This is a genomic window from Paraburkholderia sp. RAU2J (assembly GCF_003634845.1).
GTDB lineage: Bacteria > Pseudomonadota > Gammaproteobacteria > Burkholderiales > Burkholderiaceae > Paraburkholderia > Paraburkholderia fynbosensis.
Genome location: NZ_RBXG01000001.1, coordinates 57672 through 287788, shown reverse-complemented (window position 1 = coordinate 287788; position 230117 = coordinate 57672). Strand labels below are relative to the sequence as shown.

Annotated in this window: 198 protein-coding genes, 8 tRNA genes and 8 pseudogenes (2 of these 214 cut by a window edge); 121 read left to right on the top strand and 93 right to left on the bottom strand. The window is 62.6% G+C overall.

The window, feature by feature from the left end; all coding sequences use genetic code 11:
- The 3 genes from pdxJ to nagZ all read left to right on the top strand — a co-directional run.
- Positions 1-30 carry the end of a pyridoxine 5'-phosphate synthase gene (gene pdxJ, locus B0G69_RS01300; protein WP_121315309.1) on the top strand. It extends 735 nt beyond the left edge of the window, so 30 of the gene's 765 nt are visible here — the last part of the coding sequence; its start codon lies beyond the left edge, outside the window; the stop codon is at positions 28-30.
- Between the two features lie 23 nt (positions 31-53).
- A complete protein-coding gene (gene acpS, locus B0G69_RS01295) occupies positions 54-494 on the top strand; it encodes a holo-ACP synthase (RefSeq protein WP_121315308.1) in 441 nt (146 codons plus the stop codon).
- Positions 495-563: 69 nt separating this feature from the next.
- Positions 564-1592 carry a beta-N-acetylhexosaminidase gene (nagZ, locus tag B0G69_RS01290; protein WP_121315307.1) on the top strand — a complete coding sequence of 343 codons (1029 nt, stop codon included), beginning with the start codon at positions 564-566 and terminating at the stop codon, positions 1590-1592.
- Positions 1593-1704: 112 nt separating this feature from the next.
- Here nagZ and B0G69_RS01285 read toward each other — a convergent pair whose 3' ends face one another.
- Both B0G69_RS01285 and B0G69_RS01280 read right to left on the bottom strand, forming a co-directional pair.
- Entirely contained in the window at positions 1705-3081 is a 1377-nt protein-coding gene (locus B0G69_RS01285; RefSeq protein ID WP_121315306.1) for a sigma-54 dependent transcriptional regulator, read from the bottom strand.
- A 389-nt stretch (positions 3082-3470) separates the two neighbouring features.
- Positions 3471-3677: a CsbD family protein gene (locus tag B0G69_RS01280; protein WP_121315305.1), complete on the bottom strand. Its 207-nt coding sequence runs from the start codon at positions 3675-3677 to the stop codon at positions 3471-3473.
- Between B0G69_RS01280 and B0G69_RS40555 the strand changes: the two genes are divergently transcribed.
- Positions 3676-3963 carry a hypothetical protein gene (locus B0G69_RS40555; protein WP_147440691.1) on the top strand — a complete coding sequence of 96 codons (288 nt, stop codon included), beginning with the start codon at positions 3676-3678 and terminating at the stop codon, positions 3961-3963. The genes B0G69_RS01280 and B0G69_RS40555 overlap by 2 nt on opposite strands.
- Here B0G69_RS40555 and efp read toward each other — a convergent pair.
- A complete protein-coding gene (gene efp, locus B0G69_RS01275; protein WP_042322091.1) occupies positions 3960-4517 on the bottom strand; it encodes an elongation factor P in 558 nt (185 codons plus the stop codon). The genes B0G69_RS40555 and efp overlap by 4 nt on opposite strands.
- A 381-nt stretch (positions 4518-4898) precedes the next feature.
- A complete protein-coding gene (gene earP / locus B0G69_RS01270; RefSeq protein ID WP_199731132.1) occupies positions 4899-6104 on the bottom strand; it encodes an elongation factor P maturation arginine rhamnosyltransferase EarP in 1206 nt (401 codons plus the stop codon).
- 1317 nt (positions 6105-7421) lie between these two features.
- On the opposite strand from earP, the gene ltrA reads away from it, so the two are divergent.
- The 10 genes from ltrA (at position 7422) to B0G69_RS01215 (ending at position 15872) form a co-directional block, all read left to right on the top strand.
- A complete protein-coding gene (gene ltrA, locus B0G69_RS01260) occupies positions 7422-9116 on the top strand; it encodes a group II intron reverse transcriptase/maturase (RefSeq protein WP_121315304.1) in 1695 nt (564 codons plus the stop codon).
- Between the two features lie 32 nt (positions 9117-9148).
- Positions 9149-9955 (top strand): IS5 family transposase, encoded by an 807-nt coding sequence (locus tag B0G69_RS01255; protein WP_121315303.1) that lies wholly within the window; start codon positions 9149-9151, stop codon positions 9953-9955.
- Positions 9956-10171: 216 nt separating this feature from the next.
- Positions 10172-12346 (top strand): excinuclease ABC subunit UvrC, encoded by a 2175-nt coding sequence (uvrC, locus tag B0G69_RS01250; RefSeq protein ID WP_121315302.1) that lies wholly within the window; start codon positions 10172-10174, stop codon positions 12344-12346.
- 277 nt (positions 12347-12623) lie between these two features.
- Positions 12624-13217, top strand: a complete 594-nt coding sequence (pgsA, locus tag B0G69_RS01245) for a CDP-diacylglycerol--glycerol-3-phosphate 3-phosphatidyltransferase (protein ID WP_121315301.1) — start codon at positions 12624-12626, stop codon at positions 13215-13217.
- A 250-nt stretch (positions 13218-13467) separates the two neighbouring features.
- A tRNA-Gly gene (locus tag B0G69_RS01240) sits at positions 13468-13543 on the top strand.
- A gap of 64 nt (positions 13544-13607) precedes the next feature.
- Positions 13608-13683 (top strand) — tRNA-Gly (locus B0G69_RS01235).
- Positions 13684-13796: 113 nt separating this feature from the next.
- Positions 13797-13870 (top strand) — tRNA-Cys (locus tag B0G69_RS01230).
- Between the two features lie 334 nt (positions 13871-14204).
- The gene (locus B0G69_RS01225) at positions 14205-14957 is read left to right on the top strand and encodes a TraB/GumN family protein (protein ID WP_121315300.1); all 753 of its coding nucleotides are present in this window, start codon (positions 14205-14207) and stop codon (positions 14955-14957) included.
- Positions 14958-15081: 124 nt separating this feature from the next.
- Positions 15082-15225: a hypothetical protein gene (locus tag B0G69_RS01220; protein WP_241991253.1), complete on the top strand. Its 144-nt coding sequence runs from the start codon at positions 15082-15084 to the stop codon at positions 15223-15225.
- Positions 15226-15371: 146 nt separating this feature from the next.
- Positions 15372-15872 carry a GNAT family N-acetyltransferase gene (locus B0G69_RS01215; RefSeq protein ID WP_121315299.1) on the top strand — a complete coding sequence of 167 codons (501 nt, stop codon included), beginning with the start codon at positions 15372-15374 and terminating at the stop codon, positions 15870-15872.
- Between the two features lie 109 nt (positions 15873-15981).
- Here B0G69_RS01215 and B0G69_RS01210 read toward each other — a convergent pair whose 3' ends face one another.
- The 3 genes from B0G69_RS01210 to B0G69_RS01200 are packed head-to-tail and all read right to left on the bottom strand — an operon-like array spanning position 15982 to position 18046.
- Positions 15982-16869 (bottom strand): cytochrome c oxidase assembly protein, encoded by an 888-nt coding sequence (locus B0G69_RS01210; RefSeq protein ID WP_121315298.1) that lies wholly within the window; start codon positions 16867-16869, stop codon positions 15982-15984.
- Positions 16870-16886: 17 nt separating this feature from the next.
- Entirely contained in the window at positions 16887-17348 is a 462-nt protein-coding gene (locus tag B0G69_RS01205; RefSeq protein WP_121315297.1) for a copper chaperone PCu(A)C, read from the bottom strand.
- A 20-nt stretch (positions 17349-17368) separates the two neighbouring features.
- The gene (locus tag B0G69_RS01200; RefSeq protein ID WP_241991252.1) at positions 17369-18046 is read right to left on the bottom strand and encodes an SCO family protein; all 678 of its coding nucleotides are present in this window, start codon (positions 18044-18046) and stop codon (positions 17369-17371) included.
- A gap of 401 nt (positions 18047-18447) precedes the next feature.
- Between B0G69_RS01200 and otsB the strand changes: the two genes are divergently transcribed.
- Both otsB and otsA read left to right on the top strand, forming a co-directional pair.
- Complete coding sequence (otsB, locus tag B0G69_RS01195) at positions 18448-19197, top strand: trehalose-phosphatase (RefSeq protein WP_121315296.1); 750 nt, start codon at positions 18448-18450, stop codon at positions 19195-19197.
- 55 nt (positions 19198-19252) lie between these two features.
- Positions 19253-20710 (top strand): alpha,alpha-trehalose-phosphate synthase (UDP-forming), encoded by a 1458-nt coding sequence (gene otsA, locus B0G69_RS01190; RefSeq protein ID WP_121318999.1) that lies wholly within the window; start codon positions 19253-19255, stop codon positions 20708-20710.
- A 106-nt stretch (positions 20711-20816) separates the two neighbouring features.
- Here otsA and B0G69_RS01185 read toward each other — a convergent pair whose 3' ends face one another.
- A complete protein-coding gene (locus tag B0G69_RS01185) occupies positions 20817-22652 on the bottom strand; it encodes an ABC transporter ATP-binding protein (RefSeq protein ID WP_121315295.1) in 1836 nt (611 codons plus the stop codon).
- 703 nt (positions 22653-23355) lie between these two features.
- Between B0G69_RS01185 and B0G69_RS01180 the strand changes: the two genes are divergently transcribed.
- From B0G69_RS01180 to B0G69_RS01170, 3 genes are all read left to right on the top strand, one after another.
- Positions 23356-24420 carry a glycosyltransferase family 4 protein gene (locus B0G69_RS01180; protein ID WP_121315294.1) on the top strand — a complete coding sequence of 355 codons (1065 nt, stop codon included), beginning with the start codon at positions 23356-23358 and terminating at the stop codon, positions 24418-24420.
- 232 nt (positions 24421-24652) lie between these two features.
- Positions 24653-25507 (top strand): hypothetical protein, encoded by an 855-nt coding sequence (locus tag B0G69_RS01175; protein ID WP_121318997.1) that lies wholly within the window; start codon positions 24653-24655, stop codon positions 25505-25507.
- A gap of 151 nt (positions 25508-25658) precedes the next feature.
- Complete coding sequence (locus B0G69_RS01170; protein WP_121315293.1) at positions 25659-26123, top strand: DUF2214 family protein; 465 nt, start codon at positions 25659-25661, stop codon at positions 26121-26123.
- 159 nt (positions 26124-26282) lie between these two features.
- Here the strand turns inward: B0G69_RS01170 and B0G69_RS01165 are convergent, their stop codons facing one another.
- The 5 genes from B0G69_RS01165 to B0G69_RS01145 form a co-directional block, all read right to left on the bottom strand.
- Entirely contained in the window at positions 26283-28160 is a 1878-nt protein-coding gene (locus B0G69_RS01165) for an ABC transporter ATP-binding protein (RefSeq protein ID WP_121315292.1), read from the bottom strand.
- Between the two features lie 521 nt (positions 28161-28681).
- A tRNA-Val gene (locus B0G69_RS01160) sits at positions 28682-28756 on the bottom strand.
- A 48-nt stretch (positions 28757-28804) separates the two neighbouring features.
- Positions 28805-29539, bottom strand: coding sequence for a DNA polymerase III subunit epsilon (gene dnaQ, locus B0G69_RS01155; protein ID WP_121315291.1), 735 nt, complete (start codon positions 29537-29539; stop codon positions 28805-28807).
- A gap of 89 nt (positions 29540-29628) precedes the next feature.
- Positions 29629-30078 carry a ribonuclease HI gene (rnhA, locus tag B0G69_RS01150; RefSeq protein ID WP_121315290.1) on the bottom strand — a complete coding sequence of 150 codons (450 nt, stop codon included), beginning with the start codon at positions 30076-30078 and terminating at the stop codon, positions 29629-29631.
- Positions 30075-30932, bottom strand: a complete 858-nt coding sequence (locus B0G69_RS01145) for a class I SAM-dependent methyltransferase (protein WP_121315289.1) — start codon at positions 30930-30932, stop codon at positions 30075-30077. The genes rnhA and B0G69_RS01145 overlap by 4 nt, the downstream gene beginning before the upstream one ends.
- A gap of 19 nt (positions 30933-30951) precedes the next feature.
- Here B0G69_RS01145 and gloB point away from each other — a divergent pair, with 19 nt between their 5' ends.
- The 7 genes from gloB (at position 30952) to B0G69_RS01110 (ending at position 41239) form a co-directional block, all read left to right on the top strand.
- On the top strand, positions 30952-31743 hold the full coding sequence (gene gloB / locus B0G69_RS01140; protein ID WP_121315288.1) for a hydroxyacylglutathione hydrolase: 792 nt from the start codon (positions 30952-30954) through the stop codon (positions 31741-31743).
- Between the two features lie 156 nt (positions 31744-31899).
- Entirely contained in the window at positions 31900-33588 is a 1689-nt protein-coding gene (locus tag B0G69_RS01135; protein WP_121315287.1) for a transglycosylase SLT domain-containing protein, read from the top strand.
- A gap of 202 nt (positions 33589-33790) precedes the next feature.
- Positions 33791-35032, top strand: a complete 1242-nt coding sequence (locus B0G69_RS01130; RefSeq protein WP_121315286.1) for an MFS transporter — start codon at positions 33791-33793, stop codon at positions 35030-35032.
- Between the two features lie 455 nt (positions 35033-35487).
- Complete coding sequence (gene carA / locus B0G69_RS01125; RefSeq protein WP_121315285.1) at positions 35488-36642, top strand: glutamine-hydrolyzing carbamoyl-phosphate synthase small subunit; 1155 nt, start codon at positions 35488-35490, stop codon at positions 36640-36642.
- Between the two features lie 180 nt (positions 36643-36822).
- A complete protein-coding gene (gene carB, locus B0G69_RS01120) occupies positions 36823-40077 on the top strand; it encodes a carbamoyl-phosphate synthase large subunit (RefSeq protein WP_121315284.1) in 3255 nt (1084 codons plus the stop codon).
- Between the two features lie 155 nt (positions 40078-40232).
- A complete protein-coding gene (greA, locus tag B0G69_RS01115; RefSeq protein WP_121315283.1) occupies positions 40233-40709 on the top strand; it encodes a transcription elongation factor GreA in 477 nt (158 codons plus the stop codon).
- 20 nt (positions 40710-40729) lie between these two features.
- Entirely contained in the window at positions 40730-41239 is a 510-nt protein-coding gene (locus B0G69_RS01110; RefSeq protein WP_121315282.1) for a DUF4149 domain-containing protein, read from the top strand.
- Between the two features lie 145 nt (positions 41240-41384).
- Here the strand turns inward: B0G69_RS01110 and B0G69_RS01105 are convergent, their stop codons facing one another.
- Complete coding sequence (locus tag B0G69_RS01105; protein WP_121315281.1) at positions 41385-41912, bottom strand: YhbY family RNA-binding protein; 528 nt, start codon at positions 41910-41912, stop codon at positions 41385-41387.
- 189 nt (positions 41913-42101) lie between these two features.
- On the opposite strand from B0G69_RS01105, the gene B0G69_RS01100 reads away from it, so the two are divergent.
- The 11 genes from B0G69_RS01100 to phoR all read left to right on the top strand — a co-directional run bounded on the left by B0G69_RS01100 (position 42102) and on the right by phoR (position 54426).
- Positions 42102-42764, top strand: a complete 663-nt coding sequence (locus B0G69_RS01100; protein ID WP_121315280.1) for an RlmE family RNA methyltransferase — start codon at positions 42102-42104, stop codon at positions 42762-42764.
- 186 nt (positions 42765-42950) lie between these two features.
- Positions 42951-44840 (top strand): ATP-dependent zinc metalloprotease FtsH, encoded by a 1890-nt coding sequence (gene ftsH / locus B0G69_RS01095; RefSeq protein ID WP_121315279.1) that lies wholly within the window; start codon positions 42951-42953, stop codon positions 44838-44840.
- 83 nt (positions 44841-44923) lie between these two features.
- Complete coding sequence (folP, locus tag B0G69_RS01090) at positions 44924-45823, top strand: dihydropteroate synthase (protein ID WP_121318995.1); 900 nt, start codon at positions 44924-44926, stop codon at positions 45821-45823.
- Positions 45824-45851: 28 nt separating this feature from the next.
- Positions 45852-47210 (top strand): phosphoglucosamine mutase, encoded by a 1359-nt coding sequence (gene glmM / locus B0G69_RS01085; protein ID WP_121315278.1) that lies wholly within the window; start codon positions 45852-45854, stop codon positions 47208-47210.
- 381 nt (positions 47211-47591) lie between these two features.
- Positions 47592-48623, top strand: coding sequence for a phosphate ABC transporter substrate-binding protein PstS (gene pstS, locus B0G69_RS01075; RefSeq protein ID WP_121315276.1), 1032 nt, complete (start codon positions 47592-47594; stop codon positions 48621-48623).
- A gap of 159 nt (positions 48624-48782) precedes the next feature.
- A complete protein-coding gene (pstC, locus tag B0G69_RS01070) occupies positions 48783-49784 on the top strand; it encodes a phosphate ABC transporter permease PstC (protein WP_199731131.1) in 1002 nt (333 codons plus the stop codon).
- The gene (gene pstA / locus B0G69_RS01065) at positions 49781-50677 is read left to right on the top strand and encodes a phosphate ABC transporter permease PstA (RefSeq protein ID WP_121315275.1); all 897 of its coding nucleotides are present in this window, start codon (positions 49781-49783) and stop codon (positions 50675-50677) included. The genes pstC and pstA overlap by 4 nt, the downstream gene beginning before the upstream one ends.
- A 17-nt stretch (positions 50678-50694) precedes the next feature.
- Positions 50695-51543, top strand: a complete 849-nt coding sequence (gene pstB / locus B0G69_RS01060; RefSeq protein WP_042322166.1) for a phosphate ABC transporter ATP-binding protein PstB — start codon at positions 50695-50697, stop codon at positions 51541-51543.
- A gap of 28 nt (positions 51544-51571) precedes the next feature.
- Positions 51572-52276 (top strand): phosphate signaling complex protein PhoU, encoded by a 705-nt coding sequence (gene phoU / locus B0G69_RS01055; RefSeq protein WP_074764835.1) that lies wholly within the window; start codon positions 51572-51574, stop codon positions 52274-52276.
- A 26-nt stretch (positions 52277-52302) separates the two neighbouring features.
- Positions 52303-53004 (top strand): phosphate regulon transcriptional regulator PhoB, encoded by a 702-nt coding sequence (phoB, locus tag B0G69_RS01050; protein ID WP_028199153.1) that lies wholly within the window; start codon positions 52303-52305, stop codon positions 53002-53004.
- A 108-nt stretch (positions 53005-53112) separates the two neighbouring features.
- A complete protein-coding gene (gene phoR / locus B0G69_RS01045) occupies positions 53113-54426 on the top strand; it encodes a phosphate regulon sensor histidine kinase PhoR (protein ID WP_121315274.1) in 1314 nt (437 codons plus the stop codon).
- Positions 54427-54521: 95 nt separating this feature from the next.
- On the opposite strand, the gene ppk1 is transcribed toward phoR, so the two are convergent.
- Complete coding sequence (gene ppk1, locus B0G69_RS01040; protein WP_121315273.1) at positions 54522-56585, bottom strand: polyphosphate kinase 1; 2064 nt, start codon at positions 56583-56585, stop codon at positions 54522-54524.
- Between the two features lie 201 nt (positions 56586-56786).
- Between ppk1 and ppx the strand changes: the two genes are divergently transcribed.
- Complete coding sequence (gene ppx, locus B0G69_RS01035) at positions 56787-58412, top strand: exopolyphosphatase (protein WP_121315272.1); 1626 nt, start codon at positions 56787-56789, stop codon at positions 58410-58412.
- Between the two features lie 114 nt (positions 58413-58526).
- Here the strand turns inward: ppx and B0G69_RS01030 are convergent, their stop codons facing one another.
- The 5 genes from B0G69_RS01030 to B0G69_RS01010 all read right to left on the bottom strand — a co-directional run bounded on the left by B0G69_RS01030 (position 58527) and on the right by B0G69_RS01010 (position 61293).
- On the bottom strand, positions 58527-59339 hold the full coding sequence (locus B0G69_RS01030) for a GNAT family N-acyltransferase (RefSeq protein WP_121315271.1): 813 nt from the start codon (positions 59337-59339) through the stop codon (positions 58527-58529).
- Between the two features lie 200 nt (positions 59340-59539).
- Positions 59540-59998 (bottom strand): histidine phosphatase family protein, encoded by a 459-nt coding sequence (locus tag B0G69_RS01025; RefSeq protein WP_121315270.1) that lies wholly within the window; start codon positions 59996-59998, stop codon positions 59540-59542.
- A 272-nt stretch (positions 59999-60270) separates the two neighbouring features.
- A tRNA-Pro gene (locus B0G69_RS01020) sits at positions 60271-60347 on the bottom strand.
- Between the two features lie 93 nt (positions 60348-60440).
- A complete protein-coding gene (locus B0G69_RS01015; protein ID WP_121315269.1) occupies positions 60441-60599 on the bottom strand; it encodes a DUF3309 family protein in 159 nt (52 codons plus the stop codon).
- Between the two features lie 514 nt (positions 60600-61113).
- The gene (locus B0G69_RS01010; protein ID WP_121315268.1) at positions 61114-61293 is read right to left on the bottom strand and encodes a hypothetical protein; all 180 of its coding nucleotides are present in this window, start codon (positions 61291-61293) and stop codon (positions 61114-61116) included.
- A gap of 171 nt (positions 61294-61464) precedes the next feature.
- On the opposite strand from B0G69_RS01010, the gene B0G69_RS41300 reads away from it, so the two are divergent.
- Positions 61465-61632 carry a hypothetical protein gene (locus B0G69_RS41300; protein WP_199731130.1) on the top strand — a complete coding sequence of 56 codons (168 nt, stop codon included), beginning with the start codon at positions 61465-61467 and terminating at the stop codon, positions 61630-61632.
- Positions 61633-61882: 250 nt separating this feature from the next.
- Here B0G69_RS41300 and B0G69_RS01005 read toward each other — a convergent pair whose 3' ends face one another.
- Positions 61883-63244 (bottom strand): MATE family efflux transporter, encoded by a 1362-nt coding sequence (locus B0G69_RS01005; protein WP_121315267.1) that lies wholly within the window; start codon positions 63242-63244, stop codon positions 61883-61885.
- Positions 63241-63558, bottom strand: a complete 318-nt coding sequence (locus B0G69_RS01000; RefSeq protein WP_121315266.1) for a DUF2288 domain-containing protein — start codon at positions 63556-63558, stop codon at positions 63241-63243. Before B0G69_RS01000 ends, B0G69_RS01005 begins: the two co-directional genes overlap by 4 nt.
- A gap of 108 nt (positions 63559-63666) precedes the next feature.
- Here B0G69_RS01000 and B0G69_RS00995 point away from each other — a divergent pair, with 108 nt between their 5' ends.
- Both B0G69_RS00995 and B0G69_RS41695 read left to right on the top strand, forming a co-directional pair.
- Complete coding sequence (locus B0G69_RS00995) at positions 63667-64401, top strand: pentapeptide repeat-containing protein (RefSeq protein WP_121315265.1); 735 nt, start codon at positions 63667-63669, stop codon at positions 64399-64401.
- A 658-nt stretch (positions 64402-65059) separates the two neighbouring features.
- Positions 65060-65197, top strand: coding sequence for a hypothetical protein (locus tag B0G69_RS41695; RefSeq protein ID WP_158608917.1), 138 nt, complete (start codon positions 65060-65062; stop codon positions 65195-65197).
- Positions 65198-65234: 37 nt separating this feature from the next.
- Here B0G69_RS41695 and B0G69_RS00990 read toward each other — a convergent pair whose 3' ends face one another.
- The 3 genes from B0G69_RS00990 to B0G69_RS00980 all read right to left on the bottom strand — a co-directional run bounded on the left by B0G69_RS00990 (position 65235) and on the right by B0G69_RS00980 (position 67636).
- Entirely contained in the window at positions 65235-65561 is a 327-nt protein-coding gene (locus tag B0G69_RS00990) for a hypothetical protein (protein WP_121315264.1), read from the bottom strand.
- Between the two features lie 201 nt (positions 65562-65762).
- Entirely contained in the window at positions 65763-66461 is a 699-nt protein-coding gene (locus tag B0G69_RS00985; RefSeq protein ID WP_121315263.1) for a peptidoglycan DD-metalloendopeptidase family protein, read from the bottom strand.
- A 266-nt stretch (positions 66462-66727) separates the two neighbouring features.
- Entirely contained in the window at positions 66728-67636 is a 909-nt protein-coding gene (locus B0G69_RS00980; protein WP_121315262.1) for an aldose epimerase, read from the bottom strand.
- Between the two features lie 626 nt (positions 67637-68262).
- Here B0G69_RS00980 and B0G69_RS00975 point away from each other — a divergent pair.
- Both B0G69_RS00975 and B0G69_RS00970 read left to right on the top strand, forming a co-directional pair.
- Complete coding sequence (locus tag B0G69_RS00975; RefSeq protein ID WP_121315261.1) at positions 68263-69093, top strand: undecaprenyl-diphosphate phosphatase; 831 nt, start codon at positions 68263-68265, stop codon at positions 69091-69093.
- Positions 69094-69404: 311 nt separating this feature from the next.
- Positions 69405-69478 (top strand) — tRNA-Arg (locus B0G69_RS00970).
- 310 nt (positions 69479-69788) lie between these two features.
- Here the strand turns inward: B0G69_RS00970 and B0G69_RS00965 are convergent.
- Both B0G69_RS00965 and B0G69_RS00960 read right to left on the bottom strand, forming a co-directional pair.
- The gene (locus B0G69_RS00965; RefSeq protein ID WP_121315260.1) at positions 69789-70172 is read right to left on the bottom strand and encodes a DUF427 domain-containing protein; all 384 of its coding nucleotides are present in this window, start codon (positions 70170-70172) and stop codon (positions 69789-69791) included.
- 318 nt (positions 70173-70490) lie between these two features.
- A complete protein-coding gene (locus tag B0G69_RS00960) occupies positions 70491-72068 on the bottom strand; it encodes an acid phosphatase (protein WP_121315259.1) in 1578 nt (525 codons plus the stop codon).
- 250 nt (positions 72069-72318) lie between these two features.
- On the opposite strand from B0G69_RS00960, the gene B0G69_RS00955 reads away from it, so the two are divergent.
- Positions 72319-73773 (top strand): cytochrome c peroxidase, encoded by a 1455-nt coding sequence (locus B0G69_RS00955; RefSeq protein ID WP_241991342.1) that lies wholly within the window; start codon positions 72319-72321, stop codon positions 73771-73773.
- A 63-nt stretch (positions 73774-73836) separates the two neighbouring features.
- Here the strand turns inward: B0G69_RS00955 and B0G69_RS00950 are convergent, their stop codons facing one another.
- Entirely contained in the window at positions 73837-73980 is a 144-nt protein-coding gene (locus B0G69_RS00950; RefSeq protein WP_241991251.1) for a hypothetical protein, read from the bottom strand.
- A gap of 304 nt (positions 73981-74284) precedes the next feature.
- Between B0G69_RS00950 and B0G69_RS00945 the strand changes: the two genes are divergently transcribed.
- Together B0G69_RS00945 and B0G69_RS00940 are read left to right on the top strand one after the other, a co-directional pair.
- The gene (locus B0G69_RS00945) at positions 74285-74671 is read left to right on the top strand and encodes a hypothetical protein (protein WP_121315257.1); all 387 of its coding nucleotides are present in this window, start codon (positions 74285-74287) and stop codon (positions 74669-74671) included.
- Positions 74672-74753: 82 nt separating this feature from the next.
- Positions 74754-75203, top strand: a complete 450-nt coding sequence (locus B0G69_RS00940) for an NUDIX domain-containing protein (protein ID WP_121315256.1) — start codon at positions 74754-74756, stop codon at positions 75201-75203.
- A 62-nt stretch (positions 75204-75265) separates the two neighbouring features.
- On the opposite strand, the gene B0G69_RS00935 is transcribed toward B0G69_RS00940, so the two are convergent.
- Together B0G69_RS00935 and B0G69_RS00930 are read right to left on the bottom strand one after the other, a co-directional pair.
- Positions 75266-76159, bottom strand: a complete 894-nt coding sequence (locus tag B0G69_RS00935) for a transporter substrate-binding domain-containing protein (RefSeq protein WP_121315255.1) — start codon at positions 76157-76159, stop codon at positions 75266-75268.
- Positions 76160-76454: 295 nt separating this feature from the next.
- Positions 76455-78164, bottom strand: a complete 1710-nt coding sequence (locus tag B0G69_RS00930) for a glutamine--tRNA ligase/YqeY domain fusion protein (protein WP_121315254.1) — start codon at positions 78162-78164, stop codon at positions 76455-76457.
- Positions 78165-78866: 702 nt separating this feature from the next.
- On the opposite strand from B0G69_RS00930, the gene ggt reads away from it, so the two are divergent.
- Positions 78867-80636: a gamma-glutamyltransferase gene (ggt, locus tag B0G69_RS00925; protein WP_121315253.1), complete on the top strand. Its 1770-nt coding sequence runs from the start codon at positions 78867-78869 to the stop codon at positions 80634-80636.
- Between the two features lie 275 nt (positions 80637-80911).
- Positions 80912-81472 carry an alpha/beta hydrolase gene (locus B0G69_RS00920; RefSeq protein ID WP_121315252.1) on the top strand — a complete coding sequence of 187 codons (561 nt, stop codon included), beginning with the start codon at positions 80912-80914 and terminating at the stop codon, positions 81470-81472.
- Positions 81473-81638: 166 nt separating this feature from the next.
- On the opposite strand, the gene B0G69_RS00915 is transcribed toward B0G69_RS00920, so the two are convergent.
- The gene (locus tag B0G69_RS00915; RefSeq protein WP_121315251.1) at positions 81639-82859 is read right to left on the bottom strand and encodes a CaiB/BaiF CoA-transferase family protein; all 1221 of its coding nucleotides are present in this window, start codon (positions 82857-82859) and stop codon (positions 81639-81641) included.
- Positions 82860-83188: 329 nt separating this feature from the next.
- Between B0G69_RS00915 and alaS the strand changes: the two genes are divergently transcribed.
- Complete coding sequence (gene alaS / locus B0G69_RS00910) at positions 83189-85813, top strand: alanine--tRNA ligase (RefSeq protein WP_121315250.1); 2625 nt, start codon at positions 83189-83191, stop codon at positions 85811-85813.
- Positions 85814-86019: 206 nt separating this feature from the next.
- Here alaS and B0G69_RS00905 read toward each other — a convergent pair whose 3' ends face one another.
- A complete protein-coding gene (locus B0G69_RS00905; protein ID WP_121315249.1) occupies positions 86020-86982 on the bottom strand; it encodes a LysR family transcriptional regulator in 963 nt (320 codons plus the stop codon).
- A 129-nt stretch (positions 86983-87111) separates the two neighbouring features.
- On the opposite strand from B0G69_RS00905, the gene B0G69_RS00900 reads away from it, so the two are divergent.
- The 8 genes from B0G69_RS00900 to B0G69_RS00865 all read left to right on the top strand — a co-directional run bounded on the left by B0G69_RS00900 (position 87112) and on the right by B0G69_RS00865 (position 94968).
- Positions 87112-88704, top strand: coding sequence for a YbfB/YjiJ family MFS transporter (locus B0G69_RS00900; RefSeq protein WP_121315248.1), 1593 nt, complete (start codon positions 87112-87114; stop codon positions 88702-88704).
- Between the two features lie 67 nt (positions 88705-88771).
- Positions 88772-89803, top strand: a complete 1032-nt coding sequence (locus tag B0G69_RS00895; RefSeq protein ID WP_121315247.1) for a low specificity L-threonine aldolase — start codon at positions 88772-88774, stop codon at positions 89801-89803.
- 109 nt (positions 89804-89912) lie between these two features.
- The gene (locus B0G69_RS00890) at positions 89913-90443 is read left to right on the top strand and encodes an NUDIX domain-containing protein (protein ID WP_121315246.1); all 531 of its coding nucleotides are present in this window, start codon (positions 89913-89915) and stop codon (positions 90441-90443) included.
- 176 nt (positions 90444-90619) lie between these two features.
- Positions 90620-91078, top strand: coding sequence for a thioesterase family protein (locus B0G69_RS00885; RefSeq protein ID WP_121315245.1), 459 nt, complete (start codon positions 90620-90622; stop codon positions 91076-91078).
- 4 nt (positions 91079-91082) lie between these two features.
- Positions 91083-92021 carry a branched-chain amino acid ABC transporter permease gene (locus B0G69_RS00880; protein ID WP_121315244.1) on the top strand — a complete coding sequence of 313 codons (939 nt, stop codon included), beginning with the start codon at positions 91083-91085 and terminating at the stop codon, positions 92019-92021.
- Positions 92014-93330 (top strand): branched-chain amino acid ABC transporter permease, encoded by a 1317-nt coding sequence (locus B0G69_RS00875; RefSeq protein WP_199731129.1) that lies wholly within the window; start codon positions 92014-92016, stop codon positions 93328-93330. Before B0G69_RS00880 ends, B0G69_RS00875 begins: the two co-directional genes overlap by 8 nt.
- Before the next feature lie 67 nt (positions 93331-93397).
- The gene (locus B0G69_RS00870) at positions 93398-94258 is read left to right on the top strand and encodes an ABC transporter ATP-binding protein (RefSeq protein WP_241991250.1); all 861 of its coding nucleotides are present in this window, start codon (positions 93398-93400) and stop codon (positions 94256-94258) included.
- A complete protein-coding gene (locus tag B0G69_RS00865; RefSeq protein WP_121315243.1) occupies positions 94255-94968 on the top strand; it encodes an ABC transporter ATP-binding protein in 714 nt (237 codons plus the stop codon). Before B0G69_RS00870 ends, B0G69_RS00865 begins: the two co-directional genes overlap by 4 nt.
- 98 nt (positions 94969-95066) lie before the next feature.
- Here the strand turns inward: B0G69_RS00865 and iolB are convergent, their stop codons facing one another.
- The 7 genes from iolB to B0G69_RS00830 form a co-directional block, all read right to left on the bottom strand.
- On the bottom strand, positions 95067-95867 hold the full coding sequence (iolB, locus tag B0G69_RS00860) for a 5-deoxy-glucuronate isomerase (protein ID WP_121315242.1): 801 nt from the start codon (positions 95865-95867) through the stop codon (positions 95067-95069).
- A complete protein-coding gene (gene iolE, locus B0G69_RS00855; protein WP_121315241.1) occupies positions 95864-96790 on the bottom strand; it encodes a myo-inosose-2 dehydratase in 927 nt (308 codons plus the stop codon). Before iolE ends, iolB begins: the two co-directional genes overlap by 4 nt.
- A 10-nt stretch (positions 96791-96800) precedes the next feature.
- Positions 96801-98774 carry a 3D-(3,5/4)-trihydroxycyclohexane-1,2-dione acylhydrolase (decyclizing) gene (gene iolD, locus B0G69_RS00850; RefSeq protein WP_121315240.1) on the bottom strand — a complete coding sequence of 658 codons (1974 nt, stop codon included), beginning with the start codon at positions 98772-98774 and terminating at the stop codon, positions 96801-96803.
- Positions 98771-100828 carry a 5-dehydro-2-deoxygluconokinase gene (iolC, locus tag B0G69_RS00845; protein ID WP_121315239.1) on the bottom strand — a complete coding sequence of 686 codons (2058 nt, stop codon included), beginning with the start codon at positions 100826-100828 and terminating at the stop codon, positions 98771-98773. The genes iolD and iolC overlap by 4 nt, the downstream gene beginning before the upstream one ends.
- A 67-nt stretch (positions 100829-100895) precedes the next feature.
- Positions 100896-101732 carry an ATP-binding cassette domain-containing protein gene (locus B0G69_RS00840; RefSeq protein ID WP_121315238.1) on the bottom strand — a complete coding sequence of 279 codons (837 nt, stop codon included), beginning with the start codon at positions 101730-101732 and terminating at the stop codon, positions 100896-100898.
- Between the two features lie 13 nt (positions 101733-101745).
- On the bottom strand, positions 101746-102915 hold the full coding sequence (locus B0G69_RS00835) for an ABC transporter permease (protein WP_121315237.1): 1170 nt from the start codon (positions 102913-102915) through the stop codon (positions 101746-101748).
- Positions 102916-103060: 145 nt separating this feature from the next.
- On the bottom strand, positions 103061-104107 hold the full coding sequence (locus B0G69_RS00830) for a sugar ABC transporter substrate-binding protein (RefSeq protein ID WP_121315236.1): 1047 nt from the start codon (positions 104105-104107) through the stop codon (positions 103061-103063).
- A 275-nt stretch (positions 104108-104382) separates the two neighbouring features.
- Between B0G69_RS00830 and B0G69_RS00825 the strand changes: the two genes are divergently transcribed.
- From B0G69_RS00825 to B0G69_RS00810, 4 genes are all read left to right on the top strand, one after another.
- Positions 104383-105264 (top strand): MurR/RpiR family transcriptional regulator, encoded by an 882-nt coding sequence (locus tag B0G69_RS00825; protein WP_121315235.1) that lies wholly within the window; start codon positions 104383-104385, stop codon positions 105262-105264.
- On the top strand, positions 105257-106273 hold the full coding sequence (gene iolG, locus B0G69_RS00820) for an inositol 2-dehydrogenase (protein ID WP_121315234.1): 1017 nt from the start codon (positions 105257-105259) through the stop codon (positions 106271-106273). The genes B0G69_RS00825 and iolG overlap by 8 nt, the downstream gene beginning before the upstream one ends.
- Positions 106273-107313, top strand: a complete 1041-nt coding sequence (locus B0G69_RS00815) for a Gfo/Idh/MocA family oxidoreductase (protein WP_121315233.1) — start codon at positions 106273-106275, stop codon at positions 107311-107313. Before iolG ends, B0G69_RS00815 begins: the two co-directional genes overlap by 1 nt.
- A gap of 117 nt (positions 107314-107430) precedes the next feature.
- Positions 107431-107658 carry a sulfurtransferase TusA family protein gene (locus tag B0G69_RS00810; RefSeq protein WP_121318986.1) on the top strand — a complete coding sequence of 76 codons (228 nt, stop codon included), beginning with the start codon at positions 107431-107433 and terminating at the stop codon, positions 107656-107658.
- 135 nt (positions 107659-107793) lie between these two features.
- On the opposite strand, the gene galU is transcribed toward B0G69_RS00810, so the two are convergent.
- Positions 107794-108675, bottom strand: coding sequence for a UTP--glucose-1-phosphate uridylyltransferase GalU (galU, locus tag B0G69_RS00805; RefSeq protein ID WP_121315232.1), 882 nt, complete (start codon positions 108673-108675; stop codon positions 107794-107796).
- Between the two features lie 72 nt (positions 108676-108747).
- Complete coding sequence (locus B0G69_RS00800; protein ID WP_121315231.1) at positions 108748-111627, bottom strand: valine--tRNA ligase; 2880 nt, start codon at positions 111625-111627, stop codon at positions 108748-108750.
- A gap of 823 nt (positions 111628-112450) precedes the next feature.
- On the opposite strand from B0G69_RS00800, the gene B0G69_RS00785 reads away from it, so the two are divergent.
- Both B0G69_RS00785 and B0G69_RS00780 read left to right on the top strand, forming a co-directional pair.
- On the top strand, positions 112451-114802 hold the full coding sequence (locus B0G69_RS00785; protein WP_121315228.1) for a UvrD-helicase domain-containing protein: 2352 nt from the start codon (positions 112451-112453) through the stop codon (positions 114800-114802).
- Positions 114799-115605 carry a 5'-methylthioadenosine/adenosylhomocysteine nucleosidase gene (locus tag B0G69_RS00780; RefSeq protein WP_121315227.1) on the top strand — a complete coding sequence of 269 codons (807 nt, stop codon included), beginning with the start codon at positions 114799-114801 and terminating at the stop codon, positions 115603-115605. The genes B0G69_RS00785 and B0G69_RS00780 overlap by 4 nt, the downstream gene beginning before the upstream one ends.
- 45 nt (positions 115606-115650) lie before the next feature.
- Here the strand turns inward: B0G69_RS00780 and B0G69_RS00775 are convergent, their stop codons facing one another.
- Positions 115651-117549, bottom strand: coding sequence for a propionate--CoA ligase (locus tag B0G69_RS00775; RefSeq protein WP_121315226.1), 1899 nt, complete (start codon positions 117547-117549; stop codon positions 115651-115653).
- A gap of 265 nt (positions 117550-117814) precedes the next feature.
- Complete coding sequence (locus B0G69_RS00770) at positions 117815-119074, bottom strand: MFS transporter (protein WP_121315225.1); 1260 nt, start codon at positions 119072-119074, stop codon at positions 117815-117817.
- Positions 119075-119541: 467 nt separating this feature from the next.
- Between B0G69_RS00770 and B0G69_RS00765 the strand changes: the two genes are divergently transcribed.
- Positions 119542-121218 carry a methyl-accepting chemotaxis protein gene (locus B0G69_RS00765; protein WP_121315224.1) on the top strand — a complete coding sequence of 559 codons (1677 nt, stop codon included), beginning with the start codon at positions 119542-119544 and terminating at the stop codon, positions 121216-121218.
- Between the two features lie 117 nt (positions 121219-121335).
- On the opposite strand, the gene B0G69_RS00760 is transcribed toward B0G69_RS00765, so the two are convergent.
- The 4 genes from B0G69_RS00760 to B0G69_RS00745 are packed head-to-tail and all read right to left on the bottom strand — an operon-like array spanning position 121336 to position 126439.
- A complete protein-coding gene (locus B0G69_RS00760; RefSeq protein ID WP_121315223.1) occupies positions 121336-122211 on the bottom strand; it encodes an HlyD family secretion protein in 876 nt (291 codons plus the stop codon).
- A gap of 13 nt (positions 122212-122224) precedes the next feature.
- Positions 122225-122425 (bottom strand): DUF1656 domain-containing protein, encoded by a 201-nt coding sequence (locus tag B0G69_RS00755; protein WP_121315222.1) that lies wholly within the window; start codon positions 122423-122425, stop codon positions 122225-122227.
- Positions 122415-124625: an FUSC family protein gene (locus B0G69_RS00750; RefSeq protein WP_121315221.1), complete on the bottom strand. Its 2211-nt coding sequence runs from the start codon at positions 124623-124625 to the stop codon at positions 122415-122417. The genes B0G69_RS00755 and B0G69_RS00750 overlap by 11 nt, the downstream gene beginning before the upstream one ends.
- A gap of 11 nt (positions 124626-124636) precedes the next feature.
- On the bottom strand, positions 124637-126439 hold the full coding sequence (locus B0G69_RS00745) for an efflux transporter outer membrane subunit (RefSeq protein WP_121318984.1): 1803 nt from the start codon (positions 126437-126439) through the stop codon (positions 124637-124639).
- A gap of 374 nt (positions 126440-126813) precedes the next feature.
- Between B0G69_RS00745 and B0G69_RS00740 the strand changes: the two genes are divergently transcribed.
- Positions 126814-127752 carry a LysR family transcriptional regulator gene (locus B0G69_RS00740; RefSeq protein ID WP_121315220.1) on the top strand — a complete coding sequence of 313 codons (939 nt, stop codon included), beginning with the start codon at positions 126814-126816 and terminating at the stop codon, positions 127750-127752.
- 250 nt (positions 127753-128002) lie between these two features.
- Positions 128003-128161: a hypothetical protein gene (locus tag B0G69_RS41290; protein WP_168661713.1), complete on the top strand. Its 159-nt coding sequence runs from the start codon at positions 128003-128005 to the stop codon at positions 128159-128161.
- A 142-nt stretch (positions 128162-128303) separates the two neighbouring features.
- Here the strand turns inward: B0G69_RS41290 and B0G69_RS00735 are convergent, their stop codons facing one another.
- The 5 genes and pseudogenes from B0G69_RS00735 to wrbA form a co-directional block, all read right to left on the bottom strand.
- The gene (locus B0G69_RS00735) at positions 128304-129023 is read right to left on the bottom strand and encodes an SOS response-associated peptidase (protein WP_121315219.1); all 720 of its coding nucleotides are present in this window, start codon (positions 129021-129023) and stop codon (positions 128304-128306) included.
- Positions 129024-129216: 193 nt separating this feature from the next.
- Complete coding sequence (locus tag B0G69_RS00730; protein ID WP_121315218.1) at positions 129217-130023, bottom strand: metallophosphoesterase; 807 nt, start codon at positions 130021-130023, stop codon at positions 129217-129219.
- A gap of 56 nt (positions 130024-130079) precedes the next feature.
- Positions 130080-131498 (bottom strand): FAD-binding oxidoreductase, encoded by a 1419-nt coding sequence (locus B0G69_RS00725; protein WP_121315217.1) that lies wholly within the window; start codon positions 131496-131498, stop codon positions 130080-130082.
- A 273-nt stretch (positions 131499-131771) separates the two neighbouring features.
- A pseudogene (locus B0G69_RS41690) lies at positions 131772-132173 on the bottom strand (DUF2069 domain-containing protein); the annotation flags it as partial.
- Between the two features lie 92 nt (positions 132174-132265).
- A complete protein-coding gene (wrbA, locus tag B0G69_RS00715) occupies positions 132266-132868 on the bottom strand; it encodes an NAD(P)H:quinone oxidoreductase (protein WP_121315216.1) in 603 nt (200 codons plus the stop codon).
- 115 nt (positions 132869-132983) lie between these two features.
- Between wrbA and B0G69_RS00710 the strand changes: the two genes are divergently transcribed.
- Entirely contained in the window at positions 132984-134300 is a 1317-nt protein-coding gene (locus tag B0G69_RS00710) for a YihY family inner membrane protein (RefSeq protein ID WP_199731127.1), read from the top strand.
- Positions 134301-134496: 196 nt separating this feature from the next.
- On the opposite strand, the gene B0G69_RS00705 is transcribed toward B0G69_RS00710, so the two are convergent.
- From B0G69_RS00705 to B0G69_RS00695, 3 genes and pseudogenes are all read right to left on the bottom strand, one after another.
- On the bottom strand, positions 134497-134817 hold the full coding sequence (locus B0G69_RS00705) for an Mpo1-like protein (RefSeq protein ID WP_121315215.1): 321 nt from the start codon (positions 134815-134817) through the stop codon (positions 134497-134499).
- A 222-nt stretch (positions 134818-135039) separates the two neighbouring features.
- Complete coding sequence (locus B0G69_RS00700) at positions 135040-135873, bottom strand: alpha/beta hydrolase (RefSeq protein WP_121315214.1); 834 nt, start codon at positions 135871-135873, stop codon at positions 135040-135042.
- Positions 135870-137277: pseudogene (locus B0G69_RS00695) on the bottom strand (O-acetylhomoserine aminocarboxypropyltransferase). The gene B0G69_RS00700 and the pseudogene B0G69_RS00695 overlap by 4 nt, the downstream one beginning before the upstream one ends.
- 238 nt (positions 137278-137515) lie before the next feature.
- Between B0G69_RS00695 and B0G69_RS00690 the strand changes: the two are divergent.
- The 4 genes from B0G69_RS00690 (at position 137516) to B0G69_RS00675 (ending at position 143043) form a co-directional block, all read left to right on the top strand.
- Positions 137516-137977: a CBS domain-containing protein gene (locus B0G69_RS00690; RefSeq protein ID WP_121315213.1), complete on the top strand. Its 462-nt coding sequence runs from the start codon at positions 137516-137518 to the stop codon at positions 137975-137977.
- Between the two features lie 248 nt (positions 137978-138225).
- Entirely contained in the window at positions 138226-140163 is a 1938-nt protein-coding gene (locus B0G69_RS00685; protein WP_121315212.1) for an MFS transporter, read from the top strand.
- A gap of 244 nt (positions 140164-140407) precedes the next feature.
- Positions 140408-141508 carry a chorismate synthase gene (gene aroC, locus B0G69_RS00680; RefSeq protein WP_121315211.1) on the top strand — a complete coding sequence of 367 codons (1101 nt, stop codon included), beginning with the start codon at positions 140408-140410 and terminating at the stop codon, positions 141506-141508.
- 53 nt (positions 141509-141561) lie between these two features.
- Positions 141562-143043 carry a tetratricopeptide repeat protein gene (locus tag B0G69_RS00675; protein ID WP_121315210.1) on the top strand — a complete coding sequence of 494 codons (1482 nt, stop codon included), beginning with the start codon at positions 141562-141564 and terminating at the stop codon, positions 143041-143043.
- Between the two features lie 64 nt (positions 143044-143107).
- Here the strand turns inward: B0G69_RS00675 and B0G69_RS00670 are convergent, their stop codons facing one another.
- Positions 143108-144781: an electron transfer flavoprotein-ubiquinone oxidoreductase gene (locus B0G69_RS00670; protein ID WP_121315209.1), complete on the bottom strand. Its 1674-nt coding sequence runs from the start codon at positions 144779-144781 to the stop codon at positions 143108-143110.
- 188 nt (positions 144782-144969) lie between these two features.
- Between B0G69_RS00670 and B0G69_RS00665 the strand changes: the two genes are divergently transcribed.
- Complete coding sequence (locus B0G69_RS00665) at positions 144970-145746, top strand: SDR family oxidoreductase (protein WP_121315208.1); 777 nt, start codon at positions 144970-144972, stop codon at positions 145744-145746.
- Positions 145747-145916: 170 nt separating this feature from the next.
- Positions 145917-146348 (top strand): thioesterase family protein, encoded by a 432-nt coding sequence (locus B0G69_RS00660; RefSeq protein ID WP_121315207.1) that lies wholly within the window; start codon positions 145917-145919, stop codon positions 146346-146348.
- Between the two features lie 132 nt (positions 146349-146480).
- Here the strand turns inward: B0G69_RS00660 and B0G69_RS00655 are convergent, their stop codons facing one another.
- Positions 146481-147026 carry a LuxR C-terminal-related transcriptional regulator gene (locus B0G69_RS00655; protein WP_121315206.1) on the bottom strand — a complete coding sequence of 182 codons (546 nt, stop codon included), beginning with the start codon at positions 147024-147026 and terminating at the stop codon, positions 146481-146483.
- 259 nt (positions 147027-147285) lie between these two features.
- On the opposite strand from B0G69_RS00655, the gene B0G69_RS00650 reads away from it, so the two are divergent.
- The 15 genes from B0G69_RS00650 to B0G69_RS00575 all read left to right on the top strand — a co-directional run bounded on the left by B0G69_RS00650 (position 147286) and on the right by B0G69_RS00575 (position 161191).
- A complete protein-coding gene (locus tag B0G69_RS00650; RefSeq protein WP_121315205.1) occupies positions 147286-147990 on the top strand; it encodes a CoA transferase subunit A in 705 nt (234 codons plus the stop codon).
- 2 nt (positions 147991-147992) lie between these two features.
- Entirely contained in the window at positions 147993-148634 is a 642-nt protein-coding gene (locus B0G69_RS00645) for a CoA transferase subunit B (protein ID WP_121315204.1), read from the top strand.
- Positions 148635-148878: 244 nt separating this feature from the next.
- Complete coding sequence (locus tag B0G69_RS00640; protein ID WP_121315203.1) at positions 148879-149793, top strand: alpha/beta hydrolase; 915 nt, start codon at positions 148879-148881, stop codon at positions 149791-149793.
- Positions 149794-149874: 81 nt separating this feature from the next.
- Positions 149875-150228, top strand: a complete 354-nt coding sequence (locus B0G69_RS00635; protein WP_121315202.1) for a RidA family protein — start codon at positions 149875-149877, stop codon at positions 150226-150228.
- A 63-nt stretch (positions 150229-150291) separates the two neighbouring features.
- Entirely contained in the window at positions 150292-152535 is a 2244-nt protein-coding gene (locus tag B0G69_RS00630; RefSeq protein ID WP_121315201.1) for a bifunctional (p)ppGpp synthetase/guanosine-3',5'-bis(diphosphate) 3'-pyrophosphohydrolase, read from the top strand.
- Between the two features lie 146 nt (positions 152536-152681).
- Positions 152682-152758 (top strand) — tRNA-Val (locus tag B0G69_RS00625).
- Between the two features lie 252 nt (positions 152759-153010).
- Positions 153011-154918 (top strand): threonine--tRNA ligase, encoded by a 1908-nt coding sequence (thrS, locus tag B0G69_RS00615; RefSeq protein ID WP_121315200.1) that lies wholly within the window; start codon positions 153011-153013, stop codon positions 154916-154918.
- 49 nt (positions 154919-154967) lie between these two features.
- On the top strand, positions 154968-155492 hold the full coding sequence (infC, locus tag B0G69_RS00610) for a translation initiation factor IF-3 (protein WP_075643546.1): 525 nt from the start codon (positions 154968-154970) through the stop codon (positions 155490-155492).
- 261 nt (positions 155493-155753) lie between these two features.
- A complete protein-coding gene (gene rpmI / locus B0G69_RS00605; protein ID WP_006052501.1) occupies positions 155754-155951 on the top strand; it encodes a 50S ribosomal protein L35 in 198 nt (65 codons plus the stop codon).
- Positions 155952-155980: 29 nt separating this feature from the next.
- Complete coding sequence (gene rplT / locus B0G69_RS00600) at positions 155981-156340, top strand: 50S ribosomal protein L20 (RefSeq protein WP_006052502.1); 360 nt, start codon at positions 155981-155983, stop codon at positions 156338-156340.
- Positions 156341-156498: 158 nt separating this feature from the next.
- Entirely contained in the window at positions 156499-157512 is a 1014-nt protein-coding gene (gene pheS / locus B0G69_RS00595) for a phenylalanine--tRNA ligase subunit alpha (protein WP_199731126.1), read from the top strand.
- 161 nt (positions 157513-157673) lie between these two features.
- Positions 157674-160109 (top strand): phenylalanine--tRNA ligase subunit beta, encoded by a 2436-nt coding sequence (pheT, locus tag B0G69_RS00590; protein ID WP_121315198.1) that lies wholly within the window; start codon positions 157674-157676, stop codon positions 160107-160109.
- Between the two features lie 69 nt (positions 160110-160178).
- Positions 160179-160589: an integration host factor subunit alpha gene (locus B0G69_RS00585; RefSeq protein ID WP_075301562.1), complete on the top strand. Its 411-nt coding sequence runs from the start codon at positions 160179-160181 to the stop codon at positions 160587-160589.
- A 45-nt stretch (positions 160590-160634) separates the two neighbouring features.
- Positions 160635-161051, top strand: a complete 417-nt coding sequence (locus B0G69_RS00580) for a MerR family transcriptional regulator (protein ID WP_121315197.1) — start codon at positions 160635-160637, stop codon at positions 161049-161051.
- A 63-nt stretch (positions 161052-161114) separates the two neighbouring features.
- Positions 161115-161191, top strand: a tRNA-Pro gene (locus B0G69_RS00575).
- A 530-nt stretch (positions 161192-161721) separates the two neighbouring features.
- Here B0G69_RS00575 and B0G69_RS00570 read toward each other — a convergent pair.
- Positions 161722-162492 carry a hypothetical protein gene (locus B0G69_RS00570; protein WP_121315196.1) on the bottom strand — a complete coding sequence of 257 codons (771 nt, stop codon included), beginning with the start codon at positions 162490-162492 and terminating at the stop codon, positions 161722-161724.
- A 71-nt stretch (positions 162493-162563) separates the two neighbouring features.
- Here B0G69_RS00570 and B0G69_RS00565 point away from each other — a divergent pair, with 71 nt between their 5' ends.
- Positions 162564-163040, top strand: coding sequence for a deaminase (locus tag B0G69_RS00565; RefSeq protein ID WP_158608916.1), 477 nt, complete (start codon positions 162564-162566; stop codon positions 163038-163040).
- Entirely contained in the window at positions 163037-163399 is a 363-nt protein-coding gene (locus B0G69_RS00560; protein WP_147440688.1) for a hypothetical protein, read from the top strand. Before B0G69_RS00565 ends, B0G69_RS00560 begins: the two co-directional genes overlap by 4 nt.
- Before the next feature lie 52 nt (positions 163400-163451).
- On the opposite strand, the gene B0G69_RS00555 is transcribed toward B0G69_RS00560, so the two are convergent.
- The gene (locus tag B0G69_RS00555; protein WP_147440687.1) at positions 163452-164219 is read right to left on the bottom strand and encodes a hypothetical protein; all 768 of its coding nucleotides are present in this window, start codon (positions 164217-164219) and stop codon (positions 163452-163454) included.
- Between the two features lie 590 nt (positions 164220-164809).
- Between B0G69_RS00555 and B0G69_RS00550 the strand changes: the two genes are divergently transcribed.
- The gene (locus tag B0G69_RS00550) at positions 164810-165304 is read left to right on the top strand and encodes a hypothetical protein (protein ID WP_147440686.1); all 495 of its coding nucleotides are present in this window, start codon (positions 164810-164812) and stop codon (positions 165302-165304) included.
- Between the two features lie 51 nt (positions 165305-165355).
- Here B0G69_RS00550 and B0G69_RS00545 read toward each other — a convergent pair whose 3' ends face one another.
- The 11 genes from B0G69_RS00545 to B0G69_RS41680 all read right to left on the bottom strand — a co-directional run bounded on the left by B0G69_RS00545 (position 165356) and on the right by B0G69_RS41680 (position 173740).
- Positions 165356-165664, bottom strand: a complete 309-nt coding sequence (locus B0G69_RS00545; RefSeq protein WP_121315191.1) for a hypothetical protein — start codon at positions 165662-165664, stop codon at positions 165356-165358.
- 54 nt (positions 165665-165718) lie between these two features.
- A complete protein-coding gene (locus B0G69_RS00540) occupies positions 165719-166321 on the bottom strand; it encodes a hypothetical protein (RefSeq protein ID WP_147440685.1) in 603 nt (200 codons plus the stop codon).
- 740 nt (positions 166322-167061) lie between these two features.
- A complete protein-coding gene (locus B0G69_RS00535) occupies positions 167062-169455 on the bottom strand; it encodes a phage/plasmid primase, P4 family (RefSeq protein WP_121315189.1) in 2394 nt (797 codons plus the stop codon).
- A complete protein-coding gene (locus B0G69_RS00530) occupies positions 169452-169775 on the bottom strand; it encodes a helix-turn-helix domain-containing protein (protein WP_121315188.1) in 324 nt (107 codons plus the stop codon). The genes B0G69_RS00535 and B0G69_RS00530 overlap by 4 nt, the downstream gene beginning before the upstream one ends.
- Before the next feature lies 1 nt (position 169776).
- Positions 169777-169995, bottom strand: a complete 219-nt coding sequence (locus B0G69_RS41645) for a hypothetical protein (protein WP_121315187.1) — start codon at positions 169993-169995, stop codon at positions 169777-169779.
- Positions 169985-170218 carry a hypothetical protein gene (locus B0G69_RS00520; RefSeq protein ID WP_147440684.1) on the bottom strand — a complete coding sequence of 78 codons (234 nt, stop codon included), beginning with the start codon at positions 170216-170218 and terminating at the stop codon, positions 169985-169987. Before B0G69_RS00520 ends, B0G69_RS41645 begins: the two co-directional genes overlap by 11 nt.
- 11 nt (positions 170219-170229) lie before the next feature.
- Positions 170230-170451, bottom strand: a complete 222-nt coding sequence (locus B0G69_RS00515; RefSeq protein ID WP_121315185.1) for an AlpA family transcriptional regulator — start codon at positions 170449-170451, stop codon at positions 170230-170232.
- A gap of 84 nt (positions 170452-170535) precedes the next feature.
- Positions 170536-171207: a hypothetical protein gene (locus B0G69_RS00510; protein ID WP_121315184.1), complete on the bottom strand. Its 672-nt coding sequence runs from the start codon at positions 171205-171207 to the stop codon at positions 170536-170538.
- 10 nt (positions 171208-171217) lie between these two features.
- Positions 171218-172546, bottom strand: a complete 1329-nt coding sequence (locus tag B0G69_RS00505; protein ID WP_121315183.1) for a site-specific integrase — start codon at positions 172544-172546, stop codon at positions 171218-171220.
- Between the two features lie 292 nt (positions 172547-172838).
- On the bottom strand, positions 172839-173186 hold the full coding sequence (locus tag B0G69_RS41685) for a tyrosine-type recombinase/integrase (protein WP_241991249.1): 348 nt from the start codon (positions 173184-173186) through the stop codon (positions 172839-172841).
- On the bottom strand, positions 173183-173740 hold the full coding sequence (locus tag B0G69_RS41680) for a hypothetical protein (RefSeq protein ID WP_241991248.1): 558 nt from the start codon (positions 173738-173740) through the stop codon (positions 173183-173185). The genes B0G69_RS41685 and B0G69_RS41680 overlap by 4 nt, the downstream gene beginning before the upstream one ends.
- A gap of 837 nt (positions 173741-174577) precedes the next feature.
- Between B0G69_RS41680 and B0G69_RS41675 the strand changes: the two genes are divergently transcribed.
- A complete protein-coding gene (locus tag B0G69_RS41675; RefSeq protein WP_241991247.1) occupies positions 174578-174799 on the top strand; it encodes a hypothetical protein in 222 nt (73 codons plus the stop codon).
- Positions 174800-176969: 2170 nt separating this feature from the next.
- Here the strand turns inward: B0G69_RS41675 and B0G69_RS00485 are convergent.
- The 3 genes from B0G69_RS00485 to istA (B0G69_RS00470) all read right to left on the bottom strand — a co-directional run bounded on the left by B0G69_RS00485 (position 176970) and on the right by istA (B0G69_RS00470) (position 181156).
- Positions 176970-177452 (bottom strand): hypothetical protein, encoded by a 483-nt coding sequence (locus B0G69_RS00485; RefSeq protein ID WP_121315181.1) that lies wholly within the window; start codon positions 177450-177452, stop codon positions 176970-176972.
- 1392 nt (positions 177453-178844) lie between these two features.
- Positions 178845-179660, bottom strand: a complete 816-nt coding sequence (istB, locus tag B0G69_RS00475; protein WP_121315180.1) for an IS21-like element helper ATPase IstB — start codon at positions 179658-179660, stop codon at positions 178845-178847.
- Positions 179657-181156, bottom strand: a complete 1500-nt coding sequence (gene istA / locus B0G69_RS00470; protein ID WP_121315179.1) for an IS21 family transposase — start codon at positions 181154-181156, stop codon at positions 179657-179659. The genes istB (B0G69_RS00475) and istA (B0G69_RS00470) overlap by 4 nt, the downstream gene beginning before the upstream one ends.
- A 310-nt stretch (positions 181157-181466) precedes the next feature.
- Here istA (B0G69_RS00470) and B0G69_RS00465 point away from each other — a divergent pair, with 310 nt between their 5' ends.
- A complete protein-coding gene (locus tag B0G69_RS00465; RefSeq protein ID WP_121315178.1) occupies positions 181467-182531 on the top strand; it encodes a DUF5677 domain-containing protein in 1065 nt (354 codons plus the stop codon).
- A gap of 865 nt (positions 182532-183396) precedes the next feature.
- Here the strand turns inward: B0G69_RS00465 and B0G69_RS00460 are convergent.
- Complete coding sequence (locus B0G69_RS00460; RefSeq protein WP_121318978.1) at positions 183397-184110, bottom strand: hypothetical protein; 714 nt, start codon at positions 184108-184110, stop codon at positions 183397-183399.
- Positions 184111-184977: 867 nt separating this feature from the next.
- Here B0G69_RS00460 and B0G69_RS00455 point away from each other — a divergent pair.
- The 3 genes from B0G69_RS00455 (at position 184978) to B0G69_RS00445 (ending at position 188229) form a co-directional block, all read left to right on the top strand.
- The gene (locus tag B0G69_RS00455) at positions 184978-185856 is read left to right on the top strand and encodes an ATP-grasp fold amidoligase family protein (protein WP_121315177.1); all 879 of its coding nucleotides are present in this window, start codon (positions 184978-184980) and stop codon (positions 185854-185856) included.
- Between the two features lie 494 nt (positions 185857-186350).
- Positions 186351-187528 (top strand): IS3 family transposase gene (locus B0G69_RS00450; RefSeq protein ID WP_199731125.1). Its coding sequence is split into 2 segments (ribosomal slippage): positions 186351-186618 and positions 186618-187528, totalling 1179 coding nucleotides; the frame shifts between segments, so codons are not numbered across the junction.
- Positions 187529-187923: 395 nt separating this feature from the next.
- A complete protein-coding gene (locus B0G69_RS00445; protein ID WP_199731124.1) occupies positions 187924-188229 on the top strand; it encodes a hypothetical protein in 306 nt (101 codons plus the stop codon).
- 798 nt (positions 188230-189027) lie between these two features.
- Here B0G69_RS00445 and istB (B0G69_RS00440) read toward each other — a convergent pair.
- Complete coding sequence (gene istB, locus B0G69_RS00440) at positions 189028-189846, bottom strand: IS21-like element helper ATPase IstB (RefSeq protein WP_121315176.1); 819 nt, start codon at positions 189844-189846, stop codon at positions 189028-189030.
- Positions 189843-190868, bottom strand: a complete 1026-nt coding sequence (gene istA / locus B0G69_RS00435) for an IS21 family transposase (protein ID WP_241991246.1) — start codon at positions 190866-190868, stop codon at positions 189843-189845. The genes istB (B0G69_RS00440) and istA (B0G69_RS00435) overlap by 4 nt, the downstream gene beginning before the upstream one ends.
- 223 nt (positions 190869-191091) lie before the next feature.
- Here istA (B0G69_RS00435) and B0G69_RS00430 point away from each other — a divergent pair, with 223 nt between their 5' ends.
- From B0G69_RS00430 to B0G69_RS00410, 3 genes and pseudogenes are all read left to right on the top strand, one after another.
- Positions 191092-192210: a beta-propeller fold lactonase family protein gene (locus B0G69_RS00430; RefSeq protein ID WP_121315174.1), complete on the top strand. Its 1119-nt coding sequence runs from the start codon at positions 191092-191094 to the stop codon at positions 192208-192210.
- A 40-nt stretch (positions 192211-192250) separates the two neighbouring features.
- Positions 192251-192706 (top strand): annotated as a pseudogene (locus tag B0G69_RS00425) (hypothetical protein); the annotation flags it as partial.
- Between the two features lie 1124 nt (positions 192707-193830).
- Positions 193831-194082, top strand: coding sequence for a hypothetical protein (locus B0G69_RS00410; RefSeq protein WP_121315173.1), 252 nt, complete (start codon positions 193831-193833; stop codon positions 194080-194082).
- A gap of 96 nt (positions 194083-194178) precedes the next feature.
- On the opposite strand, the gene B0G69_RS00405 is transcribed toward B0G69_RS00410, so the two are convergent.
- From B0G69_RS00405 to B0G69_RS00380, 4 genes are all read right to left on the bottom strand, one after another.
- Positions 194179-194865 carry a glyoxalase/bleomycin resistance/dioxygenase family protein gene (locus B0G69_RS00405; RefSeq protein WP_121315172.1) on the bottom strand — a complete coding sequence of 229 codons (687 nt, stop codon included), beginning with the start codon at positions 194863-194865 and terminating at the stop codon, positions 194179-194181.
- Between the two features lie 30 nt (positions 194866-194895).
- Positions 194896-195393, bottom strand: coding sequence for a universal stress protein (locus B0G69_RS00400; protein WP_121318972.1), 498 nt, complete (start codon positions 195391-195393; stop codon positions 194896-194898).
- Positions 195394-196388: 995 nt separating this feature from the next.
- On the bottom strand, positions 196389-197105 hold the full coding sequence (locus B0G69_RS00385; RefSeq protein WP_121315169.1) for an IS6 family transposase: 717 nt from the start codon (positions 197103-197105) through the stop codon (positions 196389-196391).
- Positions 197106-197397: 292 nt separating this feature from the next.
- On the bottom strand, positions 197398-197766 hold the full coding sequence (locus B0G69_RS00380; protein ID WP_121315168.1) for a DUF1643 domain-containing protein: 369 nt from the start codon (positions 197764-197766) through the stop codon (positions 197398-197400).
- A 229-nt stretch (positions 197767-197995) separates the two neighbouring features.
- Here B0G69_RS00380 and B0G69_RS00370 point away from each other — a divergent pair, with 229 nt between their 5' ends.
- Genes B0G69_RS00370 through B0G69_RS00360 form a run of 3 tightly spaced genes read left to right on the top strand, consistent with a single transcriptional unit; the run spans position 197996 to position 198835 of the window.
- Positions 197996-198217 carry a hypothetical protein gene (locus B0G69_RS00370; protein WP_121315166.1) on the top strand — a complete coding sequence of 74 codons (222 nt, stop codon included), beginning with the start codon at positions 197996-197998 and terminating at the stop codon, positions 198215-198217.
- A gap of 39 nt (positions 198218-198256) precedes the next feature.
- Positions 198257-198538 (top strand): hypothetical protein, encoded by a 282-nt coding sequence (locus B0G69_RS00365; protein ID WP_241991245.1) that lies wholly within the window; start codon positions 198257-198259, stop codon positions 198536-198538.
- 42 nt (positions 198539-198580) lie between these two features.
- Positions 198581-198835, top strand: a complete 255-nt coding sequence (locus B0G69_RS00360) for a hypothetical protein (protein ID WP_121315165.1) — start codon at positions 198581-198583, stop codon at positions 198833-198835.
- A gap of 197 nt (positions 198836-199032) precedes the next feature.
- Here B0G69_RS00360 and B0G69_RS41285 read toward each other — a convergent pair whose 3' ends face one another.
- The 4 genes from B0G69_RS41285 to tolA all read right to left on the bottom strand — a co-directional run bounded on the left by B0G69_RS41285 (position 199033) and on the right by tolA (position 200796).
- A complete protein-coding gene (locus B0G69_RS41285; protein ID WP_241991244.1) occupies positions 199033-199254 on the bottom strand; it encodes a transposase in 222 nt (73 codons plus the stop codon).
- Between the two features lie 28 nt (positions 199255-199282).
- Complete coding sequence (locus B0G69_RS00355) at positions 199283-199504, bottom strand: hypothetical protein (protein ID WP_199731123.1); 222 nt, start codon at positions 199502-199504, stop codon at positions 199283-199285.
- A 6-nt stretch (positions 199505-199510) separates the two neighbouring features.
- The gene (locus B0G69_RS00350; protein ID WP_147440682.1) at positions 199511-199807 is read right to left on the bottom strand and encodes a hypothetical protein; all 297 of its coding nucleotides are present in this window, start codon (positions 199805-199807) and stop codon (positions 199511-199513) included.
- A 68-nt stretch (positions 199808-199875) separates the two neighbouring features.
- On the bottom strand, positions 199876-200796 hold the full coding sequence (gene tolA, locus B0G69_RS00345) for a cell envelope integrity protein TolA (protein ID WP_241991243.1): 921 nt from the start codon (positions 200794-200796) through the stop codon (positions 199876-199878).
- Positions 200797-201379: 583 nt separating this feature from the next.
- Between tolA and fdnG the strand changes: the two genes are divergently transcribed.
- The 5 genes and pseudogenes from fdnG to B0G69_RS41670 form a co-directional block, all read left to right on the top strand.
- On the top strand, positions 201380-204451 hold the full coding sequence (gene fdnG, locus B0G69_RS00335; protein ID WP_147440681.1) for a formate dehydrogenase-N subunit alpha: 3072 nt from the start codon (positions 201380-201382) through the stop codon (positions 204449-204451).
- Between the two features lie 20 nt (positions 204452-204471).
- Complete coding sequence (gene fdxH, locus B0G69_RS00330; protein WP_121315161.1) at positions 204472-205392, top strand: formate dehydrogenase subunit beta; 921 nt, start codon at positions 204472-204474, stop codon at positions 205390-205392.
- Positions 205382-205549 (top strand): annotated as a pseudogene (locus tag B0G69_RS00325) (formate dehydrogenase cytochrome b556 subunit); the annotation flags it as partial. The gene fdxH and the pseudogene B0G69_RS00325, both read left to right, overlap by 11 nt.
- A 168-nt stretch (positions 205550-205717) precedes the next feature.
- Complete coding sequence (locus B0G69_RS00320; protein ID WP_121315160.1) at positions 205718-206008, top strand: hypothetical protein; 291 nt, start codon at positions 205718-205720, stop codon at positions 206006-206008.
- Between the two features lie 119 nt (positions 206009-206127).
- A pseudogene (locus B0G69_RS41670) lies at positions 206128-206280 on the top strand (SET domain-containing protein); the annotation flags it as partial.
- A gap of 247 nt (positions 206281-206527) precedes the next feature.
- Here B0G69_RS41670 and B0G69_RS41665 read toward each other — a convergent pair.
- On the bottom strand, positions 206528-206686 hold the full coding sequence (locus B0G69_RS41665) for a hypothetical protein (protein WP_167368858.1): 159 nt from the start codon (positions 206684-206686) through the stop codon (positions 206528-206530).
- An 862-nt stretch (positions 206687-207548) separates the two neighbouring features.
- Here B0G69_RS41665 and B0G69_RS00310 point away from each other — a divergent pair.
- The 5 genes and pseudogenes from B0G69_RS00310 to B0G69_RS00295 all read left to right on the top strand — a co-directional run bounded on the left by B0G69_RS00310 (position 207549) and on the right by B0G69_RS00295 (position 212358).
- Positions 207549-207826: pseudogene (locus B0G69_RS00310) on the top strand (HU family DNA-binding protein).
- Positions 207823-207999, top strand: a complete 177-nt coding sequence (locus B0G69_RS41280; protein ID WP_147440680.1) for a DUF1016 domain-containing protein — start codon at positions 207823-207825, stop codon at positions 207997-207999. Before B0G69_RS00310 ends, B0G69_RS41280 begins: the two are co-directional and overlap by 4 nt.
- Before the next feature lie 658 nt (positions 208000-208657).
- Positions 208658-210457 (top strand): hybrid sensor histidine kinase/response regulator, encoded by a 1800-nt coding sequence (locus tag B0G69_RS00305; RefSeq protein ID WP_158608914.1) that lies wholly within the window; start codon positions 208658-208660, stop codon positions 210455-210457.
- 303 nt (positions 210458-210760) lie between these two features.
- Positions 210761-211510 carry a response regulator transcription factor gene (locus B0G69_RS00300; RefSeq protein ID WP_121315157.1) on the top strand — a complete coding sequence of 250 codons (750 nt, stop codon included), beginning with the start codon at positions 210761-210763 and terminating at the stop codon, positions 211508-211510.
- A 563-nt stretch (positions 211511-212073) separates the two neighbouring features.
- Positions 212074-212358 (top strand): hypothetical protein, encoded by a 285-nt coding sequence (locus B0G69_RS00295; protein WP_241991242.1) that lies wholly within the window; start codon positions 212074-212076, stop codon positions 212356-212358.
- A 1042-nt stretch (positions 212359-213400) separates the two neighbouring features.
- On the opposite strand, the gene B0G69_RS00290 is transcribed toward B0G69_RS00295, so the two are convergent.
- Positions 213401-213703 (bottom strand): hypothetical protein, encoded by a 303-nt coding sequence (locus tag B0G69_RS00290; protein ID WP_121315155.1) that lies wholly within the window; start codon positions 213701-213703, stop codon positions 213401-213403.
- Between the two features lie 620 nt (positions 213704-214323).
- Here B0G69_RS00290 and B0G69_RS00285 point away from each other — a divergent pair.
- Together B0G69_RS00285 and B0G69_RS00280 are read left to right on the top strand one after the other, a co-directional pair.
- Positions 214324-215151, top strand: a complete 828-nt coding sequence (locus B0G69_RS00285) for a class I SAM-dependent methyltransferase (protein WP_121315154.1) — start codon at positions 214324-214326, stop codon at positions 215149-215151.
- 138 nt (positions 215152-215289) lie between these two features.
- On the top strand, positions 215290-215613 hold the full coding sequence (locus tag B0G69_RS00280) for a VOC family protein (RefSeq protein ID WP_241991341.1): 324 nt from the start codon (positions 215290-215292) through the stop codon (positions 215611-215613).
- A gap of 273 nt (positions 215614-215886) precedes the next feature.
- On the opposite strand, the gene B0G69_RS00275 is transcribed toward B0G69_RS00280, so the two are convergent.
- A complete protein-coding gene (locus B0G69_RS00275) occupies positions 215887-216810 on the bottom strand; it encodes a sterol desaturase family protein (RefSeq protein ID WP_121315152.1) in 924 nt (307 codons plus the stop codon).
- A gap of 559 nt (positions 216811-217369) precedes the next feature.
- On the opposite strand from B0G69_RS00275, the gene B0G69_RS00270 reads away from it, so the two are divergent.
- From B0G69_RS00270 to B0G69_RS00255, 4 genes are all read left to right on the top strand, one after another.
- Positions 217370-218590, top strand: coding sequence for an RtcB family protein (locus B0G69_RS00270; protein WP_121315151.1), 1221 nt, complete (start codon positions 217370-217372; stop codon positions 218588-218590).
- A 45-nt stretch (positions 218591-218635) separates the two neighbouring features.
- On the top strand, positions 218636-218851 hold the full coding sequence (locus tag B0G69_RS00265; protein WP_121315150.1) for a CDGSH iron-sulfur domain-containing protein: 216 nt from the start codon (positions 218636-218638) through the stop codon (positions 218849-218851).
- Between the two features lie 543 nt (positions 218852-219394).
- Complete coding sequence (locus tag B0G69_RS00260; RefSeq protein ID WP_121315149.1) at positions 219395-219718, top strand: four-helix bundle copper-binding protein; 324 nt, start codon at positions 219395-219397, stop codon at positions 219716-219718.
- Positions 219719-219827: 109 nt separating this feature from the next.
- Entirely contained in the window at positions 219828-220163 is a 336-nt protein-coding gene (locus B0G69_RS00255) for a hypothetical protein (RefSeq protein ID WP_241991241.1), read from the top strand.
- A 148-nt stretch (positions 220164-220311) separates the two neighbouring features.
- Here B0G69_RS00255 and B0G69_RS00250 read toward each other — a convergent pair.
- From B0G69_RS00250 to B0G69_RS00230, 5 genes and pseudogenes are all read right to left on the bottom strand, one after another.
- Positions 220312-220587, bottom strand: a pseudogene (locus B0G69_RS00250) (DUF3422 family protein); the annotation flags it as partial.
- A gap of 65 nt (positions 220588-220652) precedes the next feature.
- Entirely contained in the window at positions 220653-221384 is a 732-nt protein-coding gene (locus B0G69_RS00245; RefSeq protein WP_121315148.1) for an IS6 family transposase, read from the bottom strand.
- 180 nt (positions 221385-221564) lie between these two features.
- Complete coding sequence (locus B0G69_RS00240) at positions 221565-222704, bottom strand: acyl-CoA dehydrogenase (protein WP_121315147.1); 1140 nt, start codon at positions 222702-222704, stop codon at positions 221565-221567.
- A 12-nt stretch (positions 222705-222716) separates the two neighbouring features.
- Positions 222717-223925, bottom strand: coding sequence for an acyl-CoA dehydrogenase family protein (locus B0G69_RS00235; protein ID WP_121315146.1), 1209 nt, complete (start codon positions 223923-223925; stop codon positions 222717-222719).
- Positions 223926-224005: 80 nt separating this feature from the next.
- The gene (locus B0G69_RS00230; RefSeq protein WP_121315145.1) at positions 224006-226132 is read right to left on the bottom strand and encodes a 3-hydroxyacyl-CoA dehydrogenase NAD-binding domain-containing protein; all 2127 of its coding nucleotides are present in this window, start codon (positions 226130-226132) and stop codon (positions 224006-224008) included.
- A 142-nt stretch (positions 226133-226274) separates the two neighbouring features.
- Between B0G69_RS00230 and B0G69_RS00225 the strand changes: the two genes are divergently transcribed.
- Entirely contained in the window at positions 226275-227183 is a 909-nt protein-coding gene (locus B0G69_RS00225; RefSeq protein WP_121315144.1) for a LysR family transcriptional regulator, read from the top strand.
- Between the two features lie 136 nt (positions 227184-227319).
- Here the strand turns inward: B0G69_RS00225 and B0G69_RS00220 are convergent, their stop codons facing one another.
- Complete coding sequence (locus tag B0G69_RS00220; protein WP_121315143.1) at positions 227320-228024, bottom strand: TetR/AcrR family transcriptional regulator; 705 nt, start codon at positions 228022-228024, stop codon at positions 227320-227322.
- Positions 228025-228205: 181 nt separating this feature from the next.
- Here B0G69_RS00220 and B0G69_RS00215 point away from each other — a divergent pair, with 181 nt between their 5' ends.
- Together B0G69_RS00215 and B0G69_RS00210 are read left to right on the top strand one after the other, a co-directional pair.
- On the top strand, positions 228206-229144 hold the full coding sequence (locus B0G69_RS00215) for an SDR family oxidoreductase (RefSeq protein ID WP_121315142.1): 939 nt from the start codon (positions 228206-228208) through the stop codon (positions 229142-229144).
- 64 nt (positions 229145-229208) lie between these two features.
- Positions 229209-230117, top strand: a pseudogene (locus tag B0G69_RS00210) (acyl-CoA synthetase); it runs 826 nt beyond the window's last position.

Genomic DNA, 230117 nt, shown 5'->3' with positions numbered 1-230117 from the left:
GTTGCCGCGCGTCTCGGCGCGCGCGGCTGATGCGGCCCGGGGCGGACTCGCACATGGCGATCTATGGCATCGGCACCGACATCGTTCAGGTCAGCCGCATAGCCGCGGTGATGACGCGCACCGGCGGCCGTTTCGCGGAGAAGGTGCTCGGCCCGGACGAGCTGCGCATCTATCACGCGCGCCATGCTCGATCGGCGGCGCGCGGTCTCGCGTTTCTCGCCACGCGGTTTTCGGCGAAAGAAGCGTTCTCGAAAGCGATCGGCCTCGGCATGCACTGGCCGATGACCTGGCGCGCGTTGCAAACGCTCAACAAGCCAAGCGGTGAGCCGATGGTGGTGGCGTCTGGCGAACTGGCCGAGTGGCTCGACGCACGCGGCATCACGGCGCGCGTCACGATTAGCGACGAGCGTGATTACGCGGTGTCGTTCGTGATCGCGGAAACGACGCAGGCGGGTGGGGCGGATGCTCCGGCCACGCCGCCCGCCGCCGGATAAACATACGCTGAGCGCGGCCCGCGCCGGCCGCGTCTTTCCCTGCTCAACGCTTCCTTCTCGCGGAATTCGATGAAAACCACTCCCGGACCGGTGATGCTCGACGTGGTCGGCAAAACGCTGAACGACGACGACAAACGCCGCCTTGCCCATCCGATGACCGGTGGCGTGATCCTGTTCGCACGCCACTATGAAAGCCGCGCGCAACTGATCGCGCTGACCGAAGACATTCGCGCGGTCCGCCAGGACTTGCTGATCGCCGTCGATCACGAAGGCGGCCGTGTGCAGCGCTTTCGCACCGACGGCTTCACCGTGCTGCCCTCGATGGGCAAGCTCGGCGCGCTGTGGGACAGCGACGTGCTGCACGCCACCAAAGTGACGACCGCGGTCGGCTACATCCTCGCGGCGGAATTGCGCGCGTGCGGCATCGACATGAGTTTTACGCCGGTGCTCGATCTGAACTACGGGCAATCGCAAGTGATCGGCGATCGTTCGTTCCATCGCGATCCGCGCGTCGTGGCCCTGCTCGCGAAAAGTCTGAACCACGGCCTCGCACTGGCCGGCATGAGCAATTGCGGCAAGCACTTTCCGGGGCATGGTTTTGCGCACGCGGACTCGCACGTCGCGATGCCCGTCGACGATCGTCCGCTCGACGAGATCCTGCGCGACGACGTGGCGCCCTATGACTGGCTCGGCTTGTCGTTGGGATCGGTGCTGCCCGCGCATGTGGTCTATCCGCAGGTCGATTCGAAGCCGGCGGGGTTTTCCCGCGTCTGGCTGCAAGACGTTCTGCGCAAGAAGCTGCGCTTCGAAGGCGCGATTTTCAGCGACGACCTGTCGATGGAGGCCGCGCGCCAGGGCGGCACGCTGACCGAAGGCGCGAGCGCCGCGCTCAACGCCGGTTGCGACATGGTGCTGATCTGCAATCAGCCGGACGAGGCGGAGAAGGTGCTGGATGCGTTGCGTTTCACGCCGTCGAAGGAATCGCGACGACGTCTGAGGCGCATGCGGCCGCGCGGCAAGGCGCTGACGTGGAGCAAGCTGGTTGCCGAGCCGCAATATCTGGAAGCGCAGGCGTTGCTGCGCAGCGCGTTCGCCTAAACCGTCGAGGCTGCGCGAATCCTGCCGGCGGATCGACGAAAAACGGCGTCTCTGATTTTCAATCAAGGCGCCGTTTTTATCGGCTGCGGCCAGCCGCGAGCGGTTGTCGAACTCAGTTCAAGCGCATGCGCTGCAGCTTGTTGTACAGCGTCTTCGGACTGATGCCGAGCAGCGACGCCGCACGGTGACGCGTCCCGCCGACCGCGTCGAGCGTCGCACGAATCAGCATTTCCTCGACGTCCGCGAGCGGCGTGCCGACGGTGACCTGCACGCGGCTGCCGTTCAGGTCGCGGCCGTTCGCCAAGCCCTCGTCGGCGCGCAACGACTCCAGTACTTCACCTGACGCGTGATACGCCCGCCGCACCCGGTCCTGCAATTCGCGCACATTGCCCGGCCATTCGTACGCGAGACACTCGCGCAGGAAATTCGGCCCGATCTGCTTGGCACCCTCGGACGTGCCGCGTGCGGCCGCTTCGAGATTCAACTCGTCCACCACCGCCTGAGCGATCAGCGACGGATCTGCGCCGCGTTCGCGCAGAGGCGGCAGGATCACCGCGGCGGCTTCGAGTCGCAACGCCAGCTCCTGAAGCAGCGTACCGTCGGCCACCGCCGCACGCGGCGGCTTGCGCGTCGAGGCGATGAGCCGGAAGTCCGTCGCGACCTGATTGGTGCCGCCGACGCGCATGAAGGTCTGCGAGTCGAGCGCGCGCAGCAACGCTTCCTGTTGCGCGCGCGGCAGTTCCGCGATTTCGTCGATGAACAGCGTGCCTCCGCTCGCTTGCTCGAACAGGCCCGGCTCGCGCTGCTCGGCCGCGCCGAACGCGCCGCGTTCGTGACCGAACAGCAGGCTGTCGAGCGAGCGATGCACGCCGCCGCCCGCACCGCGCACGTCCAGCGTGACGAACGGACCTTTGCGGCGCCGGCTCATGTCATGCAGCGTGCGCGCCGCGACCTGCTTGCCGGTGCCGGTTTCGCCGCAAATCAGCACGGCCGCTTCGGTGGGTGCGATATGTTCGATCGTGTCGTACACGTGCTGAATCTCGCCGCTGCGGCCGAGCATCGAGCCGAAGCGGCCGAGCTGGCGCAACGATGCACGCAAGGTCTGCACTTCCTCGGTCAGTTCGTACGGACGCGGAATGCGCGCGAGCAGGCTGCGCAAACGCGGAATATTGACCGGCTTGAGCAGGTAGTCCCAAATGCCGTGGCGCAGACCCTCGATCGCGCTCTCGACCGTTGCATTGCCGGTCATCACGATCACGGGCAATGCGCCGCCTGGCGGATGCGCGGGCAGATGCTGCAGCAGGTCGAGACCGCTGCCGTCCGGCAGATTCAGGTCGACCAGCACAACGTCGGGAATGAAGCGCGTCAGCGCCGCCCGGGCCTCGGCGATGGTTGTCGCGGTGTCGACGGAGAAGCCGTCGGCGGCGAGGATAGCGGACAGGCCGGACAGGCTATTGGGATCGTCTTCAACAATCAGGGCGTGTGGCATAGCGAGCGCAATTTTTTGGATGGATGGAATACCCGCTGCGTTGCGCCGCTGCTTCGATTGGCGCGCGATAGGGGAGCGATGGCTGGCCGGGACGCAGGGGCGGTCGGATGCCGAGGTCGTTCAACGCTGGCAAATGCTGCCAGTACCGCTCGGTCGCGCTCATGCCGCTCGCACACCGAGCCTGGCGAGCAACCCCGTCGGGCGGCTGCCAGGGGCATAAGCGGTGTGAGCGCGGTTCCGGACGTGCAGGGCATTGCTGCAACCGGCCGGGCGCGACAGGCAACGATTCGACTCACGAAGTTCTGGTCCTTTGACTTATCACGGCGACGCCCGTCCTGCGCCGACTGGCGCAGGCGAAGCGTTCGTCTGTAGTTCTTTCATCCGGTCTGTCAGATATCCCGGTTGCTATCGAAAAACCGACGCACTTCCAGTTCCGCCTGTTCGCGGGTTTTACCGTAGCGCTCCTGGATCAGACCGGCGAGCTTGTCGGCGCGGCCTTCGGCCTTAGTCAATTCGTCGTCTGTCAATTCGCCCCATGCCGTCTTCGCCTTGCCGACCATCTGTTTCCACTTGCCTTCAGCAATGTCGTTATTCATGGTGCTCTCCCGAGTTAAGAAAATAAGCCGTCTTGGCATACGTCACGATAAGCAGGGACTGTGCCACGAACATTTACTTAAATTTATCAATGATTTGTCCGCTGATGGGCGGAGGGATCGGGAAGGTGGAGCGGCAATTTGGAGAAGCTCGCCGGTAAAGTTTTCCTCAACCATACACGGCGTTGCAGAAAAGAAAAAGCGCCCAGATCGGGCGCTTTTTCTTTCCATTTTTTTTCGCAGCGCGGGCGTTGCGCCGGCGCTGAATTCTGGCGTGCAGGCGCTTTAAGCGCGGCTGCGGTACTCGTGCGTGCGCGTGTCGATTTCGATCTTGTCGCCGATGTTGCAGAAGAGCGGCACTTGCAGTTCGAAGCCGGTGGTCAGCTTCGCGTTCTTCAGCACCTTGCCCGACGACGTATCGCCCTTGACAGCCGGTTCCGTGTAGATGATTTCGCGGACCAGCGTGGTCGGCAGTTCGACCGAGATGGCCTTCTCGTTGTAGAACACGACTTCGCAAGCCATGCCGTCTTCGAGGTAATGAAGGGCGTCGCCCATCATTTCGCTTTCGACTTCGAACTGGTTGTAGTCGGCGTCCATGAACACGTACATCGGGTCGGCAAAGTACGAGTACGTCACTTCCTTGCGTTCCAGCACGACGACGTCGAACTTGTCGTCTGCCTTGTATACGCTTTCCATGCCTGCGCCGGTCAGCAGGTTCTTGAACTTCATCTTGACGACGGCGGAGTTACGGCCCGATTTGTTGTATTCGGCCTTTTGCACGACCATTGCGTCTGCGCCGATCATCACGACGTTGCCGGTGCGGAGTTCCTGTGCGGTCTTCATAAAACTGTCCTGTACGAAATAAGTAGCTCAACTTTGCTCAACGGCATACGGCGCAAGCGGCTTCGGCGCTTCACTCATTGCGCGCCGCGCCGCATGAAAGCGGCGGCGGGAAGCCAATGTGGGAAGCGTGGCCGGCTTGCCATGGGAGCCGGAGGCGGAGCCGCATCGCGCAGCCCGTTGATTCCGGCCATCCCCAACAATCCGTTACCTGCTTTTTACCCGGTGCGGGCGTGTACACGAGTGGCGCCGAACGACAACATACGGCCCTTTTTTGACTTTTGCACCATTGACCCGAAGGTTGGAGCGCGTCTGACACCTTTCGATACCGGGTTCGTCGTTGCGATCGGGCCGCGCTTGCGTCGTCGGCCGTTGAATAACCGCTTATTTTAACTGAGTTTTTGCGAACAAGGCCAGATTTCCGGCAAGGTCGCCCACCTGGGCGAGTTCACCGGCCCATTGCGCCGCGCGCCGTTGCAGTGCCGGGCCGTGACGCTGGAATTCCGCCCAGTCCGGGCGGCCCGCGCCGTTCCATGCGTGCCAGAAGCGCGCGAGGGCGTCGCGGGCATCGGCGGGCAGCGTGCGCGCGTAGTGCGCGAGGGCGGCGTCGAGCTTCGGCAGATGGGCCGCGTCGGCTTGCGGATAGATGTGCCAGACGAACGGTTTCGCCGCCCACTGGGCACGCACGAACGAGTCTTCGCCGCGCACGAAATTAATGTCGCTGGCCCACAGTAGCGCGTCGTAGCCGGCTTGCGCGGTGAAGGCGAGCGCATGCGCGGTGAGGTTGCCGCGGCTTGCGTGCGAGCCGGCGGTGAACGAGGGCAAATCGAAAAAGCGCGCGATCGCGCCAGAAATACGGCCTTCCGGCACCAGCAGCACGACCGGCGCGGGGTTGTCGCACCATTGTTCGAGCAGACCGTCGACGGCGGGGTTTTCGTATGCGAATAGCGAGACGACGGTCGCCGTGGCGGGCGGCGGCGCGTGGCCGGTGGTTTGCCGCCACCATGCTTCGCGCGCTGCCGGCGATGCCTCGAAGGCCGCGCGCGCGGCGTCGAGATGGCGTTCTTTCAGGACGCCGCCCGTGCCGGGGCCGAGCCCCGGGAAGAAGAACGTTTTGGTCAGCGCATGGCGCGGATGGGGTGAGAGGCACAGATGAAAATCCGCGACCCAGTCTTCCGCGCTCAGATATTCGAGGTTGAACCAGACTGGCGCGCGCGCGCGTTCGGCCATCGCGGCGACGTAAATCGGTGGCAGTTCGCAACCGAAGGCCTCGATCACCACATCGGCCACTTCGAGCGTGTCGCCCGCATGGGTCGGCTCGTGCCAATGTTCGACGACGATCCCGCCGACCGTCTGCCGCGCGCGATCCAGCGCTAGCGACGGGCACAGCTTCTGGAACGCGTGCAGATCATCGACGAACACGCGCACTTGCCAGCCGTGCTCGCTCGCGAGTTGGCGCGCGAGGCGCCAGCACACGCCGATGTCGCCGAAATTGTCGATTACCGCGCAGAAGATGTCACAGGCGATCGCGGTGGAGGAGCCAGAGGAGGCGGCGGTGGTCTGTTCGGAGGCGGGCGGAACGGAGGACATGGCGGCCTGGGTGGCGGATTCGAACGATGGGCGCGGCTGACGCGAAGGGCGCGAAGGACGATCCCGCGAACGCTGCACACTGCGTTGCACCGCCCCCCCGGCTCGCGCCGGAGCGCTGCCGGGGTCGGCGCATGGCAGGGCTCGAACGCACGCGGAATGTTCTAAACTGGCGATTCTAGTGCGACACGCACGCTCGTGTCCGGGTAGCCCCAACGTAAGGGGCATCGACTAGCGGCAAAGGAGGCGTCTGTATGAGCCTAACCAGTCGCGAAGGTATCACGCGGAGCATCGGGAAGGGGCGCGAGTCCCTCGACGCAACTGCTCAGAAGTGGGGTATCTCTTGTAGCGAAGCGAGAGCCGGTAGAGGTTTGCCGGGTCTCGTCCATACGAGTCTCGGTGAAGCACATCCTCCGAGAGCTCGCATTGCATTGACCTGATTACCGTCAGGTTCCGCCCCGTCAGCGGCTTCATCTCCGCCGACTGGGCGGAGTGATGTATGCAATTCCTGCGCCGTCACTGGCAATGGATTCGCGAACCGATACGAGCGAAAAGCTCGGCGTGTCATTGTTTGGCCTCGTCAGTTGCACGGCGAGGATAGTGAACCTGCTGTACGACCAGCAGTAGCCTAGGAAGACATGCGTCACTGGCAACGGTGGGGTGTGAAGCTCTTCTGACAATGTAGCCCCCGGATGTTTCGGGCAGGCCATTCCCGTGAGGGATTGGTCTGGACACTCCTAGCAGCAATGGGGTCGAGGAGCTAGGCTGGCTGATAGGGTTAACGTATGTGAACTGCTGATAAACCTCGTTACCAGTGAGGAGCCAAAGCTGCTTGAACATTGGGCTCTAACCAAAAGGTACGTGGCTGGTTAGTCCACTTAGAATTTGGGCTACGTCGTTGTCAAGCCACCGGGGGATAGGCGGAACCTACGTCAGTCGTGTGACATGCCGGGAACGTGGTAAGCCTGTATGGTTGCCAGCGCAGTCAGGCTGGCAAGCGAACCGTAAGGGACGCTGTTGATTGTGCAGGTATGGGAGGACGGAAAAAGCGAAGGTCGGGCTGTAACGGTCCGGATAGGGGTTGGAACATCACCCCACGCGAAAGCGGGCAGACTTCCGTCTGGTCTACCGTCACAGGGCGGCTGACTACCTTCTGTAACTTGGTTAGTGTGAGCGCATGCGCTCGTACTGAGGTGTTTGTCCGAGATGGGGGCGCATGCGCTCCTATTGAGGTGTCTGTTGTTCCCCAGAGGGGTGTGTCTGCCCCTCTGGGGGAGATGCGCCTTCTACCTGGGGACTTCTTCCAAGTAGGAGAGCAGCATGAAAGTATCTGGTCGAAAGACCGGGTCTGCGCTTTCCCATGCGCCGGACAACTGGAACGCTGTCGATTGGCGTCGGGTTGAACGGAACGTGAGAGGGATGCAGATTCGAATTGCGAAGGCGACGCGGGAAAGTGACTGGCGCAGAGTGAAAGCTCTGCAACGGATGCTGACTCGCACGTTGTCCGCGAAGCTGTATGCGGTACGACGTGTTACGCAGAACCAGGGTGCGCGAACGGCGGGAGTCGATCGCGAACTGTGGGACTCGCCTGAAAGCCGGTGGGAGGCCATCGGTGGGTTGAAGCGGCGCGGGTACAAGCCTCTGCCTTTACGGAGAGTCTTTATCCCCAAGGCCAATGGAAAGGAGCGCCCTTTGGGCATTCCGACCATGCGGGACAGGGCGATGCAAGCCTTGTATCTGCTGGCTCTGGAGCCGGTGTCGGAATCGACGAGCGACCCGAACTCTTACGGGTTCAGGTTAAACCGCTCGACGGCTGATGCTATGGGTCAGGTACGCGCTTGCACATCCCGGAAGGATTCGTCCCGATGGGTACTGGAAGCGGATATCAAAGGCTGCTTTGACCACATCAACCACGACTGGCTGGAAAACCATGTCCCCATGGACAGGGAAATTCTCCGGAAGTGGTTGAAGGCTGGCCTGATTTACAAGGGTCAGCTACAGGTGACTGAGGCCGGTACGCCGCAGGGAGGGATCATCTCCCCGACGCTGGCGAATGTGACGCTGAACGGGCTGGAGCGTGAACTGGTTGCGCACCTCGGTGCGAAATTCGGAATCGCCAAGGCTAAGAAGTTGAAGGTCAATGTGGTGCGATACGCGGATGACTTCGTGATTACCGGCGACTCGCGAGAGATACTGGAAAGCGTGGTCAGGCCTTGGGTGGAAGCGTTCCTCGAGGTTCGGGGCTTGCAACTGTCTGAGGCAAAAACGCGGGTCACCCACATTGATGACGGCTTCGATTTCCTTGGGTGGAATTTCCGGAAGTACTCGGGAAAACTGCTCATCAAGCCGAGCAAGAAGAACGCGCAAGCGTTCTATCGCAAGGTGGCGGAAACGATCAGCGGCAACAAAACGGCAAAGCAGGGGGACCTAATCCAACTGCTGAACCCGATGTTGCGCGGATGGGCGCAGTATCACCGCCCGGTCTCAGCCAAGCAGACGTACAGCCGCATGGAGCATCTGATTTTTCGGAAGCTCTGGCGGTGGTCGAAGCGGAGGCACCCGCAAAAGAGCGCTGTGTGGGTGAAACAGAAGTATTTTCACTCTATCGGTGCCCGGCACTGGGTGTTTGCGGTTCGTACGGAACGCGAAGACGGCAGTTGGGGGCTGAATGAGCTATACCAGCTTAGTGGTATGGCAATCAAACGGCACACGCGGATCAAGGGCGAGTTCAACCCTTTTGATCCGGCATGGGAGCAGTATGGCGAAACCTTGCGGCAGGGGCGCATGTGGGAACAAATGCGCTACCGAAAGCAGTGGGCGACGCTGTATATGTCACAAGGCGGGCTATGCGCGCATTGTGGCTGTGCGCTAACGGACGAAACGGGCTGGCATGACCATCATCTGGAATATCGGATGCATGGTGGTACCGACGCTCTGTCCAACCGGGTGCTGCTCCACCCGCACTGCCACCAGCAAGTGCACGCTGGTAAGCTGGTTGTAACTAGAGGGTGTTAGGCACTTTTTGTCGGACCTGGTATCCTGGTGGGATGAAAAAACGCACGCCTTACCCAACGGATGTATCGGATGAAGAGTGGTACTTCGCCGCTCCGTACCTGACCTTGATGAACAAGGACGCACCGCAGCGCCGCTACGAACTGCGCGAGATGTTCAACGCGCTGCGCTGGATCGTACGCGCGGGTGCACCGTGGCGTTTGTTGCCCAATGACTTTCCACCTTGGGAACTGGTCTACCAGCAGACGCAACGCTGGATTCAGGCCGGCTGTTTCGAGGCCATGGTGAATGACCTGCGTTCGATCATCCGGATCGCCCAGAAGCGTCGTGGTCAACCCAGCGCGGTCATTCTCGATGGGCGGACCCTGCAGTCGACCTGCGAGAGTGGACCTCGCGCCGGTTACGACGGCTACAAACGCAAACGTGGCAGCAAGGTCCACATGGCGGTTGATACCTTGGGGCAATTGCTTGCTGTGCGTGTTACGCCGGCCAACGAACAGGAACGTGCGCAGGTCGGAGAACTGGCGCGTCAGGTTCAGCAGGCCACGGGCCAGACGGTGAAGGTGGCGTTCGCCGATCAGGGATATACCGGCGAAGAGCCTGCGCAGGCAGCACTCGACGAAGGGATCGAGCTTCAGGTAATCAAGCTGTCGGAGGCGAAAAAGGGCTTCGTGCTGTTGCCGCGCCGCTGGGTGGTCGAGCGCAGCTTCGGCTGGCTCAACCGCTTCCGCCGGCTGGCCAGAGACTACGAGCGATTGCCCGAAACCTTGGCTGGTTTGCACTTCGTCGTATTCTCCGTGCTTATGCTTGTCCACTTTGCAGCCCTTAACAAAAGTGCCTAACACCCTCTAAGCCGGTTCTGTCGTAGACAGAACTTTGTTTGTAGATTTGAGCCGTATGCGGGGAAACTCGCACGTACGGTTCTCGGGGGGCCCGGCTTTCGCAAGAAAGTCGGGCTACCCGACAAGCCTTGGCCACGATTGCGCGCGCCCGTTTCACGCGAGCGCGCGGCACACGATGCAAGGCTCCGCGAGACAGTCTTACCCAATCGATCCCGCATGACCGAACCCGAAGCAACCGACGCCTTCGAGCCGAAAAAAGTGCTCGCCCAACTGCCGCATCTGCCGGGCGTCTATCGTTATTACGATACGCACGGCGCGGTGCTGTACGTGGGCAAGGCGCGCGATCTCAAGAAGCGCGTGTCGAGCTACTTCACGAAGACGCAACTGTCGCCGCGTATCGCGATGATGGTCACGCGCATCGCGCGCATCGAGACGACCGTCACGCGCTCCGAGGCCGAAGCGCTACTGCTCGAAAACAATCTGATCAAGGCGCTCGCGCCGCGCTACAACATTCTGTTTCGCGACGACAAGTCGTACCCGTACCTCAAGCTGACCGGCCACAAGTTTCCGCGCATGGCGTATTACCGAGGTTCGGTGGATCGCAAGAATCAGTACTTCGGGCCTTTTCCGAGCGCGTGGGCGGTGCGCGAGAGCATCCAGATCCTGCAGCGGGTGTTCCAGTTGCGCTCCTGCGAAGACTCCGTGTTCAACAACCGCACGCGCCCTTGCCTGCTGCATCAGATCGGCCGCTGCACGGCGCCGTGTGTCGCCAATATCAGCGAAGAGGATTACGCGCGCGACGTCGCCAATGCGTCGCGCTTCCTGCTCGGCCGTCAGGGCGAAGTGATGAAGGAGCTCGAGCAGAAGATGCACGCGTTCGCGAGCGAGCTGAAGTTCGAGCAGGCCGCGGCGGTGCGCAACCAGATGAGTTCGCTGTCGACGGTGCTGCATCAGCAGGCGATCGAAGTCGGCAGTGATAGTGACGTCGACATCCTCGCGGTGGTCGCGCTGGGCGGGCGGGTCTGCGTGAATCTCGCCATGGTGCGCGGAGGACGGCACCTGGGCGACAAGGCGTATTTCCCGGCACACGTGGAAAGTGCGCTGACGGCGGACGAGGGCGGGCTCGAAGAGGGCGGCGAGGATGAGGCGCTGGGCGGCGTTTCCCTGACTGCGCCCGTGACAGCACAACAGAACGCGAACGGCAACGCCGAATCCGCCGATATGGCCGATGCCGATGCCCTCGCGATTGCGCAGGACATGCCCCCGGAAGACGAAGAGGCTGAAGAAGACGCCAACGCCACCGTCTCCGAAGCGTCGAAGCCGCGCAAAGGCCGCGCGTCCGGCGGGATCGAATCCGAAGTGCTCGAAGCGTTCATCGCGCAGCACTACCTGGGCAATCGCGTGCCGCCCGTGCTCGTGGTCAGCCACGCGCCGGCCACGCGCGAACTGGTCGACGTGCTGATCGAGCAAGCCGGCCACAAGGTGACCGTGCTGCGTCAACCGCAAGGTCAGCGGCGCGCATGGCTCGCGATGGCCGAGCAGAATGCGCGGCTCGCGCTCGCCCGTCTGCTGTCCGAGCAGGGCTCGCAACAGGCCCGCACGCGCGCGCTGACCGACACGCTCGGCATGGAATGCGACGACCTCGCGCATTTGCGCATCGAGTGCTTCGACATCAGCCATACGATGGGCGAGGCGACCCAGGCGTCGTGCGTGGTGTATCACCATCACAAGATGCAGTCGTCCGAATACCGCCGCTACAACATCACCGGCATCACGCCCGGCGATGACTACGCGGCGATGCGCCAGGTGCTCACGCGCCGCTACGAGAAGATGGTCGCGCAAGCCGCCGCGAATGCCGCCGACGAAGCCGCTGAATTGCAAGGCGAAGCGCCGGCCGATTCATCGCTCGCGACGGATGCCGCGGAACCGGCGGCGGCCGGCGGCATTCTGCCGACCATCGTGCTGATCGACGGCGGCAAGGGGCAGGTCGAGATCGCGCGCCAGGTGTTCACCGAACTGGGCCTCGATACCGGCATGCTGGTCGGCGTCGCGAAGGGCGAGGGCCGCAAGGTCGGCCTCGAAACCCTGATCTTCGCCGATGGCCGCGCGCCGCTCGAACTCGGCAAGGAAAGCGCCGCGCTGATGCTGGTCGCGCAGATTCGCGACGAAGCGCACCGCTTCGCGATCACCGGCATGCGCGCGAAGCGCGCCAAGACGCGCCAGACTTCGCGGCTCGAAGAACTCGAAGGGGTGGGCGCGAAACGGCGTCAACGGCTGCTGGCGCGGTTCGGCGGCTTACGCGGCGTGGTGGCTGCGAGCGTCGAGGATCTGGCGAGCGTCGAAGGCATTTCGCAGGCGCTGGCCGAGCAGATTTACCGGCAATTGCATTGAAGCTGGCGCGGCGGGCGGCCCGCTTGTCGGACGGGGCGCGGGCGGCCTGTGGCCGATGAGCGGGTCAACGAGTGACCAGCGAGCAACCAGCGAGCGACGGGGCTGCGACCCGTTAGCCCCAAGTCCGCGCCCGGTCCGCGATCAGTCAATCCCCAATTCGCGCCCGGGCAGCGGCACCCACCCGGCCCGCGTCCCCACGCCCGCGCGCCGCTTTGCTTGTGGCAGGCCTTGTGACACGGCACAATTGCATCTCACTCGTCAGACGCTGCGCCTGCCCATGCCGTTTAATTTCCCGATATTCCTGACCTGGCTGCGGATCGTCCTGATTCCGCTCGTCGTCGGCGTGTTCTATTTGCCCGACATGATGATGAGCCCCGCGCACCGCAATCTGGCCGCCGCGACCATCTTCATTCTGGCGGCGCTCACCGACTGGTTCGACGGCTATCTGGCCCGAAAGTGGAATCAGACTTCGGCGTTCGGCGCGTTTCTCGATCCGGTCGCCGACAAATTGATGGTGACGGCCGCACTGCTGGTGCTCGTGCAACTCGCGCGGATCGATTCGGCGATTGCGCTCGTGATCGTCGGACGCGAAATCGCGATCTCGGCGTTGCGCGAGTGGATGGCGCAGATCGGCGCGTCGAAGAGCGTCGCGGTGAATTCGCTCGGCAAGTTCAAGACCGTCTGTCAGATGGTCGCGATTCCCATGCTGCTGTTCTACGGCCCGTTGCCGTTCGGTGGCGGCGTGACGGTCGACACGCGTGTGTGGGGCCTGTGGCTGATCTATCTGGCCGCGTTCCTGACGATCTGGTCGATGCTCTACTACATGAAGCTCGCGTGGCCGCAGATTCGTGAAAGAGGCGGTATTGCGTAGTGGTGATGCGGTGATGCGCGTGTCGACGGCGCGCGTGAGGCACGCGAAAGCGTGTTCGAACCTCGCCGCGAACATGGCCTGCCATGAGCGGAAACTTTTATTAAAGACATTCGCAAAAGGGGTTGACACCCATCGGTCGTTTCTCCATAATCTCGTTTCTCCGATGCACGCAGTTTGAAGCGACGGACGAAATAAGAGAGTAGTTGCAGTCAATAAGGCAGTAGTTAGCAGCAAGTAGTAGAAGTACAACGCGGGAGTAGCTCAGTTGGTAGAGCGCAACCTTGCCAAGGTTGAGGTCGCGAGTTCGAGCCTCGTCTCCCGCTCCAGTTTTTTGAAGCACCGCGCAGTTTGGCGTAGTAAAAAATGCAGCGCGTTGCGAAGCAGTGCAATGCGGGAGTAGCTCAGTTGGTAGAGCGCAACCTTGCCAAGGTTGAGGTCGCGAGTTCGAGCCTCGTCTCCCGCTCCATACATAAGGGGAAGCAACGCTTCCCTTTTTGTTTGATGGGCTGATCGTTCTGAATGTTCTGATCGTCCAACAGACAAATCTGCGAGCCTGCAGCTAGGTTCCAGTCCGCTTGCGGCGCGATAGCAAAGCGGTTATGCAGCGGCCTGCAAAGCCGTTTAGGCCGGTTCGACTCCGGCTCGCGCCTCCAGTAGTTGATGTAAAGAAAAGCCCCGACTTGTCGGGGCTTTTCTTTTTTCTGCGGCGAATTTCACGCGCTCGTTGTCAATTCCAAAAAGATGACCGGCTCGATCGATTGCCGTGCCGCGCTGTTCACGAAGCGTCTGCTGTCCTTAGATGCCCGCAAGCAAAGCCGATACGCTGCGTCTCCCTCATCGCGACGGTTATGACGCACAATTCGTGATTCGCGCGGCAACAAGTGCATCAGCAGTTTGCTCCACACCTGCTCAGCACGCCGCACATAACCAACTGAATCGCAGAACCGCGCGCATTCCTGCGTCATTGCCCGTTCACCCCGAGGCCGCATGTACCTACAACTCACCGGCACCAACGTGCGCCTGCTCGGCTCGATGCATCTGTTTCCCGCGACGAGCCGTAGAACACCGCCCTGGGTCGGTGAAGCCTATGACTGGGCCGAAGCGCTGGTCTTCGAATCCGACGCGCCGACCATCCTGCCGTTCCTGAAGACCGAGCCACAAAGCGGCGCCGCTCGATTGCAGCCCTTGATGTCCGTGGACGCATGGGCGCAACTGCAAGCGCTGTGGCCCGTCGATGGCCCTGTGGCGCCGTTAGTCGAACTGTGTCCGTGGGCCGCGCTGGTGGTCGCGCCGACACTGTTTCAGCAGGTCGTCGAAGGTGTCGAGCCGCGCATGCTGCGCTCGGCGATTGCGCAAGCCAAGCCGTATCGCTACCTCGAGACCGCGCGGGAAGTGGCAGTATTGCTCGAATCGATTCCGCTGGATGCCATCGGCGCGGCGCTCGACTTGCTGATGGCCGATCGCGATGAACCGCAACGCACGCTCGAACGGATGCACGCGGCGTGGCTGGAGGGCGATCTGCAAGCGGTGCAGCAGATCGCCGTCGAATCGCCGATGTTCAATCTGCCCGGCATCCGCCACGCCATTCTCGACGCGCGCAATCGCGCATGGGCGCAGCGTTTGAAGAACATCTTCCTGCAACAGCGCGAGCGCACCCTGGTGATGGTCGGCGCGCTGCATCTGTGCGGCCCGGGCAATCTGATCGAGTGTCTCGCGCAGCCTGTCGAAGCGGTCTTCTGAGCGCGTGGCGGCTCGGCTGCGGCTTGCCGGTGCGCCGCCGCAATGGCACCTCAGACCGGCACTCTGACGGCCTCGCTCAATCCCACCTGAAGAATGCCGCTATACACTGGCCACGCAAGAGCAAGTGACGCAGCGTCTCACGCAGTTGCTCGACGCGCGCAATGCCCAAGCGCGGCGCGGTTATCAGATCCGCTATAGCGAGGGGCAGACGGCCTACGATCCGGCTCACCGCGTATCGATTGCCGAATTGCTCGCTGCACAGCCATAAGCAGGCGTCGAAGGCGCGTGCTATGCCGCGCGGTTGATGCGCGCTGTGGCCGCACGGCTGCGCGGTTGCCTGGCTGACAGCCGTCGCGCACGGCATAATTGCGGATTAATGCCCGCGCAGTGGCGCCTCCTTTCTGAAAGCATCCGATGACTGAATCGCAGCACACCGCCGCCACGCGGCTCGCCCAACTCGAATGGCGTTGGAAAACCTTCGCGGACCTCACGAGTGTCGAAGTCTATGAGATGTTGGGCGCGCGTAGCGCGGTGTTCGTCGTCGAACAGAACTGCGTGTATGGCGATATCGACGGGCTCGACGCGCAAGCCTGGCATCTGTCGGCCTACGGCCCTGGCGTAGATGGAGCGGCGCCGCAACTGGCCGGATATCTGCGCGTGCTGCTGCCGGACGCCACGGACACCGACGTGCGCATCGGCCGTGTGCTGACCACGGCGGCATTCCGCGGTATCGGTCTGGGCAACGCGATGCTCGAACGCTCACTCACGCACATTCGCGCGCAATGGCCCACCACGCCGATCCGTCTGCATGCGCAAGCGCATCTGCAAGGTTTCTATGGTGCATTCGGCTTTGCACCGGTCTCGGACGTTCACGACGACGACGGCATCGCGCACGTGTGGATGCGCTCGGCCTGAGCGGGGCGCGATGAAGGGCGAAGCGCCAGTGCAGGTTCACTGGCGCTTCGATCGTCCGGCCTTATTCGCTCCGCTTCGATCATTCGGATGCGACTGCCCGTCAGACTCGCTATCCGCGCTGGCCACCGGCCGGCGCGGACGCGGCATGGGACACATCCCGCGCCGTCTGCGCACGCCGTTCGGCGCGCAGGCGTCCGCGTGCCGACAGCCGCATCCAGTGACGCAGCGCGATCAGTGCGCCGATCACGCTCATCATCGAACCCGGAATCCACAGCAACAGCCCGCCGATCTGCTGGTCGCGCATCGGGCTGAGCCACGTGAACGCGCGCCCGCAAATCGAGTAGATCGGATACAGCTCATGCGGCGTGAAAAAGATGAATGCGCCGAGGATGATCTGCGGCGGAATCGCGGCGATCACCACCAGCACGCGCTTGCCGGGCGACAAACGCGCCGGCGGCGCCGGCCGTGGATCGAGCACGAGCCACCAGAACAGCAGCCCGTCGATCACCATGCTCCAGTTCATCACGCGATAGAGCCGCCAGTCGAGCATCGCGACGAAATGGATCGGCGATATCAGCCAGAAGTAGATCAGCCCGACGAACAAGGTGACCGCGACGACCGGATGCATCACCACGTCGAGCAGCTTGCGCACGAGCGGCGTCGCTAGCGCGGGCCGCACGAAGCGCTGCCGCCAGCTGAACGGAATGCCCGCGCGCAACGCCGCGCCCGGGTACGACAGCGCGATGAAGAACGGCCCGAGGTGATGCAGCACCAGATGCTGCAAGCGATGCATGAAGAACTCATGCTCGAAGAAATAATCGAGCCGCGTATGCAGCACGACATACAGCGCCACCAGCCCGAACCAGAAGGAAAGTCGCCGCGCCAACGACAGCTTCGCACGGCGCGCGCCGCGCACGAACAGGACCGCCGGCACCAGCAGCGCGATCACGACGGTCGGCGAAAATTCCCACGGATCGAGCCAGTAGAGCAGATTCATCGCTGCACGTTACTTGGTTACTTCGTCTGCGCCGGCGACTTGACGGCGAACGGCGTGTCGAGTGTTTCGCCGTCGGAGAACTTCAGCGTCAGATGCACGGTGTCGCCCGGGGCGATCTTGTGCTTCGCGTCTTCGAGCATCACGTGGTAACCGCCGGGCGCGATCGAGACCTGGCCATGTGCGGGCACGGTCAGCTTGTCGACCATCACCATCTTCTGCGACGAACCGTTCGAGACGGTCTGATGCAGCATCGCGTCGCCATAGTCGTTGCTCGAAATATCGACGAGGTCGATGGGCTTGTCGCTCGCATTGACCAGCGTCGCGTAGCCGGCGGCGGGCAGGTTGTTCGGCAGCCAGCGGACCCATGCGTCCTTGATGCTGATCGCGTCGGCGCCGGCGGCTTGCGCAGCCGAAACGACAACGAACGAGAGGGCGAGCGCGCAGCTCAGTGAAGCGAATGTTTTGATCTTGATCGACATGAATGGACTCGGGGGGTAGGTCAGGAACGGTCATCGATGATACGGCGCAGGTCTTGCGCGATCGTATCGGGCGTGTCGTGATCGGTGGCCAGCAGGCGCGCGTGGCCCTGGCTGTCGAACACGTAAACAGCGGAACTGTGCGTAACTTCGTAATTGCCGCGAGGGTCGCGCTTTTCCATCTGATAGGCGACGCGGTAGCGCTTGGCGAGCGACTCGATCTGCCAGTCGGTGCCGGTCAGCCCTTCGGCATGCTGCGAGTCGAACGCGCCGACGTAGTCACGCAATGCTTGCGGCGTGTCGCGCGCGGGATCGACGGTGATGAACAGGATGCGCACCTTCTGCGCGTCCGGGCCGAGCTTGCCGAGCACCTGCATGAGCCGGCCCATCGTCTCGGGGCAGACGTCCGGGCAATGCGTGTAGCCGAAGTAGACGAGCGACGCGCGGCCCTTGAACGAATCGCCGGTGACGGGGCGGCCGTCGTCGCCGGTCAGCTTGAAGTCGAGATCCGGCAGATGGCCGGTCACGTTGGTCAGCTGCCAGGGTTGCGTGCGAGGCGTACAGCCGCTCAGCGCGATCACGGCGGTGACGGCGGTCAGCGCGCCTATCGTCACGGTCAGCGCGAACCGGCGCGTGGACTGCCGCCGGCGCGATGCGGCGAGAGGCGGATGCAGGTGTCGGGATGCAATGATCGGGAACAAAGCAGGGCTCAATGACTCGATTGAAGAGCGGCACATGACGACGCCGATCCACGGCCTCGCCGGATTCCACCTGATCTTCCTGCGGCGCGTAGGCCGTCATAGTATGCAAAGATGGCTTCGACGGTGATCGTCTGCGTGGCTGCGACTGTAGCGCAAAATCGCCCGCGGCGTCGCGCCACGCCCACGGCGCGCGGTTCGCCGGACAATTTGACGCAGCCGGATGAAAGCCGGTTGAAGCCGGACCGTTCTCTTTTTGAATGCCCTCACCGTAAGCCGGCGCGCACAGCGGCCGGTTGGCCGAGGTCCCGGACTTCCGGCTTACTTTCTCGAAAAATTGACGGATGCGCGGTAAGATGCGCACACTTTTCCGGCCGCAGAAGGCTGAAAGGCGAACCCAAGCGATGCAAGCACTTCCGGCTGTTCTGTCTCCGAGTGAGACGGCATTTTTCTTCGACTTCGACGGCACCCTGGTCGAACTCGCACCCACGCCGGACGGCGTGCTGGTGGACCCGCGCGTGCCCGTGCTACTGGCCGAACTGCGTAGTCTGACGAACGGCGCGGTCGCGATCGTGTCGGGCCGCGGCATCGACAGCATCGACGCTTTCCTCGGTATGCCCGATCTGCCGATTGCCGGATTGCACGGCGCCGAGCGGCGCGACGCGAATGGCGATACGCAGCGCATCGGCTTCCATGACGAGCGGCTCCTGCGCATGGAGCAGGTGCTGGCGCAGGTCGTCAACGAACATCCGGGCATGCTGCTCGAGATCAAGGGCGCGGCGCTTGCGCTGCATTACCGCAATGCGCCGGACCGTGAGCCGGTCGCGCGCGAGGCGACACAGCGGCTGGTCGCCGAATACCCCGGCTCTTACGTATTGCAGCCGGGCAAGATGGTCTACGAAATCAAGCCGAAAGACGTCGACAAGGGCCGCGCCATGCGCGCGTTCCTCGACGAACCGCCGTTCGTCGGCCGCCAGCCGGTGTTCGCCGGCGACGATCTGACCGACGAGAAAGGCTTCGCCGTCATCAACGAGCGCGGCGGGCTGTCGATCAAGGTCGGCGCGGGCGAGACGATGGCGCATACGCGCATCGAGTCGGTTCCGGCGCTGCTCGACTGGCTCGAATCGATTGTCGCAGCGGCGCGCGCAGCATGATGGCGGCGCCGCATCGCTTGACGCACACAATGCACTGCATCGGGAATCGCGCTTCATGAGCCGACTGATCATCGTATCGAACCGGGTGGCCCCGATCTCGGAGGGTGGCCCGGCGGCGGGCGGTCTGGCGGTCGGCGTGTATGACGCGCTGAAGGAAACCGGCGGCATGTGGTTTGGCTGGAGCGGGGACGTGCTCAGCTCGGGCCAGCCGCAGATCAAGGTGGAGGAGCGCGGTCCCGTGACCTTCGCGACCGTCCCGCTGATGCGCCGCGACTACGACCAGTACTATCGCGGCTTCTCGAACGCGACGCTGTGGCCGGCGTTCCACTATCGCGCCGACCTCCTGCAATACGACCGGCACGACTTCGAAGGCTACTGCCGCGTCAATGGCTGGCTCGCGCAGCAACTGGTGCCGCTGCTGCGTGAAGACGATGTGATCTGGGTCCACGACTATCACCTGATCCCGTTCGCGCAGGCATTGCGTGCGGCCGGTGTGAAGAACCGCATCGGCTTCTTTCTGCATATTCCGTTTCCGGCTTCGCAGGTGCTGCTGGCGGTGCCGCCGCATCGCGAGTTGGTCGAAGCCTTGTGTTCGTTCGATCTGCTCGGCTTCCAGACCGAGCCGGATCTGCGCGCGTTCGGCGACTACATCGTCAACGAAGCGCAGGGCACGGTCGACGTGTCGGCTCGCGGCCCGCAGAGCATCCACGCGTTCGGGCGCACGTTGCGCGCGGCGGCTTATCCGATCGGCGTATATCCGGACGAGATTGCCGAACTCGCGAAAGCGGGCGAGCGCGGCAAGCCGGTGCGCACGATGAAGGCGACGCTGCATTCGCGCAAGCTGATCATGAGCGTGGACCGTCTCGATTATTCGAAGGGGCTGGTCGAACGTTTTCGCGCGTTCGAACGTCTGCTCGAGCATGTGGCCGCGCAACGCAACAAGGTGTCGTTTCTGCAGATCGCGCCGCCGACGCGCGCCGACATGCACGCTTACCAGGACATCCGCTTGCAGCTCGAAGGCGAGTCGGGGCGCATCAACGGACGCTTCGCCGAACTGGACTGGACGCCGATTCTCTACATTCACAAGCAGTACGAGCGCTCGGTGCTGGCCGCGCTGTTTCGCACCGCGCATGTCGGCTACGTCACGCCGTTGCGCGATGGCATGAACCTCGTCGCCAAGGAATATGTGTCGGCGCAGGACCCCGAGAATCCCGGGGTGCTGGTGCTGTCACGCTTTGCCGGCGCGGCGCAGGAGCTGGAGGGCGCGCTGATCGTCAATCCGGTCGACATCGACGGCATGGCCGAGGCGCTCGCCAATGCGCTCGCGATGCCGCTCGCGGAACGTCAGGCGCGCTACCGCGACATGATGGTGCAGTTGCGCGAGAACAATGTGTCGGTGTGGCGCGATAACTTCATGCGCGATTTGCAGGGCGTGGAGAGTGCGAAGTCCGGCAGAAGCAGGAAGGTGAGGGCAGGCTCCAGGCAGACAGTGCGTGACAGCGTGGAGCAATAGCGGCAGGCTTAGCTGCCGCGCCTCCTGATCGCACAGCCTGAAAAACAGAAAAGCCGCTCACGTGAGCGGCTTTTTCTTTGGCTGATAACTTCGTGCGGCGCGCCGTTCAGACCACGTGCTGTTCGTCGACCTTCTTGCCGCCGATGTGCAGCGTCGTACCCTTGCCGTACTGTTTCGTGAGCAGGTCGCGATACAGGCCCGGACGTTGGCGCAACTCTTCCGGGCTGCCGTCGTCGATTACCTTGCCGGCGCTCATCACGATGATGCGGTCGAAGTTGTTCAGCGTCGACAGCCGGTGCGCGATCGCGATCACCGTGCGGCCGACCATCAGCCGGTCGAGCGCCTTTTGGATCGCTTCTTCCGAGGCGCTGTCGAGCGCCGAGGTGGCTTCGTCGAGCAGCAGGATCGGCGCGTTTTTCAGAATCGCCCGCGCAATCGCGATCCGCTGGCGCTGGCCGCCCGACAGCTTCACGCCCCGGTCGCCGACGATCGTATCGTAGCCTTCCGGCATCGCTTCGATGAAGTCCGAGCAACGCGCTTCGCGCGCGGCCGCGAGCACTTCCTCACGGCTCGCTTCGGGGCGTCCGTAAGCGATGTTCTCGTACACGGTGCGATGGAACAGCGAGATGTCCTGCGGCACCAGCGCGATCGTATGGCGCAGGCTGTCCTGCGTGACCGCCGCGATGTCCTGGCCGTCGATCTTGATCGCACCGCCTTGGGTTTCGTAGAAGCGCTGCAGCAGCGCCAGCACGGTGGATTTGCCCGCGCCCGACTTGCCGATCAGGCCGACCCGCTGGCCGGGTTCGATATGCAGGTCGAAGTGATCGAGAATCGGACGGCGGCGCGGGTAGGCGAACGTCACGCCTTCGAAATCGACCCGGCCGCCTTGCGGCACGAGTTCGGTCGAGTCGTCGCGATCCGGCATGCCGTGCGGTTCGAGCAGCGTGCGCACGGCTTCCGCGAGCCGCGCTACGTGTTGCGTGACGTCGACGAGCGCGACGGCCAGGTCGCGCGTGCCGTGCAGAATCGTGAAGCCGAGCGAGCTGACGAGCACGATGTCGCCCGAGGTCGCCTTGCCTTGATCCCACAGCCACAGCGCCCAGCCCAGCAGACCCGCCGACAGCAGCGCGGTGATCACCGCATGCAGCAAGCGCAGCTTCTCCAGATAGAGCAGGCTTTGCTGGCGGGCGTCCATCTCGGCCTTGACCGTTGCACCGAAGCGCTGCTGCTCGCGAAACGTCATGCCAAACGCGCGCACGAGACCCATGTTGCTGATCACGTCGACCAGTTCGCCGTCCACCGACGCCGCCTTGGTGGCGAAATGGTGATGGCGCGCCGAGCCGCGCCCCGCGAGCTTGTATAGCACCACCGACAGAATCGCCGAGCACAGCATCAGGCCGCCGGCCATCAGCGGATTCACGGCGATGATCATGACGATTGCGCCGAGCACCGCGATGCACGGCGGCAGCACGTTCCAGGCGGTGGTGTTCTCGGCGGTGTAGACGGCGTTCGAGGTCGCCGTGATCCGGCTCGCCAGCATGCCGGGCTGCTTCTCGGAGTAGTAGGTCGGCGAGTGCCCGCTCAGATACTGGAAAAGGTCGCGCCGCAGGTCGCCGGTCACGGCGACGAACGTATGCGCGGCGACCCAGCCGCCGACGCGCCATAGCAGGTTGTCCGCGGCGATCAGGCCGACGAGGATCGCGAACGCCCCCCACAACGGACCGGGATGATGCCGGCCTTCGCCGAGCACGTCGATCAGATGTTTGATCGCGTATTGCGAAGCGAGCGCACAGCCCACGGCCGCAAACACGCTGCACAGCACGATCGCATGCGCGAGCGGATGGCGGCGGATAAAGCGGAAGAGAAACGCAAGCGGCCGGTGCGCATAGCTCGCGAGCTTTGCGTTCTGGGCGTTACGCTGGGCGAGGGTTAATTGTTCCAATTGATCGTGAGGTCGAGGTGTGTCGGGTTGTGCGTGCAAAGCGCGGGCCACCGGAAAAGATGGATTCGCCGCGAAGCCGATGCTTCGCATTGTAAACATGCAAAAGCGATTGCGCCCTGTGTATCCGGGCATTGGCGCGATTGATTTCGCGATAGACCTCCGCGCCCTGCAGTTGCTGGACCCGCTGATGGGCGGGGTGGTTCACGCAGGGTGACGGACAAATTCGAGATATAATTACAGATTGCATTCAGCCGCGCTGCGGCATTTCTTCAACGCGTACCGGCAAAGTCGAGGCAAAAGCTTGCAGACGCCACATTCGCGGTCGCTGCCGCAAGCCAGTTGTCACTGTAGAACTCTCTTATAAAACAAGGGTTTGCAAAGTGTTTCGCGTTTGTAACAACGTAAAGACTTTGAAATGTTGTGGTGCAGCGAGAAGCCCGGCACCGATAATGCATGCTCTGTAGAGCCCGGCAAGCCTGGAAATATCTGACAATTTGTCAACGCAGGTCTGATGTGTGCGTTTACTCGCATGCGCAGACGCTGATCGGCCAGTCTGGGCTCACTCCCAAGCGATCCATCGCAGGATTTCTCGAAAGAATCAGGCCCGCCCCGGCATGTCCGGCCAGACGGCCCTGGCGAGCAAGCGAGTCGCTTTTACCAAACGCAGTACTTTTGCCTGATTTTTTACTAGGAGTTCTCCATTATGCGAATCGCTCAAATCGCTCCGCTGCACGAGGCGGTTCCTCCCAAGCTGTATGGTGGTACGGAACGCGTGGTGTCCTATCTGACCGAAGCACTGGTCGAGCAAGGCCACGACGTCACGCTCTTCGCGAGCGGCGATTCGCAAACTTCGGCGAAACTCGAAGCCTTCTGGCCGCAGGCGCTGCGCCTCGACCCGACGATCCGCGACGTGATGGCGCCGCACATGCTGCTGCTCGAAGAAGTGCGCCGCCGCGCGGACGAGTTCGACGTGCTGCATTTTCACATCGACTACTACCCGTTCTCGCTGTTCGCGCGCCAGCCGGTGCCGTTCGTGACGACGCTGCACGGCCGTCTCGATCTGCCGGAACTGCAGCCGATCTTCAATACGTTCAGCGACGTGCCGGTGGTGTCGATCTCGGACAACCAGCGCATTCCGCTGCCGCAAGCGAACTGGCTGCAAACCGTTTATCACGGTCTGCCGGAAAACGTGCTCACGCCGATCAAGGACGTCGAGCCGGGCTACCTCGCATTCCTTGGCCGTGTCTCGCCGGAGAAGGGTCTCGACCGTGCGATCCGTATCGCCGGCCAGGCAGGCATGAAGCTCAAGGTTGCCGCGAAGATCGACAAGGCCGATCGTGCCTATTACGAAGAAGTGATCAAGCCGCTGATGGCGCTTCCGCACGTCGAATACATTGGCGAAATCGGCGAAGCCGAAAAGCGTGAATTCCTCGGCAACGCGCATGCACTGGTGTTCCCCATCGACTGGCCGGAGCCCTTCGGTCTGGTGATGATCGAAGCGATGGCTTGCGGTACGCCGGTGATCGCGTTCAATCGCGGTTCGGTGCCGGAAGTGATCGAGAACGGCGTGTCGGGATTCGTTGTCGAAGACGAAATCAGCGCGGTCGCGGCCGTCAAGCGCTTGCACACGCTGCCGCGCGCCGGGGTGCGCAACGCGTTCGAAGCGCGCTTCTCGTCGAAGGTCATGGCGAAGAACTACGTCGCTACCTACGAAGAACTGCTGCGTCAGAAACAGCGCACGGTGCTTCGCGAAGTCAACGCGAACTGATCTTTAGTCGCTCAGGCGACTGAAAGAGCGCTTCAGGGCGCTCGTCAGTGCCACCAGCAACGCCCCGTGAGTCCGCGCTCACGGGGCGTTGTTGCATGCGCGCCGCGTTTTTTGCAATGTGTGGACGAAAGTAGGCTGTTCGCGCCGGTAAGGATGAGCCACTCTCGGTAATATCCCTATAATGGCCGTGCCGCAAATTTGGCTGCGGCGCCGCCGACGACAGGAGGATGCCTTGGCGAGAACGAAAGAGACGCGAGCGAATGCCGCGCCTGGCGCCGGAACGATTTTCGCGTTACGCGCCATCGGTCTCGTGCTTGTCGCTCGCTGGCTTTTTTCGATGGCGCAGATGAATCTCGCCGCTGCGCTGTCGGCGATGGTGTCGTCGCCGTGGGCATGCATCAACCTGGTTTTCCTGTTCCTGCTGATTTTCCTGCCGGGCGCGCGCGCCGTCGCCGAGCGTCCGTTTCATCCGCTGCCGCAATGGCTGCGGCAGGCGCTGCGTCTGTTCGCTTTCCTCGGGTTTGTCTTCGCGCTCTGGTCGGTTGGCGTATTCGTGGTGAGCGCTGGCTGGCGGCGTGCCGCGCAGGCGGTGGCGGCGACCAACGGCTGGCTGCTGGTCGCGCCGCTGCTGTACGCGGCCGTGCTGTGGATCTGCCGGCCGCGCCCGCTGTGGCGGACCAACATCGCCGCGCGGCGTTTTGCGATCGGCCGTTATGCGGTCGCGCTCGATCCCGCCACGCGTACGGTGATCGTGTGGGCCGAGCGCCGCAAGGTGGGACAGTACGACGCGCGTGAGCTGTCCGTGCGCTGGGCCGCCGGGCAAGACCCGCGGCCCACGCCGGCGCCGGCCCCCGCGGTCGCGTTCGGTGCGATGGGCGAGCCGGGCTCCACGGCTGCGCCGCTGGGTTCAGTCGCGGCTCCGGCGCTCGTGCGCGGCGCGTTCGGGCGCCGTCCAGGAGTCGAGTTGTTGTGGGATTCGCCGGCCGCCGCGGGCCACAATCGGCAAATCGTATTTCGCGCCACGCTGACGACCGAGGGCGATCGGGTCGCCGCTCGGGCGCTTGACACAACTCTGCGGCAAGTCTGAAGCTGCATGCTTTGTGCAGTGGATCACACCGCGTGGCCGATCAGCCCGTCGTCAATCGAGCCTTGGCCGATAATGAAGTCATGGTGCCCGGCCGTTCAGCGCGGGTGAGTGGACAGACATCGATCGTGTCGCGTCTTTTGCAGGAGTCGCTATGCTGGTTCGCTGGTTGCTTGCCGCCCTTCATCTGCTCGCTTACGGTTTTGCGCTCGCCTCGATTCTGCGGCGCACCTGGGCGCTGCGCCGCGCGTCCGTGCCGGCCGCGTTGCGCTCCGTATTTCGCGCGGATACGCGGTGGGGCCTGTCCGCCCTGGTGTTGATCATCACCGGTTTGATGCGCGTTTTCGGCAGCTACGAGAAGGGCGCGGACTACTATCTTCACCAGCCGCTCTTTCACGTCAAGATGACGCTGCTCGTGCTGATTCTGATCCTCGAAGTGCCATCCATGCTCGCGCTGATGCGCTGGCGCGCGTCGATCCGCAAAGGCACCCCGCCGGATCTGAAAAATGCGCGGTCGTATGCGCGTTACAGCGTGATCCAGACGGTGTTGCTGGTGCTCATGGTGTTTGCGGCAACCGGGATGGCGCGCGGCGTCGGCTTGCCGGCCGGCGTGGTGTAGGCGGGCTGTAGCGGCGGCAAGCCGAAGCGCGGCGAGGTGGGCGCGCTCGCGTGCGCGGCTACGCGAAGACCGTGGACGCGCGCAGCATCGGCAGAACGCGGCTTCACATGGTCCATGTTCCGAGGTGCCGGGCGTCCCGCCACATACGCTCGCTGCAATTTACTTTCCCACCAGCAAGCTCGCATCATCCATCCGATCTGCCTTGGACCCGGCGGTCTCACGCATGAACTCCGACTCGCCGAGACCCTTGACGAGTTCCAGTGCCTGGCGTTCGAACAGGCGCCGGTACAAGCCGTTCTCGCGCCTGATCAACGCGTCGTGGCTGCCTTCCTCGATCACCTTGCCCTTGTCCAGCACCAGCAGTCTGTCCAGCGCACGCACGGTGGACAGGCGGTGCGCGACCACCAGCGTCGTGCGGCCGATCATCAGCCGTTCCATCGCCTGCTGAATCAGCACTTCGCTTTCGCTGTCAAGGCTCGACGTCGCTTCGTCCAGAATCAGGATCGGGGCGTCGGCGAGGAAAGCGCGCGCGATCGCAACGCGCTGACGTTCGCCGCCCGAAAGCTTGACGCCGCGTTCGCCGACCAGCGTGTCATAGCCATGGGGCAGCGCGCTGATGAAGCCATGTGCACTGGCGAGTTGCGCGGCCCGCTCGATCTCGGCGCGGCTTGCGCCGGGCCGCGCATAGGCGATGTTCTCGGCGAGCGAGCGGTGAAACAGCACCGGCTCCTGCTGAACGATCGCGATCTGGCTGCGTAGCGACGCCTGCTGCACCTGAGCGATATCCTGACCATCGATCGTGATCCGGCCGCCGGAAATATCGTAGAGGCGCTGAATCAGCTTGATGAAGGTCGTCTTGCCCGAGCCCGAATGCCCGACCAACCCGACGCGTTCCCCCGGCGCGATGCGCAGGGAGAAGTTGTCGTACAGCGGCTGGTCGTGCGCGCCGTAATAGAAACTGACCTGCTCAAAGCGGATCTCGCCTTGGCTAATCGCGATCGGACCCGCGCTGGGGCGGTCTTCGATGCCGAGTGGCTGACTCTCCAGCGCGACCAGTTCTTCCATATCGTTGACCGAACGTTGCAGGTTGCGGATGTGCATGCCGACATCGCGCAGATAGCCTTGCAGCATGAAGAACATCGTCAGCGCGAAGGTGATGTCACCGACGCTCGCCTCGCCGCGCGCCCACAGCAACAGCGCCACACCGAGAATGGCAGCCTGGATTGCCACCAGCATGCCGCCCTGAACACCGCCGTTGATCGTGCCGCGCACCCATGTGCGGCGCGTGCGGTGACGCCACTTGCCGATCACGCGTTGAAGCAGCGCTTCCTCGCGTTCTTCCGCGCCGAAAGCCTTTACGACGCCGTTGCAGCTGACCGCATCCGCGAGCGCGCCGCCCATGCGCGTGTCCCATGCGTTCGCGAGGCGCGCGGCCGGCGCGACGAAGCCGAGCGACATGGCCACGGTCACGGCGATATACAGCAGCGAGCCGATCCCGACGACCGCGCCCATCATCGGCCAGCGCCAGCCGAGCAGCACGGTGGCGCCGATCAGCATGGCCAGCGACGGCAGCAGCGCGATCAGGAGCGTGTCGTTGAGCAGGTCGAGCGCCCACATGCCGCGCGTGATCTTGCGCACGGTAGAGCCGGCAAAGCTGTTGGCGTGCCAGTCGGTCGAAAAGCGTTGCACGCGATGAAACGCGTCCGCGGCGATCTCGCTCATCATCTTCAGCGTGAGCCGGATGATGTTGAAGTACACGCCCTGGCGAAGCAGCGTCGCGCCGAGGCCGAGCGCGGCCAGCACGCAGAAGGCCGTGACCGCCGCGCGCCAGGCGCTCTCGTTGCCGGCCGGTCCGGAGGCGATTGCGTCGACCAGGCGTCCGGCGAACACCGGCGTGAGCACATCAGCCAATGCCGAGCACAGCACCAGCGCCGCGATGACGACGACGCGCCACGGCTGTTGCGCCCAGTGATTGAAGGTGAAACCGAGGACATCCTTAAAGGCTTGTCCGCGAAAGTCGAGTTTTTTGTTAGCCATTTGCCACGACCCGGCGACGCATGAACGCACCGAGGTTCCAGTCAGAAGCGAAGGGACGAGACAGTCAGGGGTGCCGGCATGCACCGGCAATGCGACTCAGGGCTGTCTGGGATCTGCTCGTCACACCTTTCCAGGTGGACTCGCATATGCGACGGGCTGACGACGGTTAAGGTCGTGAGGGCGATCGCGAGACCATGCGAGGGAGAGCGATATGCACTGCGAACATGTGACGCCTCCCTTTTGGTCGAATGAGATGGAGAAGATGGGTGGCGCGACTGCGCCGAAGGGCAACTATATCAGCAGTATCCGGCGGTCGCAAACTTACGAAGTTCCGGTGCCGACGGAGAAACCCGATGACCTAATACCATCCCGAGCAGGGTAATCGTATCCTGCGCGCCGAACCCCACTCGACCTAATCGAGGACCGAAAACGACACGTCAAAACTCGAGCGAAAAATAGAAAAGGGCTTATGCATTTCTGCATAAGCCCTTTAGTCTTCGGTGATCGACACACCAAAATTCTGGTGGGTAGTACTGGGATCGAACCAGTGACCCCTGCCGTGTGAAGGCAGTGCTCTACCGCTGAGCTAACCACCCGAAGAGATTGAAATTATGTCAGTGATTTTCGCTTCCGTCTAGTCTTTTTTAAGCAATCTGCCCATTTTCTGCGGCAGCGGGTTCGAGGCGCCAAATGCTCGTGCCTTTGACTGCTTTGTCGAGCCCATCGAGCACCGCCTGGTGCGCGGCAACTTCGTCGTCGCTGGCGGCGATGACGACGAGTTCCAGCGACTCGAGCACGACACGCGGCGCATGCGCGTCGCCGCCCACATGTGATTCGCCGAGCATGTCGATGACGAGGCTCTCCTGGCCGCGCGTCATCGCCAGATAGACTTCCGCGAGCAGTTCCGAGTCGAGCAGTGCGCCGTGCAGCGTACGGTGCGCGTTGCTGATGCCGAAGCGGTCGCACAGCGCATCGAGCGAGTTGCGCTTGCCGGGGAACATCTGCTTGGCGCGGGCGAGCGTATCGATGATCTCGCCGCAGTAGGTGCTCACCTTCGGCAAGCCGAGCAACGCGAATTCGGCATCGAGAAAGCCGATGTCGAACGGCGCGTTGTGAATGATCAGGTCCGCGCCTTGGATGAAGTCGCGAAACTGATCGGCGATCTCGCCGAACTTCGGCTTGTCGCTGAGGAATTCCGTGGTCAAGCCGTGCACGGCCAGCGCGCCCGGATCGCTGTCGCGTTCCGGATTGATGTAGAAGTGCAGGTTGTTGCCGGTGAGGCGGCGGTTCACCAGCTCGACGCAACCGAGTTCGAGGATCCGGTCGCCGGTGCGGGCATTCAGGCCGGTGGTTTCGGTATCGAGGATGAGTTGACGCATATCGGATTAGCCTGCCTCGGAAAATTGCAGCGAAGAAAAAGAGCAGCGAAAGAACGGCGCCAGGAATTGCAAAGCGGTGCGCGCGACGCTCATCCGATTTGCGCAAGTGACGCGACGCCGCGATTGGCCAGTTGATCGGCGCGTTCGTTTTCCGGGTGTCCGCTGTGTCCGCGCACCCAGCGCCATTCGACGTCGTGCTGCGCGACGAGCGCGTCGAGCCGCTTCCACAGGTCGGCGTTCTTCACCGGCTGCTTTGCCGCAGTGATCCAGCCTTTCTTTTTCCAGCCGTGAATCCATTCGCTGATGCCTTTCTGTACATACTGCGAGTCGGTGTGCACGACTGCCCTGCAGGGGCGCTTCAGCGCTTCGAGCGCGGCGATCACGCCCATCAGTTCCATGCGATTGTTGGTCGTGTTGGCTTCGCCGCCGAACAGTTCTTTTTCCTGGTCGCCGAAGCGCAGCAACGCGCCCCAGCCGCCGGGGCCGGGGTTGCCCTTGCAGGCGCCGTCGGTATAAATGTCGATGAAATCGGGAGTCATTGAGTGTGGTTGCGTGTATTCGGAGTGGCGGCGGGCGCGAGGCCTGGCGCGAGCACGGGTATCTTCACTTTCAGCGGGCCGACGAGGCGCATGCCGCGCACGCGCTTGATCGCCTTGATCATGTAGGTGGCGCCGAAGATCGGCCACCAGCGGTCGCCGGCGGCTTCCATGAAGCCATAGCGGGCGAGCCATTGCTCGCTGCCGAGCGGCGGACGATAGCAGCCGAAGCGCCCGCGTTCAAGGTCGAAGCCCAGCAGCTTGATCCAGTCTTTCAGACGCGTGAAGGCGATCAGATCGACCGCGGCGGGCACGAACGGCCGGCCGGTCATCTTGCCGACCGATTGCCGCGCGCCCCATAGCGACAGCGAGTTGAAACCGAGAATGATGAGCTGACCTTCGGGCATCAGCACGCGCTCGGCTTCGCGCAGCAGCCGGTGCGGGTCGCTCGTGAATTCAAGCGTGTGCGGCATCACGATCAGATCGACGCTCTGTGCTTCGAACGGCAGATCCAGCAGGTCGCACCACACCGCGCTGCGGCCGGCCGGCGCGGGCAGGCCCGCCGACCCGGCCGACGCCGCGCCACGGTTCGATCCCGGGCGAGTGCCGGCATGCGTCAGGCCGCGCGGAAAAGCGTAGGGCGCGCTGGCTCCGCTCGCAGCGTCGAGCACGAGGCCGCGGCACGGCATGCGGTTCTCGCGCAATGCATCGAGCTGCGGCAGGCCGAGTTGCAGCGCATGATAGCCGAACACGTCCGACACCACGCGGTCGAGCTGGGTCTGCTCCCAGTCGAGCACGTAGCGGCCGGGCGGTGAATCGGTCCAGGCGGGCCAGTCTATAATTGCTCGGTCAGTCATATCAAAGAATGCGTCGCCTATGAATGCGCTCGAGTACGTACCGGTCCCGGCGTTTGAAGACAATTACATCTGGGTCGTTTCCGACGGACACCATGCGGTCGTCGTCGATCCCGGTGAGGCGGCCCCCGTGCGTGCCTATCTGGCGAAACGCGGATGGCGGCTGAGCGCTATTTTACTCACGCACCATCATCAAGACCACGTCGGTGGGGTGGCCGATCTGCTGAATGGCCAGGCCGTGCCGGTCTACGGCCCCGCTGGTGAAGCGATCCGGCATCTCACGCACCGTCTCGAAAATGGCGATCGCGTGTCGATCGCGACGCCCGCGCTCGAATTCAGCGTGCTCGACGTGCCCGGCCACACGAGCGGCCACATCGCGTATTTTCAGGCCGCCGATTCGCGCGGCACGCCGCACGTCTTTTGCGGCGACACGCTGTTCGCATGCGGCTGCGGCCGGTTGTTCGAAGGCACGCCGAAGCAGATGCTCGCTTCGCTGGATGCGCTCGCCGCGCTGCCCGGCGCGACCGAAGTCCACTGCGCGCACGAGTACACGCTATCGAACATCCGTTTCGCGCTCGCGTGCGAGCCGGACAATGTCGAGCTCCAGGCCTGGCGCGACAAGGCGAGCGAGCTGCGGGCGCGCCACATGCCGACGCTGCCGACCACGATCGCTCACGAGCGTGCGGTGAATCCGTTCCTGCGCGCGGACCAACCGGCGGTGCAGGCGAGCCTGCAGGAGCAGCTGCATGAAAAGGTGTCCGACCGGCTGACGGCCTTCACATTGATGCGTGAATGGAAGAATCGCTTCCGCTGATCCGCACCGCATTAGCCGCTCTTCACGCTATAAATCGGAAAAATTCGCCAAGCCCAAGATTTCCTTGATTTTTTTACTAAGTTTCCGATTGACGGAAACGTTGCCGTTTCGTACTATCGGCTGCAAATTCCAGCCCTTGTGGAAGCCGAGACGTTCATGCGATTTATCTTCAGTGCGTTATTGGTCCTGACACTCGCCGCTTGCGCGAGTCAAGGACCGACAACGAGCAGTTCCACCGCAACCAATCCCGCCAGCCAGCAAGCCGTAGCCGACGCACTTCGTAAGACAGCCACCGCTAAAGAAACGATCAACGTCGATCAGGGTTCGGTCAGCCAGTTGACCGGCTCGGACGCCGATCTGTGGAGCCGTATTCGCCGTGGTTTCCAGATGCCGGACCTGCAGACCGACCTCGTCGACATGCAGGCCAACTGGTATGCGCAGCGTCCCGACTACGTGCAGCGCATGACCGAGCGCTCGCAGAAGTATCTCTATCACATCGTCGAAGAGCTCGAAGCGCGGCATATGCCGACCGAACTCGCGCTGCTGCCGTTCATCGAATCCGCGTATAGCCCGCAGGCGTTGTCGGTCGCGAAAGCCGCCGGCATGTGGCAGTTCATGCCGGGCACCGGGCGCACCTACAACCTCAAGCAGAACATGTGGCAGGACGAGCGCCGCGACGTGCTGGCGTCGACCAGCGCCGCGCTCGACTATCTGTCGCGTCTGCACGACATGTTCGGCGACTGGCAGCTCGCGCTCGCCGCGTACAACTGGGGCGAGGGCAACGTGCAGCGCGCGATCGCGCGCAACGAGGCGGCGGGTCTGCCCACCGATTACCTCAGCCTGCGCATGCCGAACGAAACGCGCAACTACGTGCCGAAGCTGCAGGCGGTGAAGAACATCGTGATGAACCCGCAGGTATACGGACTCACGCTGCCGTCGATTCCGAATCACCCGTATTTCGTCACGGTGACCACGTCGCACGATATCGACGTGGAAATGGCCGCGAAGCTCGCGAATCTGTCGACGGATGAATTCCGCTCGCTGAACCCGTCGTTCAGAAAGCCGGTGATTCTCGGTGCAACGCAGCCGCAGATCCTGCTGCCGTTCGACAACGCCAGCGCGTTCGAGCGCAATCTGAAGGCGTATTCCGGCTCGCTGTCGTCGTGGACCACGTACACGGTAGACCACCGCGCGACGCCTGCGGCGATCGCGCAGAAGATCGGCGTCGACGCCGACACGCTGATGGAAGTGAACAAGATTCCGGCCGGCATGCGCCTGAAGCCCGGCTCCACGATCGTCGTGCCGCGCGGTTCGGACGACGACGAAGACATCAGCGCCGACGTCGCCGAAAGCGCGGTGCTGGCGATGGAGCCCGATGTTCCCGATACTCGCAAGATGCTGATCCGCGTGCGCCGCAATCAGTCGATGGCGGCGATCGCGGTGCGTTACGGTGTGTCGGTCGGTCAGTTGAAGGCGTGGAACCGTACGCGTCGCGATCAGGTGTCGCGTGGTCAGGTGATCGTGCTGCACGTGCCGGTAGGCAAGGCCATGCCGAGCGAGCCGGGTCCGGAGCGTATCGCAACCGACGTTCAGGGCGGTGGCGTCGAGAAGATCGGCACCCGCGTCGCAGACACCCGTGGCGAATCGCGCAACGAGAAAAAGAAGGGTCGTGGCCGGTACGTCGTGAAGGTCTCCGAGCCGGTAGGGAAGGTCAGCAAGCCGACGGCATCCAGTGCCGGCAAGGTCAAGGTGACCAAAGTGTCGGCCTCCACGTCCAGCAAGGCGTCGAAGGTCGCGGCAGAGAGCCGCCCGAAGACCGTGGCCAACGCGAAGAAGGCTAAGTAGACTCATAGCGGCTGCCACGGTAGTGACCACATGCGCTGCGGACGCAGCGCATGAATTGCGCTCCGATCACGCACCGTGTTTATTCCAACGCCGTCACCTGTGGTGACGGCGTTTTTCATTTTGCCGAGCCATTCAAGGCGAATCTCGCGTATTTCCTTTATCTTTCGTGCTTTGGCCACGTCGGTCGTTCCGAGCGAAGCTTATGTCGTCGACTCAACTGCGCGTCTTTCTTCTGTTTTCCGCGGGCTACTTCGTCTCCTATGTGTTTCGTGGCGTCAACCTCGGCTTCGCGCCGTTCATTACGCACGACCTCGGCTTGTCAGCGACCGATCTGGGCTTGCTGACGAGCCTTTATTTCCTCGGCTTCGCGGGCGCGCAGATTCCGGCTGGCGTGCTGCTCGATCACTTCGGCGCGCGCCGGGTGACGGCTGCCACGTTGCTGTTCGCCGCATTGGGCATCTGGGTGTTCGGCGCCGCGCAGAGCGTCGGCGTGATGATGGTCGGGCGGCTGCTGATCGGAGTCGGCGTGTCCGTGTGTCTTGGCGCGGCCTTCAAGGCCTTGGCGCAGCATTTCGCGACGGCGCGCCTGCCGCTGATGAATGGGCTGGTGATGGCGATCGGCGGTTTCGGCGGCGTGATGGTGGGCTCGCCGCTGACGTGGGTACTGGGTTTCGCCAGCTGGCGCGCGGTCTGTATCGGACTGGGGCTGCTGACCGTGATGGTCGCTCTCGCACAATGGACGCTCGCGCCGGACAAGAAGGAAACCCACCACCAGGCGAGCCTCGGCGCGCAGTTCAAGGGCACCTTGCATATTCTGCGCAGCGCGGCTTTCTGGAAGATCGCGTCGTTCTCGGTCGTCACGCAAGGCGTCTTCTATGCGATGCAGTCGCTGTGGGTCGGCGCGTGGCTGCGCGACGTACAGGGTTTCGAGCCGCAACAAGCCGCCGCGCTGGTGTCGATTCTGGGCTTCGCGATGATGGCCGGCTGCCTCGGTTTCGGCGCGGCGGCGCGCAGTCTCGAACGGCGCGGCATCTCGCTGCATGCGTTTTGCGGCATCGGCATGGCGCTGTATGTGCTGACGCAGTTGCTGATCATGTTCAAGGCGCCGCTGCCGGCGGGTCTGTTGTGGGCGGCATATGGGATTTTTGGCGGCACCGGTATTCTGAGCTACGCGGTGATGGCCCGGCATTTCCCGGCGCAGATGATCGGTCGGGTGAACACCACGCTGACGCTGATCATTTTCCTGCTGATTTTCGGCTTCCAGATTGGCGTCGGCGCAGTTTTGTCGTACTGGCCGGCGAGCGGCGGGCACTATCCGCAGGCCGCACACATGACCGCGTGGGGGATTCTGGTGGCGCTGCAGGTGCTGAGCGCGATCTGGTACACGTTACCTGGCCGGAAGACAGTTCGGCCCTCCGAAGTGAGCGCCGAACAGCAGGCGTGAGGCGGGAAGTGCAACAACTCGCCTGGCGGGCGCAAATTCCACTGCGCTATCGCGATTCGCATCGCGCAAATCTTTGTTTGATACCGGCCAGCCTTGTCCCGCAAGGCTTTGGGCGCGTTGCCCCAACCTTTTCCCATGGCGGCCTCCTATCTCGAATTTGGAGGGAAGGGCGTTTTCAGGCTATAATTCCAAGGTTTGAGCTTATCAACCCGCACCCTAGCGCCTACCTCTCCCATACCGTTCATCCGCCGCGCGCCATTGGCGTAGCAAGAAGGGCCCCCGCGTCTGGCCGATCCGTCCACTCAATGGATGCATTGGACCCATCGCACACCCCTTGCAACGTTCAACAGCAGGTCGCGAGTGAGTCTGCGCGTGCATCCCGTGGATGTGTTTCGCTGCGGCTCGCAGTCGGATAGGCAGGTCGGCAACAGGGTGTTCCCCCCAAGGAGTCTCCCGTGTTGCCGTCATTTTCTCCCGCTCTGCTCGCGCTCGCCGACGGCACGGTCTTTCGTGGTTACTCGATCGGCGCCCCCGGGCATACCATCGGCGAAGTCGTGTTCAACACCGCTATCACCGGCTATCAGGAAATCCTGACTGACCCGAGCTACGCGCGCCAGATCGTGACCCTCACGTATCCGCATATCGGCAATGTCGGTGTGAACGCCGAAGACGTCGAAGCTACGAAAGTCCATGCCGCCGGCCTGATCATTCGCGATCTGCCGGTTCTCGCGTCGAACTTCCGCATGGAGCGCACGCTCCCGCAATACCTGCAGGACGAAGGCGTGGTCGCCATCGCCGGCCTCGACACCCGCATGCTGACCCGCGTTTTGCGCGACAAGGGCGCGCAGAATGGCGCAATCCTCGCCGGCTCGGACGACGAGGTCAAGGCCATCGAACTCGCCCGCTCGTTCCCCGGCCTTTCGGGCATGGACCTCGCGAAGGTCGTATCGACGAAGGAAACCTACGAGTGGACCCAGACCGAATGGCGTCTGGGCACCGGCTACGGCAAGCAGAATGCGCCGAAGTACCGCGTGGTGGCGTTCGACTACGGCGTCAAGTACAACATCCTGCGCATGCTGGCCGAGCGCGGCTGCCAAGTCACCGTGCTGCCGGCGCAGGCGAGCGCGGCCGACGCGCTGGCGCTCAACCCGGACGGCGTGTTCCTGTCGAACGGTCCCGGCGATCCGCAGCCGTGCGACTACGCGATCGCGGCTACGAAAGAACTGATCGAGCGCGGCATTCCGACTTTCGGCATCTGCCTCGGCCATCAGATCATGGGCCTCGCGGTCGGCGCAAAGACCATGAAGATGAAGACCGGCCACCACGGCGCGAACCATCCGGTGAAGGATCTGGACGACGGCCGCGTGGTCATCACGTCGCAGAACCATGGTTTCGCGGTCGACGCCGACACGCTGCCGGCCAACGCGCGCGCCACGCACGTGTCGCTGTTCGACGGCACGCTGCAAGGCTTCGCGCTGACCGACAAGCCGGCGTTCTGCTTCCAGGGTCATCCAGAAGCATCGCCCGGTCCGCACGACATCGCTTATCTGTTCGACCGCTTCACCGCGTTGATGGACGCACAGAAGGGCGGCAAGAGCGCAGCGGCTTAAGACAGCTCAGCGGCCTCAGCGGCCTCGCGCCGCGAGCCCGCTTCAGCGGTAGCGTGGCTCGCGAGGCGCCTCGCGCGCATGGACGGCGAGCCGCAAAGAACAGAGCAAAGCAGAGCGCGCGCAACGCAACAGCGCCGCGCGCCGACGGAAAGAATTCAGGAATACATTAGCGAGAGCGTTATGCCCAAGCGGACAGACATCAAGAGCATCCTCATCATCGGCGCGGGTCCGATCATCATCGGCCAGGCATGCGAGTTCGATTACTCGGGCGCGCAGGCATGCAAGGCGCTGCGTGAGGAAGGCTACAAGGTCATTCTCGTCAACAGCAATCCGGCGACGATCATGACCGACCCGAACACGGCCGACGTGACCTACATCGAGCCGATCACGTGGGAAGTGGTCGAGCGCATCATCGCGAAGGAGCGCCCGGACGCGATCCTGCCGACGATGGGCGGCCAGACGGCGCTGAACTGCGCGCTCGATCTGCACGCGCACGGCGTGCTGGAGAAGTACAAGGTCGAGCTGATCGGCGCATCGCCGGAAGCGATCGACAAGGCGGAAGACCGCCAGAAGTTCAAGGACGCGATGACCAAGATCGGTCTCGGTTCGGCCAAGTCGGGCACCGCGCATTCGATGGAAGAAGCGCTGCAGGTGCAGGCCGATATCGCTGCGCAAACCGGCAGCGGCGGCTATCCGGTCGTGATCCGTCCGTCGTTCACGCTGGGCGGCTCGGGCGGCGGCATCGCGTACAACCGCGACGAATTCGAAGAGATCTGCAAGCGTGGTCTCGACCTGTCGCCGACGCGCGAGCTGCTGATCGAAGAATCGCTGCTCGGCTGGAAAGAGTATGAGATGGAAGTGGTCCGCGACACCAAGGACAACTGCATCATCGTCTGCTCGATCGAAAACCTGGACCCGATGGGCATCCACACCGGCGACTCGATCACCGTCGCGCCGGCGCAAACGCTGACCGACAAGGAATATCAGATCCTGCGTAACGCCTCGCTCGCCGTGCTGCGCGAGATCGGCGTCGATACGGGCGGCTCGAACGTGCAGTTCTCGATCAATCCGAAAGACGGCCGGATGATCGTGATCGAAATGAACCCGCGCGTGTCGCGCTCGTCGGCGCTGGCATCGAAGGCGACCGGCTTCCCGATCGCCAAGGTCGCGGCCAAGCTGGCAGTGGGCTACACGCTCGACGAACTGAAGAACGAAATCACCGGCGGCCAGACCCCAGCCTCCTTCGAGCCGACCATCGACTACGTCGTCACCAAGATTCCGCGTTTCGCATTCGAGAAATTCCGCGAAGCCGATTCGCGCCTGACCACGCAGATGAAGTCGGTCGGCGAAGTGATGGCGATCGGACGCACCTTCCAGGAGTCGTTCCAGAAGGCGCTGCGCGGTCTTGAAGTCGGCGTCGACGGTCTGGACGAAAAGACCGATAACCGTGACGAGATCATCCGCGAGATCGGCGAAGCCGGTCCGGACCGCATCTGGTATGTCGGCGACGCGTTCCGCGTCGGCATGACGGCTGCGGAGATTTTCGAGGAAACCGCGATCGACCCGTGGTTCCTCGCGCAGATCGAACAGATCGTCCTGAAGGAAAAGGCGCTGGCCGGTCGCACGCTCGCGAGCCTCTCGAAGGAAGAACTGAAGTATCTGAAGCAGAGCGGCTTTTCGGATCGCCGTCTGGCCAAACTGCTCGGCGCGAAGCCGGCGGACGTGCGTCAGCGCCGTATCGAGCTGAACGTGCGCCCGGTGTACAAGCGTGTCGACACCTGCGCGGCCGAATTCGCGACGAAAACCGCGTACATGTACTCCACGTACGAGGACGAGTGCGAAGCGAATCCGACCAACAACAAGAAGATCATGGTGTTGGGCGGCGGCCCGAACCGGATCGGCCAGGGCATCGAGTTCGACTACTGCTGCGTGCACGCTGCGCTCGCGATGCGCGAAGACGGCTACGAAACGATCATGGTCAACTGCAACCCTGAAACCGTTTCGACCGACTACGACACGTCGGACCGTCTGTACTTCGAATCGCTGACGCTCGAAGACGTGCTCGAAATCGTCGACAAGGAAAAGCCGGTCGGCGTGATCGTGCAATACGGCGGGCAGACGCCGCTGAAGCTCGCGCTCGATCTCGAAGCGAACGGTGTGCCGATCGTCGGCACGTCGCCGGACATGATCGACGCGGCCGAAGACCGCGAGCGTTTCCAGAAGCTGCTGCAGGACCTCGGCCTGCGTCAGCCGCCGAACCGCACCGCGCGCGCGGAAGACGAAGCGCTCAAGCTCGCCGACGAAATCGGCTATCCGCTGGTGGTGCGTCCGTCGTATGTGCTGGGTGGCCGCGCGATGGAAATCGTCCACGAGCCGCGCGACCTCGAGCGCTATATGCGCGAGGCCGTGAAGGTGTCGAACGATTCGCCGGTGCTGCTCGATCGCTTCCTGAACGACGCGATCGAATGCGACGTCGATTGCATCTCGGATGGCGAAGCGGTGTTCATCGGCGGCGTGATGGAGCACATCGAACAGGCGGGCGTGCACTCCGGCGACTCGGCTTGCTCGCTGCCGCCGTATTCGCTGTCGCAGGACACCGTCGCTGAACTGAAGCGCCAGACCGGCGCGATGGCGAAAGCGCTGAACGTGGTCGGGCTGATGAACGTGCAGTTCGCGATCCAGCAAGTCCCGCAGGCGGATGGCTCGAAGGAAGACGTCATCTACGTGCTCGAAGTGAACCCGCGTGCATCGCGTACGGTGCCGTACGTGTCGAAGGCGACCAGCCTGCCGCTCGCGAAGATCGCGGCGCGCGCGATGGTCGGCCAGAAGCTCGCCGATCAAGGCGTGACGAAGGAAATCGACCCGCCGTACTTCAGCGTGAAGGAAGCCGTGTTTCCCTTCGTCAAGTTCCCGGCCGTCGACCCGGTGCTCGGACCGGAAATGCGTTCGACCGGTGAAGTGATGGGCGTGGGCCAGACGTTCGGCGAGGCGCTCTTCAAGTCGCAGCTCGCGGCGGGTTCGCGTTTGCCGGAATCGGGTACGGTGCTGTTGACCGTGATGGACGCGGACAAGCCGAAGGCCGTCGAAGTCGCGCGCATGCTGCACGAACTCGGTTATCCGATCGTCGCGACCAAGGGCACGGCTGCCGCGATCGAAGCGGCCGGCGTGCCGGTGAAGGTCGTCAACAAGGTGAAGGACGGCCGTCCGCACATTGTCGACATGATCAAGAACGGCGAAATCGCGCTGGTCTTCACGACCGTCGACGAAACGCGCGCCGCGATCGCCGATTCGCGTTCGATTCGCATGAGCGCGCAGGCGAACAAGGTCACGTACTACACGACGATGTCCGGCGCACGGGCTGCGGTGGAAGGTTTGCGCTACCTGAAGAACCTGGAAGTCTATGATTTACAAGGACTCCACGCTCGCCTAAACTAAGGCTTCGAGTTTCTGTCTCAGGATGTACGTGCCGCGGTTAAGCGGCGTTTCGCAGGTGCTGGGGCCGGAGTTATGCTCCATGGCACTGGTTCCTGCGGAATGCACTTAACCGCGGTGATTTTTTTTACGGCTGTTTTTTGCCTCTAGAGTTGTTTATGAGCACTATTCCATTGACTAAGCGCGGCGCGGACATGTTGCGCGACGAATTGCAGCGGCTGAAATCGGTCGAACGTCCGGCAGTAATCAACTCGATCGCGGAAGCGCGTGCCCAGGGCGATCTGTCGGAAAACGCGGAATACGACGCTGCGAAGGAAAAGCAGGGCTTTATCGAAGGCCGGATTGCCGAGATCGAATCGAAGCTGGCCGGCGCGCAGGTGATCGATCCGTCGAAGGTGGACGCGGACGGCCGTGTGGTGTTTGGTGCGACGCTGGAACTGGAAGACCTGGAGTCGGGTGCGTCGGTCAAATATCAGATCGTCGGCGACGACGAAGCGGACATCGACCATGGCCTGATTTCGATCAGCTCGCCGATCGCGCGCGCCTTGATCGGCAAATCGGAGGGCGACGTTGCGTCGGTGCAGGCGCCGGGCGGCGTGCGCGAATACGAAATCATCGCGGTCAGCTACGTTTGAGGGTGGCCCGGGAGTCCCAGATGCCACATCGGTTTTTCCGTCTTCTGACGGTGGTGTGGGTCGGTAGTCTGCTGACTATCGGCTATGCCGTCGCGCCAGTGCTGTTCACGTCGCTCGACCGGATTTCGGCAGGCGCGGTGGCGGCACAACTATTCCGCATTCAGGGCGTCGTGGGTGTGGTGTGCGGTATTTTGCTGCTGGGTCTCGCGAATGTGCTGGTTCGCCGCGGCAGCGAGGCTTATCGGCGGTTGCGCTGGCTGATAGCCGGCATGCTGGTGTGCGTGCTGATGGGTTACTTCGCGCTGCAGCCGTTCATGAATGCGATGCGCGAGGCCGCGCTCGAAGCCGGCACCGACGTCGGGCATTCGGTTTATGCGGCACGCTTCGGCATTCTGCACGGCGTGTCGAGCGTGTTCTATCTGATCGAAAGCCTGCTTGGCGTGGCGCTCGTGTGGAAGCTACCGGCGAGCACCGGTGCGGAGACGACGGAGCAGGGCGCTCGGGGTGCTGCGGGGAAAGTGGCGGGCTGAGGCAGGTCAGGCATGTACTACTTACGCTAGCTAGTCACTCTTTCCGATCTATGACTTTGCCGAAGCCTCTTGCGCGGGCATCCCGCCGCGTTTCAGGCCAGCGTTGCTCAAGGTGCGGACCTTCCCGCACCTCTTTGCCACCTGCTTACTTCGAGGACTGATGCGAGCGCTTCGCGCTGGTTTGACGCTTCTTGGCACGCTTGATGTTGCCGCCTTGCGTGACGCGTTCATTGCCGCGCACCACGACAGCTTTTGCCTTCGGCTTGCGCATCGGAATTTCACTGGGTTTGACGACCGTGACAACGCGTGGCGCACGACCCTTGCCAGGCTTGGCCTCGACGGCCGCTTCGCGGGCGCTCGGCAGGGCGCCGCGCTTCGGCTTCACCGCCGGTTGAGCCGATTCCGGCTTCCAGATCACCAACAGTTTGCCGATGTGCTGGATCGGCGCGGCGTTCAGCTTGTCGCAAATCTCTTCATAGATCGCGATGCGTTCCTCGCGTTCGTCGCCGAACACGCGGATTTTGATGAGCTGATGAGCGCCAAGGTGGACCTTGATCTCGGAGAGCACAGCGTCGGTCAAGCCTTCGGCGCCGACGAGCACGACCGGTTTGAGCGCATGTGCCTGGGAGCGCAACTCGGCGCGTTGGTCGGAAGAGACTTTGAGGGCGGGCATGGAAAGTGGGAGACTCGACTAAAATGGCGGCACCTGCGTTCCCGATCGACTTGCTCGATCGGTCGATTCAACAGGGCGGCGCGTCAGAACAACAGAATCGCGGATGCCGCCGGTTTGGCGGTGGCCGCGCGAATTAACCGCGTATTATCCCCTAAAGCGCGTCACCACGCAGCAAGAGTTCAATCCTTAATGGCAAAAAACAAGTTCAATACCGCGTGGCTGCATGACCACATCAACGATCCGTACGTGAAAATGGCGCAGCGGGAGGGCTATCGCGCCCGCGCAGCCTACAAGCTCAAGGAAATCGACGAGCAGGACAAGCTGATCCGTCCGGGGCAGGTGATCGTCGACCTCGGCTCCACGCCCGGCAGCTGGAGCCAGTACGCGCGCAACAAGCTCGCCAAAGGCTCGCAGCGCGATGCGGAGCGCGAAGGCGGTATCGACGGCACGATCATCGCGCTCGATCTGCTACCGATGGAGCCTGTGGCCGACGTTCACTTCATCCAGGGCGACTTCCGTGAAGACTCGGTACTGGGCCAACTGGAAGAATTGGTCGGCGAACGCCAGGTTGACCTTGTAATTTCGGATATGGCGCCCAACCTGTCGGGAGTGGCGGTGGCGGATGCTGCACGAATCGAGCATTTATGCGATCTCGCGCTGGAATTCTCACAAAATCACCTGAAACCGGATGGCGCCCTTTTAGTCAAATGCTTCCACGGCAGCGGTTATAGCCAGATTGTCGAGAAGTTCAAGCGTCAGTTCAAGGTGGTGGCGGCCCGCAAGCCGAAAGCGTCGCGGGATAAATCGTCAGAAACGTTTATTTTGGGTAAGCATCTCAAGCGGCCCGCATAGGGCGCTGCAGGACGGTTCCGCATCTGCCGATAAATGCCTCCGGCGCTCGAATTGGCGCTTGATTGGCACGCTGCGCTATTTCTGTGGTAGCGAAACCTTATGGCAGGGGTTTGCGGACTGGATTAGAATGCTTTCGTGGTGCCGCAAGGCAAATGTAGGCGCCCGTCTAAGTGAAGGAGTGGTGCTTTGAACAACAATATGTTTTCGAAGGCAGCAGTGTGGCTGGTTATCGCACTGGTGCTGTTTACGGTGTTCAAGCAGTTCGACAAGCCCCGTGTCCAGGAAGGCGTTTCCTATTCGCAGTTCATGGACGACGCGAAGGCCGGCAAAGTCAAGAACGTCATTGTCCAGGGGCGGAACCTCACGGTCACTCCAGCAGACGGCCAGAAGTACCAGATCGTGTCGCCCGGCGACATCTGGATGGTCGGCGATCTGATGAAGTATGGCGTTCAGGTGAGCGGCAAGGCTGACGACGAACCCAATGCGCTGGTGTCCGCGCTGTATTACCTCGGGCCGACGATCCTGATCATCGGTTTCTGGTTCTACATGATGCGACAGATGCAAGGGGGCGGGAAAGGCGGAGCATTCTCGTTCGGCAAATCCCGTGCGCGGCTGATCGACGAGAACAACAACGCAATCAATTTCACCGACGTCGCCGGTTGCGACGAAGCCAAGGAAGAAGTCTCCGAACTGGTCGACTTCCTGCGCGACCCGCAGAAATTCCAGAAGCTGGGCGGGCGCATTCCACGTGGTGTGCTGCTGGTCGGCCCTCCGGGAACGGGTAAGACGCTGTTGGCACGCGCTATCGCTGGCGAAGCGAAGGTGCCGTTCTTCAGCATTTCGGGTTCGGACTTCGTTGAAATGTTCGTCGGTGTCGGCGCGGCTCGTGTGCGCGACATGTTCGAGCAGGCCAAGAAGCACGCACCGTGCATCGTGTTCATCGACGAAATCGACGCGGTCGGTCGTCATCGTGGCGCCGGCATGGGCGGCGGTAACGACGAACGCGAGCAGACGTTGAATCAGATGCTCGTCGAGATGGACGGGTTCGAAGCGAACTCGGGCGTGATCGTGATCGCTGCAACGAACCGCTCGGACGTGCTCGACAAGGCGCTGCTGCGTCCGGGCCGTTTCGACCGTCAGGTGTATGTCGGTCTGCCGGATATCCGCGGCCGCGAACACATCATGAAGGTGCATCTGCGCAAGGTGCCGATTTCGAACGACGTCGACGCGGCAGTGATTGCGCGCGGCACGCCGGGCTTCTCGGGCGCCGATCTGGCGAACCTCGTGAACGAAGCGGCACTGTTCGCGGCTCGTCGCGGCAAGCGCATCGTCGAAATGACGGACTTCGAAGATGCGAAGGACAAGATCTTCATGGGTCCGGAGCGCAAGTCTGCCGTGATTCGCGAGGAGTCGAAGCGGGCGACGGCTTACCACGAGTCGGGCCATGCGGTGATCGCCAAGCTGTTGCCGAAGGCCGATCCGGTGCACAAGGTCACGATCATTCCGCGCGGCCGTGCGCTGGGTGTGACGTGGCAGCTGCCGGAGCATGACAACGAAACGTACTCAAAGGATTATCTGCTCGATCGTCTTGCGATCCTGTTCGGTGGCCGGGTGGCGGAAGAGTTGTTCCTGAACCTGATCAGCACCGGTGCTTCGGACGACTTCAACAAGGCGACGCAGACGGCTCGCGCCATGGTGGCTCGCTTTGGCATGACGGATGCGCTCGGAACGATGGTGTACGTCGACGACGAAAACGATGCAACGCCGTTTGGCCGCGGTTTCACGCGGACCATTTCGGAAGCGACGCAGCAGAAGGTCGATGCGGAAATCCGCCGCGTGCTGGACGAGCAGTACAACCTCGCGAAGCGCCTGCTGGATGAAAACCGCGACAAGGTAGAAGCGATGACCGCCGCACTGATGGAGTGGGAGACGATCGACGCCGATCAGATCAACGACATCATGGCCGGCCGTCCGCCGCGTTCGCCGAAGAGCTCGCCGCCGTCGGCAAGCGACGCCTCGTCGGGCGGTAGCCCGGGCACCGAGGTCAAGCCGGGTAGCGCAACCGCGCCGGCCTGATAGGCGATCAGTCGAAAGTGCGGGCCGGTGTGTTTCACACCGGCCCGTTTTGCATTTATCCGTTTTACGTGAAGCATTGCTACGTGTCGAAAGCCGATCTATCTTCTCCTCCCATTCCAGAGCCGCTGCAATGCGGCCGCTTCAAGCTGACCTTTGAACGCCCGTTGGTCATGGGTATTCTGAACGTCACGCCCGATTCCTTCTCCGACGGTGGCCAATATGCGATGCGCGGCGACGCGTTGCGTCAGGCCGAACGCATGATGCTCGAGGGCGCGGACATCATCGACATCGGTGGCGAATCGACCCGCCCCGGTGCGCCGCCAGTGCCGCTCGATGAAGAGCTGGAGCGCGTGATTCCGCTCATCGAGCAATTGCGCGGGGCCAACGTGCCGTTGTCGATCGATACGTACAAACCGGAAGTGATGCGCGAGGCATTGAGCGCGGGCGCCGATCTGATCAACGACATCTGGGGTTTCCGGATGGCCGGTGCGATCGACGCGGTTCGCGATAGTGCATGTGGGTTATGTGTGATGCATATGCTCGGTGAGCCGCAGACCATGCAGCTCGGCGAGCCCGCCTATGAGGATGTCGTGAGCGAGGTTCGGCGTTTCCTCGAGGAGCGGGTGGCGACGTTGCAGCAAGCCGGAGTCGGGCGTGCGCGCATCAGCGTCGACCCGGGTTTCGGCTTCGGCAAGGCGGTGATCGAACATAACTACGCGTTGCTCGCGCATTTGCCGGACACCGCGCCGCAAGCCGTGCCGCCTTATCCGATTCTCGCGGGCATGTCACGCAAGTCGATGATCGGCGCAGTGGTCGGGCGTCCGGCTGCCGAGCGTGTCGCCGGTAGTGTTGCTGCCGCCGTGTGCGCGGCCGAACGGGGTGCTGCGATTCTGCGCGTGCATGATGTTGCGCAAACAGCAGACGCATTGAAAGTATGGGCAGCCATGCGCGACGCGGCGAATCACGGCCGTGCGCGTGGTTGAACCCACAGCAAAACGAGGGAGAAATAATATGGTGCGTCGTTACTTCGGAACGGACGGGATTCGAGGCAAGGTCGGCGAAGGGCCCATTACGCCGGAATTTGTGCTGCGGCTGGGCTATGCAGCCGGCAAGGTGCTGGCGGGAGCGGATCGCCGGGCCAGATCGAGCACTCGGCCAACGGTGCTGATCGGCAAAGACACGCGCGTATCGGGCTACATGCTCGAAGCCGCGCTCGAGTCGGGCTTTTCGGCGGCCGGCGTCGACGTGATGCTGGCGGGCCCGATGCCGACACCCGGCATCGCCTATTTGACGCGCGCGCTGCGGCTTGCTGCCGGCGTGGTCATCAGCGCTTCGCACAATCCGTACTACGATAACGGCATCAAATTCTTTTCCGCCGACGGCAACAAGCTGCCGGATGAAGTCGAGGCGCAGATCGAAGAGCAGCTCAATCTGCCGCTCGCCTGCGCGGCCTCCGAGCAACTCGGCAAGGCGCGGCGCCTCGACGACGCCGCCGGCCGCTATATCGAGTTCTGCAAGAGTACGTTTCCGGCCGCGTTCGACCTGCGCGGCATGAAGCTGGTCGTCGATTGCGCGCACGGCGCCGCGTACGACGTCGCGCCGCACGTCTTCCATGAACTCGGTGCCGAGGTGATTCCAATCGGTGTTTCGCCCAACGGCTTCAACATCAACGACGGCGTCGGCGCGACGGCGCCGGATGCGCTGGTGCGCGCGGTGCGCGCGAATCACGCGGACCTCGGCATTGCACTCGACGGCGACGCCGACCGTCTGCAGGTAGTGGACGCCGCCGGCCGCCTCTATAACGGCGACGAGCTGCTGTACGTATTGGTCAAGGACCGCATCGCGACCGACGGCAACGTGGACGGCGCAGTGGGCACCCTGATGACCAATATGGCCGTCGAGGTGGCGCTGCAGGAGGCGGGCGTGAAGTTCGTCCGCGCGGCGGTGGGCGATCGCTACGTGCTCGAGCAACTGCGCGAGCACGGCTGGCAACTCGGCGCGGAAGGCTCCGGCCATATCCTCTCCCTCGACCGCCATTCGACCGGCGACGGCATCGTTTCCGCGTTGCTGGTGCTCGCGGCGATGCAGCGTAGCGGGAAATCGCTCGCTGATCTGCTCGATGGCGTCACGCTGTTCCCGCAGAAGCTGATCAATGTGCGCATGAAGCCGGACGCGGACTGGAAGGGCAGTGACGCGATCCGTCGCGCGATTGGCCACGCCGAGAGCGCGCTGAATGGCCGCGGCCGCGTGCTGATCCGCGCGTCTGGCACCGAGCCGGTGTTGCGCGTGATGGTCGAGGCCGAGAATGTCGACGACGCGGTGCTTCATTCGGAAGCGATCGCCGACGCGGTCAAGCAGGCCACCACGTAAGCGACGTTTTTTTGGCGAGCAAGCGGCGGGCGACAGGATATCGCCTCGCCGCTTGCCGCTAGTCGCTGGTCGCCAGTCGCTAGTCGCGGCCAGTCGAGCATCCGACCCGAAAAAAGCCTCAGCCTTTTCTCCCACCGACCCACTCCACCTCATTCACCGCCTCACCCCGCGCAAACGTTCGCGCCCCATCTTTTTCACCTATTCTTCCTAAGAACGCACGGCAATGCCGCCAGGCCGTCGGTTCATCCGTTCAAAGCCTTTCATTTCAGTAATCTCACTGTCACGCGTGTTTCACGATTAGTCACGTTTTTGTCACAATGAGACTCTAAGCTTCGCGGTGTTCGTGTTACTCGCTCACACCGCTCACACCTTGGAGGTCTCATGAAATTGATGCAAACCGTGTTCGCTGGCGTCGCTGGCGCGCTTTTCGCGATCGCAGCGCAAGCCGCAGACATCACCGGCGCGGGCAGCACCTTCGCAGCACCGATCTACACGAAGTGGGCCGACGCCTATCAGAAGTCGGGCGGCGGCAAAGTGAACTACCAGGGTATTGGTTCGTCGGGCGGCATCAAGCAGATCGTCGCGAAGACGGTCGACTTCGCCGGTTCGGACGCTCCGCTGAAGGACGACGAACTCGCCAAGGATGGCCTGTTCCAGTTCCCGACGGTGGTCGGCGGCGTGGTGCCGGTTGTCAATGTGCCGGGCGTGAAGCCGTCGGAACTGGTGCTGTCGGGTGAAGTGCTCGGCGACATCTACCTGGGCAAGATCAAGAAGTGGAACGATCCGGCGATCGTTGCGCTGAACCCGAAGCTCAAGCTGCCGGATACCGACATCGCCGTGGTCCGCCGCGCCGACGGTTCGGGCACCAGCTTCATCTGGACGAACTATCTGTCGAAGGTCAACGCGGACTGGAAGTCGAAGGTCGGTGAAGGTTCGACGGTCAACTGGCCGACCGGTACGGGCGGCAAGGGCAACGACGGCGTCGCAGCCTTCGTGCAACGTCTGCCGGGCGCAATCGGCTACGTGGAATGGGCGTACGCGAAGCAGAACCACATGACGTACGTCGCGCTGAAGAACTCGTCGGGCACGGTGGTCGAGCCGAAGACGGATACTTTCAAGGCAGCGGCAGCGGGCGCGGACTGGTCGAAGTCGTTCTACCAGATCCTGACGAACGAGCCGGGCAAGAACGCATGGCCGATCGTCGGCGCGACGTTCGTGCTGCTGCACACGGCGCAGGACAAGCCGGCGCAAGGCACCGAAACGCTGAAGTTCTTCGACTGGGCGTTCAAGAACGGCACGCAAGCCGCGAACGAACTGGACTACATCTCGCTGCCGGATTCGGTCGTGTCGGAAATCCGCACGCAGTGGAAGGCGAAGGTGAAGGATTCGGCAGGCAAGGCGATCGCCGAGTAAGTTTTGCGGTAGGCAACAGCATCGCGTAACACGTTGGCCGTCCCCCTGTGGGGACGGCCAATGGCATTACCCCGGGGCTTCATCCCGGCATTCACCCGAGCATTACCGGCCGCACGACACGTGTCATACGGCAACTGGAAACAGGTCCATCAGGCTCTCATGTCCGATATCCATTTAGCGTCTGGCGCAAGCAGGGCCACCCCGCCCGGCAGCACGTCGCAGCAGAAGGCGCCCAGTCGCGCCGGCGACGTGATCTTCGGCGGCCTGGCGCGCGTCGCCGCCATCATCACACTGCTGCTGCTCGGCGGCATCATCGTTTCGCTGATCATCTCTTCCATGCCGTCGATCAGGGAGTTCGGCTTGAGCTTCCTGTGGACCGCCGAATGGGATCCACCCAGCAAGCAGTTCGGCGCGTTGGTGCCGATCTACGGCACGATCGCCACGTCGATCATTGCTCTCGTCATCGCGGTGCCGGTGAGCTTCGGCATCGCGCTTTTCCTGACCGAACTCGCGCCCGCGTGGCTGCGCCGCCCGCTCGGCATCGCCATTGAACTGCTCGCCGCGATCCCGTCGATCGTGTACGGCATGTGGGGTCTGCTGGTGTTCGCGCCGATTTTCGCGACGTGGTTCCAGAAGCCGCTCGGCGCGGTGCTCGGCGGCATTCCGTTCGTCGGCGCGCTGTTTCGCGGGCCGCCGATCGGCATCGGCATCCTGTGCGCGGGCGTGATTCTCGCGATCATGATCATCCCGTACATCGCATCGGTGATGCGCGACGTGTTCGAAGTCACGCCGGTGCTGCTGAAGGAATCGGCATACGGCATCGGCTGCACGACCTGGGAAGTCATGTGGAAGATCGTGCTGCCCTTCACCAAGAGCGGCGTGATCGGCGGCGTCATGCTGGGCCTCGGCCGCGCGCTCGGCGAGACGATGGCGGTCACGTTCGTGATCGGCAATACCAATCTGCTCGACAATATCTCGCTGTTTTCGCCGGGCAACAGCATTACGTCGGCGCTCGCCAATGAATTCGCGGAAGCGGATCCCGGCCTGCACACGTCGGCGCTCATGGAGCTCGGCCTGATCCTGTTCGTGATTACTTTCATCGTGCTGTCGATTTCGAAGATCATGCTGCTTCGCCTCGAAAAAGGGGAGGGCGCGAAATGAGCCAGTCCACCTTGAATATGCCGGGTTCGAACGACGCGGCTGCGCTCGAAGCGATGCGCGTGCGTCTGCAAGGACGCCGCCGCATGAAGAACGCACTCGCGCTGACCATGTCGCTCGCGGCGATGGCATTCGGTCTGTTGTGGCTCGTGTGGATTCTCTATACGACGCTGCGCCTGGGCATTGGCGGCTTGTCGATCGAGTTGTTCACGCAATCGACGCCGCCGCCGAACACCGACGGCGGCGGTCTCGCCAATGCGATCGTCGGCAGCGTGCTGCTGGTCGGTCTCGCCACTTTCGTCGGTACGCCGATCGGCATTCTGGCGGGCGTGTATCTCGCCGAATACGGTCAGAAGGGCTGGCTTGCCAACGTGACGCGCTTCATCAACGACATTCTGTTGTCCGCGCCGTCGATCGTGATCGGTCTGTTCGTGTATGCGCTGGTGGTGGCGAAGATGGGCCACTTCAGCGGCTGGGCTGGCGTGTTCGCGCTCGCGCTGCTGCAGATTCCGATCGTGATCCGCACTACCGAAAACATGCTGAAACTGGTGCCGAACGCGCTGCGTGAAGCGGCCTTCGCACTCGGTACGCCGAAGTGGAAGATGGTGCTGTCGATCACGCTGAAAGCGTCGATTGCGGGCATCGTCACGGGCGTGCTGCTCGGGGTTGCCCGGATTGCGGGCGAAACCGCGCCGCTGCTGTTCACGGCGCTGTCGAATCAGTTCTTCTCGTTGAACATGGGCCAGCCGGTCGCGAATCTGCCGGTCACGATCTACAAGTTTGCGATGAGCCCGTTCGCGCAATGGCAATCGCTCGCGTGGGCCGGCGTCTTCCTGATCACGCTCGCGGTGCTGGGACTGAACATCCTCGCGCGCACGATCTTCTCGAATAAGTAAGGGCGGAGTGTAATCCGATGAATATGGCAGAAACTCAACTCAATCCGATCGCGCGTCCCACTGCACCCGCCGGTTTCGACCCCGCCCAGAGCGGCCAGGCGTCGTCACCGTCGCGCCCCAAGATCGAAGTCAACGACCTGAACTTCTTCTACGGCAAGTATCACGCGCTGAAGAACATCAACCTGCAGATTCCCGAAGGCAAGGTGACCGCGTTCATCGGCCCCTCGGGCTGCGGCAAGTCCACCTTGTTGCGCACCTTCAACAAGATGTACGCGCTCTATCCGGAACAGCGCGCCGAAGGCGAAATCCTGATGGACGGCGAAAACCTGCTGACCTCCAAGCGCGATATCTCGCTCTTGCGCGCGCGCATCGGCATGGTGTTCCAGAAGCCGACGCCGTTTCCTATGTCGATCTACGACAACATCGCGTTCGGCGTGAAGATGTTCGAAACGCTACCGCGCTCGGAGATGGACGACCGCGTCGAATGGGCGCTTACCAAGGCCGCGTTGTGGAACGAAGTGAAGGACAAGCTCGGCCAGAGCGGCTACGGTTTGTCCGGCGGGCAGCAGCAGCGTCTGTGCATCGCGCGCGGCATCGCGATCCGTCCGGAAGTGCTGCTGCTCGACGAGCCGTGCTCGGCGCTGGACCCGATTTCGACGGGCCGCATCGAAGAACTGATCGCCGAACTGAAGAGCGATTACACGGTGGTCATCGTCACGCACAACATGCAACAGGCGGCCCGCTGTTCGGACTACACTGCCTATATGTACCTCGGTGAACTGATCGAATTCGGCGACACCGAAAAGATCTTCATCAAGCCGGTCCGCAAGGAAACGGAAGACTACATCACGGGCCGCTTCGGCTGATCCGCCGAACAAAACAACGGAGTACGACATGTCCGATAAACATCTGTCCAGCCAGTTCGATGCCGACCTGAACCTGGTTTCCTCGAAGGTGCTCGAAATGGGCGGCCTCGTCGAGTCGCAAATCGTCAACGCGATGCAGGCGCTCAACGAGTTCGACCTCGATATCGCGGAACAGGTGATCGCCGCCGAAGATCGCCTGAACAAGATGGAAGTCGACATCGACGAAGAGTGCAGCAACATCATCGCGCGCCGTCAGCCGGCCGCGCGTGACCTGCGCCTGTTGATCGCGATTTCGAAGACCATCACGAATCTCGAACGCGCCGGCGACGAAGCCGAAAAAATCGCCAAGCGCACCAAGCGTCTGATGGAAGACGGCGCGTCGCGCACCATCAATATCGCCGAGATCAAGCTGTCGGGCGAAATGGCGGTGTCGATCCTGCGCCGCGCGCTCGACGCGTTCGCGCGTCTCGACACGGTCGCCGCCGCGCAAATCGTGCGCGACGACAAAGCGATCGACGAGGAATTCCGTGCGTTCGTGCGCAAGCTGATTTCGTACATGACCGAAGATCCGCGCTCCATTTCCGTGGGCCTCGATTTTCTGTTCATCGCGAAGGCGATCGAACGCATCGGCGACCACGCGAAGAACATCGCCGAATTCATCATCTATATCGTCAAGGGCACCGACGTGCGGCACAAATCGCGCGACGCGCTCGAACGCGAAGCGCTCAGTTAATCCAGAGATAAGGACCAGAGGTGCCGATGCCCAGCAGCATTCTCGTCATTGAAGATGAGCCCGCTATTTCCGAGCTGATTTCGGTCAATCTTCAACACGCCGGACACTGCCCGATTCGCGCGTACAACGCGGAGCAGGCGCAGAACCTGATCAGCGACGTGCTGCCCGACCTCGTCCTGCTCGACTGGATGTTGCCGGGAAAATCAGGTATTGCGTTCGCCCGCGATCTGCGCAACAACGAGCGCACGAAGCACATCCCGATCATCATGCTGACCGCCCGCGGCGACGAGCAGGACAAGGTGCTCGGCCTCGAAATCGGCGCCGACGACTACGTCACGAAGCCGTTCTCGCCGAAGGAACTGATGGCGCGCATCAAGGCGGTGCTGCGCCGCCGTGCGCCGCAGCTGACCGAAGACCTCGTCGCGATCAATGGCCTCAAGCTCGACCCGGCGACGCATCGCGTGGCCGCGCATGCCGAAGGCAGCGAGATCAAGCTCGATCTCGGCCCGACGGAATTCCGTCTGCTGCACTTCTTCATGACGCACCCGGAGCGCGTGCATAGCCGCACGCAACTGCTCGATCAGGTGTGGGGCGATCACGTGTTCGTCGAAGAGCGCACGGTGGACGTGCACATCAAGCGCCTGCGCGCGGCGCTCAAGCCGGCCGGATGCGATGCTATGATTGAAACGGTGCGCGGCAGCGGCTACCGGCTGGCGAAGAGCGCCTGAGATCGGCGGGCGGCGCTCGCGCCGTGAAGGTCGCATACATCACATTCGCAACACCAGGCGCCGCCCCTTCATTGCCGGGCGCGTGTTTTTCTCTTCGATCGCTAGACCATGAACATCATCTGGGCGCGCTCCATCGTGTCGGTCGTGCTGCTGGCTGTTCTGTGCGTAGTGGTCGGCGCGCTCGTGAACGTCAAGACAGCACTCGTTCTCGCGATCGTCATGCTGCTTGCGCAGAGCATCTTCAGCACCTTTCACAAACAGCGCCTGTGGCGCCTGCTCGATGCACCGGTGTACGGCGAAGTGCCGAGCGCGCCGGGCATCTGGGGCGAAATCTACTACCGCCTGCACAAGCTCGCGAAGCGCTGGCACGCCCAGGTGCGCCAGGTCGAGCAGCAGCACTCGCGTTTCATTCAGGCCATCCAGGCCTCGCCGAACGGCGTTGCGATGCTCGACGATCACGATCAGATCGAGTGGTGCAATGCGATCTCCGAGAGTCACTTCGGCCTTGATGCGAAACGCGATCTGCGCCAGCACATCACGCATCTGGTGCGTTACCCCGATTTCGTCCGCTACCTGAACTCGCACCAGTACGAGGAAATGCTGATCATGCGCGGCATGGGCGACAAGCGCCAGAACGTGCTGTCGGTGCAGGTGTTTCCGTATGGCGAGAATCGCAAGCTGGTGTTGTCGCAGGACATTACCGAATTGGAGCGCACCGACGCGATGCGGCGCGACTTCGTCGCTAATGTCTCGCATGAACTGAAGACGCCGCTGACCGTGCTCTCCGGTTTTCTGGAGACGTTGCGCGAGTTGCCGTTAGGCGAGGCCGAGCGCTCGCGCTATCTCGAACTGATGGAACAGCAGGCGTCGCGCATGCGCCATATCGTCAGCGACTTGCTGGTGCTCGCGAAACTCGAGGGCGACAACAAGCCGCCGAGCGATCAGATGATCGACATGCGCGCGGTGCTGCGCCATCTGCGGGACGACGCGCAGAGCCTGTCGAGCGACCATCACCGGATCATGTTCGACGCCGACGAAGGATTGACCGTGACCGGCGTCGAAACCGAGATTCTCAGCGCTTTGGGCAATCTGGTGACGAACGCGATTCGCTATACGCCGGACGGCGGTGCGATCAAAGTGAACTGGCAGGCGCAAGGCGGGCATGCGGTGTTCTCCGTCACAGACAGCGGGTTGGGCATTCCGGCGGCGGACATTCCGCGTTTGACGGAGCGGTTCTATCGCGTCGACCGCAGCCGCTCGCGTGACACGGGCGGCACGGGCCTCGGCCTCGCGATCGTCAAGCACGTGCTCCAGCGGCACGATGCGCAACTCGACGTCAAGAGCGAGGAGGGGCGCGGCAGTACCTTCACCGTGCGCTTTCCGGTGTATCGCACCGCGCGCCGGCAGCCAGCACCGGTTTGACGGCATATGCGTCGGCATAAAAAAACCGCCTGAAGAGGCGGTTTTTTTATGTTCGCTTCGGCGGCTCGCGAGGACGGCGAGCACCGTAGCCATCGTTACGGACAGAACTTCCCGAGCAGACTCATCTGCGCATTGCGCGACGACTTGCCCGGCCGCCGCCGGCGATAGTGACCATCGCTTTGCATCAGCCACGCGGTCTGATTGTCGCCGAGAAATGCCGACAGCCCTTCCGCGATCACACGCCGCTTCAGGCGCCGGCTGTTGACCGGGAACGCGACTTCCACGCGCCGGAAGAAGTTGCGATCCATCCAGTCGGCACTCGACAGATACACCTGTTCCTTGCCGCCGTCGTAGAAGTAGAAGATCCGGTGGTGTTCGAGAAAGCGCCCGACGATCGAGCGCACCGTGATGTTCTCTGATAGCCCCGGCACGCCGGGCTGCAACGAGCACACGCCGCGCACGATCAGATCGATCTTCACGCCCGCCTGCGATGCTTCGTATAACTCGGCGATCACCGTGGGTTCGAGCAGCGCGTTCATCTTGGCGACGATGCGTGCCTTCTTGCCGGCGCGCGCATGCTCGGCTTCGGCGCGAATCGCCTCGACCAGTTTCGGATGTAGCGTGAACGGCGACTGCCACAGTTCGTGCAGCTTCAGTTCACCGCCGATGCCGGTCAATTGCTGGAACACGTGGTGCACGTCTTCGCAAATTCTCTGATCGGCGGTCATCAGGCCGAAGTCGGTATAAAGCCGAGCGGTGCGCGGATGATAGTTGCCGGTGCCCAGGTGCACATAGCGCTTGAGCGTCGTCTTGCCGCCCACCGACGAGCGCCGCACGATCAGCATCATCTTCGCGTGGCACTTGTGACCCACCACGCCGTACACGACGTGCGCGCCGACCGCTTCGAGTTGCGAGGCCCAATTGATGTTGGTTTCCTCGTCGAAGCGCGCGAGCAGCTCGACCACCACCGTGACTTCCTTGCCGTTGCGCGCGGCCTGCATCAACGCGTCCATCAGCGGCGAGTCGGTGCCGGTGCGATAGATGGTCTGCTTGATCGCCATCACGTTCGGATCTTTGGCCGCCTGCAAAAGCAGTTCGAGCACCGGCTGGAAGCTCTCGTACGGATGATGCAGCAGCACATCGCCCTGGTCGATCACATCGAACATGTTGGTGCTGTTGGCGATTTGCGACGGCGTCGCGGGAATATGCGGCACGAACTTCAGATCGGGCCGGTCCACCATTTCCGGTAACTGCATCAGCCGCACCAGATTGACAGGGCCGTCCGCGAAGTAGCAGTCCTTGGTGGAGAGGCCGCTTTCGTCGAGCAGCCGCCGCACGACATGCGAGGGCGTCTCCGCCGACACTTCGAGCCGCACCGCGTTGCCCAGATGGCGCGCCGGCAATTCGCCCTGCAACGCGACGCGCAGATTGGTGATTTCGTCTTCGTCGACGAACAACTCGCTATTGCGCGTGATGCGAAACTGATTGCAGCTGCGCACCACCAGGTTCGGAAACAACTCGCCGACAAAGCGCTGCAGCAGCGAGCTCAACAGCACGAAGCCGTGCGGATAGCCCGACAGATCCTGCGGCATGCGCACGAGCCGCGGCAGCGCGCGCGGCGCCTGCACGATGCCCATCATCGCCTGGCGGCCGAACGCGTCCTTGCCCTCGAGTTCGACGACGAAGTTCAGGCTCTTGTTGAGCACGCGCGGAAACGGATGCGCGGGATCGAGACCAATCGGCGTGAGCACCGGCAGCAGTTCGTCGAAGAAGTAGTTGCGCGCCCATTCGGTCTGCGCTTCGTTCCACGCTTCGGTGCCGTGAAAATAGATGCCTTCCGCTTCGAGCGCGGTGAGCACCGTGTCGTGCAGCATGGTGTACTGACGATGCACGAGCTTCTGCGCGCGCTCGACCACGAGGTCGTAGACATGCTGCAACGACATGCCGTCCGGCGACAGTGCGCCGGGGTTGTCGCGCATCTGTTCCTGCAGTCCGGCCATGCGGACTTCGAAGAATTCGTCGAGATTGCTACTGGTGATGCAGATGAAGCGCAGGCGTTCGAGCAAAGGGACGGCTGGGTCGGCAGCTTGTGCCAACACACGCTCGTTGAAACCCAGAATGCCCAGTTCGCGATTCAATAAGGGATAGCGGATGGACATCGGCAGCGAGAATGGAATGTCAGGTAGAGAGGCGGAAAGACGCTCGGAAATTCTCACAGTAAGATTACTTTGTTATGACATTCTTGAATTTTTTATTGTACGCCCGATTCGTTGCGTGTCGTCAATATGACGCAGTGTGTATGGGACCATGGGGTACCCGCATCTCCGTGAGGTGACACCGTGAGGCCCCGTACGCTTAGAATGGCGTCTTTGAACAGCGCGGCCGGACACAAGGCGTCCAGAGCAGCGGGTGGTCCCGCAACGTCCTCTGCGCTCACTGCCGCCGCGCTCGCGCGCATGGAGTCCGCATACCCGATGGTCAATACGCCACAACTTCTCGCCGCCGTCGATCTCGGTTCGAACAGCTTCCGGTTGATCGTCGGCCGGGTCGAGGAAACCGACGCGGGCAGCCAGATTTATCAAGTCGATGCGTTGCGCGAGCCCGTGCGCCTTGCCGCCGGTCTGTCGCGTGACAAGATGCTCGATCGCGCCTCGCAGGTGCGCGGCTGGGATGCGCTCAAGCGTTTCGGCGAACGGCTGCGCGACTTTCATCCCGATCACGTGCGCGCGGTCGCCACCAATACATTGCGCATCGCCAAGAACGCCGGCGAATTTCTCGGCGAGGCGCAGGCCGCATTGGGCTTTCCGATCGAAGTGATCGCGGGGCGCGAAGAAGCGCGTCTGATCTACGCGGGCGCCGCACACTCCGTGCCGGCTAGTCCGGGTAAGCGGCTGGTGGTCGATATCGGCGGCGGATCGACGGAATTCATCATCGGGTCGCACTACACGCCGATCAAGATGGAGAGTCTGTATATCGGTTGCGTGAGCCATAGCCGCGCGTTTTTCCCGGCCGGTAACGTCGATGAATACACGATGCGCCAGGCCGAACTCGCCGCCGGCCGCGAAATCCAGATCATCTCCGCCGAGTACAAGAAGACTGGCTGGGAGCAGGCGATCGGTTCGTCGGGCACTGCGCGCGCGTTGGCGGAACTGGTCGAAGCGAATAATTTCAACGATCCGGGCGTCACGCACGGCATTTCGCGCGGCGGGCTCGAACGGCTCAAGCGTGCGCTGATCAAGGCCGAGAACGTCAACCGGCTGAAGCTGGTCGCGTTGAAGAGCGACCGCATTCCGGTGCTGGCCGGTGGTCTGTCGATCATGATCGCGGTGTTCGACGAACTGGGCGTCGATTACGTCGACACCACCGACGGCGCGCTGCGCCTCGGCGTGATGTATGACCTGCTGGGCCGCTCGCAGCACGAAGACATGCGCACGGTGACGGTGGAAGGCTTCATGCGCCGCTATGGCGTGGATCGTGCGCAGGCGGGGCGCATCGCCGACCTGTCGGTGAGCTTTTACGACCAGTTCGGGGAGCCCGACGAAGAGCGTCGCCTGGAAAACCGCATGTTCATCGGCTGGGCGGCGGCGCTGCATGAAATCGGGTTGTCGATTTCGCACAGCGCCTATCACAAGCATTCGGCTTACATCGCCAGCAATGCGGACATGCCGGGTTTCTCGCGCACCGACCAGGCGCGGCTCGCCGCGCTCGTGCTCGGTCATGCGGGCAAACTCGGCAAGCTATCGCAAACGCGCGAGGTGGAATGGCCGCTGCTGTTCTGTCTGCGGCTCGCGGCTTTGCTGTGCCGCCGGCGTGCGGATGTCGGTTTGCCGGGCATCACGGTCGCGCAAGCCAATGGCGGCTACGAGGTGCGCTTGCCGAACGAATGGGTGGCCAACAATCCGCTGACCGACTACAGCCTGACCCAGGAAGCCGCGGAGTGGGAGAAGGTCGGGATTCCGTATCGCGTCGTCTATACGGACGAGTGACAGGCGTTTGCCGCTCGTGATGCGCGTCGTGAACGGATGAACGGATGACAGAATGAAAAAGCCCGGCGACCACCGCCGGGCTTTTTCTTTTTGCGTCAATCACGCCATGCGCACTTAGCGCGGTAACGCATCGCCGAGGAAGTGACGTGCATAGCGCGCATTGATGTCGGACAGACGGAACAGCGTCAGAAAGTCCGCGGTATTGAAGTCGGGGTCCCAGGCGGGCGCACCGCAAATCTTCGCGCCGAGACGCAGATAGCCCTTTACGAGTGGCGGCGGTGCCACATCGACGCCCGTCTGCAATTCATCGACCGGCAGTGGCGTATGCGCGAACGCGCGGTATTCAGGTGCCGTCAGCGCGCTCTCGCGCAGCGAGCAATACAGGTTCGCCGCGTAGTGGCCGCCGTCGACCATCGCGACGCTCGCGCAGCCGAGCATCGTCTCGTAGCCGTTGTGCTTCATGTACGCGGCGAGCCCGGCCCACAGCGACATGATCACCGAGCCGCTGCGATAGTCGGGATGCACGCACGAGCGGCCCACTTCGACCATCTTCGCGCGCAGGTGCGTGAGGCGCGACACGTCGAATTCGCTCTCCGCATACAGGCGGCCGATGCGCGCGGCTTGATGCGGCGGCAACGCGCGATAGGTACCGACCACTTTCAGCGTGTCGAGGTCGCGCACCAGCAGGTGATCGCAGTAAGCGTCGAACGCATCGACGTCGAGACCCGCGGGGCCCGTCAAACGCGCGCCCATTTCGTCGGCGAATACGCGGTAGCGCAGCCGCTGCGCTTCGCGCAACTCTTCGTCGGTGCGCGCCCATGTGACTTGCAGCCGATGCTGCGCGGTGACCGTTTCCTCGGCGCGCGGCAGACGGCGCGTTTCGAAGATCGAAGCGAGGGGCAGGGTGGGCGTCGGCAGTTCTCGCATTGGGGGTCCTGGTCGAAAAAAGGAAGATTTCTTTTTTCGCCAATGTAGTAACGCCCGGTGACGCTCGCATGGCAAAGCCATGACGATTGGATGACTGCCCGTAAGCCGCGTGCGCGCGGGTTGTAATGTCGGGCGTCGTGCGCGCGCATGACGGATGCATGCGAACCGGGTGCCGCCGAAGGCCCTTTATGCCTGCCGGCTCACACCAGGTCAGGGGTGATGGCGGCGCGCAACACGGCCTGTTCGCCGCCGTCGCGCTCGCGGCTCGCGATCCACCACACGCCGGCTTTTTTCAGCGGCCAGCTTGCGCTGCTGTCGCCGAGCAACTGTGCGGCGACGTGGCCGAGCGTCGGCTGATGCCCGACGATCACTACGGTCTGCGCGATGCCCTTGGGCCAGCCGGCGGCGTTGAGCACGTCGGCCGCGCTGGCGTTCGGTGCGAGCTCGCGCACCACGCGATACTGGTCGCTGAGCGTCTCGGCGGTCTGAATGGTGCGCACTGCGGGGCTCGCGAGCACGACGGCGTCGGCGGGCAGGCGGGTGCGCAGCCACTTGGCGACGATTTGCGCCTGCTTGCGGCCGCGCGTGGTGAGGGCGCGGGCAAGATCGCCGGCGGCGAAATCTTCGGCTTCGGCGTGACGCCAGAGAATCAGATCCATGCGTGTCTCCTTGACGCTGGTTGCGGTGCGCTAGTTGCGGCCGTGGTTGCCGCCATAGTTGCCTCGATAGGCAGCATTGGCTTTTTATTCAATCGTCAATCACTGTCGCATGCGAAGCTGGTGGTTCGCAAGCTGAGGGGCGTCGCGTTTTTATGCTTCCATTCACGCGACGCATATCGGACGGGCGGCAAAAAAGTGAAAACGCAAAGCGGGGAGCCCAAAAGCAAAAACCCGCGAAGCCGAAGGCTACGCGGGTTTCGTATTGCTTTTCGTGGTCGGAGCGAAAGGATTCGAACCTTCGACCCTCTGATCCCAAATCAGATGCGCTACCAGGCTGCGCTACGCTCCGACGAATCCGAGATTCTACGTGGCATTGGATGCCAGAGTCAACCACGAATTGCGTCGGACTGAAAAGGGCGTTCAAGGGCGCCTTTTACATGCGTTATATGCGTCCCATCAGCAGCAATACGATCACGATGATCAGCACGACACCGATCAGGCCGGTCGGGCGGTAGCCCCAGCCGCTGCTGTACGGCCAGCTTGGCAACGCGCCGATCAGCAGCAGGATGAGCACGATCAGCAGGATGGTTCCAATGGTCATTTGAGTTCTCCCTGTCCGGCCCTTGGAGTGACTGGGCCGCATCGTCGATTGGTCCGGCGCGTGCGCACCGGGACGTTGACGCGCATTCTGCGCGTGCTTGGCAAGCTCATGCTCAGCAAGGCATGTGCCTGCGAAGCGGCAATGAACAGGACAATCGGCGAGGCGTGTGCGCGAGTGCGACGGTTGGCGCGACGAAGCGGGGGAGGTTTTGTGACGACGCAGAAAAGCCACGCACGTGGCGCGTATTCGTAGCGTACTGCGTGAGGAGAGTGTGGGGCGCGCGCAGCCGCAAGCGCGTGATGCACTGTCAGGTCGATTAACGCCCGTCGGAACCGGGCATGCGATTTGGCATGCGACGCGCGGCGCTCCCTGCGGCGCAACCCGCCGCATCAGCCGATTTTTTCAGGCTGCCTGCGTCACCTGAGAACGACAGACGTGGCCGACATCGATCCGACCACGCCAATACGACGCATCAACCATTCAGTCGCGCACCGCGCAAGCCCCCGCGCCACGCTCAGTGCCGCGGGCGTCTCCAATGCGGCATATGCAGGTGCTGGTGAGTCAGCCAGTGGTGCAGCATCCCTTCGCCGTCGTGTTCGCGCCTGTACGTTCTCGATTCGAAAATCGACAAGGCGAGCAGCACGCTCAGGCCTATGGCAAGTCCGACCAGACCCGCGATCGATTCAGCGTCCATGACAGTCTCCTCTTACAAGCGGCCATGATTTCATAGTAGATCACGCATCGCGAAATGACAGGGGCGGTAAGCGTGCCGCGGCGTCGCGTATCGTGCTTTGCGGGTAGACTCACGGCGCTCCGGTGGCCGCATGGCCGCCGATATCCGCCTACGTTTGGAGAAACGACTACTATGTTCCGCGTTCCGATGATTGCCTTGCTGCTACTCGCCGGTCTTGCCGGCTGCGCGGACAAGCCGTCCGGCCACCATCAGGGCCCGCCGGAAGATCCCGCCGACTATCACGGCGTGCCCACCGATACACGTCCGCCGTCGATGGTGCCTGCCTCCGCTGCGCCTTGAGGAAGCAAGGGCGCAGGCAGATTAAGGAGGCGAAGCACCCGGCGCGGGCACGCCGGTGCTTCTGACCCGCGCAGACTGTTCGCGCGGAGAGCGCGGGCTGAGATGATTCTAGGACGAGCGTCGCCGGCGATATGTATGCGCTTGTTTCAAGCCGTAACGGGTACCGCAATGCGAAATGAATAGTGCGCCACGTGAAGCGTGCGCAAGCACCAATGCGCGGCTTATCCGAGTTTTGCCCGGGCGACGACGTTCACGCCGCGGCGCCCCCCGCACCACGCACGACACCCGGCAAATACCGCGCAAGCGTGATGCCGCGTGCGGCCATGAAGATCATCATCGCGGCCCATAGACCGTGATTGCCGTGCAGCGCCAGCAATGCCGACGACACCGCCACGAACACGGCCAGCGACACGAGCATCGAGATCATCAGTTCGCGCGTGCGGGTCGCGCCGATGAACACGCCGTCGAGCAGAAAACCCCACACGGACACCAGCGGCGAAAGCGCGGCCCACGGCAGGTAGGTTTCGGCGGCAACGCGCACCGCGGCCTGATCGGTCAGACGTTCGACGATCCACGCGCCCGCTCCCCAGTACACCAGCGTAAAACACAGCGCGCCGAGCGAGGACCACAGCGCGGTGACCTTGACCGCCTGCGCGAACGCGTGCCGGTCGCGCGCGCCGATCGCCGCGCCGACGAGCGCCTCGGCGGCATGCGCGAAGCCGTCGAGTCCATACGCCATGAAGGTCTGAAAATTGAGCAGCAGCGCATTCGCGGCGAGCGTCGCGTCGCCTTGCCGCGCGCCGAGATGTGCAAACCAGCCGAACGACGACAGCAGGCACAGCGTGCGCACGAAGATGTCGCGATTGAGCACGATCAGACGCTTGAGCGCCGCCGTGTCGAACAACGCGGCGCGGCTCAGCGCGGGCAGGCCGCGCGGTCGGCCGTGCCAGAGCAGCGCCGCGCCGAGCACGAAGCCGAGCGCGTCGGCGGTGGCGGTGGCCGCGCCGATGCCGGCCACGCCCCAGTCGAAGCCGTACACGTAGAGCAGCACCGCGACGATGTTCACACTGTTGATGAACACCTGCGAGAGCAGCGCGAGCCGCACCCGCTGCGTGCCGAGCAGCCAGCCGAGCACCACGTAGTTGCCGAGCGCAAGCGGCGCGGCCCAGATCCGCGCATGGCAGTAGATGCGCGCGTGCCGCTGCACCGCGTCGCTGCCGCCAAGCGCACGCAACGCGTAATCGATCAACGGGAGTTGCAGCGCCAGCACCGCCGTGCCGATGGCGAGCGCCATCAGCAGCGCGCGAATGACGGTGTTGCGCAACTCGGCGTGATCGCCCGCGCCGTGCGCTTGCGCGACGAGCCCGGTGGTGCCCATGCGCAGGAAGCCGAAGCCCCAGAACACGAAGTTGAAGAACAGCCCGCCGAGCGCGACGCCGCCGAGATACGAGGCGCCGTCCAGATGACCGGCGACGGCGGTGTCCACCGCGCCGAGAATCGGCTGCGTCAGGTTGGCGAGGACGATCGGAAACGCGAGCGCCAGCACCCGGCGATGCCAGCGCACTGGAACAGCGGACGCGGGCGCATCGGCGCCGCGTGCGGCTTCGCTCAAGTGCGTTCCTGCACGCACACCCACGGCGACACCACGACCGCCCACAGGTCGGGGTCGCGCGCGGCGAAATCGGCGGCGGTCTCCGCCTGCACGCGCTCGACGAGGCCGGCGGACACCCATTGCGTGACCTGGGCGGTGTCGTCGCCGGCGATCGCTTCGGCGACGCTCACCAGATCGAGATCGCGCGCGACGCGCAGCAGCATGCCGCGCGCGAAAAAGCGTTCGAGTTCGGTCCAGCCGATCTTCGCGGTCTCGGCGAGCAGCTTGGCGTACAGCGGGCTGTGGGTGCTGTGGGTGGCGTCGTTGGAAGTCATCGTAAGCGGGTTCTGACGGGGCCGTTACTATAAACCATCGGCGCGGGCCGCCAGAACGGCGCGCTTCCGGTACGCTTGAGGTCTTTCGAAAATCGATTCTGAACCTTCATGTCACTGCATTCAACGACGCCCGCCGCGGGCACGCAAAGCGGCGCCGTGAGCGACGCCACGCTCACACGCGCCGACATGGAGCGCCTGCTCGCCGCGCGCCACGCCGATGCCGGCCACGCCGTGCCGCTTCATTTCACCGACTGCGATTTCGAGGGCACCGATCTGTCGCGACTCGATCTGCGCGGTGCGCAATTTCATCGCTGCACGATCGCGGAGGCGTCCTTTTTCGGCGCGGCGCTGTCGCATACCCGCTGGGTCCGTTGCCGTGGGCGTGAGGCGGATTTCGGCTCGGCCGATCTGGTCGACGCCACCTTTGAGTCGAGCGATCTGAACAACACCAGCTGGCGGCGCGCGAAGCTCGCGTCGGCGTCGTTTCGCGGCTGCAAGCTGACCGGCGCGAATTTCGAGGCTTGCACGGCGTTGGGATTGAGCTTTGCCGAGACCCTGCTCGTGGGCGCGCATCTGCGCGGCCTGTCGTTTCGCAAGGCCACGCTGCAGCAGCTCGATTTCTCCGACGCCGACCTCGCCGGAGTCGATTTCCGCGAGGCGGTTTTCGATGGCGGCAGCCTTAAGGACGCGCATCTGAAGGGCGCTCGTTTCGACGGCGCGGACCTGCGCGAGGCGGATCTCAGTGGCGTGCGGCTCGTCGATGCCGCGCTTTTCAAAGGCGCGACGATTTCGCATCAGCAGGCCGCGGTGCTCGTCACCGAACTCGGTTTGCGAGTGATGTGAATTCTGCTTTCGGTTTCTGGCCAGCCGGATTCGTTAATCGGACAAGCCAAACGATTGCGCCGGTATTTGTCATTTGAATGTCGAACTCGGAAGGTCGTTTGGATTCGAGATCGAATTGATCGGCTGATTTAGTACTATCGTTATTCCGCTGTTCGCGAATTTTCTTGTGAACAAATAATGTTGTTAGTCCGGACCTTGATTATCGGTTAATCCATTTTTTGGTGCGTTGGCGCACCAAGCTACGCAAAGCGTTAAGCGTCGGTTTTAGGCTGTACCGGTTAGTTAAAATCGGCCAGAAGCCTTTCATCAGGCCATTGGCGCGAGTTTTTCCAGAGCCTTGTTTGGTGCGGTTCGCCGCGGCATTTGCGTTTTCGACTCGCCACATCGATTATGTCGGCCGTCGAAGCGCGCGGCGGTTTTAACCGGTTTAATCCCGACAATTTTTATTCCCGGCGCGCGGATTCCGTACGCCGCGTCACATTGCCTGCGAAATTAATCGATTGCGCATGTAAATGGGGGTTGTTACATTTCCTTCTGGCGCATGGTGAACCGGTCCTTTGCCGATATGCGCCGAACCCCCGTTAGCCCGGCCTCGTGCCGGGCTTTTTTTCATCCTTTGGCCGCATGAGTCACGGCCGATTCATATGTGCAATGGATCATGAAAGATTATCTTTTCATCGCGCCGGCCATGACCTGGTTGATCATTTTTCTCGGCGTCTTGCCGATCGCGCTCAGCGTGCTGTTCCGCTTTGCCGCGCGCATCGATCCGCGCTCCGGACGCTGGCGCGGCCGCTAACTCGCGCGGCGCGACAGTGCGTATGCCGCAGCCGCTTTTATTGCTTGCAGCGAACCACCATCGATCGGTTTTTAACATTCGCACCGAAAATGCCGCCGACCGAGCCGCCCGAGGTCGCCCCGTTGTCGACGTCTTTCGACACGACGTCGTAGCCGTAGTTGCCGCAGACTTCGCCCGCCTGCTTGTAGCACTGCGCCCAGCTGGCGCTCGCGTCGCTGCCGCTGCAGTTGATCGCGAAGCCCGTGTCGCCGCTCGGCAGGTAAGTCATGGTGGTGGTGCTGGAGCAGCCGCTGAGGCTGCCCAACGTCAACAGGCCGAGACCAACCGCTGCGGCCGTCGCGACGGCCGCCAATGCGCTCTTCATTGCAGATTCCTTACAGATAACGGAGAAAGACGCGGCGCGAGGCCGGGTCTTTCTGGATTGAGCGCTTTATAGCACGCCAGGTTCCCGCGCTCCGATTACAGGGCGCATGCCCGGCGCGGCACAGGCGTGTGGAACAGCGGCCCACACGAACGTCGAAGCACCCGGCCGATACGCTGACGACGCGTGGCGCTTCGCATGCGTTCAGCGCGGGGGCAACGCTTGGGACGGGTCGATCGACCGGCCCTGATAGCGCAGCTCGAAATGCAGCATCACGCGGTCGGTATCGGTGTCGCCCATCTCGGCGATTTTCTGGCCGCGCTTGACCGATTCGCCTTCCTTCACGAGCAGCACGCGGTTGTGCGCGTAGGCGGTCAGATACTCAGAATCGTGTTTGAGGATCAGCAGATTGCCGTAACCGCGCAAGCCGTTGCCCGCATACACCACCGTACCGGACGCCGCGGCGACCACGGGCGTACCCGCTGCCGCCGAGATGTCGATGCCCTTCGAATTGGCGCCGTTAAAGCGCCGTATCACCGTGCCGTCGGCCGGCCACACCAGCGAGATCGTCGACGCCGGCGCGCTTTCCGCCGGTGCGGGGCGCGGCGCCGCCGACGCGCTGCCATTGCCGCTGCTGCGCACCGCACCGCTCGTCGATGCCGTGCCGCCGGGCGGCGCGACGCGCAGCACCTGGCCGACCTCGATGCTGTCCGGATTGGTCAGATTGTTCCAGCGAACGATGCTTTGCACCGATTGCCGGTTACTGCGCGCGATCTTCGACAGCGTATCGCCCCGTTCGACCCGATAGAAGCCTGGCCCCACCGGCGCCGACCCGCACGCGGCGAGCACTGCCAGCAACGACGCGCAGGCGAGTCGTTTCATCATTGTTGTTGTTCCCAGCATAGGACCTCGCAAAGCGCTGCCGCGCGCCGATCCCGATCACGTGGCAGGTAGATGCAAAGCGTCCGATTCTAACGGTTTTGCACTGCAGCATCCAGAAACGGGGCGGCAGGGCGGACCTGTGAGGTGCGCGACGCGGCGCGGAATGTGACGCGGGGCGGCCGTCCGGGTCGTGAAAACCGGCGACTGAAGTTCGTGAGAACGTCGTCAAGGCCGGGGCGGAAAGCCGCTGCAAAAGCGGCTGCCAAAGCCTCAACCGCCCCCCGCTCTCAAGCCGTCTTTTCGACGCTGATGCGCAGCGCCGCCGTCTCGGTTTGTCCCGGCTCGAGCCAGCGCAATCCCATGCCGTTGTGGATCGCGTCCGGCAGACCGAGCCAGGGCTCGACGCAGTAGAAGTCTGACTCGGCGGCTTCGGTCCATGTCGTGACCGCGTACCAGGGCACCGAGCCCGGCCGTTGCAGATCGATCGTGACGACCCGTTCGAGGCCCGGCGCGACGAGCCGCACCGGCCGATCCGGCGTACCGGCGAGGCAATGGAAGCGGTCGAGGATGCGCGCTTCGTCAAGCGTATAGCGTGCTTCGCCCGGCTCGGCGGCGCTGATCGAGCCATCGGCCTGCTGGTAGCGCCGCTCGGTGCGCGGCAGCTCGATCGTGGTTTCACCCCGCTGTGTGTGCGGCAGCGTGAAATAGAAGTGATGGCCGGCGTAGTAGGGCAGGCGCGCGTCGCCGGTATTGGTGGTGGTGAACGTGACGTCCAGCGTGCGCGCATCGACGAGGCTATACGCCGCCTCGAAACGGAAGCCGAACGGATAGCCGCCGCGAGTCGCTGCGCTGTCGTTCAGGACCATGCGCAGACCGGCGCCGTGTACGTCGGCGTGCGCTTCGAACGGCAGGTCGCGGGCGAAGCCGTGCATCGGCAACTCGCGCACGGTGCCGCTGGCGTCGCGCCAGAAGCCGATCTCGCCATTGACGCGATGCCGCCCGAGAAACGGAAAGAGCAGCGGGTTGCCGCCGCGAATCCGCGCCGGCTGGCTCCAGTCGGCGTGCTCGGGCCAATGGATCACCTCTTCACCGTCGATCGTCCACGACAGCAGACGACCGCCGGCTTGCGGCGAAAAGCGGAGCACGGAGGCGTCCTGGGCGATCTCGAGAATGTCCTGTTGCGGGGAAAGCGGCATGGTCGATTAGCTGGTCAGTGAGGGTTGAAAGTGGCAAAGGCCGGGCGGGCGTGGTTTGCTGCGGCCCGCGCAGCGGGTGTCCGGCGCTACGCGAGAAAAGGATTTTGCGCTGCTTTGCGCTACGGGGAAACCCTTCTGGGGAAATTGCGGGTGTCGCAAAAAGGCGATCCCTCACGATAATTCGTCTGACTGCCCGGTACTCCGGCTACCGGGCGAGATCGGCTCAGGAGGCGTTATGGATCTCGCAATGGCAATGGGTTTGGCTTTGTTCGGCATGTTCGCGGCAAGCACCTTCTACTTCTTTCACAAGCTCGAACGCTGACTAGGGCATTTTTTTTTGCGCGTAGCCGCCGGGTCAGGGCGGATTTCGCGCGGGACCTGATTCAAGCCTCGTCTTACCGGCATCACTCTCTGCGATCAAACCAGGGCCGCTTCCGGCAGCCCGTTTCTTTGCCGCGGCGTAACAACGGTTTCCAGTTGTGACGCAGCGCATCAATATTTCCCCGAATGTGACCTTGACGCTTGGCGCTGACATTGCAGCCAGGCATAATCGGTGCGCTTTTGCTCGCCCGATTTCCCTTTCGCGGCGTGCATTTACCTCACATTTTCCTTACAAGGACCGCCGCGTGAATCTGTCGTTTCTGATTTTTCTGAGCGTGCTGCAGGGCGTCACCGAACTGTTCCCGGTGAGTAGCCTCGGTCATACGCTGCTCGTGCCAGCCCTGTTCGGCATGCATATCGACAAGCATGCGCCGCAGTTGCTGCCGTTCCTCGTCGCCCTGCACCTCGGCACCGCGTTCGCCCTGCTGTGGTATTTCCGCAAGCGCTGGTGCGCGCTGGTGCGCGGCTTCTTCGCTTCGTTCGGCGGACGTCGTAACGACGACGCGCACATGATGTGGGCGCTGATCATCGGCACGATTCCGGCGGGGCTGGTCGGGCTGCTGCTCGAAAAACGCCTCGAGCGGATTTTTCACGACCTGCGAATCGTCGCGATCGCGCTGATCGTGAACGGCGTGCTGCTGTGGTTCGGGGATCGCCTGCAACGTTCGCGCGCGCATCAGCCGCCGGAAAAGCTCACGTTCCGCCAGGCGTTCTTTGTCGGCCTCGCGCAGATCGGCGCGCTAATTCCGGGTTTCTCGCGCAGCGGCCTGACGATGATCGCCGGCAATGCGGCCGGGCTGACCGCGGAGAAGGCGGCGGAGTTCTCGTTCCTGCTCGGCACGCCGATCATCTTCGCGGCCGGCGTGCTGGAATTGCCGAAGCTGTTCCATGCGCCGGGCCAACTCGCGGACGCGCTGCTGGGTGGCGTGCTGACCGCGATCGCCGCGTATCTCAGCGTGCGTTTTCTGATGCGCTATTTCGAAGGCCGTGGACGCCTGGCTTCGTTCGGCGTGTACTGCGTGATCGCGGGGATCGTGTTCCTCGGCTGGTTTGCGCTGCATCCGCAACCGGCCTGAGGGTGTTCGGCATGGCCTTCGCGTACTCGCGCGCAGGGAGCGATCGGTTATAATCCGGGCCCGGCTCAAGTTGCCGGGCCCGTTTATTCGTGCGTGTGGATGAGTTTCCTGACATGCCTTGGCGAGGGTCGCCGGATCGAAGCGGTCCATAGCGCGTGGCGCCGGGTTTCCGGTCGCCGGCCCGGTCAGTTACAATTTCGGTATGCACGAACCGGTGGCTTGCGCGAGCCCAGGTTCCAACATTCCCGTACGCGGGTTTTCATTGCGGGCGATGCACGTAGTGCGCGGTTGTTGCATCGCCTCACTCCATTACGGCAGTAGCTCAGCTGGATAGAGCATCGGCCTTCTAAGCCGAGGGTGGGGGGTTCGAGTCCCTCCTGCCGTACTTCAGATAAGTGTGGTTCCAATGCGCAGCGCCGCCGTTCGCGGCGCAGCGCGTTTCGCGTGCGCGATGTGGGGCTGTCGTATCCAGGCTTGACTGAACGCGCTTCGTTTGCGTTTCGCGGTTGCTCATCGCAGCTAGCAGTTCGGCGCGCCGTTCCACGCACGTTCTCAGTCCACACTCCCTACGCCGATGCTGGTGGTATCCAATGCGTTGACGGGTTCCTGGCCGGTGTGAGCGTCAGTGAAGAGATCGCATGCCCTCACGCGCACCGTGAAGCGGGACATCGGCCGCTTCGCCACGCAGGCAGTTTCTAGTTGTCCGCCTGCACCTCGATCGAATCGACGCGGTCGGGATAAAACGCCAGATGCTGCGCGATCTCCTTCACCGACGCGTACGGCGCCTCATACGTCCACACCGCATTCACCGTCCGCTCGCCGCCGATCGGTACGCTGTAGTACGCGCAGTCGCCCTTATACGGGCAGTAAGTCGAATGATCGGTGCGCTCCAGCAACGTCATGTCGGCATCGGTGCGCGGCACGTAATACACCGGCGGATACGCCGCTTCGCGCAGCACCAGCGCCTTGTGCGTATCGGCGATCACCCGTCCGGCTACGGTCACGACCACGCGCGCCCGCGCCGGCTCGACCGTGATGGGATGAGCGGGACCGGGGACCTTGATGGTTCTTTCAGTCATCTTGTCGAACTCCTGATGAGCGGGCAGTGCTGCCGCGCGTGAGGAAGGATGGCGGGCGGCGTCGAAGGGAACGCTCGCGCCTTGGGTCGAAGCATACGCCGCTCACGAAAACGCGTGCGGCCGACGCGCGCCTCGACGGTGGAGAAGCGGACAGGCCGCGCCGGCCATGCGCAGGACGAAAAAAAGGGCAGCCGAAGCTGCCCGTCGAAGTCTCGCCATCAGGCGGACTGTTGCTTGTCGATTGCTTGTTGCCGACCCGCGAGGGCCGGCATGGATAGCCGGGCCGAAACCAACGCGCCGCGCCCGGCTGCCACGTCCTTAATGCCTGATATTCAACGCGGCGGTCAGATCGCCCAGCGGCTTGCCGCCGTTGCTGGTCAGCGCCGCGTCGCGCGCCGCGATACCCGGCAGCGTCGGCAGCGAGTAACGATGCGTGATGAAGCGCAGGATCGACGTCGTGTCGTACTGCGTGTGATCGACGTAGCCCTTCTTCGCGTACGGCGAGATGATCAGCGCCGGAATGCGCGTGCCCGGGCCCCAGCGGTCGGCCTTCGGCGGCGCGACGTGATCCCAGAAGCCGCCGTTTTCGTCGTAGGTCACGACCACCAGCATGTTGTTCCACTGCGGGCTCTTCTGCAGATGCGAGATCACGTCGGCGATGTGCTGGTCGCCGCTCGCGACGTCGGTGTAGCCCGGGTGCTCGTTCAGGTTGCCCTGCGGCTTGTAGAACGATACCTGCGGCAGCGTACCCGCATCGATTGCCTTGATGAACTCGGAACCACCCATGCCACCGTCGAGCAGATGCTGTGCGCGGTTTGCGGTGCCCGGGGCGAGGTCGGCGAAGTAGTTGAACGGCTGATGGTGCGGCTGGAAGTTCGGTGCCGTCAGGTTCGCGCCGTAGATCACGTTCGGCGTGCCGTTCTGCGCCGCCGCGGTCGCCGCGCCCCATGCGCCGCCGTACCAGGCCCACGACACCTTTGCGTCGTTCAGCAGATCGCCGATGTGCTTCTGCGTTTGCGGCGGCAGCGTGGTCGCCTGGCTCGGATCGGCGAGATTCGCGTCGCCGCCGGAGGCCGCCTTGTTGCCGCTCGGCTGATACGGCGGCTGCATGGTGTTGATCGCGTAGAAGTCCGGCGTCAGGTTGCCCGACAGCACGTACTTTGGCGGACCGCTTTGCGCCGAGGCCGGCGAGTTCGACGCGACCTTAAGCGTCACGCCGTCGCTTTCCACCGCCGAGATCGAGGCGGCTGCCGGGCTCTTGTCCGCGTTCGGATAGATCGGCGTGCACGCGCAGACGAGCCACTGGTGATTCAGGAACGAGCCGCCGAATGCGCCCATGAAGAAGTTGTCGGCGAGCGTGTATTGCTGCGCGATCTTCCAGAGCGGCAGCTTGTCGGCGTTGAGCGAGTAGTGGCCCATCACGAGGCCGCCCGAATCCGCCCAGGCGGCGAACTTGTCGTTCTTGCCGCCGTTGATCTGCATCTGGTTCTCGTAGAAGCGGTGATACAGGTCGCGCGTCGTCGCGGTGATCGGCGTGTTGAAACCCTTCGGGTCGTCGATCGCGAACGGGGTGTTCGGCAGATTGGCCGTCATTGCCTGCGTGACCACCGGCGTCACGCCGGTTTGCGTGAGGCCGTTCCATACCTGCGGCAGCGTCGCGAGCGGCGTGCCGTCGCGGTCCACCTGGGTGGAGTTCGCCGCGTTCACGTTCTGCAGACCGTTCGCGCCCGGGAAGTTGCCGTACAGATTGTCGAAGCTGCGGTTTTCCGCGTAGATCACCACGACCGTCTTGATCGACGAGATGTCAGGCTGGGTGATTTCGCTGCCGCCGCACGCGTACAGACTCAGTGCCGCTGCGATCGCGACGGGCGTCGCGCAGATCAGTTTCTTGTTCATTTGAATGATTTCTCTCTCTCGCGTTGGGGACGGGCCGCGCGCGTTCCTTGCACGAACGACCGCCGGGGAAAGTTTGACGAGGGAATTTGACAGAGAGATGTAATTAATTACGAAACGCCTTTTGCGATCAATGTTCGTCGGCTTGGCGTCATTTATTAGACATGAAAATGAAATATGCTCGCCGACTTCGATAGCGCACATTCACATCGTTCATATGCGGCTTGGTCTCACGGGGATTGGGGAAACAATGATGCGGCGAGGAGAACGGCGGAGCGCCGGGCAGGCGAGAGCGGGCGTGCGGCAGGCGGTGCTCGTCGCGCTCAGCGCTATGACGGTGACCGTGATGCTGGCAGCTTGCGATGCGGGCGGTGCTAACGCGGATGCCGCCGCCGCAGCGAATGCGCAGGGCGGCGCGCAAGCCGCCGCTGGCGCAAGCGCAATTTCCGCGGCGAACCCTGTCAGTGCGTCCGTCTCCGCCGCGCCCGAGGCGGCCTCCGCCGTGAAGGTCGCGGGCCATGACGCCGGCCAGTCGCGCGCGCAGGTCTACGAATCCGTGCGGCAAATGACGGCGCTCGGCAAGCAGCTCTTTTTCGACGCGTCGCTCTCCGGTTCGGGCAAGCTCGCTTGTGCGTCGTGCCATAGTCCGGAGCACGGCTTTGCGCCGGCTAACGCGTTGTCGGTGCAACTGGGCGGCAGCGACATGCACCGCACCGGCATGCGCGCCGCGCCGACGCTGAAGTATCTGCAAGCGGTGCCGGCGTTCGCCGAGCACTACCACGAGTCCGACGACGAAGGCGATGAAAGCGTGGATGCCGGACCCACCGGCGGCCTCACGTGGGACGGGCGGGTTGACCGCGGTGGCGAACAGGCGCGCATTCCGCTGCTGTCGTCGTTCGAGATGGGTAGCACGCCGGCCAAGGTCACGGCGGCGGTTAAAGCCGCGCCATACGCCGACGCGTTCCGCGCGGCCTTCGGCGAGCATATTTTCGACAACGACGACGCTACCTTCAAAGCCGTGCTGCAGGCGCTCGAAACGTTCGAGCAAACGCCCGAGGTCTTCTATCCGTACACCAGCAAGTACGACGCGTATCTGGCGGGCAAGGCGCAGCTGACGCCAGCGGAACTGCACGGTCTGCAACTCTTCAACGACGAACAGAAAGGCAATTGCGCGAGCTGTCACATCAGCCAGCGCACCCGGGACGGCGCGCCGCCGCAGTTCAGCGACTTCGGTCTGATCGCGATCGGCGTGCCGCGCAACCGCGCGCTGCCGGTGAACCGCGATCCGCGCTTCTACGACCTTGGCGCGTGCGGCCCGGAGCGTACCGACCTGAAGGGACGCGACGAATTCTGCGGCCTTTTCCGCACGCCGACGCTACGCAACGTCGCGTTGAAGAAGAGCTTCTTCCACAACGGCATCTATCATTCGCTCGAGCAGGCGGTGCGCTTTTACGCCGAACGCGATACGAACCCGGCAAAGTTCTATCCGGTCTCGAAGGGCAAGGTGCAGAAGTTCGACGATCTGCCGCAGCGCTACTGGACCAATCTGAACACCGACGCGCCGTTCGACCGCAAACCGGGCGACAAACCGGTATTCGACGAAGCCGAAATCAAGGACGTGGTGGCGTTTCTGCAGACGCTGACCGACGGGTACCAGGCACCCGGCGCACTGGTCCATGTGGCGACCACGGGCGCTGCCGCGAACTGACGGCAGGAGGCGGCCGGGCCTGGGGTTTCCGTGGCCTGCCTGCGGTTGACGACCCGGCTGCGCTCAGTCGAACGAGCCGGCGACGATGTAATGGCACGCGCCAATCAGCAGCGCGAAAGCCACCCGCACCCAGGCGACGCCGACGCGCATCGGCAGAGCGGGCCGGCGCGCGGCCGGCACGACGTCCATCCGTACGATACGTTGCATCAATCCGGGATCGTGGCCGATCGCGGCCGGCACGAGCGCGACGCACGGCAGCGCGAGCGTGGCGGCGAAATTTGCAGGGCAAGAAAGAAGTTCATGACGAGCTGTCGGAAGCTTGACGGCTGTGGGAAGGGAAACGCTAATCTTATGAAGGCGTTTCATAAGACGCTTGCGCTCGTCCTAAAATTGACAGCGTCCCACGTCGCGCGGGCCGTTCCAGGGGGCATGCTATGCTTTTGAGGTCCAGATCAAGAGCCGCGGCCCGCGCGCTCGAGACCGCTCGGAACACTTTCGAGGAGAATCTTTCATGTCGATGCGAACCCGTGTGCTGCTTCACCTGACCGGCGCGAGCCTGCTGCTCGGCAGTGCAATCGGCGCGCAGGCGGCGAATCTCGGCTTTCTGAACGACACGCCGATGTCCTACATGAAGCAGCGCGACGTGGCGTCGGTGAAGAAGGCCGTCATCGCCGCGCTCAACGACACGAAGGACGGCGAAAGCGCCCACTGGGTCAACGAAGGCACCGGCAACAGCGTGAAGATCGACGCAACGATCGCCGTCGTCGACACCACCCACGATGGCGGGCGTACCTGCCGCAATCTCTCCGTCGAACTGAACGCGAAGGGCCAATCGATGCATCTGCGCCCGCAGTTCTGCAAGCAAGGCGGCGCCTGGCAATTGCAGAAGAAAAACTGAGGATGCAGGCCGTGATGACGGCGCGCGCCGGCCTGCTGCCGGCGCCGCTCGAAGCCGCGCGCTGCGGCGGCGCGGAGCGTCGATGAGCCCGCGGATCGTTTCCTGCGGGATCGTTCTGCTCGATCCGGATGGCCGGTTGCTGCTTGCGCACGCCACAGAAACGTCGCACTGGGACATTCCGAAAGGGCACGGCGAAGAGGGTGAAGCGCCGCATGTCACGGCGTTGCGCGAGATGGTCGAGGAGACCGGCATCGCGATCGCGCCCGGGCGTCTGAAGGATCTGGGGCTGTTCGTCTACCGGCGCGACAAGGATCTGCATCTGTTCGCCGCGCGCGCCAGCGCCGACGAACTCGATCTGAGCGCATGCACGTGCACCTCGCTGTTCCCGCGGCGCTCCGATGGCACGCTGATTCCCGAGATGGACGCGTACCGCTGGGCCGCGATCGATGAAATCCCGAAGTACGCGAGCCGCAGTCTCACGCGGCTCTTTCAGACGACGCTCTCGCTGGCGGAGTTGCATCGGTCGTTATAGAGGCGTAGACGGTGGCCATTCACCGCTCGCCCCCCCAACGCGCTGGCGCCGATGCGCCACACTCAATCCAGCGCGTGGTCGTTCGGATGCGCGAACAGTGCGCGGTTCGCGTCCGACAGCGGAAAATTCAGATTGATGCCGTGCGGCGGAATCGGCTGGGTGAACCACTGCCGGTACAGACGTTCCGCGTCGCCGGAAGTCTGCGAGCGCGAAATCACCCGGTTCACGAGCGTGCGGAAAGGTTCGTCGCCCTTGCGGAACATGCACGCGTAGACTTCGTAGCCGAGCGGCGTGCCGGTCACGATGAAGTCGTCGGGGCGTGGATCGGTCGACTTGAAGCCGTACACGATCGGCTCGTCCATCACGAAGGCCACGGCCCGGCCCTCCTTGACCGCGGTAAAGGCTTCCAGATGATCGCGCGCGCTGGTGATGCGCATGTTCAGATGCTTGTCGGTATTCAGGCGGCGCAACAGGCGTTCGTCGGACGTGCCCGCGGTCGTCACGACCGTCTTGCCGGCCAGATCCGGAAAATCCGTAATACCGCTGTTCTTGCGCGTGATCATGCGCACCGCGTACTGGAAGAAGCTGTTCGAGAACGCGGCCACGTTTTCGCGCTCCACCGTGTGCGTGGTCGAACCGCATTCCAGATCGATCTGGTTGTTCAGCAGCATCGGCGTGCGGTTCGACGAGGTCACGGTAAGCTCGTGAACCTTCAGCTGCGGCATGCCGAGCGTTTTCCTGATTTCATCGACGATCTGCAGCGCGATGGTTTGCGAATAGCCGACCGTCTGTTTGCCGTCGAAATACGAGAACGGGATCGACGCTTCACGCACGCCGAGCACGATTACGCCGTCGTCGTGGATTTTTTTCAGCGTGCCGGTGAGTTCGTCCGCGTGAGCGGGGTCGGCGAGCGAGGCCGCGCCGAGTGTGACCAGCGCCACGAACGCGCAACGCATGCGATACGCCAAACGTGCGGGGTAGGCGGTGCGCGCGGCACGAACGGCGCGCGTGCGATGTGCGTGGCATGCGTCGTGAGCCGCGCCCGGCGTCGTTATCGTCCCGGTGCCTGTTCCGGCACTCGCCCCGCGGCGGCGGGCTGCAACTTTCATCGGGCCTCCCGGACCGGCGCGCCCATGAGGCCGCGCTGTGACTGTCGATAGACCATCATGCGACGAAACGGCGTGCAACCCGTGAAGCGGGATGCACGCCGTCTGCAACTTCAGACGCGCGGAGAACTGCGGGCGCTCCAGCTTACGCCGGCTTGCCCCAGCTGTCGCGCAGGCTGACGATGCGATTGAACACGGGCTTGCCCGGCTTCGAATCGACGCGGTCGGCGACGAAATAGCCGTGGCGCTCGAACTGATAGCGCTGCTCCGGCAGCGCGTCGCGCGCGCCCGGCTCCAGGTAGGCGTTGACCACGCGCTTCGAATCCGGATTCAGCGCTTCGAGGAAGTCGCGGCCGCCGGCATCCGGTTGCGGCTCCTTGAACAGCCGGTCATAGATGCGCACTTCGGCCGGGCATGCGGCGGCCGCGCTGACCCAGTGGATGTTGCCCTTGACCTTGTAGGTGTTCGCGCCTTCGGTGCCCGACTTGCTGTCCGGGAAGTAGTTGCAATGCACCGCGACGACATTGCCGTTCTCGTCCTTGTCCGCGCCCGTGCATTCGATCACGTAGCCGTAGCGCAGCCGCACCTTGTTGCCCGGGAACAGGCGGAAGTAGCCCTTCGGCGGCGTTTCGTTGAAATCCTCGCGCTCGATCCACAGTTCGCGCGAAATCGGAAACTCGCGCACGCCCTGTTCCGGATGATGCGGGTGGACCGGCGCGCTGCACGGCTCGGTGACGCCTTCGGGGAAGTTGTCGATGATCAGCCTGAGCGGATCGAGCACCGCGGCGATACGCGGCGCCTTCTCGTCGAGATCGTCGCGCAGCGCGCCTTCGAACACGCTCATGTCGATCCACGAATCGACCTTGGTGATGCCGATGCGCTCGCAGAACAGCTGGATCGATTCAGGCGTGAAGCCGCGCCGGCGCAGGCCGACGATGGTCGGCAAACGCGGGTCGTCCCAGCCGTCCACGTGGCCTTCGGTCACGAGTTGCAGCAGCTTGCGCTTGCTGGTGATCGCGTAGGTGAGGTTCAGGCGCGAGAACTCGATTTGTTGCGGCAGCGGGCGCGTGAAGATGCCCGCGTCGGCGAGCTCGTTCAGAATCCAGTCGTAGAGCGGCCGATGGTCTTCGAACTCGAGCGTGCACAGCGAATGCGTGATGTTTTCCAGCGCGTCCGAGATGCAGTGCGTGTAGTCGTACATCGGGTACACGCACCATTTATCGCCGGTACGGTAGTGATGCGCGAAGCGGATGCGGTAGATCACCGGGTCGCGCATGTTGAAGTTCGGCGACGACATGTCGATCTTCGCGCGCAGCACGTGCTCGCCTTCCTTGAACTCGCCGGCCTTCATGCGGCGGAACAGGGCGAGGTTCTCCTGCACCGAGCGCTCGCGAAAGCGCGACGGCGTGCCGACTTCCGTGGCCGAGCCGCGGTTCGCGCGCATTTCCTCGGCCGACTGGCTGTCCACGTACGCCTTGCCGCGCTCGATCAGCAGCTCGGCGAATTCGTATAGTTTGTCGTAGTAGTCGCTCGCGTAATACAGCTGCTCCTTGCCGTCTTTTTCCCACTCGAAGCCGAGCCAGCGCACCGAGTCGATGATCGAGTCGACGTATTCGACGCTTTCCTTTTCCGGATTGGTGTCGTCAAAGCGCAGATGGCACACGCCGCCGTAGCTGCGCGCGACGCCGAAGTTCAGGCAGATGCTCTTTGCGTGACCGATGTGCAGATAGCCGTTCGGCTCGGGCGGAAAGCGTGTTTCGACGCGCTGGCCCCACTTGCCGGTACGGTTGTCGTCGTCAATGATGTTGCGGATGAAATTGGATGCCGCTGGCGCGTCGTTGCGTTCGGTATTCATGCGAGAAGGTGAAAGTCTGTCGGGGACGCGCGGTGCGCCCACTTATCCGACAATTCTACCTGAGCAGTCCGGCGACGGCAGGCGAATGCGGCGCGCAGCCAACGTTTAAGCGCTTCTCGCGTGAATTTGAGGCGCCGGGACGCTGTAACAGGAGGTAAAACGCTTTGGTCGCGCGCCCGCGAGCGACTTAGGATGCCAGCGGCGCGGGGTCGTCCGCAACGCGCGGCGGAGGGTGTTGCAGGCTTCCTTGCCTTTGAGTTTTACTGGGGCTTTCGAAGCCACGGAGGTCCGTGATGAGACCTGCCGGCGAGGTGTTGGCCGTATTCCCGTCGCATCCGTGTCGCGTTCACGTTGAACGCATGTCGAGTTCGGCGAACGCAAGGTCTGGATTCGTTTTGATTCACCTCGATGTGCATCGGAGCGCATCGGGGTCGCGTGCTGGCCGGACACATGTCGCCTGCGTGCCGCCCATGACTGCGTGAGCGCACCGGCGGTCGGCCAGCCGCCTCACGCGGCGCGAAGCCCGTTCTCCGCGGCCCGCCTTACCCGCCGCCCCATTTCCCTGGGCCGTGCGGCCCGTGCGTCGGCGCGCAGTGCCTGCCCCTGCCGCAGCCGTCCGCACAGACCGCCCCGCCCGTTGTCGCCTTGCATGAATGGCCGCCGTTCGTGCACCATGGCGCCCTTAGTTGCCGGAGTTCTCGGATGTCTCTCCCGACGCACGGCGCGCTTCGCGCGCCTTTCGCTTCTGCTTGCCGCTTCTCTTTTTTCCGCTCCCGGATCGTAATGGCTTCGGCCCTGTTTGCCGTGTTATCCGGCGGCGCGTTTTCGCCAGCCCCCGCGCTGGCGAAAACGCCGCCGCCCAAAACGGTGCTCGATGCGTCGGCGGTGGCCGTACCGGATCGCTATAGCGCCGACGCGGCGCAGCAGATCTTCGCCGCGGGCGGCAACGCGGTGGATGCCGCCGTGGCGATCGCCTTCACGCTGGCCGTGACCCGGCCGGACGCGGGCAACATCGGTGGGGGTGGGTTCATGACGGTGTTCATGGACGGCAAGCCGTATTTTCTCGATTACCGTGAGCGCGCGCCGCAACAGGCGACCCGAGGCATGTACGTCGACGACAAAGGCAACCTGGTGCCCGGCATGAGCGTGGTCGGTCATCGCGCGGTGGGCGTGCCGGGAACCGTCGACGGCATGTGGGAGGCGCAGCGGCGTTTCGGCAAGCTGAAGTGGAAGCAGGTGCTCGCACCCGCGATCCGCTGCGCGACCGACGGTTTCACGGTCGACCCGTCGCTGCAGCAGCGTCGCGATGCGGCTGTGAAAAATTTCGCCGGCAGGACCAATTTCGATGCCTACTTTTCCAGCCTGAAGGCGGGCGCGACGTTCCGCCAGCCCGAACTCGCGCAGACCTTGTCGCGGATCGCCGGGGACGGCGGCCGCGAATTCTACGAAGGCCGCACCGCGGACCTGATCGCCCAGCAGATGTACGGCCACGGCCTGATCACGAAGCAGGACCTGCTGCAGTACAAGGCGGTGTGGCGCCAGCCGCTGTCGGCCGACTGGAACGGCTACCGCGTGATCACCGCGCCGCCGCCGAGCTCGGGCGGCATCGGGCTGATCCAGATGCTGAAGATGAGAGCCGATCTGAAGCAGGCGTTCGACGGTCTCGAGCTGAATGGCGCGCCGTACATTCATCTGATCGCACAGATCGAGGACCGCGTATTCGCCGACCGGCAGCAATACCTCGCCGATCCGGACTCGTACAAGGTGCCCACCGACAAGCTGATCGACGACGCTTACCTTGCGCAGCGCGCCGACGAAGTCAAGCCCGACGAAACGCCGGGCGCGGCGCCGGTGAAGCCCGGCCTCGGCGACACGATGCCGGAGAAGGCGCAAACCACGCATTTCTCGGTGGTCGACAAGTGGGGCAACGCGGTATCGAACACCTATACGCTGAACGGCGATTTCGGTGCGGGCGTGGTGGTGGACGGCGGCGGCTTCCTGCTCAACGATGCGATGGATGACTTCGTGACCAGGCCCGGCAGCGGAAGCGCGGCCGACACGAGCGGCGTCGAACTCAACACGGTAGCGCCTGGACGTCGCCCGCTTTCTTCGATGACGCCGACGCTCTTGTTAAAGGACGACAGGGTGGCGCTGGTGATCGGCACGCCTGGCGGCTCGCGGATTCTGACGTCGATTTTCCAGGTGATGACCAACCTGTACGACTTCAACATGACGCCGACCGATGCGCTGGCCGCGATGCGCTTTCATCACCAGTTGCTGCCGCAGAAGACGATCTACTTCGAGCCGTTCCATCCGGTTAGCGGCGAGCTGGCCGAGCAGTTGAAGGCGATGGGCTACACGCTGGAGGAACAGTCGTTCAATGGCGATGTGCAGATGATTCGCGTCGAGGGCGCGACGCCTGAGCCGGCGGCCGATCCGCGAGGCGTGGGGGTGGGGCGGGTGATGCGGTGATGCGGTGACGCGGGGGGCCGGCGCGGGCGCGGGAAGTTGCGGGGGAGCGGGATATGGCGGTGGGTTCCTAGAGGCGGGGTTGTCGAAACAAGCGGCTGCGGGTGGCTGTGCTGTAGGAGGCGGGTCCGCAACGCAGCGGATGCTAGGGTAGTTGTTATAAGCAGGCGCGGCACGAGGCAAACGGCAAACGGCAAACGGCAAACGGCAAACGGCAAACGGCAAACGGCAAACGGCAAACGGCAAACGGCAAAAAACAACTACAGGCGGGGAACACAATGAGCGAACAGAAACTGAACATACTCGTGCTGCCGGGTTACCGGAGCTCTGGCGTCGGCCACTGGCAAACCCGCTGGGAGGCACTCGACCCCGCGTTCGCGCGCGTGCAGATGCCGGATTGGGACCATCCCGTGCGCGACGCGTGGTGCCGCACGCTCGATGCCGCAGTGGCCACTGCCGATGCGCCGGTGGCGTTCGCCGCCCATAGTCTCGGCTGCCTGGCGGTAGCCTTCTGGGCGTCGCACTACGCGAGCGCGGCGCAGCTTGCGAAGGTGGCGGGCGCATTGCTGGTCGCGGTGCCCGATCCCTCTGAACCTCACTTTCCACCGGACGCCAGCGGCTTCGCGCCGGTGCCGCTCACGCGCTTGCCATTCGCGACCATCGTCGTGGCGAGCAGCGACGATCCCTATGGCGGCGTGCCGTTTTCGCAAACGTGTGCGAACGCGTGGGGCAGCCGCTGGATCGATATCGGCGCGCGCGGCCACATCAACGCGGATAGCGGACTCGGCGATTGGGACGAGGGGCGACGCTGGCTGGCCTCGGTGGTCGCGCGGCGTTGAGCCGGGTGTTGGCGCGACGGCGTGCGCCGCCATGCGCCGCCAGCGGGGCCGACGCGAGGGCGTGATCGCTGTAGGGTGCGGGATGCGGCGCCCGCTGCACGATCGAGCCATCAAACCGCCAACACCTCACCGCTCCGACCTCTGCCGCCACGCCACGCCGCTCAACTCAGATCACGGACTTCGCCCGCAGCTCCGCAACTTTCGCGTCGTCATAGCCGAGCACGTCGCGCAGAATGTTCGCGGTGTGCTCGCCGAGCATAGGCGGGTGCGCCAGCGCTTCGGGCGGTGTGCCGCTCATGTTGATCGGATTGCGCACCAGCTTGACCGTGCCGCCCGACGGATGTGGCAGATCGACTCGCATCCCGCGCGCCACCACCTGCTCGTTCTCGAACACCTCGCCGAGATCGTTGATCGGCCCACACGGCACACCGGCTGCCTCGAGCGCGGCGATCCATTGCTGCTTGCCCTGGAGTCGAACCATGTCGGCGAGGATCGGCACGAGGATGTCGCGATGACGCACGCGCGCCGGGTTGGTCGCGAAACGCTCGTCGTCGGCGAGTTCGGGGCGGCCGCCCGCTTCGACGAACTTGCGGAACTGCCCGTCGTTGCCGACCGCGACGATGATCCAGCCGTCGCGCGTCTGGAAGGTCTGGTAGGGCACGATGTTCGGATGCGCGTTGCCCCAGCGCACTGGCGGCTGGCCGCTCGCCAGGTAGTTCGAATTCATGTTGGCGAGCATCGCGACCTGCACGTCGAGCAGCGCCATGTCGATGTACTGCCCTTCGCCCGTGCGGTCGCGGTGCGTGAGCGCGGTGAGCACGGCGATGGTCGAATACATGCCGGTCATCAGGTCGGCAATCGCGACGCCGGCCTTTTGCGGGCCGCCGCCAGGCTGGCCGTCGCGCTCGCCAGTAATGCTCATGAAGCCGCCGATTCCCTGCACGATGAAGTCGTAGCCGGCGCGCTGCGCATAGGGGCCCGTCTGTCCGAAGCCGGTCACCGAGCAGTAGATCAGGTCGGGCTTCACTTCCTTGAGCGATGCGTAGTCGAGCCCGTACTTCTTCAACTGGCCAACCTTGTAGTTCTCGAGAACCACGTCGCTTTGCGCGGCCAGTTCGCGGATGATCCGCTGGCCTTCGGGCGATGCGATATCGACCGTAACCGAGCGCTTGTTGCGATTCGCCGCGAGGTAGTACGCGGCCTCGCGCGTGTCCGCGCCTTCCGGTGTCTTGAGATACGGAGGGCCCCAGTGGCGAGTGTCGTCGCCGACTTCGGGACGTTCGATCTTGATGACGTCGGCGCCGAAATCGGCGAGCGTCTGCGCGCACCAGGGCCCGGCGAGCACGCGAGTGAGGTCCAGCACGCGGATATGACTGAGAGCGCCCATCTTGTTGAATGTCTCCTAGGTAGCGCAAGCGGCGCGCAAGGCGCCGCGGATGGGGGCAATCTTAAGCGATTCCCGCATGCCGGCGCAGTCAGCCGAACGTCATAGGACGAATCGCAGTGGCTCGCACATAGCCCGCACCTGGCCCGGCGCGTATCCCGCGCATCTGCCGATATCACGGCTACCCAGCCAAACCTGGCCAAACGGCTAACTGTGCCGGGCGGCCTGCCGCGCAGCCGCGCCGATCCCGTATAATCAGTCGTTTAAGAAACGAACAGTTGGCGCATCCCACGATGCCGCCCGGTAACAGCCAGGACCGTCCCCCGCACGCTATGAAAGCCGCCGAAATCCGCGAGAAATTCCTCAAGTTCTTCGAATCGAAGGGCCATACGATCGTTCGCTCGTCGAGCCTTGTGCCCGGCAACGACCCGACACTGCTCTTCACCAATTCGGGAATGGTGCAGTTCAAAGATGTGTTCCTCGGCGCGGAATCGCGTCCGTATTCGCGTGCCACCACCGCGCAGCGCAGCGTGCGCGCGGGCGGCAAGCACAACGATCTGGAAAACGTCGGCTACACCGCGCGTCACCATACGTTCTTCGAAATGCTCGGCAACTTCTCGTTCGGCGACTACTTCAAGCGCGACGCGATCCACTACGCGTGGGAATTGCTGACGGGCGTCTACCAGTTGCCGAAGGAAAAGCTCTGGGTCACCGTCTATCACGAAGACGACGAAGCGCACGACATCTGGGCGAAGGAAGTGGGCGTGCCGGTCGAGCGCATCATCCGCATCGGCGACAACAAGGGCGCGCGCTACGCGTCGGACAACTTCTGGCAGATGGCCGACACCGGCCCGTGCGGTCCGTGCTCGGAAATTTTCTACGACCATGGCCCGGACGTGTGGGGCGGCCCCCCGGGATCGCCTGAAGAAGACGGCGACCGCTACATCGAGATCTGGAATCTCGTGTTCATGCAGTTCAACCGCGACGCGCAGGGCAACATGACGCCGCTGCCCAAGCAGTGCGTCGACACCGGCATGGGCCTGGAGCGGATCGCCGCGGTGCTGCAGCACGTGCACAGCAACTATGAGATCGACCTGTTCCAGGCGCTCATCGAGGCGGCGGGCCGCGAAACCGGCGTGAGCGACCTGAGCAACAACTCGCTGAAGGTGATCGCCGATCACATCCGCGCGTGCTCGTTCCTGATCGTCGACGGCGTGATCCCGGGCAATGAAGGCCGTGGCTACGTGCTGCGCCGGATCGTGCGCCGCGCGATCCGCCACGGCTACAAGCTGGGCAAGAAGGGTTCGTTCTTCCATCGCATGGTCGCGGACCTCGTCGCGCAGATGGGCGGAGCCTATCCGGAACTGAAAGAAGCGGAGCAGCGCGTTACCGATGTCCTGCGTCAGGAAGAAGAACGCTTCTTCGAAACCATCGAGCACGGCATGTCGATTCTCGACGCCGCGCTGGCCGCCCTCGAAGCGAAGGGCGGCAAGACGCTCGACGGCGAACTCGCGTTCAAACTGCACGACACCTACGGTTTCCCGCTGGATCTGACCGCGGACGTATGCCGCGAGCGCGAAGTGACGGTCGACGAACCGGCCTTCGACGAAGCGATGGCGCGCCAGCGCGAACAGGCGCGCGCGGCGGGCAAGTTCAAGATGGCGCAAGGCCTCGAATATTCGGGCGCGAAGACCACGTTCCACGGCTACGAAGAAATCGTCTTCGACGACGCCAAAGTGATCGCGCTGTACGTGGACGGCGCATCGGTGCAGCAAGTGGCGCACGGCCAGCAGGCTGTCGTCGTGCTCGATCACACGCCGTTCTACGCGGAGTCGGGCGGTCAGGTCGGCGACCAGGGCTTGCTCGCGAACGCCAGCGTGCGCTTTGCCGTCGCGGACACGTTGAAGGTGCAGGCTGACGTGGTCGGCCATCACGGCACGCTCGAACAGGGCACGCTGAAGGTGGGCGACGTCGTGAAGGCGGAAATCGACGCGGTGCGCCGCGCCCGCACGGAGCGCAATCACTCGGCCACGCACCTGATGCACAAGGCGCTGCGCGAAGTGCTCGGTGCGCACGTGCAGCAGAAGGGCTCGCTCGTCGACGCCGACAAGACCCGTTTCGACTTCGCGCACAACGCGCCGATGACGGACGAGCAGATTCGCCGCGTCGAAGAGATCGTCAACGCCGAAGTGCTCGCGAACGCGCCGGGCATCGTGCGTCTGATGCCTTACGACGAAGCGGTGAAGGGCGGCGCGATGGCGTTGTTCGGCGAAAAGTACGGCGACGAAGTGCGCGTGCTCGACCTCGGTTTCTCGCGTGAGTTGTGCGGCGGCACGCACGTGCATCGCACCGGCGACATCGGGCTCTTCAAGATCGTGATGGAAGGCGGCGTGGCGGCGGGTATTCGTCGCGTGGAAGCGATTACGGGCGACAACGCGGTGCGCTACGTGCAGGACCTCGACGCGCGCATCAATGCGGCCGCGGCGGTGTTGAAGGCGCAGCCGTCGGAACTGACGCAGCGGATCAGCCAGGTGCAGGATCAGGTGAGGTCGCTGGAGAAGGAACTGAGCGCGTTGAAGTCGAAGCTCGCGTCGAGCCAGGGCGATGAACTGGCCGGTCAGGCGATCGAAGTCGCCGGCGTGCAGGTGCTGGCGGCCACGCTCGACGGCGCGGACGTCAAGACGCTGCGCGAGACGGTCGACAAGCTCAAGGACAAGCTCAAGAGCGCGGCGATCGTGCTGGCTTCGGTCGAAGGCGGCAAGGTAAGCCTGATCGCCGGTGTGACCGCCGATGCAAGCAAGAAGGTGAAGGCGGGTGAGCTGGTCAACTTCGTCGCGCAGCAAGTTGGCGGCAAGGGCGGCGGCCGGCCGGACATGGCGCAGGCTGGCGGTACCGAGCCGGCGAATCTGCCTGCTGCGCTGGCTGGCGTGAAGGCCTGGGTCGAAGGCCAGCTCTGATTCGAGTCTGATTGAACCGTAAGGGCCACGCGGGGCGCCAGAAATTGGGCGTGTCGCGTGGCCCAGGTTTTTTTCCGTGCCGTCGTCGCTCCGGGCATGTGCTGACGCGGCGCGATTCACGGTTTCGCACGCGGCGGGCCTGCGGTCGGTTCCCGACGTTTATGCGGATTCGGCTTTGGCGTTTTTTGCGGTGCCGCTAGCCACCCTCAGGCGGCGCCCACATTCGCGGCCGTTGCCTTGGCGGTCGCAAGCGTCGTGTCCGTTCCGGCCACTGCGTCCATCGGCGCGGCCACACCTCCTTCCTCAGCCGTCACGAGCGTGCGCCGCAGCGCATTGAGCGCGGACGAAAAATGCCCGCGCCGCCACACGAGCAGCGTCTCGATTATCCCGATATCGGGCAGTTCGTGAACCGCGATATTGCTGGTGTCGGTTTGCAGATCCAGCACTGAGCGCGGCGCCACCGCCACGCCCGCACCGGCTGCCACGCACGCGACGATCGCGTGATACGAGCCGAGTTCCAGCACGCGCGCGGGCCTCACGCCGTGCTCCAGATACCACTTCTCGATATAAGCCCGGTACGCACAGCCACGCTCGAACGCGATCAGCGTCGATAGCGCGACGTCGCGCACTTCGTGTATCGGCCGATGTCCGCGCGGCGTGAGCATCACCAGCTCTTCCCTGAACACCGGCACCGTTTCGAACAGATCGCCGAGCGAAGCCGGGTCCAGCGGTGTCGCCACGAGCGCCGCATCCACTTCGAACTCGCGCACCCGTTCGATCAGCTTGCCGGTGGTGCCGGTCTCCAGTTCCAGCGCGACGGCGGGCCATTGCTGGTGATATTGCGCGAGCAGGGCGGGCAGGCGCGTCGCCGCGACGCTCTCCATCGTGCCCAACCGCAAGCGTCCGCTCGGCCGATCCTCGCGCACCGCGTGACGCGCCTCGTCGGCGAGCGCGAGCAGGCGCTCGGCGTAGGGGAGCAGCGTTTCGCCCGCCGGCGTCAGGACGAGCCGGCGGCCGTCGCGGATGAACAGGTCGGTGCCGAGCTGCTCCTCGAGCTGCTTGATCCGCGTGGTCACGTTCGATTGCACGCGATTGAGCTTGGCAGCGGCGCGCGTCACGCCGTTTTCCCGCACGACCGCGCGGAAAATGGTCAAGGCGGCCAGATCCATGATTCTCTCCGGGCGATGGTTTATATCGTAATTATTCACTTTTAGTGATTGAAAGGTCAAGCTAATATGCATTTGACCAATCGACCCGGCCGCTGCGCCGGCCCGCCTCACCGTCACTGCCTCCCGATCATGACCGACCTCGCTTCCCGTCCCTACGATCGCTTTTCCGAGCCCCATGCGGCGCGCCGTGCGGCGCTCGCCTGCATGGTGACGCTGGCCGTCACGCTTGGCATCGGGCGATTCGCGTTCACGCCGCTGCTGCCGTTGATGCTGCATGGCGGCGCGCTCGGTCAGCCGCAGCTCGACATCCAGCAGGGCGGCTGGCTGGCGTCGTTCAATTACGCGGGTTATTTCATCGGCGCGGTCAGTTGCGCCGCGTTGCGGGTCGAACCGGCGCGCATGGTGCGCGTAGGGCTCGTCGTGACGGTTCTGCTGACGCTGGCGATGGGCGTCACAAGCCAGTTCTGGGTGTGGGCGGTGGTGCGCTTTATCGCCGGCGCGGTCAGCGCGTGGACGTTCGTCTTCGCGTCGCAGTGGGGCCTGCGGCGGCTCGCCGAACTGGGCGCGCAGGCGTGGAGTGGGGTGATTTATACCGGACCGGGGGTCGGGATCGCCGGGACCGGGTTGCTGGTGAGCGCCGCAGGCGGCTATGGCGCGGCGGCGGGGTGGATCGGCTTTGGGCTGATCGGCGCGGTTCTGTCGATTGTGGTTTGGCCTGTCTTTGGCGCTGCGTCCGGCGTCAGTGGGAAGTGGGCGGCGGCTCGCAAGGGTGTTCCGGCGGACAGCGGGAATGCGGCGCAGCGTGTGGCCGGACATTCAGTCGTGAGAGAGCGGGCCGCGAGCCGATTCACCGCGAGCCCTGCTTCCGGCGAGCACGCCGTGGCTCAGCCCGCAGCGGACGAACGGGCCGTTGGGCAATCCACAGCGGACGAGCGCGCGTTTGGGCAACCCGCAGCGGACCTGCGAGCCGTGAGCCGCGAATCCACCGAGAGAGAGCGAACCCCCAACCATCCCGCCCACGCAGCGCTCTCCAGCGGACATACCGCTAGCCGGCCAAACCTCGACCAAGCCCCCCTAACCCCCGCCCCGCACCGCGCCGACGCCCTCTGGCTGATCCTGCTCTACGGCGTCCCCGGTTTCGGCTACATCATCACCGCGACTTTCCTGCCTGTGATCGCGCGCCACGCGCTGCCAGGATCGTCGTGGCCCGACCTGTTCTGGCCGATGTTCGGCGTGGCGCTGATGGTCGGCGCGCTGCTGGCGGCGCGTCTGCCGACGCACTGGGATAACCGCACGCTGCTCGCCGGCAGTTATGTGCTGCAAGCCTTCGGCATCGCACTCGGGATCGTCTGGCCGACGGCGGGTGGCTTTTCTCTGGGCAGCATCCTGATCGGCCTGCCGTTCACCGCGATCACGCTGTTCGCCATGCGCGAGGCGCGGCGTCTGCGCGGCGACGACGCAGCCGGGCTGATGGGGTACGCGACGGCGGCCTACGGTATCGGTCAGATCGTCGGCCCGCTGGTTGCCGCGCCGATCGCCGGGCACACGGGATCGTTCTCGCCGGCACTCTGGCTGGCGGCGGGCGCGCTGCTGCTCGGCGCGGCGGGTCTGGTCGTGGTGGCGCGCGTGCCGCGTGGCCGAGGCCGGGCGCGTATGCCGGACTGCGGTTGCAATGAGCGGTCGCGGAGTTGCCCGACCCAACGCGCAATGGGAAACAAATAACGCGCCGCCGCACTAAAATGACCGCTTTCCGTCATTGCCGCGCCCGTCGCCAGGCGCGCCGCCTCCCATGCAACATTTCGCGTCAGACAACTACGCCGGCATCTGTCCCGAAGCGCTCGACGCGCTGATCGCCGCCAACAACAGCGGTCACGAGCCGGCTTACGGCGACGACTCCTGGACCAACCAGGTCTGCGACCGTCTGCGTGAGCTGTTTCAGACCGATTGCGAAGTTTTCTTCGTGTTCAACGGCACGGCGGCCAATTCGCTGGCGCTCGCGTCACTGTGTCAGTCGTATCACTCGGTGATCTGTCACGAACTCGCGCACATCGAAACCGACGAATGCGGCGGTCCGGAGTTCTTCTCGGGCGGCTCGAAGCTGCTGACCGCGCCGGGCATCGGCGGCAAGCTCACGCCGGATGCGATCGAGACGGTCGTGACGCGCCGCGCCGATATTCATTACCCGAAGCCGAAGGTCGTCACGCTCACGCAATCGACGGAAGTCGGCACCGTCTACAGCGTCGAGGAAGTGCGGGCGATCGCGGCCATCGCCAAACGGCGTCATCTGAAAGTGCATATGGACGGCGCGCGTTTCGCCAACGCGGTCGCAGCGCTCGACGTACATCCGTCGGAGCTCACGTGGCGCGCGGGCGTCGACGTGCTGTGTTTCGGCGGCACCAAGAACGGTTTGCCGGTCGGCGAGGCGGTGGTGTTCTTCGACCGCGCGCTCGCCGATGATTTCGCCTACCGCCTGAAGCAGGCGGGCCAACTGGCGTCGAAGATGCGCTTCATCTCCGCGCCGTGGCTCGGCCTGCTCGACAACGACGTCTGGTTGCGCAATGGCCGCCACGCGAATGCGATGGCGGAATTGCTGCAGACGCGGTTGCGGGAAATTCGGGGCGTGAGCATCATGTTCGAGCGTGAATCGAACGCGGTCTTCGCGCAACTGCCCGCGCAGGCCGCCAAGGCGATGCGCGCGCGCGGCTGGAAGTTCTACGAGTTCATCGGCGCGGGCGGTTGCCGGCTGATGTGCGCGTGGGACACGCAGCCGGAGACGGTCGAGCGTTTCGCCGCCGAAGTGCGCGAACTGTGCGCGGCGTGAACGGGTAGTGACGCGGTGAGTGGCCGGGGCCGTGCATGACACCGCGCACAAGACCCGGCCAGACACGTCCAGACAAAACAGACACAAGCCAGAAGAGACACCTCACGCCATGACCGAATACCGATTTTGTCCTCGCTGCGCAACCCCGTTGGCCGAGCGCGCCGATCCCGCGCACGAAGGCGGCCGCATCCGTCAGAGCTGTCCCGATACCGCGTGCGGCTACGTCCACTGGGACAATCCGCTGCCGGTGGTGGCGGCGATCGTCGAATACGAAGGCAAGATTCTGCTCGCGCGCAATGCCGCGTGGGCCGAGGGCGTGTTCGCGCTGATCACCGGCTTCCTCGAAAACGGCGAGACGCCGGAACAGGGCATCGCCCGCGAGGTGTTCGAAGAGACCTCGCTGCATACGGAAACGGTCGAGCTGATCGGCGTTTACGAGTTCATCCGCAAGAACGAACTGATCATCGCGTATCACGTGACGGCGTATGGAACCATCGCGCTGTCGCCCGAGTTGCTCGAATACCGGCTGGTCGAACCGGCGAAATTGCGGCCATGGCGCGCGGGCACCGGGCAGGCGCTCGGCGAATGGATGCGACGGCGTGGCTTGCCGTTCGAGTTCGTCGAGAGGCCGGGGCAATAGGCAATGCAATAAGCGGCGCCATCCACGCCGACGCGGGCACGCAGCGAACCCGCCGGCAACCGGCCACGCGGATGATGCAGTCATCCACGAGGCCACCGCCGCCGACCGCCGCATCATGCCGCCCGAGCCGCGTCGGCGCCATCACCCAACCGCATAACGGCCACGCCACACGTCCAATGAAAAAACCCGCTCCCGCTGCCCGCACCGCGTACCCGCATTTCCTGCCGATCACCACCCGCTGGATGGACAACGACGTCTACGGCCACGTGAACAACGTCGTCTACTACAGCTACTTCGACACCGTGGTGAACGAGTATCTGATCCGCGCGGGCGTGCTCGACTTCGAACATGGCGCGACGATCGGGCTCGTGGTCGAAACGCATTGCAGCTACTTCGCGCCGCTGGTGTTTCCCGAGCGCGTCGAGGCGGGCTTGCGGGTGACGCGCCTTGGCACATCGAGCGTGCGCTACGAAGTGGGGCTCTTCAGGGAAGGCGACGCGCAGCCCGCCGCGCAAGGCCATTTCGTGCACGTCTACGTGGACCGCGTCACGCGGCGTCCCGTGAAGCTGCCCGCCGATCTGCGCGCGGCGCTCGAACCGCTTTGCGCCGCCGCGCGGATGAACCAGACGGAATAGCCGCGTGCAGTCTTTCGTCATCAATCTGCTCAACGGCGTCAGCTACGGCCTGCTGCTGTTCATGCTGTCGGCCGGGCTGACGCTGATCTTCAGCATGCTCGGCGTGCTGAACTTCGCGCATGCGAGCTTCTATATGCTCGGTGCGTACATCGGTTTCTCGGTGGCGGCGCGCGCCGGGTTCTGGAGCGCGCTCGTGATCGCGCCGCTCGTGGTTGGGCTCGTCGGCGCGGCGCTGGAGCGCTGGCTGTTGCGACGCGTGCGCGTGCACGGCCATCTGCCCGAACTGCTGCTGACGTTCGGCGCCGCGTATCTGCTCGGCGAACTGGTCAAGCTCGGCTGGGGCCTCAACCCGCTTTCCGCGACGGTGCCGCCCGCGCTCGACGGCCCGCTCTTCACCCTCTATGGCGCGGCGTTCGCGCGCTACCGGGCGTTCATGATGGCGGTCTCGCTGGCGATGCTGGCGGTGCTGTACGCGGTATCGCGCGTCTCGAAGGCGGGGCTGATCGTGCGCGCGGCGCTCACTCACGCGAGCGCCGTCGAAGCGCTCGGGCACAACGTCCCGCGCGTATTCACCGGCGTGTTCGCCGCCGGCACGGCGCTCGCCGCGCTGGCCGGCGTGATCGGCGCGCCGCTCTTCGTGATCGAACCGGCGATGGCGGAGTCGCTCGGTTCGATCGTCTTCGTGGTGGTCGTGATCGGCGGGCTCGGCTCCTTGAGCGGCGCGCTCGTGGCCTCGCTGCTGGTCGGCTGTGTGCAGACGCTGGCGGTTGCGAGCACTGTGTCGCTGGGCGAGGTGCTGTCGATCATCGGTGCATCGGCCCCGGCCGAATGGGACGCGCTGACGCTCGCGCAGCTCGCGCCGCTGATTCCGTATCTGCTGCTCGTCGCGATGCTGGCGCTGCGTCCGCGCGGGCTGTTCGGCCGGCACGGCGATCATGCGTAAGCGCGGCGGGGCAGCCGAACCGTCCCGGGCGCCGGCGCCTGCGGCAGCGCCCGTGCCACCCGTTCGCGCGCTGTGGCGCACCGTCGCGCCGTGGCTTGCGCTCGTCGCGTTCCTCGCGGTGCCGCCGTTCGTCTGGCCGCAAAGCTGGCTGCTCGCCTATCTGGCGCAGAGCGCGGCGATGATCGTCTTCGCGCTCTCGTACAACCTGCTGCTCGGCGAAACCGGGCTGCTGTCGTTCGGGCATGCCGCGTATGCCGGGCTCGGCGCGCTCGCCGCCGCGCAGGTGTTCAACCGGATCGGCGCGCCGCTCGCGCTGCTGCCGCTGATCGGCGGATTCGGCGGCGCGCTGTGCGGCGTGCTGTTCGGCTTCATCGCGACGCGGCGCTCGGGCACCGCGTTCGCAATGATCACACTCGGCCTCGGCGAACTCGTGGTGGCGGCCGCGTGGGCGCTGCCCGACTGGTTCGGTGGCGAGGCGGGCGTGGCGATCGATCGTGCGAGCGGAACACCGCTGGGCGCGTGGAGTTTCGGCCCGGCGCGCGAAGCCTATGCGCTGATCGCGCTGTGGTGCCTGCTGGCCAGTGCGGCGATGTTCGCGCTGTCGCGCACGCCGTTCATGCGGCTGGCGAACGCGGTGCGCGACAACCCGGTGCGGGCCGCGGCGATCGGTTGCTATCCGCGGCGCGTTCGTTACGGCGTAGTGGTGGTGGCGGCGTTTTTCGCGGGCATCGCGGGGACGCTGGGGCTGATCAATATCGAACTGGTGTCGACGGAAAGCGTCGGCATGATGCGCTCGGGGGCGGTGCTAATTGCGACGGTGATCGGCGGTACGGCAGCGTTTTTCGGGCCGGTCGCGGGTGCGGTCGTGCTGACGTTTTTCAGCGTCGTGGTGGCGAGCGTGACGCGCGCGTGGTTGTTCTATCTCGGGCTTTTCTTTGTCGTCGTCGTGGTAGCGTCGCCGGATGGGCTGGCGGGTGTCGTCGAACGGCATGCGGCGCGGCTCGCGATACATGGCTGGCGCAAATGCCGCGCGGTTTATCTGTGGGGTACGGCTGGCGCGTTGTTGTGGGGTGCGGCCGTCGTGCTCGCGGTGCAATGGGCGTATGCGGTGCAATTTGGCGGGGATGACGGCGCGGCTTTCGGCGATGCCGGTGCGCCGTGGCCGCTGGCCGCGTCGCCGCTTTGGCTCGGCGTCATTGTCTTCATGCTTGCCGTGTCGGGTGCGCTTGCCACGCGTTATGCGAGTCGCGCGCGAGCGCGACTCGTGGGTCGGCCGGGCTCGGCGCAGACGGCTGAAGATCCGCGATGACCCGATTTCCCACGCAAGCAGGTCTCGCCGTTCACCCAGGCCCGACGTCACCGCGCGGAGCTTCGCGATGATCCCCGCACTCGCCCTTTACGGCATCCAGAAGCGCTTCGGGTCCACGCAGATTCTGCGCGGCGTCGATCTCGCGATTGAACCCGGCGAGCGTCATGCGCTGATCGGCCCTAACGGCGCGGGCAAGTCGACGCTCTTCAATCTGATCGCCGGCGGCGTGCGGCCGAACGCCGGGCGCATCGATCTGTTCGGCGCGGAGATCACGCGTCTCGCGCCGGCCGCGATTGCGCGGCGCGGGCTCGCGCGCAGCTTCCAGAGCACCAGTGTGTTCGCGCGCCTCACCGTGTTCGACAACCTGCGCTGCGCGGCAATGCTGGCCGAGCGCGGCCGTCTGCGCTGGTGGCAGCGTTTCAGCGGTTCGCATACGGTCGATGCGCACGCCGCCCAGGTGCTCGACGCGGTCGGCCTGAGCGCGCGCCGCGACGTGCAGGCCGGCACGCTCAGCTATGCCGAGCAGCGCGCGCTCGATCTCGGTATCGCGCTCGCGGGCGGCGCGCATACGTTGCTGCTCGACGAGCCGACTGCCGGCATGAACCGCGCGGAAGCGGCGCGCGCGATCGAACTGATTCGCGAGGCCACCGCAGGCCGCACGCTGCTGATGGTCGAGCACGACATGGACGCGGTGTTCGCGCTCGCCGACCGGATTTCCGTGCTGGTGCAAGGGCGCATCATCGCGAGCGGCACGCCGGCGGCGATTCGCGCGGATGCGGCGGTGCGCGCGGCGTATCTGGGTGAAGGATTCGGTGGGAAGGCCAGCGAACCGGCTCGCGAACCGATTGGCAAAAGCTCCGGCACAGCGTCCGGCGAGAAGGCCGCCGCCAAACCCGTCAATCGTCGCGACTCGCGAGGAGACGCATGAGCACACTGCTCGACATTCGCGCACTCAACGCATGGTATGGCGCGAGCCAGGCCTTGCATGGCGTCACGCTGCGCATCGGGCAAGGCGAAGTGCTCGCGCTGGTCGGGCGCAACGGCTCCGGCCGCTCGACGCTGGCGCGCGCGATCATGGGCCTCGTGCGCAGCGAGGGCGAACTGCGTTTCGCGGGCCGTTTGCTCGGCGGTCTGCGCACTTTCGAGCGAGCGCGCCTCGGGCTGGGCTATGTGCCTGAGCATCGCGACGTGTTTCCCGCGCTGAGCGTCCACGAGAATCTGCAACTCGGGGTCGCGCCGCGCGCTCGCGGCCGCACACCGCGCTTCACTTTCGACGATGCCTACGCACTGTTCCCCGTGCTCGCCGAACGCAGACGCACGCGGGCCGGTGCGCTATCGGGCGGTGAGCAGCAGATGTTGACGCTCGCGCGGGCACTGCTCGGCGATCCCGATTTGCTGGTGATCGACGAGCCCGGCGAGGGTCTTGCGAGTCTCGTGGTGGAGCAGGTCGCAGACTGTCTGCGGATGCTGCGCGAACGCGGCGTCGCGATGTTGCTGATCGAACAGCGCCTCGTGATCGCGCGGGAGATTGCTGGCCGTGTCGCCGTGATGGGGCATGGTGAGATCGTGTTCGACGGCGAGATGACGTCGTTTCTGAAGCGCGCCGACGTGATACAGGAGTGGCTGGGCGTCGGTTGAACGGAGCACGCTTTGCAGCGGCTTAGGGCGGCTCGAGTGTCGATCTGGCGGCGCGAAAGTAGGGGGCATGTTTCGCCCGCGCAATGCGGGCGAAACGATCAAGCCTCCTTATTAATGATCCACTCGTGCGCGGGGTCGTTGCGAAAATGCCAGACCCGTTGCGCGCCGGCCATCACGTTCAGATAGTACGAGTCGTAGCCATACGGCACGACCACCGGGTGATAGCCGCGCGGCACCATCACGACGTCGTGATTCTCCACCGCCATCGATTCGTCGATGTCGCGCATGTCGGTGTACACGCGCTGGAACGCGAACCCTTGCGGCGGATCGAGCCGGTGATAGTAAGTCTCTTCGAGCGAGCTTTCCTGAGGGACGTTGTCGGTGTCGTGCTTATGCGGCGGATAGCTCGACGCGTGGCCGCCCGGTGTTCTGACTTCCACCACGAGGAGCGACTCGGCGGGCTCGGTCTGCGGAAGAATATCGCAGACGTAGCGCGTATTCAGGCTTTTGCCGCGCGTGGAGCGCTTCATGGTGGCCGGTTCGATCAGGCGAGCCGGAAACTCGCCTTTGGCCGGCGCGCTCGCCACGCCGATCTCCGCATCGCGGCACGCGCGTACTGTCGCGCGCACGTTGGGCGGCAGATACACCGCATACGGCGCGGCGTCTTCGAACACGCTGTCGCGTGAGCCGAGCGAGCTCCACGTGGCGTCGGCGGTTTCGATATCCACCGCACCGGTGAGCACGACGATGCACACTTCGCGCGACGCTTCGAGCACGTGCACGACTTCGTTCGTCTCCAGGCGATACGCGGCGAAGCCCACGTAGCGCCAGCATGCGGACTGCGGCGTCACTCGCGCGATCGTCTGGCCTTCGCTCTGTGCTTTGACCAATAAGCTCATGCTGCCTCCTTCGTCGTTGTGTTTGCGGTGTCGAGCGGCGCATCGACCAACGCACGCAAGCTCAGGTAGCCCTTTTGCGCGTAGTCGAACGACGGCGCCACCACCGGGTCCTGTTCTGCCTCGACCACCAGCCAGCCGCAATAACCGTGCCGCTTCAGACGCTCGATGATCGCCGCGAAATTCACCGCACCGTCGCCTGGCACTGTGAACGCGCCGGCAATCACCGCGTCGAGAAAACTCCAGTTGCGATTGCGCGCGAGCTTCATCACGGCAGGGCGCACGTCCTTGCAGTGCACGTGGCACACCCGTGCGATATGTTTGTCGAGCACCGCGAGCGGATCACCGCCGGCAAACGTGATGTGCCCGGCGTCGAACAGCAGGCCCACGGCATCGCCGGTGCGCGCCATCAGTTGATCGACGTCGGCGGGCGTCTCGACATACGCGCCCATATGATGATGGTACGCGAGCCGCACGCCGCGGCTTAACGTATAACGCGCGAATTCGTCGACGCGCGCCGCATATGCGGCCCACTGCGCGTCGCTGAAAAAGCGCGGCCGTTGATAGAGCGGCTGCGGCGCGCCCTGAATCGAATCGGCGACTTCGCCATACACCATCACCGTCGCGCCGTTTTGCGCGAGCAGCTCGAGATGGGGGCCGACCGCGGCGATTTCTTCTTCGACGCTGCGTCGCGCGAGGCGTCCCGAGTACCAGCCGGAGACCAGCGCGAGATCGTACTGCGCGAGCAGCGTTTTCAGCGCCTGCGGCTCGCGCGGAAACTTGTTGCCGAGTTCGAAACCCTGATAGCCGATCCGGCGGCCTTCCGTGAGCGCAACGTCGAGCGGCGTCTCGCCGCCGAGCGACGGCAGATCGTCGTTCATCCACGACAACGGGTTGATGCCGATGCGTACCTCGAAAGCAGTCATGCGCGTGTCCTCATTCGTGGTCGGCGGGTTCGTCGGAGGCGGCCGGGTCGGCGCGCGCGGCGAGCTGTGCGTCGTATTGCGCGCGTGCGTCGCGCACGGCGTCGCGCGACGACACTTCGGGCACGGCGACTTCCCACCACCAGCCGCCGTCGTCGGTGGTGCGGGCCGGGTCGGTGTCGATGCTGACCACGTAGGTGCGATCCGCGGCGCGCGCGCGTTGCAGCGCGGCTTCGAGTTCGGCGATATTGGCGGCATGTTCGGCCTGCGCGCCGAGCGAGCGCGCATGCGCGGCGAAGTCGATGGATGGCGCGCCGAGCGGCCCTTGCACGCAGTTCTCGAGCAGATTGTTGAACGGTGCGCCGCCGCATGCCTGTTGCAAGCGGTTGATGCAGCCGAAGCCGCGATTGTCGAGCACCACGATAATCAGTTTCGCGCCGAGCATCACCGAGGTCGCGATCTCGCTGTTCATCATCAGATAGCTGCCGTCGCCGAGTATGACGATCACGTCGCGCTCCGGCCGCGCGAGTTTCACGCCGAGGCCGCCGGCGATCTCGTAGCCCATGCACGAATAGCCATACTCGACGTGGTACGCGCCCGGCTTGCCGGCGCGCCACAGTTTGTGCAATTCGGCGGGCAGGGTGCCGGCCGCGCACACCACGATGTCGTGCGTCGCGGAGTGTGTACTCGAACGCTGCACCGCGCCGATCACATCGCCCTCGTATGGCAGCACGGTGTCGCGCTGCGGCGCACGCGTGAGCGTGCCGACTGTATCGCGCCAGCCGGACGCGAGCTTGTGCGCGCGCGCGGTCCACGTGCGCTCCGCATGCCAGCCTTGCAGCGCCTCGGCGATAGCGTCGAGCGCGAGCCGCGCGTCCGCTTCGACCACCAGCGCGCGATGCTTGAGGCCGTCGAACGCGTTCGCATTGATGGCGATTACGTCGGCCTGCGTGAACAGCGTGTTCGAGCCGGTGGTGAAGTCCTGCAAGCGGGTGCCGATCGCGAGCACGCAGTCCGCATCATGCGCGAGTGCGTTCGCGGCCGGCGAGCCGGTCACGCCCAACGCGCCCGCGTTCAGTGGATCGTTCCACGCGAGCGAACTCTTACCGGCCTGCGTCTCCGCGACCGGGATGCCGTGCGTGGTCGCGAAGCGGTGCAACGCATCGGCCGCGCGGCTGTAGAGCACACCGCCGCCCGCGACGATCAACGGACGTTTCGCGTGCCGCAAGCGCGCACACGCGGCGTCGAGTTCGTCGACGCGCGGCGCCGGCGCATGAAAGCGCACGACGCGCGCAGCAAAGAAATCCGCCGGGAAATCCCACGCTTGCGCCTGCACGTCTTGCGGCAACGCGAGCGTGACGGGGCCGCACAACGCCGCGTCGGTCAGTACGCGCAGCGCACGCGGCAGCGCGCTGAGCAATTGCGCCGGATGCACGATGCGGTCGAAGTAACGCGATACCGGTTTGAAGGCGTCGTTCGCGGAGACGCCGCCGTCGTTGAAATCCTCGACCTGCTGCAACACAGGGTCGGGTGCGCGCGAGACGAAGATATCGCCCGGCAGCAACAGTACCGGCAGACGGTTCACGTGCGCGAGCGCCGCCGCCGTCAGCAGATTGGTTGCACCGGGTCCGATCGACGTGGTGACCGCCATCATGCGGCGGCGGAAATGCGCCTTCGCATAGGCAATCGCGCTGTGCGCCATCGCCTGTTCGTTGTGGGCGCGCAGCGTGGGCAGTTCCTCGCGATGCTGGTAGAGCGCCTCGCCCATGCCCGCGACATTGCCGTGGCCGAAGATCGCGAACACGCCGCCGAACAGCGGCTCGGTGCCGTTGCCGTCTTCGGTCGTCACGCGCTGCGCGGCGAGATAGCGCACGAGCGCCTGGGCCGTCGTCAGACGGACGGTGCCGCTCGAGGACGTGCGCGCTGGCATGGCGGCGCTTGCGGACGCCGCGTCGTGATGCTCATTGTGCATTGCGCGCTGGTTCATGCCGCCTGCTCCTGATGAACGTGATTCGATGCGCCTGCCGCCGGTGGGTTGCCGCCGGTGCCCGCGCTCGCGTCACGTGCCGCGCGCCATGACGCGATCAGCGTTTCGAAAGTATGGCGCACACGCGCGATCAATTCGTCGTCGCCGATTTCGCCGGCGAGCCATGCATGGCTCGGTTCGTGGAAGATCGTGCGGCCCACCGTGAAGCCTCGGCACGTGGCCGATCGGGCGGCCGCGCGAAAGCCCTCGTTCAACTGCTCGACGCCCGCCGACAAGCCCAGCAGCACCACGCCCCGGCAGTACGGATCACGCTCGGCGATCAGCGCGTCGACGGCCTGCCATTGCGCGGCGTCCATCGGTTCGAGCTTCCACCACTCCGGATAGATGCCGATGTTGTACAGCCGCTTCAACGCGCGGTACACGATGTCCGGCGCCTGAGGCAGATGCGCGTGCTTCGGCGGAATCACTTCGAGCAGCAGTTCATGGCCGCTCGCCTGTGCCGCGTCGTAGAGCGCGCGCAGTTGCGCTTCCTGTTCGAGCCGCTGTTCGATGGGCTCGTCGGGATGGAACTGCACGAGACATTTGACGACGTGTTCCTGCGGCCACGCGATCAGCGACGTGCCGATCGAGCGGCCATGATCGAACACCAGCGGCACCGAACCGGGCAATTCGACCGGGCGGCCGATCCACCAGCCACGGCCCGTGGCGGCGTTCAGCGCGTCCTGACCGTAGCGGTCGTCGATCAGTACGCCGATGCGATCCTGCAAGCCCAACGCGCTTTCGGTCTGCGCGACGGCTTCGACGAACAGCCCCTTCAGCCGTGCGATACACGCTTCGTCGGCGCCGGTTTGCTGCGCGAGTTCGAAGAACTGGTTGCGATGATCGAACGCGAATCCGAGCACTTCGCGCCACGGCTTACGAGCGGGCGACACGCGATGCAGACGCGCGAGCGTCGCGTCGCGATCGGGGCGGCGCATCCGTTGCGGATCGGCTTTCGCTTCGCGCAGGAAGTAGTCGAGTTCGGCCGGCGTCGGCATGGCTGGTGCGCAGCCATGTCGCGACACGACCAGCGCGCCGCTCGCATTCGCCGCGCGCGCGCAGGCTTCGAGCGGTTGATCGCGCAGCCATCCGGAAAGAAAGCCGGACGCGAACGCGTCACCCGCGCCGAGCACGTTCAGCACTTCGACTTCGACGCCACCGTGAAGCGGTGTGGCGTCGAGCGAAGCAGGCACCGCGCCGTCGATGATCTGGCAGCCGAGCGGCCCGCGCTTTAACACCAGCGTCGCGGGCGTGACGGCGCGCACCGCCGCGAGCGCGTCGGCGAGTTCGGTTTTGCCGCCGGCGATGCGAAACTCTTCCTCGGTGCCGATCACCAGATCGAACAGCGGCAGCATGCTTTGCAAATGCGCGGAGACGCCTTCGCTCGCGATGAAACGGGTCTCGCCGTCCGCCTTGTCCGTAAGCCCCCACAACACCGGCCGATAGTCGATATCGAGCACCGTGCGCACCTGATTGCGGCGCGCGTAGTCGAGCGCGCGGCGGCTCGTGCGGTTCACCTGTTCGGTCGAGAAGTGCGTGCCGGTAATCAGCAGCGCCTTCGACGACGCGATGAATACTTCATCGAAATCGGCTTCGTCGACGGCCATGTCCGCGCAGTTCTCGCGGTAGAAGATCAGCGGGAACGTGTCGCGGTCTTTGAGGCCGAGCAGCACCAGCGCGGTCAGGCGCTCGTGGTCGATCCGCACGTGGCTGACGTCGCAACCTTCCTTGGCGAGCGTTTCGGTGAGAAAACGCCCCATGTGATCGTTGCCGACGCGCGCGAGCATCGCCGAGGCGAGCCCGAGCCGCGCGCAGCCGAACGCAATATTCGCCGACGACCCGCCGAGATACTTCGCGAAGCTCGACACGTCTTCGAGCCGCGCGCCGACCTGCTGGGCGTAGAGATCGACAGCGAGGCGGCCGAGGCACACGATGTCGCGGCTGCGCTCCGGCGCGAACCGTCCGCTGTCCGCCGAAGCCGGCGTGGTTCCGCTGGATGTGCTGGAGTGATCCATGAGTATCCCTGAATAGCTGGGCGCGTGTCACCGGCGAGCGAGGCACCGCACGACACGCGCGAATCGGTCAGATCGTCGCGCCTTCCAGTTCGCCGATCATCTTCTGCATTTCGGCGCCCCCGGCCATCATGTCGAGCACCTGGTCCTTGCTGATGGTGTCCTTGGTGAACGTGCCGAGCGATCTGCCGCGATTGAGCAGCGTGAACGAATCGCCGATCGGATACGCGTGGTGCACGTTGTGCGTGATGAAAATCACCGAGATGCCTTTGGCGCGCGCCTTGTGAATCAGCTTCAGCACGTTGAAGCTCTGCTTCACGCCGAGCGCGGCGGTCGGCTCGTCGAGAATCAGCACGCGCGCGCCAAAATGAATCGCCCGCGCAATCGCGAGGCATTGCCGCTCGCCGCCGGACATCGTGCCGATCGGCTGATGCGGGTCGCGCACGTTGATGCCCATTTCCGCGAGTTTGTCGCGCGCGGTCGCGGCGCTGGTGTCGAGGTCCATCACCTTCAGGAAGCCGAACAGTTTCTTTTGCGGCTCGCGTCCCATGAAGAAATTGCGCGCCACCGAGAGCAGCGGCACCAGCGCGAGATCCTGATAGACGGTGGCAATGCCGAGATCGAGCGCATCTTTCGGCGACTCGAACAGCACCGGCTGGCCGTCCACCAGATACTGGCCGGAGGAGGGCTGATGCACACCGGCCAGGGTCTTGATCAGCGTCGATTTGCCCGCGCCGTTGTCGCCGAGCAGGCAGTGCACTTCGCCGCGTTTCAGATGCAAGGTCACGCCGCTTAACGCGATCACCTTGCCGAAGTACTTGCTGACGTTTTCGAGCGCGAGGATCACGTCGTCGCTGGGCGCGTCGTTGGCATCCTGCGGCGGGGTCACGGTATTCGTATCGGACATGATCGTCTCCTCGTTACGACTGCGCGACGCGACGGCGCACGTAGTGATTGAACAGCACGGCGATCAGCAGCATCACGCCGAGGAACACGCGGAACCAGTCCGAACTGACGTTCGTGTACGTGATGCCGATTTGCACCACGCCGAAGATCAGCGCGCCGAAACATGCGCCGATCACCGAACCGTAGCCGCCCGTCAGCAGCGTGCCGCCGATCACCGCGGCGATGATCGCTTCGAACTCCTTCTGCAAGCCACGGTCGGCGGCGGCCGAGCCGATGTCGCACACTTGCAGCACTGCGAACAGGCACGAGCAGAACGCGGTCAGCACGAACAGCGAAATCTTCACGCGGCGCACCGGCACGCCGACGTTTTTCGCCGCGTTCGCGTCGCCGCCCACGGCGAGAATCCAGTTGCCGACACGCGTTTTGGCGAGCACGAACGCGCAGATCGCGGCGAGCGCGAGCCACCACAGAATCACTTTGGGAATGCCCGGCACGAGCGCATGGCCGTTGTCGAGCAGGGTGCCGATGCCGTGATGCGCGAGCATCAGGAACAGGCCGTGAAGGGCGACGCCGTGAAACAGCGTGTTCGCGAGCCAGTCCTGTTGCGCGAGATCGCCGACGCCGGAGACGATGGTGCGGTCGGCGAACATGATCGACAGCGCGAGCGTGAGGCCACGCAGGATGAACAGGAACGCGAGCGTGACGATGAACGACGGCAGGCGCGTGCGCATCACGAGATAGCCGTTCAGCGCGCCGAGCAGCATCGAGCCGGCGAACGCGAACAGGATCGCGAGCGAAATCGGCCAATGAAAATAAACTGACGGAATCGCGACCATCATGCCGGCGAAGCCGATCATCGAGCCGATCGACAAATCGAATTCACCGGCGATCATCAGCAGGCACGCGCCCACCGACAGGATGCCCAAATACGCCGACACCTGCGACCAGTTCATCACGCCGTCGAGATTGAACATGCCGGAGTTGCCGGCGCTCAGCGCGAATACGAGAAACACCAGCACTGCGCCGGAAATCGCGGCGAATTCCGGGCGATTCAGCAAGTGACCGAACTTCGATTCCTTGCGCACGCGTTCATCCGCATCCGGCACCGACGGTGCGGCGTTCTCGCGCGGCGCGGCGGGAGTGGTCTTGACGTGCGGTGGGAAGTGTTTGCCGGCTACACCCATGATGTCTCCTTGGTGCCCGGTTGCGTCTCTGGCCAGGCGGGGATGCACTGAGAGGACGACAGCCGGTGAAATGCGCGCGGGCGGCGGGCGGCCCGCTCCGACCTCGAGCGTGACCCGCCTCGCGCGTGACTGGCTAGGGAAAAAATCAGCGATACTGCCCTGCGTATTTGACGACCTTGTCGAGGTTTTCCTTCGTGATGAAGCCCGGACCCGAGCGGATGTTCTTCGGCCCATACGACGGCGCGAGGCCATAGGTGGCGAGGCGCGCCTTGAACTTCGGATTCGCTTCGAGAATCTGGCGGATCTTCACGGGGTCGGTGGTGTGCTCCTTCTTCACGATCGCCAGCACGGCGACCGGGATATAGCCCTGCAGGTACGGCTGCTGGTCGATCGCGAACTGGATCGTGCCGTTCTGGATGGCCTTCGCGATGTCGTCGGAGAAGTCGAAGGTGGCGAAGTAGATCTTGCCGGCCAGTCCCATCTGCTGAACGGCTTTCAATGTGGCCGACGCCGGGGTCGGTCCGAGCGTCAGGATCGCGCCGGTGTTCGGATGGTTGCGCAAAAACGCGCTGACCTTCGATTGAATCTCGGTCGGGTCCTGGCCGGAGTCGATCGTCGAGGTCCTGTAGTCGACGCCGATCGCCTCGGCAAAACCACGGCAACGGTCGAACGACACGGTGTTGGTGGCGAGGTGATTCACGCACACGAACGACTTCACGCCCGCGGCCTTGGCCTTTTCGCCGGCCGCTTTGCCGGCCACGTATTCGGGTTGGCCCACGTGCATGATCGCGCCGAGCTGCGCGCTTTGCTCTTCGGTGCCGGAGTTGATCGTGACGAGCGGAATCTTTTTCGCGGTCACTTTGCCGATCGAGCTTTTCAGCACGTCGAAATCGGCGATGGTGACGATCACGCCGTCGTAATTGCGCGCGGCGGCCTGCTCGACCAGACGCGCCATATCGGCGATGTCGCCGTTCGGCGGATTGCGGTAGTCGGTCTCGACGTTGAAATCCTCGTCGGCCTGTTTGATCGCGTTCTTGATGGTGTTCCACCACGAGTCCGAATCCGGTGCGTGGCTGATCAGCACGAAGTGAGCGTCCGCCGCGCGGGCGGCCGAGGCCGCGCCGAATCCCGTCGCCAACGTCAACGCCGTCACCAGAACCCTGAGCGTAGCCTTGCCCTTGCAAAGTCTCATTGTCTCCACCTTTCTCGGTCTGTCGTTATTGAGGGAGCGTCTGGCGGGCGGCTTTCCATCCGCATACTGGCCGGTGCAGGTCCACCGAGCACCATCGCTCACGACCAAGAGTAGGTCATCTTCCGTGGCGTTGCAATGAAAATTTCATGACAAATAAAAATGGAAAATACGTTCCATTTGGTAGCGAGCCTGCCTATAATCGGCAGCGTCGGAAGGCCGTGCGGCGGCCTTGGCAAGCGGCTGCCGCACTGCAATAAAGCACTTGAGAGAGAGTCATGGCGCAAGAGAGCACCGAGGAATTGCCGAGCGTCGACGAATTGATGCAGCGCATCGCGGAAAACTACGAGGCGTTGCCGCGGCAGTTGAAGAACGTCGCGACCTATATCGAACAGAACCGCTCGAGCGTGATGGTGGACCGCACGAGCGACATCGCCGCGAGTTGCGGCGTGCATCCGTCGGCGGTGGTGCGGTTTGCGCAGCGCTTCGGCTTTTCCGGCTTCTCCGATTTGCAGGCGGTATTTCGTCAGGCTTACACGGGGCAGGGCATGTCCTCGCCGAGCTATCAGCAGCGCATTCGCAAGCTGATCGACGAGAAGCCGGGCGCGTTGTCCGGCGGCGCGGTGGCGCGCGAATTCATCGCGGCGTCGCGCGGCGGTCTCGAAGAACTCGAAGCAGGACTCGACGACAGGCAGTTCGACGCCGCGGTGAAGATGCTCCAGCAGGCCGACAACATCTATGTGGTCGGCGTGCGGCGCTCGTTTCCGGTGGCGAGCTACATCGTCTACGCGTTGCAGCACACGCCCAAGCGCGTGCATCTGGTGTCCGGCTTCGGCGGCATGTACCGCGAACAGATTCGCAGCGTGAAGAAGGGCGACGTGGTGATCGCCATCAGCTTTGCGCCCTATGGCAAGGAAACGCAGTACTGCCTGCGCGTCGCGCATCATCATCAGGCGAAGACGCTGGTTATTACGGATAGCCAACTATCACCGCTGTCGCGCTACGCGAGCACCCAACTGTATGTGAAAGAGGGCAGCGCGTTCGCGTTCCGCTCGCTGACCAGCACGATCTGTCTGTGCCAGGCGTTGTTCATCGCGCTCGCGTACAAACTCGAATTGAATGTTGAAGAATCCAAAGACACTGGAGGATACGATGACTGACGCGGCAAACAGAATCGATGTGGCGGTATTCGGCGCGGGGCGCATCGGCAAGATTCATGCGGCCAATCTCGCGCGGCATCCGGGCGTGCGCCTCAAGTACGTGGTCGACGTGAATCGCGAGGCCGCCGCGGCGCTCGCCGCCGAGCATGGCGCGCAGGTCGCGGATATCGACGGCGCCATGGGCGACGCCGCAGTGGGCGCGACCGTGATCTGTTCGAGCACGGACACGCATGCGGACCTGATCGTCCAATCGGCCGCGCAGAAAAAGCATGTGTTTTGCGAGAAGCCGGTCGACCTGACGCTGGAGCGCGCGCGGGTTTGCGCGGACGCAGTGGAGCGCGCGGGCATCGTGTGCATGATCGGTTTTCAGCGCCGCTTCGATCCGACCTTCTCCGCGTTGAAAGCGCGCGTCGACGCGGGCGAGATCGGCACGCCGGAAATGCTCGTCGTGACGAGCCGCGATCCGGGCGCGCCGCCCGTCGACTACATCAAACACTCGGGTGGCATCTTCAAGGACATGCTGATCCACGACTTCGACATTTTCCGCTGGATTCTCGACGATGAAGCCGACACGCTGCATGCCACCGGCAGTTGTCTGAGCGACCCGGCGATCGCCGCCGCGGGCGACATCGATTCGACCGCGGTGACGATCCGCACGAAGCGCGGGCGCCTCTGCCAGATCAACACCGCGCGCCGCGCCGCGTACGGCTACGACCAGCGTTTCGAAGTGCTCGGCAGTACCGGCATGCTGCAGGCGGGCAACGTGCGGCCGACCGAAGTTACCGCGTACTCGAAGACCGAAGTGTCGAGCGACGTGCCCGAGGCGTTTTTTCTCGAACGTTATCGCGCGGCCTACGCCCTCGAAATCGCGCATTTCTTCGACGCGGTCACGCACGGCAAGCCGGTGCGCACGACCGTCGCCGACGGCCTGAAAGCACTCGAACTCGCCGACGCCGCGACCCGCTCGTGGCGCGAGGGCCGAGCGGTCACCCTCGGCGAGGCCTCGTGATGAAGCCGGCCACGCAGCGGCTTCATGTCGGCGTAGTCGGGCTGGGGCGGCTCGGCAAGCGGCACGCGGAGAATCTCGCATATCGTGTGCCGGGCGCGACGCTCGCCGCCGCGTGCAGTCCGCTGGAAGACGAGCGGGCGTGGGCGCGCGAGACGCTGCCCGAGCCGCGTCTTTACGCCGATTACGCCGATCTGCTCGCCGATCCCGGCGTGGACGCGGTGTGGCTCGTGACGCCGTCGTCGTTGCACGCGCAGCAGATCATCGACGCGTTGCGCGCCGGCAAGCATGTGTTCTGCGAAAAACCGTTGTCGCTCGATCTCGCCGAATGCGAGCGCGTGCTCGCCGAAGCCGCGCGGCATCCGCATCTGCAGGCGACCATCGGCTTCATGCGCCGTTTCGATCCGAGCTACCAGAACGCGTTCGACAGAATCGCGGCGGGCCAGATCGGCCGACCGTTCCTCGTGCGCTCGCAGACCACCGACAGGAACGACACCGACGGCTTCTTCGTGCGCTTCGCGGCAACCTCGGGCGGGATCTTCCTCGACTGCACCGTGCACGATATCGACGTCGCCCGCTGGCTGCTCGGCAAGCCGCGCGCGAAACGCGTGTTCGCGGCGGGCGCGGTCGCGCTGCACGATGGCCTGCGTGAATTCGGTGACGTCGACAACGGCGTGGCGATCTGCGAGTTCGAAGACGGCAAGCTCGCGATGTTCTACGCGTCGCGCACTCAGGCGCACGGCAACGACACGCACAGCGAAGTAATCGGCACGGCTGGTGCGCTCGCGATCGGTCACAATCCGCGCGCGGATCGCGTCGAGATATACGACGCGACGGGGATTCGCAACGAATGCACGCCGAACTTCTTCGATCGCTTCGAAGAAGCGTTTCTGCACGAGGCGCGCGCGTTCGTCGCGGCGGTGCAGGGCGGGCCCGCGGCACACGCGCAGGCGGGAGCGAGTCTGGCCGACGCGCTGGAAGCGACACGCATCGGCATCGCGTTGCGACGGTCGCTGGAAAGCGGCGAGGCGGTGACGCTATAGCACGGCCATCGGCGCGCCGGTGTCACCTCGGGCGGCGACGCGCGGCCTGCTGTAGAATTTGACCCTCTGTCCGGCGTCGTTCACGACGCCTCGTCCCGAAGGTCATCGTCGATGCAAATTCAGATTCACAAGGAAGTCGATGCGCGCGGGCTGACGTGCCCGCTGCCCATTTTGCGCGCCAAGAAGGCGCTCGCCGACATGGAAAGCGGCCAGATTCTCAAGGTGCTGGCCACCGACCCGGGCTCGCAGCGCGATTTCGCCGCGTTTGCCAAGCAAACCGGCAATGAAATCGTCGAAAGCTCGGCGCAAGACAAGGTGTTCACGTTCCTGATGAAACGGCGCTAGGCGACGGAAGCCACGGCGCTCACGGCGCTCGAACACGCACGCCTCAAGCAAAAGGCGCTGCGCCCGCGAATACGGGACACAGCGCCTTTTTCATTTCAGTTCGATGAAACCGGAAGACGCGCGCGCAAGCGCCGTTCAACCCTCCAGAACCGGCGAACGGGTACGCAGGTATTCGGCGAAATCAGCGGCCACTTCCGGGTGACGCAGCGCGAACTCGACCGTCGCCTTCAGGTAACCGAGCTTGCTGCCGCAATCGAAACGCGTGCCGTGGTACTTGTACGCGAGCACCTGTTCGTCGGCGAGCAGCGACTGGATCGCGTCGGTCAGCTGCAATTCACCGCCCGCGCCCGGCTTGATCGAGCGAAGGTGGTCGAAGATACGCGGCTTGAGCACGTAGCGCCCCACCACGCCGAGGTTCGACGGCGCCACATCCGGCTCCGGCTTTTCGACGATACCCGACATCTTGATGATCGAATCTTCCCACTCCTTACCGTCGACGATGCCGTACGACTTGGTTTCCTGCGGCGGGATTTCTTCGACGCCGATCACCGAGCTGTGATAGTGGTCGAACACCTCGATCATCTGCGTCATGACGGGCGGCGTGCCGTACAGCAGGTCGTCCGCGAGAATCACGGCGAACGGATTGTCGCCCACCAGCTTTTCCGCGCACATCACCGCATGGCCGAGGCCCAGCGCTTCCGCCTGACGCACGTAGAAGCAGTCGACATGGCTCGGCTTGATGCTGCGCACCAGCTCCAGCAGTTTGTCCTTGCCGCGCGCTTCCAGTTCGGCTTCGATCTCGTAGGACTTGTCGAAGTGATCTTCGATCGCGCGCTTGCTGCGGCCCGTGACGAAGATCATTTCGGTGATGCCTGCCGCCATTGCCTCTTCAACCGCATACTGAATCAGCGGCTTGTCGACGATCGGCAGCATTTCTTTCGGGCTCGCCTTCGTGGCGGGCAGGAAGCGGGTGCCGAGACCTGCTACCGGAAAGACCGCTTTTGTAACTTTTAGCATGTGAATACCCTGCATCCTCTGGTTAGCTATCAGTCCATGCCCGCCCTCTCTGGGGCGGGCATGGAGCGTTAATCAGACCGGCAAGCGCGCCAACTGGGCTTTCAGCTTGCCCACGGTGGCTTCGAATTCGGTGAGTCTTTTCTGCTCCTGCTCAACGACTGCCGGCGGCGCTTTCGCAACGAAGCTTTCATTCTGCAATTTGGCATTGCATTTGCCGACTTCGGTGCTCAACCGCGCAATCTCCTTCGACAAACGCTCGCGCTCGACCGCAACGTCGATCTCCACCTTCAGCACGAGCTTATCATTGCCAACGATAGCAATCGGCGCGCCATCCGCCTGAGCGTCGAGCGCCGCCTCGTCGGCGATGATCTGCACTTCCGACAAACGCGCCAATGCCTGGGCATACGGAGCAAAAGTGCGCAGGCGCTCCGCGTTGCCGGTGGCGAGCAACGGCACCTTGAGCGCGGGCGACAGATTCATTTCGCCGCGCAGATTCCGGCACGCATCGATCACCGCTTTCAGCTCGGCAGCCCATTGCTCGGCATCCTCGTCGATCTTCGATAGCTCCGCGATGGGGTAAGGCTGCACCATGATGGACGCTTCGCCCTCGGCTGCACCCTCGGGATAACGTCCGGCCAACGGCGCCACTTTCTGCCACAACGCTTCGGTGATGAAAGGAATCACCGGATGCGCGAGGCGCAGCACCGTCTCGAGTACGCGCAGCAGCGTGCGGCGAGTGGCGCGCTGCTGATTCGGCTGACCGGTCTGGATCTGCACTTTCGCGAGTTCGAGATACCAGTCACAGTATTCGTCCCATACGAACTTGTACAGGGCGTTGGCCACATTGTCGAAACGATAGTCTGAAAAGCCCTTGGCAATTTCCGCTTCGACACGTTGCAGGCGCGAGACGATCCAGCGGTCCGCCGACGAGAAATTCAGGTGGCCCTCAGGGCCGCATTCGCCGCATTGTTCCGGCTTGCCGAAGCCGCAATCGTGGCCTTCGCAGTTCATCAGCACGAAACGCGTGGCGTTCCACAGCTTATTGCAGAAGTTGCGATAGCCTTCGCAGCGCGCCAGATCGAAGTTGACGTTGCGCCCGAGCGTGGCCATCGACGCCATCGTGAAGCGCAGCGCGTCGGTGCCGAACGCCGGAATGCCGTCGGGGAATTCCTTGCGGGTTTTCTTTTCGATCGACGCGGCCTGCTTCGGATTCATGAGGCCGGTGGTGCGCTTGGCGACCAGCGCGTCGAGGTCGATACCGTCGACGATATCGATCGGGTCTAGCGTATTGCCCTTGCTCTTCGACATCTTCTGGCCTTCGGCGTCGCGCACGAGACCGTGCACGTAGACCGTGTCGAACGGCACCTTGCCGGTGAAGTGCGTGGTCATCATGACCATGCGCGCGACCCAGAAGAAGATGATGTCGAAGCCGGTGACCAGCACCGACGACGGCATGAAGTGCTGCAGCTCCCGCGTGTCGCTCGGCCAGCCGAGCGACGAGAACGGCACCAGCGCCGACGAGAACCACGTGTCGAGCACGTCTTCGTCGCGCTTCAGCGGCCCCGTGTAGCCGGCCTCGGCGGCCTTTTCGCGGGCGCCTTCCTCGGTCTTCGCGACGAAGATTTCGCCGTTTTCGCCGTACCAGGCCGGAATCTGATGACCCCACCAGAGCTGGCGCGAGATGCACCAGTCCTGGATGTTTTCGAGCCACTGGTAGTACGTGGTGCTCCAGTTTTCCGGCACGAACCTGATCTCGCCGCTGCGGACCACGTCCAGCGCGGTCTCGGCGATCGATTTGCCCGGATTGAAAGTGCCTGCCGGCGCCGGCTTGCTCATCGCGACGAACCACTGGTCCGTCAGCATCGGCTCGATCACGACGCCGGTGCGGTCGCCGCGCGGCACCATCAGCTTGTGCGGCTTGACCGATTCGAGCGCGCCGAGCGCTTCGAGGTCGGCGACCACCTGCTTGCGGGCGTCGAATCGGTCGAGGCCGCGGTATTTTTCCGGTGCGTTGTCGTTGATCTTCGCGTCGAGCGTGAGGATCTCGATCATCGGCAGCTTGTGGCGCAGGCCGACCTGATAGTCGTTGAAGTCGTGCGCAGGCGTGACCTTCACGACGCCCGTGCCGAACTCGCGGTCGACGTAGTCGTCGGCGATGATCGGCACTTCGCGGCCCGACAGCGGCAGCGTGACCGTCTTGCCGATCAGCTGCGCGTAGCGTTCGTCTTCCGGATGCACCATCACGGCGGTGTCGCCGAGCATGGTTTCCGGACGCGTGGTGGCGACCGTCAGATGGCCCGAGCCGTCGGTGAGCGGGTACTGGATGTGCCACAGGTGGCCGTTTTCTTCCTCGCTGAGCACTTCGAGATCGGACACGGCGGTGAGCAGCACCGGGTCCCAGTTGACGAGACGCTTGCCGCGATAGATCAGGCCCTGTTCATAGAGGCGCACGAACACATCGCGCACGGCGGCCGACATCTTGTCGTCCATCGTGAAGTATTCGCGCGACCAGTCGATCGACGCGCCCAGACGGCGCACCTGATTCGTGATGGTCGAGCCGGACTGCTGCTTCCATTCCCACACGCGTTCGACGAATTTCTCGCGGCCGAGGTCATGGCGCGACACACCCGTGGCGTCCAGTTGACGCTCGACGACGATCTGCGTGGCAATCCCCGCGTGGTCCGTGCCCGGCACCCACAGCGTGTTTTCACCGAGCATGCGGTGATAGCGGGTGAGGCCGTCCATGATGGTCTGGTTGAACGCATGGCCCATGTGCAGGGTGCCCGTGACGTTCGGCGGCGGCAGTTGGATCGAGAAATCCTTGCGGTTTTTGTCGAAGGAGGGCGCGGCGTAAGCGCGCTTTTCCCATTCAGGGCCCCAGTGGGCTTCGATGGTGTGGGGCTCGAAGCTTTTGGCAAGCGTTGAGGTGGTGTCGCTCGGGGTCTCGCTCATGTGTCGATCGGCTGGTGGATGCAAAGAATGCTCGATTATAAGCGGCGCAGGGCGGTGGGGGATTTTTGCTCGCGGCGCGTGGGGGTGGGCTTTTGGGGTGGTCGCCTTTTCTTGGTTGGCCTTTCCTTGAGGTCACGGTGGTCTATTAGCGTTGCCCCTGTGCGGGGCGGCACTTACTTTCTTTGCCGCCGCAAAGAAAGTAAGCAAAGAAAGCGGCTTCACACCGCCAGCTCATAAGCGGGTCCCCTGGCTTGGAGGGGGCAGTGGTGCATCTGGAATCGGTGCATTCGCACATTCCGAGCTAGTGACAATGCCGTCATCCGCTCCCACTCCGCACTGCGTGCGTCGCGGACGGGTCTGCGAGGGGAACCACCCGGTTTGTTCATGCGTGGTGGGGGCCGTCGGCTTCGCCTCGGCGAGGCGCCGTAAATGGGGCTTGTTTGGTGTGGGGTGGCAAGGCGAGAAAGAGCCAGCGGTTTTGAGAATGACCGCGTCAGCGCGCGAAGCGTCGCTGGAAGAATGACTGCCTTGTCACTGGGGCTGAATATGCGGGGGCACTGATTCCAGATGCACCACTACCCCCTCCAAGCCAGGGGAGCCACTTAAGAATTAGCGGTGTGAAGCCGCTTTCTTTGCTTACTTTCTTTGCGGCGGCAAAGAAAGTAAGTGCCGCCCCGCACAGGGGCAACGCTAATAGACCACCGTGACCTCAAGGAAAGGCTAAAAACCCAGAAACACAACCAAAAAAACCACAACAAACCCAAAAAAGCCCAACCCCCGCCGGGGCATATAATGACGCACGAACTGCCGCCCCTCCAAAAAAATGCCCGATCTGCTAGCCAATCTCAACCCCGAACAACACGCCGCCGTCACGCTTCCCAACGAGCCCGCGCTGATTCTCGCCGGTGCGGGCAGTGGCAAAACCCGCGTTCTGATCACGCGTATCGCGTGGCTCATCCAGCACGGTCTCGCGTCGCCCGCCACGATTCTCGCGGTGACCTTCACCAACAAAGCCGCCCGCGAAATGATGTCGCGTCTGTCGGCGCTTCTGCCGATCGACACGCGCGGCATGTGGATCGGCACCTTCCACGGCCTGTGCAATCGCATGCTGCGCGCGCATCATCGCGACGCGGGGCTGCCGGCCACCTTCCAGATTCTCGACACCGCCGATCAGTTGTCCGCGCTCAAGCGTCTGATGAAGGGCCTCAACATCGACGACGAAAAGTACCCCGCGAAAAACCTCCAGTACTTCATCAACAACGCGAAGGAACAAGGCCTGAGGCCGAAAGACGTCGACGCCACCGACAACTTCAATCGCAAGTTCGTCGAGCTGTACGAAGCCTACGATCAGCAATGCCAGCGCGAAGGCGTGGTCGACTTTCCGGAGCTGCTGCTGCGCTGCTACGAGCTGCTCGCGCACAATCCGCCGTTGCGCGCACATTATCAGGCGCGTTTCAGGCACATCCTCGTCGACGAGTTTCAGGACACCAACAAGCTGCAATACGCGTGGCTCAAGCTGCTGGCGGGCCAGACCAACTCGATCTTCGCGGTCGGCGACGACGACCAGTCGATCTATGCGTTCCGCGGCGCGAACGTCGGCAATATGCGCGACTTCGAACACGAGTTCAGCGTGCGTCATCTGATCAAGCTCGAACAGAATTACCGTTCGCACGGCCACATTCTCGACGCCGCCAATCAGCTGATCGCCAACAACTCCCGGCGCCTCGGCAAGAATCTGCGCACGGACGCCGGCCACGGCGAGCCGGTGCGCGTCTACGAATCCGCGACCGATTCGCAGGAAGCCGGCTGGATCGTCGAGGAAATCAAGGCGCTGATCAGCACGGGCACGTCGCGCAGCGAAATCGCGATTCTTTACCGCAGCAACGCGCAGTCGCGCACGATCGAACATACGCTCGTCAATGCGGGCATCGCGTATCGCGTGTATGGGGGCTTGCGCTTTTTCGAGCGTCAGGAAGTCAAGCATGCGCTCGCGTACCTGCGTCTGATCGACAATCCGAACGACGACACCGCCTTCGCGCGTGTCGTCAATTTCCCGACGCGCGGCATCGGCGCGCGCTCGATCGAACAACTGGCCGACGCGGCGCGTCTGTACAACTGCTCGATGGCGGCGGCGATTCCCTACGTCGCGGGCAAGGCGGGGTCGAGTCTGGCGGCCTTCGCGAATCTGGTCGGCAAGATGCGCGCGGAAACGGAACGCATGAGCCTGCCGGAAACGGTCGAATACGTGGTCCGCGCAAGCGGCCTCGCGGACTTCTATCAGAACGAGCGCGAAGGCCAGGACCGGCTGGAGAACTTGCAGGAACTGGTCAACGCGGCCGCCGCGTTCGTCAGCGAAGAGGGCTACGGGATGGACACGCCGGCGCGCTCGATTCCGCTGCGCCCCGGCGCGAGCGCGGCGCCCGAACTGGCGGTCGCCACCGACGATCCGAATACCGTCGTGCTGGACGCACCCGGCATCGCCGACCCCGCGCAAAACCCGGACACGATGACGCCGCTCGCCGGGTTCCTGTCGCACGCATCGCTCGAAGCGGGCGATAACCAGGCGCAGGCCGGCCAGGAAGCGGTGCAACTGATGACGGTGCACGCGGCCAAGGGGCTCGAATTCACGGCGGTGTTCATCACCGGTCTCGAAGAGGGGTTGTTCCCGCACGAGAACAGCGCAATGGAATCGGACGGTCTGGAGGAAGAGCGGCGCCTGATGTACGTGGCGATCACGCGCGCGAAGGAGCGTTTGTATCTGTCGTTCGCGCAGAGCCGGATGCTCCACGGCCAGACGCGCTACAACATCCGCTCACGCTTTTTCGACGAACTGCCGCAGGAAACGCTCAAGTGGCTCACACCGAAGGTCGAGGCGGGCGCGCGTTGGGGCGGCCGCTCGGATAACGCGGGTTATGGGCGCGACTGGTTTGCGCGGCCCGGTTATACGGGGCCCGCGTCGTCGACGCCGGCGCCGTTGCCGGCCTTCGCGAATGAGCAGCGCGCGGCCGAGACGGGCTTTCGCGTCGGGCAACAGGTATTCCACACCAAGTTCGGCGAAGGCACGATTACCGCGCTCGAAGGCGGCGGCACCGACGCGAAGGCGCAAGTCAAGTTCAAGCGGCATGGCGAGAAGTGGCTCGCGCTGGCGGTCGCGAAACTGCAGGCGGTCGAATGAGCGCCGGCGTGGGTAACGGCAACGGCGGCGCGCCGCATTCGCATCGTCCGCTCGGGATTCTGGCGGCGTTGCCGCAGGAACTCGGCGACCTTATCGAAGCGATGCGTGCCGAGTCCGGCGTGCGCACGATCACGCACGGTCAGCGCGACTATCACCTCGGCACCGTCCACGGCGCGCCGTGCGTCGTGACGCTGGCGCGCGTGGGCAAGGTCGCGGCGGCCGCTACGGTCAGCGCGCTGATTCATGCGTTCGATATCGAAGCGGTTGTATTCACCGGTGTCGCGGGTGGAGTCGGCGCCGAGGTGCGGGTCGGCGACATCGTCGTGGCCGATGCGCTGTTGCAGCACGACCTCGATGCCTCGCCGCTGTTTCCGCGCTTCGAGGTGCCCTTGCTGGGCGTGTCGCGTTTCGCCGCCGACGTCGCCTTGGCCGACCAGCTTGCGGCGGCTTGCGAGCGCTTTGTCGCGGAGGCGGGCGCGGCGTCGGCGGCGCGCTTCGGCACGCGCGAGCCGCGCGTGCATCGCGGCCTGATCATCAGCGGCGATCAGTTCGTTGCCAGCGTGGCGGGCGTCGAGGCGCTGCGCGCCGCGTTGCCGGATGCGCTCGCCGTCGAGATGGAAGGCGCGGCGATCGCGCAGGTTTGCCATGAGTACGGCGTGCCGTGCGCGGTCGTGCGCACCATCTCCGATACCGCCGACGATCATGCGCCGGCATCGTTCGTATCGTTTCTGACGGAGATCGCGGGGGTGTATTCGAACGCGATCCTGACGCGCTTTCTCGACACGCGGGGCGCGGCGCTCTGAGCTTCGAAAGCGGGCGGTCAGGCAGGCGCACTGCGCCCGCTCACGTCACGCTTTTCCGTCCAACGCCGCCCGCACCTGCTGTAATGCCGCCGGATCTTCGATAGTCGGCAGATCGCCCGGCTCGCGCCCTTCGGCGAGCGCCGCGATCGCACGCCGCAGCAGTTTGCCCGAGCGCGTCTTCGGCAGCATCGACACCACCACCACGCGCGCCGGCCGCGCAATCGCGCCGAGCCGGCGCTCGACCGTCGCCGTGAGCTCGGCTTCCAGGCGGGCGCGCTCGCTGCTATCCGCATACGGCTGCGCGCCGCGCAGCACCACGAAAGCCATCGCCGCCTGACCCTTCAGTGCATCCGTCACGCCGACCACCGCGACTTCCGCGACAGCCGCGTGACTCGACAGCGCTTCCTCGATCTCACGCGTGCCGAGCCGATGTCCCGCGACGTTGATCACGTCGTCGGTGCGGCCGAGGATCGTCACGTAGCCGTCTTCGTCCTGCACGCCCCAGTCGAAAGTCGAATAGACCTGCTGGTTCGGAATGCTCGACCAGTAGGTGCCGATGAAGCGGCTGTCGTCGCCCCATACCGTCGACATGCAGCCCGGCGGCAGCGGATAGCCGAGCGTGAGCACGCCTTTTTCGCCGGGCGGGCAGGGCTCGCCGGTCAGTTCGTTGCGCAGCGTGAGATCGAACCCGGCCGACGGCACGCCCGGCGAGCCGAGCTTGGTCGGCAGCGCTTCGACGCCGCGCGGAATCGCCAGCATCGGCCAGCCGGTCTCGGTTTGCCAGTAGTTATCGATCACCGGCTTGCCGAGCGCGTCGGCGATCCACGCGGCGGTCGGCTCGTCGAGCGGCTCGCCGGCGAGGAACAGCGTGCGCAGGCTCGACAGATCGGCTTGCTTCAGCAGCGCCGGGTCCTGACGCTTGAGCACACGCAACGCGGTGGGCGCGGTGAACATCAGATTGATTTTGTGCTGTTCGACGAGGCGCCACCAGATGCCGCCGTCGGGGCGAATCGGCGTGCCTTCGTACATCACGGTGGTCAGGCCCGCGATCAGCGGCGCGTAGACGATGTAGCTATGGCCGACCACCCAGCCCACGTCCGACGCGGTGAACATCGTGTCGCCGGGCTTGCCCTGGAAGATGTGTTCCATCGACGCCGCCAGCGCCACCGCATAGCCGCCCACGTCGCGTTGCACGCCCTTCGGTTTGCCGGTCGTGCCCGACGTGTACAGCACATAGGAAGGCTCGTTCGATTCGAGCCACTCGCACTGCACGTGCACGTCGAAGAACTGTTCGCGCAGTGGCTCGTACGCGGTCAGGTAGCGGGCGTTCAGGCGTTCGGGCGCGAGTTGCCGGTCGATCAGCAGCACGCGCGGCGTCTGGTGCATCGCGCGTGCGAGCGCCTCGTCGATCAGCGGCGCGTAGTCGATCACTTTGCCGCCGCGCGCGCCGGCGTCGGCGGTGACGATCAGCACGGGCTTCGCGTCGTCGATGCGGGCCGCGAGGTTGGGCGCCGCGAAGCCGCCGAACACCACCGAGTGAATCGCGCCGAGCCGTGCGCATGCGAGCATCGCGAACAGCGCTTCGGGGATCATCGGCAGATAGAGCAGCACGACGTCGCCGCGTTTGACGCCGAGCGAGCGCATCACGGCGGCCATGCGGTTGATCTCCGCGTGCAGCTCGGCGTACGTGTAGTGCCGCTCGATGCCGGTTTCGGTCGACACGTACACGAGCGCATTCTGCTGCGCGCGCTCGGCGAGATGCCGGTCCACCGCGTTGTGACAGAGATTCGTGCGACCGCCGACGAACCAGCGCGCGAACGGCGGATTCGAGCGGTCCAGCACCGTGTCGAACGGCGTATGCCAGTGAATCCGCCGCGCCTCGTCGCGCCAGAAAGCCTCGGGGTGCTCGATCGAACGGCGGTGGAAGTCGCGATAGCTGGTCATCTGCGGCGATCCTTCTGCTGTGTCAGTGAACGGAGGTCGGGTCGTACGGCCGTGTTGCGCGGCGCGGCAGCAGGGTGCGCAATGGCACAGGCAATCACACAGGCATCCCGCAGGCATCACGCAGGCACCGCAGCAGCATCGCACAAGCATAGAGTACGCGCAGTGCGGCGGACAACGCGGGTTCACCATGAGCGGCGCACCCGTCCAGGCAAAAGAAAAAGGCGCCGCAGCGCCTTTCCCCTGATGCAACGCCCGATCAAACCCGTCAGGCTTTCGCGCGCTTGCCCTCGACATCCGGCAACAGCATCGTCAGCACGCCGATCAGCGGCAGGAACGAGCAGACCTTGTAGACGAACGCGATGCTGGTGGCGTCGGCCAGTTGCCCGAGCACCGCCGCGCCGATGCCGCCGAGGCCGAACGCGAAACCGAAGAACATCCCCGCGACCATCCCCACCTTGCCAGGGATCAACTCCTGCGCATACACGAGGATCGCCGAGAACGCCGACGCCAGCACCACGCCGATGATCACCGTCAGCACGCCGGTCCAGAACAGGTTCGCATACGGCAGCAGCAGCGTGAACGGCGCGACGCCGAGGATCGACACCCAGATCACGTACTTGCGGCCGATCCTGTCGCCGATCGGACCGCCGATCACGGTGCCCGCCGCGACCGCCGCGAGGAACACGAACAGATGAATCTGCGCGGCCTGCACCGACAGATGGAACCTGTCGATCAGATAGAACGTGAAATAGCTGTTGATGCTGGCGAGGTAGAAGTACTTCGAGAACACCAGCAGGATCAGCACGCCCATCGCGAGCATCACTTGGTTGCGCGACAGCGTCGCGTGCGCGACGGTGCTACGCGCCTTCCTGACCGACGGATGCTGTTTGTACCAGCGGCCGATCTGTGTGAGCACGACGATCGCGACGAGCGCCGCCGCCGAGAACCACGCGATGCTGCGCTGGCCATGCGGAATCACGATCAGCGCGGCGAGCAGCGGTCCGAGCGACGAACCCGCATTGCCGCCGACCTGGAACAGCGACTGCGCGAGGCCGTGGCGGCCGCCCGAGGCCATGCGCGCGACCCGCGACGATTCCGGATGGAACACCGACGACCCGCAGCCGACCAGCGCCGCCGCGACCAGCAGCACGCCGAAGCTCGGTGCGACCGACATCAGCAGCAGGCCCGCGAGCGTGAAGCCCATGCCGACGGGCAGCGAATACGGCTTCGGATGCTTGTCGGTATAGGCGCCCACGAGTGGTTGCAGCAGCGACGCGGTGATCTGGTAGGTCAGCGTGATCAGCCCGATCTGCCCGAACGACAACGAAAAGTTGTCTTTCAGCATGGGATAGATCGCGAGGATCAACGACTGGATCATGTCGTTGAGCAGGTGCGAAAAGCTGATCGCGCCAAGCACGGAATAGACCGTGCGCTGGACCCTGGCGGCCGGTTGCGTGGACGCGGCAGAGGTGCCGCTTGCGGGTGGCGCGCCGGCGAGGGCGCTTTTGTCGAGGCTCGTTTCCATACGCTAGATGAGAGAGAGAACAAAGTGGCGAATAAGGCGTCAGCGGGAGTCCGGCGGATCGCGTGTTCCTAGGGTTGTCTGCTGCGGCATTTCGACGCGATTGCCGGTGTTTTCAGTCATTGGTCGAAGTTTAATGTGGCTTGAGTGAATTGTAAGGACAACTTTTGTCGCGAATCGGACATGGGGTCATATGAGCGTGCGCCGACCGGTCTGCCCTGGCCGAGCGTGTCGCTCATACGCCCGTGGCGATTCAGTCATCTGATAAATACGGCCTGGCGATTTTTGGCCGTGTATAAAACCGTCGCGGGCGCGCAGCTTACGAGGCGGCGCGTCAAGGACCGGGCGACACGCGGTCGGCAGGCGCGAGCGGCCTAAAGATCGCAGACATAGCTGCCGTCAACCCGGAGAGATAGGCAGCAATGCCGGAACCGACCTTTCCGGTAGGACGATACGTGGAGACGGGGAATATGAAAGCAGTTTCGCCAGGCGGGCAGCAGGGCGCGGGGTTCTTGGCGCAAAGACAGGCGGCAGGCACGGCGCCGTCGCGTGAACAGGGCAGCCGCTCACGCGCCGTGAAGGTCAACGGCTTGTCGGTGAAAGCGACGCTGCGCGTCGCGTTCGCGGTGCTGCTGATCGGCACGCTGCTGATCGGCGTGTTTTCGCTGGCGCAGATCGGCCGCCTGAATGCGTCCGCGCAATCCATCTACGATCAGGGCCACGTCGCGAGCCGCGCAGCCGAAGAAGCGCGCGGCCACATGCTGCGCGCAAGCCGCGCGCAAAAAATGCTGCTGACCGCGACCACCGCGAAAGAGCGCGACGAACTCGGCACCGACATCGACAAGGGTCTCGCCGGTCTGAACGCGCAACTCGCCACGCTCCAGCAGTACCTCGACAGCGCCGACGCGAAGGCGCTCGGACAGCAGAAGGCGTTCGCCGCCGCCGTCACCACATGGAGCGGCCATCTGCGCGATTTCGTGACGCTCGTGAAAGCGCAGCCGCTCGATCTGTCGCAGATGAACTGGCAGGTCGGCACGCAGGACGTGTCGCTGCTTGTCGAAACCGGCAAGCTCGAAAAACTTGTCGACGAACTCGTCGCGCAGCGCGGCACCGCCGCGAAGGCGACCATCGACGCGTCGGGTTTCATCTACCACTCGTCGTTCGTGATGATCGCGGTGATGACGCTCGCGCTGATCGCGCTCGCGTTCGGCATCAGCGAGTGGGTGGTGCGGCGCTTGGCCGGCCAGCTCGGCGGCGAGCCGGCGTACGCGAAGGAAATCGCCAGCCGGATCGCGGCGGGCGATCTGTCGAACCGGATCGCGCTCGGCCGCAAGGACAAATCGAGCATGCTGTACGCGCTGCACGACATGCAAAGCGGACTCGCGACGACGGTCTCCGACATCGCGTCGAGCGCGGATGCGATTGCGACCGCGTCGGGCGAAATCTCGATGGGCAACCTGGATCTGTCGCAACGCACCGAGCAGCAGGCGATGGCGCTCGAGCGCACCGCGAGCAGCATGGAGCAGTTGACCTCGACGGTGCGCCAGAACGCGGACAACGCGAAGCAGGCGAGCACGCTCGCGAACAACGCGTCGGAGATCGCGGAGAAGGGCGGCGCGGTGGTGAGCCGGGTGGTCGCGACGATGAACGACATCAACGAGAGCGCGCGCAGTATCGGCGACATCATCGGCGTGATCGAGGGGATCGCGTTTCAGACCAACATTCTCGCGTTGAACGCGGCGGTCGAGGCGGCCCGTGCGGGCGAAGAAGGCCGCGGGTTTTCAGTGGTCGCGGCCGAGGTGCGCAACCTCGCGCAGCGCAGCGCCGCCGCCGCGAAGGAGATCAAAGGCTTGATCAACGCGTCGGTCGAACGCGTGAGCAACGGTTCGACGCTCGCTCAGGACGCCGGGCAGACGATGGACGAAGTGGTCAAGGCGGTGAAGCGCGTGACCGACATCATGGGCGAGATCTCGGCGGCGTCGTCCGAGCAGAGCGCCGGCATCGAGGAGATCAACCTCGCGGTCACGCAGATGGATTCGGGCACGCAGCAGAACGCCGCGCTGGTGGAGCAGGCCACGGCCGCGGCCCGCTCGCTGGACGATCAGGCGCGCGGCCTGAAGGCGATGGTGGGGAAATTCAGGTTGTAAGCGGATGGGGTGGCGCTGACGGTGTTGCAATGCGTCTACCCCGCGCGAGTGCAGGACAGACGCTGGCTCAACGGCACGGTTATTCGCAGCGCGTGCAGCGTGCGACACCCGCCGCCGTCAACTTGCCTTCGCGTCGCCCGGCTTCACGACGATCGTGCAGGTGATGCCTGCGGCCAGCATCACGTCGTTCGGCACCGAATCGATCTTCACACGCACCGGCACGCGCTGCGCGAGGCGCACCCAGTTGAAAGTCGGATTCACGTCCGCGAGCAGTTCGCGGCTTTGCGGATTGTCGCGATCGTAGATGCCGCGCGAGATGCTTTCGACGTGGCCTTGCAGCGTGCCGCCGCTCATCAGCCGGACTTCGGCCTTGTCGCCGATGCGCACGTGCGGCAGCTTGGTTTCCTCAAAGTAGCCATAGACCCAAAACGAGTGGCTGTCGACGATCGCGAGCTTGGCGTTGCCGGCGGTCGCATAGTCGCCGCGGAACACGTTCAGGTTGGTCACGTAACCATCGACCGGCGACACCACGCGCGTGCGCTCCAGGTTGAGCTTCGCGGCGTCGAGCGCGGCAAGCGCCTGCTGATACGAAGCCTCGGCGGCCGACGCCGTATGCGTCGCGTTTTCGCGGCTTTCCTTCGACACCACCAGCGCGTCCATGTCGGCGCGGCGCTTCGCGTCGTCGCGCTTCATCTGCAGTTCGGCCTTGCGCGCGGCGACCGCGGCTTGCGCCTGTTCGACCGCGATCTGATAGTGCGACGGATCGATCTGCATCAGCAGCTCGCCCTTTTTCACCAGCTGGTTGTCCTTCACCGGCAGATCGACGACCGCGCCGGAAACGTCCGGCGCGACGTTGACGATCTCGGCGCGCACGCGCCCGTCGCGGGTCCAGGGTTCATCCATGTAATGCACCCACAACACGCGTCCAATCAGGATCGCGACGATAAAAATAATGGCTGTCGCGACGAAGCCAAAGATATTTCGGATGGTCATGTTTCGACTCTGATCAACGATAAACGGCGAGACCCAGCACGCCGCACACACACACGAGCAGGCTGGCCCGGAACAAGGACGGATGCCACACCACGCGATACAGGCCCGTATAGGCGATCACGCGATCCAGCACCCAGGTAAGCGCGGCGCCCGCGATGAACAGCAGCACGATGGCCGGCATGTAGGCATCGAGGATGGCGATATCACGAGGCATGAAGAACTCCTTCTGGCGCGCCGGCGCGTCCGCTCGTCAACGGTTCGAGCGGTGATTGCGGATCGAGCAGCGCGGTACGGATGAAATGCAGTTGGCTCAGGATGCGTTGCAGCCGATGCCGCTCCTCGCGCGGCGGCGAGAAGCCGGCCAGCATCTGCTGCAGCTTGTCGATCGCATCGGTGGTGCTGGCGAGCGCGTGCGCGAAGCGTTCTTCGCGCGGCCGCTCGAACAGCGCGCTCAACGCGTCGCGCATCGTCTGCAATGAGATGCGCCACGGTGTCGATTGCGCGTAGCGGGCGTCGGCGGGCAGCGCCGCGACTTCCTGGCGCAAATCGATCACCGCATTGCCCACTTCGAGCACGGAGAACAGCCAGCGCAAGGTGTCGCGTTTGAGTTCGGGCTCGTTTTGCGCGAGCGCGTTGATCTGGAACATCAGGTCGCGCGCGCCGCTTTCGAAGCGCGAACGCACCCGACGCAGACCCGCGCCGCTCGCCAGCACCACCTGGCGGCGCAGGTCCACCAGCAGGCGGTTGCGCAGCCACGGCGTGGACGGCGGCAGCAACACCGCGAACGCGATCGACGACACCAGCATCGACAGGATCAGCGCCATCGAGTCGTTCATGAAGGCGCTCGGATCGTAGTGCATCAGATTGTCCGGCCCGGACAGGAAACAGAAGAAGATGCAGTAGCCGACGCCGTAGCCGGCCAGCAGCGGCCGCGTGGTCATGAACACGCCGAGCAGCAGGAACGGCGTGAGCGCCGCGCACAGCATCACGAAGCCGTCGATGTGCGGAAAGACGCCGAACACCGCGATCATGCCCATCAGCGTGGCGACCACCGTGCCGCCCGCCATCTGGAACGCGGTGCGTTTCGGATTCGGCGACGACGATGCCAGCGCGCACACCGCCGCGGCGTTGAGCGTCAGCGTCGAGCCGCTGGGCCACGCGGTCGCGATCCAGAACGTGCCGAGCACGATCATCACGATGGTCGCGCGCAGGCCCGCGACACCCGCCGCGATCGCGTTCGTCTTCGGTTCGTAACGGTCGATCCAGCGTTCGCGCGCATGCGTGTCGACGGCCAGTGAAGCGTAGGTGGCCGCGTACGCATGCAGATCGTCGATGAAGCGGTACAGCAGCTCGGCGCCCGTGTCGAAGTCGAGCAGCGGCGCGCCGGGATGCGTTTGCAGTTCGGCGCGCGTCGCACGCACGCGCTTGGGCAACTCGGCTTTGTAGGTTTCGAGCTGCGCGGCGGCATGCGCGGCGTCGGCGGCGCTCAGCACGGGTTCGCCGGACTTCGCGAGCAGCGGGGCGATTTCCTTGAAGTACGGGTCGAGCGCGGCGATCGCGTCGCGCGCGCCGCTCGTGCCGCTCGCGCGCAGCCGGTTCATCAACTGATGCAGCGCGTGAAAGCGCGTCGATGCGGTCATGAACTCGCTGTTCAGCCGCGCGAGACGGCCGCCGCGCATCCGCGAATCGGGGCCTTCGAACACGGCCACGCTGCGCGCCGCTTCGAAACCGACGATGTCGGCGATGAAGCGCGCATTGGTCGCTTCGATCTGCGCGCGGTCGTTGCGCCCGGCCAGCGTCGCGCACACGTATTCGACGAAGGCCGAGAAACGCGCGCGCACGGTGCTGCGCATCTGCAAGCCGGCGAACTGCGGAAACACGAGGCCGCTCACCGCGCCCGCACTAATGATGCCGATCACCACTTCGGCGACGCGCGTGAGCGCGCTCAGAAACGCGCCGTCCGGATGCTGCGAAGCGGGGATGCCGATCAGCGCGGCGGTGTAGCCGGCCAGCACGAAACCGTACGAACGGAAGTTGCGGTTGCGCGCCGCGCCCGCGGTGCAGATGCCGACCCAGATCGCCGTCGACACGATGAACATCTCCGGCTGCTGCGCGAACAGGCCGAGCAGCGCGAGCATCACGACGAGGCCGACGAGCGTGCCGCAGATCCGGTAGAAGCTCTTTGCGAACACCATGCCGCTTTGCGGCTGCATCACGATGAACACGGTGGTCATCGCAGTGCGCGGCTGCGGCAGGTCGAGCTTCATCGCGATGCCGAGCGCGAGAAAGCAGGCGGCGAGCGCCTTGAACATGTAGACCCAGGTGAGGCCGTCGGTGCGCGCCCATTCGGCAACGGCCGAGCATAACGCGGCGAGCGACGTGGGGCGCGCGGTGGAGGAGGGAGACGCTGACATGGCCGGCTTCCTCACTCCGTCGCCGGCGTTGCGGCGATGGCGCGCGGGGCGGTGGCCGCGGCTGCCGTGGTGGCGCTCGTGCGGGGTGCGGCGGCGTCGCCGGTGCGCGTACGGCCGGCCGCGTGGCTGGCTGTGCCTGCCGATGCCGAGCCGTTTGCCGGTTTGGCGGCGGGCTTGCGCGCGACGGTCGCGGCGTTACTCTTGCCGCTGGCGTTCTCGCTGCCGGTGGATGCCGCGTTGTCTGCCCGGCTCGGGAGACTCGCCGACGCGGCAACGTCGGCAGGGTTCACGGCGACGTCGCCGTTTGCTGGCAACGCGTTGCCTTTACCCTTGCCGTGCGCCGGCAGCGTCTCGCTCACCGTCGGACCATTGGCGGGCTCGTCGAGCCCACCGCCCAATGCGGTCACGAGCGACGCATGCGCGCCCAGGCGCTCCGCCTGGATTTTCGCGACGCCTTCCTGCGCGCGCAGCAACTGGTTCTGCGCGATCAGCACGTTCAGGTAATCGGTCAGGCCGCGCCTGTAACCTTCTCGCGACAGATCGTAGTTCTTGCGCGCCGCCGCGACCGAGCGGTCGGCATCGTCGGACTGGGTGGCGAGTGAACGGATGCGGATCACCTGATCGGAGATGTCCTTCAGCGCGCCGACGATCGACTGGTTATAGCGCTCCACCGCCTCGTCGTAACCCGCCGACGCCGCGCCGAGTTGCGAGCGCAGCCGGCCGCCGTCGAAGATCGGCAGCGACAACGCCGGACCCGCGCTCCAGCTATGCGACGGATTCTTCAGGAACTGGAACAGCGGCCCCATTGCCGCATAGCCGCCGATCGACGCCAGCAGGTTGATGTCTGGATAGAAGTCGGCCTTGGCGACGTCGATGCCGCGCGCCTGCGCGGCGACGCTCCAGCGCGCCGCGACCACGTCCGGGCGGTGACCGATCAGGTCCGCCGGCAACGCGCTCGGCAAGCCGGCCGGCGCGGCGAGCGACAGCGTCGGACGCTGGATCGCGTCGCCCGCGCCCGGACCCTTGCCGGCCAGCGCGGCGAGCTGATTGCGCCCGAGTGCGATCTTCTCTTCGATTTCGTCGATCTGGCGCTCGTATTCCGGCATCGGCGTTTCGGCCTGGCTCACTTCGAGCTGTGTGCCGATACCGCCTTTCAGGCGCCGGTTCGCCAGGTCCACGATCTGCTGCTGTTGCTGCAAGGTGGCCTTGGCGATGTCGAGCAGCGCGTAGTTCAGCGACATCCCGATGTACGTGCGCACCACGTTGCCCTGCAGTTCGAGCTGGGCGGCGCGTGCGTCCGCGGCGCTGGCGTGGGCGGCGTCGAGCGCGCGTTCGGCGGCGTTCTTGTCCTTGCCCCAGAGGTCGAGGTGATACGACAGGCCGAGCGTGCCGGTGTTGTTCCACGATTGCTCGCCCGCGAGCGGGCCCGGGCCGTAGTACACGTTGTCGGCCCACTTCTGACGCTGGATCGACAGACTGCCGTTGACCTGCGGCGACAAGGCCGAGCGGGCGACGCCCGCCATCGACATCGCCTCGCGCACGCGCGCCTGGGCGGCCGCGAGGCTCGGGTTGCCCGTCTGCGCGGCTTCGATCCACCGGTTCAGTTGCGGATCGTTATAGGCGCGCCACCAGTCGGCGGCCGGCCATTGGGCGTCGGCGTTGGCGGCGCGGATCGCGTTGCCGGCGTCGAGCGACGACGCCTCGATGCCACGGTTTTGCGGCGTAATGCTTCCGGTACTGGCGCAGCCGGCGATTGTTAATAGGATCGTAAGAACCGCGGCAGCGGAGACCCTTTTCGGTACCGGAGACTGCACGATTTCCTCCAAAATTGACTATAGAAGCTTGTGCGTCATTATATTTTTTGATTGATTGGGGAATAACCGGTAAAGGTGCAAGGCATTTTTACGGCATATGAGATAATCGCCTTTGCGAATCGTGTAACAATCGCTTCCGATTAATCGCAACTGGGTTGTGGGGAGCGGGGTTGGCGATAAAGCGCTGATTTTTGGGTCGATTGCAACGGGTTGCAGAGGAGCGGAATGAGCGCCAAAGCGCCAATGCCGGTCGACCGTAACGGGTTGCATGGGATCGGAGTAAGCGCTGAAGCGCTAACTCCGGTCGACCGCAACGGGTTGCATGGGACGGGAGTAAGCGCTGAAGCGCTAACTCCCGTCGACAGGGAATGGGTATGGATACGCTTCAAAACATGCGCGTATTTGTCCGGGTCGTCGAAGCGGGTAGCTTCACGGGTGCCGCGCAGCATCTGAATACGACCACGGCCTACGCGTCGCGCGCGGTTTCCGATCTGGAAGCCCATCTGCGCACTCGCCTTCTGAACCGGACCACGCGCCGCATCGCGCTGACCGAGGCCGGCGAGCGCTATCTGCAGCGCTGCGAGCAGATCCTCGCATACGTGGACCAGGCGGAAGCCGAGGCGAGCGACGCGCATGCGCGTCCGTCGGGCAAACTCAAGGTTCACGCGATGACGAGCTTCGGTCAGCACTACGTCGTGCCCGCCGTCGGCCGCTATCAGGAGCGCTATCCGGACGTGCACATCGAGTTGACGCTCGCGCAGCGCATGCCCGATCTGCTCGACGAGGGTTTCGACGTGTCGCTGACGCTCGCCACCGGTCTGCCGGATTCGGGGCTGGTGTCGCAGCGCCTGGGCAGCGCGTTTAGCATTGCGTGTGCGTCGCCGGCTTATCTGGCGCGGCGCGGTGTGCCGCAAACGCCCGCGGACCTCGCGCACCATACCTGTCTGCAAATGGTGACGCCGGTGTTTCCGCCCGACCGCTGGACCTTCGACGGTCCGAACGGCGAGGAAACGGTCACGCTCGGCTCGACCACGTTTCAGGTGAACGTCGCCGAGGCGATGGCGGTCGCGGTGTCCCAAGGCATGGGCATCGGGCTGATTCCGATCTATTCGGCGATCAGTGGTCTGCGCAGCGGCGAGCTCGTGTGGCTGCTGCCGGAATACACGTCGCAGGAAATGAATCTGTATGCGCTCTATCCGTCCAGGCAGTATCTGGACGCCAAAATCCGCACATGGGTCGAATTTTTGCGCGACGAACTGCCGGCCACCCTGGCGGTGGATCAGGAGGAATTGCGCCAGTTCGCGCGTTCCTGACGCGGCGCGGCGCCGTTTCGTGCGTTTGCGCCCGTTGAGCCCTTGTGCGCCGCCCTTTGGGGCGGTGATTCTCGACGCGGCAGGCTAATCCGCAGGGCGACCTGTTACACACAAGTGCCGCGTCGCAACATTTCCTTACTTCCGGTTCGCGGTCGATTTGCTAACGTGTGGTTCACGCGCTGCCGCTTCAGCCGGACGCGCCTGTTCACTGCCGTTCGGCATGTCGCAATAACTGAAGGACGAGGGATTCATGGATACGCATCTGATGATCGGCGTGGCCGTCATGCTGGGATTGATCGGGATCGCCGCATCGCGCGATCTGCTGCGCCGCCTGCGCGAACAGCAGCCGCAACTGGTTCCCATCAAGGTCGAGCGCCCGGATCTGCGGGCGCAGCGGCGCGACCGCTGAGCTTGCGCGCGACGCTTCGTTTGAGCGCGCCGCGTTGTCGTCACTGCGGCGGCGGCCGCCGGGCTGCTCTTTCTGAGTACCGCTCGTCGTTCTTCGCCTGTTGTTTTTCGCGTCTCGTTTCTTGCGAGACGCGCCTGCGCTGTCATTGCAGCGCTTCGATCAACCCCGGCTCGTCATTGAGTGTGCGGTCCACCTCGTGACTCACACGGTGCCAGCGAAAGCGGGCGGCGGGCAAGCCGCCGGCACGCGCCAGTTGCTCGAGTTCGTCGGACGGTAACGCCGGATCCAGCCAGCGGCGCGCGGCATCCGGCGCGAAGGCGAGCGGGCGGCGGTCGTGCACGTCGATCAAACCCGCGTCCGCGCTGGACGTCACGATCACGAATCCCATTCCTTCCGTTTGCGGCTCGGCGCCGCGCACGCTCGACAACGCAGCGAGATACATCGGCTCGTCTTTCTTCAGATGCACGAAGTAGGGTTGCCGGGTTTTTGCGTTCGCTTGCGCCGGGTCGTCCGGGCTGATGCCGGTGGGCATGGCTTCCACGCGCCATTCGAACCAGCCGTCCGCCGGCACCAGCACGCGGCCGGTCTTCCACAATTGCTCGAAGTAGCGCGCGGTCGGCGCCGTGTCGGCGCGCGCGTTGATCGTCTGCGGTAGATGCTGTTCGCACGCCCATGCCGGGCGATATCCCCAGTGAATCGCGCGCAGCGTTTGATCGGGATAGATCGCGAGCGGATGCGTGCCGGGCGCCAGGTTGTAGCCTGGGCGGCGGTCGGCGGCGTCGAAAAGCATCAGTGGATCGGTCAGGCCGAGATGCTCGGCGTAACGCTGCGGATCGCGATACTGGCTGATTCGACCGCACATGAGCGACCTCCGAGAACGATCTGCGTGGCGGGTTGGCGCGGGTTGGCGCGAGTTGGCGTGGCTGTCTGTGGATCGGTGAAGCGGGGGGCTTCGCTGGCTTGCTTTTGGGACAGCCACCACCACACAACCCTCCGCCCACAGCGTAATGCCTGCGCTCCAGCCGCGCTACCCAGACCAGCCCCAAGCCACGACGCTAGATCTCGACGACCTTATCCCAGGCGAACAATGGGTTTTCCCACTGCCCCGTGCGCCGGTTGAAATAGCCGCGCGGATTACACACGACGCGCGTGCCGTCCACAACATAGTCGAACGACGTATGCGTATGTCCATGAATCCACAACGTGACGGGCGCGCGCACCAGCTCCGGCAAATGATTGACGAAACCCGCCGACACCCGGTCCTGCGCGTAGCGCTCGGCGAGACTCAGCCGATGCGGCGCGTGATGCGTGACGACGATCGTCTTGCCGCCGAACGGTTTCGCCAGCTCGCCTTCGAGCCATGCGCGCGCCTGCCGGTGCAGCGCGAGCGAGTCGGCGGGCGTGAAGTCGCGGGTGGCGTCGTGGGTGTCGTGCGGCCAGTTCATCTGGATCAATCCGCGGAAGTCGAGCATGGCCCGGCTCGACGCGTCGATCGCTTCGGCGAGCGCGTCGGGGTCCGCACCATACAGCGCGAAATCGGTCCACAAAGTCGTGCCGAGCACGCGCCAGCGGCCCTGGTGGTCGACCAGCGCGGCGTTGTTCAGCACGTGGACGTTGTCGACCTGCGCGGCGGCGTCGTAGAGCGCGCTTTCCAGCGCGCCGAACTCGCCGTCGTAGTACTCGTGATTGCCGGGCACGTAGACCACGGGCGTCGCGCCGTCGAAGGTCTGCGCCGCCCAGCGCGGACCGGCCGCGTGATTGTGGATGTCGCCGGCCAGCACGATCAGATCCGCGTGCGCATGCGGAATCAGCTCGGGCTCGTCGTTTTCCAGATGCAGATCGGACAGCACTCGAATCTTCACGGCAACGGCTCCTGCAAAGGCCCCCGTATGGCAACACGGAGGCTTCGGACGTTAGCTTAGCGTAGCACCTTGCCCGGGTTCATCAGGTTCAGCGGATCGAAGGCACGTTTGACGGCGCGCATCATTTGCACTTCGACGTCCTGCTTGTAATGCGCGGCCTCGTCGACCTTGAGCTGGCCGAGCCCGTGTTCCGCGCTGATGCTGCCGCGATGCCGCTGCACGCTGTCGTAGACGATCTGGTTGATCGGGCTCTGATACTGTTTGAGAAACGCCTTCGCGTCGACGCCCTCGGGCGCCTGCACGTTGTAGTGCAGATTGCCGTCGCCGAGATGCCCGAACGTGACCATGCGCGCGCCCGGCGCCGCCTGCGCGACGGCCGCGTCGGTCGTCTCGATGAAGTGGCCGATGCGCGAAATCGGCACCGCGATGTCGTGCTTGATGTTCAGACCTTCCTCGGCCTGGGCGAGCGGAATGTGCTCGCGCAGATTCCAGAACGCACGCGACTGCGCGAGGTTTTCCGCGACCACCGCGTCCTGCACCAGACCTTCTTCGAGCGCGGTTTCCATCAGACGCTCGAACAGCGCGCGTGCGTGCTCCTCGCTTTCGCTGTCCGACAGTTCCAGCAACACGACTTGCGCGTGCGGCTCGGCGAACGGATAGCGCATCTGTTCGAAGTGCCGGCCCACGAGCCGCAGGCAGAAATCCGACATCAGTTCGAAGCCGGTCAGAAGCGGGCCGGCGACGCGCTGCGTGAGCGACAGAAAGTCGAGCGCCGCGTGCGGCGAAGCGAGAGCGGCGAGCGCGGTGACCCGCGCGGCCGGCTGCGGGTGCAGCTTGAGCACGGCCGCCGTGATGATGCCGAGCGTACCCTCTGCCCCGATGAACAGATCGCGCAGATCGTAGCCGGTGTTGTCCTTGCGCAGTCCGCGCAGGCCGTCCCACAGTTCGCCCTGCGGCGTCACCACTTCGAGACCGAGGCACAGCTCGCGCGTGTTGCCGTAGCGCAGGACGCCGGTGCCGCCCGCGTTGGTCGCCAGATTGCCGCCGATCGTGCAGCTGCCTTCCGCGGCGAGGCTCAACGGGAACAGACGGCCGGCCGCGTCGGCGTGCCGCTGCACGTCGGCGAGGATGACGCCGGCTTCGACGGTGATCGTGTTGTTGTGCGGATCGATGTCGCGTACGCGGTTCAGGCGCCGCAAGCTGACGACGGCCTGCGCGCCGCTCGCATCGGGCGTGGCGCCGCCGGCCAGACCAGTGTTGCCGCCTTGCGGCACCAGCGCGACGCGATGCTCGACCGCGAGCCGGACCAGCGCCGTGACTTCGGCGGGCGTGGCCGGGCAGAGCACCGCGCAGGCCACGCCGCTGTAGCGGCGGCGCCAGTCGGTGAGATACGGGGCGGTGTCGTGCGGATCGGTCAGCACATGCGCGGCGCCGATGGCGTCGCAACAGGCGGTGAGGAAAGCGGTCTGGGTCATGATGGTCGGTCGGCGTTCGGCGCAAAGATTGGACGGAGCGGGTGCTTTTGTCTCTGTCTTGCCGGTTTTTCGTCAGGGGCTCGGGTTGGGGTGGCTGTCGGGATCGGGCGGCGCGGCGGTGGTTACCTGAGGTGCTGCGGCATGCGTTGCTGGATGTATGGCTGACGGTGTCGCAGCTGGGCCTGTTGCCGGCGACGTTGCCGACTGTCTCGCTGCTTCAGGGGTATCACGATCGCTTATCTGATTTTCAGGGGCATCGCCAGCGGCTCGCCTCGCTGCTTCCTTCGCAGCGCGCTTTGCCGCCCGCTTGAACGGCGCGACATAGGTCAGCGCGCAAACAAAAAAGATCACCGCGAGCGCGGCTTGTAACCAGCCGAGGCGCGCGCTCAGCCCGTGATCGCTCCAGCCCCGTACGACGCCTTCGGCGAAATACAGCAGGATCAGCATCGACGCCCACTGCAGCGTATAAATCCGGCGCCGCCATACGCCAGGCAGCGCGCACAGCAGCGGCAACGCCTTGAGCACGAGCGCCGAGCCGCCGGGACGCAACGGCGCGAGCCACCACTCCCACGCGACGGCCAGCGCGATCAGCGCGAGCAAAGCGGCAATGGCGCCGTGCGCGGCGGCGGGTTTGGACGCTACGGGCAGCGCGCTGGAATGCAGGGACGCCGCCATTGCGTCGTCGGTTATGTGGGCCGCTGCCGACGCCGCGCCGGCCGGTTTCGACCCAGGCTTATGCTTCATCCCGGACGTCACCTCCGGCCCGCTCACGGCCTCTCGCTCATGGACGCCGCCGTGCGCGCGACGCGCGCGCCGAGTGCGATGGCGAGCGTTTTCTCGTCGGCGGAGATGCCTTGCGCGGCGCTGCCCGCGCGGGCAAAATGCGACGCGCCATACGGCGTGCCGCCGGTTTGCGTGGTGCTCAACGCACTCTCCGTGTACGGGATGCCGACGATCAGCATGCCGTGGTGAAGCAGCGGCAGCATCATGCTGAGCAGCGTGGATTCCTGGCCGCCGTGCAGACTGCCGGTGGACGTGAATACGCAGGCCGGCTTGCCGGACAGGGCGCCCGCCAGCCACTGCGGCGTGGTGCCGTCGAGAAAGTATTTGAGGGCCGCGGCCATGTTGCCGAAGCGGGTGGGCGAGCCGAGCGCGAGGCCGGCGCATTCTTCGAGATCGCGCAGTTCGACGTAGGGCGGTCCTTCGGGGGGAATGTCCGGCTGCGTCGCCTCGCAGACGGTGGAAACCGCCGGCACGGTGCGCACGCGCGCCTGCATGCCGGAGACGCTGTCGACGCCGTGCGCGATCGCCAGCGCGAGCTCGCGCGTGGCGCCGTGACGGCTGTAATAAAGCACGAGAATGTCTTTCATAGGCCTCATCGGTGAACGGGTATTATAGGGGCTCGGTCCGCTCCGCAGGCCACTCATAGCCGTTCGGCCAGGTGCCGCGCGCGCTTCCCCGAGCACCGGTTCACGAAGCAAGGAGATGGGTTTGTTGTCCAGGGTGCGTTTCGATCTCGACACGCTCAAACGACTCGCGCGGTTTGCCGCGCAGCGCATCGGCGAAGACCGTATTCCGCAGGTGGCCGGCAGTCTCACGTTCACGGCGATGCTGGCGCTCGTGCCGCTCGCCACGGTCGCGTTCGCGTTGTTCACCGCGTTTCCGATTTTCAGTTCGTTCCAGGATTCGCTGCAGCTTTTTCTCGCGGACCACCTGATGCCCGCGCAACTGAACAGTCAGATTTTCAAGTATCTGAACCAGTTCGCGGCGAAGGCGAAAGGGCTGACCACGATCGGCATGATCCTGCTGTTTCTCACGGCAGTGATGACCATGATGACCGTCGAATCCGCGTTCAACGTGATCTGGCGGGTGCGCAAGGCGCGGCCGATCGCGCAGCGCATTCTGGTCTACTGGGCGATCATCACGCTGGGGCCCATTCTGATCGGCGTGAGCCTGTCGATCTCCTCGTATCTGTTCACGCAGTCGATGACCTTCAGCGCGGCGCAGCGCATCACGCCGCTCATCGAATGGGCGCTCGCGGGCGCCGCGCTGCCGCTGACGGCGCTCGCCTTCACGATTCTCTACGTCTATCTGCCGAACTGCCGCGTCGAATGGCGCGACGCGGTGATCGGCGGCGTCACCGCCGCGATCGCGTTCGAGCTCGCCAAGCGCGGTTTCGGCTATTACGTGCGGCGCATTCCGACCTACACCGCGGTGTACGGCGCGTTCGCCGCCGTGCCGCTGTTCCTCTTGTGGATGTACCTGTGCTGGTTCATCACGCTCGCGGGCGCGATGATCGCGTCCGCGTTGCCGGCGATTCGCATCGGCCAGTTTCACCGGCCCACCTTCGACGGCAGCAATCTGTTCGATTCGCTCGAACTGCTCGCGCGGCTCTCGGAAGCACGCGACGCGGGCGGGCGCGGCTACACGGTGCCCGAGCTTGCGCGGATGCTTCGCCGCGATATGGACATCACGCTCTATCTGCTGCAGCGGCTCGAGGAGATCGACTGGATTGCGCGGCTGGAGGACGACGCCGGTCCGCATTTCCTGCTGCTGGCGAACCCGGCGCAGGTCACGGTCGAGCGCCTGTTCGACATGTTCGTGATCGACCGCGCGGAGCTCGCGTATCAGCTCGATCTGGAGTCCACGCGGGTGGATGGCGCGACGCTGCTGGCCTCGCTCGAAAACGACAAGCTGAAGGTGACGCTTGCCGCGTTGCTGGCCGCGCGTGCGGCGGCCAAAGCGGCCCGTGCCGGGGAGAGCGAGCGCGCCGCGCCGTCCATGCCGCACCAGGCGGCTTGACACGATGCAGGGCGATTGATGCCTGGCGGCGAGGGGTCTGGGACGAAGGCGAGCCGCCCGCAATTGGACGGCGCTCGCATCAGGGCGTTATCAGGCGCACTGAAAATCGCGGTGAAGTGATCGAGGCAAGCTGGCAAAGAAAGTCGCTGGGCATAGCCGGTGACGCGCCGATCACATTAGCCAACCCACCGCACAACTAGAGCGAAATCCTGCCGACGCAAATGTCCTTGAACATCACCCAGTCACCCATCAGGCTATAGAGCGGATGACGGAAGGTGGCCGGCCGGTTCTTTTCGAAGAAAAAATGCCCGACCCAGGCAAACCCGTAGCCGCAAATGACCGCTGCGGGCAGCCATAGCCAGTCTCCTGTGGCGAGCGCCATCGCCAGACAGCCGATCACGCCGAGCGATCCCACGAAATGCAGCCGCCGCGAGACCATGTTGCGATGCTCGCTCAAATAGTACGGATAGAACTCCGCGAAACTCGCGAAGTGATCGGTATGCGCGGTGTGAGCCATGATGGCCTCCGATGTGGACGCTTGCCGCCGTCATGCCCGTCGCTCCCGGTGGCTTCGCCGCGTGCCGCCATGCTTCGCACGCGCTCGCAACAGGACAGGCTTGAATCATTGTGCGGCTATCGGGCCCCGCGCGCAACCTGGCCATTCGGACGATGGCGCGGCTGTTCCAGCGCGCGTATCGTGCTACCTCACTTGCCGGTTCTTGCGATGCCTCACGACCCGCTAGCGGGCTTCGAGAGGCGGCCTGGAAGCGAAGCTGAACAGCGCGTCGAGCGTGGCGTCGGGTTGTTCGGTCATCAACGCGTGGCCCGCGTCGAGCGTGACGGTGTCGACCGACGCACCCGCTTGCGCAAGCGCGTCGGCGAGCGCTTTGGCCGCGCGCGGCGGCGTCATCGCATCGCGTCGGCCGACGATCAGGCGCGTCGCGCAGCGCACCTGGGCGGCGCGGGCGAGACCGTCCGCGTAGTCGTTGCACGCGGTGAAGTCGGTATGGAACAGCTGCGCTTCACCGCTCGCCGAGACGCGCTCCATCAGCCGCTGGTTCATGCCGTGCAGCCAGAAGCCCGGACCGGGGCAGGAGGGCTTGGCCGCGAGCGTCGAATGCGACCATTGGTTGACCATGCTTATCGCGTCGGGCTCGCGGTGCAGCGCGGCGTCGAGCAATCCGTCGGAGACAGCCATCGGCATCGCGGTGGCGAGCAGTGCGAGATGCGTCGCGCGGTGCGGATAGCGGCCGGCGAAGTCGAGGGCGATCAGCGAGCCCATACTGTGGCCGGCCACGAATGCGCGCTGCACACCGGCGGCGTCGAGCAGTGCGGCGAGCCAGCCGGCCATCGCCGTCACGCTGGTGAGCGCGGGGCCGCTGCTGCGGCAGTGGCCGGGCAGGTCCACCGCCAGCACGCCGAAGCCGTGGTGCGCGAAGTAGCGGCTTTGCAACGCCCACACGCTGTGGTCGTGCTCGGCGCCGTGGATGAACACGGCGGTCGGCAGGCGGGCGTCGAACGGTTTGCCGCCGGTGTAGGCGTAAGCGGGTTGGCCTTGAACGGTGACGATCATGCGGACTCCGGGCGGGGTTTTGCGGCGGTATCGGAGAGGCCTGGGGAGCTGGTTTTTGCGGATGTGGTGTCTGTGGCGGATGCAGCCGCCGCGCCGCTTCGAGCAATCGCAGCGCCGCCCGATTTCTGCGCGGCCTTCAACGCGCGCTTGAGGTCGTCGATCAGATCGTCGGGATCTTCGAGGCCGATCGACAGGCGGATCGTGCCTTCCGCAATGCCGGCGGCGGCAAGCGCGGCGGCATCCATACGAAAGTGGGTGGTCGATGCGGGATGAATCACCAGCGAGCGCGCGTCGCCGACATTCGCGAGGTGCGAGAACAGCGACAGCGCTTCGATGAAACCGCGCCCGGCCGCGCGGTCGCCACGCAGATTGAAGCTGAATACGGCGCCCGCGCCGCGCGGCAGCAGACGCTGCGCGAGCGCATGGTCGGGATGCGTCGGCAGTTCCGGATAGGCGACCGTTTCGACCGCGTCGTGAGCGGCAAGGAACTCGACCACGCGGCGCGTATTGGCGACGTGCCGTTCCATACGCAATGGCAATGTCTCGATGCCTTGCAGCAGTTGCCACGCGGCTTGCGGATGCAGGCACGCGCCGAAGTCGCGCAGACCTTCGCGGCGCGCGCGCAGCAGGAACGGCGCGACCGTGCTTTCCTCGCTGAACACCATGCCGTGGAAGCCTTCGTACGGCTCGGTGAATTCGGGAAAACGCCCCGATGCGTCGAAGTCGAACGTGCCGCCGTCCACCAGCACGCCGCCGATCGTCGTGCCGTGGCCGCCGAGGAATTTGGTGGCCGAGTGATATACGAAGTCCGCGCCGTGCTCGAACGGTTTGAGCAGATACGGCGTCGTGAACGTCGAGTCGACCAGCAGCGGCACGCGGTGCTCATGCGCGATCTGCGCGACGGCGGCGACATCGAGCACGTCGAGCCCGGGGTTGCCGAGCGTCTCGCCGAACAGCAGCCGCGTATTCGGGCGCAGCGCGGCGCGCCATGCGTCGAGGTCGCCCGGTTTGACAAAGGTTGTCTCGATGCCGAAGCGCCGCAGCGTGTAGTGCAGCAGGTTGTGCGAGCCGCCGTAGAGCGCACTGGAGGCGACGATGTGCGAGCCCGCGCCCATCAGCGTGACGATCGCCAGATGCAAGGCCGCCTGGCCGCTCGCCGTGCCGATCGCGCCCGCGCCGTTTTCGAGCGCGGCCACGCGCTCCTCGAACACGGCCACCGTCGGGTTGGAGATGCGCGAATAGACGTGGCCGGCGCGTTCCATGTTGAAGAGCGCCGCGGCGTGGTCCGAGTCGCGGAACGAAAAACGAGGTAGTCTGGTAAATCGGCGTGGCGCGCGCGCCGGTGGCGGGATCGGGGGCGGCGCCGGCATGCAGCGCAAGCGTGTCGAAACGGGTGGCGGACATCGTGGGCGGCGGGGCCACGAGCGGCCTCGCGAAAGGGGAAAGTGGCGGCCATCCTATCACCGGCATGATCCGCATCAAGCGCGGTTTTCCCGATGCGCGCGCATGGCGCGGCACAGATTCGAGATGGCGAACGCCCGCTAAGCCTTGGTGGGCGGGCCGCTTTCCTTTTATGGGCCTTTCCGCTAGGATCGAAAATCATTCATGCATTGCCAGCTAGCGGGTATCACGGAGACAGATCATGCGAGTCAGCGACATTCTCAAAGTCAAAGGCAACACCCTTTTCACGGTCACACCGGATACCACGCTGCACGACGCGGTCAATACGATGGCCGAGCACGATATCGGCTCGCTAGTCGTGATGGAATATGGCGATCTCGTCGGCATGCTGACGTTTCGCGAGATCATCCTGACGCTGAGCAAGAACGGCGGCAGCGTCGGCACCTCGACGATCCGCAAGGTCATGGACGACCATCCGCTCACCTGCACACCCGAGACCGACGTCAATGAAGTCCGCCGCATGATGCTCGAACATCACGTGCGCTATTTGCCGGTGATGGAAAGCCGCACGCTGATGGGCGTCATTTCGTTTTACGACGTGGCGAAGGCGGTGGTCGAAGAACAGGGCTTCGAAAACCGCATGCTCAAGGCGTATATCCGCGACTGGCCGGAAGAACAGCAGGAACAACAGCCGACGCGTTGATGCGCGGTGACTGACCGTCGCGCTCGGGCATTGTATGAGCGTGAAGGGGCAGGAAAGGCGCGCGCGAAAGCGTGCGCTTTTTTTGTGTCCGGCGGTGTCGTGGGCGGGCCGCCAGAAGCGGGCGCCTGTGCGCCCGGTTGAACCGTAGTCCGTCCCGTGTTTCGCGTGATGTGACGAGCCGCCTGCGCCCGGCTTCGTTCTGCGCGCTTTCTTCCGTTGTTGCTCTTCTGGGCCGTTCTCCGAACTTCATGAGCGATCGTCCGTTACCCGCCACCCGTCGCGGCTCCCGTGCGCACGAGGCGCATGAATCCCAGTTCCGGCTGCTCAGGCAGCGCCGCTTCGCGCCGTTTTTCTGGACGCAGTTCCTCGGTGCGATGAACGACAACGTGTTCAAGATCGGCTTCACGTCGCTCGTCACGTATCAGGCGGCGCGCTTTTCCGGCGTCGACCCGGCCACCGCGGCGTTCCTGATCTCGGCCATTTTCATTCTGCCGTTCGTGCTGTTCTCGGCTACCTCCGGCCAGATCGCCGACAAGTACGACAAGGCCATGCTCACGCGCCTCGTCAAGAGTTTCGAAATCGTCGTGATGCTGATCGGCGGCGCGGGGTTCTGGCTGCATAGCGCGCCGTTGCTGTATCTGTGCACGTTTCTGATGGGCGTCCATTCGACCGTGTTCGGGCCCGTCAAGTACTCGTATTTACCGCAGCATCTGTCGAAGACGGAACTGATCGGCGGCAACGGCATGGTCGAGATGGGCACCTTCGTCGCGATCCTGCTCGGCACGATCGTCGGCGGCGCGGGCGCGGGGCTCGCCGAACATGGCGCGCTGGTGCTGGCCGGCGCGTGCATCGCGATCGCGCTCGCGGGGCGCATCGTGTCGGGCTTCGTGCCGGTTACGGCCGCGCCGCAACCCGAGTTGCGCATCAACTGGAATCCGTTCAGCGAGACGTGGCGCAACCTCAAGCTGGCGCGCGAAAACCGCACCGTGTTCCTGAGCCTGCTGGGCATTTCCTGGCTGTGGTTCGTCGGCGCGACGTTTCTGTCGTCGTTTTTCAGCTTCGCGAAGAACGTGCTCTCTGCCAATCCGGACGTCGTGACCGTGCTGCTCGGCACGTTTTCGATCGGCATTGGCATCGGCTCGCTGCTGTGCGAAAAACTCTCGAAGCGGCGCATCGAAATCGGTCTCGTGCCGCTCGGCTCGATCGGCATGAGCGTGTTCGCGATCGATCTGTTTTTCGCGAGTCACGCGCTGCCGCCCGTTGGGCACCTGCTGAGCGTCGGCGAGTTCCTCGGGCAACTCGCGCATTGGCGCGTGCTGGCCGATCTGTTCCTGCTCGCGATGTTCGGCGGCTTCTACAGTGTGCCGCTCTATGCGTTGATCCAGAGCCGCAGCCAGCCGAGCCATCGGGCGCGCATCATCGCCGCGAACAATATCCTGAATTCGCTGTTCATGATCGTGTCGGCGTTGATGGCGATGGGCCTGACCTCAGCCGGCTTCGGCATTCCGGCGATCTTCCTCGTCACCGCGCTGCTGAACATCGTCGTCGCCACCTACATTTATTCGCTGGTGCCGGAGTTCCTGCTGCGTTTCATCGCGTGGATGCTGGTGCATACGTTCTACCGGATTCGCCTCGTACATGCCGAGCGGATTCCGGACGAGGGCGCGGCGGTGCTGGTGTGCAACCACGTAAGCTTCGTCGATGCGATCGTCATCATGGCCGAGAGCCCGCGGCCGATCCGTTTCGTGATGGATCATCAGATTTTCAGCTCGCCGTTCGCGGGCTGGGTATTTCGTCACGCAAAAGCGATTCCGATCGCCCCGGCGCATCAGGACCCGGAACTGCTCGCGCGCGCCTATGAGCGTTGCGCGCGGGCGCTCGCCGAGGGCGAACTGGTTTGCATCTTTCCGGAAGGCAAGCTCACGCGAACCGGCGAGATGAATCCGTTTCGCCATGGCGTGATGGAGATCGTCGGGCGCACGCCCGCGCCGGTCATACCGATGGCGCTGCGCGGCCTGTGGGGCAGCGTATTTTCTCGCGGCAACGATGCGCACTGGCCGCGGCCGATCCGCAAGGGCGTGATGAGCCGGTTGAGCCTCGCGGTGGGCGAGCCGATCGATCCGGCGCAGGCGACGCCGGAGAAGTTGCAGCAGATCGTCAGCGAGTTGCGTGGGGCGCGGAAGTAGCGGGCAGCGATGGTGGCCGACGCTGCTGCGAAAGCCACCTCCGCCGCCGTCCTGATGACGCTTCCTACGGTCAAAACGAAAACTCCTACTCTCGACATCGCGTTTGCCGACACCCCGCGCGAATCGTCGCAAGCTTGCGGCTGAGTTGGCCCTGGCCAATCGTCCATTCATGCCGCGCAACCCGTTCCACATGCGATGGGGCTGGCATAATAGCGTTTTCCCCGCATTTCTTTGGACGACGCCCATGTCCGGCAACACGCTCGGTACGCTTTTCACTGTCACGACCTTCGGCGAATCGCACGGCCCCGCTATCGGCTGCGTGATCGACGGCTGCCCTCCGGGCATGGCGCTCAACGAAGCCGACATCCAGCTCGAACTCGACCGCCGCAAGCCCGGCACGTCGCGGCACGTGACGCAGCGCCAGGAAGAAGACAAGGTCGAGATCCTGTCAGGCGTGTTCGAAGGCCAGACCACCGGCGCGCCGATCGCGCTGCTGATCCGCAATACCGATCAGCGCAGCAAGGACTACGGCAACATCGCCGACACGTTTCGCCCCGGTCATGCCGACTACACCTACTGGCAGAAGTACGGCATCCGCGACTATCGCGGCGGCGGCCGTTCGTCGGCGCGTCTGACGGCGCCCACGGTGGCGGCGGGCGCGGTCGCGAAGAAGTGGCTGCGCGAGAAATTCGGCACAGAGATTCGTGGTTACATGGCCGCGCTCGGCGAGATCGACGTGCCGTTCGTCGACTGGGCGCAGGTGCGCGAGAACCCGTTCTTCGTGCCGAACGCTGACATCGTGCCGCAGCTCGAAGACTACATGGACGCGCTGCGCAAGGACGGCGACTCGATCGGCGCACGCATCAACGTCGTGGCCTCCGGTGTGCCGGTCGGACTTGGTGAGCCGCTGTTCGACCGCCTCGACGCCGACATCGCGCACGCGATGATGGGCATCAACGCGGTGAAGGGCGTCGAGATCGGCGCGGGCTTCGCGAGCGTCGCGCAACGCGGTTCGGTGCACGGCGACGAGTTGACGCCCGAGGGTTTCGTCGGCAATCACGCGGGCGGTGTGCTCGGCGGGATTTCGACCGGGCAGGACATCACGGTGTCGATCGCGATCAAGCCGACGTCAAGCATTCGCACGCCGCGCCGTTCGATCGACAAGGCGGGCCAGCCGGCCGTCGTCGAAACGTTCGGGCGGCATGACCCGTGTGTCGGCATTCGCGCCACGCCGATCGCCGAATCGATGCTCGCGCTGGTGCTGATCGACCACGCACTGCGCCATCGCGCGCAATGCGGCGACGTGTCCGTCAGCACCCCGAAGATCGCGGCGAGCGCGCCTTAATCGGCGCGCGTCGAACGTCTTTTGACTCGCTGAGCGCGCGGCAGTTATCCCCCATGACCGATTCGAACACCGGCCTGGCGGATAGCCAACTCGCCACGCTGCGCGCGCGTGCCGCCACGCCGGATGCGTCCGCGAGCGACTGCTTCGCGTTCGGCCAACTGCTGCTGCAGCACGCCGGCCGCGACAAAGCCCGCCAGCATGAGGCGCTCGCCGCTCTGGTGCGCGCCTACCGGCTCGATCCTTCGAGTGAACCCACATTGCTTCCCATGCTTGCGCAGACGGCCTTCGTCGTGCGCGACTGGGTGCTGCTCGACTCGGCGGCCGGACTGCTGCTCTCGCACCATCCCGAAGACGCCAACGCGCTCATGTGGCGTGCGACCGCCGTGCAACAGCGTGACGACTTCGCCACTGCCGAGCGCTTGCTGCGTGAAGCGGTGCGCGTCGTGCCCACCAATCCGGTGGCGCTTCACAAGCTCGCGCTGTGCATCAAGGAGCAGGCGCGTTTCGCCGAAGCCGAGGCATTGCTCAGGCAAGTGCTGGCGCTGTCGCCGAACAACGCGCATGCGTTGTTCGATCTGTCGGAACTCGAAATCCGCTCAGGCCGTTTCGCCGATGGCTGGGCGCATTACGAGTCGCGCGTCGCGTTCGCCGATGACATGAACAACGCGCAGCATGCGCTCGCGGCAATCAGCGCGTATTGGCAGGGCGAATCGCTGGCCGGCAAAACGCTGGTGGTCTATGGCGAGCAGGGCAATGGCGATTGCCTGTGGGCGGTGCGCTTTCTGCCGCTGCTGGCCGATCGGGCGCGGCGCGAAGGCGGGCGCGTGGTCTTCGGTCATGATGGGCCGCTGCGTCATCTGTTCGAGCGGACACTGCCCGCCGATCTGCCGCTCGAAACGAGTCTCGACACCCGGCCTGATTTCCACTGCGGCCTGATGAGCTTGCCGCTGCGGCTCGGCATTGCCGACGCAGCGGGGTGGGGCGCGCCGTACCTGAGGGCCGATCCTGCGCATGTGCGGACATGGCGCGAGCGGATCGACGCACAGCTTGCGGCCACGCGCGGCAATCTCAAAGTCGGGGTGGCGTGGAACGGCAATCCCGAACATATCCGCGACATGCGGCGCTCGGTGCCCGTCGAGCAACTCGAGCCGCTATTGAACGTGGCGAACGTGAGCTATTTCGCGTTGTCGCCGGGACGGGGCGCAACGCTCGCGCAGTGGCGAGCCAAGGGTCTCGCCGCGATCGACATGACCGGCCATTTCCAATCAGGCTTCGACGATGTCGCCGCGTTGCTGGCGAATCTGGATCTGGTCGTGACGATCGACAGCGGACCCGCGCATCTGGCAGGGGCGCTCGGCGTGCCGACCTGTTTGATGATCGATCACGTCTGCGCATGGTTCTGGGGCGATTCATCGCCGCATACGGCCTGGTACGATTCGATCGAGCTGGTTCGACAGCCGCGCGTCGGCGACTGGGCGCCGGTCGTGGCGAAGGTGCGGGAGAGGATTGAGGCGATGACGCGCGAGCGTCGTTGAAACTTTTGCCTTCGCGCGGCGCCGGCGAGGATGCAGGCGCCACGCGAAGGCAAGCAAAGCCGCTTTACATATTCGGGTAGTTCGGCCCGCCACCACCTTCCGGCGTGACCCATACGATATTCTGCGTCGGGTCCTTGATGTCGCAGGTCTTGCAATGCACGCAGTTCTGCGCGTTGATCACGAGCCGCTCGCTGCCGTCGTCGTTCTTGACGAACTCATACACCGCCGCCGGGCAATAGCGCGCCTCCGGCCCGGCATAGGTCTGCCAGTTCACGTTCACCGGCACCGACGGATCTTTCAGCGTCAGATGCGCCGGCTGGTTCTCCTCGTGATTCGTGTTCGAGATGAACACCGAAGACAAACGGTCGAACGTCAGCTTGCCGTCCGGCTTCGGATACGTGATCGGCGTGCACTGCGAAGCCGGCTTGAGCATCTCGTGATCCGAATGCTGGTGATGCAGCGTCCACGGCACGTTGCCACCCAGCAGCTTCTGCTCGATGCCGACCATCAGCGTGCCGAGGTACAGGCCCTTGCTCATCCACTGCTTGAAGTTGCGCGCGCGGTACAGCTCGGTATGCAGCCACGACGTCTTGAAGCTCTCCGGATAGGCCGTGAGTTCGTCGCTGGTGCGCCCAGCCTGCACGGCATCGAACGCGGCGTCGGCGGCCAGCATGCCGGTCTTGATCGCCGCATGCGAGCCCTTGATCCGCGATGCGTTCAGGAAGCCCGCGTCGTCACCGACCAGCGCGCCACCGGGGAACACCAGCTTCGGCAGCGACATCAGGCCGCCGGCGGTAATCGCCCGCGCGCCGTACGACACGCGCTTGCCGCCTTCGAGCACCGCGCGGATCGCCGGATGCGTCTTGTAGCGCTGGAATTCCTCGAACGGCGACAGATACGGATTCGAATAGCCGAGGCCGACCACGAAGCCGACCACCACCTGGTTGTTGTCCATGTGGTAAAGGAACGAGCCGCCGTAGGTGTCGTTTTCGAGCGGCCAGCCGGCCGTGTGCATGACCAGACCCGGCTTGTGCTTCGCGGGATCGATTTCCCACAGTTCCTTGATGCCGATGCCGTAAACCTGCGGATCGACGCCCTCGCGCAGCTTGAATTTGTCGTTCAGCTGACGGCCGAGGTGGCCGCGCGCGCCTTCGCAGAACAGCGTGTACTTCGCGTGCAGCTCCATGCCGAGCTGGAAGTTCTCGGTCGGCTCGCCGTCCTTGCCGATGCCGAGGTTGCCGGTCGCGACGCCCTTCACTGAGCCATCGTCGTTGTACAGCACTTCGGCCGCCGGAAAGCCCGGAAAAATCTCGACGCCGAGCGCCTCGGCCTGCTGACCCAGCCAGCGCGTCACGTTCGCGAGGCTGATCACGTAGTTGCCGTGATTCTTGAAGTTGTCCGGCAGCGCCCAGGTCGGCACGCTTTTCGAGCCGGTTTCCGTCAGGAACAGGAAGCGGTCTTCGGTCACGTCCACCGTCAGCGGCGCGCCTTTTTCTTTCCAGTCCGGCATCAGTTCGGTGATCGCGCGCGGGTCCATCACCGCGCCCGACAGGATATGCGCCCCGATCTCCGAGCCCTTTTCCAGTACGCACACGCCCAGCTCGACGCCTTTCTCAGCCGCCAGCTGTTTCAGGCGGATCGCCGCGGACAGGCCAGCCGGGCCGCCGCCGACGATCACCACGTCGTATTCCATCGACTCGCGGGGGCCGTACTGCTCAATGAGACTTGCGGGGGTCATCGATGCTCCTCTTACCGTTAGAATGCTTTTTTCGGGTTGGTATTGTGGGCGATCGATCCCCGCACTGCAACCGGAGGAGTATAGATTAGCACGATCGTTCTATTTGTATGCTACGGTATCGACCCGCAGCGACGGTCTTACCGTACCTGTCAACCGTATCTGTCGTTACAACCGAACAAGGAACGTCAATGGGCCGTTCGATCAATCTGGAAGGCAAGGTCGCGCTGGTTACCGGTGCTTCGAGCGGGTTGGGAAAGCGCTTTGCTCAGGTGTTGTCGCAGGCGGGCGCCAAGGTCGTGCTGGCAAGCCGGCGCACCGAGCGGCTGAAGGAGTTGCGCGCGGAGATCGAAGCGTCGGGCGGTGCGGCACATGTCGTCTCGCTCGACGTGACTGATTATCAGAGCATCAAGGCCGCGGTGGCGCACGCGGAGACGGAGGCGGGCACGATCGATATCCTCGTCAACAACTCGGGCGTGTCGACTACGCAGAAGCTCACCGAGGTTACGCCGGCCGACTTCGAATATGTGTTCGATACGAACACGCGCGGCGCCTTCTTCGTCGCGCAGGAAGTCGCCAAGCGCATGATCATGCGCGGCAACAATGCGCAGAAGCCGTCGTACCGGATCATCAATATTGCATCGATGGCGGGCCTGCGCGTGTTGCCGCAGATCGGCCTGTATTCGATGAGCAAGGCGGCCGTCGTCCATATGACGAAGGCGATGGCGCTGGAGTGGGGCAAACACGGGATCAACGTCAACGCGATCTGCCCCGGTTATATCGACACTGAGATCAACCACCATCACTGGTCGACGGAGCAGGGGCAGAAGCTGGTGTCGATGCTGCCGCGCCATCGCGTCGGCAAGCCGGACGATCTGGACGGGCTGCTGCTGTTGCTGGCAGCCGACGAATCGCAGTTCATCAACGGCTCGATCATCGCCGCCGACGACGGCTTTGGGCTCGCATGAGGGGCCCGGATTGACGCTGGTTCGAAGAAAGTGTTTTACGCGCGGGGGGGTTCCTGTTGCGGGGGAGCCCGCGCTATCGTGCAGCGCATGGGCAGATTGGCCGCGTGCCAGTCCGTCCATGCGTCGAGTGGGTTTCAGTCATGTCAGGCAGTCAGAAGAACGGAAGTACGATGAGTAATTTTCACGCAGTTTTCGAGATGTCGATGCCGATCCGCTGGGGCGACATGGACGCGTTCGGCCATGTGAACAACACGGTCTATTTCCGCTACATGGAGCAGGTGCGGATTTCCTGGTTCGAGCAACTGGGGTTCATCGGCGGCGATAGTAGTGGGGAGGGACCGGTGATCGTCAATGCGTCGATGGAGTTTCTGAAGCAACTGCACTATCCTGGCGACGTGATCGGCCGGATGTCGGTGGCGACGCCCGGGCGCAGCAGCTTCGACACCGGCTTCGAGCTGGTGCGCGCCGACGACCCGCACACCGTGTATGCACGTGGCGCCGCGCGTTGCGTCTGGATCGATTACGCGGCGGGCAAGTCGGTGCCGGTGCCCGATCTGCTGCGCGCGACCATCGAGCGTGCCGCGCTGGTCAAGGCGGCTTGATGGGCCGAGTGGGTGAACGCTACCGCTCGTGCCGCCCATCCACGCCTGCAACGCTTTAACCGGCTGCCGGGCGCCGCAGGTTCCCCGCGAGTGCGAAGACATGAGTCAGTCGCACATTTTCACGCCCGTCCTTCAATTCCCAAGCAGCCGCTGCAAAAGCTCGGTTGCGTTCCCCGTATCGTATTTGCGCATCAGCCGCGCCCGGTAGACGTCCACCGTGCGGGGGCTGATCTCCAGCACCCGGCCGATCTGCTTGCTGGTCTTGCCCGTCACCAGTTGCGCGGCGATTTCGCGTTCGCGCGGCGTCAGCTCCACCGCCACGCGCCGCGTCGCGCTCAAATCCTCGAAGGTCCAGACGCCTGCCGCGTGCGGGTCGGCGCGTTGCAGCGCGCGGCCCGTCACGTGGCACCAGAACAATTCGCCGTTGGCGCGCTTCATGATGCGGTCGTCCGCATAGCTGCCCTGCGCGGTCATGATCGGCGGAATGCGTGCGCCGATCCGCTCGAATTCATCCGCCGAGGGATACAGCACCTGGAACGACTGGCCCAGCAGCGACTCGCGGGTGCAGCCGAAAATCGACGCGAGCTCGTCATTGCAGTCTTCGATAATCCGTTCGCGCGACAGCACGAGTCCGATCGGGGCGAGGTGGAACGCGGTTCGGTAATCCAGGGCGGGCATGGGTTGGCGGCAAATACTTATGTAGTTTTGCGTATTGTGCCGTATGGCGTGCGCAGCGTACTCTTTCGAGCACATCACAACGCGGCCAGGCTGTCCGCGGCGGGCATTGCGTGAAGTCCAGGGCAACCTGGGCGCACAGCCCGCCGGGGATGACTAGAATGACGTGTCGGGTTCGACCCGCGGAACGTCATACCGGCCGCAACAATCCGAAGACCGGCTTTTCGGCCTGCGGATTTCCATAAAAGGAAGGGACATACTGATGAACAAGGTCTATCCAAGCGCCGCCGAGGCGCTGAAAGACATCGTCAAGGACGGGCAGACGTTCGCCGTCGGCGGTTTCGGGCTGTGCGGCATTCCCGAGGCATTGATCGGCGCGCTGCGCGATTCGAACGTGCAGGGCATCACCTGCATCAGCAACAACGCGGGTGTCGACGGGTTCGGCCTCGGTATGCTGCTCGAAACACGCCAGGTCAAGAAGATGATTTCGTCGTACGTCGGCGAGAACAAGGAGTTCGAACGCCAGTATCTGGCCGGCGAACTCGAGCTCGAATTCACGCCGCAAGGCACGCTCGCCGAGAAGCTGCGCGCGGGCGGCTCGGGCATTCCGGCGTTCTTCACCAACACCGGCTACGGCACGCTGATCGCCGAGGGCAAGGAAACCCGCCAGTTCGGCGAGAACCACTACGTGCTCGAACATTCGCTGACCGCCGACGTCGCGCTCGTCAAGGCATGGAAGGCCGACAAGTCGGGCAATCTGATCTACCGCCGCACCGCGCGCAACTTCAATCCGATGTGCGCGATGGCCGGCAAGATCACCGTCGCGGAAGTCGAAGAGATCGTCGAAGTGGGCGAACTCGATCCGGACGCGATCCACACGCCAGGCATCTTCGTGCAGCGCATCGTACTGAATGCGCATCCGGAAAAACGCATCGAACAACGCGTCGTCCGCGCGAAAGGAGACTGATCATGGCATGGACTCGTGACGAAATGGCCGCGCGCGCGGCGCAGGAATTGCAGGACGGTTTCTATGTGAACCTCGGCATCGGTCTGCCGACGCTGGTGGCGAATCACGTGCCGGCGGGCGTCGAAGTGTGGCTGCAGTCGGAAAACGGCCTGCTCGGCATCGGCCCGTCGCCGACCGAAGAAGAAGTGGATGCCGATCTGATCAACGCGGGCAAGCAGACGGTGACGACATTGCCGGGCTCGTCGATTTTCTCGTCGGCGGATTCATTCGCGATGATTCGCGGCGGCCACATCAACCTGGCGATTCTGGGTGCGATGCAGATCAGCAAAAAGGGCGATCTGGCCAACTGGATGATTCCGGGCAAGATGATCAAGGGCATGGGCGGCGCGATGGATCTGGTCGCCGGCGTCAAGCGCGTGGTGGTGCTGATGGAGCACGTCGCGAAGGGCGACCAGCACAAGATTCTTGACGAATGCACGCTGCCGCTGACCGGCGTGGGCGTCGTCGATCAGATCATCACCGACCTCGGCGTGATCGAGGTGACGGATGCCGGTCTGAAGGTGACCGAACTGGCGCCGGGCGTGAGCGTCGACGAAATCAAGGCGAAGACCGGCGCACCGCTCGACGTGAGCGCGGTGAGCTGAGGCCGGTTAGGGGCGCCGTGAAGTGTTGAGCGGCGAGGCGGCAACCACACGGTTTCCCGAACGGGCGAGACGCGAGTCTCGCCCGTTCTGTTTTGTGCCGCGCTTGTGCCGGGCGCGCGCGTCCTATGCCGTCCGGCCGATCCTTGCCGCGCGGCAAAGCGGTTTACAATCGTTTGAAGATTGAACGCCTGTCTGTCCCTGCCGTGCCCGAGCCCAATCCGCAGCGCTTTCGCAAGGAACCCAGATGACCGCATCGACCTCCGCCTCCGCCGCCGGACAGCCCGCGCCGCGCCAACGTTACGTGCAGTGCGCGAGCGCCGCGGGTTTGCACCGCGTCGCCTATACCGAATGGGGCGACCCGGACAATCCGCGCGTGCTGCTGTGCGTGCATGGCCTGACGCGCTCCGGGCGCGACTTCGACCGCGTCGCGGCGCAATTCGCCGGAACCTACCGTGTGGTGTGTCCGGATGTGGTGGGGCGGGGCTTGTCGTCGTGGCTCGCGAACCCCAACTTATATGGCATTCCGCAATACGTCGCCGACATGGTCACGCTGATCGCGCGCCTGAATGTCGAAACGGTCGACTGGTTCGGCACGTCGATGGGCGGCTTGATCGGGCTCGGGCTGGCCGGTTTGCCGGAAACGCCGATCCGCAAACTGCTGCTGAACGATGTCGGCCCGCATCTGGAGCAGGGCGCTGTGCAACGTATCGGCGACTACCTCGGCAAGCCCGCGCGCTTCGAGACGCTGCAACAGGGCATCGAGCACGCCGCCTTGCTCGCGCAAACTTTCGGCCCGCTCACGCCGGACGAATGGCGTGAAATCAACACGCCGCTGCTGCGCGAACAGGAAGGCGCGTGGCTGTTCCGGTACGACCCGCGCATCGCCCAGCCGTTTGCCGCGACCACCGAGGAAGCGACGAAACTCGGCGAGGCCGCGCTCTGGCATTCGCTCGCGTCGTTCCAGGGGCCGGTGCTGGTGGTGCGCGGCGAGCATTCCGATCTGCTGTCGCGTGAAACCGTTGCGAAGATGGTCACGGCCGGACGCGCCGTGTCGAGCGCGGAGATCGCCGGGGTCGGGCATGCACCCGCCTTTCTCGCGGCCGATCAGATCGAGCTCGCAAGACGGTTCTTTATCGGCCCCGCGCTCGACGCGTCATAATAGACGGTTACGCGTGGCGTCTTTGATGGGCGCCATGCGGAGTGCATTCTGATCAACTTTCAACCCATCTCAGGATTTTTCATGGCAGTCATTCGTCATCACGTCGGCAAGCGCCTCTCGGAAACCGCCGTGCACAACGGCACCGTGTACCTCGCAGGCCAGATCGCCGAAGACGCGGATCAGGACATCACGGGGCAGACGCGCGAAGTGCTCGGGCACATCGACCGCCTGCTGGGTGAAGTGAACAGCGACAAATCGCATCTGCTGTCGGTGCAGATCTACATCTCGGATATGGTGCATTTCGCCGGCATGAACGCGGTGTGGGACGAGTGGGTCGCGCAAGGCGACACGCCGCCGCGCGCTACCGTCGAAGCCAACCTCGCCAACCCGAAGTGCCTCGTCGAAATCGTCGTGGTCGCGGCGCAGCGCAGCTAGGCCTCGCGCGGACACCGTTGTTGAAATTCCCTTGTTTCGTCTGGCCCGGCGGGCCGTCGCACCATGAATACCGAAATCGTTACGAGCACGCCTCACCCCATTCCTTCTTTCGACGAAGCGATGGCGTTCGTGCGCGAGCATGCGGGCGAGGTGCGGCTGTCGTCGGGGGAATCGCTGGCGGATCACGCGGCGGGGACGGCGTCGATCATGCGCAAGCTCAATGTCGATCCGCCGGCGGTGCTGGCGGCGGCGCTGTTTGCGTTGACGCCGCATCTGCAGGACCCGGAGCGCGTGATCACCGACAAATTCGGCGAAGAGGTCGCGCAACTGGTCGGTGACGTGCGCAAGCTGCTGCGCCTTGGCACGGTGAGCTTGCGCGCTGCGCAGAATGCGATACCCGAAGTCGGGCGCGATGCACAGGCCGCGCGTCGCGTGCAGGTCGAGGCGCTGCGCAAGATGCTGCTCGCGTTTGCGCAGGACATTCGCGTGGTGCTGATCCGTCTGGCGTCGCGTTTGCAATCGCTGCGGTATTACGCGGCGGCGAAGGTCACGCCTTCACCAGACGTGGCGCGCGAGACGCTCGATATCTATGCGCCGCTCGCCAACCGCCTGGGCATCTGGCAACTGAAGTGGGAACTCGAGGACCTCGCGTTCCGTTTCGAAGAGCCGGATACCTACAGGCGCATCGCGAAGCTGCTCGACGAGAAGCGCGTCGAGCGCGAGAGCTATGTCGCGCAGGCGATCGAACGCCTGCAGGAGGAACTGGCCGCAGCGCAGATTCGCGCGGAAGTCAGCGGCCGGCCGAAACACATCTACAGCATCTGGCGCAAGATGCGCGGCAAGGAGCTCGACTTCGCCGAACTCTACGACGTGCGCGCGTTTCGCGTGATCGTGCCGGACATCAAGGATTGCTACACCGTGCTCGGTATCGTGCACAACCTGTGGCAGCCGGTGCCGAGAGAGTTCGACGACTACATCTCTCGGCCCAAGCCGAACGGCTACAAATCGCTGCACACGGTGGTGATTGGCGATGACGGCCGCGCGTTCGAAGTGCAGATCCGCACGCAGGAAATGCATCAGTTCGCCGAGTACGGCGTGGCCGCGCACTGGCGCTACAAGGAGGCCGGCGCGCGTGGCTATGGCGGGCAGTTTGCCGCCAACGAGAAGTATGACGAGAAGATCGCGTGGCTGCGGCAACTGCTTGCGTGGAAGCACGAAGTCACGGAGGGCGAGCATGGCGAGCAGCGCGCGGCGCAGCCGTGGGAGCAACTGCGCCAGGCCACGCTCGACGACGACCATATCTACGTGCTGACGCCGCAGGCGCGGGTGATTCCGCTGCCGCACGGCGCAACGCCCGTCGATTTCGCGTATCACCTGCATAGCGAGCTGGGGCATCGCTGCCGCGGCGCACGCGTCGATGGCGCGATGGTGCCGCTCAATACCCAGTTGCAGAACGGGCAGACGGTCGAGATCGTCGCGGTGAAAGAGGGTGGTCCTTCGCGCGACTGGCTCAACCCGCAACTCGGCTATCTGCACAGTCCGCGCGCGCGGCAGAAGGTGCGCGCGTGGTTCAACGCAGTCGAGGTGCAGGAGCACATCGCGAGCGGCCGTGCGATGGTCGAAAAGACCTTGCAGCGCGAGGGCAAGACATCGGTCAATCTCGATCAGCTGGCCGCCAAGCTCGGCTTCAAGACCACCGAGGATCTGTTCTCCGTGGTCGGCAAGGAGGAGTTCAGTCTGCGGCTCGTCGAACAGGCGTTGCACGATGCGCCGCCGCCGGAGCCCGTGGTGGAAGCGCCGGAGCAGTTCGAGAAGCGCAGCAGCGGGGCGAGTGTCGCGCGCGGAGCGTCCACCGGCGTGCTGGTGGTCGGTGTCGATGCGTTGCTCACGCAGCTTGCGCGCTGCTGCCGGCCGGCGCCGCCCGACGGCATCTGCGGTTTCGTCACGCGAGGCAAGGGCATGTCGATTCACCGCAGCGACTGCCCGACGTTCCGGCGGATGGCCGAGCGCGCGCCGGAGCGTGTGTTGCAGACCGCGTGGTCGGCGGATGTGATGAGCGGCCGCGGCCAGTCCGTGTATCCCGTCGACCTCTCTATCGAAGCGACGGACCGACAGGGTTTGCTGCGCGATATTTCCGAAGTGTTCGCGCGTGAAAAGATGAATGTGATCGGCGTGAAGACGCAAACGCGCCGCAACGCCGCGTTCATGCAATTTACCGTCGAAGTGTCGAGCGCCTCGCAGATCCAGCGCGCTTGCACGCTGCTCGGCGAGGTGACGGGCGTGGTGCGCGCATCACGCAAGAACTGACGCGTGCGCGAGATGGCGCGCGGAAGCTTCTGTCGCGCATCTGCCTGCATCCATTCGCAGGACGCGCGCGAGCGAGTAGAAATTTAAAGTCGATGCAGAAAAGTGCTTGCCAAGCGGTGTGGCGCTCCATATAATCTCGTTTCTTCAGGCTCGTAGCTCAGCTGGTTAGAGCACCACCTTGACATGGTGGGGGTCGTTGGTTCGAGTCCAATCGAGCCTACCAACGAAAGAGAAATTCCGGTTTTGCCGGGGTTTCGCAAACTGCAGCAAGCGCTTGTGGCGCAAAAGGCGAATACGGTTATGACACCGCGAACGTTGACCGAGAGCACTTCGGAGCGACGCTAGTCGAGGACCACTTTCGCCGGTGTAGTTTGCAGGAAATGTGAATGCGGCCCCTCGAAAGCGGGGCCGCATTTTTTTTGGTTTTTTGACCTTGATGTATGTGCCGCCGCCGGTCGGCACCACGGAGAACGCAATGGTTTCGATACGTCTGCCTGACGGTTCTGTTCGACAGTACGAGCATCCGGTGACCGTCGCCGAAGTGGCCGCTTCGATCGGCCCCGGCCTCGCTAAGGCTGCGCTCGGCGGCAAGATCGACGGTGAGCTGGTCGATACGTCCGCGCTGATCGATCGCGACGTGGCGCTCGCCATCGTCACTGAAAAAGACGCAGACGGTCTCGATATCATTCGTCACTCGGCGGCGCACTTGCTCGCGTATGCGGTAAAGGATCTGTATCCGGAAGCGCAGGTCACGATCGGTCCGGTCATCGACAATGGCTTTTACTACGACTTCGCGTATAACCGTCCCTTCACGCCGGAAGATCTCGAAAAGATCGAAAAGCGCATGCAGGAACTCGCAAAGAAAGACGAGCCGGTCTCGCGCCGCGTCGTATCGCGTGACGAGGCGGTGGACTACTTCAAGAGCATCGGCGAGAAGTACAAGGCTGAGATCATCGAATCGATTCCGCCGACCGACGAGATCAAGCTGTACTCGCACGGCGGCTTCACCGATCTGTGTCGCGGCCCGCACGTGCCGTCCACTGGCAAGCTGAAAGTCTTCAAGCTGATGAAGGTCGCTGGCGCCTACTGGCGCGGCGATTCGAAGAACGAACAATTGCAGCGCATCTACGGTACGGCCTGGACCAAAAAGGAAGACCAGGAAGCGTATCTGCACATGCTCGAAGAGGCGGAGAAGCGCGATCACCGCAAGCTCGGAAAGCAGCTCGATCTGTTTCACATGCAGGACGAGTCGCCGGGCATGGTGTTCTGGCATCCGCGTGGCTGGACGCTGTGGCAGCAGGTCGAGCAGTACATGCGCCGTCGCGTGAACGACGCCGGCTACCTTGAAATCAAGACGCCGATGATCATGGACCGCTCGCTGTGGGAAGCGTCGGGCCACTGGCAGAACTATCGTGAAAATATGTTCACGACGGAATCGGAAAAGCGCGACTACGCGATCAAGCCGATGAACTGCCCGGGTCACGTGCAGGTGTTCAACCACGGTTTGCGCTCGTATCGCGATCTGCCGTTGCGCTACGCGGAGTTTGGTTCCTGCCATCGCAATGAATCGTCGGGCGCGTTGCATGGCCTGATGCGTGTGCGTGGCTTCGTGCAGGACGACGCGCACATTTTCTGTACGGAAGACCAGTTCATCAGTGAATCGATCGCCTTCAATACGCTGGCGATGAGCGTCTACAAAGATTTCGGCTTCGACAACGTCGAGATCAAGCTGTCTCTGCGCCCGGACGCGCGAGCCGGCACGGACGAAACGTGGGATCGCGCGGAGCAGGGCCTGCGCGAGGCGTTGACGGCTTGCGGCGTGACCTGGGAAGAACTGCAGGGTGAGGGTGCGTTCTACGGCCCGAAGGTCGAGTACCACATCAAGGACGCGCTCGGCCGCTCGTGGCAATGCGGCACGTTGCAGCTCGACATGGTGCTGCCGGAGCGCCTGGGCGCCGAATACGTCGCCGAGGACAACAGCCGCCGCCGCCCGATCATGCTGCACCGGGCAATCGTCGGATCGATGGAGCGTTTTCTCGGGATTCTGATCGAGCACCATGCTGGTGCAATGCCTTCATGGCTCGCGCCGATGCAGGTCGTCGTGATGAATATCGCGGAAAGTCAGACCGAATATGCGCAGTCGCTCGCCCAATCGTTGCAAAAACAAGGGGTTAGAGTTGAGGCCGATTTGCGCAACGAGAAGATTAGCTATAAAATACGCGAGCACACGCTGGAAAAGGTGCCGTACCTATTGGTGGTCGGTGACAAAGAGCGTGAAGCCCAAACGGTAGCCGTGCGTGCCCGTGGTGGTGTCGATCTGGGCGTGATGCCTCTCGATACCTTCATTGAGCGTCTGCGTCAGGACGTGCAGTCGTTCAACTGAGCCACTTGGCAGCCCGGCTCGTTTTTTTAATTTTTAGAGGAAACGTAACATCGCTACTGATAAGTCTGCGCACCGCATCAACGGTGAAATTACGGCACCTGAGGTGCGTCTGGTCGGCGTCGAGAACGAACCGCTCGGCATCGTGAAGCTCGCTGATGCGTTCCGCATGTCGGAACAGCAAGACGTCGATCTGGTCGAAATCGCTCCGCAAGCGGTCCCGCCGGTTTGTCGCTTGATGGACTACGGCAAGTTCAAGTACTCGGAAGCGAAGAAACAACACGAGGCCAAGCTCAAGCAGAAAGTCGTCCAGGTGAAGGAAGTCAAATTCCGCCCGGGTACCGACGACGGCGACTACAACGTCAAGCTGCGCAACCTCATCCGCTTCCTCGATGACGGCGACAAGACGAAAATCACGTTGCGTTTCCGTGGCCGCGAAATGGCTCACCAGGAAATCGGTATGCGCATGCTCGAACGCCTGCGCACGGACCTGGACGAAGTCGGTCAGGTCGAGCAGATGCCGAAAATGGAAGGGCGCCAGATGATCATGGTGCTTGCTCCGAAGAAAAAGAAGTAAGCGGCTGGAGCGGCGGCGCGCCAAGTGGTGCGGGCTCTAGTGGCTAAAAGTTTGAAATGGGATTTGAAGCGATGTTGCGCCGGGTGTCCGGCGCGGTGTCGGCAGGTTTCGGAACGGCGTGCATGCAAGTGTGCGCCGATTCCTGAAAAGCGGCCGCCGGCGGTGTTGGCGGTCTGCATACCAAGTGGAATGGGTTTCGAAGGGCGGGTTATGGCCAATTGGCCGACCGCACACCCATCTCCATCTAATAATGGAGTTGTCATGCCGAAGATGAAGACCAAGAAGAGCGCTGCAAAGCGCTTCGTGGTGCGTCCGGGCGGTACCGTCAAGCGCGGTCAGGCCTTCAAGCGCCACATTCTTACCAAGAAGACCACCAAGAACAAACGCCATTTGCGCGGTTCGACGGCAGTTCATGATTCCGATCTGAACTCCGTGCGCGCAATGCTGCCGTTCGCTTAACCCTTAACCGACACTCATAGGAGCAAGACATGCCTCGAGTAAAACGTGGGGTTACCGCACGGGCCCGTCACAAGAAGATCATCAAGCTGGCCAAGGGTTACCGCGGCCGTCGCAATAACGTCTATCGCATCGCCAAGCAGGCGGTCATGCGCGCAGGCCAGTACGCCTATCGCGATCGCCGCAACAAGAAGCGTGTGTTCCGTGCATTGTGGATCACGCGTATCAACGCGGCGGTGCGTCAGCACGACATGACGTACAGCGTGTTCATCAACGGCCTGAAGAAGGCTTCGATCGAACTCGACCGCAAGGTGCTGGCCGACATGGCTGTGTTCGACAAGGCTGCTTTTGCTGCGATCGTTCAGCAGGTGAAAGCCGCCGTTGCAGCCTGATTGCGCTTCTGGCAATTAACACTGCGTGGTTCGTTGCAGCGAATATCCGGTAGTCTCGGTGACGCTGCAGCAAAAACGGGGCTCCTCACCGAGCCCCGTTTTTGTTGGTAGAACCAGTTTTGCTTCGATTGAACACTGACGTTGAAATGATGGGATCAATGGATCTGGACCAGATTGTCGCCGACGCGCAAAAAGCCTTCGCAGAAGCCACCGACGTCACCACCCTCGAGAACGAGAAAGCGCGCTTTCTCGGCAAATCGGGTGCGCTGACCGAGCTGCTGAAGGGCCTTGGCAAACTCGATCCCGAAACGCGCAAGACCGAAGGCGCACGGATCAACCTCGTCAAGCAACAAGTGGAAGCCGCGTTGACGGCCCGCCGTCAGGCGCTGGCCGACGCGCTGCTGAATCAGCGCCTCGCCGCTGAAGCCATCGACGTCACGCTGCCCGGCCGCGGCATCGGCGCAGGCAGCCTGCACCCGGTGATGCGCACATGGGAGCGCGTCGAACAGATTTTCCGTACGATCGGATTCGACGTGGCCGACGGCCCCGAGATCGAAACCGACTGGTACAACTTCACTTCGCTGAACAGCCCGGAAAACCATCCGGCGCGTTCGATGCAGGACACCTTCTACGTCGACGGCAAAGATGCCGACGGCCGCCAGTTGCTGTTGCGCACGCACACGAGCCCGATGCAGGTGCGCTACGCGCGCACCAACACGCCGCCAATCAAGGTCATCGTGCCGGGCCGTACCTATCGCGTGGACAGTGACGCGACGCATTCGCCGATGTTCAACCAGGTCGAAGGCCTGTGGATCGACGAGAACATTAGCTTCGCGGACCTGAAGGGCGTCTACACCGACTTCCTGAAGAAATTTTTCGAGCGCGACGACATTCTCGTGCGCTTCCGCCCGTCGTATTTTCCGTTCACCGAACCATCGGCCGAAATCGACATGCTGTTCGAAACGGGCAAGAACGCCGGCAAGTGGCTCGAAATTTCTGGCTCGGGCCAGGTTCACCCCACGGTGATCCGCAATATGGGCCTCGACCCGGAGCGCTACATCGGCTTTGCTTTCGGCAGCGGCCTCGAGCGGCTCACGATGTTGCGTTACGGCGTGCAAGACCTGCGTCTGTTCTTCGAAAACGACCTGCGTTTCCTGCGTCAATTCGCCTGAACCGGCGCGTACGAACGCGACAAGCATAGAGCGCGGTATCGCACCTCGTGATGCCGCCGGCGTCCCCGGCAGGGCGTTGCGAGTGAACCGGATACGAACCCCGAGTCACGCGCAGCCACTGCCGGACGTGGACCTAACCTGATCAGAACGTACACAGAACCATGCAATTCCCGGAATCCTGGCTGAGAACCTTTGTCGATCCGCAACTGACGACCGACGAACTGTCGCACGCGTTGACGATGGCCGGTCTCGAAGTCGAAGACCTGCGGCCGGCCGCACCGCCGACCTCGAAGATCGTCGTCGGCCAGGTGCTGGAAGTCGTCAAACACCCGGACGCGGACAAGCTCAACGTGTGTCAGGTCGACGCCGGCACCGGCGCGACGCTGAACATCGTGTGCGGTGCGCCGAACGTGGCGCCGGGCATCAAGGTGCCGGTCGCGCTGGTGGGCGCGCAACTGCCGCCGGCCGAAGAGGGCGGCGCGCCGTTCGCGATCAAGCTCTCGAAGCTGCGCGGCGTGCAAAGCGAAGGCATGCTGTGCTCCGCACGTGAGCTGAAGCTTTCGGAAGATCATAGCGGCCTGATGATCCTGCCGGAAGCGACGCCGATCGGCCAGGACATCCGCGAAACGCTGAACCTCGACGACACCGTGTTCGAAATCAAGCTGACGCCGAACAAGGCGGACTGCCTGTCGGTGTTCGGCGTGGCGCGCGAGACGTCGGCAATCACCGGCGCGCCGTTGCGCCCGTTGGACATCAAGCCGGCCGACGTCAAGCTCAACGAAACGTTGCCGGTCAAAATCTCCGCGCCCGATCTGTGCGGCCGTTTCTCCGGTCGCGTGATTCGCGGCGTGAACGCGCGCGCGAAGTCGCCGCACTGGATGGTCGAGCGCCTCGAGCGGTCGGGCCAGCGCAGCATCTCCGCGCTGGTCGACATCTCGAACTATGTGATGCTCGAACTGGGTCGTCCGTCGCACGTGTTCGATCTCGACAAGATCCACGGCGGCCTGGACGTGCGTTGGGGCCGCAAGGGCGAAGCGCTCAAACTGCTGAACGGCAACACCGTCGAACTCGATGAAACCGTCGGCGTGATCGCCGACGAGCAGCATATCGAAAGTCTCGCGGGCATCATGGGCGGCGACAGCACGGCCGTCACGCTCGACACTACCAACATCTATCTCGAAGCCGCGTTCTGGTGGCCCGATAGCATTCGCGGCCGCTCACGCAAATACAACTTCTCGACCGATGCGGGCCATCGTTTCGAGCGTGGCGTCGACTATGCGACGACCGTCGATCATATCGAGCGCATCACGCAACTGATCCTCGACATCTGCGGCGGTGAGGCCGGTCCGGTCGACGATCAGATCGTCAACGTGCCGAAGCGCGAACCTGTGAAAATGCGCGTGTCTCGTGCGAACCGCATCATCGGCGTGCAGATCGGTGCCGAAGAAATCGCGCAGATCTTCACGCGCCTCGGCCTCTCGTTCGAGCGCGATGGCGATACCTTCGCGGTGATGCCGCCGTCGTACCGCTTCGATATCGAAATCGAAGAAGACCTGATCGAAGAAGTCGCGCGCATTTACGGCTTCGAAAAGATTCCGGCACGGCCCCCGGTGGCGACCAGCGAAATGCTCGCGACCAACGAAACACAACGCTCGATCCACGTGATCCGTCACGCGCTCGCTGCGCGCGATTACGCTGAGACGGTGAACTTCAGTTTCGTCGACGCCGAGTGGGAGCAGGACTTCGCTGGCAACGACAAGCCGGTTCGTCTGCTCAATCCAATCGCGAGCCAGTTGTCGGTGATGCGCACGACGCTGTTCGGCAGCCTCATCAACGTGCTGCGCACAAACCTGAATCGCCGAGCGGCGGATCGCGTGCGCGTGTTCGAAGCCGGGCGCGTGTTCCTGCACGATCCGTCGATCAAGGCCGGCGAGTTGACGGTCGAAGGTTTCGCGCAGCCGAAGATGATCGGCGCGCTCGCTTACGGTCCCGCGCTTGACGAGCAGTGGGGCGCGCCGACGCGCACGGTCGACTACTTCGACATGAAGGGCGATCTTGAAGCGCTGGTGGCGCCGGCGATGGCGCGTTTCGTGAAAGCGGAGCATCCGGCTTTGCATCCGGGACGCAGCGCGCGTGTCGAAGTAAATGGCCGTGCAGTGGGCTGGATCGGCGAATTGCATCCGCGCTGGATGCAGAAATACGATTTGCCGCATGCGCCGATTCTGTTTGAAATCGAAGCCGAAGCATTAATGCAGCGCGTATTGCCGACTCCCGCGGAAGTATCTAAATTCCCGCCGGTGCGTCGCGATATCGCGGTGGTCGTCGATCAGAAAATCGAGGTCCAGGCGCTGCTCGACGAGCTTCAGGAAGCCCAGTCCGAACCCGCTTGCAAGAGCGTTCAGAAGGTTGCGCTTTTCGATGAATTTCGTCCAAAATCAAACACTTCCGGTGGTCTGGCCGCTCACGAGAAAAGCCTTGCGTTCCGTGTGACCTTGCAAGATACTGGCGGAACCCTTCAGGATGAAACGGTCGATTTGGCCATTCAAACTCTGGTGGAACGTCTGGCTCGAGTATATGGCGCACGGTTGCGCGGATAACCCGCATTTAACAATTGCATGGCTGTTTCCGCATCCTTTGTTTTTTGCTTGACGCGCCATTTGATAGATATGAATGAAATGAACTCGAGTGATTTCGAAGCCCTTCTTACGGCGCAACGCAGCGCCATGATTCGCGATATTCCGACATCACCCGCCGTCGTTTCGACTGAAACGCCGACGCTCACCAAAGCAGAGCTTGCCGAGTTGCTGTTCGACAATGTCGGGCTCAACAAGCGGGAAGCGAAAGACATGGTCGAAGCGTTCTTCGAGGTGATTCGCGATGCGCTGGAGAGTGGCGACAGCGTGAAGCTGTCGGGGTTCGGCAACTTTCAGTTGCGTGACAAGCCCCAGCGTCCCGGCAGAAACCCGAAGACCGGCGAGGCGATTCCGATCGCCGCGCGTCGCGTTGTGACGTTTCATGCAAGTCAAAAGCTGAAAGCGCTGGTTGAAAACGGCGCTGAAGCGAGCTTCGCGCGCTGATTGACTCGCGCGCTCCTGCGCAACCACTACGACGGCTAACTGACGATGACAGCGACGATCGAAAAAGTCGTCTTGCCTCCGATTCCGGCGAAGCGCTACTTCACGATCGGTGAGGTCAGCGAACTATGCGGCGTGAAACCGCATGTGTTGCGTTACTGGGAGCAGGAGTTCACGCAGTTGAGGCCGGTCAAGCGGCGCGGCAATCGTCGCTACTATCAGCATCATGAGGTGCTGTTGATCCGGCGGATTCGTGAGTTGTTGTACGAGCAGGGCTTCACGATCAACGGCGCGCGCAATCGGCTCGATTCGCATGGCGGTCACGGGCATGGTGAGCCGGCTGCATCGGTTGGGGAAGACGAGGGCGCAGTCGCCGCGCAGGCGTCCGCGGTTGCGACAGCTGCGGTGGACGTCGAACAGTTGCGCAAGGAATTGCTGCACGTGATCGATTTGTTGAAGCACTAGTTCGCTTTGTTCGTACGAAGCGGTTCTAATCGAATGAAGTGTCTGTTATAATTTTGTGCTGTTCGGGGCGTAGCGCAGCCTGGTAGCGTACCTGCATGGGGTGCAGGTGGTCGGAGGTTCAAATCCTCTCGCCCCGACCAAAGAAATCAATGGGTTACAAGTTTCGGCTTGTAGCCCATTTTTCATTTCTGCTGTTTGACCCCAACATTGACCCCAACGGCGCGAAGAGCTAGGGCACTTCTACCTCAGTCATTTGTTGGGAAACGGAATTCGTGAGACTCGGTCGCCTCTCGTGAGACGGGAAATGCGGAAATAGTGAGACCGACGGGAGTCAATCGCGCGAGTTGTTGCATTGGTCCAAACTGGCGGTCCATGTCCCGGCTGGTAGAAACGGGGCGGGTGGCACCGATCGACCCGAAGAAGACAGTCATTCTCCTTCAAAGCGGTCGTTCAATCCGTATCGTAAGCGATCAACCTTGGTCGCTCAGTTGGTTGAGGCATGTCGAGGCGGATTCAAGATGGATTTGTCTTTGGTTCCGGTGCTATCCCTAGGTGGTAGAGAGCGATTGCCAGAGCAGAACGCGCCGCCGTCGGAACATTTCAGAAGGTATGCGGCACTTGGCTCCTCATCATATTGGGAAGAGCTGCACGCTCTCCCATCCGTTCGCTGCTAGCCGTTTTTCTCGGTCTTTGTTGTCGCCGGTTGTCTTTGCGTGCCTTTCTCTGTCGATGGCGCCTGCAGAGGAGCTGATTTGGATTGTTTATCATTTTTTAGGCCATCGACATCCGCTTCCAGCTTAGTGATCCGTTCGTTCGCGCTTCGATGTTCCGTCCATACCTGTATACAAATCGGAACAAAGATTGCGGCAATGGTGACGGTCAGCGCAAGAATCGCAATGATGTTGGCCCACTTCGGAAACGCCAAGACCTTGTCGGCGACTTCATCTACGAGCGACTTCATGTTCAGGAACGTCTCTGAAAACTTGAGCGATTTCTCGCAGATTCCATTGACGTATTCAGCGCGAGTTGCAGGGTTCCGCGGGGCTGTCGTCGCTGCATTGTGTTTGTGAAACAGGATGCGAAAGAAGGGGTCGCCTTTCTTGACCAGAAATGGCGTCACACTCAAGTTGACAAGGGCGGTTGCTACCGGCCCCTTCCATCCTGGATCGATGACACCAACGTTCAGTGCCAGCACGCCGTCATGCGTCCAAGTCGTCCGAAGAGTCGCAAGTCCCGTTACATCAAGAGGTAAGGTAAACTCTTCCTTGGAGATCACCCAAACAACTCCGCGCGGTTGCAAGATAAAGCTCTGGCCAGGCTGTATTACGCCTTTGAGTATTATTTCGCCAACAGTCGCGTCGTAGGTGGTCTCGCGTTCACTTTTTGGGGACGAGCTGGAAACGATGCCTTCTTGTTTGATTCCGTTCTTGTCTAATAGCATGTTTTGTTAAACCTTCAGTGAGAGCCAGAATCGCCAAATTCTCAAATCGAACCGAGGCCGACCGACATTACTTGGAAGAGGCGTACGGCGTTCGCAAATATACCGACGATCCAAAAGGCAAAGTCTTCCAGCAGTCCGCTGTCGGTGCCGTTATTGCCAGCGAAAACGGGATTATTGCTCAATCTGCCAATGTCCTTCCGCCCGCGATTCGCTCAACCTTTACTCAGGAAGGAAGAACGGTCTCAGACGAGGATCGCTACTTCTTGATTGAACATGCTGAGCGGGCCGCGATTTTTGAAGCGCTAGCGTCTCATGCCGACTTGTCAAAGGCAACAATTTACTGCACACGCTTTCCATGTAGTGATTGCGCCCGAGCAATCGTGTGGTCAGGCATTAAACGGGCAGTCTTTTCGGGCGGCTTTGCAGGAGAAAAGAGATGGTTGACTTCTCAGCGGGCGGCACTACGTATTTTGCGTGATGGAGGTTTGACGGTCCGCTACATAACTCTTCACCATGACACCGACGCTGAGGGGCCGGATGCTAGTTGATGCGTGCGGACGCGCCGCCCTGGGGCTATTTCTGGCGACTGCAAATCGTGGCAGAACGGTTCTGTTCTTTGTCTATTGTCGTCGGACACCTGCTGCGCATCGCCTTCATCCAATTCGATGATGCTCCCTTCGAGCCGCAACTGGTCGGCAAATATCATCGCCGCCTGCTTGCATCAAAATATCCCATCGACGTTTTTTTTTACGCTCAGCGGCTATGGCCTGTCGAATTGTCGGCAATCTTCAACAGCGCGTCGAATGCCCGTTTCTGGCCGACTGCTGTCCGACGCGGTCGGCAGAGACCGACCCGTTGTAGTCGCCCGGAGCCACCAGAAGCGGTCACATGCGGCTCGCTTTCGTAACGTTCCCCAGACCAATTGAAAGGACGATTGCGAAGCAAGCTAATAGCACTGGTCAAGTCTTCTTGTTTTTGGTTCGCACAGTCTTAAATGCATCCTTGATGTGACGCTGATCACACAGTTCATTGTATCTAGTAGCGCGAAAAGCTTCCCCCGCGGGCCCGTTGTGACGCGCAGATAAATATCCAGTTAAAAATCCCAGCTGATCATAAAATTCCGCTATTTCCTTTGCGATACGCTCTAGCGTCCCTAATTCATAAACGAACTGTTTTTCCCGCAGATCAAATCTGTTTTGATTCGCCTTATGGGCCGCATTAAACGCGAGGAAGTCCGACTGCGACACCCAGACAATATGATCCGGAATGCTCACAGATACACCGAAACAGCCATGAGCCAAATCATTTCGCTCTTTCTCAAGAGATGCCTTTCGAACGATGTAAGCCTGGAGCAATAGCAGGTCGTTCCCATTCAAAACGACCTCGGCAGCGGCGCTCAGGGCGTCAGACTGCGTGCGGCTGTTCCGCAATGAACCGAAGACGGCGGCAACTTGAGGGATATTGGCTCCCATTAGTTCTGCGAGTAGGCGGGTTACCTGAACTTCAACGTCTGCCCAAGAAGTTATGATTCGTCCTACAAGCGCAGCCGCTTTCGGACGGTCCTCAATGTAACCGACCCCCATAGTGACTTTTGCATTAGCGTACGCTTTAATAAGCGGTTTTCTCGGCGAATTTGAGACCGCTTCCCTTTCCGGATATGTCGAAGGAAAGGACTCCTCAGCTTGTACGATTTTCAAGTCACCTGGTGAATAAAGATCATCGCGCATGCATCGTTTGCACGGAACGCTGAGATCACCGTCGCCTGCGATTCTAACTGGCCGCGTGCCCTTGGACGTGTCGTCAAGGACGTATATGAGTTCGTGACAACCTTTGCACTCAAGGGCTAAATACCATTGCCCCTTGACTACTGGGTCTCTTCTGTAAAGCCGGTAGACCATGACTTAATTCCTTGCTGGTTGAAACGGTTTTCTACGGAAATAGAAGGCCTGCGGCGTATGCTGTTAGCGATTTAAATCGTCCGTGGCTAACGATTGTCGACGATTCTGGCGAAGACGTCGACCGACCGTCGATGGCCGAACTGAGCCAGTCCCCGTCGCTGAAGTATCGCAGTATCACGAATTCTCGACGTAGATCCTGCCAGTCTCACGAATTCACGTCATGGTCGCACCAACAGCCGCCGAATTGGCGGTTAGTTTGTTGATTCTTCGCGTACCCCGGTCTCACTATTTTGGCTTTCCTGCACATTGGCGAATGGCGTCGGAACGACTTGCGGCCGGTCTGCACATTCCTTTCACTAGATGACGTGCTGCGACGTACCATACGCATTAGTGCTCCGGTAGCGATGGTGGTGTGCGCGATGAAGGTTATCCAAGTGAAAGACGATTTCCCTGCCGGGTTTCATGACGAGCTCGGCAGGCTCGTTGCTGCGTGGGGCCGCGTCGAATATTTACTCATGCTATGCGGCAAGACGTTGGACGCCGAAGGTTTCACCCTAGGCATGCGCAGCCAGATTCTGAAAGGTAAGCGATTGGACGAATTTTGCAAGCATTATGAGCCGATAGCCCGAGCGAAGCTTCCAGAGCTTCAGGCTGGTCGTTTCCGCGAGCTACTTGCTCAGGCACAGTCTCTCGCCGTGCTCCGTAATGACAACGTTCATGCGGTGTGGACCACGGACGACGGGGGAGAGCCGCTCCGATACCGGCCCAAAAAAAACAAACCAAAGAACCAAGTGGACTGGTGCAAAGATTCTGTGCCCGTGTGCCAACTTCGCGATACGCGTCAGCGGATCGAAGGGTTCCTCTGCCGGCTCGACAACGAACGAAAGAAGTGGGTCATTCCGCCCGCGAACTGAACTGCTTTTGATGGCGGTGAAGAGAAGGCGGCGCAATGCCGCCGTGCGGGACTAGTACACGCCGTAAAACAGCGTTCCTTTGACGTTGGTGTGATAGCCGTTGGTCTGCGGCCCGCTATATGACCATGAAATAGTGTCGCCAGATATCGCGAATGTCGGCAGGCACGTATCGCCGGATATGTGATACCAAACGCCCGCTTGCTGAAAGATCACGAACGGCTCGCCTTGCGACAGGTTTGCATCGAACAGACTGCCCGGATTGCCGTCGAGGTTCCTGAATCCGAGCACGCGCGGCAAGCGTGTCGTGAAATCCACCGTGAGCCGCCCCTGCGCGTCCCAACATTGCATGCCTGCTGGCATATCCCCGCCTTAAATGATTGAACGGGAGGCGGCGTTGCGCCGCCCCTGCGTGCGTTATTGCATGTCGGTCGGCAAGTACGGAACCGGGTTCGGCGCACCGTTCGAAAGCCACCGGTTCGCTTTCATGCCGCGCGGAATGCTGGGCACGCCCGCCGCTTCAATCTTTTTGATGAGCATGTCCCGGTCGGCTTTCCAGTCAGGCAAGATGCGATCGTCGAAACCATCTCCGCGCAACGGGCGAAAGCGATTGCTGTCGAGCGCGGCCCATACTGCATAGTTGCTGGTCGGCCAATCGCGCACGTCTTCAGCTTCGACGCTGAAGTGACTCGCTGCATCTTCGTAAGCCGCTGCCCGTCGCGCCCTTTCGCACACGAAGCGAATCGCCTCATCAATCAGATGGTTCTCGCTCTCCGTCACAGTCTTGAGCAGTCGCGCAACCGCTGCATCAATCTGTTCCGCCTCGGCCACGGCGGCAATGCGGGCTTGTTCTAGCCGCTGTTTGATGAGTGGCAGTGCGGCTTGCGCCGCTTCGTCTTCCGTTCGGGCAACGGCAAGCGCCGCCTCTTTCTTCCTGATCTCGGCGTCGAGCCGAGTCGTGTCGGCAGGTCTCTCTTCAGCGAATGCAGTGCCGGCCTCTTTGCGCCGCTGCGCCTTCAATGCCGCGATATCTTCAACGATTCCCGCCGACTTGCCGATTGCGGCGCGAACACGTTCGAGGTCCGATTGCAGCTTGCGCACTGGCGCTGCCACTTTCACACGGCGTTTGCCGAGTTTCGCAATCTCGGCGTGAGTTTTCTCCGACAAATCTGCTACCGCTTCATTCGCCTTCGTAAGTTCGCTAATGGTTGCCGTCGAGCTACCCATTGTGATTCTCCTTATGTCGGCCTATCGGCCATCGGTTAAAGCGGCATTCACCGCAAAAGTACTTCCATTCAATTTGGAAGTTATTTCCTGATTCACTTCTACCGCTTGCCGCTCACACGCATTGCCGACGCGCGGCATTAGCCAGTAGCGGCTTTAAAACGCTTTGTACGGGCTTGCCGCATGTCGGTTGATAGGGCGGGTCCCATCTGAGGGGTGCAGGCCGCGCGGGAGGGCGGAGAGCCCCGCCGTCGGAAAATTTCTGGCGTCCTTCCTGGCACCATTGGTCAATTTGCCCTTCGAGCGGGCACTGCCCTTAGGGCAATCCGGCATGAACCGGTCTCTCCACCTCAGGCCATGCTCGAACGAACATCGAAAAAACGAGGTCCGGTGCTGTTAATGTAGAAATGACCTTTTTTTCATAACTTTTTTTCTACCTTTTTCTCCTATGTCACTCTTTGAAAAAAGGTCATTTCTACATTAACAGCACCAGTCCCTCGAAATAAGACACTCCGGGACACCGCGAGACACCGCGTCTATAAATCGTCGGAATCGGAATTCGTATAATCTCGCGGCCCGATGCCGAGATGGACAACTCCTTCCTTTCGTCGCGCCTTCGCGAAGCCCATCGCTACCAGCCGATCCGTGAATGCGCCGCGAGCCAGCCGAGCGCCAATCGGCCTATCGAAAAAAGCGTGAAACGCCTCGTGCGCCCGCGTGACTAGATATGACAAGCCGCCACCCGTCGAACAGTCTTCCTCGACCCATATCGCGAGGTTGTCGTTTTCTTCCAGGTAATCAGCCTTCGCCTGCCTGACGATTCCCGGCGTGCGGAGCGCATCCTTTTCCTTCGCCTCCATAGAACGCTGAAGCTTCAGCCAGCCTTCGACAAACCAGCGCAGAATTGCGGAACCCTCTTCGCGCACGAGCCGCGCGTCGAGGCCGTATTCCCGTTCCTGCTCTTCGAACTTCCTGTTAAACGGGATCGGCTCCATACGGCGCTGCCACCCGTCGCTCAGATCGTTCGTTCTCGGTTTGTAGTTGCCGCAGATCAGCATTTTGTGAGTCGGCTTGAATTCGAACTGTTCGCCGTACATCGGGCGTCCGTTGATCGGCGCATTCGAGGTCAACTCCTTCACGCGCGCATCCGCCCACACGTCGTTCGTGCCTACCTCGTTAGCCACCGCCAGCCGGACACCGGGCAGGCGAGCAATCCCCCGCTCGATCTCGTTGCTACTGCCGCCCTTCGTCAGCAGCGCAGATTGAATGGTTATTGCATAGTCGCCCATCAATATCTGCATGACGTTGGCGAGCATCGTTTTCCCGTTCGCGCCACGCCCGAAAAAGAAGAACAGTTTTTCGAGGGCGACGCTGCCCGTCAGCAGGTATCCGCCCGCTCTCTGGAAGTACTCGATCATTTCCTGATCCCCCTCGAAAATCGCATTGAGCGTCTTCAGGAATACCGGCGGGGTCGGGGCATTTGCGTCGTAAGGAACGGCCACCTGTCGCGAGACAAGCATTGCAGGCTTCGCTTCGAGCAAGCCGCCCGTTCTCAGGTCGATGACCCCGTTCGGTGCGCCGAGCAGCATTGCGTTTGAGTCGAAGGCGCTCGGATCGGGCACGCTCATTCCGATTTCGTTGGAGGCAACGTCAAGCATTGCCCTGATCTTCCCCACACTGTTATAAACCGTGCCCGCCTGCCGGAACCTCGCCTTCTTTTCAGGATTGCCGTGATCTTTCATCAACGCCCGGAATGCTGCCGAATAACGCGCAGTCGCGATTTTCTTTCCGGCTCGGAATTCTTCCCCCGCTTCGCAGCGCTCCCATCGAACGGCGCTCCACCGATACCATGTCTTCGACGCGCGGCAGTGGAGAAACTGATTGCGGTACTTTTCCGCGAATGCGATGCCGTTCGAGATGTCGCCCCCGGTATCCGGCCCTTCGCTCTCATCTTCATCGTCCGCTTTAGAAGTAACTTCCAGATCAGGTTGAGTCCATCCGTGCTCCTTCGCCAAATGGACCACAGTGCCAAGCGTTATCGCGCCGTCTGCCTTAAATCCGCGCCATGTGCGCTCCTGATCGTCCCCATCGAACTTGCTCGATTCCTCAGACCAGTCGTCCCACAGTTCTCGCCCCGCATCGCTGCCTTCGAAGTAGTGATGCAGTGCTGTCCCGACCTTGATCCACGTGTCACGCTCGTCGGCAGCGATGACCGCCATCATTCCCTTGACCCGCTCGACCGCTTCAGTCGAGCCGTCCCACCTGCCGCGAATAGCAAGGCCCCAATCATCTGCATCGAGCGGCGCAGGGGCGTTGGCAGACACTTTTCCCTTCCTGCTGCAACACCATGCGGGCAGTTCATCGAGCGCGTATCGGTTCGACACGTCACGGCCCTTCGCCCATTCGTACCGCTTGCCCGTCGTCGGATGAACCGAAGGCGGCAGGATGACGTACTTGTTGCCGCTCTGTAGATCAACCCCTTTGCCGAGCGCCTTCGACAACTTCACGCCTTCTGGCGCAAGGAAGAACAGATGCCGGCCACCGCCGCCGGTCATCGTCTCGACCTCCGACGCTATCGAACCATGCAGCGCTTCCAACTCCGCGAAGGTTTCATTGCCACCGTTGCGCGGATCAACGTCGATAACGGCAAGCCCGGACTTGCCGGCGTGGCATCCGATGTTTGCAGCGGGATACAGCTTCCACCATTCGCAAATCGTCTGCGTATCGCGCGTCGCTTTGTGCTGCCATTGCTCAATGAGGGGAGTTTTCCCCTTCGGATGAACCGGGAAAACAAACAACCCTTCAGCCGCAGCTTCGACGGCGGCGTCTAGCAATGTGCTATCGTGCCCTCGGCTTCTGTTGAGTAATCCGTCTTTGGCCCGTCCTGCGTCCTGCTCGGCGGGCTTTCTTTTTTGATCCGCGCGGCTCATGTCTGTGATCTCCCCGCAACGATTGATTTGATGTAGTGCCTAACGTCGATACTCCGATAGCGGATGCCGCGATGTCCCACTCGAACGAACGGGATAAGTGCCTCGCCGCGCCACCGCATCTTCGCCAGTGTCTTTGGATGGAGCCCTAACATTGCCGCGACTTCCGCTTCTAACAAAAACACCGGATCGGGCAATACGGCGTTACGCTGTTGCGCTTTCTCCGCTGCTGCCGCCGCGCGTCTCTCTCGCGCCCGGATGGCCTGCTTTGAGCTTGATGGCGTCTGACTGACCAGACGATTATCCGAATCGTAAATACGCATATCAGCCGCCTCTCTGCGCCTTGATGACAGCACGGCGGAATGCGCCGAAACCGACTGAGTAGTTAATGAACCCCTCGCGCCTCAGCACTTCGCTGACCGTATGCGCCGCGCGTCCGATGTTGAGATTGCCGCCAAATGAGCGAACGGAACAGGCCGCGAACTCTTCGATCCGCTGGGCTTTTGCTTCGTCCGTAAGTTGTCTCCAAAGTCTAGTAGCCATTGCCGGCCCCTTTGCGTGCCTTAGTGCATGCACGCGCGAACTCGGCGAGGTCTATGTGGTGATTGGTGATGCCGCGCGCCTTCAGCACGGCACTGATCGACGTGCATATGCGCTCAATGTCGAACCCCGCAGGGAAAGTCACGCAGGCGCGCGCTGCGAAGTCTTCCATTAGAAATGCTTTTGCTTCGTCAGTTAGCGTCGCACCGCTCGTATCCATGTCCATTTCGGCCCCCGTTACAGATCAGAGGTGAAATTGCCGCCAATGCGCGTGTCGATCCACGCGTCGATAGCAGCTTCGGACCAACCCACCGCACGAGCGCCGATAGGCACTGCCTTAGGGAAGGTTCCTTCGGTCATCATGCGATAGACGCTGGAGCGGGCGAGGCCTGTTCGGTCGAGGACCGCAGGCAGGCGCAGAATGCGCGGTGCGGAAGGAAAGAAGGCTTGCTTAGACATGTCATGGTCTCCTTTGAGACGTTGTTGAACAGGTCTAAGCATTCTGTCGAGGCCGGGCGACCCGGTCACCGCAATTGCGGTGAGTTATCCGATTTGCGACTTCGCGTATCGTCGCGCTTCTGCGAATTTGGTCTCCAATGTGCGTCTGCTGATGCCATCGCGCTCGCGGAAGTAATCGACGAGTTTCTCGACCAAATCGCTTTGAGTGAGGAAGACCGAGTGACCTTTTCCAGATGGTGTTTTCGTTTCCAGCATCAGTTCCACAAGGGACGCAATGAGGTTCAAGTTCGCATTTCTCTCACGGGTAGTCATTGCGACGGCCACCTTTGAGCCGTAGAGCGGTGCACACACGGCAGGATGGCCTTGTACATACGCGCGGTCGATCCACGGAATTTTCCAATCGTTTTTGTGCGCTATCTCCATCCATTCCTTAGGCGAGCGGGCAGGGGTTTCTCCGCCGCGCTCCAGTTTTTCTCGCACACACCCTTCGTCCGGTCCCTCCCACGTTTCTCGATCCGCCGCGAGCGATTCGTGCAGCAGTCGCGACGCCTCGCTGTGATCGTTGAATACGTTCTCCGGCATTTGCCCGCTAAGAATTCTTGCAGCCTCGTCGAATGTCCACTTTGAGCGGGAGAACAAATAGGCGACTGCAGAGTCCTCAGCCGCACCGAGGGCTTCGATCAACCTGTCAGTCTCGGTCGAATCTCTGTCCCATTCATCAAGATCGTCGATAGTTTTGCGGCGCTCATCATTCATTTCTTTCCCCTCACGCAGTCTTCCGCGCAGGCAGCGTCGCCACATTGGCGGCATCGGCGCGTGTTAATAGGTCGAGTCGCTCGCCGAGTCGCCGCCACGCATCAATCTGATCGTTGAGCCGTACCTGACGTTGATAGACGCGCTTTACCTTGTGCTCTTCGGTCTGATTTAGACATTTGATAATCACGTCGCTATCGACGCCTAGCTCGCCCATTAATGTGCCGGCAGTGCGGCGCAAATCATGCGGCGTCCACTTGCCGCCCGTCAGTTCCAGCGCGTGCGCATGCGCCGTCCGGTTTGTGTGCGCCTGGCGTTTGTAATGGGCGAGTTGCCGATCCTCGATTTGCTTTGTCATGCTCTTGGAACAGACGGAACCCTTGCCGCGCCGAGCCGGCATGACCCATACCTCGTCGTCAGACAGCGCGAGCAACGCTTCGACGTGCCGCCTCGCAAAGTCAGACAGATAAATCACATGCTCGCGTTGATTCTTCGCATGCTCTTTGGGGATAGTCCACGTACCGGCGTCGAGATCAAAGTCGGTACGGCGGGCGCGTGTCGCTTCGCCGATCCGTGCGCCGGTTGACAGCATCAACCAGACAGCATGCACGGTTGATTTGAGCAGGTTTGCCGCAGCAAGAGCAGAGGGGAGAGCGCGAATCTCCGCCTCGCTGAATACACGGTCGCGCTCGGTGTCCTTGCCTCCGACATCACGCTTCGCAATGCGGTGCGTCGGATCGTTCGTGACGATATCGCGGACAAGGGCAAAGCCGAACATTTGCCGCAATTCGGACAGAAGCCGGTTCGCCAGACGGTTTGCGCCGCGCTCCTTCACGCCGTCGAGCACTGCCATTACATCGGCGCGGGTGATGCTGTCGGCATGCCTTGCGCCGAGCGCGGACAACACGTCTTTCTCGAACCCGCGTTTCGTTTCAGCGCCCTTATCTTTCCGGTTCGCCAGTTCGAGCTTCATCCACCGATCAAATAGTTGCTGCACCGTCAGTCGCGCGAGCTTCTCTTCCAGTTCGGCAGTGCGCGTCGCCTCATTGACTTGCCGCTCGATCCGATCTGTGCGGCGCTGTTCGTTCGGGTCGATCCCTTGTGCCACCAGATCGCGTGCCGCGTCGCGCGCTGCCCGGATCGTAGGAAGTCCGGTAGCGGGCCATGTGCCGCATGCCGTATCACGGGTTTTGCCCTCCCACCTGTAGCGATACCAAAAGGTTACGGAAACGCTGTCGCGCGCGCCACGCACCTTTCCCCATAGTCCGCCGTCATCTCGAACCGTCGTGCCAACGTGGCCCGGTTTGAGCGCCTTTAATTCATTAACTGTGAGTTTCGCCAATTTTGACCCCAACGTTGACCCCAACATAAACTCTGGCAGATAGGGAACGGGCCGGAACTTCACGGGACGCTGTATTTGCTGAGAGCCTTGCTGCGCATGGATTTTGCGCTACTTCGTGGGATTGTAGCGAACGTAGGGGAATGAAGAAATAACTTTATGGGGTGCAGGTGGTAGAGGTTCAAATCCTCTCGCCCCGACCAAGATCAAAGCCGCACGCCGTAAGGCGCTGCGGCTTTTTCTTTGGTGCCTGAAATTTGGGCAAAGCAGAAGGAATATTAGAAATTTCTAATATTCAGGCCGCGTCACCCTGCGGAAGGTGCAGTACAACGGTCGACACCGGCACCTCCCGCGACTTGATATACCCCTGAGTCGTCGAGCGGTCGGTGTGCGCGCCGGCCACCTGCAGCGCGTCCAGATCATAGCCCGCCCGTTTGGCATCCGTCATTGCCTTTGCCCGGATATCCTTGATCGTATAGGGCTTGTCTGCGAGGCCGGCCCGTGCCATTGCCCCTTCCCAGGCGTCACGGCATGCCTGATCTGTCTTGGGGTTGCCACGCCTGTCCCGGATCACATACTTCTGGCCAAATGCAGGTGCGAGAAGCTTCGCACGACCAAGCACGGCATTGATGTCGGGCGTCAATGGCCAGTCGACCGCCTCGCCGCTCGCGAGTCTTTCGTCTTCGACGGAAGAAAGTGGATCACGCCGGCCTCATTGTCGATCTGCCCCCAGGTCAGCGTGCGAATGTCCGTGGAACGCTGGCAGGTCAGATAGCACAGGTCGATCATGCATTGCATCATCGGGCCGGTGGGCACGCTGCCGGCTACCTTGCGCTCCTGGGGTGTACCTTCGTACAGCGTGAAGCAATACTTGACTATCCACTCGCGGATGGCCATGAAGTGGTCGTCACGAATATAGACGTTGCGCTTTTTCGGTTTTTTGACCTTGACCTCACGCGTTGGGTTGATGGTGGCAAATTTCTTTCGCACCGCCCAACTGAAAAAAGTAGAGAGCCACGCCTTCATTGCCCGTTGGGTTGGCAATTTGTCGGGCCAGTTGTTGAGCAGGAAATCCTCAACAGCCGCAGCGTCGATACGTTCAATGTTCCAGTCGCGAAAATAACTGCGTACACCCTCACCGCGGCGTTTCCACTCCTCTCGGTACGATGCAGCGTAGGTCGACGCCTTCTGGTCCATGTACGTGGAGATGATTGCGGGAAGGTTCCCGCGTCCCTCAAACACCGGTTGGAACCGACGCTTCTCTTCAGCTAGGCGCAGCCGCGGTACTCGAACTCCATGTTTACCTCCTATACTCAGCTAATCGAGACTCGAACAGACAAAGCATGAATTCATCCGAAACGGTGTTGCACTTCAGATTTGAGGCCGCCGGCTGTATTCGTTAAACCTCCAAGGTTGAATTGCCGGCGTCGGGGCCGGAGAGCAGGCAACACGTCGTTTTCGGGCCGCAATACTGTTATAGACCTGCGCCAGTGCTTCAGCACATTGATAATCAAAAGATAAGATGCCCTTTTAGGCAGAAGGGGCCGAAGCGCTCATGAGGTCCAACTGGAACACAGCCCCTCGGGGAAGTTGCGGCAAGCAACGCATCTCCGACGAGACATTCGTGTGCGCAATAGAGGGCTCGTTTTAGCCCGAAGGCGATGAGTAACTGATCGTCGGCGAACGTCTGCTATCGAGAAAACTGGCAGTCGCTTGTGGGTCGAACTCGACCCTTGGTTTTCGTCGCGGCCGTATCTCTGATAAGGCTTCGCTATAATCAATCGCTTCCCGGCGTCGCAATGTCGAAAGAATGTCTTCCAAGCGAAACAGATCCCCCGGCCGAGCCCGCAGGCCGCTGACGAAAGCACTTCTATTGCCGATGGATCGCGCCTCCGCCAGTGAACGGTCGCTGTCCTGTCATCTTGCGCTGGTCGCATGCCGCGACGGACATGGCAACAGCCATCTGGTCAATGAACTTATGCGCGCGGTGTATCTGAGCTGGTATCTGCAGCGCGCTGTTATGGCAACCAACCGGTGGAGCAGTTCAAGATCGCCGAATACGCGGTCGAGAACACCCTGGCGCACGCTCATGAGACGGGAGAGTGGCGGCTCGCGTCTGAGGTAATCAGCGACTTTGAAGCGCTGCTGACGCTGTATGACGCCCAGCTCGCAAGGGCTCCTCTTCACGAAGTATTCGAAGCGGAACGGCAGCTGAGAGGGTTTTTGATGGGAACGGACAATTCCCCGATCCCGTAATCGACGTATTGGCAAGCCTTGGCAGATTACCATTCGGCCGAGCCCCTGCCGACGTCATGGCATAGTTGATTGGGCTGTCAATATAGTTCGTGTTCCTGTATATGTTACACAATTAAGATGATCAATTTTTCACACACATCGACATCGACACGACGGGAGCGGCCTTGCACGACACTGCCATATCTGTGCGGTTGGGACCGAGGCTGCGACAGGCGGCAAGGGTGAAAGCCCAAAGAGGCGGGTCGTAGTCGAGCGCGACGGCAGGGTTGGGGACCACGCTGCGCCGCCCGCAGACTTAGCGAACGGCAGTTTCTCGGCGATACTGTTGAAAAAGTCGCCGCGTGGTTTTCTCAGTTCTCCTGCGCGAAAATCGACCTCTCAGATCGGCCTACAAACCGCTCGCGCGTTCCCGCTAAGGGTAAGAAGACCCCTGAAAACCTCGCGACAGAGACGGTCAGCGACTTTTTCAACAGTATCCGGCCATTCCCGACATTCAGGTATCGCATCTGTCAGGCAGCTACGAGTCGCTTTGCCGACATTCGCACTTCGGCGGCGGCGAGCGTCTGCTGCCACTCCAACCGAATGCGTACTTGCGACCCGTTGCGGCCCTTGATACTTCCCGAAAGCCGACCGTCCAAGTACCGCTGCTCGCCGACTTCGCCAACAATCGTCGATAAATCCTCAGTGCGACCGTGACGTGCCGGGTCGAGAGTCCCGTCGGGGAAGACCAGAACGAAGTCTCGCTACTGCTTTTCCCCGGCTCAGTTCACAAGGACGCGTTGGTGCTGTTCGAACTTGCGGCGCTCCTGATTCCTTGCAGTCTGGCCAAAAGTATTCGCGCTCGCCAAATGAAGAGGGCAAGATAAATAACCTCTGCTGCCGCAGTGATCGCATAGGTTTTCTGAATGCTCCGACCAAACTTTGGCGCTGTGTTCAGGATGGCATGGCCAATGAATGCGCTCGCGAACAGCATTAGTAACAACAGGGCTATCTTAAGTTTGGTTATATATCTCATTGAATGTCAGTTTTTTATTTTCGACTACATGAATATCGACCGCAGATTTGAAAAATTGAGCCGCGTTTCGACATGAAACTACAGACGAGCTTTTAGACTGCCAAACGTAGATTGCAAGCAAGTCAAGCGTCTGCGGCCGAAATGGCACGAACTCCTTATGTGTCAATGGAGCACGTCATGCGCCACGAACCTTTAACCTCGCGGGCGAGCTTCAGAAACAACGTATCCGAACGGCGATCGCTTCCCCCGGATAACTAGCAATGTCCCGGAGGACGATTTCATCCATTCAGCTTCGGAGACGCAAATACTTGTCAGGTTCCCATTTAAAGGGAAAACAGTGAGGGAATAGCGGCAAGTATGACGTTGATGCTGTCCTGAACTTTTTCCATACACCATAACCTCAGCAGTCTCAGGTGTACCCAAGACTTCCGTGATTGCCGTTGGGAAAGTCCACATTGGGACGACGGCAAACAGAGCCGATACGGCAATGAGGGATCCAACTCCTCTACCTTTGTGCGCCCATTGCTCTCTGAAAGCAGGCAGAACGCTGAGCGTTAATTGTGAAAGCGCAGAGTAGTATGCTAGCCCTAGCAGATAGGCGGCGGATAAGGCCGTCTTCGAAGCGGGTAGGAGTATCAGATCGAATCCGTCCTTAATGGCAAGCAGCCAAGGGATCAAAAAACAGAACACGAGGATCCAAGCGCGTCTTTTCTGCTTGCGCTTGCCGATTTTTTTGTCAGAAATATTGAGTCCCATACGGCGTGTTAACGGCGTATGAACCGAAATCTCAAGTGCGAAAATCCGAGGGCGTTCACCCGGTCGTCGAACGCCGCGAGGGCGCTGTGCGTGATTGTCGACAGTTCTGGTCGGCCGGCCAGATGTCTGTTGATGGCCGTCGTGTGCCACTGGAACTGCGCTCTCTCGCATTCTGGCGCACGCGTCACAGGACGTGGACGTTGGGTTAGTGCTGGAGGGGTGGGCCCTATAGCACGGCGCGATGGCTGCGCGGCTCTCCAATCGGGAACGGCATTATGACGGAGTTACCCCTTGACGCATTCCGGTTAGCCCCCTCGACTGTAGGGTCCGGAGCGGAGGTGACCCTTCTCCGCACCGACGGCAGCGGCCGCGAGGCCGCCCACCTCCGTAAGGCCCGATTTACCCTTTTTCCATCCAGTACTCGCCCTCGCATTTACTCTCATTTAGGTTCTGTGAGACGTCCGTGTTGGTCACGAAGTGAAGGATGCCGCAAATGCCTCGCATCTTCCCCGTGCCGCCGGTGAGCACTGTGCTTCCCATGACGGTGCGGACGTCGGGGGACTGGCCCGTTGCAGACTGTGAGATGCCGTCAAACTTGCCGAAAATCTTGTCGCCGTCTTCCAGGTTGTAAAACCCATAGCCGATGACGGTGCCGTTGCCGTCGACGGTGTCCACGGTGCCGCGCAGCCATTGCTCCGTGACGCTTACGCCAGCAAACATCAGCGCGCCCTTGGGAAAGGTGCGATGCAGTTCATACAGCGCGAGCGAATGCCCCGGTATGTCTTCAACGTCCAGGAGGTGAAGCAGCGTGTACTTCGAATTTTCGCCTGACACCTCGTAGGATATTTTTTCCCGCCCTTGAGCGGAACTTGACTGGTTCATAGTCAGCCTCCATTGCGTAGTCCGTTCACCTTGCCGATGACTTTGCCACTAATTTCCGTAGCGGGCACCCGCAAAGTACTTTCAGTATCGGACGCGCCGTGGCACCCGCAAGGGGATTTGCACATCCGTCCGGCGTATTGTCGAAACCTGGTGCAACTACGCGGGAAAATAGAACAAAAACGGAATAACGAGGGCCTCGTTGAGGAATTGGCCAGAATCAAGAGATTCAAAATATCACACGATTTCGGTGGACGCAGTTATCGCAACAGGAACGCTCTGCCTTAACACCGTTCAGAGACCGTAGACGACCCATGGCAGTCACTCGGGGGATTGGTCCGAGTGACCGGACATCTACAGATTTCCGACAGCGCGTGGTGCACGGCATTTGATCGCGCCGGCTGCCGGTGGGGAATGGAGACTGAAAAAAGAGAGCAGTTAGCAGTTGCTAACCGGATACGCCTTAATACATCTGCCCGGGGCGAGAAAATTTGATTTCCGCTCACGCCCGTTCGACAAAGCTCTGATTGTCGAACCGCACGCACGCAGGTTGTGGGACAGCCGGCAGCCCTGCCCAGTCAATCGGTGCCGATGCTGTGCTGCCGATGGGCGGCGATGTACGATCATGGCGCGACGTTACTAACCGAGGGCACATGGACCTGTTCAGCGCCGCCCAAGACGGCATTCAATCGCTGTATCACTACCAATCGTTCAACGACCGGACCGCCGAGCAGCTTGAGCGGACGCTGCGGGAGCGAGCCATTCGCATGTCCAAGCCATCGGACTTCAATGATCCGTGGGACTGCAAGCCGTGGTTCGACCTTAGCCTTTTGGACGACCCGCATGAGCGCGAGCAGCACCTGCAATGGCTGGCACAAACGGCGCCCATACCACCGGATGAAGTGGACGCGCTTCGGGCCAACCCGCAACAGCTAGCAGCGTACGTGGACCTGATCCACACGGGTCACGTACAGGCCATTGCCGACATATACCGAGTGTACTGCCTGCTGCCCGAGGCCGATCACCCACTGATGTGGGCGCACTACGGGGACAGTCACAAGGGCATCGCGCTGGAATTCGATGCGCGGCACCAGCAGATTCAATGGGCGTATCGAGTCCACTACCGCGAGACGTATCCGCCGTACCGGCTGTACGAAGAAGCTGACAACGCTAACCTCGTGCCAATCTTCACGAAGTCCGAAGTTTGGGCGTACGAACGCGAGTACAGGATGGTTGCGGAGGAAAGGCAAAGGCCTCGCCCCATCATGTTGGAGACTCGCGATTCAATGCTACAGCTAGCGCAGGGCGCGCTAGTTGGCGTGGTGGACAGCGTCAAGCAGGAAGTCCGGTTTACCGACAAACATCTTGGCCGGTCGGTCGAGATGTTTGTCGCTGTCAATTGGACATGGTTGTCGCTCCGTTCGGATTGTCAGCGGGTAATTGACGGCGCCGCTCCTTCTGTTTGTCGCTGGCTTTGCGGCGTCGATAGCTTTCAACATTCAGTTCGAAGATCGTCGAGTGATGCACAAGCCGGTCAATGGCCGCCACTGTCATGCCGGGGTCCGGGAAGACGTCATTCCAGCCTGAGAACGGCTGGTTGGCTGTTATCAGAAGACTTTTCCGCTCATACCTCTCGGCGATCAGCTCGAACAGCACGCTGGTTTCGGCCTGGTCTTTCCTCACATACGACAGATCATCGAGGATGATCAGGTCGAAGCGGTCAAGCTTCGCGAGCGCCGAAGGCAGTTGCAGACTCTGGCGCGCGACCTGGAGCTTCTGCACGATTTCGCCGGTGCGCGTGAACAAGACGCGATAGCCGGCGTCGATTAACGCATGGCCGATGGCGGACCCCAAGTGACTTTTTCCGCCGCCGGGTGGACCAAACAGGAGGATCGTGGCGCCTTTCTCAAGCCACGAATCGCCGGTGGCCAGCGCCATCACATGCGCCTTCGAGACCATCGGCACAACGCCGAAGTCGAAGGTGGCGAGCGTCTTGGTCGGATCCAGATGTGACTCGGTTCGATGACGCTCGATTCTCCGTTTGGCCCGCTCGGCGAGTTCATGTTCGAGCAATGCGCCGAGTAAGCGCGACGCCTGCCAGCTTTCCTTGTCCGAGCGTTCAGCGAAGTCCGGCCACAACCGGCTGATCGTGGGCAGCCGCAATTCGTTGAGCATCAGCGCGATACGGCCAGCATCGTAGGCGGCGTTCATGCGAGCAGCTCCTCATCGAGCAACGTGTCATAAAGCGCGGCAGACGGCATCTCGACGACAACCATCGGACACTCGGCCTGGCGCGGCGCCAACTCATCGAACAGCGCCCTCAGATCGGGTAGTTCACCGAGTTCGAGCAATGCATCGAGCCTCTCGGCGAGTTGCGCCTCGACGCCGTGGTTTCCTGCCAGCTCAAGCAGGCCGACCATGGTCTTGCATGCGCTGCGCGGCGTCAGCGCCTGCTCCAGTCGCTCCCAGGTCCGACGGTAGGCTTCACGCGGAAACAGATCGTCACGGAACGCGAGGCCCCGGAAGGCCTGCGGCTTGCGTTTGAGCGAATCGATGAAGTGCCGGTAGTCGATGCCGCGACCGCGCCGTTTGCTCGTGTGTGTGGCTCTCGCCGTGCTGTGCACGAGCGCGCCGGACAGATAGCAATCGAGCCGGTCACTGTAGAGGCGTACCTTCAGGCGATGACCGATCAGCCGCGACGGAGCGCTGTACAGGACGCAACGCACGGTGAACGTGCCGCAGCGTGTCACGCGCGCCTCTTCTTCGTCGAAGTCGGTGGTACGGTGCTCAGGTAGATCCAGCAGGTGTTCGCGCTCGATCTGGAACGCTGCAGCATTACGCCGGTTGCGGCGCATCACCACCCCGCGCACGAACTCGTCGTACGCGCCCCGGTCCGCGAAGTCGCGGTGACCTCGCAGCTCCAGGGCCTGATCGATCTGATCCTTCAGATAGCGATGCGAGGATTCGACACTGCCATTCTCATGACCCATGCCACGATTGTTGCGCGTGCCTTGCATCCCGTAGTGCTCGAGTAGCGCCGCATAGCGAGCTGTGAAGTCTTCCTCTTCCTGCAGGTTCCTGAAGGCCGCCGACAGACTGTCGGAGCGGTGTTCGCGCGGGCACCCGCCGGCCTGCCACAGCGCGTTCTGCAATCCCGTCGCGAGCGCCTGGAAGCTCTCTCCGCCATCGACCACACTGGCGTATTCCCAGCGCGAGAACGCCAGCACAAAGTGATACAGCAGGTGGTTAAACGGAACGCCGCCAATCGTCACGCACAGCTTGTCCATGTGGGTGAAGTCCGACAGGCCTCGCGCGCCTGGCTGATACGTTTGAGGGAAGAACACTTCCCGGTTCGGCCCTTCGAGCGCGCGCCACTGGCTGACATGCCGCTCAAACGTGCGACGCATGCTGTCGGGAAAGCGCTCGGGATGGTCTTCCTGCAATTTGCGCAGCAGCGTGATCGCCTTCAGCTTTGGGGCACTGTGCAGCAATGGGACGACTTCGGCTTCCCATACGTCGGCAAATGGATCAGGACGCGAGCGCCAGTAGCGCCGGGGCTGCTGCGACGGAAGCCCGGCTTCACGTTCGACGCGGCGCGCCGTGCGCTCGCTCATGCCCGACTTCGCTGCGGCGACCTTCTGTGGATGAAGTTTGCGCTGGTTCATGTAGAGGCGGACCTGTTGGTCGGTGATGCGGGTTCCAGACATGGGCTGACCGCCTCTTTTTAGATTCAGTCAGCCATCCTAGACCTCGCCGACCCGGCGCCGCCGGCAGCTCGTCGTCTGCGGCGGCTACGCCGCCTCCGACTCCTCACTACCGGCCAAGATGAATGTCGCTACACCGGACGCAATCATTGTCGCCCTCCAGCGTGGTTCTCGGATGCCAGTGCGACGAACCCCGTACGCTTGATCTGATAGCCCATTTGGCCCGGACCTGAGAGTGCGCCGAGCGAAGCGCATGACGAACAAGTATGCACTGACGCTGGAGACGATCCGATAGCGCAATGAAATACTAACTATGAAAAACTTTCGGGAAATGATTGCTGGATATTTGGACGACAATCCGGAGGAAAGGAAGGCGCTTGCGGGTGCCAACATCGACCGATGGCTTGTCGAAAACGCCGACGAGATGGTCGACAAGTTTTCGAGTGAGCTTGCTCAGAATTTAGATAGCAAACAACGCGAGTCTGTTGAAGACATTCATTCCGAGCTAGCTGGATTTAATAAGAGGTTATTTGAGACTTGGCGTGCTCCGCTAACTCGGTTGGACTCCCTGATCGCAATGTGCATGGAGATCGGAAGCGAGATCAACGCCGAATATAGAACTTCAGGGAAATACCCACGTTCGTCGCGACGAAATATTACGATCCGGCTCCATACTCGCGCCGTCCAGATCGCGAACGAGGTTTCTTGCTTGCTAAAAGGCGGGTATGCAGATGGAGCAATGGCGCGCTGGAGATCGCTTCATGAAACGACCGTGATTCTGGCGTTTCTAAGTAGGCGTGACGACGCACTTTCCTCGCGCTTTGTGGACTTTCAGGCAATCATCCGTTTAAAGGCTGCCACCGAATACAACGAACACCAAGCCGTGCTTGGTTTTGAGCGGTTTGAACAGGCAAAGCTTGCACAATTTCAGAGCGAACGCGACTCGATGCTCACCAAGTACGGTCAGCAGTTCGCAAGCGAGTACGGATGGGCGGCCGACGTGCTCAAGCAGAAGAGAGTAACGTTCAAAGACATCGAAAAGTTTGTCGATCTGAGTTATCTCCGACCTCAGTATGGCTTTGCCAGCAAGAACGTCCATTCGGGTGTCGACAGCATCGGGTTCAAGCTCGCATTGTCGATGTCTAGTCAAGAAACCTTACTGGCTGGACCGTCCAATGAGGGACTTATAGAGCCGATGCAATGCACAAGTTACTCTCTGATTATCGCTACTGGCGAGCTTATAGACACGGCTCCGAATGATGAGCGATCGATTATGGAGGGGGTGCTGTGGCGTTGGCACGATAAGCTCAAGGCAGAGCTGATTGATGCAGAGGCTGCTCTTCGCGAGCGCGGGGGCGGCGTCGACGATCGCGGCTAAAGCGTGGCGAGCCACTTTGCTCCGCACGTGAAACCGTGCCAGTACATTGGCCTTTCGCACGCGATTTCAGCGTCGGTATTTCGGAGGATACTGTTGAAAAAGTCGCCGCGTGGTTTTCTCAGTTCTCCTGCGCGAAAATCGACCTCTCAGATCGGCCTACAAGCCGCTCGCGCGTTCCCGCTAAGGGTAAGAAGACCCCTGAAAACCTCGCGACAGAGACGGTCGGCGACTTTTTCAACAGTATCCGGAGATGACCGGACGCTCGCACGCGGCATCGAAAGGCCGTCTCTGGCCGCGTGCTGCCCGATGCGTTTTGGCTCAAGTTGCTGCGCAAGAGTCCAAGCCGCCCGGCAATGCGGGCCGGAATGCGTACCATCGACCTTGGGTCCGTGCACGCCGTTTGCGAGTGATCGACACTCCGGATGCCCAGTTTATCTTCAGTCAGCGGTCACGGAAAATCTCAGCTTTTCGCCTTCCGCTCATATCGGGGCGCCCTCCAGAAACTGGATTTTTTCACTCGATAGGCGCCGGGAACGGCAGTTCCAAATGTCGCTGATTGTCCGGCACCGCCGGTCGCAGCGGCGAACGACACATCATCTCCCGGCTGAGGGCACGAGCCCGCGATCCACCGCTAGGCCCAGTGCCAGGCATGATCTGAGGAAAAGGCGCTATTGCGAACCGGGCGCGTTGGATGATTTGTCCGTCGGCATCTGCGGTAGCGGAACTGCCGCTGCGTCGGTCGTGCCGCTGCCCGTTGCTCCCGTTTGCCCGCGACGGCTTCGATGCGAACCGCGTACCGCTCCCTACCCAGCTCCGGCTATTCGCCGCGCGTGATACCCGTCGCGCGGTGCGCCGCTTGCCCGGTTCAATGCGATCGGCCGTGGCCGCCACCACTCCAGTAATGGCCGCCGCCCCAGCCGCCACCGCCATAATTGGCGTGACTGGCGCCCGAAGCGCTGCTGCCGTAGCCGCCACCTCCCCAGCTGGTGTGACTGCCGCTCCATCCACCCTGCCCATTTCCCGAGTAGGCGCGGCTGTAGTAGCCGTGTCCATAGTACCCATGGCCCGAGTAGCCGTGGGCGGCCCAGTAGGTGTGATGGCCATAGTGGTAGTGGCTGTAGCCGCCGCAACACCCGCCCCAGAAGGCGAACGACACGGACGGCCACCAGTAGTAGCCCGGCCAGTATCCGTAGTAGGGGTATGGATACGCGTAAGGGTAGGCCGGTGGATAGGCGATTGGATAGTACGCCGGCGCGCCATAAGCGGGCGCGGGGGCGAAATCGTACGTGGACGGCGGCCCGCCGGGCGACGTGCCGTCAGGCAAGTTGAATTCCTCTGGCGCCTGAGCCTGCTGCGACGGGTCCCCGGGCGCGACGGGCACGCCATGCTGCATGGCCGCCGTCGGCACGGCGGGATAGCCATTCGGATCGGCAGTGGAATAGATAGCGGGATAGCCCGGGTAATACCCGTAGCCTGGATAGTAACCGTACGGTACGTAGTAACAGCCAGACAGCGCGCCGGACAACGCAAGCACTGCAATGGCGCTGCTCGCGCGCAACGTTGCATCGAGCGGGTTCATGACATGATCCCTCGTCATTCGCGCGGCGAAATCCGCCTCACACTTTCCATTGAGCTTATGTCAGGATTCCATGTTGTACGTTATAAACTGGTAACAGCGTATCTCAGGTAGTGACCACCCGGGCGCGACAGGCATCCTCATCGTTCACCTGTCGGTTATGGAACGAAAACGCCGACCTGATAATGCGGGTTGGCTCGGTTACGCCGGTCTTTCGTGGAGCTGACAGCGCTTTCTCGCAGGGCCCGAATTCCCCCATAGACAATTCTCGATGTCGTGGACGACGCAGTTCGATGTTCGCATGTGCCTCTGCGAAGACAGCATGTGTTTCGTCGTCGAAAGCCGATTGCTACGATCTAGGCCCCGGTCGAACTTCCGTAGTCGACCCGTTGCGGACGGTCGTGCTTCTTCACAGCGGCCGTTCATTCAAGAACGACGAAGTCAGGGAAGATTTCTCATCGGACGCGTGCTTCGATTAATGACACCCTGACAACTTCAACCATTTGCCTCAAAAGAACGCTCGTCGTTTCTCCAGGAGTAGCCCAGATACACGGCTGAATGTGCCGATATATCTTCATTTTGTGCCATAGGCCTTTATCGAACCTTTAACGGCTATGCTTCGGTGCAACATGCAGTTGTTTTGCATTCTCGATCGCGAAACGCGTACGGTGCGCGGCCGCCGGATAGCATGACTGTCCGCGGCGCTTCAAAGATGGCCAGGTCCTTCTTTCGGGCCGCTTCTCGAAGCAATAGATGTTCCACGAAAGCCACGCCGCACCGGGCAGATGAGTCCCGGAGATATGAAATCAGATCATCTGTCGAACGTACCTGATGGCCCAATAATGTCAGGTCATTGTTGTGAGACGCACTATGCCCCGTTCACCCGACGCGGTTGTTCGATGGTTGAAGGACCATGGAAAACAGCTGCTTCCCGATGCGATTTTCCTCAGCCTGCTGCATCGGAAGCAAATTGGCCGCTTCCCGAAACTATTCCGCCCGACAACATTCAACGAGAAGATCTTGCAACGCAGCTTGCGGCCGGATCCGCGATACGGCGCGCTGGCCGACAAGCTTGCCGTGCGGGACTATGTCAGGGCCAAGGTGGGCGAGAAACATCTGGTCCCTCTTATTTCGGCACCCACCGTCTTCACGCGAGAGGTCTTCGATACGCTGCCCAACTCCTTTGTCATGAAGGCGAATCACGGAAGTAGTTTTGTCGAAGTCGTTCGGGATAAATCGCAACGAACTTTTGAGAATTTGCAGCTTCTTGCCAGTCAGTGGATGTCTACCGACTTCTATAAAAACGCGCGGGAACGCCATTACCGTCAAATCCAGCCGCGCATTTTCTTCGAGGATCTTCTTCTCGACGAACGTGGCCAGATCCCTGCCGATTACAAGGTGCACTGCTTCGGGGGCAGGCCCGGGCGACCGATGATGTTTATCGTTGTGATCTCGGACCGCTTCGGTAACAACACACGTGGCGACGTGTACGATGCCCAATGGAATCATCTTGACGTTGGGATCGGCCCCTACGCTCGCAGTGCGACGCCACCTCCGCCTCCGGAGAATCTCGAATTGATACTTGAAACGGCGGCTGTCCTTTCCGAAGACTTCAATTATGTTCGCGTCGACCTGTACGCCCCCAACAACAATGTGTACTTTGGCGAGCTAACCTTTACACCAGGTGCTGGTGTGGTTCCGATGAGACCTGACCGGGTCGATTTTGAATGGGGGCGACTTTTAACATGAGAAGCGGAACCCGCAAGACATCGGAATGCGCTAATCCAACAGAACTACCCACGACAGTCGCCGTTGAGCGGGAGTGCCCGAGCGTATTATTACGATGCAAGGAATATTCCAGAGACAGGCTCTCTCAGCCACTGTGCTCACTTCAAGCGATCTGCGAAACTGGATGGGAGGATACGCGGTCGCTGCAAGCATACGACGCCGAATTCGCTCATGCGCAAGGATCATGACCATGCGCGTGTTCGGGTGAGGCACAACAGTTCGACTCATGACGGACGTCGATATGCCGTAAACGCCCGCTCTTGCCCGCCACGTTAAACGGTCAATACGAAGGCGCTATGCATATGCAACACCGACGCATGCAACACGACTTGGCAACCTGTTGCTGCGCAAAGATGCAAGACCACAAACCGCTCACGCCGCATAGTGTAGTGGTCTAATTTCCTCGGACAGGTCGATAGGGGGACAATCCGGAATCGACGAGGAAAAAGAGCAGGATGACAAGAAGGCGCCGACAATTTGACACCAGCTTCAAGCTGGAAGTGGTACGGATGGTACGGGACCAGGGGTTATCGGTCAGCGAAGTCTGCCGGTCGATGGACCTTGTTGAGACAGCCGTGCGGCGCTGGGTGGCCCAGTACGACGCAGAGCGTGCGGGCGGCCCCGGCGAGGGCAAGCCGTTGACGGCGGAACAGCAGCGCATCCGGCAACTTGAAGCGGAGAACCGGCAATTGCGCGAGGACAATGCGCTGCTAAAAAAAGCGTCGGCCTTCTTTGCCCGGGAACTGAAGTGAGTTACCGCGTGGTAACTCACTTGCAACAGGAGGCCGTATCGGTCAGTCACGCCTGCCGGGTGTTGGAGGTGAGTCGCTCTGGCTACTATGCGCACCAGCGCGCTAAGCCGAGTGCAAAGAGTCTGCAGGAGCGGACCCACGTCAAGGCAGCATTCGTCGCCAGTGGCGCGAGCTATGGCAGCCGCCGTGTGATGCATGCGCTGCGGGAGCATGGGCTGCATATTGGTCGCTACCGGGTGCGGACGCTGATGCGCGAAGCGGGCCTGCGCACGAGCTGGAAGCGCAAGTTCGTCTCGACGACCGACAGCAGGCATACGCTACCTGTCGCGGAGAACGTGCTCGACCGGAAATTTGAGGTCGCCGAGCCCAACCGCGCGTGGGTTTCGGACATCACGTATATCCGCACGGCGCAAGGCTGGCTGTATCTGGCGGTCGTACTGGACCTGTACTCACGCAAGGTGGTCGGCTGGTCCATGGCGCCGACCATGCCGGCCGCACTGGTCATTTCGGCACTGACCATGGCGCTGCAGCAGCGTCGGCCAGCGTCAGGCCTGCTCCTGCATTCGGACCGGGGCAGCCAGTACGCGAGCGATGAATACCAGGCCTTGCTCAAGCAGCATCACGTGGTTTGCAGTATGAGCCGCAAAGGAAATTGCTGGGACAATTCGGTAATGGAGCGGTTCTTCCTGAACCTGAAAATGGAGCGCGTGTGGCAGCGTCAGTACGCCAACCACGATGAAGCACGGCGCGACATCAACCAGTACATCGTCGGTTTTTACAACGCAGTACGCTTGCATTCGACTTTGGGCTATCTGTCGCCCGTTGCCTACGAGGCAAAACCGACAGTAAAAGAACCTATCAGCCTGTCCGAAATAACTTGACCACTACATAGTGGACGTGCATTTTGGGGAAACGCAAGTAATCCGTTGCGACAGCAGAAATGCCGATGGTTTGCATCGCGACCACCTCCGGTCTTGCGAAATGAACTCCGACATGCTATTCGAGGTCGCTAAATATGGGGGCCGTCGACTCGCTGGATCGAGCGCGGTGTCAACGATTCACAGCAACGTGTCGAACGTCCGGAGTTGGCCGGGTCTTGCCTGTTGGGGACCCGCAGGACACCATCCGTCCGGGGCAGTCCCAATTCGCAAAATCACACCCTCGGCTACGAGACAATCGTCTCGGCGGAGTGGTGAGCTCGCGTCGACAGCACCCCGTTTGTAAGGTCGTTGTGCAACACTTTGATGTCACCCTATCGTCGACGCAGGTGAAAGCGATGGATCAGCCACGCACGGTCATTACCGCCCCCATTCATTGCGCCGACTCGGCGGTGTGGTTTTCCGCCTTTGGGTTCGGCTGGGGGTACCGCGCCTTCGCGCTGCCATTTGAAGTCGTTTGCGAAGAGCTTGGTGCTCGCAATGAGACTGCACACCAGGTGCGACTCGCGTTCGAGCTGAACAAACGCCGAATTCTAAGGGCCGTCCAGCAATATGGAGCAGCTTCTGCAACTGGCGAGCGCATAACACTGTCGGTGGCAGATCTTCAGCGCGAGACGCCCGAACTCGACTACTTCGGAGCATAAGGGCGGATGCGCTTGACCGGCCCCTGCCTGACGGCGATCGGCCGCACGCGCCCCCTTAGAGCCACTCAATCCACGTTGACGAATGTCCCCTTGCTGCTCTGCTGGAGCCCATCGTAACGGACGGGGCGTCTCACTCCACTGCATCAGTTAGACAACGGCCGACCTAAGAGCTTTGCTCAGCGGGTGATGGCGTTCTAATGGTCCACCGCTCGTGTCCCTAAGACTTCCCCTTTCGCCGCGCTCGCCGGCAATTTTCCTTCTCCGTCGTCGATCTGTTCGCCCCGAAAGGCTTTTCAAGTCGAGGCCGAAGGTAGTCCATTGGCAGCACTGGCGGATCAGTCATACCTTTTGCCCGGATTCAACGGCATCGGGAGCACCGTCAAAAAATGTTCATGGTCAAGAGGCCCAGATGGACTATATACAAATACAAACGAGGGGGCGGCGAACGGCTGTACGTCCAACGAAGACCGCCCTTGAGTCAGGCCCGCGAGAGCCGCAGTCAAGCCGAACGGAGATGTACGACGCCGAATAGTCGCCACCCGTCTTTTCCCGCAGAGACCCGTCAGTGGATCGCAGCGTTAGCATCATTTCCGGGGGGGCGACGCGTTCCCGACCAATCCACCCTGCCCGATGTTCCTGTTCGACCGCATCCTTAACCACTGTGTAGTAAACGCGACAAGGGGTGAGGTAATGAAACAGCTCGCGAACTGGGTAGCGCTCTTGTGTCAACGGCACTCAGGAATTGATACAGTTTCTGTCGGCATCGGCACTTCAGATTTGATACACCGGGTTGTAGTGTTATTGCGGTGCCGACCGCATTCCGTTGGCGGCGTTCTCCTTTGTCGTAGTCGATCTCTTCATAACCAGTCCGGCGCGCCGCTTGTCGCGTAGTCGATAGCTCTCGCCCTGGATCGCCACGACGTGAGCGTGATGCAATAGCCGGTCGAGCATGGCAGCAGTGAGCGTTGCGTCATCGGCGAACGTCTGGTCCCACTGCCCGAATGGAAGGTTGCTGGTCACGATCAGACTGCCGCGCTCGTATCGTTTGGCGATCACCTGGAAGAACAGGTTGGCCTGTTCACGGCTCATCGGCAGGTACCCGATCTCATCGATGATCAACAGCCGGTACGGGTTGATGAACCGTTTGAGGGCGTCGCCCAGCTGATTCTGCCGATGTGCCGTGGTCAGTATCATCAGCAGGTCTGCTGCCGTAATGAAGCGCACCTTGATTCCAGCTTGCGTTGCTGCATAACCAAGCGCCATTGCAATGTGCGTTTTGCCTGTGCCACTCGGTCCGAGTAATACGACGTTCTCGTTTCGCTCCAGAAACGTCAGACTCGCCAGCTCCTGAACCTGCGATCTGGGCACACCGCTGGCTGCTGCGAAGTCGAAACCGTCGAGGGTCTTGATCGTCGGGAAGCCTGCCAGGCGTGCAAACGTCGCGCGCTGCCTGACGAGCCGCGCCGTGTGCTCGGCCTTAAGTACCGATTCGAGAAACTCTGTCAGGTTTACCTCATCGGCGATCGCCTTTTGCGCCAGGTGCGGCAACGCGTCCGCGATGGTCGTGAGCTTCAGCTGGGCGCATAGCTGCGCCACTCGTTCGTGTGCGATGTTCATGCGGCAACCCGAATCAGCTGGTCGTACACGGACAGCGGGTGCTGTAGCGGAGATAGCCAGTCGTGGAATCGCTCGCGCAACTCCTGTCCGCTCGCCGGTGTCGTTGCTGGCAACAGCGACGGATACGGTGGCGGTACGCTCTGCAAGGCCTTCTGCTCAACAAGCAACTGCTCGCCTGGCTTCAAGCGGGTCGTTCCATGTATCCGGACATGCGCAACTTCGCGTAGCCAACGCCAGACTTCAGTGTTGGCGGTCGTCACGTCCAGTTCGACGTTGGCCGCCTTGAACTGGGCGGCCAGCGGAACGTAGAAACTGCGGCGCAAATATCCGTTCATCCGTTCGACCTTGCCTTTGGTCTTCGCGCGATAAGGCCGACAAAGCTGGGGCTGAAACCCGTAGTGCCGGGCGAAGTCGAGAAACCCCGGCTGGAAACGGTGCTGCTTCGGACCATAAGCATCCCGCTCGATGACAACGGTCTTCATATTGTCGTACAGCGCACGGCGCGGCACACCGCCGAACCAGTTAAAACAGTTGACGTGACACCTGAGCAAAGTATCGAGTCGCATGTCGGAAACGAATTCGACGTAAGTCGCGCGGCTATAGCCGAGAGTGGCCACGAATGCGAACAGATTCGCTCCTTTGCGCCGGCGGAACTCGACCCAGTCGACCTGCATCTGATCGCCCGCGGCAGTCTCGAATCGCACCAAAGGATCGGGCGCCGGTAGAGGCCGCAATGTCGCAACGAACTTGCGCACGATTCTCTCGCCGCCATTGAATCCCTGCGATTGGATCTCGCGCCACAGAACTGTCGCTGGAATCCAGTCCGGTGCCGCTGACGCGATCCGTTCCCGAAGATAGGCTTCGAACGGTTTCAGTATCGAATCGCGCGCAGTCGCTGCGGGCCGAAACATCGGCGCGTCCTGCGTCGCCAGATATTTCCTCACCGTGTTGACGGAGCAGCCAACCTCACAAGCAATGGCACGCAGGCTCTTGCCCTGCTTGTGCAATATCCTGATCTGCATGTATCCCTCGTACGAGATCATCGCCGCTCAAAGCGGCCATTATCCCTTCGTCGAGGTGTATCAATTCCTCAGTGCCGACGGTGTATCAATTTACAGGTGCCGATGACACTTGCAGGTCCGCCTGTAGCCCAACCTATCAAGGACACAACGTACAGCTACCTGCTCCGCCCACTCGTCCATCCGACGTCACCCGTTCGCTCGTCGCCCATGCAAGGAGTACGCCATGTCAGTTGTCACGCGCCGTTTAACGTTTATTTTGCAAGCCATCGCTTTCGCGACGGCGTTAGGATTCGCTTCGATCAGCATTGCGCAAGCCGACTCGGAGGTCGATCCGCCAGGAGCGGTTTACGTTCTGTCAAACCAGCCGTCGCCGTCCGGGAACTCGGTTCTTGTCTATTCGCGGGCTGCCAACGGAATACTCACCTACGAAGCCACGTACTCAACCGGCGGCCTAGGAGCAGGGACAGGAACCGATCCGCTAGGCTCGCAGGGTTCGCTGACGTTGCAAGGGGGCTTTCTGTTCGCCGTGAATGCCGGCAGCAATGAGGTTTCGCTGTTCGCGGTCGACGGCAGCAAACTGACGCTGCTCGACAAAAAACCATCGGGCGGTCAGATGCCCGTCAGCGTGACAGTCAAGGGGCCCATCGCGTATGTGCTCAATGCCGGCGGCACACCGAACATCAGTGGCTTTATCGTCGACGCGTTTGGCAAGCGTCTCGTTCCGTTACCGGGTTCACAGCGACCACTTGCCGGCGGAAACTCCGCCCAGCCCGCGCAAGTGAAGTTTGCGCCGGAAGGCAACGAACTGCTGGTGACCGAAAAGGGCACACAATTCATTGACACGTATTATGTCGGCTTCACCGGCTACGCGTCGACTCCAACGCGCCATAGGTCAATCGGCGTCACGCCGTTTGGCTTTTCCATCACGACCCGGGGTTATGCGATCGTCTCCGAGGCCGGGTCTGGTTCGGTTTCCTCATATGAGGTCGAGGACAGCAAACATCTGACTTCGATCAGTGCAGCAATTCCCTTGGGCCAGAGCGCCCCTTGCTGGCTTGTCACCACGGGCGATGGACGTTTTGCCTACACAGCCAATGCCGGTAGCGGCTCGATCAGCAGTCTGCGGATTGCGGCGGACGGTACAGTACGCTTGCTTAATCCGACTGCGGGCACGCTCAGCGCTCCCCTTGACATGGCGCTCAGCCGTCACAGCAAATTCCTCTACGTTCGGGAAGGTAACGGCGCTGTAAGTGGCTTTCGCGTGATGCCAGACGGCACACTCGAGCCACTTGGCTCAGTCACCGGCGTACCGCCGGGGGCACAAGGGATCGCGGCGCGCTAGACACATCTCCTCCCGCGCGGGGAGATGTGCACGCGGGACCATGCTTGCGCAAAAGAGCGCCCTGCAGATCGCTGGCAAGACTCAGATCGTCGCGCGCCTGATGGTCGAAGAACTCTCCTTCCATGGCATCCGCAATGCCGGAGACATCGCTACATGTCTGAACGGGTATGATCAGACCGCCTATCCCGAGGGCACGCAATGGAGTTTCACGAGATTCTACGTGCCGCAGGCGTTTGATGTTGGTTATCGACTTGTGAGCGATGCGCTCACGCTGTGGAACGCCTTCGAGGCCGCACATCACAAGGCGACGCTCCCTGGACGGCTCGAGATCCCGATGGAATCTTTCGCAAGGGCTGTCGAAGTCGTACTCAAGGATAGCGAACTCCGCGACGCTCCGGGGTATTGCCCTGGTCCATCGTTATGGGCTCATGCCGTGCGACGCTCCGGCTATGTCCAGTCGCGCCATGCAACCGGTCGTGTGCTTGTTCACGCGTAGGGAGGCGCCCTTGCTCATTGCTCCGCGTTTTCCGATCCTTAGCCTGGATGAGCGACGACTGACTCCAGCACTGGGCTACATATTTGATGCAAGGTGGCTCCTGCCTGGCGAATCAATCGTCTCGATCTTGTGGAAGCTCGCACGTGCGAACGGACTGCCAGGGCATGCGCTTGTCCGGCTGATGGGTGCTGACGTCGACCCGTACGAAGGCGTTGAGCCGCTGCGGGATGCCGTCGATACGAGGCGTCTGAGGCGCATGCTGCCACTGCCCGGCAAGGTCTTACACGCGTCACTGCTCGACGCCGGGCAGCGGGGACGATATCACCCGGTTTTCAGGCATTGCAGGCAATGCACATCGTTTGGTCATCATAGCGTGACGTATCAGATGTCCAGTGAGGGCCGCTGTCCCGCTCACGGGCAGAAGCTCGAGACGCGATGCCAGCATTGCGGGTAGGAGACACCCTACCTGCTCAACGCAAGTCTTGCCGGCTCGCCGTATCGCTGTGCGCAATGCGGTGGCCTTTACTCGAGCCGATCTCCTCCAGCATTCGCGAAAACATCGGCGATGCGCAAGGAACATCGTATTGCCATCGCTCGGCACTTCCACAATCGCATGGCAGGCAGGTTCAACCTTTGACGTGAAGATTGCGGCGGGCAGGCCGCAAGAGGAAGTTGTCGGGCAGCTTTCAATGAATCGCGTCCAGAGATTGTTAGTTAATACGAACATTCCGTGTTGACAAATTTACTTCGCTTTCGGTGACAACTTTACTTCGCTCTACGTTTTTTGGCCGCAAGAAGTATCGCAATCTCTATCTGAATACCGGTCACGGTCATATCGGCTGGACCATGTCCCACGGATCGGCTCGCATCACGGCCGACCTGATCGCGGGGCGAACGCCGGGCGATTCCGATGGAGGGGCTGCTGTGGGATTGATGGCGACGCATGTTGCATTGTCAACGTCGTGCGCCGGTCCTCGCTACTCGCTTGCCTCACGCGTCGCCCCGGCATTTAAATGGGGATACTCCCTTAAATGCCGAATGCCTCGCGCTCGCCTGCGAGGTCAAGATCGTCAGGCATTGCATGCTACGATCTCCGGAAAACGAAAACCGGCAGGGAGGCTGCCATGTGGGACAAGATCGAACACGAAGGCTTCGAAATCTGGGTACTTCCGGTCCTTGCATATGGCCCACCGGCGCCCGGCACGCTCTACCACTTCATTGGGTACGTTTGCCGCCACGGTGCAAACGCACACATTGCCGGCCAGAGCAAGCGGTTCCAGGAATTCGTGGAGACATTTCATAGCGAAGACGAGGCACGCGATGCCGGGTACCGCGCGGGGCGACATCTTCTTGATACGATCGTTGGGAATGGCTGAATGCAGACCGCGCGGAGCCTTGCGACGCTCCCGGTTCCGGCTCGCCGTAGGCGACGCCCGCGTTGCTGGTCGCATCGACAAAATTGCGCAGGCCGACTAGAACACGCCTCTGCGCACATCGTCGCCCGTGCGGTAGTTCCGGTTACTTTGATCGGGATTCCGCTTCGCCAGAGGCCGTGCATAGAGCGGATGCCGCAGACTACGTATCTCATGTTCAAGCCTGAAGCACAGCGCGCCGCTCACGGGATCGATGATGTCGGCAAAGCGATATTGATGAGGTTCCTCGCCATAGGTCAGCCCGCGCCCAGCGAGCCGTGTGCAGGGTTCCGAGAAGTTGGCGACATAGAGCTGAATGTGATGCCCATCGTATTCCGGGTTTGGCGCGAGCGTTTCTGCACAGACAAGTCGCTGATGCGTCCCGACCGCGATTAGCGCCTGCTGCGAACCGTTGCAGTGGCGGATCTCGACGGACGCATTGAACACGTCGCGGTAAAAAGCGGCAATCGACCCGGCGCAGCCGACCGGCACATCAAGTTGCACATAAGCGATGCCGAGATCGATGCCCGACCACGGAGCATCCGCCTGATACGCATCCGGATCGAGGCAGTCGTAACGGTTTCCCCATGGACAGGTGAGCGCTACGCGGTCGGCCCGCTCGGTCCATCCGAACGCGGTTCCATCGAGCAGGGGCCGGACCGCGCGCAGCCGTGCGGTCAGCGATTGGCGCTTGCCTACGACCAGCGCGACGTGGCCACGCAAGCGCTGCGCGTCGCCGTGCGGCAAGTGAATCTGTGAACGACCGACGATTGACGTCTAGGGAGGAGAAGGCCTTGATGCGGTTGCTGGGGTGCCGGATGGGCCGGTTTGCGTCGACTGCCGGACGACGAGGACCGGGATCTGACTGTGCGTCAGGACCTTCTGGGTCTCGCTGCCGAGTAACAACGCGCGCATACCGCTTCGTCCGTGAGACGCCATGACGATGAGATCACAATTTCGTTGTGCTGCAACGCTGATAATCGCCTCGTACGGGTGGGCGCGGTTCGTAGCAACCGTATCGCACTCGACACCTGCTTGCGCAGCCGCTTTTGCGATGACCGCGAGGTAGTCATCCGCATGCTGTCGGGTGGCCTGGACGACTCGCTCCTCGGTGTCCGCGATCATCTCGGTGCCATACGCGAGGACATGAAATTCCGGGATGACATGGAGGCCCGTAACTTTGGCGCCACTTTCCATGGCGAGCGTCACCGTCATTTGAATGGCGGCTTCGGAGAGGGCGGAACCATCGGTCGGCACCAGCAGATGCTTGAACATACGTTTCTCCCCGCGGCCAGACATATTCGCGTTGACATCCTGCGCCGATCGCCTGAACGAGGCGCGCGTGGATCAAGCGACCTCCTTCAGTATAGTCACCATGACGAGGGTTTGGCACGCAGCCAATATCCGTGACAAGGCACCACGCGCTGCTCCAGCTGAAGGCCGGTATGGCGAGCGACGGCATTGTCACGGTAACCGGATGTGCTGGTAGAGTGAGACGACGAAGAACTCGAAGCCGATCTGTCGCCGTTTCCGAACATGTGATCTCGCATAGGGGATGATCCGGAGTCGGCCGAGCAGCATCAGACCGAAGAGGAACTTGCGCGGGAGGTTGAAACGCGGGAAGCCGCGCGCGATGCGGACGCCTGAATCCACACGACATTCGACATTGATCCGGAATAGCTTCGGAGGCCATAATGCAGAATCCCGCTCTATTTCACGTGCTGCTTGATCATCTCGAGGCGATCGGCGCGTCCGCGCATGATGTCGACCGCTTCGTTGATCGGTGGCACAGACTGAAGTCGCACGAGGCCTTTCCGTGCCCAGTCTGCTACTTGGCCGGCAAGGAGCAGCCGCTCGCGGCGTTGCCGGCTCAAGACAAATTCGAACCAGTTAAATGCCCGAGCTGCAAAACGCAGTTCGATGTGCCAATCGATGCCTAGCGGAAAGGCAATCCGGCATGAGCGGCCACCTGACTGCCCAAGAACTGACCGATCTTGTCGGTTGCAAGCCGAACCGACGTGCCACCGTGAAGACATGGCTTTGAGAAGAGCGCCCAGCCGTTCGTCATGGATAAGAATGGCATGCCTAAAGTTTTGCGCCTTTATCGTGATCGCAAGCTCGGCATATCCGATGACTCACAGTCGACGATCGACAGCAAGGCTGCGTCAGGCCCAGATCTCGATGCATTCAAGGGAAAACGCCCCCGCTCAGCGGGGTTGTGTCGCGATAAGATTGGCAAGGCAAGAAAGTTCCGCAATGACAAGGAGTCCTTACGCCACCAACGAATAGAACTGATCGGCGGCGGTTCGGGGGACGCCGCTGTTCTTCATCTGGCCTTTCCTGATCATATGCATCGTCTCAATGCCTGACAGGATGATGCGGGCACACCGGAAATCCTTGAAGCCCATCATGGGCCTGGTTCGTCGTTTGATCGCCCGATGATCCTGCTCGACGATGTTGTTCAGATATTTGACCTGCCGGACCTTGATGGGCGTTTCCCGCTCGGCGTTGATGGCCTGGAGGGCGGCCAGATTCGCCCCGCTTTTATCCATGGTCACGGTCTCGGGCGTCCCGTTCCGATCGATGGCTTTCTCGAAGTAACAGCGCGCGGCAGCTTTGTCGCGATGCGCCCGCAACAGGAAATCCACCGTATTACCGGCCTTGTCCACCGCGCGATACAAGTACTTCCACTGGCCGCCCACCTTGACGTAGGTCTCATCCATCCTCCAACTCTTGCCGACCGGACGGTTGTGCTTGCGAAAGGCCGTCTCGAACAACGGTACGAGTTTGATCACCCAGCGATGCACGCTCGAATGGTCGACCTCGAAACCCCGTTCGGCCATCATTTCCTCGAGATTTCGCAAGCTCAGCGAGTAGGCCACATACCACCGCACCCACAGCAGGATCACGTCCAGCGGATAGTGCAGGCGTTTGAGTACATTCGCTACGCCGGCAGGCAGGACTTTTCTCGCAGTCGCATTCTTCATATCACGCTTCACTTCAGGACAATGTCCGCCTGAATTTTACTCCCGCATCCTTAGCGCGACACAACCCATGGAAGTGGCTACCCGCGCGCGTCGCATTAACCGTCGCATTAACGATGCAATGGCCTTGATTCCGGAATGCACGAGCGCATCGCTTCACAACGAAAAACCTCGACACCCGTGAGTGCCGGGGTGTAGCGCTTGCCACGTGTCAGACATCGTCGCTGCGAGCTCTGCGCAACTTCCGACGTCAAGAAAGACCCACCGGTCTAACAGAAGAGATCTGTTATAACACTCAAAGCGCCGAACGACTATTGGACCTCGCATGAGATTCGCCCAATGCCGACAACTGGTTGCGAGTTTCGATTGAAGCGATCTGGCAAAGGTGCGCGTCGTTGTCTGGACCGACTGGATCCGGATGCACCCAGAGTCCTGCCGGGTCCGTCGAGCGAAGAGCGTAAAGGTTAGCTACCGAGATGCCGTTGCAATCCCATAGGCGCGCGAAACCGCGGCACCGGCGAATTGTGGGATCGTCCTGCTCTTCATCCGCAGTGCTCGGGTTGAGCATCACGAAAACTGCGGCGGTCTTCATCGGACACATCGACTCTGCCGCGCGCGTCAGGATATAGCGGTAGCTGCCGCATTCGCTGATGATGGCGCTCATGCTAGGATTTCACCAATATCAGACGGAGGCAGACGTGTGGACCTGTCGAAACTGCAATGCGCAGTTTGCCCCCGGCGAGGTCGAGCCCAAAATCGATGAGGACGGGCTTTTTTTCATTTGTCCAGGCTGCGACTACCGGAACAAGTTGGTGAACGTCGGCGATGAGGCGGAAGGCCGTCCGCAGATTGTCCAGCGAGACGACGAGTAAGGAACCCTTTCGGAGGCGGTGATGCAGTTCGACTATAAGCAGTTTCACATCGACGCGTCGCCGCTGGATGAAGGTGGCCACTACTACGCCCGCGCGAAGATCTATCGACGCGCCTCGGTGGGTCATGAAAAGCTCGAGGTGAAGTATTCGGGCGACCTTGGCGACTATCCTTCCGACGCGCGTGCAATTGAAGCTGCCGAACGATGGGCGGTCGAATGGTGCGACGCGAACTCCGCTTTGTAAGCGTCCTACGATTTCTCGAAACCCCAGAATGAGGCCTTCATGGCTAGCCACAATTTCACGTTCAAGGCAGTCAACTACAGCGTGTACGTGACCGAACAGAAGGACGGGACGTGGGACTGGGCATATACGATGAGCAAGCCCCCCGTGTACTGGAGAAACCACGAGACGCCTGCGAGAAGTCAGGAGCAGGCGATCGAAGAGGCTCGTTTTTCGACGCGGAGCGCCGGATCGACGCGATGTAGCGGTATCGCCGTGCACCGCCTTTTCGTCGGGCTGTGCCTAGGGTCTTGCGCGCAGTTCGGGTCGACCGCGTTGTCGTAGGCCGTCATGCTCGGATTCCTCGAAAGTAACACGGAGGTTGTCATGCTTCATTCGGAGGTGTACAAATTTCAATACACACGTCAACAGGGTCTGCGGCGTACCTACGACGTGGTGCTTAACGTCGCCCACTCGGAATCCGGTGTGTTTGCTTACGAGTCGTGGGTGCATTTCAATCACGAGTTCAAAGGCAACGGACTCGTTTTCCCGCTGATCGCAAGAACGGGCGCTGATGCCGAGGCAGAGGCGCGAGGACGGATTGAGGACAACATCGAGCACCTTGCCGGCGTCGCTGAGTAACCCGCTTATCGCCACCAGGCGCGCCAGATCTGACTGCGTTGTGCCTGTCCGTTTAGCGTTTGCCTCTCCCCCGGTAGCGCTCACGACGACGTGTTCCCACTGCGGAAGGGAACAACCGGCTACTTACCGTTTTGGTGAGAGCCTCCAGCAGCTTGGCTTTGTTCGGAAGGGTCCGAGTTTCCATACTACGGACGCAACTATCCATTTTTGAAGGAAACGGGCCTGCCAAACGAGTTCCACCGGTTAAGGATGTTCGCGATGATCACGCCCTCGCGTTCCTGCGACCCGATTTTTCGTGTCAGCAAGGTCGGGCCGATGCATCGCTTGATCCGGGAGATCTGCGTTTCGACCAGCGAGCGCTGCCCATAGCCATATTTCTTGTGGAACGCATAAATGCCTTTTTCCCTGATGTAGCCCACGACCTCGTCGTGCCACTGAGTCTTTTCTTCACCATGCTCCACCGCGTGAGAAGGGGGGAATAACGGGGAGCACGCCTGAGCGCGACAGCGCTTCGCCTCGCTCGATGCTGTAGTAAGCACCGTCGGCAATCACGCGGTCAGCCGGGATATCGGCCGGCAGCACCCGGTCCATCCCTTCGATATCCGAAACGTCCGTGCCAGTAATGACGATCGCATGAACGTCAATGTCAGCGTCGATCGACAGGTGCATCTTGCGCTACGGCGTTTTCGCCGCCTCTTTGGCGTACTTCTGCTCGTACCATTCACTGGCCGGGCCGAAACTCATCCCCGTGCTGTCGATGATGATGCTCACGACCTTGCCGTCGGCCAGCCGCCTCGCCAGTCGCTCGCACCGTTGCGTGACCTTGAGGCTTGCCCGGGATTCGTGATTACCTGCATCTGCAGGTAACAATGAATCCCGGTCATACCTCGGGTGCTTCCTACCACCGTATTCCCTACAGAAATCACGGAACACGACCCGTTTAAGAAAAAGCTCAGAAACAGGGTCGCCCATAGCTGCGGCCGGTGTATCGCCCTGGACGACGCCCACAAGCCGTTCAACCGTGATCTGACGAATCGGAATCAGCCTTTCGGCCGAAATGTGATCAGAAAGCTCGACGGTGTGCTGCCGTTAACATCCCGCGGCATCGGGTTGGATTTCTCCACCGCGCTCAACGCGGCGATGTCCCATTCGAGGTTGCCGCTCGAGCGCTGCATTGTGGCGCTCAAAAGCGACCCATCGGGGGCGCATCTCACGGCAATGACCGACGACAGGTTTCCATTGATGTCAGTCGGCGCCACGACGTTCGGGCGTACCCGCCGTCTGACCCGGTCTGCGTAACCCGGCGACGCCGTTGCGACGGTGTCAGGCTTCAGGTCGTTACCCGACGATACGTCCGCTGCCAATGCCAGCAATGCGGCGAGGCGTTCCTCGTGTTGTCTATCGGGCGAACTGTCTGCCTTCTGCGCGGCTTTTTCTCCCGCCTTCGCCACCAGGGTTCGGACAGCAGGCGCTTGTCGTGGCCGTTTGGCCGGTTGGGCCTGACGCACCGTTTGCCGATACCGGTGCATTTCCGACTGCGACGCGACATTGATATGAGCATTTTCGTCGCGGGCCGCGGATCGCATGGGCTCCTCCGTCACGGAAGGCACAGGCAACCTTGATGGAGCCAACGTTGACCGGTCAGCCACGGCTACCGTCGTGCCGGCCGGTGTGTTTTTCTGCCAGTGTGCGCCGGAGAACAGGAACGCTGCCAGCACTACGTGCATCGCTACGGCGAGTGCAAATGCACGACAGGTGCCGCGCTCGCGAGGCGGTGGGACCGGCCGGCGCGGTAGCTCAGGCACGTCAGCTCTTGTACTGGCGGGCGTGCCGTTCCAGACGATCGCGCGGGAAAGCGTCGATGCCGCTCCCATGGCGCGTGCCGTCACTTCAAGCGCAAACTTGCGCCAACTGCGACGCGCGCGCCGCAGTTGGACCGGAAAACGTGCCTTCGTGCTCATTGCGATTTGAGGCCGATCTCCGCGCGCCTGATGCGACGCGCCTGCAGTCTGCCAATTTCAATGGTCCTACTAACAATTTTAGCTTCGTAGGTGGCGATTACCACCCGTTGAACGGGATCTGATCTCTGCTGGCCCATGAGAATGCTGTTTCAGATAGCACTCGGCCGGCGAACGGGCGCCGGAGTACCGTGGCCTCGTGGTCGGCCCGCCGACCCAATGGGACCTTATCGGCAATGAGCGTGCGTGCATCGCCTCGCCGATCGCGACGAAGGTGACATTCGCGCTTGCTCAGCCTCACGCGAACTGCCAGATGGCTTGCGTGCGGCGCCGATCCGGCGCTGCACGACAGCCGACGAATGACCGCCACGGGCATTGCCGTACAGACCGGATCGAGTCACGCGGCCGTGCTGTTGTCCACGCACTGGCGAACCGCTTCGGCATCCTCAGCGAGCGAACACTCCTCCGTCGCCGTCGCGTCTGCCGTGCCACGTGAGGGTTTATCCGCTGCCGCCCCGACGGAAATTTCTAAAGTCGCTATCTATACTGGTAATTGGTGCAACGTCCACGTTCGAGGGCCGCTACCATGGTCAACTTGACGAGGCGCCAGTTCCTGAAACTCACCGCCACATCGCTGGCCGGATCGAGTATCGCCCTGATGGGCTTCTCGCCGGAACCAGCGCTCGCGGAGGTGCGGCAGTACAAGCTGGCGCGTACCACTGAAACCCGCAATACGTGTCCGTATTGTTCAGTCGGTTGCGGGGTCCTGATGTACAGCCTTGGCGATGGCGCGAAGAACGCCAAAGCCAGCATCATCCATATCGAAGGCGACCCCGACCACCCGGTTAATCGTGGCACGCTGTGTCCGAAGGGCGCGAGCCTGATCGATTTCATTCACAGTCCAAGCCGTCTCCAGCACCCGGAATACCGTGCGCCTGGTTCCGACCGGTGGCAGCGCATCTCGTGGGATGACGCGTTCAACCGCATCGCCAGGCTGATGAAGGAAGACCGCGATGCCAACTTCGTCGAAACGACGGACGATGGCAAGAAGGTCAACCGGTGGCTCACGACGGGCATGCTGGCCGCATCGGCAAGCAGCAACGAATCAGGATACCTGACGCACAAGGTGGTCCGCAGTCTGGGGATGCTTGCATTCGACAACCAGGCGCGTGTCTGACACGGCCCGACGGTGGCAGGTCTTGCCCCGACGTTTGGCCGTGGAGCGATGACGAACCACTGGGTCGACATCAAGAACGCGGACGTCATTCTGGCGATGGGCGGCAATTCTGCCGAGGCGCACCCATGCGGTTTCAAATGGGTCACCGAAGCGAAGGCACACCGCAAGGCGCGCCTGATCGTGGTCGATCCGCGCTTTACGCGTACAGCATCTGTCGCTGACTACTACGCGCCGATTCGCACCGGCACCGACATCGTGTTCCTCGGCGGGATCATCAATTACCTGCTGACGAACGACAAGATCCAGCACGAGTATGTGAAGAACTACACGGACCTGCCGTTCATCGTGCGCGAGGATTTCGCGTTCAACGACGGCATCTTTTCCGGCTACGACGCCGGGAAGCACGGCTATCCGGACAAATCGACGTGGGACTACGAGTTGGGCGACGACGGCTTCGTGAAGGTCGACACGACGCTGCAACACCCTCGTTGCGTCTACAACCTGCTGAAGCAGCACTACTCGCGCTACACGCCGGAGATGGTCGAGAAGACCTGCGGTACACCTAAGGACAAGTTCCTGAAGGTGTGCGGAATGCTCGCCTCGACCGCGTCGCCGACGCGCGCCGCTACCATCATGTATGCGCTTGGCTGGACCCAGCACTCGGTCGGTTCGCAGATGATCCGCACGGGCGCGATGGTACAGCTGCTGCTGGGTAATATCGGCATTGCGGGCGGCGGCATGAACGCGTTGCGCGGCCACTCGAACATCCAGGGGCTGACCGATCTCGGCCTGCTGTCGAACCTGCTGCCGGGCTACATGACGCTGCCGTTGCAAGCCGAGCAGGATTACGACGCCTACGTCGCAAAGCGCGCAGCGCAGCCGTTGCGGCCGAACCAGTTGAGCTACTGGAAAAACTATCGGGGCTTCTTCGTTAGTCTGATGAAAGCGTGGTGGGGCGAAGCGGCGACCGCCGAGAACAACTGGGGTTTCGACTATCTGCCCAAGCTCGACAAGCCGTACGACATGTTGCAGGTGTTCGAACTGATGTCTCAGGGCAAGATGAACGGCTACATCGCTCAGGGCTTCAACCCGCTTGCCGCTGCGCCGAACAAGGCGAAGATGAGCGTCGCGTTTTCGAAGCTGAAGTGGCTCGTCATCATGGACCCGCTCGCGACCGAGACGTCGGAGTTCTGGAAGAACCATGGCGAGTTCAACGACGTTGATGCGTTGAAGATCCAGACCGAAGTGTTCCGGCTGCCGACAAGCTGCTTTGCCGAAGAGAACGGCTCGCTCGTCAACTCCGGGCGCGTGCTGCAATGGCACTGGCGGGGTGCCGAGCCGCCGGGCGAGGCGAAGACGGATCTGGAGATCATGGGGAGCCTGTTTGTGCGGATCCGCAGGCTGTACCAGGATCAGGGCGGCAAATTCCCGGACCCGGTGGTCAATCTCAGCTGGCCCTATGCGGCTCCGTCGGCACCGACGCCGGAAGAAATGGCGATGGAATTCAGCGGCAAGGCTTTGGCAGACCTGACGGACCCGAAGGACGCGACCAAGGTGCTCGTGAAGAGGGGCGAGCAGCTCGCGGGCTTCGCGCAACTGAAGGACGACGGCAGCACGGCGAGCGGCTGCTGGATCTTCTGCGGAGCATGGACGCAGGCTGGCAACCTGATGGCGCGACGGGACAATGCAGACCCGACGGGCATCGGCCAGACGCTTGGCTGGGCGTGGGCGTGGCCGGCGAACCGGCGCATCCTGTACAACCGCGCATCGTGCGACGTCAGCGGCAAGCCGTTCGATCCGACGCGCAAGCTGATCGCCTGGAACGGCAAGACGTGGAGCGGCGCCGACGTGCCGGACTACAAGGCGGACGAGCCGCCCGAAACCGGCATGGGGCCGTTCATCATGAACCCGGAAGGCGTCGCGCGCTTTTTTGCGCGTGACGCCATGGCCGAAGGTCCGTTCCCTGAGCACTACGAGCCGTTCGAGACGCCGCTCGGCTACAACCCGCTGCATCCCCAAAATGCCCAGGCAACGAGCAACCCGGCCGCCCGTGTGTTCCCGAACGATCGCGCGGCGTTCGGCAAGGCGGCGGACTTCCCGCACACGGCGACGAGCTATCGGCTCACCGAGCATTTTCACTACTGGACCAAGCACGTGCGGCTGAACGCGATCATCCAGCCGGAGCAGTTCGTCGAGATCGGCGAGGATCTCGCGAAGGAGGTCGGTGTGGTGGCGGGCGACCGCGTGAAGGTGTCGTCTAATCGCGGACACATCGTTGCGGTTGCCGTGGTCACCAAACGCATCAAACCTCTGATGATTGACGGGAAGAAGGTGCAGACCGTCGGCATTCCGTTGCATTGGGGCTTCAAGGGACTCGCGAAGCCGGGCTATCTGATCAATACGCTCACGCCAGTGGTTGGCGACGGCAATACGCAGACGCCGGAATTCAAGTCTTTCCTCGTGAAAGTCGAGAAAACCTGAATACGCGAAAGGTGAACACGATGGCACTGCAATCGCTCGATATCAGGCGCGTGTCGGCCACCACGGTGCAGCCGCCGACAGTGCGCGAGCCGGCTACGGGCAGCGTCGCGAAGCTAATCGACGTCACGAAGTGCATCGGCTGCAAGGCATGTCAGACGGCATGCATGGAGTGGAACGACCTGCGCGACGAAATCGGCACGAACGTTGGCGTCTATGACAACCCGCCCGACCTGTCGGAGCACTCGTGGACGCTGATGCGTTTCGCCGAATACGAGAACCCGGATGGCAACCTCGAATGGCTGATCCGCAAGGACGGCTGCATGCATTGCGAGGATCCCGGCTGCCTGAAGGCGTGTCCTTCGCCGGGTGCGATCGTCCAGTACACGAACGGCATCGTCGATTTCCATCAGGAAAACTGTATTGGCTGTGGCTATTGCATCACCGGCTGTCCGTTCAACATTCCGCGCATTTCGAAGCGGGATCATCGTGTGTATAAATGCACGCTGTGTTCCGATCGTGTCGCGGTGGGCCAGGAGCCGGCGTGCGCGAAGACATGCCCGACCGGTGCGATCGTGTTCGGCACCAAGGAAGACATGAAGCAGCACGCGGCGGAACGCATCGAGGACCTGAAGGAACGCGGCTTCGAGCATGCCGGATTGTACGATCCGCCCGGCGTCGGCGGCACGCATGTGATGTACGTGCTGCATCACGCCGACCAGCCGTCGCTGTATCACGGCCTGCCGGACGATCCGCACATCAGTCCGTTGGTGGGCATCTGGAAGGGCGCGGCGAAGCCGTTTGCATTGGGTGCGATGGCGCTGGCGGCGCTTGCCGGGTTCTTCCATTACACGCGCGTCGGCCCGAACGAAGTCACGGAAGAAGATGAAACGGCCGCCCGTGACGAAGCGCACCGCTCGAAGGAGAGTTCCGATGAAAGCTGACCAGAATACGGCAGACGCGAACCGGATCCTGCGTTATTCCGCTAACGAGCGCACGAACCACTGAATCACCACGATCAGTTTCGTGCTGCTCGCGTTGTCCGGGCTCGCGCTGTTTCATCCGTCGATGTTCTGGCTCACCGCGCTCTTCGGGGGGGGCCAGCCTCTACCTCACGGAAAGTCATAGTGTCTTAAAGAAGCCGAGCAGAAGTCGAACATCACCCCTCCTGTGCTGGTTGTTGAGACAGGGCGCGCATCGTCGCGCGGCTGAGAAGAATGGGGCGCTCCTTCATGCTACGATTCCTCGTAACTCGCGATGGAGACGGACATGACTACCTTGCATAAAGAGGTTGAAGTCCCGCCGTATAAGATTGTCATTGACGCTGAACGCGAATACCGACCCGGAGCTCCTGATCCAAACGGCTGCTATTACGCCCGCGCAATGATCACGAGGCTGGACGGCGAGCCTGTGTATAAAAACTTCGTCACGTATCAAATCGAGCGGGGGGATGCCTTCGGAGATCCCCAGAGAGCGTTCAGAGACGCCGAAGAGCGGGTTCGTGAAGCAATCGCGAACAGGTTCCGGACAACTGAGCTCACGTCGTCTCTCCCGCCTTAACCACTCCGGTATCGTCGGCGCGGTCGAGCGCATCCTGACCGGCTTTAGTAACCGTGAGATGCGCGCATTCCAGAAGGCCGCGCTGGGCCCAATCCATCAGCGTTTCATAGTCGGTCGCGGTGATCGACGGCAGCCGCGGGGGCAACAGCGCGCGCTGGCTGAATCACTGCTGCTCGGCGAACTGCGAGGCGGTTGAGGAGGCGGGGCGCGTGTTCAACCACGCGATCCGGGACATTACGGCTGGCGGCGAACTCTTTATCGATTACCGACTGGAGACGGACGAGCCACTTGATGGTGACCTGTGTCGGTACTACGCGGCCTGTGCGGTGGTGCCGCCGCACCATGCTCGGGCCCGGGAAACTAGCGTTACCCGGGACGGGCCGGGTCATGCCGACGCTGGCAAAGTCCCGGAGCATAGCTCGTCCGGAGTGGAGCGCAAACGGCTGGCCCCTGTCGCTTGCGCTGCCGGAATTGCCCGCAATGGGTGGACAGTCAACAAGGCAGGTGTCTGGCTGTGCTTCAAGGCCTGCGGTGCAACCAGTCCCGCATCGGATGGGTGTCCAGCCAGCGGAGTTGCCGGCTCCTGTGATGTTCACGTCGGTAGTGCTCCGTCACGAGGATGGCAGCCATGATCAGAACGATCACTCCCAGCATGATTCCCGAAATTGATTCCGCCATGGCGGCCTCCTGTCGAGTAGCAACCATGCTTACAGTTTAGGTGATGCGCCGGCGCGTCGGGTACTCTACCTGTTCCTTCTTGCTGCCGCCTCCTGCCGCCTTGCGCAGCCGAAACCGGGAAGGATGCGAAGAGGCTGCCACGAGCATGGGCGCGTTGATGACCCGGGTTTAGCGCTGCTTGTCCTACTCGGCAAACGGGGGCGCTACCAGGGGCAGCCTGGTCTGCCGAACGGTGATCTTGTCATCATCGCCGATCGGTTCCACATGGCATCCTCCTCGACCGACCACATTCGGCTTCGCTCGTTACGCAGACTGAAATCTGGAGGTTCGAGTATCGATTCGACCCTGACATGTGCGTTCGACGCTCTCATAAGGGCGAATTCCTGCCGTCCCGATGGCAGATCCGCGTGTGACCTCATAGGACCTCCGGCGCAAAGGCGCAAACGATTTGCCCGGCGCCATTACGTGCCGCCGCATCGCCAGGGCGCCCGATGCGGTTAGCGATGTCACGACGGACTGCAGGAGGAAAGCCTCAACGTTCCAGTGTCCTCGCTGCTGCAAAAACTCGCCTTACCGGTTCATTTAATACCGGATGACGCAACTAACCGTCGTGTTCGCCTGGTCCGCCCCTCCAACGTCGAGACCGTTTCGCAATGACGGAGCCGCACACACCGACTTTTACCGCAGTGCCGCGACAGCGCTGCTGGCCGCTGGACGATTTTCCGTCTGTCACGCTCCGGCAGCCCGCGCTGGCCGGGAAAACGGAGGGGGCGGGCGCTACCTTGGGCACGTGCGTGCGCGTTTGCGTTCGGACCGCCCGTTGCCGTATGTTGCGGGTCTGGCCAACAACAACCGATCGAACATGAATAAACAGGAACTGATTGACGCGGTCGCAGCCCGCACCGGCGACACCAGGGCCGCCACCGGCGAAGTCATCGATGCAGGCCAGGCGCCATCACGCGCGCGGTGACCGCTGGCGACACCGTGCAACTGGTCGGTTTCGGCTCGTTCCCGACGGGACAGCGTGCGGCACGCACCGGCCGCAATCTGTCGACGGGCGCTGAAATCCAGGTTGCCGCGGCAAAGACGGTGAAGTTCACTGCCGGCAAGGCGTTCAAAGACGCGGTGAACGCACGGTGACGAAGACCGACATCGCACCGGCCATCTACGCGGGCCTGCAGCGTGAAATCGCCGACGTAGTGGAGTCCACGCGCGCGGCCGCAGCCCGCAGCGTCAACGCGTTGATGACGGCGACCTACCGGGAGATTGGCCGGCGCATCGTGGAGTTCGAGCAAGGCGGCGAACTCGGCTAGGCCAGCGGGTCGGTGGCACCCGGTCAACTGTCTCAGCTCGACCCACAACTGCCTGTCGGCTCGACACGCCCCTGATGGCCGTTTGCGAGGTGCAACGGCCGCTCAATCTTGCGGGTCCCACCGCAGCTCGTCGGCATTGCTGCCACCTGGAGCGGCTGGGCTCTACGTCAGCAATGTGGCAGATTGCTGACGCTTGTGGTATTGAGCACTGTTTTCACGAGAATCTCCTTAACGAGCCTTGCCGTAACGTCCGGTTGCGATGAGGCGAGGCAAACGCCCGAACCGCCTCAAGAACAAAAATAATGCGAATGAAAGTCCGGAAGAAGAGGGCGTACCGAGGCGATAGCCAGTTACGAAGAAAGCGCAATTCTTGCTTACCGGCGCCGTCATATATCGATTGCCGCTCGACCCGGACGCTGTCGCCGTCCACGTAGGCAGGGCCGGAACCGGGTCTGGAAAGACGTAGGTGTCCCTGGCCGCAAGCGTATCGAGACCGCTACATTTGTGTGTATGACTCTGGGTGGGCGCCTGCTACTCTGTTTGGATTGCACGCTGTCCTATCCGCGGGCGGCAAATTTCCTGATCGAGCGTCGTCATGAGATCGTCAGGCCTCACGGTGCGCAGGTTCAGATCGGCGGCGCAGGAACGCGCGTTCCGGATGGACTATGCGCGGCGCTTCTTCGGACAGCGCAGGCTCGCCATCACAATCTTCACCGTGCTGTGGGTCGTGTTTTCCGTCCACGACCTCGGGCGATTAGACATACTCGATCCCGCCCACTTGCACCACAAAGAACTCTGTGTCCTGAGAATCGCCGGGACGATCGGCATGACGGTGCCCGTTCTGTTGTGGAGCCGACACGCACTCGACGAGCGCTGGAGCGTCGGGCTGCTCAGTGTCTGGACGCTCAGTTGCTGGTTCGCGGTCCTGAGAATGGTACAGATCTATCCGGGCGACCTGGCCTGGCGGGAGGCCTATCCGATCCTCACGTTTGCCCTTTTCATGATATTCATGGCCTTCCGGCTTCGAGTGATTACGGCGGCGTGGCTGGTCGGCCTATGCGTCGTCAGTTATCTGGTGATGCTCTATCTCAAGCCCGATGGCCAGAGCGTCGGTGCGCGCATGGAGTCGGTGATCGCGCACGCCACGATGGTGCCGATGATGTATATCGTCGGTTTGCTCGTCAGTATCCCGCTGGAACGTGCCGCGAGGCGCGAATTCATGTACCGGCGCACCTTGCGCGCGGCCAAGGCGCGCGTCGAAGCGGCTTCGCGCGTGGTCAACGAGCAGAACCGACGCATGCAAGAGCTCGTCAGGGAGAAAGAGCGATTCTTTTCATCGGCGTATCACGACATCCAGCAGCCTCTGGCCGCAATCAACCTTTTCATCCGAAGCGCCCGGACGAGGATCAGGGACGGATACGCCGTGGATCGCGAGCTCGATGTCGTCGAGGAGACCGCGTCCGACATCCTCGACATGTTCAAGGACATTCAGGACTACAGCGAGCTGGGCTCATATGTTCCCCATGTCGTACCGGTCGACACCCACGGCCTATTGACCGAGGTCTTCGAGCAGTACCGGGAGACGGCCCGATTGCGTGGCATCGATCTAAGGATCGCGGGACGGCGAGGCTACCCCCCGTCTATCGCGACCGACCGGTCGCTCTTCAAGCGGGCTGTATCGAATCTTGTATCGAACGCCATCAAGAACACATCATCGGGTGGCGTTGTGCTTGGCTGGGTGCAACTGAATGAACGGCTGCGCATCGATGTATGGGATACCGGCATCGGCATTGCGCCCGCACATCGCGACGCGATCTTCTCCGAGTACTATCAGATCAACAATCCGGGGCGCGACCGTTCGAAAGGGCTGGGACTGGGGCTGTCGATCGTGCAGCGTGCGATCCATATCCTGCCGGGACATGGCATGAGTCTCGCGTCCGTGGAAGGGCGCGGATCCCGATTTTCGCTTTACGCGACGGTTTCGGCATCCGCCCCGACAGTCGGCGAAAATGCTCAGGATGGCGACGTCTGCATGCCCGATCTCGCTGACACGTTCATGCTCCTGTGCGACGATGAACCTACCGTGCTCGAAGGCCTGAGGCGTCTTTTCTCGAGCGCGGGCGCGCTCGTGCACGCCGCCGAGTCGATGGCTGGATTCGAAGCCGTCCTTGCCGATGACAGCCGCATTCCCGATCTCATCGTCGCCGATATTCGTCTGCGCGAAGGAGTAACCGGCAAGGAGGTTGCTGATCGGCTCAGGCGTCATTTCGCGTGGGCCGGCGTGATTCCCGTCGCATTTATCACCGGCGAGCTGCTGTCCGATCACATCCTTCGCGACTTTCCCGAACCGTTCGGGCTATTGTGCAAGTCCTCCGCCCCGAAAGACCTGCTGGCCGAGATTAGCCGGTTCGTGACCGCTCGACGGAAGGTGAATCTCGATCTCGCGAACGATCAGTGACTGAAAGCGTCCCGAGCGTAACGCCCTTCTCTGCCAGCATCACGGTGAGTGCTGCGCGGCGCCGCAACTTGAAGTATGCGAACAGATGACTGATGTATTGGCCCATGCAAGGCCCGGTGGTCCCCTTGATACGCTCGATTCGTCTAATGGTGGATGAAAACCGCCACTTTTCAGGCGGCGCCATGTAGATCCACCGCTAGTGTGTACTATCTGACCTGGGACATCGGACGATCACTGTCGATTGAACCCTCCTCCGATGTGTAATCGCAGCCTGGCTCGAATACGATTCCGGGAGACGATGGAATGCGCGTACTGATCGTCGACGACCATGAGCTGTTCAGAGCCGGATTGGCGCTTCTACTGACGGAACTCTTTCCGAACATCGAGTTGCTGCACGCGAGCACGTTGTCGCAGGGTTTGAATCATGCGCTTTGTGACCTCCTGAACATCGTTTTTCTCGATCTCGACCTGCCCGATGGCAACGGTTGCAACGCGCTTGCCGAATTGAAGGAATCGCGACCGTCCTTACCGGTGATCGTGCTATCGGCCGATGAGCGAGTGGAAACCATCAGTCGATGCATCCAACTTCGCGCCATGGGATACGTGCCCAAATCGTCGCCGCCTGAAGCGCTTCGTGCGGCGATAAGCGCGGTGCTTGCGGGGGGCGTATTCCTACCAGCCTCCAGCATCGCCAGCCTCAGTCGTGAGATGGACACTGATGAGACTCCGGCAAATGGACCTGAGGATCGTGAGCCGCGCGTTAAATCGGAAACGAGCAATGCATCCGAGCTGGGACTCACACCGAGAGAGTTCGAAACGTTGGCGTGGCTGGTGCGCGGACTTCCGTCCAAGGCCATTGCCCTGAGAATGGGCCTCGAGGACATTACGGTACGGAAATACATCAGTCATCTGCTTGCGCATTTCAATCTCCGGCGCCGTACGGAACTCATCGTCATGCTGGCGAATAGCGGGATCAAGCTCGGCGTCCCGCCGGTCACGGATCCGGCGCTTGACCGAAGACTACCGGCTGCTGGGGGACAACCAACCGACTGACTTCAGGCAGCGTGCTTTCTGGAGTGGAAGACTTGCTTGACAGCACGATGCACAACGCCTCGTGCGTGGCCGCAGCGCGATAAAAAGCAAAATAACAGGTCGCTATCCCTACTAGCAGCCACAAATGTATCAGCTAGGTGACGCGCGCTCGCCCAGCGCCTGACCACTTCAGGAACGAGCGCGGCGTCGGGAGACGAGTATCCGACATGTCACCGGGATCGGACGATAACAGTGCATACATCTTTCGCCGACGATTGCTGTCGACCGCCTACGCATGTGCGTTGCGACGGCGTTTCGCCTGACCAAGAATGAGTATGACAGCAGCGCAGAGGGTGCATTCACCGAGTGTACCCAGAGCGGTTGGTCGTCGTGAAGAGCTGAACCGGCCTTGGCTCGTGCGACGACTGCTGCAGGTCGACATGAAGTGAACAGGCTGATTGCTTTAACTCCAACGAGCCCCCTCACGAAACTTTATCAATCGATCACCACCGGTGTTGCGGCTCGTGCGCGACACGCTCGATGCGCGTGGACTTCGAGTTCGGGGCACGCAAATAACGAATCGCATGAATGGAAAACTCAACGTATACAAAGGAACCAGCATGAAATCACCACTGATAGTCGCATCCGCCGTCGTGCTGTTTGTCATGGCCGGTGTTGCGCATTCGCAAGGCACACCGCAAGCCTCACAACCCGCCCCGCAAGAAAACGCCGCAACACAACCCTCTGACCCAAGTGCGGGGATGGAAGCATACGGCGGTACGCCCGACACAGGGGTACAAGCCGGTGCAAAACATGCCAGACCGTGCCGGATGGATCCACAATGCAACGTTTTTTTTGGAGGGAGCTAACACCGATCTGACGGCGCGCGAGCCATGACTGGAAAGTGGTCCGGCTTACCGAGTTCGCTGTCACTCTTTCAGGTGGCGCCTCCTGAGAGGGGAGGCGCCACGACACGCGAGAGGCCCGACGGCGCTTCAGGAGCAAGTGGAAGGGGCGTCATAACGAGCATTTGGGCGGTCGCGAAGCTTGAGTTCGAAATCGCCGCGCCAGTTGCAGCTGGCAGGACGTCAGCGTGGTGCGGGCCACGGCCAACTCTTCTTCGCGTCAATTCAACCTTCGCGGGAACGCTCACTTAAAACGACGTCTGGGCCGCGCATTTCTGGAATTCCTTCCCCGGCCGCGAGTTCGGCGTCGCTAACGCAATCCATTGATGACGAAAGGTGAAGAAATGAAAGTGAAACCCTCGGCTGTAACCATCGTGCTATTCCTGCTCACCGCGGCCGGCGCTGCCTACTCTCAGGAAATGCAACCGTTAGACGCCACTAGCCACTCCTCCAGCCAGCAAGCAATAAATTCATCGCAGCGGGCGATGCCGACGGACGGCGACAGTCCGTGGGACCATGGAGCCCAACCTGGCGGACGAGATGGTTACGGCAAAGCCCGAGACGGTCAACCGTGCGTGGTCGGCCTGTCGTGCGATATCTATCAGGGTAGTTAACTTGGCGGCTGTGTCGCGATAAGCCAACTCGCTCTCTGAAACGACCGGGACGACCGATACGATTGATAAAAGAGATGCCGAATGGGTCGAAAGTGCGAGGGCACCGGTCGCGGAAGCTGCCGTCGGACTGCTCAACGCCGCCGCTGACGGCAATGCCCCTAGCTGACGCAGAACCGAACCCCGGTCCCACGTCGGCTATGGCCGACGAAGCAACATTCGCCTTCGCCAGTCGAATGACTGTTTACTGGGCGGACCCGACGTCTGAACGTCCGAGCGACGCGACGGGCGAATGACGCTTCCTGGCCAGGCCTCTGCCGCTTGGGCGGTCGCGATATCGGTATGCGTGGTCCAGCGCAATTCCATTCGGTGTTGATCGCGTCGGCCGAGCGCCTTTACTCGCCCTTGCGTGCACCGAAGAGCGGCAGCATCCAGAATGGTTTGAGCCACTGCGCCCAAATGGGCTCGGCATCATGCGGAATGCCCCGTTCGGCGTTCGACGGCTTGCGAGCGAGCAGTTGTACAAGTGTTGCTTCCGCTATCCGGCGCCCCTCCGCAAAGCTCAGAAAAGCCGGCACCAGTGCGTTGAGTGCAATCGGATCCGCGAGCAGCCCACGCAATGTCTGCTCGTCCATCGCTTCGAGCTGCAGTTCGTACTCGATTTGCAGCGTGCTTTGCAATTCGGCCAAAGTCAGCATGTCCACCTCCCGGTTGATCGACGAAAATGGTTCGAAGCTTCTTCGCGCATACCGCCTGCATAGCTCGCCATTGACGATCGGAAGCGGCCGCAGAGGTCTCCACCATGCTGCCGCCCGAGCGCATGCGTGCTGCGCATCCGTTGGTGAATAGTAGGGCGCATTTGTGCAAAGCAGCAAATATCATTTTCATGCCGGGTCGCACTCCGGTTGAAGAACCGCTTTCTGGTCAACATTCAAGGACTTACGCACACACCGGTTTGCAACGTTAAAACCAAAAATGAGACCGCTGCAGCGCGCACACAAACACAATATGTCTTTTTCGGGGCGGCCGCCCGCTTTGACCGATTCTGATCCGCAGGAGCCGACCGAGGCTGTGTGAAAACGCATGCTGAACGCGGCGTTCTGAAAAACCGACCCTTCAGATCGCGCCGTATCGGCTTGGCAGCAACTTGGGAAGGGTAAAGCGACACCCGAAAACCGAGTACTTTTGCGTTTTCACACAGCCTCGGCCAGGATAAAGCATTCGACATTGTGATCTATTTCGCTGACAATTCCCGTCGAATAGGACGATCCGAAGTCCAGACGTACAACCAAGAATTGAACAATTGGGTAACGCAAGAATGGCATCCCATGCAGAAATCTATTTGAAAGATTTTCACCTGCGTCGGGCAGGAGCGACGCGCCGGGCCTATGGCAATCATCCTGCGCGATCTACGCTGGCAGAATACCCATCTTCCTATCACGCGCTGGCAGAGCGGGTGCCGAATGGTGAGATGTCGCGCACTGTGCTCGATTTGGCATGTGGTGATGGGCCACTGCTGCAAATTCTGAACGACAGGGGCGACGCAGGAACGAAGTTGATCGGCATCGACATGAGCGATGGTGAGTTGAGTGCGGCCCGGGCGGTATTGCCGCAGGATGTACGGTTGATAAATGAGCGTGCACAAGAGCTGTCGCTCAATACCGGTTCGGTGGACTACGTGCTGTCCCACATGGCTCTGATGTTGATGGACGACATAGAGCAAGTAATCCGTGAAATTCACCGGGTATTGCGTAAAGGCGGTAGTTTTTCCACTGTCGTCGGGCGGGCCTTTCTGACTGGGGAAGTCGGTGAAGTCTTTTTAGACATATTCAGACCAATTGCGAAGGCGAATCTGACACACTTGCCACTCGGTGATGCGCGCACACGCAGCGAAGCCGGTTGGAGCGAACTGCTCCAGCATGGTTTCGTCAACGTCGTGTTTGAAGACATCGAGATTGACTGGACGCCTACGCCGGAGCAATTATGGTTGGACATGCTGGACACTTACGATGCCGACAGGATGTCCGAAACAGCGCGCGCGCAGTTCAAGAGCGAACTATTGTCGGCGTTTGCGCCCATGCGACGCGAAGACGGCACGTTAAAGACGGGATGGGGGCTGCGTCTCATTCAGGCCAGTGCTGCCTAGCAGCCAGTTTCGGCCACTCGACGATATGACGTAGATCGTGGACAATCGTTTGTCTCGCCAGTTTTAAGTGTCTAATAATCTGCCGGCTTTTGAACCTGTCTGAGGGCATCTATGCGAATCAGAACCACGTATTTGAAAGTGAAGGACATGGAGCGGGCCACTGCGTTCTGGGAAACCGTATTAGATTGCTCGCCGAGTCGTAAGTCGGAAAGGTGGACGGAGTTTTCTCTAGGCGAAGTCCGCTTCGCGTTATTGTTGAATGATTTTGGCGACGAGTTCGCCGGTAGCGGATGCGTGCCCGTGTTCGAATTCGATGTATCTGAATTGCATACGTTTCTGAACCGTGCAAAGGCTCACGGTGCAACAGTTGTCCTTGATGGCTTAAATAACGAAACAATGAAGAGCATGGTACTGGCGAGTCCCGACGGCCACGAATTCGAGCTTTGCATTTGCCACGACTAGTTCGTTTTTTGGTGGAAAGACATAAGCATTGCTAGGTCAAGGCTGCGCACCCTGGCGCATGAGGCAGTGAACGGCCGAGGCTGTGTGAAAACGCAAAAGTACTCGGTTTTCGGGTGTCGCTTTACCCTTCCCAAGTTGCTGCCAAGCCGATACGGCGCGATCTGAAGGGTCGGTTTTTCAGAACGCCGCGTTCAGCATGCGTTTTCACACAGCCTCGACCCGTAGGCGTCCGTTTGGTGTTCGACCTTTGCACTCGACCGGTACGAAATCCGTTCACCGTCCCGGCGTACCGACTGGAACCGTACGACGTGCGGCCGGATTCCGCTGACGCAACGCTTCGGTTGTTTCGCCGGAACCGTCCGCGCGCCAGCCCGGCGGCAGGATCACGAAGCTGATCGCAGTCCACACGCTGCCCGCCGATGCGATATCACGGGCGAGGCTGACCCAGTGCTCGAACTCGACGACGAGCGGATTGTGAGAGCGCGTCGGTGTCGTGAGACCGTAGCGGCACGGCTCATCAGCGCGTTCTTCGACATACGTGCCGAACAAGCGGTCGAATACGACGAGTACACCACCATAGTTCGCATCAAGATAATCGACGTTCGATGCGTGGTGCACGCGATGCGCGGATGGCGTATTGAACACGTATTCGAGCCAGCCGAGTTTCGGCGTCCACGTGTTATGCAGCCAGAACTGATAAAGCAAATTGAAACTCAGCGTCGCCAGCACGATTTCCGGACGCACGCCAAGCCAGACGAGAGGCACAAAAAACATTGCCGAGCCGGTTAGCTTGCCGGTCAGGCCGAGCCGGTAAGCCGATGATAGCGTCAGCTGGTTCGGCGAGTGGTGAACCGCATGCGTCGCCCAGAAAAAACGGATGCGGTGCGACGCGCGGTGGTACCAGTAGTAGCAGAACTCCTGGCCGATAAAGAGCAGGAACGCCATCAGCGCGCTGTTGAGCGTGACGGTAAAGATCCGGTGATCCCAGGCGAGCGCAAAAATGGGCGTAGCAAGCGAAAGCGGCAGCAGCGCGAACAGCTTGCGGCCGGCCAGATCGGCCAGCGATATCCACACTTCATGCCAGTCGAAGGGCGTGGCGCTATCGCGCTGTGTGCGGGTGAGCACGCACGCCTCGATCAGCGAGACGCTAACGACGAACAGAGTTACACAAAGCGCGATTTTTCCAGTGGTGAACATGATGGGCGGATAACGGGTTGATGGGACGCGTCGCCTGCGGGAAAACGCAGAATCGCGTCGGGTGAAGCTAATGTAGTGGGCTACCCCGCTAAAGACCATGCGGAAACTATGTCGCCGAATGTCATGAAGTTCCGGCCGCGATGGCGGCCGGACGGCACCGGGCGCTGGCGGCTGGTTCGTCGGCCGGCTGATCGGCTGATCCGGCCTTTCGAGCCACACAAATGGTTCGCCGAACTTAAATGACCGATCTCAGAAAAATCGAATAGACGCTGACGACCCACTGCCGTCGTTCGAAGGTCCGTCACCGCAACGGCAGCTTACTCGGGAACAGCGGTCATCCGACATCCCGCGCTGAGCGACATGAACTGGCCTTTTCGGCCGGCAAGACAACTCGTTCGGATCCGATGGCACAGGTCGCTGGAGGTGAATAATTGACCCGGCTTGATAAAGACGCCCGTAATGGGCCGGTTGTCGAAACGGAAAAACCGGCTCACGCTAAGGTCATACGCCGCGCACTGACACCCGTGCCGATGAGCGAAGCTGACGAAGGGACAGAGACATGAGCCTTGTCGATTATCAACTGATGGAAGTGTCAAGCGGCAAGGCCGTGAAGATGTGGGCGCAGGGCGTCGCGATTGAGGAGGCGGCTCGCCGGCAACTGAGAAACACGGCCCGCATGCCGTTCGTGTTCAGGCACCTTGCCGTCATGCCGGACGTGCACGTGGGCAAGGGGTCGACGATCGGCAGCGTGATTCCGACACAAGGAGCGATCATCCCGGCGGCGGTAGGCGTGGATATCGGCTGCGGAATGATGGCAGTTCGCACGACGCTGACGGCCGCGGACCTGCCCCATTCGCTTTCGGGCGTACGCGGCGCGATCGAGCGCGCCGTGCCGCACGGCAGCGCGCAAGGGCGACGCGACCCGGGCGCATGGTCGCGTCCGCCGCCGGCCGTCGACGAGGCCTGGAAACTGCTGGCGCCCGGTTTTCAGCGCATCGTCGGCAAGTATCCTTCCCTCGCGCGCACGAACAACCACACGCACGTCGGCACGCTCGGCACCGGCAATCACTTCATCGAGGTATGCCTCGACGAGGAGGACGACGTCTGGTTCATGCTGCACAGCGGATCGCGCGGTGTGGGCAATGCGATCGGGAGCCTGTTCATCGAGCTGGCTCGGGCCGACATGCGTCAACACCTTGCGAATCTTCCGGACAAAGACCTCGCGTACTTCAAGGAAGGTAGCCGGCACTTCGACGACTATGTTGAGGCGGTCGGCTGGGCGCAGGAGTACGCGCGCCGCAACCGTGAGGTCATGATGAGTGCCGTGATCGGTGCGGTGCGCATGACTATTGGCAAACCCTTCACCATCGACGAGCACGCGGTGAACTGCCACCACAATTACGTGCAGAAGGAGCGGCACTTCGGCGCCGACGTGTTCGTCACGCGTAAAGGGGCGGTGTCGGCACGAGTGGGCGAGCTCGGCATCATTCCGGGTTCGATGGGCGCGAAGAGCTTCATCGTGCGCGGTCTCGGCAATGAAGAGAGCTTCTGCTCATGCAGTCACGGCGCCGGGCGCGCGATGAGCCGGAAGGACGCCAAACGGCGCTTCACGGTCCAAGATCAAATCAGGGCGACGGCGCACGTCGAATGCCGAAAGGATGCGGGGGTCGTCGATGAAATTCCGATGGCCTATAAGGACATCGACGCCGTGATGGCCGCGCAGCGGAGCTTGGTCGCGGTGGTTCATACGCTGCGTCAGGTGGTTTGCGTGAAGGGTTAGGCTCTGATTGGCTTGCGACGGTCAGTCGATTCGTAGGAGGTGGATATGGCAACGGCAATCATCACCCCGAGAAATAACGGTCCGTATCACATCAAAGGTGATTTCACGATCACGACGCAAGGGGGCAGGCAGATTCAAGTCGAGAAAGATGAGGTCTGGCTCTGCCGTTGCGGGCACTCGAATAACAAGCCGTTTTGCGACGGGTCGCATCGGAAGGTCGAGTTTAAGAGTGATCTGGATGAGGGGGCGGGTAAAGAATAGATTTGCGCCGTCGCGGGACGCGCGTGAATGACTCTTTGCAGGGCCACTGAAGGTCTTTTCGCGATCCTGAGCCACCCCTCGAGCAGGCGCAGACTGAGCGGCAGCTTTCAAGGATAGAACGGCCGCCGCTCCACCGGAGCAGGCGGCAACGTTGCGGTCGTTCACTCATTTGCTATCGCCGTTGGTCCAAGGCCAAGGTTGGCCGCACTGGGACGCTTCGGTTGAGACGGATGTCGATCTCCGAGCGGCCATCGCGGATAGCGTCAACCTTCGAGATTAGTGCCTCTGTTGTCGCCTTGTCTCGAAGAATCTCTTCCGGAACCGCGGCGAACCGGTACAGCGAATCAAACTCGAAACGTTTAACGAAGCTATTCGCGAGGAATCCGGCTCGCAGCTTCGCTTTACGGCACCGACACGAGCGACTACGCTGCTATGAAAGCCGCGCTGGTCGGCCTTGAAGTTATCGCAACACCTTGCGCCTTGCCTTGGAGGTGAGCACGCGGCGGACGCCGAACAACTCTATTCAAGTCTGGAGCTTCGTCGATGAACCCCGAAATCTATCAGCCGTCTATTGAAGCCTGCGATGCTTGTGCCGCTGCCTGCGATCGCTGCGCATCCGCCTGCCTCGATGAACCGGGCAGGGTGAACATGGCCAAATGTATTCGCCTCAACGCCGATTGCGCTTCGCTATGCCGCCTCACATCTGCGGCCTTGGCTCGACAAAGCCATTTCGCACCCGAGTTTTGCGAACTCTGCGCACGGATCTGCGACGAGTGCGCCGATGAATGTGCGCGGCACGCACCCGAGCACTGCGGCACATGCAGCGATGCGTGCCGGAGATGCGCGGAAGCCTGCCGGGCAATCTAGTGTCTTGCTCAGCATCAGCGCGCCCGCGAGGACGACGGCGAGCGCGTCGCGTATCGGGTCGGAATAATGTCGTACCCGGCTTGAGGATGTCATGGAACCTCGGCTCCAAATGCAGGAAGTCACCATTCCGGTGGAGGACGCCTCCCTGATGGGCACGCTCGCGCTGCCACAGGACGCTCAGTCACTGGTTCTGCTCGCGCACGGCAGCGGCAGTTCACGGTTCAGCCCTCGAAACCAGTACGTGGCCACCGAACTCAATCGGGCCAGCAGCGGAACGCTGCTGATGGACTTGCTCTCCGAGCAGGAAGACACCGGTCGCGCTGCCCGCTTCGACATCGAGCTGCTGGCAGTGCGTCTCGCGCAAGCAACGGCCTGGATCGCGGCGAAGCAGACGTCACGCCTCTCGTTCGGCTACTTCGGCGCGAGCACGGGCGCGGCTGCGTAGAGCGAAGTAATCTTGTCACTCGCCAATGCCCGCGAGGAAGGGCGGGAGCCTCGGAGTTGACGATATTACTTCGTTTAGCAGCGAAGTAATGTCGTCACTTATCTTTATAGCAGGATTTGAAGCGACGTTTCCGCAGACGCAATCCTTATTATTGCACCGGTTCCGGTTCGGTTGCACAGGCCTGGTTGCTTCGGGATCGTCTCGTGCGCCGCATGATACTCATCACCGTCAGGATGACGGGCAGGATCAGCAGGCCCTCGATGAGATCAGGATCTGCGATGAAGTGCGCAGCATGGACGGACCTGAGTGCGACTCCGGACAGCGACAGAACATAGTAGGAAATGGCCGCAACAGACAAGCCCTCGACGGCATGCTGAAGCCTTAGCTGGTTGCGGGCGGTCCGATCCATGCCTCTCAGGAGGCGGGCGGGCATTGTCAAGTTGACGACGGGGGCATGTACCAATGCAGTATGAGTAGGATTCCTGTTGATTAGCGAGCGATGTCAGTCGGGTCAGCGGCGGTCCACTGGAACCAGCTGGCCAGGCGTGCCCGCAGTTGTGAGCGATGGTCACCCGCACTCATCCTGTGCCGGGGCAGCGCGAAGTGCTGACGGATCGGGCCGAAGTTCGACAGAAAGCGCTGCGTGCGCCGCGGGTCACGGAAACCCTGCATCTGACGCTCACGCCGGCGCGTCGGCTGGTGGCTGTTCTCCGCGCGGTTATTGACCCGGGCCGAGGCCTTCACGAAGACGTGCTTCACATCGGCCAGCTGCGGCAACTCGGCCTTTGCCGCCGGATAGCTGCGCAGCTGGTCGGTGACAATCTTTCGGGGCACCGGGTGCGAGCGCAGCATCTTTCTGAAGAAGCGCCTTGCCGCAGTCTTGTCACGGCGCTTTTGCAGCAGCACGTCCAGTTCGACGCCGTGCTGATCCACTGCACGCCACAGCACGTACGGCTTACCGCGCAGTTTGACGAACAGCTCATCGAGATGCCACGTCGTGCCCGGCCGCGGCCGGACCGCTTTCACCCGGTAGGCAAACATCGCGCCGAACCGGTCGCACCAGTTGCGCACCGACTCGTAGCTGACCACGACGCCGCGCTCGAGCAGCAATTCCTCGATGTCGCGCAGGCTCAGGTTGAAACGGTGGTACCAGCGTACCGCGCAACTGATAACTGCGGCTGGAAAACGGAAGCCGTGATACGGCGAGGGGTTCTTCTTCATCCCCCATTCTACCCAGCGCGGCCTCCAAGTTGACATTGCCGGTGCAGGTGGTCGGAGGTTCAAATCCTCTCGCCCCGACCAAAGAAATCAAGGCCTCACAAGCACTGCTTGTGAGGCCTTTTTCGTATGCGTCGTTAGAAAAAAAGCCGCCCCTCACGCATCCCTAACACGAACACGACCTCACCCCGCCCCCAGCGCCACAAACCGTTCAAGATGATGATCCTCATCCCCAAGCTGATGATCGATCATCACAAGGCGCTTCGCATAGTGAGCGAGCGGCAGTTCCCACGTCATACCGATGCCGCCATGAAGCTGAATGCATTCCTCGGCGACTAGCACGCCGATCCTGCCAATGCTGTACTTCGCGGCCGATAGCGCACGCTCTCGCACCCAGCGCTCGCCCTCAAGCGCGGCAGCAGCATTGATCACCGCCGAGCGCGCCTGTTCAATTTCGAGCAACAGATCGGCCATCCGATGCTGCAACGCCTGGAAGCTGCCGATCGGCACGCCGAACTGCTTGCGAGTGCGCAGGTAGTCGAGCGTGTGGTCCTTCGCGACATCCATCGCGCCGACCGCTTCCGAGCACAACGCGAGCACGCCGCAGCCGATCGCGTATTCGAGCGTCGCGAAGCCTTCACCTGCTACGCCGAGGACCGCGTCGTCGCCGAGCGTGACGTTGTCGAACGTGACTTCGGCCGCGCGCCCGCCGTCGATCTTGCGATAGCCGCGCACGCTGACGCCCGCCGCGTCGCGAGGCACGAGAAACAGCGCGATGCCGTCTTCCGCCTCGTCGGCAGCGCTCGTGCGAGCTGATACGAGAAATACGGAAGCGTGCTCGCCATGCTGCACGACGGCTTTCGCGCCGCTCAATTGCCAGGCGCCGTGGCCATTGCCGCCGCGCTGCGCGCGCGTCGTCACACGGGCCAACTCGTAGTGAGAATCCGGTTCGCCGTGCGCCAGCGCGACGATCCGCGAGCCGTCGATCAACTCGCCGAGCAAGGCTTTCTGCGCATCGTTGCCGCTCTTCGCGACGGCCCGGCCGACGATCAGCGTATCGAGAAACGGCTCGACCACGAGGCCCCGGCCGAGGCTCTCGAACACGACGGCGATGTCGAAGCCGCCGCCGCCGTAACCGCCGTTCGCTTCATCGAACAGCGCGCCGATCATGCCGAGTTCCGCAAAACGGCCCCACAGTTCCGTGCTGAAACCTTGCGCCGAGCACGCGATCCGGTCGCGCGTCTCGAAGCCGTATTGTTCGCTGACGAAGCGGTTCAACGTATCCGCCAGCATGCGGCGGTCTTCGGTGTGCTGGAAGTTCATGACGTGCGCCTCCTACAGTCCCAGGATCATTTTGGAAATGATGTTCTTCTGGATTTCATTCGAACCGCCGAAGATCGACAGCTTGCGATTGTTGAAGTAAAGCGAAGCGGCGCTCGCCGCTTCGTCGGGGCCGACCGACACGCCGTCGAACCCATCGTGCAGCGCTTCCTCGACGAACGGCTGCGCGTACGCGCCCATCGCGCGACGCGTGAGCGACGCGATTTCCTGACGGATCTCGGTGCCTCTAATCTTCAGCATCGAACTCTCGGCGCCGGGCACGCCGCCGCCCGCCACCGCCGCGATTACGCGCAGGTTGGTGGTCTTCATGTTCTCCAGATCGATCTCGACGCGCGCCATGCGCGCTGCGAACGCGGGATCTTGCGCCAGCGGCTTGCCGTTGCGCAGCTGCGTCGCGGCGATCGTGCGCAGCCGGTTGAACGCGGCCACCGAGAAGCCGACGCCCGCGATATTCGTGCGCTCATAGGTGAGCAGATACTTCGCGTAAGTCCAGCCCTTGTTCTCTTCACCGACGAGGTTTGCAACCGGCACGCGCACGTCGGTGAAAAACACTTCGTTGACTTCGTGCTCGCCGTCGAGCGTGATGATCGGGCGCACTTCGACGCCTGGCGTGTTCATGTCGATCAGCAGGAAGCTGATGCCTTCCTGTTTGCGCACGTCGATTGCGGTGCGCACGAGGCAGAAGATCATGTTCGCGTAATGGCCGAGCGTGGTCCACGTCTTCTGGCCATTGACGATGTAGTGCTCGCCTTGCGCATCCGAGCCGCGTACCGCCGTGGTCTTCACCGACGCGAGATCCGAGCCCGCGCCCGGCTCCGAGTAGCCCTGGCACCACCAGTCGGAGCCATCGAGAATGCGCGGCAGCCAGTATTGCTTCTGCGTTTCGCTGCCGTATCGGATCAGCACCGGTCCGAGCATGTTGACGCCGAACGGCACCACGCGCGGCGCGCCGGCCAGCGCGCATTCGTTTTCGAAGATGAACTTCTGCACTGCGTTCCAGCCGGGGCCGCCGTACTCCTTCGGCCAATGATTGGCCAGCCAGCCTTGCGCATGCAGGATCGCGTGCCATTCGGCCATGTCGTCGCGCGTGAGGCGGCGCCCGCCGTGCACCTTGTCGGCGAGGCGTTGCGGAAGACGGTCGCGCAGGAAGGCCAGCACGTCGGCGCGGAAGGCTTCTTCTTCAGGGGTGAAGTTCAGGTCCATGGCGGGTTGTTCCGTAGAGAGTGAGCGGGCCGGTGCGACGAGTATGGCACCGGCCCGCCTGCGTCGGATGACAGGTCGGCTCAGGCCGACTGATTCAGGCTCGCGAAATCGGCGCCGCGTTCCACGAGGTCGATCAGAAGCGGCGATGCTCGCCAGAACAGCGGGTCTTCGTTAGCGAACTCGCGGATGTCGGCAAGAATCTTCGGCAGGCCGACCATGTCCGCGTATTTCATCGGACCACCGCGATAGCGCGGAAAACCGTAGCCGTACAGGAAGGTCACGTCGACATCCAAAGGGCGCAGCGCGATGCGTTCGTGTACGACGTTGGCGCCTTCGTTGATCATCGCGGCCATGTAGCGGCGCACGATTTCCTCGTCGGTGAAGGTGCGCGGTGTGATGCCGGCGCGCACGCGTTCAGCGTCGATGATTGCTTCGACTTCCGGGTCGGGCGTGCCGCTGCGCGATCCTTCGGGGTACAGATAAAAGCCACGCCCGGTTTTCTGACCGAACCAGCCGCGCTCGCACAGGCGGTCGGCGATCTGCACGTAGCGCGCGGCGGGGTTGCGGGTGGCCGCGCGCCGCTTGCGCGTGGCCCAGCCGATGTCGCCGCCTGCGAGGTCGACCACCTGAAACGGGCCCATCGGAAAGCCGAACGCACGCACCGCGGCGTCGATCTGATACGGCGACGCGCCGTCTTCCATCATCGCGTCGGCGGCGCTGCGATACACGGCGAGCACGCGGTTGCCAATGAAGCCGTCGCACACGCCCGCGCGCACCGGCGTCTTGCGCAGCTTCTTCGCCAGCTCGAACGCCGTGGCGACCACGTCGGCGCTGACGTGCTTCGGCACCACCACTTCCAGCAGCTTCATGATGTTGGCGGGCGAAAAGAAGTGCAGGCCGATGACGTCCGCGGGACGCGAGATGCTGGCCGCGAGCGCGTCGATGTCGAGATACGACGTGTTGGTCGCGAGCACCGCGCCCGCTTTGCACACGCGATCGAGTTCGGCAAACACGGCTTGTTTCACCGCGAGGTCCTCGAACACGGCTTCGATGACGAGGTCGGCGCCGGCGAGCGCGTCATATGACGTGCTGCCGCTCCAGCGCGTCATGATCTGCGCCTTCTTCTCCGTGCTCAGACGGCCCTTGGCGATCAGGCCGTCGTAGACTTTTTCGATGTGCGCACGACCGCGTGCGAGCGACGCGTCGTCGCGTTCGATCATCGTCACCGGCAGACCGGCGTCGAGCACCGCGACCGCGATACCCGCGCCCATCGTGCCGCCGCCGACCACGCCGATCGCATCGAGGGCGCGCGGTTTCGCGTCACGCGTCTCGGGCGCCTTCAGCACTTCGCGCTCGGCAAAGAACGCATGAATGAGGCCGGCGCGCTGCGGGCTGTCGAGACATTGCAGGAACAGTTTGCGTTCGAGCCGCAGTCCGCCGTCGAAAGGCTGTTCGATCGCGGCCTCGACGGCCTCGACGATCTTCAGCGGCGAGAACAGGCCGCGCGACTTTTTCGCGGTTTCCGCGCGCGCCGTGGCAACGGCGGCGAGGCTCGCGGCGCGATCGGCGAGTGCGGCGGCGTCGCGCGTGCGGCGCACCGGCGCGTGTGCGGCCAGCAGTTCGTGCGTGTACGCGAGCCCTTCGGCGAGGATGTCGCCGCTGCGGCCGACCCGGTCGACGAGTCCCATTGCGAGCGCCTCCTTCGCGCCGGCATGCCGGCCGCTGAGGATGAGATCGAGCGCGGCGGCTGCGCCGATCAGGCGCGGTGTGCGCTGCGTGCCGCCCGCGCCCGGCAGCAGACCGAGCTGCACTTCGGGCAGGCCGAGTTTCGCGCCGTCCACCGCGATCCGGTAGTGCGCGGCGAGCGCCACTTCGAGGCCGCCGCCGAGCGCCGCGCCATGAATCGCGGCGACGACCGGCTTCGTGCACGCTTCGATGCGGTTGCACACATCCGGCAGCGACGGCGGCACTGGCGGTTTGCCGAACTCGCGAATATCCGCACCGGCGATAAAGTTGCGCCCCGCGCCGACAATCAACACGGCTTCAATGGACTCGTCGGTGTCGGCGGCTTCGATCGCGGCGAGCAGGCCGCGCCGCACGTCGGCAGACAGCGCGTTGACCGGCGCGTGGTCGATGGTGACGAGCAGCACCTTGCCGCGCAATTCGCGCGTGACAAGGGCGGCGTCGGCCGAAGGGTCGAGGGTCATGATGTCGTCTCCTGACGGTTACCGAGGCATTTGAAGCGCGCCGGGTCTGGCGAATTGTCCCGATTGTGGAGTGATCAAGGTTCATTGACAATCACATGCCGGGTTGACAGACTGTCAAAATTATTTTGACAAAGGCGCCGCCATGGACGTCAACTCCCTGACCTTGCTGGTGGAGATTCTCGATGCCGGCAACCTGAGCGAAGCCGCGCGCCGGCTCAAAATGAGCCGCGCGAACGTGAGTTATCACCTGAATCAACTGGAGCGCTCGATCGGGCTGCAACTGGTCAGACGCACCACGCGCCGGGTCGAGCCGACCGAAATCGGGCTACAGCTATACGAACATGGCCGCACGATCCAGAACGCGCTGCTCGCCGCGCGCGAGTCGGTCGCAACACTCGGGCAGAGCCTGCAGGGGCGTGTGCGGCTTAGCGTGCCGAGCGGCTACGGTCAGCTCGTGATGTCCGACTGGCTGATCGCGTTCAAGCGGCTCTATCCGGGCATCGTGCTGGACGTGATGTTCGAGAACCGCGTCGAGGACCTGATGCGCGACGAAGTCGATATCGCGGTGCGGGTCATGTCGGAGCCGCCGCAAAATCTGGTCGCGCGCGACATGGGGCCGGTGAGCTATGTCGCGTGCGCGTCGCCGGTATTTGCGCAAACGCACGGCATGCCCGCGAAACTGGACGATCTGCGCACTGCGCCGCTCATCACGGCGGCCGTGGTCGGCAGACAATTGCGCGTCGCCGCTTATCTGCGCGACGAGCGGCACGAGGTGCTGCTGGAGCCGGCGATCATCTCCGAAAACTTTCTGTTCCTGCGGCAGGCAGTGCTCGCGGGTCTGGGCGTGGGACTCGTGCCCGACTACGTGGTGCAGGACGATCTGAAACGCGGCGACGTGGTGACCGCGCTCGACGAATGGCGCCTGAGCATCTTCGGCACGCACATGTACATGCTCTATATGCCGAACCGGCATCACACGCGCGCTGCCGCGACTTTTATCGAATTTGTTTTGCAGCAGGCGCGTGGGACGGGGCGGGGCGTGGTTGCGTGATCGCCCGTGTGTAGTTCGGGGCGTAGAGGGACAGGGAGGGCGGTCAATTCTTGCGCTGCGCGCGCCAAACTGCGCATTCGAAGGACGCGCCTTTGGCCTGCGCTGTTGCGCATCACGCGGGCGGCCTCGTGTAGCGCTACTTCGACACCGCCGCCTCGAATCGCCTGACCGCTCCGACGATATCACTGCGTAGTTGCTGTAGCGCGCCGCGCCGCGCATCCGGCGGCACCAGTCCCTGCCACAGCAGCTCGGCCAGCGAAGCAGCGGTCGCTTCGATATCGACGGCTCTCTCCTTGCGCACGGCATCCCACAGCACGTGCTCCATCGGACCGTAGATGGCGGAGCGCAGGAGCCCGAGCGACATGTCGGCGCGGATGTCGCCATTCGCCACGCCTTCGGCGAGCACGCCCATCATCGGCGCGGTATAACGGCGCTGCAACTCGACGATCACGTCGCCGAACTTGTCGTCTTTCTCGCGCCCTTCGGAAAGAATCAGCGCACACAGTCCGGTTCCGTCGACGGTCAGGCGATAGAGATGCGTACGCACGAGGTACGCGAACTTGCTGCGCGTGCCGGCAATCAAGGGCAATTCATTTTCCACTTGGGCGATGATCTCGTCGTACCAGTTGCCGAGTACGCGAACGCACAGATCGCGCTTGCTTGCGAAGTAAGTGAAGATTGTCGCTTCGGATACCCCCACGCGCCGCGCGATTTCCGTCATGGTGGCGCCGGCATAGCCGACTTCGGAAAACACGAGCCGGGCTGCTTCGAGAATCGTCTTGAGGCGCTGCTCGGAGCGTGCCTGCACGGGCACGCGACGGGAGACGGAGGACGTGTTCATTGCGGCAATGAAATGGTCAGGAGTAGCATTGGCAGGTTAGTTGAGTCTAGCTCAATATATTTTTTCGGTAAAGATTAGCGCGAAATCGCCTGAAAAATTTACGCGTTCAACTGTTCTTCGTCGTAACTTGAGCTAAACTCAAAACCTTCAAGAGCGGCAGCAAGTAACGGAGACAGCTCGCATGCCTACAGCTTCGCAGCGCACCTCATCGCCGCCATCCTCATTGAATGGCTACCGTTCCGTCTTTCGGGAAGGCCTGTTCGCCGGCCAGGTGATCGTCGTCACCGGTGCCGGCAGTGGGCTGGGCCGTTGCACGGCGCACGAACTCGCGTCGTTGGGAGCGAGGCTGGCGCTGATCGGCCGCGGCGAAGACAAACTGAAGGCCGTGCTGGCCGAGTTGGCGGCGGACCATCCAGCCGTCGCCGGTGGTCACAGCATCTACGCATGCGACATCCGCCACGAACCGCAGGTCCGCGAAACGATCGCCTCGATCATCGCGGAGTTGGGCCACATCGACGGTCTGTTCAATTGCGCCGGCGGTCAATTTCCGGCTCCGCTGGAAAAGATTTCGTTGAATGGCTGGGACGCGGTCGTGCGCAACAATTTGCACGGCACCTTTCTGATGTCGCGCGAGTGCTATACCCAATGGATGCAGCATCACGGCGGCGCGATCGTGAACATGCTCGCCGACATCTGGGGCGGCATGCCTGGCATGGGCCACTCGGGCGCGGCTCGGGCGGGTGTATGGAATTTCACGGAAACCGCCGCCTGCGAGTGGGGCCACGCGGGCGTGCGAGTCAATGCCGTTGCGCCAGGCTGGATCGCCTCGGCCGGTATGGACAGCTACCATGAGGATTACCAGGCGCTATTGCGCACGCTGAAACACAAGGTGCCGCTGCAACGCTTCGGCACCGAATCCGAACTCGCCAGCGCAGCCGTGTTTCTGCTCTCGGAAGCGTCGGCGTTCATCAACGGTACGGTGATTCGCGTCGACGGCGGCGTGCCGAACGCGCGTCATTCCTGGCCGTTAGCGCAAGCCGAGCGTACGATCGAATACAACGGTTTTCCGCGCTATGAGCCGCCGACGGGTTTGCAGGACCAGGTCGAGCCGCACGCATAGGCGGCACGCCACGCAAACCGGCCGCCAGTCGATGGCGACACGAAGGCGACACGAAGGAGACACGATGAACCTCGAAGGCCAGACCTACGATTCGCTGAAGGCGAATTTCGCGTGGCGTATTGCGCCGCGCTACAACATCGGCGTCGACGTCTGCGATAAATGGGCCGACGGCTCGGGCCGTCTCGCGCTGATCGTCGAAGACGCCGACGGCCACGCCACGCGCTACACGTTCGACGAATTGAAGACCTTGTCCGACCGCTTCGCGAACGCATTGCAGGCAAGCGGCGCGCAACGCGGCGACCGCGTCGGCATCTTCCTGTCGCAATCGATCGAGACGGCCATCGCGCATCTCGCTGCGTACAAGGCGGGCATGGTGGCCGTGCCGCTGTTCGCGCTCTTCGGCGTCGACGCGATCGAACATCGTCTCGGCGACAGCGGCGCGGTGGCGCTGATCACCGATCACGCGGGCGTGCAGAAAGTCGACGAGATTCGCGCCGCATTGCCCGAGCTGCGCAACGTCTTCAGCGTCGATATCGAACAGGATCGCGCGAACCCGTCCGCGCCCGTGCGTGCGTTCTGGCAGGCGCTAACGCATGCATCCGCAGACTTCACGCCGGTCGACACCGGCGCAGACGACCCCGCGGTCATCATCTACACGTCGGGTACGACCGGCAAACCTAAGGGCGCGTTGCATGGGCATCGCGTGTTGCTGGGTCATCTGCCCGGCGTCGAGATGTCGCAGCAGGGCTTTCCCGCGCACGCCACGCTAATGTGGACGCCGGCGGACTGGGCATGGATCGGCGGCCTGTTCGACGTGCTGCTGCCGTCGTGGCATCACGGCGTCGCGGTGCTCGCGCGCCGCTTTGCGAAATTCGACGGCAAGGCCGCATTCGATCTGATGGCGCGCCACGCGGTCTCGCATACGTTCCTGCCCCCGACCGCGCTGAAGATGATGCGGGGCGTCGCGCATCCG

Excerpts from the sequence above, each read along its gene's own strand:
- B0G69_RS01135 (WP_121315287.1), top strand. The coding sequence starts at position 31,900 with ATGCGATTTATCTTCAGTGCGTTATTGGTCCTGACACTCGCCGCTTGC.
- B0G69_RS00785 (WP_121315228.1), top strand. The coding sequence starts at position 112,451 with ATGCCCGATCTGCTAGCCAATCTCAACCCCGAACAACACGCCGCCGTC.
- B0G69_RS00465 (WP_121315178.1), top strand. The coding sequence starts at position 181,467 with ATGAAAAACTTTCGGGAAATGATTGCTGGATATTTGGACGACAATCCG.
- B0G69_RS00545 (WP_121315191.1), bottom strand. The coding sequence starts at position 165,664 with ATGCCAGCAGGCATGCAATGTTGGGACGCGCAGGGGCGGCTCACGGTG.
- B0G69_RS00660 (WP_121315207.1), top strand. The coding sequence starts at position 145,917 with ATGAGTAATTTTCACGCAGTTTTCGAGATGTCGATGCCGATCCGCTGG.
- B0G69_RS41680 (WP_241991248.1), bottom strand. The coding sequence starts at position 173,740 with ATGGACCAGAAGGCGTCGACCTACGCTGCATCGTACCGAGAGGAGTGG.
- B0G69_RS00225 (WP_121315144.1), top strand. The coding sequence starts at position 226,275 with ATGGACGTCAACTCCCTGACCTTGCTGGTGGAGATTCTCGATGCCGGC.
- B0G69_RS00750 (WP_121315221.1), bottom strand. The coding sequence starts at position 124,625 with ATGTCAGCGTCTCCCTCCTCCACCGCGCGCCCCACGTCGCTCGCCGCG.
- glmM (WP_121315278.1), top strand. The coding sequence starts at position 45,852 with ATGGTGCGTCGTTACTTCGGAACGGACGGGATTCGAGGCAAGGTCGGC.
- pstC (WP_199731131.1), top strand. The coding sequence starts at position 48,783 with ATGTCCGATATCCATTTAGCGTCTGGCGCAAGCAGGGCCACCCCGCCC.
- B0G69_RS41290 (WP_168661713.1), top strand. The coding sequence starts at position 128,003 with ATGGATACGCATCTGATGATCGGCGTGGCCGTCATGCTGGGATTGATC.
- B0G69_RS00645 (WP_121315204.1), top strand. The coding sequence starts at position 147,993 with ATGGCATGGACTCGTGACGAAATGGCCGCGCGCGCGGCGCAGGAATTG.
- B0G69_RS00640 (WP_121315203.1), top strand. The coding sequence starts at position 148,879 with ATGACCGCATCGACCTCCGCCTCCGCCGCCGGACAGCCCGCGCCGCGC.
- B0G69_RS00355 (WP_199731123.1), bottom strand. The coding sequence starts at position 199,504 with ATGCACCTGTCGATCGACGCTGACATTGACGTTCATGCGATCGTCATT.
- B0G69_RS01215 (WP_121315299.1), top strand. The coding sequence starts at position 15,372 with ATGACTGAATCGCAGCACACCGCCGCCACGCGGCTCGCCCAACTCGAA.
- B0G69_RS00950 (WP_241991251.1), bottom strand. The coding sequence starts at position 73,980 with ATGCAACGTATCGTACGGATGGACGTCGTGCCGGCCGCGCGCCGGCCC.
- B0G69_RS00350 (WP_147440682.1), bottom strand. The coding sequence starts at position 199,807 with ATGGGCGACCCTGTTTCTGAGCTTTTTCTTAAACGGGTCGTGTTCCGT.
- B0G69_RS00765 (WP_121315224.1), top strand. The coding sequence starts at position 119,542 with ATGAAAGCAGTTTCGCCAGGCGGGCAGCAGGGCGCGGGGTTCTTGGCG.
- pstS (WP_121315276.1), top strand. The coding sequence starts at position 47,592 with ATGAAATTGATGCAAACCGTGTTCGCTGGCGTCGCTGGCGCGCTTTTC.
- B0G69_RS00700 (WP_121315214.1), bottom strand. The coding sequence starts at position 135,873 with ATGATCGTCACCGTTCAAGGCCAACCCGCTTACGCCTACACCGGCGGC.
- iolE (WP_121315241.1), bottom strand. The coding sequence starts at position 96,790 with ATGACTGCTTTCGAGGTACGCATCGGCATCAACCCGTTGTCGTGGATG.
- B0G69_RS00800 (WP_121315231.1), bottom strand. The coding sequence starts at position 111,627 with ATGAGCGAGACCCCGAGCGACACCACCTCAACGCTTGCCAAAAGCTTC.
- pstA (WP_121315275.1), top strand. The coding sequence starts at position 49,781 with ATGAGCCAGTCCACCTTGAATATGCCGGGTTCGAACGACGCGGCTGCG.
- B0G69_RS00530 (WP_121315188.1), bottom strand. The coding sequence starts at position 169,775 with ATGCGTATTTACGATTCGGATAATCGTCTGGTCAGTCAGACGCCATCA.
- B0G69_RS00370 (WP_121315166.1), top strand. The coding sequence starts at position 197,996 with ATGCAGTTCGACTATAAGCAGTTTCACATCGACGCGTCGCCGCTGGAT.
- pheS (WP_199731126.1), top strand. The coding sequence starts at position 156,499 with ATGGATCTGGACCAGATTGTCGCCGACGCGCAAAAAGCCTTCGCAGAA.
- B0G69_RS00430 (WP_121315174.1), top strand. The coding sequence starts at position 191,092 with ATGTCAGTTGTCACGCGCCGTTTAACGTTTATTTTGCAAGCCATCGCT.
- pgsA (WP_121315301.1), top strand. The coding sequence starts at position 12,624 with ATGCCGTTTAATTTCCCGATATTCCTGACCTGGCTGCGGATCGTCCTG.
- B0G69_RS41695 (WP_158608917.1), top strand. The coding sequence starts at position 65,060 with ATGAAAGATTATCTTTTCATCGCGCCGGCCATGACCTGGTTGATCATT.
- phoU (WP_074764835.1), top strand. The coding sequence starts at position 51,572 with ATGTCCGATAAACATCTGTCCAGCCAGTTCGATGCCGACCTGAACCTG.
- galU (WP_121315232.1), bottom strand. The coding sequence starts at position 108,675 with ATGCTAAAAGTTACAAAAGCGGTCTTTCCGGTAGCAGGTCTCGGCACC.
- greA (WP_121315283.1), top strand. The coding sequence starts at position 40,233 with ATGAGCACTATTCCATTGACTAAGCGCGGCGCGGACATGTTGCGCGAC.
- acpS (WP_121315308.1), top strand. The coding sequence starts at position 54 with ATGGCGATCTATGGCATCGGCACCGACATCGTTCAGGTCAGCCGCATA.
- B0G69_RS00635 (WP_121315202.1), top strand. The coding sequence starts at position 149,875 with ATGGCAGTCATTCGTCATCACGTCGGCAAGCGCCTCTCGGAAACCGCC.
- B0G69_RS00980 (WP_121315262.1), bottom strand. The coding sequence starts at position 67,636 with ATGCCGCTTTCCCCGCAACAGGACATTCTCGAGATCGCCCAGGACGCC.
- B0G69_RS00705 (WP_121315215.1), bottom strand. The coding sequence starts at position 134,817 with ATGGCTCACACCGCGCATACCGATCACTTCGCGAGTTTCGCGGAGTTC.
- B0G69_RS00685 (WP_121315212.1), top strand. The coding sequence starts at position 138,226 with ATGAGCGATCGTCCGTTACCCGCCACCCGTCGCGGCTCCCGTGCGCAC.
- B0G69_RS00555 (WP_147440687.1), bottom strand. The coding sequence starts at position 164,219 with ATGCGCGATGATCTTTATTCACCAGGTGACTTGAAAATCGTACAAGCT.
- B0G69_RS00400 (WP_121318972.1), bottom strand. The coding sequence starts at position 195,393 with ATGTTCAAGCATCTGCTGGTGCCGACCGATGGTTCCGCCCTCTCCGAA.
- B0G69_RS00725 (WP_121315217.1), bottom strand. The coding sequence starts at position 131,498 with ATGACCCAGACCGCTTTCCTCACCGCCTGTTGCGACGCCATCGGCGCC.
- B0G69_RS01110 (WP_121315282.1), top strand. The coding sequence starts at position 40,730 with ATGCCACATCGGTTTTTCCGTCTTCTGACGGTGGTGTGGGTCGGTAGT.
- B0G69_RS00235 (WP_121315146.1), bottom strand. The coding sequence starts at position 223,925 with ATGGACCTGAACTTCACCCCTGAAGAAGAAGCCTTCCGCGCCGACGTG.
- B0G69_RS00245 (WP_121315148.1), bottom strand. The coding sequence starts at position 221,384 with ATGAAGAAGAACCCCTCGCCGTATCACGGCTTCCGTTTTCCAGCCGCA.
- B0G69_RS00570 (WP_121315196.1), bottom strand. The coding sequence starts at position 162,492 with ATGCTATTAGACAAGAACGGAATCAAACAAGAAGGCATCGTTTCCAGC.
- carB (WP_121315284.1), top strand. The coding sequence starts at position 36,823 with ATGCCCAAGCGGACAGACATCAAGAGCATCCTCATCATCGGCGCGGGT.
- B0G69_RS00410 (WP_121315173.1), top strand. The coding sequence starts at position 193,831 with ATGTGGGACAAGATCGAACACGAAGGCTTCGAAATCTGGGTACTTCCG.
- earP (WP_199731132.1), bottom strand. The coding sequence starts at position 6,104 with ATGTCCTCCGTTCCGCCCGCCTCCGAACAGACCACCGCCGCCTCCTCT.
- istA (WP_121315179.1), bottom strand. The coding sequence starts at position 181,156 with ATGTCTGGAACCCGCATCACCGACCAACAGGTCCGCCTCTACATGAAC.
- B0G69_RS01170 (WP_121315293.1), top strand. The coding sequence starts at position 25,659 with ATGCTGGTTCGCTGGTTGCTTGCCGCCCTTCATCTGCTCGCTTACGGT.
- iolC (WP_121315239.1), bottom strand. The coding sequence starts at position 100,828 with ATGGATCACTCCAGCACATCCAGCGGAACCACGCCGGCTTCGGCGGAC.
- B0G69_RS41665 (WP_167368858.1), bottom strand. The coding sequence starts at position 206,686 with ATGGCGGAATCAATTTCGGGAATCATGCTGGGAGTGATCGTTCTGATC.
- aroC (WP_121315211.1), top strand. The coding sequence starts at position 140,408 with ATGTCCGGCAACACGCTCGGTACGCTTTTCACTGTCACGACCTTCGGC.
- B0G69_RS00300 (WP_121315157.1), top strand. The coding sequence starts at position 210,761 with ATGCGCGTACTGATCGTCGACGACCATGAGCTGTTCAGAGCCGGATTG.
- B0G69_RS00710 (WP_199731127.1), top strand. The coding sequence starts at position 132,984 with ATGGGTTTGTTGTCCAGGGTGCGTTTCGATCTCGACACGCTCAAACGA.
- iolB (WP_121315242.1), bottom strand. The coding sequence starts at position 95,867 with ATGAGCTTATTGGTCAAAGCACAGAGCGAAGGCCAGACGATCGCGCGA.
- B0G69_RS00915 (WP_121315251.1), bottom strand. The coding sequence starts at position 82,859 with ATGGGCGCTCTCAGTCATATCCGCGTGCTGGACCTCACTCGCGTGCTC.
- rpmI (WP_006052501.1), top strand. The coding sequence starts at position 155,754 with ATGCCGAAGATGAAGACCAAGAAGAGCGCTGCAAAGCGCTTCGTGGTG.
- B0G69_RS00990 (WP_121315264.1), bottom strand. The coding sequence starts at position 65,561 with ATGAAGAGCGCATTGGCGGCCGTCGCGACGGCCGCAGCGGTTGGTCTC.
- B0G69_RS01205 (WP_121315297.1), bottom strand. The coding sequence starts at position 17,348 with ATGTCGATCAAGATCAAAACATTCGCTTCACTGAGCTGCGCGCTCGCC.
- B0G69_RS00265 (WP_121315150.1), top strand. The coding sequence starts at position 218,636 with ATGGCAACGGCAATCATCACCCCGAGAAATAACGGTCCGTATCACATC.
- B0G69_RS00815 (WP_121315233.1), top strand. The coding sequence starts at position 106,273 with ATGAAGCCGGCCACGCAGCGGCTTCATGTCGGCGTAGTCGGGCTGGGG.
- B0G69_RS00295 (WP_241991242.1), top strand. The coding sequence starts at position 212,074 with ATGAATGGAAAACTCAACGTATACAAAGGAACCAGCATGAAATCACCA.
- tolA (WP_241991243.1), bottom strand. The coding sequence starts at position 200,796 with ATGAGCACGAAGGCACGTTTTCCGGTCCAACTGCGGCGCGCGCGTCGC.
- B0G69_RS00360 (WP_121315165.1), top strand. The coding sequence starts at position 198,581 with ATGCTTCATTCGGAGGTGTACAAATTTCAATACACACGTCAACAGGGT.
- B0G69_RS00275 (WP_121315152.1), bottom strand. The coding sequence starts at position 216,810 with ATGTTCACCACTGGAAAAATCGCGCTTTGTGTAACTCTGTTCGTCGTT.
- B0G69_RS00900 (WP_121315248.1), top strand. The coding sequence starts at position 87,112 with ATGACCGACCTCGCTTCCCGTCCCTACGATCGCTTTTCCGAGCCCCAT.
- B0G69_RS00895 (WP_121315247.1), top strand. The coding sequence starts at position 88,772 with ATGCAACATTTCGCGTCAGACAACTACGCCGGCATCTGTCCCGAAGCG.
- B0G69_RS00945 (WP_121315257.1), top strand. The coding sequence starts at position 74,285 with ATGTCGATGCGAACCCGTGTGCTGCTTCACCTGACCGGCGCGAGCCTG.
- uvrC (WP_121315302.1), top strand. The coding sequence starts at position 10,172 with ATGACCGAACCCGAAGCAACCGACGCCTTCGAGCCGAAAAAAGTGCTC.
- B0G69_RS00485 (WP_121315181.1), bottom strand. The coding sequence starts at position 177,452 with ATGAACCAGTCAAGTTCCGCTCAAGGGCGGGAAAAAATATCCTACGAG.
- B0G69_RS01100 (WP_121315280.1), top strand. The coding sequence starts at position 42,102 with ATGGCAAAAAACAAGTTCAATACCGCGTGGCTGCATGACCACATCAAC.
- B0G69_RS01130 (WP_121315286.1), top strand. The coding sequence starts at position 33,791 with ATGTCGTCGACTCAACTGCGCGTCTTTCTTCTGTTTTCCGCGGGCTAC.
- B0G69_RS00905 (WP_121315249.1), bottom strand. The coding sequence starts at position 86,982 with ATGGATCTGGCCGCCTTGACCATTTTCCGCGCGGTCGTGCGGGAAAAC.
- B0G69_RS00240 (WP_121315147.1), bottom strand. The coding sequence starts at position 222,704 with ATGAACTTCCAGCACACCGAAGACCGCCGCATGCTGGCGGATACGTTG.
- B0G69_RS00260 (WP_121315149.1), top strand. The coding sequence starts at position 219,395 with ATGAACCCCGAAATCTATCAGCCGTCTATTGAAGCCTGCGATGCTTGT.
- B0G69_RS01280 (WP_121315305.1), bottom strand. The coding sequence starts at position 3,677 with ATGAATAACGACATTGCTGAAGGCAAGTGGAAACAGATGGTCGGCAAG.
- B0G69_RS41300 (WP_199731130.1), top strand. The coding sequence starts at position 61,465 with ATGTTCCGCGTTCCGATGATTGCCTTGCTGCTACTCGCCGGTCTTGCC.
- B0G69_RS00780 (WP_121315227.1), top strand. The coding sequence starts at position 114,799 with ATGAGCGCCGGCGTGGGTAACGGCAACGGCGGCGCGCCGCATTCGCAT.
- B0G69_RS00510 (WP_121315184.1), bottom strand. The coding sequence starts at position 171,207 with ATGAATGATGAGCGCCGCAAAACTATCGACGATCTTGATGAATGGGAC.
- B0G69_RS00690 (WP_121315213.1), top strand. The coding sequence starts at position 137,516 with ATGCGAGTCAGCGACATTCTCAAAGTCAAAGGCAACACCCTTTTCACG.
- B0G69_RS01025 (WP_121315270.1), bottom strand. The coding sequence starts at position 59,998 with ATGGATCTGATTCTCTGGCGTCACGCCGAAGCCGAAGATTTCGCCGCC.
- ppk1 (WP_121315273.1), bottom strand. The coding sequence starts at position 56,585 with ATGTCCATCCGCTATCCCTTATTGAATCGCGAACTGGGCATTCTGGGT.
- B0G69_RS40555 (WP_147440691.1), top strand. The coding sequence starts at position 3,676 with ATGGTGCTCTCCCGAGTTAAGAAAATAAGCCGTCTTGGCATACGTCAC.
- B0G69_RS00585 (WP_075301562.1), top strand. The coding sequence starts at position 160,179 with ATGAATGAAATGAACTCGAGTGATTTCGAAGCCCTTCTTACGGCGCAA.
- B0G69_RS00255 (WP_241991241.1), top strand. The coding sequence starts at position 219,828 with ATGCAGGAAGTCACCATTCCGGTGGAGGACGCCTCCCTGATGGGCACG.
- B0G69_RS00215 (WP_121315142.1), top strand. The coding sequence starts at position 228,206 with ATGCCTACAGCTTCGCAGCGCACCTCATCGCCGCCATCCTCATTGAAT.
- B0G69_RS00270 (WP_121315151.1), top strand. The coding sequence starts at position 217,370 with ATGAGCCTTGTCGATTATCAACTGATGGAAGTGTCAAGCGGCAAGGCC.
- B0G69_RS00965 (WP_121315260.1), bottom strand. The coding sequence starts at position 70,172 with ATGACTGAAAGAACCATCAAGGTCCCCGGTCCCGCTCATCCCATCACG.
- B0G69_RS00770 (WP_121315225.1), bottom strand. The coding sequence starts at position 119,074 with ATGGAAACGAGCCTCGACAAAAGCGCCCTCGCCGGCGCGCCACCCGCA.
- B0G69_RS01225 (WP_121315300.1), top strand. The coding sequence starts at position 14,205 with ATGTACCTACAACTCACCGGCACCAACGTGCGCCTGCTCGGCTCGATG.
- B0G69_RS00920 (WP_121315252.1), top strand. The coding sequence starts at position 80,912 with ATGAGCGAACAGAAACTGAACATACTCGTGCTGCCGGGTTACCGGAGC.
- B0G69_RS00285 (WP_121315154.1), top strand. The coding sequence starts at position 214,324 with ATGGCATCCCATGCAGAAATCTATTTGAAAGATTTTCACCTGCGTCGG.
- B0G69_RS00655 (WP_121315206.1), bottom strand. The coding sequence starts at position 147,026 with ATGCCCGCCCTGGATTACCGAACCGCGTTCCACCTCGCCCCGATCGGA.
- B0G69_RS00890 (WP_121315246.1), top strand. The coding sequence starts at position 89,913 with ATGACCGAATACCGATTTTGTCCTCGCTGCGCAACCCCGTTGGCCGAG.
- fdxH (WP_121315161.1), top strand. The coding sequence starts at position 204,472 with ATGGCACTGCAATCGCTCGATATCAGGCGCGTGTCGGCCACCACGGTG.
- B0G69_RS00775 (WP_121315226.1), bottom strand. The coding sequence starts at position 117,549 with ATGACCAGCTATCGCGACTTCCACCGCCGTTCGATCGAGCACCCCGAG.
- B0G69_RS01105 (WP_121315281.1), bottom strand. The coding sequence starts at position 41,912 with ATGCCCGCCCTCAAAGTCTCTTCCGACCAACGCGCCGAGTTGCGCTCC.
- ppx (WP_121315272.1), top strand. The coding sequence starts at position 56,787 with ATGGCGTCTTTGAACAGCGCGGCCGGACACAAGGCGTCCAGAGCAGCG.
- iolG (WP_121315234.1), top strand. The coding sequence starts at position 105,257 with ATGACTGACGCGGCAAACAGAATCGATGTGGCGGTATTCGGCGCGGGG.
- ltrA (WP_121315304.1), top strand. The coding sequence starts at position 7,422 with ATGAAAGTATCTGGTCGAAAGACCGGGTCTGCGCTTTCCCATGCGCCG.
- B0G69_RS00985 (WP_121315263.1), bottom strand. The coding sequence starts at position 66,461 with ATGCTGGGAACAACAACAATGATGAAACGACTCGCCTGCGCGTCGTTG.
- B0G69_RS00935 (WP_121315255.1), bottom strand. The coding sequence starts at position 76,159 with ATGCGTTGCGCGTTCGTGGCGCTGGTCACACTCGGCGCGGCCTCGCTC.
- B0G69_RS01010 (WP_121315268.1), bottom strand. The coding sequence starts at position 61,293 with ATGGACGCTGAATCGATCGCGGGTCTGGTCGGACTTGCCATAGGCCTG.
- otsA (WP_121318999.1), top strand. The coding sequence starts at position 19,253 with ATGAGCCGACTGATCATCGTATCGAACCGGGTGGCCCCGATCTCGGAG.
- B0G69_RS00385 (WP_121315169.1), bottom strand. The coding sequence starts at position 197,105 with ATGAAGAATGCGACTGCGAGAAAAGTCCTGCCTGCCGGCGTAGCGAAT.
- istB (WP_121315180.1), bottom strand. The coding sequence starts at position 179,660 with ATGAACGCCGCCTACGATGCTGGCCGTATCGCGCTGATGCTCAACGAA.
- B0G69_RS01180 (WP_121315294.1), top strand. The coding sequence starts at position 23,356 with ATGCGAATCGCTCAAATCGCTCCGCTGCACGAGGCGGTTCCTCCCAAG.
- B0G69_RS01030 (WP_121315271.1), bottom strand. The coding sequence starts at position 59,339 with ATGCGAGAACTGCCGACGCCCACCCTGCCCCTCGCTTCGATCTTCGAA.
- B0G69_RS00885 (WP_121315245.1), top strand. The coding sequence starts at position 90,620 with ATGAAAAAACCCGCTCCCGCTGCCCGCACCGCGTACCCGCATTTCCTG.
- B0G69_RS00365 (WP_241991245.1), top strand. The coding sequence starts at position 198,257 with ATGGCTAGCCACAATTTCACGTTCAAGGCAGTCAACTACAGCGTGTAC.
- iolD (WP_121315240.1), bottom strand. The coding sequence starts at position 98,774 with ATGAACCAGCGCGCAATGCACAATGAGCATCACGACGCGGCGTCCGCA.
- B0G69_RS00305 (WP_158608914.1), top strand. The coding sequence starts at position 208,658 with ATGGACTATGCGCGGCGCTTCTTCGGACAGCGCAGGCTCGCCATCACA.
- alaS (WP_121315250.1), top strand. The coding sequence starts at position 83,189 with ATGAAAGCCGCCGAAATCCGCGAGAAATTCCTCAAGTTCTTCGAATCG.
- B0G69_RS01285 (WP_121315306.1), bottom strand. The coding sequence starts at position 3,081 with ATGCCACACGCCCTGATTGTTGAAGACGATCCCAATAGCCTGTCCGGC.
- B0G69_RS00455 (WP_121315177.1), top strand. The coding sequence starts at position 184,978 with ATGCCCCGTTCACCCGACGCGGTTGTTCGATGGTTGAAGGACCATGGA.
- B0G69_RS01165 (WP_121315292.1), bottom strand. The coding sequence starts at position 28,160 with ATGGCTAACAAAAAACTCGACTTTCGCGGACAAGCCTTTAAGGATGTC.
- B0G69_RS00740 (WP_121315220.1), top strand. The coding sequence starts at position 126,814 with ATGGATACGCTTCAAAACATGCGCGTATTTGTCCGGGTCGTCGAAGCG.
- efp (WP_042322091.1), bottom strand. The coding sequence starts at position 4,517 with ATGAAGACCGCACAGGAACTCCGCACCGGCAACGTCGTGATGATCGGC.
- B0G69_RS00955 (WP_241991342.1), top strand. The coding sequence starts at position 72,319 with ATGCGGCGAGGAGAACGGCGGAGCGCCGGGCAGGCGAGAGCGGGCGTG.
- istB (WP_121315176.1), bottom strand. The coding sequence starts at position 189,846 with ATGAACATCGCACACGAACGAGTGGCGCAGCTATGCGCCCAGCTGAAG.
- B0G69_RS00930 (WP_121315254.1), bottom strand. The coding sequence starts at position 78,164 with ATGAATACCGAACGCAACGACGCGCCAGCGGCATCCAATTTCATCCGC.
- B0G69_RS00875 (WP_199731129.1), top strand. The coding sequence starts at position 92,014 with ATGCGTAAGCGCGGCGGGGCAGCCGAACCGTCCCGGGCGCCGGCGCCT.
- thrS (WP_121315200.1), top strand. The coding sequence starts at position 153,011 with ATGGTTTCGATACGTCTGCCTGACGGTTCTGTTCGACAGTACGAGCAT.
- B0G69_RS00515 (WP_121315185.1), bottom strand. The coding sequence starts at position 170,451 with ATGTCTAAGCAAGCCTTCTTTCCTTCCGCACCGCGCATTCTGCGCCTG.
- B0G69_RS00290 (WP_121315155.1), bottom strand. The coding sequence starts at position 213,703 with ATGCTGACTTTGGCCGAATTGCAAAGCACGCTGCAAATCGAGTACGAA.
- pstB (WP_042322166.1), top strand. The coding sequence starts at position 50,695 with ATGAATATGGCAGAAACTCAACTCAATCCGATCGCGCGTCCCACTGCA.
- B0G69_RS00675 (WP_121315210.1), top strand. The coding sequence starts at position 141,562 with ATGACCGATTCGAACACCGGCCTGGCGGATAGCCAACTCGCCACGCTG.
- B0G69_RS00665 (WP_121315208.1), top strand. The coding sequence starts at position 144,970 with ATGGGCCGTTCGATCAATCTGGAAGGCAAGGTCGCGCTGGTTACCGGT.
- B0G69_RS00960 (WP_121315259.1), bottom strand. The coding sequence starts at position 72,068 with ATGAACAAGAAACTGATCTGCGCGACGCCCGTCGCGATCGCAGCGGCA.
- B0G69_RS00995 (WP_121315265.1), top strand. The coding sequence starts at position 63,667 with ATGTCACTGCATTCAACGACGCCCGCCGCGGGCACGCAAAGCGGCGCC.
- B0G69_RS00520 (WP_147440684.1), bottom strand. The coding sequence starts at position 170,218 with ATGGACATGGATACGAGCGGTGCGACGCTAACTGACGAAGCAAAAGCA.
- B0G69_RS01000 (WP_121315266.1), bottom strand. The coding sequence starts at position 63,558 with ATGACTTCCAACGACGCCACCCACAGCACCCACAGCCCGCTGTACGCC.
- B0G69_RS00840 (WP_121315238.1), bottom strand. The coding sequence starts at position 101,732 with ATGTCCGATACGAATACCGTGACCCCGCCGCAGGATGCCAACGACGCG.
- B0G69_RS01210 (WP_121315298.1), bottom strand. The coding sequence starts at position 16,869 with ATGAATCTGCTCTACTGGCTCGATCCGTGGGAATTTTCGCCGACCGTC.
- B0G69_RS00735 (WP_121315219.1), bottom strand. The coding sequence starts at position 129,023 with ATGTGCGGTCGAATCAGCCAGTATCGCGATCCGCAGCGTTACGCCGAG.
- B0G69_RS00320 (WP_121315160.1), top strand. The coding sequence starts at position 205,718 with ATGACTACCTTGCATAAAGAGGTTGAAGTCCCGCCGTATAAGATTGTC.
- B0G69_RS00755 (WP_121315222.1), bottom strand. The coding sequence starts at position 122,425 with ATGCCTCGTGATATCGCCATCCTCGATGCCTACATGCCGGCCATCGTG.
- otsB (WP_121315296.1), top strand. The coding sequence starts at position 18,448 with ATGCAAGCACTTCCGGCTGTTCTGTCTCCGAGTGAGACGGCATTTTTC.
- B0G69_RS00940 (WP_121315256.1), top strand. The coding sequence starts at position 74,754 with ATGAGCCCGCGGATCGTTTCCTGCGGGATCGTTCTGCTCGATCCGGAT.
- gloB (WP_121315288.1), top strand. The coding sequence starts at position 30,952 with ATGAATGCGCTCGAGTACGTACCGGTCCCGGCGTTTGAAGACAATTAC.
- wrbA (WP_121315216.1), bottom strand. The coding sequence starts at position 132,868 with ATGAAAGACATTCTCGTGCTTTATTACAGCCGTCACGGCGCCACGCGC.
- B0G69_RS00380 (WP_121315168.1), bottom strand. The coding sequence starts at position 197,766 with ATGAGCGCCATCATCAGCGAATGCGGCAGCTACCGCTATATCCTGACG.
- B0G69_RS00580 (WP_121315197.1), top strand. The coding sequence starts at position 160,635 with ATGACAGCGACGATCGAAAAAGTCGTCTTGCCTCCGATTCCGGCGAAG.
- ggt (WP_121315253.1), top strand. The coding sequence starts at position 78,867 with ATGTCTCTCCCGACGCACGGCGCGCTTCGCGCGCCTTTCGCTTCTGCT.
- B0G69_RS00760 (WP_121315223.1), bottom strand. The coding sequence starts at position 122,211 with ATGACCATCCGAAATATCTTTGGCTTCGTCGCGACAGCCATTATTTTT.
- rnhA (WP_121315290.1), bottom strand. The coding sequence starts at position 30,078 with ATGACTCCCGATTTCATCGACATTTATACCGACGGCGCCTGCAAGGGC.
- phoB (WP_028199153.1), top strand. The coding sequence starts at position 52,303 with ATGCCCAGCAGCATTCTCGTCATTGAAGATGAGCCCGCTATTTCCGAG.
- B0G69_RS00460 (WP_121318978.1), bottom strand. The coding sequence starts at position 184,110 with ATGAACCCGCTCGATGCAACGTTGCGCGCGAGCAGCGCCATTGCAGTG.
- pheT (WP_121315198.1), top strand. The coding sequence starts at position 157,674 with ATGCAATTCCCGGAATCCTGGCTGAGAACCTTTGTCGATCCGCAACTG.
- nagZ (WP_121315307.1), top strand. The coding sequence starts at position 564 with ATGAAAACCACTCCCGGACCGGTGATGCTCGACGTGGTCGGCAAAACG.
- B0G69_RS00835 (WP_121315237.1), bottom strand. The coding sequence starts at position 102,915 with ATGGGTGTAGCCGGCAAACACTTCCCACCGCACGTCAAGACCACTCCC.
- B0G69_RS00550 (WP_147440686.1), top strand. The coding sequence starts at position 164,810 with ATGAAGGTTATCCAAGTGAAAGACGATTTCCCTGCCGGGTTTCATGAC.
- B0G69_RS00870 (WP_241991250.1), top strand. The coding sequence starts at position 93,398 with ATGATCCCCGCACTCGCCCTTTACGGCATCCAGAAGCGCTTCGGGTCC.
- rplT (WP_006052502.1), top strand. The coding sequence starts at position 155,981 with ATGCCTCGAGTAAAACGTGGGGTTACCGCACGGGCCCGTCACAAGAAG.
- B0G69_RS00650 (WP_121315205.1), top strand. The coding sequence starts at position 147,286 with ATGAACAAGGTCTATCCAAGCGCCGCCGAGGCGCTGAAAGACATCGTC.
- B0G69_RS00220 (WP_121315143.1), bottom strand. The coding sequence starts at position 228,024 with ATGAACACGTCCTCCGTCTCCCGTCGCGTGCCCGTGCAGGCACGCTCC.
- dnaQ (WP_121315291.1), bottom strand. The coding sequence starts at position 29,539 with ATGCGTCAACTCATCCTCGATACCGAAACCACCGGCCTGAATGCCCGC.
- B0G69_RS41645 (WP_121315187.1), bottom strand. The coding sequence starts at position 169,995 with ATGGCTACTAGACTTTGGAGACAACTTACGGACGAAGCAAAAGCCCAG.
- B0G69_RS00825 (WP_121315235.1), top strand. The coding sequence starts at position 104,383 with ATGGCGCAAGAGAGCACCGAGGAATTGCCGAGCGTCGACGAATTGATG.
- B0G69_RS01015 (WP_121315269.1), bottom strand. The coding sequence starts at position 60,599 with ATGACCATTGGAACCATCCTGCTGATCGTGCTCATCCTGCTGCTGATC.
- istA (WP_241991246.1), bottom strand. The coding sequence starts at position 190,868 with ATGCAGATCAGGATATTGCACAAGCAGGGCAAGAGCCTGCGTGCCATT.
- B0G69_RS00630 (WP_121315201.1), top strand. The coding sequence starts at position 150,292 with ATGAATACCGAAATCGTTACGAGCACGCCTCACCCCATTCCTTCTTTC.
- B0G69_RS00535 (WP_121315189.1), bottom strand. The coding sequence starts at position 169,455 with ATGAGCCGCGCGGATCAAAAAAGAAAGCCCGCCGAGCAGGACGCAGGA.
- B0G69_RS00230 (WP_121315145.1), bottom strand. The coding sequence starts at position 226,132 with ATGACCCTCGACCCTTCGGCCGACGCCGCCCTTGTCACGCGCGAATTG.
- B0G69_RS00830 (WP_121315236.1), bottom strand. The coding sequence starts at position 104,107 with ATGAGACTTTGCAAGGGCAAGGCTACGCTCAGGGTTCTGGTGACGGCG.
- B0G69_RS01145 (WP_121315289.1), bottom strand. The coding sequence starts at position 30,932 with ATGACTGACCGAGCAATTATAGACTGGCCCGCCTGGACCGATTCACCG.
- B0G69_RS00670 (WP_121315209.1), bottom strand. The coding sequence starts at position 144,781 with ATGACCCCCGCAAGTCTCATTGAGCAGTACGGCCCCCGCGAGTCGATG.
- B0G69_RS00865 (WP_121315243.1), top strand. The coding sequence starts at position 94,255 with ATGAGCACACTGCTCGACATTCGCGCACTCAACGCATGGTATGGCGCG.
- phoR (WP_121315274.1), top strand. The coding sequence starts at position 53,113 with ATGAACATCATCTGGGCGCGCTCCATCGTGTCGGTCGTGCTGCTGGCT.
- B0G69_RS01255 (WP_121315303.1), top strand. The coding sequence starts at position 9,149 with ATGAAAAAACGCACGCCTTACCCAACGGATGTATCGGATGAAGAGTGG.
- B0G69_RS00445 (WP_199731124.1), top strand. The coding sequence starts at position 187,924 with ATGGATCAGCCACGCACGGTCATTACCGCCCCCATTCATTGCGCCGAC.